Below are 230,686 nucleotides of genomic sequence, written 5' to 3' on the forward strand. Positions count from 1 at the left end.
ATTGTCGCAGATTTCTGTCCTTGTAAACGAGCCAAGCCCTTTCATCACGGCAACACGGCCGCTTCATACGCGTGAGCCGGCTATTTTTAGCTCGACGGGGTCGTGCCACCTACTCTCTCATTCGACTTTTCACGCAGGGCTATCAGAACGCGCATCTGGCCTGGTGACGATCCGGCGCGATTTACTGCGGCACGCGACCCCACCCGCACACCCACCCCACGCGGCTCGCCAAGGAAAAACCTCATGCCCACCGTACCGGAGAAACCATTATGTTCGGATCAAAACCATTGCCCGCCTACCAACCCGGCGCCACCTTGGGCAGGCTGTTCCAGCAAACCCACGCCATCCATGAAGCGGTGGTTGAAAGCCTGATAGGGCAAGGCCACCGGCACATGCTCGACAAATGCCGGCACCTTGAACACGCATTGTTTGGCCCAATCAATCGAATGCCCGACCGTGCCGCGCAGGAAAAAGGCCATCAGCTTCAGGCCTGGATGCACAGTTCAAGGATTGATGAAGCGCTTGCAGCCTTAGACCAGGAAAGCCACAAACACTTCGCCGTGCAACCGGATGACAAAACAAGCCTGCACGCCCTCCAGCAGCGCTACGAGCAACTGACCGCTCGCGTGGAGCGCCGCGATGCCCTGCTGGGTCGACGCGCAGCGTGGGCCGCCGCCATTGCGCCACCGTCCTGCGAGCTGGACCCGATAACGGTTGCCGTGCTGCCGCCTGCACGCCTGAGCAACCAGCTGAGTGGGCACACTCTGGAACAGGCGGTCAAACATATCAACGCTCTGGAGAAAGAGATTGCCGTGCTGGACAACCACATCAGGCAAGAGCCGCAGCCTCTGTCTCACGCCGAGGAAGACATCTTTCTCAGGCAACGCAACGCCATGACCGAGTCTCGCAATGCATGGGCAACGGGCCGTTTGAAAGGCAGCAGCCAATTCAAGTCCTCCCTTGGCTTGGTCCCGGAGCGTAAACGCCTGGAGCAGAGTCTGGAGCGGCACAAGCAACTGGCACCGGTGGAACTGACACTCCACCGACTGGAACGCACAGTCGAGACCGTGCAGCGCAACGGCCTGGGGGAGAAACTCTCGGCCCAGGCGGTCGATGCCGCACGGGACGTCTTGGTGAATTTGCGCGACGCCTGGCGCAACGGCAACCTTGATGGCAGCTCGATCGAGGGCATGAACCCTGCGCTGCTGCTGACCCCGCCAAACAACCGCCGAATCAAACTGGAATTGGCCGTCATCGAAAAGGCTTTTGTACAACTGAACGCAGTGCCCCGTACGGAACAAGCTGGCATTGCCGAGGAACGTGCGCAGTTCAAGGCAGTGATTGATTCCGCAAACAACATGCACGTCAAACACGCGGCGATCAGTCAACTTAAAGATCGCAATAAACAGCGAGCGCTGGTCGCTGAACTGAACACCGATTTGCGCACTATCTACACCGATCTGACAAACACGCTGGCCCTTCATCGCTTGACCGCTACGCAACCGTAACGCATAGCGATTTAAACAACCGTACACCAGCTTCAACCCAGCCCGGCCAAAAGAGCTCGACCACGCGCGTCAAAAACAGGCGCCCAGTGGCTGATTGCACATCGCAGTCGGCCACTGGGCCACGCTTAACTCTTCAACTCGCCAGCCCCTCTTCATCACGCGGGTCCTTGCGCCGATACGGAAACACGTCAATCACCTTCCCCGCGCGAATGGCCTCCTGCAGCCCTTTCCAATAGTCCGCGTTATACAGCTCACCATGCAGCTCATCGAACAGCTTGCGCTGGCCGGCGTCGGCGAACAGAAAAGGCGGGAATTCCTCAGGAAACACATCCAGCGGACCAATGGAGTACCACGGTTCGGAGGCCATTTCATCCTCTGGGGTACGCGGCGCGGGAATGTGGCGGAAGTGGGCCTCGGTGAGAAAGCAGATTTCATCGTAGTCATAAAACACCACCCGGCCGTGACGGGTGACGCCGAAGTTCTTGAGCAGCATGTCACCGGGAAAGATATTCGCCGCCGCCAATTGCTTGATCGCCAGCCCGTAGTCTTCCAGGGCTTCACGTACCTGGGCGGGGTTGGCGTTTTCCAGGTAGAGGTTGAGCGGGGTCATGCGCCGTTCGGTCCAGCAGTGGCGGATCAGCACGGTGTCACCTTCCACTTCGACAGTGTCGGCGGCCACTTCCAACAACTCGGCAAGGCAGTCGGGCTCGAACTTGCTCAAGGGGAAGCGAAAGTCGGCGAACTCCTGGGTATCGGCCATGCGCCCCACGCGGTCGACACTTTTGACCAGGCGGTACTTCTCGATCACCGTGGCGCGGTTGACGTTTTTCGACGGTGAGAAACGGTCCTTGATGATCTTGAACACGGTGTTGAAGCCCGGCAGGGTAAAAACGCTCATGACCATGCCACGCACGCCCGGCGCCATGATGAACTGGTCATCGGTGGTGGCCAGGTGATTGATCAGTGCGCGGTAGAACTCCGACTTGCCGTGTTTATAGAAGCCAATGGACGTGTACAGCTCGGCGATGTGCTTGCCGGGCAGGATGCGCTTGAGAAAGTCGATGAACTCGGCAGGCACGGGCACGTCGACCATGAAATAGGAGCGCGTAAAGGAAAAAATGATCGACACCTCAGCTTCGTCGGTGATCAACGCATCGATCTGAATACCCCGCCCTTCGCGGTGCAACAATGGGATCACCAACGGCCATTGTTCGTCGCGGGTGTAGATACGCCCCACCAGGTAGGCGCCTTTATTGCGGTAGAGCACCGAGGAAAACAGCTCGACGTTCAGGTCCGGGTCTTTGCACACCCAGTCCGGCAGGTTTTCGCGCAGTTGGGCTTCCAGGCGTTGCAGGTCGGCGGGCAAGTCGGCGTAGGGCTCACTGAAGCTGTAGTCCGCGAAAATCTGCGCAAGCATCTGCGCCATGTTGCCTGCAGGCGTGTAGATGCGGGTCTGCGCCGCCCGCGCCAGACGCTGGCTGGGGCGCGTGGTGTGGATAAACATGCAGCCGTCGCTGATCAGGTCATGGCTGAACAGGCTGCAGAAGACCGAGTTGTACCAAGTTTCGGACAGCTCATCGTCAAAGCGCAGGTCGATCAGGCCGATGTAGGCGCTTTTCACCTGGGGCCACAGCTCGATGTCCTGCAACACGCCCGCCTCGAAAGCAGCCCGCAGACGCGCCGTGACCTCACCCACTTTCTCTTCATACAGACTGATGCGCGCCGCCGAAGCGGCTTGCCCTTGCTGCCATTGGGCCTTTTCGAAACGCTCGCGAGCGCCATCGGTGATCTGGCGAAAGTGCTCACGATAGTCGTCGAAACCGTCGAGGATCATCCGGGCGATAGCAAGGGCGGACTGCGGCATGCGGAAAACCTCGAACGGGTATCGGGAAGCCCTGAGCTTAGCCAGTGAACCCCGGCAGGAGAAGGAGGATTTTTCATCGGCCGCCGTACTTAGCGATTGTGTCGACCGGAACGCTGGGCAACACTCCCCGGCCTGATCGTGTAGGAGTTTTCCGTGAAACCTGTCGACACTCTGTACTTGCTGGGGCTGGCCGCCATCTGGGGGGCGAGCTTCCTGTTTATGCGCATCATCGCGCCGGAAATCGGCAGCGTGCCGACTGCGTTTTTCCGCGTATCAATCGCTGCCGCCGGCTTGCTGGTGATTCTGGCGATGATGGGTGTGAACTGGGACTTCCAGGGCAAGTTCAAGACCATCCTGCTGTTGGGCGTGATCAACTCCGGGATTCCGGCGACCCTGTATTCGGTAGCGGCACAGGTGTTGCCGGCGGGTTACTCGGCCATTTTCAACGCCACCACGCCCCTGATGGGCGTGCTGATTGGTGGCATGTTTTTCAGTGAACGCCTGACGCCGTCGAAAATCGCCGGCGTGTGTCTGGGCCTGTTCGGCGTGGGCGTGCTGACCCGTGCGGGGCCGGTGGCGTTTGACCTGCAATTGTTGACGGGGGCACTGGCATGTTTGCTGGCCACCACGTGCTACGGCTTTGCCGGATTTCTCGCCCGGCGCTGGCTGGATCAGCGCGGCGGGCTCGACAGCCGCCTGTCGGCCCTGGGCAGCATGCTCGGCGCCACGTTGTTTCTGCTGCCGTTGTTCGCTTACAACGCCATCCGCCAGCCGCCGGCGAGCTGGGGTGGGTGGCAGGTGTGGATGTCGTTGCTGGGGTTGGGCCTGGTGTGTACGGCCTTTGCCTACATTCTGTACTTTCGCCTGCTGTCCTCCATCGGCCCGGTCAAGTCAATGACCGTGACCTTCATGATCCCGCCGTTCGGCGTACTGTGGGGCGCGCTGCTGCTGGATGAGCCATTGTCCATGGCCCATCTGTATGGCGGAGTATTGATTGCCGGGGCGTTATGGTTGGTGTTGCGGCCGCAGAAACTGTAGGAGCGAATACGCTCGATCCTACAGCGCGAGCATCAGTCTTTACGGAATACAAAGACCAGGCCGACAATGATTAGCCCCATCCCCAACAGGCTCAACAATGCCAGCTGATTACCGAAGATCAGGTAATCCATCACCGCCGTCACCGCTGGCACCAGATAAAACAGGCTGGTGACGTTCACCAGATTGCCCCGGGCGATCAGGCGATACAGCAACAGCGTTGCCAGCACTGACACCACCAGCCCCATCCACAGCACCGGTAGGTAAAAGCCCGCATTGTGCTCGAAATGGAATGGCTGGAACGGCACGAACACCGCGCACAACAACAGCCCAGACAGGTATTGCAGCGGCAACGTGCCCAAAGGATTGTCGGTGATGCGCTTTTGCATGATCGAGCCAAACGTCATGCTTGCCAGCGCCAGAAGCCCGAACAGCATCCCAGTCAGGGACATGCCGGCCAGTCCGATGCCTTGGTAAACCACCATGATCAACCCGGCCAAGCCCAATCCCAGGCCGAACAATCGCCGCCAGGAGCGCTGGCGCTCCATCAGCACCACGGTGAGGATCGGCTGTACGCCCATGATGGTGGCCATCACCCCAGGGGTGACTTTGAGATCCAGGGCCAGCAGATAAAAAATCTGGTACGCCCCCAATAACACCAGACCCGTCGTTGCGGCATACCGCATGGGTTTGCCAGGACGTGGCAGCTGCAACTTGAGGATCGGCACCAGCACCACTAGCCCGACCAGGGCGATGGCAAACCGGATCAGCAAAAAGGCAAAGGGTGAAGCATGAGCCAGGCCCAGCTTGGAGAAAATCGCCCCGCTGCTCCACAACAGGACAAACAGGCTCGTCGAGGCCGCCGCGGCCACGGATTGTTTCGAAAGAACAGACATGAGTTACCACCTGTGATCAGGCAAAAAAGCCGACTCGGTAAATACCGAATTTCAGTAGGTTTTTTCAGGTAGGCACAGGGCTACAGCGAACAGCTGATCAGCCCGAAATGCCAACACCCGGCGGTGATACGACTGCGTACACCGGCGTGCTACTGACAAGTGGGGGGTAGTGACTGATCTGCGCAGGCTGCTTGGCGCCGCACGGCACGACCACAGCGTTGACCGCTGAATCGACTACTGCTATGCGCTGGGAAGCTGGCATGTGCTGATCTTTTTGAAGGGATAAAGACGCGTCGACTATAACCAGCGGCAAACTTATTTAGCAATCCTTTCCCTCACAGCCTTTTGCGTGGAGGAGTTTTCATGCCCTTGAACCGGACCGCTCGCTATAATGCCGCCCGTTTTTTTTCGAAGGATTTCACAATGGCTGCCCTGCCCTGGCTGTACCTCGCGCTGCTTTCCATCGGCTATGTCGTGGCCTTGATCTACGGGCAATTGGGCGTGTTGGCGGCGGTCTCCGTGGCGCTTTTGCTGATCGCAGGATATGCCGTGCGCCAGCAACGCAACCCCTGGGCACGCTACCTCGGCCATGGTCTGTTCATCGTGCTGGCGTTGGGCCTGGCGATGCACTGGCTACCGGGTTTCTACAATGGCCGAGGCATCGCGCCTCAGCGGTTCACCGCCGATGCCGTGCCGTTCTCGATGTACCTGAACCAGGACAAACCGCTGATCGGCTTCTGGCTGCTGCTGGCCTGCCCATGGATCGTGACGCGGCGCTCATTGCGCCTGTCGATGTGCGTTACCGCCCTGGCCGTGACCCTGACGGCAATCGCAGCCTTGGGTGGCGCAGCGCTGCTGGGGATGATCAGTTGGGCACCGAAATGGCCGGACTCGGCGTGGCTGTGGGTGTTGAACAACCTACTGCTGGTGACGCTGGTGGAAGAAGCGCTGTTCGTGGCTATATCCAGGGCGGTCTGAGCCAGCGTTTCAAACACCTGCCCTACGGCGAGAACCTCGCGCTGTTGCTGGCCTCTTTGTTATTCGGGCTGGTACACCTGGGCGCAGGTTGGCAGTGGGTGCTGCTGGCGAGTATTGCCGGCGTCGGTTACGGCCTGGCGTATCGCTTCGGCGGGTTGGGCGCGGCCATTGCCACGCACTTTGGCTTGAATCTGCTTCACTTCGGGCTGTTCACTTATCCGATGCTGGCCAGCTGAGCTGTAACCCGCTCGTCCGGATTGTTGCAAAAAATAAGTTAAATAAATGCCCGGCATGGCCGATAACCCCTGAAAGCCTTGCGGATTGAACAATCATGCGTAATAACCAACCCGTTACCCAGCGCGAACGTACCTTCCCCGCTCAGCAACGGTTGATCTCCACCACAGACGCCAAGGGTGTGATCACCTACTGCAACGACGCCTTTGTCGAAATCAGTGGGTTCACCCGCGACGAACTGACCCGCGCCCCGCACAATCTGGTGCGTCACCCGGACGTTCCGGCGGCGGTGTTCGCGCACATGTGGTCGACGCTCAAACAAGGCTTGCCATGGATGGGCATTGTCAAGAATCGCTGCAAGACCGGTGACCACTACTGGGTTAACGCCTATGTGACACCGGTCTTCGACGGCAACCAGGTGATCGGCTACGAATCGGTGCGCATCAAGCCCACCGCCGAGCAGATCCGCCGGGCCGAAGCGCTCTATCAACGCATCAACCAGGGCAAGTCGGCCGTTCCCCAGCGGGACAAGTGGCTGCCGGTGCTGCAGGACTGGCTGCCATTTATCCTGGTCAGCCAGTTGAGCTTCATGATCGGTGCCACCCTCACGTCCCAGTGGGGTTTTGCCTTGGCGGCAGCGCTGTCGGTGCCGTTGGGCCTGCTGGGCCTGAGCTGGCAACAGCGCGGCCTCAAGCGTTTGCTGCGCCTGGCCGAGCAGACCACCTCCGACCCGTTGATCGCGCAGATGTACACCGACAGCCGCGGCGCCCAGGCGCGGCTGGAAATGTCGATCCTCAGCCAGGAAGCGCGTCTGAAGACCTGCCTCACCCGCCTGCAGGACACTGCCGAACACCTCAACGACCAGGCCGCGCAGTCCAACACCCTGGCGCACAACAGCTCCAGCGGCCTGGAGCGCCAGCGCGTAGAGACGGAACAGGTAGCCACTGCGGTCAATCAGATGGCAGCGACCACCCAGGAAGTCGCCAGCCACGTGCAGCGCACGGCAGATGCCACCCAGGAAGCCAATCGCCTGACCGGCCGCGGCCGCGATATCGCCGGGGAAACCCGTGAGGCGATTCAGCGCCTGTCGGTGGCGGTGGGCGAAACCGGTATCACCGTCACGCAACTGGCCAAGGACAGCGATGAAATCGGCGGCGTGGTGGATGTGATCAAAGGCATTGCCGACCAGACCAACCTGCTGGCCTTGAACGCCGCCATCGAAGCGGCGCGCGCCGGTGAGATGGGCCGTGGGTTTGCGGTGGTGGCGGATGAAGTGCGCCAGTTGGCGCAACGCACCGCTGAATCGACCGGACAGATCCATACCCTGATCGCCAAACTGCAGCAGACGGCCGCCGCCGCCGTGCAAACCATGGACGCCGGGCATCGCCAGGCCGAAGAGGGTGTGGCACGGGTGATGGAAGCGGATCAGGCGCTGGTCGGTATCAGTGAGGCGGTGGCGAATATCACCGACATGACCACGCAGATCGCCGCCGCGACTGAAGAGCAAAGCGCGGTTGCCGAAGAGATCAGCCGTAACATCAGCACCATTGCGTTGCTGGCGGACCAGACCTCGGAACAGGCGATGAATTCGGCGCAGTTGAGTGAAGAGTTGACGCATACGGCCAATACCCAGTACTCGCTGGTAGAGCGTTTTAACCGATAGACCGCTATCGGGGGCAAGCCCCCTCCCACATTTTGACCACATTCCAAATTTGGAACTCGGTCGAATGTGGGAGGGGGCTTGCCCCCGATAGGGCCCTAACAGGCACCAAGAAACCCAGCCACCTTCACCGCAGCAGCCTCCAGATGCTGTGCATGGCTAAACCCGGAAGCCTTCAACGGCTTCAAATCATGATCCCCCGCCACCAGCCACATCACCTCGATGCTCGGCGACAGCTCATACCCCTCCACCGCCGCCCGATTACCCAGTGCATCACGCTCGCCCTGCACAATCAGCGTCGGCGTCTTAAGCGCAGCCAAATGCTCTACCCGAGGTTTTTCCGGCTTGCCCACCGCATAGAACGGATAGCCCAGGCACACCAACCCAGCGGCGTCCAGTTCGTCGGCCAATAAACTGGCCATCCGCCCGCCCATGGATTTGCCGCCAATCGCCACCTTGCCCGCGACATGACGCCGCACCAGGGCATACACCTCCCGCCACGCCTCCAGCAGTTTCGGCGCCGGGTTCGGTGGGCGCTTGCCTCCGTCCAACCGGCGCTGGGCCATGTAGGGAAACTCGAAGCGCACGACGTTGACGCCATGCCCGGCAAGGCGCGCAGCCATGTCGTTCATGAACCCCGAGTCCATCGGCGCGCCGGCGCCATGGGCCAGGATCAACGTGACGGGCTCGCCTGAAACCGCCTGCGCCGCGACATCCCATAACCAGCCGCGTTCACGCACACACTGCGCCCATTGATCCCCGTCAATACTGGCCTTGTGCTCTTTGCCCATGCTTGCCTCGCTTTTTAGTCTGCCTATAACTCCAGCCCAAGTGCCGCTCCGGCTTGGGTTGAACCGTGGATGGGGAACCATGAACACTACTTTAAGTACCGCCTATAACTACAAGGTGGTCCGCCAATTCGCCATTATGACGGTGGTGTGGGGCATCGTCGGCATGGGCCTCGGGGTTTTTCTCGCGGCCCAATTGGTTTGGCCTGCGCTCAACTTCGATTTGCCCTGGACCAGCTTCGGTCGCCTGCGCCCGCTGCACACCAACGCCGTGATCTTTGCCTTCGGTGGCTGCGCACTGTTCGCCAGCTCCTTCTATTCGGTGCAGCGCACCTGCCAGACACAGCTGTTCGCACCGAAAATCGCCGCGTTCTGCTTCTGGGGCTGGCAGCTCGTCATCCTGTTGGCCGCGATCAGCCTGCCGCTGGGCTACACCAGTTCCAAGGAATACGCCGAGCTGGAATGGCCGATCGACATCCTGATCACCATCGTCTGGGTGGCCTATGCCATCGTGTTCTTCGGCACGATCATGAAGCGCAACACCAAGCACATCTATGTGGGTAACTGGTTTTTCGGCGCATTCATCATCACCGTGGCGATCCTGCATATCGTCAACAACCTGGAAATCCCGGTCAGCCTGACCAAGTCCTACTCGCTGTACGGCGGTGCGACGGATGCGATGGTGCAGTGGTGGTACGGGCATAACGCCGTAGGCTTTTTCCTCACCGCCGGCTTCCTTGGGATGATGTACTACTTCGTGCCCAAGCAGGCCGAACGCCCGGTGTATTCGTATCGTTTGTCCATCGTGCACTTCTGGGCGCTGATCACCCTGTATATCTGGGCCGGCCCCCACCACCTGCACTACACCGCGTTGCCGGATTGGGCACAGTCGCTGGGCATGGTGATGTCGCTGGTGCTGCTGGCACCGAGCTGGGGCGGCATGATCAACGGCATGATGACGCTCTCGGGCGCCTGGCATAAGTTGCGCAGCGACCCGATCCTGCGCTTCCTCGTGGTGTCCCTGGCGTTCTACGGCATGTCCACTTTCGAAGGCCCGATGATGGCGATCAAAACCGTCAACGCCCTCTCCCACTACACCGACTGGACCATCGGCCACGTCCACGCCGGCGCACTCGGTTGGGTGGCGATGATTTCCATCGGTGCGCTGTACCACATGATTCCCAAAGTCTTCGGGCGTGAGCAGATGTACAGCCTCGGCCTGATCAACGCGCACTTCTGGCTGGCCACTATCGGCACCGTGCTCTACATCGCTTCGATGTGGGTCAACGGCATCGCCCAGGGCCTGATGTGGCGTGCGATCAATGAGGACGGCACCCTGACCTACTCCTTCGTCGAAACCCTGGTGGCCAGCCACCCGGGCTACATCGTGCGGCTGGTGGGCGGAGCGGTGTTCCTCAGCGGCATGTTCCTGATGGCTTACAACACATGGCGCACCGTGCGCGCGGTACAGCCCGCCGACGCCGTGCCTGTCGCGCAACTGGCCTGAGGAGGTTGTGATGAAACACGAAGTCATTGAAAAAAACGTCGGCCTGCTGATGCTGCTGATGGTGCTCGCCGTGAGCATCGGCGGCCTGACCCAGATCGTCCCGTTGTTCTTCCAGGACGTGACCAACAAGCCGGTCGAAGGCATGAAACCCTACACCGCGCTGCAGCTGGAGGGCCGCGACATCTACATCCGTGAAGGCTGCGTGCAGTGCCACTCGCAGATGATCCGCCCGTTCCGCGCCGAGACCGAACGCTACGGCCATTACTCGGTGGCCGGCGAAAGCGTGTGGGACCACCCGTTCTTGTGGGGCTCCAAGCGCACCGGGCCGGACCTGGCCCGCGTGGGCGCACGCTACTCGGACGACTGGCACCGCGCGCACCTGTACAACCCGCGCAACGTGGTGCCCGAGTCGAAAATGCCGGCCTATCCGTGGCTGGTGACGGCTCAGGTCGACAGCAGCCACACCGAGACCAAGCTGAACGTCATGCGCACCCTGGGCGTGCCTTACACCGACGAAGACATTCGTGGCGCAGTCGCGAGCCTCAAGGGCAAGACCGAAATGGACGCGCTGGTTTCCTACCTGCAAGTGCTCGGCACTGCCATCAAGAGCAAGAGGTGAGCCATGGGATTTGAATTCGACGCGGGCACTATCCGCGGCCTCGGCACGCTGGTGGTCGCCATCGCTTTCATCGGCTTGTCGCTGTGGGTGTTCAACAACCGCCGCAACGCGGACTTCGAGCAGGCGCGCCTGCTGCCGTTCGCCGATGAACCTTCTCCCTCCGACGCTCAAGAAGCGCCCGCACCAAGGAGCACTCGGCCATGACTACCTTCTGGAGTACATGGATCTGCGTACTGACCCTCGGCAGCCTGATCGGCCTGACCTGGCTGTTGATCGGCACCCGCAAGGGCGAAACCCACGGCAGCGTCGACCAAACCATGGGCCACGCCTTCGACGGCATCGAGGAATACGACAACCCACTGCCCCAGTGGTGGTTCATGCTGTTCGTCGGCACGCTGGTGTTTGCCGTCGGCTACCTGGTCCTCTACCCGGGCCTGGGTAACTGGAAAGGTGTGTTGCCGGGCTATGAAGACGGCTGGACATCGACCAAGGAATGGGACAAGGAGATGGCCAAGGCCGACGCCAGGTTCGGGCCGATCTACGCCAAATTCGCAGCGATGCCGGTGGAAGAAGTGGCCAAAGACCCGCAAGCCTTGAAGATGGGCGGTCGCCTGTTCGCCTCCAACTGCGCGGTGTGCCACGGCTCGGATGCCAAGGGCGCGTACGGCTTCCCCAACCTGGCGGACAGCCACTGGCGCTGGGGCGGTTCGGCCGCAGCGATCAAGGCCACCATCCTGGGCGGTCGCCACGCGGCGATGCCGGCCTGGGGTGAAGTGCTGGGCGAGGATGGGGTAAAGAATGTTGCCGCGTATATACGCCACGACCTGGCCAAGTTGCCCTTACCGGCCGACAGCACGGCCGACCTGGCGGCGGGCCAGGCCGCATTCAACACCACCTGTGTTGCCTGCCACGGGCCGCAGGGCCACGGTGTGGAAGCCATGGGCGCGCCAAACCTGACCGAGCCTGCAGGGTTTATCTACGGCACCAGCCTGGCGCAGCTGCAACAGACCATCCGTCATGGTCGCCAGGGCCAGATGCCTGCGCAGGAAGTGCTGCAAGGCAATGACAAGGTGCACCTGCTGGCGGCTTATGTTTATAGCCTTTCCCATCAGTAACAGCAGATGAGCTGCAAGTCTTAAGCATCAAGCTGCAAGAGAAGAGCGTCCAACTCGGATCTTGCAGCTGCTTTTACTTGCAGCTTGCAGCTTGCAGCTTGAAACTTCCCATTGCCGCTGCGCGGCTCCTTTCCCCTCCTGCCATTCGGGTCTACGCTTGCTTTCAAGCGAAGCGATTGCGGTGCACCCAACGCCCCTCGTCAAGGCTTCGATATTTTCCTGTCCACTTGATCAGCTTTCAATTAGGATTTTATCCTTACGCCAAACATGGAAAGGGCGCAGAATCTGGCGTGGAACGCATTGATACAGGTCAGTCATTGCGTTGCAATGGCCCCTCGCTTTCTACATACTTGCGGCCGATTTTACCTATAAAAAAACCTAAACCGTGGAACCTTAGAATGAGCACAGCAATCAGTCCGACTGCTTATAACTATAAGGTCGTTCGCCAGTTCGCCATCATGACGGTGGTCTGGGGGATCCTTGGCATGGGGCTCGGGGTGTTCATCGCCTCGCAACTGGTTTGGCCGCAATTGAATTTCGACCTGCCCTGGACGACCTTCGGCCGCCTGCGCCCGCTGCACACCAACCTGGTGATCTTTGCCTTCGGTGGCTGTGCGCTGTTTGCCACCTCCTACTACGTCGTGCAACGCACCTGCCAGACGCGACTGATTTCCGATGGCCTTGCCGCCTTTACCTTCTGGGGCTGGCAGGCGGTCATCGTCGGCGCCATCATCAGCCTGCCCCTGGGCTACACCACCACCAAGGAATACGCCGAGCTGGAGTGGCCGATTGCCATTTTGCTCGCCATTGTGTGGGTGACCTACGCCGTGGTGTTCTTCGGCACCATCGTCAAGCGCAAGACCAAGCACATCTATGTCGGCAACTGGTTTTACGGGGCGTTCATCCTGGTCACAGCGATGTTGCACATCGTCAACCACGCGTCCCTGCCGGTCAGCCTGTTCAAGTCCTACTCGGCCTATGCCGGCGCGACGGACGCGATGATCCAGTGGTGGTACGGGCATAATGCCGTGGGCTTTTTCCTCACCACCGGCTTCCTCGGGATGATGTACTACTTCGTGCCCAAGCAGGCCGAACGTCCCATCTATTCCTACCGCCTGTCCATCGTGCACTTCTGGGCGCTGATCACCCTGTACATCTGGGCCGGTCCGCACCACCTGCACTACACCGCGCTGCCGGACTGGGCGCAGTCGTTGGGCATGGCGATGTCGATCATCCTGCTGGCGCCGAGCTGGGGCGGCATGATCAACGGCATGATGACGCTCTCGGGCGCCTGGCATAAGCTGCGCACCGACCCGATCCTGCGCTTTCTGGTGGTTTCGCTAGCGTTCTACGGCATGTCGACCTTCGAAGGCCCGATGATGGCGATCAAGACCGTCAACTCGCTCTCCCACTACACCGACTGGACCATCGGCCACGTCCACGCCGGCGCTCTGGGCTGGGTGGCGATGATCTCCATCGGCGCGCTGTACCACATGATCCCCAAGCTGTTCGGGCGTGCGCAGATGCACAGCGTCGGGCTGATCAACACGCACTTCTGGCTGGCCACTATCGGCACCGTGCTCTACATCGCCTCGATGTGGGTCAACGGCATTACCCAGGGCCTGATGTGGCGTGCGATCAACGACGACGGCACCCTCACCTACTCGTTCGTTGAAGCGCTGCAAGCCAGCCACCCGGGCTATATCGTGCGCGCCCTGGGCGGTGCGTTCTTCGCCACCGGCATGCTGTTCATGGCCTACAACGTCTGGCGCACCGTGCGTGCCTCCGACCCTGAGCAAGCTGAAGCCGCCGCCAAGATCGCTGTCGTGGGAGCCCACTGATGAAGCATGAAGTAGTCGAGAAGAATATCGGCCTGCTGGCCTTCTTCATGGTCATCGCCGTGAGCATCGGCGGCCTGACCCAGATCGTCCCGCTGTTCTTCCAGGACGTGACCAACAAGCCGGTCGAAGGCATGAAACCGCGCACCGCCCTCGAACTGGAAGGCCGCGACGTTTACATCGCCAACGGTTGCGTGGGCTGCCACTCGCAGATGATCCGCCCGTTCCGCGCCGAAACCGAACGCTATGGCCACTACTCGGTCGCCGGTGAAAGCGTGTGGGACCACCCGTTCCTGTGGGGTTCCAAGCGTACCGGCCCGGACCTGGCCCGCGTGGGCGGGCGTTACTCCGATGACTGGCACCGCGCGCACTTGTACAACCCGCGCAACGTGGTGCCGGAGTCAAAAATGCCGGCGTACCCGTTCCTGGTGGAACACAAGCTCGACGGCAAGGACACCGCGAAAAAAATGGAAGTCCTGCGCACCCTGGGCGTGCCCTACACCGACGAAGACATCGCCGGTGCGGCAGCCGCCGTCAAAGGCAAGACCGAAATGGACGCGTTGGTGGCCTACCTGCAGGGCCTTGGCACCCTCATCAAAAGCAAACGGTGACCGGCATGGATATCGGAATGATTCGTGGCCTGGGCACCGTCGTGGTGATGGTGGCCTTTATCGGCTTGGCGCTGTGGGTGTTCAGCCCACGGCGCAAATCGGAATTCGACGACGCGACCATGCTGCCTTTTGCGGATGACCCGGAAGCCATCAAGCACGTCGAGCAAGCGTCTAGGAGTAACAAAGAATGACTACGTTCTGGAGCCTGTACGTCACAGTCCTCAGTCTGGGTACCATCTTCGCCCTGACCTGGCTGCTGCTGTCGACCCGCAAGGGCCAGCGCGCCGAACAGACGGACGAGACCGTCGGCCACTCGTTCGACGGCATCGAGGAATACGACAACCCGCTGCCCAAATGGTGGTTTATGCTGTTCGTCGGCACCATCATCTTCGCCCTCGGCTACCTGGCGCTGTACCCTGGCCTGGGCAACTGGAAAGGCCTGCTGCCGGGTTACAACTACCTCGACAACGACAAGCAAACCGCGTTCGCCAACGGCCAGACCGGCTGGACCGGCGTGCACGAATGGGAAAAGGAAATGGCCAGGTCGGAGGCCAGGTTCGGGCCGATCTTCGCCAAATTCGCCTCGATGCCGATTGAAGAAGTCGCCAAGGACCCGCAGGCCCTGAAGATGGGCGGGCGTCTGTTCGCCTCCAACTGCTCGGTGTGCCACGGTTCCGACGCCAAGGGCGCCTACGGTTTTCCCAACCTGACCGACGCCGACTGGCGCTGGGGCGGCGACGCGGCGACCATCAAGCAAACCATCATGCAGGGCCGCCATGCGGTGATGCCAGGCTGGGCCGAAGTGATCGGCGAGCAAGGCGTGGCCGACGTAGCGGCGTTCGTGGTGACCAACCTCGATGGCCGTAAGCTGCCGGAAGGCGCCAAGGCCGACGTCGCCAACGGCGCAAAACTCTTCGCCGCCAACTGCGTGGCCTGCCACGGCCCAGCCGGTAAAGGCACCCCGGCCATGGGCGCACCGGACCTGACTCATCCGGGTGCGTTCATCTACGGTTCGAGCTTCGCCCAACTGCAGCAAACCATTCGCTATGGCCGCCAGGGCCAGATGCCAGCGCAGGAACAACTGCAGGGCAACGACAAGGTGCACTTGCTGGCGGCGTATGTGTACAGCTTGTCCCATGGGGATAAGAAGGCTGAGGAGCAGTAATTCGTCGAATACAACAAAGCCCCGCGCAGCAAAAACTGGCGGGGCTTTTTGTTTCTGGCGCTCAGAATCTGTCAAACAGGCATGGACTACCACTCGCGGCCTCGGACTTGCCGCACACAACCACAAGTAGTAACGTAACTACATCACATCCGACAAAGGGGGGCCGCCCCATGACCATCACCACCATTTCCAGCCGCGAATTCAACCAAGACACAAGTGGTGCCAAAAAAGCCGCACGCCAAGGGCCTGTTTTTATCACTGATCGCGGCAAGCCCGCCCATGTACTGCTAAGCATTGAGGACTACCAGAAATTGACAGGTCTGAATGCCGACATCGTTGACCTGCTGGTGATGCCGGAAGCGGCGGATATCGACTTCGAAACCGAGCGCGCCGTGATCATTCATCGACCCGTGGACCTTCCCTGATGTATCTACTCGACACCAATGTTATCTCCGAACTTCGTAAACCTCAGGCTGATGCAAACGTCGTTGCCTGGGCAAAAAGCGTGATAGCGCCACGCATGTTCATTTCCGCGATCACGCTCAAGGAACTGGAAACCGGAGTGCTGCGCGTTGAGCGGCGAGACCCGACTCAGGGGAAGGTGTTGAGGGCCTGGCTCAAGCGCCATGTGATGCCCGCCTTTGATGCCCGAATCCTGCCCGTTGATGCGGCGGTCGCGTTGCGTTGTGCGCACTTGCATGTTCCAGACCGGGCCAACGAGAGTGACTCGTTGATCGCCGCAACCGCTCTGGTTCATGGGCTTACCGTCGTCACGCGCAACGTCAGCGACTTCAAATCCAGTGGTGTTGCGCTGATTAATCCATGGGAGGAATGACCTGCCTACCCACAAAACCATCCATACTTCACAAGTCAATTGATCCAGATCACGTACACCATCAATTGATTTCCCCCAACGCGACCAAAGGTCGCACCCTTCACGTACCACCGGGGGCGTATCATTAGGCCACTGCAACATCCTTAATTTGACCCCGGTTGGCACGTACTGGCCGAGGCAAATCTCCACCGCCGTGGGATGCAATGATGAGCAACCAGATACCGGTACACGACGTTACCCCGCCTGCCAAAACCGTCGATCTCTATGCGTCACGAGAGAAAATCTACACCCGCGCTTTCACCGGGCTGTTCCGCAATCTGCGCATGCTCGGCGGTGCCGGCCTGTTCCTGCTGTACTTCGGCACGGTGTGGCTGAACTGGGGCGGCCACCAGGCGGTGTGGTGGAACCTGCCGGAGCGTAAGTTCTTTATTTTCGGCGCAACCTTCTGGCCTCAGGATTTCATCCTGCTGTCGGGCATCCTCATCGTCGCGGCGTTTGGCCTGTTCTTCATCACGGTTTACGCCGGCCGCGTCTGGTGCGGCTATACCTGCCCGCAAAGCGTGTGGACGTGGATCTTCATGTGGTGCGAAAAGGTTACCGAAGGCGATCGCAACCAGCGCATCAAGCTGGACAAGGCGCCCATGGGCGTCAGCAAATTTCTGCGCAAATTCAGCAAGCACACGCTGTGGCTGCTGATCGGTTTTGTCACCGGCCTGACCTTTGTCGGCTACTTCTCGCCGATCCGCGAACTGGTATTGGACTTTTTCACCGGCCAGGCCGACGGCTGGTCGTATTTCTGGGTGGGTTTCTTCACCCTCGCCACCTACGGCAACGCCGGCTGGCTGCGCGAACAGGTGTGCATCTACATGTGCCCCTATGCGCGGTTCCAGAGCGTGATGTTCGACAAGGACACGCTGATCGTTTCCTACGACCCACGCCGTGGCGAAGTGCGTGGCCCGCGCAAGAAGGGGGTCGACTACAAGGCCCAGGGCCTGGGCGATTGCATCGACTGCACGATGTGCGTGCAGGTGTGCCCCACCGGCATCGACATCCGCGACGGCCTGCAGATCGAGTGCATCGGTTGCGCTGCCTGCATCGATGCCTGCGACAACATCATGGACAAGATGGAATACCCACGCGGCCTGATCAGCTACACCACCGAGCACAATCTGTCCGGACAGAAAACCCATAAGTTGCGCCCGCGCCTGATCGGTTACGCCTTGGTATTGCTGGCGATGATCAGCCTGCTGGTGGCCGCGTTCTTCATGCGTTCGCTGGTGGGCTTCGACGTGAGCAAGGACCGTGTGCTGTACCGCGAAAACGCCGAAGGGCGCATCGAAAACGTCTACAGCCTGAAAATCATGAACAAGGATCAGCGCGACCACACCTACGTGCTCGACGCCGCCGGCCTGCCCGACCTCAAGCTGCAAGGCCGACGCGAAATCAAGGTGGCCGCCGGCGACATCGTCAGCATGCCGGTAGAATTGTCGAGTGCGCCTGAGCAGTTGCCGTCAAGCACCAACGAGGTAACGTTCATCCTTGAGGACGCCGACGACAACAGCGTCCGCATTGAAGCCAAGAGCCGATTCATCGGCCCACAAGTCCGTTAGACAGGGAACACGAGAATGCCCGTAACCACTGCCGCAAGCCCCTGGTACAAGCACCTCTGGCCCTGGATCATCATCGCGATCCTCGCCTGCTCAGTGACCCTGACCTTGTCCATGGTGACCATCGCGGTGAACCACCCGGACAACCTGGTCAACGACAACTATTACGAGGCCGGCAAAGGCATCAACCGCTCCCTGGACCGCGAACGCCTGGCCCAGACCCTGCAACTGCGCGGCAAGCTGCACCTGGACGCGCTGACCGGTGAAGTCGATCTGCACCTCACCGGCTACAGCAACCCGAACACCCTGGAGCTGAACCTGATCTCACCGACCCAGCCGGCGAAGGATCGCAAGATCAACCTGACCCGCAGCGCCAGCGAACCGGACCGCTACATCGGCCAGGTCACCGACAAGGTCGAAGGGCGCCGCTTCGTGGAACTGCTCGGCGTGGAAGGCGACAAGACCTGGCGCCTGTTCGAAGAAGAAGAGGTCAGCCACGACACAGACTTGTTGCTGGGCGATGAGCCGTTGCAGGGTGCCGAAGACCTGAAGAAGTAACTGATCATTCCCACGCTCCGCGTGGGAATGCAGCCCGTGGCGCTCAGCGCCATAAAAGCGGACGCAGAGCGTCCAGCGAGGCGTTACCACGCAGAGCGTGGGAACGATCTGAGATCCCGAACCATGATCACCCCCTGCTACCACTGCGCCCTGCCCGTCCCCTCCGGCAGCCGGTTCACCACACAAATCCTCGGCGAGCGCCGCGAGCTCTGCTGCCCGGGTTGCCAGGCGGTGGCGGAGGCGATTGTGGCAGGCGGGCTGGAAAGCTATTACCGGCACCGCAGCGAAGCCTCGGCCAACCCCGAAGCGCTGCCGGTGCAACTGGTCGATGAACTGGCGCTGTACGATCGCGCCGATGTGCAAAAGCCTTTCGTACGCCACACCGGCGAATTCGCCGAAGCCACCCTGCTGATGGAAGGCATCAGCTGCGCGGCCTGTGGCTGGTTGATCGAGAAACACCTGCGCAGCCTGCCCGCCGTGGCCGAGGCGCGGTTGAACCTGTCCAACCACCGCCTGCACGTGCGCTGGGCCGACGGGCAGTTACCGTTGAGCCAGGTGCTCAGTGAGCTGCGCCATATCGGCTATGCCGCCCACCCCTATCAAGCGGACCGTGCCGCCGAACAACTGGCCGGCGAGAATCGCCTGGCCCTGCGTCAACTGGGCGTTGCCGGCTTACTGTGGTTCCAGGCCATGATGGCGACCATGGCCACTTGGCCTGAATTCAATATCGACCTCAGCCCCGAGTTGCATGTCATCCTGCGCTGGGTCGCGATGTTTCTGACCACCCCCATCGTGTTCTACAGCTGTGCGCCGTTTTTCAAAGGGGCGCTGCGCGACCTGCGCACCCGCCACCTGACCATGGACGTGTCGGTGTCCCTGGCCATTGGCGGGGCTTATCTGGCGGGCATCTGGACCGCGATCACCGGTGTGGGCGAGTTGTACTTCGATGCGGTCGGCATGTTCGCGCTGTTCCTGCTGGCCGGACGCTACCTGGAGCGGCGTGCCCGCGAACGCACCGCCGCCGCCACTGCGCAGTTGGTCAACCTGCTGCCCGCCTCGTGCCTGCGCCTGACCGCAAACGGGCAAAGCGAACGCATCCTGCTCGGCGAACTGACCTTGGATGATCGGGTGCTGGTCCACCCTGGCGCGGTGCTGCCAGCGGATGGCGTGATTCTCGAAGGCCAATCCAGCGTCGACGAATCCCTGCTTACCGGCGAATACCTGCCGCAGCCCCGCCAGGTCGGCGATGCCGTCACCGCCGGCACGCTCAACGTCGAAGGCGCGCTGACCGTCCAAGTGCGCGCCTTGGGCCACGACACACGCCTGTCGGCCATCGTGCGCCTGCTGGAGCGTGCCCAGGCCGAAAAACCGCGCTTGGCGCAAATCGCCGACCGCGCCGCACAGTGGTTTCTGCTGGGTTCCCTGCTGGCGGCTGCGGTAATCGGCCTGGTGTGGTGGGAGCTCGATGCCTCCAGGGCGTTCTGGATTGTATTGGCCATGTTGGTAGCGACCTGCCCGTGCGCGTTGTCCCTGGCCACCCCCACCGCCCTCACCGCCGCCACCGGCACGCTGCACACCCTTGGCTTGCTGCTGACCCGTGGCCATGTGCTGGAAGGCCTCAACCAGATCGACACGGTGATCTTCGACAAGACCGGCACGCTCACCGAAGGGCGCCTGGCGTTGAGGGCCATCCGGCCTCTGGGCGAGCTGGACAGCGAGCAGTGCCTGGGCCTCGCCGCCGCGCTGGAAAATCGCTCCGAACACCCGATTGCCCGCGCCTTCGGCCGTGCCCCCCTGGCTGCCGATGACGTCCTGAGCAGCCCCGGCCTGGGCCTGGAAGGCCGCGTGGGCGAACGCTTGATGCGCATTGGCCAAGCCGCTTTTGTCTGTGAACTCAGTGGCGCCCCCATCCCAACCTCACCAGACGAAGCCGGACAATGGCTGCTGTTGGGGGATCAACGCGGCGCGCTCGCCTGGTTCGTGCTCGACGACCGCCTGCGCAGCGATGCGCCAGCCCTGCTTGCCGCGTGCAAGGCGGGCGGCTGGCGCACGTTGCTGCTGTCGGGGGACAGCTCGCCGATGGTCGCCAGTGTCGCGTCTGAACTGGGCATCGATGAAGCCCACGGCGGCCTGCGCCCCGACGACAAGCTGCAAGTGCTGCAACGCCTGCACCGGGAAGGCCGCAAGGTGCTGATGCTCGGCGACGGTGTCAACGATGTGCCGGTACTGGCCGCTGCGGATATCAGCGTGGCGATGGGTTCGGCCACCGACCTGGCAAAAACCAGCGCCGACGCGGTGCTGTTGTCCAACCGCCTGGAGGCGTTGGTGCAGGCTTTTACCTTGGCGCGACGCACACGCCGGGTGATCATCGAAAACCTGCTGTGGGCCGGGCTGTACAATGGCCTGATGCTGCCGTTCGCGGCCCTGGGGTGGATCACTCCCATCTGGGCGGCCATCGGCATGTCCCTCAGTTCGTTGACGGTGGTGCTCAATGCCCTGCGCCTGACGCGCCTGCCCAGCGCGCAGGCCGCCAGTGCCCCCTTGATAAACCGCCCGCTGCCGGCTTGAACCGCGCGGGCATGGAGTGCAGATGCCAGCTCTATACGTGATGATTCCGGCGGCGCTGCTGTTAGTGGGCGTGGCCATCTACATCTTCTTCTGGGCCGTGGACAGCGGCCAGTACGAAGACCTCGACGGCCCGGCACACAGCGTGCTGTTCGACGACCAGGACCCGAATCACCTGGCCGCTGTCGACGAAGCCAACCGCACCGAGCAGCCGCCCAAAGAGCCGCCCCATGCTTGAGCTGGCGCCTTTGCTGGTTTCTGCGCTGATCCTCGGCCTGCTCGGCGGAGGCCATTGCCTGGGCATGTGCGGCGGCTTGATGGGGGCGCTGACCCTGGCCATTCCCCCGGAGCAGCGCAGCCGCCGGTTCCGCCTGCTGCTGGCCTACAACCTGGGGCGCATCCTCAGTTATGCCTCGGCGGGGTTGCTGATCGGCCTCGCCGGCTGGGCCGTGGCCAACAGCCCGGGGGCGATGTTGCTGCGCGTGCTCGCAGGGTTGCTGCTGATCAGCATGGGCCTGTACCTGGCCGGCTGGTGGAGCGGCCTGACCCGCATCGAACGCCTCGGTCGCGGCCTGTGGCGGCATATCCAGCCAGTTGCCAACCGCTTGCTGCCGGTCTCAAGCCTGCCTCGCGCATTACTGCTGGGCGCGCTGTGGGGCTGGCTGCCGTGCGGGTTGGTCTACAGCACCCTGCTGTGGGCCGCGAGCCAGGGGAATGCACTGGACAGCGCGTTGCTGATGCTGGCGTTCGGCCTGGGCACCTGGCCGGTGTTGCTGGCGACCGGGCTGGCCGCCGAACGTGTCACCGCGCTATTGCGCAAGCGCAGCGTGCGCATGGCCGGTGGTGTGCTGGTGGTGTTGTTCGGCCTCTGGACCCTGCCTGGGCCGCACCAGCACTGGCTGATGGGGCACTGACACGCCTGTGGCATAGCGCCGCTCCCCGTTGATGCAAATCAACATGCCCTCCCCACCCTGCCCCTAGACTCGGCCGACTAGCCAATCCGGGGGACCGCGCGCATGCTCGACGCCATTCGTTGGGACACAGATCTGATTCACCGCTACGACCTGGCGGGGCCGCGCTACACGTCCTACCCCACCGCCGTACAATTCGACAGCCAGGTCGGCTCCTTCGACCTGCTCCATGCGCTACGCGACAGTCGCAAGGCCATACGGCCGTTATCGCTGTATGTGCACGTGCCGTTCTGCGCCAACATTTGCTACTACTGCGCCTGCAACAAGGTGATCACCAAGGACCGTGGTCGCGCCCAGGCCTATCTGCAACGCCTGATGCAAGAGATCCAGCAGGTGGCCTGCCACCTCGACCCGAAACAGCCGGTGGAGCAACTGCATCTGGGGGGCGGCACGCCGACCTTTCTCAGCCATGACGAGCTGCGCCAGGTGATGACCCACCTGCGCCAGCACTTCAATCTGCTGGAGGACGATTCGGGCGACTACGGCATCGAGATCGACCCTCGCGAAGCCGATTGGGCAACCATGGGCCTGCTCCGTGAACTGGGCTTCAACCGCGTCAGCGTCGGCCTGCAAGACCTCGACCCCGAGGTGCAACGGGCGGTCAATCGCCTGCAGAGCCTGGAAGAAACCCGCGCGGTGATCGACGCGGCGCGTACCCTGCAATTTCGCTCGATCAATATCGACCTGATCTACGGCCTGCCCAAGCAGTCGCCACTCAATTTTGCGCGCACCGTGGAGGAAGTCATCGGCCTGCAACCGGACCGTCTGTCGGTGTTCAACTACGCGCATTTGCCGGAACGCTTCATGCCGCAGCGGCGGATCCATACCGAAGACCTGCCCTCGCCGGCAGAAAAATTACTGATGCTGCAAACCACCATCGAGCAGTTGACCCAGGCGGGTTATCGTTACATCGGCATGGATCATTTTGCGCTGCCGGATGACGAACTGGCCATCGCCCAGGAAGAAGGCACGCTGCAACGCAATTTCCAGGGCTACACCACGCACGGGCATTGCGATTTGATTGGACTGGGGGTTTCAGCGATCAGCCAGATCGGCGACCTGTATTGCCAGAACAGCAGCGACCTCAACCAGTACCAGAACGCCTTGGCCGGTGCGCAATTGGCCACCAGTCGCGGCCTGATCTGTACCACCGACGACCGTCTGCGGCGGGACGTGATCCAGCAGTTGATCTGCCATTTCAGCCTGGAATACGCGGGCATCGAGCAGAGGTTCAATATCGATTTTCGCGGCTATTTCGATGAGCTGTGGCCGCAGTTACAGATAATGGCTGCGGACGGCCTGATCGAGCTGGATGCCCGGGGCATCCGCGTGCTGCCGGCCGGGCGCCTGCTGGTGCGCTCGGTGTGCATGGTGTTCGATGCATACCTCGAGCACCAGAACCGGCAGCGGTTCTCGCGGGTGATCTGATTACATCGACAGCGAGGCGGCTTTCATCGAGTCTTCGGCACTCATGCCCTTCATCGACTTGGCCAGCGACGTCTGAGCGGACATCAGGCCCGCCTGCAGCGAACTGATCTCGCTCTGCAGCGCGCTGGTACGGGCGCGAGCCTCTTCAGGGGAAAGGTTATTGGCGGCGGCTACCGCCGCCAGCTCGGCTTGTTTTTCGGCAATCTGTTGCTTCAACTGGCGGATCATTTTCAGTACCTGCTTGACGTTGTCGTCCAGGCCGCTGTCATCGATGTCCGAATTGCTGCTCTTGGCCGCGCCCGCAGCCTGGAAGGCAGCAGCGGAAATAGTCACGGTTACACCTTCAACCACTTTGGTTTGCGTGGTTTTTTCAATCGCCGGGGCTTTTTCGTCGGCCTCGTTCGAAGCCTCTGCATCAGGCACAAACGGAACGCGCACAGCAGGATTGTAGGCACTGATAACAGACATGATCCAAGCTCCGTCTAATGGATGTGCCCCTGTATCGACCTCAAGCGCAGAATCTTTAGATCGCCGGCGGTTTCTCGTCGGCGCTGGCCTCGCCGCCCTCCAGTGCGTTACCCTTACGTCTTATGTGTGTTTTCCCACAAGGATTTAAGAAATGTCCGAGCCAGTTAAACAGCGCGCTCACGGCCAGGCCCACTGCAAGGATTGCAGCCTGGCCCCCCTCTGCCTGCCACTTTCATTGAATCTGGAAGACATGGATGCGCTGGACGACATCGTTAAACGCGGCCGCCCACTGAAAAAAGGCGAGTTTCTGTTTCGCCAGGGCGACAAGTTCGACTCGGTCTACGCAGTACGCTCAGGGGCGTTGAAGACGTTCAGCCTCAGCGATGGTGGCGAAGAGCAAATCACTGGCTTTCACTTGCCCAGCGAACTGGTCGGGCTGTCGGGGATGGACACTGAGATTCATCCGGTGTCGGCCCAGGCGTTGGAGACTACGTCGGTGTGTGAAATCCCCTTCGAGCGCCTGGATGAATTGGCCTTGCAACTGCCGCAATTGCGCCGTCAGTTGATGCGCGTGATGAGCCGCGAGATCCGTGACGATCAACAGATGATGCTGCTGTTGTCGAAAAAAACCGCCGACGAGCGCATCGCGACGTTCCTGGTCAACCTATCGGCGCGTTTCCGCGCCCGCGGGTTTTCGGCCAACCAGTTCCGCCTGAGCATGTCGCGCAATGAAATCGGCAATTACCTGGGCCTCGCGGTGGAAACCGTGTCCCGCGTATTTACCCGCTTCCAGCAAAATGCGCTGATTGCCGCCGAGGGCAAGGAAGTGCATATCCTCGACCCCATCCAGCTGTGCGCGCTGGCCGGCGGTTCCCTGGAAATGTGATCCAGGGTCTGCGGCCAAGCGAACCCGCGAGGCCGCAGGTATACTTCGAGTCCGTTTTCCGCCCAGGACTCTTCGACGATGACTTTCGATTCGTTCGACATCAAATCCCTGATCCGCCCCGTCATCGACTTCCCCAAGCCTGGGGTAATCTTCCGTGACATCACGCCATTGTTCCAATCACCCCGTGCCCTGCGCCTGGTCGCCGACAGCTTTGCCCAACGCTATGTCGAAGCCGATTTCAGCCATATCGGCGCGATGGATGCGCGCGGTTTCCTGATCGGCTCGATCATCGCCTACCAGCTCAACAAGCCACTGATCCTGTTTCGCAAGCAAGGCAAGCTGCCGGCCGACGTTCTGGCTGAGGGTTACCAGACCGAATATGGCGAAGCCTTCCTTGAAGTGCACGCCGACAGCCTGTGCGAGGGTGACTCGGTGCTGATGTTCGATGACTTGATCGCCACGGGCGGTACCCTGATTGCTGCGGCGAACCTGGTGCGGCGCATGGGCGCGAAAATATTTGAAGCGGCGGCGATCATCGATTTGCCGGAGCTGGGTGGGTCGCAGCGCTTGGAAGACATGGGCATCCCGACGTTTTGCCTGACGCAGTTTGCCCTGACCGAGCGATAAGTAGTGTCCTGACTGGCCCCATCGGGAGCAAGCCCCCTCTCACACTTTTGACTGTGTCCACAAATCAAACTGTGGGAGGGGGCTTGCCCCCGATGGCTGTGTGTCAGTCAACAGATTCATTGGCTGATACACCGCTACCGGGAGCAAGCCCCCTCCCACATTGGGTATTTGCAGTGGTCGTTAGAGCGCGATCGGCTTACGGCCGGCGAAAGAGTGCGCCAAGGTGCCGCCGTCGACCAGTTCAAGTTCGCCACCCAGGGGCACACCATGGGCGATGCGCGAGGTGATCAACCCTTTGTTGCTCAGCAATTGAGCGATGTAATGCGCCGTGGCTTCGCCTTCCACCGTCGGGTTGGTCGCCAGGATGATTTCGCTGAAGGTGCCCTGCTCTTCGATCCGCGCCACCAGCTGCGGGATGCCGATGGCTTCCGGCCCCAGGCCATCGAGCGGCGACAAATGGCCTTTGAGCACGAAATAACGCCCGCGGTAACCGGTTTGCTCCACCGCGTACACATCCATCGGCCCTTCCACTACGCACAGCAGGGTGTCGTCGCGACGGGGGTCGGCGCATTGCGGGCAGAGTTCTTCTTCGGTCAGGGTGCGGCATTGGCGACAGTGGCCTACACCTTCCATGGCCTGGCTCAAGGCCTGGGCCAAACGGGTGCCGCCGCTGCGATCACGCTCCAGCAGTTGCAGCGCCATGCGCTGGGCGGTTTTCTGGCCGACGCCCGGCAAGGTACGCAGGGCGTCGATCAGTTGGCGAATCAGGGGGCTGAAGCTCATGGGCGAAGGGTCCGACAAAACAACGAGACGCGGTTTATACCCGCGCCTCGGATTAGCGTCAAATGCTCAATCCTGTGCGACGCGCACCACCAACTTGCCGAAGTTGCGTCCCTCGAGCAAACCGATAAAGGCTTCAGGTGCCTGCTCCAGGCCGTCGACCACGTCTTCGCGGAACTTGATCTTGCCATCGCGCACCCAAGGCGCCATGGCGCTCAGGAACTCGGGTTGGCGATCACCGTAGTCGTCAAACACGATAAAGCCCTGGATGCGCACACGCTTGGTCAGCAAGGTGCGTTGCAGCGCCGGCAGGCGATCCGGCCCGCTTGGCGCTTCATGGGCGTTATACCCGGCGATCAGCCCGCAGAGCGGAATCCGCGCCTTGGGGTTGAGCAGCGGCAGCACTGCATCGAACACCTTGCCACCGACGTTTTCATAGTAGATGTCCACGCCGCTGGAACAGGCCTGCGCCAGCTCGTTGGCGAAATCTGCGCCCTTGTGGTCGATACAGGCATCAAAGCCCAGCTCATCCACCACGTAGCGGCACTTGTCCGCACCGCCAGCAATCCCCACCACGCGCAGGCCCTTGAGCTTGGCGACCTGGCCCACCACCGAGCCCACAGCACCGGAGGCAGCCGCCACGACCAGGGTTTCACCGGCCTTGGGCTGGCCGATGTCCATCAGGCCCATGTAGGCGGTCATGCCTGGCATACCCAGCACACCCAGGGCCATCGACGGGCTCGCCAAGCCGTTGGGCACCGGCATCAGGTTGCGACCATCGCTGATGCTATGGCTTTGCCAGCCGGTGGAGCCCACGACGAGGTCGCCCACTTCGAATTTCGGATGGCGTGATTGCTCGATGCGACTGACAGCGCCACCGGTCATCACCTCGTCGATTTCCACCGGCGCGGCGTAGGACGGCGCGTCGCTCATGCGTCCGCGCATGTAGGGGTCCAGGGACAGGTAGAGCGTCTTGAGTAGCACCTGGCCGTCCTCCAGCTCTGGCAGGGTTACCCGTTCGAGGCGGAAATTTTCCGGGGTCGGCGCGCCTTGAGGGCGTGAAACCAGGACGATGCGTTGGTTGAGCGTCGGTTCTTGAGGCATCAGGGGCTCCTTAGCGAATGCATGCGTATAGGGTGCAGACCCTGATTGTTGCGCCAGGGTTCAGATCCAATAGGCAGATACAAAAATGCCAGGCACGAGGCCTGGCATTCGGGTGCAGCGCAAAGCCGGTCAATCAGAACGGCAGCTTCATACCCGGTGGCAGTTGCATGCCAGCGGTCACGCCGCCCATTTTTTCCTGGCTGTTGGCTTCGATCTTGCGCACGGCGTCATTGACGGCAGCGGCGAACAAGTCTTCCAGCACTTCGCGGTCGTCATCGCTGACGCCCTCGAGCAGGCTGGGGTCGATGCTGACGCGCTTGATGTCGTGACGACCGGTCATCACCACGCTGACCATATCGCCACCGGCTTTACCGGTGACTTCGGCGTTGGCCAGTTCTTCCTGCATCTTGGCCATCTTTTCCTGCATCTGCTGCGCCTGCTTCATCAGGCCGGCCATGCCACCTTTCATCATGGGAATCACCTCAAAAGTACGTGGATCAAATTAGTCGCCCGGTTCATGACGCCTGGGGCGCCGGGGCTTCGACAGGTTCAATAGTATCGTGACGGACGACCGCACCGAACTGTTGCATCATTTGTTGGATAAGCGGGTCAGCCTGGATCGACGCCTCGGCGTCGCGCTGGCGGTTCAAACGCCGACGCGTCGCAGCCTGGGCCGGGGTTTCCTGCTCGGGCTTGATCAACTCGATGGCGATGGTCAGCGTGCGCCCATGGTACTGGTTGAGCGCGTCGTTGAGCCGGCGCTGCTGGGTGGCATTGAACAAGGCACTGTGGGCCGGGTCCAGGTGCAGCAGCCAGTGGTCGCCGTCGATGGTAATCAACGTGCAGTTGGCGGCGATACTGGCAGTCATGCCGGAGATCGGCAATTTTGGAAACAATTCCAGCCATTGCAGGGCCAGGCCAGTGGCCGGGGCGGCGGCAGGCTCCACCTCCGGCTCGGGGGCCGGCTCGGCGGTGTGTTCGCTGGCAAGTTCGTCCAGGTAGCTGTAGGCCGAATCCATGTCCGGCTCAATGTAGTCTTCGTCCAGCGGCGGTTCGTCGTCGAGGTCGATGCCGGGGGTGGCCGCCTCAACCTGGGCGACAGTCGGCTCGGGCACAGGCGCGGATACCCACTCCGGCGCATCCGGCACTACGCTGTCCGGGGTCGGCGTGGGCATCGGCGTCAACTCCGGCTGCTCGCCGGTGGTGTCCAGCACCGGCTCCACGGCGGGCTGTAGCTCCGGCTCGACGGGCGCTTCAACCGGGTCATTCCAGGGCAGATCGACCACCGGGGCGACTTGCGGCTCTGGCTCCGGCTCTGGCTCGATAACCGCTTCAGGCGCGGCCACCGGGGCGGCAACCACAGGCTCGGGAACCGCTGCGGGCGCAGCCACCACTGGCGCGACCACCGCCGCGCCAGCCACTGGTTTGGCGGAATCAACTGTGGCCTGGCTGATCCCCACTGGCTTTAGCGGCTGTCTCGGCGCATCCGCCGAGTCGGCGGGCCGGAAGGCCAGCATCCGCAACAGCACCATTTCGAAGCCCCCTCGCGGGTCCGGCGCCAGGGGCAGGTCACGGCGGCCGATCAGGCCCATCTGGTAATAGAACTGCACATCTTCGGCCGGCAGCGCCTGGGCCAGCGCCAACACGCGGTCGCGGTCGCCATGGCCGTTATCGACACCCTCAGGCAATGCCTGGGCGATGGCGACGCGGTGCAGCACATTGAGGATTTCCGAGAGCACGCCGTTCCAGTCCGGGCCCTGCTCGGACAAGTGGCGCACGGCTTCGAGCAACGCCTTGGCGTCGCCCTCGATCAGCGCGTGCAGCACGTCGAATACCTGGCCGTGGTCCAGCGTGCCGAGCATGGCGCGCACATCGGCGGCCAGGACCTTGCCTTCACCAAAGGCGATGGCCTGGTCGGTGAGGCTCATGGCATCACGCATCGAGCCATCGGCAGCGCGGCCAAGCAGCCACAGCGCGTCGTCTTCGAACGGTACATTCTCGACGCCCAGCACGTGGGTCAAATGCTCGACCACCCGCTCAGGGGTCATGTTCTTCAGGGAGAACTGCAGGCACCGCGACAAAATAGTCGCAGGAAGTTTCTGCGGGTCGGTAGTGGCCAGGATGAATTTGACGTAGGGCGGCGGCTCTTCCAGGGTTTTCAACAGCGCGTTGAAGGAATGGCTGGACAGCATGTGCACTTCGTCGATCAGGTAGACCTTGAAGCGGCCACGGCTCGGCGCGTACTGCACGTTGTCGAGCAACTCGCGGGTGTCTTCGACCTTGGTGCGGCTGGCGGCGTCGATCTCGATCAGGTCGACGAAACGCCCTTCGTCGATCTCGCGGCACACCGAACAGGTGCCGCAAGGGGTCGATGTGATACCGGTTTCACAATTCAGGCATTTGGCGATGATGCGCGCAATCGTGGTCTTGCCCACCCCGCGCGTACCGGTGAACAGGTAGGCGTGGTGCAGCCGCTGGCTGTCCAAGGCATTGATCAGAGCCTTGAGCACATGGGTCTGGCCGACCATTTCGCGGAACGAGCGCGGGCGCCATTTACGTGCAAGAACCTGATAACTCATCGAAAACCGTCGCAACTGGGAAGCGGAAGCCGGTAATGCTAGCGGAGCAGGGGGGAAATTGCATCCGGCACGCTCATAAAGTCGCCTCCCACAGGCTTAAATCTTCGGCGCCACCAGGCGTGCATACTGTTCCTGGCTGATCCAGCCCATGAACGAACGGTCATCGGCATTGATGAACTCGACCTGCGCCCAGCCGTCCTTGAAGGCCAGCACTCCCACCACGTCATTCTTGACGATGTAGGGTCGCTTGGCGGCTTTGGCACCCGGGGCTTTCAACAGGTAAGCCTTGTCGGCCGACACCGTCACCAGGCCGATCCATTTTTTCCTGGCGGTCTGGCTCAACTCCAGGCCAGTCGCAATCTCTGGCATCAACACATTGATGCAACCTGGGTGCTGACGGCCTTGCGCCACGGTCAGGGTCACGCCGTCGGACGCCGCCGCCACGCTGCCGGGGTACGCCACATCGAGCCAGGTGGTCAGCGCTGCGGGCGTGCCCTGCAAAAAAAACCTGCAGCCCCGCGTCACGCCCTCGCCCAGGCTTTCCGAGTAGAAACCTTCGACCTGCTGCTGCGGCGTCACCGCCAGCATCAGCCCTTCGTACTTACCCGAATGCAACGCGGCCGAGCCTGCCAGGGCAGGTACCACGGCGCACAGCGACAACACACCTACCGCCAGAAAACGAATCATCTTATTTCTTCCCTTCCAGTAGGTCGTAGGCCTGCTTCATCAGCACGTCGTAGTTGCCATAGTCCTCACCGTTATAGTTGCGGGCCATGGCGGTAAAGTCCTTGTTTTTCATCGCACTCATCAACGCGGTATTTTTGCCGCAAAGGGCCAGGTAGGCCTTGAGCTGATTGCCGGCATTCACTTTCATTGACGCCACGAACTCAAATACCGTCTTGAACCCGCACGACGCAAAATTGAACCCCATGATCTGGAACATACCCCACGAGGCCGACATCAACGCTGCTTCCTGGTCCAGCGCGAACGCAGTGGCCATGGTTTCCCAGGCTTTGACCTGATCCTTGTTGTTGGCCTGCCACTGCGGGCCGGCTTTTTTCTTGTAGATGTACGACAGCAGCGGGTGCGCCTGGTCGTAGATGTGCTTGGTGTACTTGCGAAATTGATGGCCTTCGAAGGCGATGATCGGCAACTTGGCCGGCCCGAAGCCCACCTTCCCGCCCGACTCCACGGTGGCGAATGCCTTGATGACATTCACCGAGATCCCATTGCCCAACTGCTTGGCAGCATTCTGGAAGTCCGTTTCGCTCAGCGTCGTACCGCCATCACAGGTGGCCTGCATCATCAGCTGCCGGTTACGCCGTTCGGCCTCGATCACCGCGCGCACCTGGTTGAGGTAGACATTGACCGTGGCCTGCACCGCATCGGCATTGTTATTGCCGAACGCGTTGAGAAAGCTCGGAATACGCATGCTCGGGAAGGCCTGCACCGGCACCTTCACCGCCTCTTCGATCAAGCTGTTGAACGTACGCCCGGTGGGGTCGATGACGCCATCGGGGTGGGCATATTTGAGATGACGGAACTGGTACTGGCTGATGCACTGCACCAACTGGCCGTCGCATTTGCCGTTTTCGGGCAGGGGGAAACCCATTTTGGGGATGATCAGGTTGAATAAATACTGGATGCACTGAACATCGGCAGGCAAGTTGCGAGCTTTACCGGGCGCGCCGACCGAGGCACTGATAAGACGAGGCAACCCTTGCAGGCTTTTCATGACAGACATCCTTGTGAGTTAAAGAAGTGAGAGCACTTCAATATCGATCCGCGCCGTTGGCATACGCCGAAACAAGCAGCCGGCGCACGCTAACAAGGTGGTTTGGGGTTGTCCAGAGGGGGTTTGGAAAGTTGTGAATCAGCCAGGGTAAATCACTCAGTAGCCATGCACGTCACGGGTCTTCTGGTACTGGTGGTAGTCAATCCACTCCACCACGTCATAGGGCAGATAAAGCTGCGTTGTGGCCCGGGAAATGGCGATATACACCGCGCACAGGCGCTGATCGAACGCATAGGCGTCCTTGAATTTCACATTGGTCAACAGTTCAGGCGTGAGCAGCACCTGATCGAATTCCATGCCGCCAGCGTCGTGGGCCAGCATCAATAAACAGCGCTCGCCCGGATGGCCGTTGAGCCTGTTCAAGCGGGTCACGTCGGCGACGTTGAAGCCTTTTTCCAGCTCGGCCTCGACCCACAGGAATGCCTCATCGAACCGGCACGCGTCGCGCACTTGCTGCCAGTCGGCCAGATCGCTGAAAAACGGATGGGGCCCGCGGTCACTGTGCTCGCTGCCATAAAACTCTGGCTTGAACAGCGCGATGACGGTGTCCATGAAGTGCTTGAGGTCCTGCTGCGCTTCATTGTTGGGAAACGCACAGGCACAGCGCTCTTCGCTCAGTTGGATGAGCCATTTCATGGTGTCCCAGTGGGACGCGGTCAGCACCACGCAGCCAGGTGGCGGTACGAAGCCCTGGGGATACAGCTCGATACCGACGTCAGCGTCCCGCGCACCCTCGAAGAGCACCTTGCTTTTCTCCGAGTGCTGGCTGATCAGCGGATTGACCAGGCGCTCGACGTTGCGCCCGGAACGCACGGAGTAGCTCACATCCGTGTGACGAACCTCACGGGCACGCCTGACCATCACCCCGCTGGCCTGCTGATACTCATCGCCCAGGGTAATCAGCACCTGGCGACCGCGTTCGATGATTTGCAGCAAGGGCGCCGGAATGTCCTGGCTCTCGTCAATCAGCACATGGGTGTAGCGATCAGGCACCACACTGCCCGCCAGGCTTGCGCGCTTGATCATCAGCAATGCTTCGAACCCGGTGTGGCTGCTCCAGGCCACATTCGCCTCCAGGTAGCCCCATAACCGGCTGGAATATTCGACCAACGCCTGGGCATCGACAGAGGACAGCGGTTGCTTGAAATGCGGCAGATGCTTGGCCGACAGACTGTAATCCCAGGAGCGGCAGTAGCTTTCAAGCACCTTGAGGCAAACATCCAGCACCGCCTGCCCTTCCAGGCGACGAAAACCGAAGATGTTCAATTGCTGGGCCAGCGCCTGTTTGCTCGGGACGCGCACTTGCGTATTCACCGGCTGCGGCCTGGGGCCATGCAACAAAGCGTGCGCAAACGCCTGGAAGGTGTGCCCGGCTTTTCTCTCCCGCGTGCCCATCATGCGTGCGCGCAGGGTTTCCAGCTTGGCCGATGTACGTGCCAGCAGCAGCGTTTTTTCGGGGCGCAAGTGCTCCATCAGCGCCACCAGCAGGTGACTCTTGCCAATGCCGGCGTACCCTTGGACGTGCAGGTCTTCGTTCAGGTTGGCGCGAAAGGTCCTGACCAGCTTGTCCTGCTCGGCACTCAACCAGCGCTCGCGGTGCCTGGGCGTGACCATCTGCTGGCGGAACGGGTTGTTGGCCTTGAGGTGACGAACTTTGTATTCGACGTCCCATTTTCCATCGGGCAACAGGTAGGTTCGCGCCAGGACTTCATCGGCCAGCAGAAAACGCAACTTCAGGCTCTTGACCACATTCAGGCCAAAGTACAGCTTGCCTGGATCAAACAGCCGCTGCGCTTCCGACAGCAAGCTCACGGCAGCTGAATGCCTGGCATCCACCGCCCAGCCGATGAGCTTGGCCAGCACCCGTTCAGCGCCCACCGCGCTCAATTCGTTTTCCGGCATTTGCGCAAGATTCTGGATCACCAGCACCGCTGCCAGCTCTGGCTCGCTCAGGGCGACGAGCGCATTGGCAGCGTCGGCACCCAGCAAACCCGCACAGGTTTCATCCGTGATCGGCAGGAATACAGGGCTGGATAGATCAAAATGTTCCGAATGCATACAGCCTCATAGCCAGGGCAGAAACGCTTGGGAGTATGCCACTCGCGGTGAAATAGCCGTCATGAACTGTGCAACAAGCGTCACAGATGATTGGCTGGGGATATGGATTCAGAGAAGGGTACTACAGGAAGGAGCGTTATGGAGGCAACCCCACCAGCCACACCCCGGCACACAATGTTCCCGCTGTGGCTGCTGCCTTCCGGCTCTGACCAGGTTCACGGGTAATCGTTGCGGGGGGACCGATGGGGTCACCATAACGACGCTGGCCTCTCGGCAAGCGGGGCCATTGTACCGATCTCATCGGAAGTTACAACCGTAAAAAATGAGAAGCTTCAAGTACTTGCCATGGCCTTCAACAATGACGCTATCCAATGTGGGAGGGGGCTTGCTCCCGATGGCGGTGGGTCAGCCACTGATGAGTAGACTGACACTCCGTCATCGGGGGCAAGCCCCCTCCCACACTGGCTGATCATTGTGCCTGTAGGACCTCATCGGCCCGGCCGCCCTCTTCCTGGATCACCAGGTGGATGAAGTGCAGCTTGGCGATCACCGCCGGCGGCAGCACGAAGGGGTAAAAGTCCGGCTGGCCCATGCTGCGCGACAACTCGTTGAGCATACCGGCCAGTTCGATCCAGGCGTTGACGAAGGAGAGGAACGCCGCACCGCCAGGGTGCTCGGGGTCGTACAGCGTGGTCAGGGGGAACGGCTGGTAATCCAGGTCCATCTCGCGGGCACTCATGCCGAAGCCCAAGGCGGTGTCGACCGCGTCCATCATGTGCAGGTAATGCGCCCAGGTTTCGGCCCAATCTTCCCAAGGGTGCATGGTCGCGTAGGCGCTGACGCAGTTTTGCTGCCAGTCCGGACGTGGTCCGTTCTGGTAGTGCTGGTCGAGCGCGTCGGCGTAACTGGCGCGTTCGTCGCCGAACAGCCTGCGAAACGGCTCGAGCCAGTGGCTGCCTGCGATCAGGCGATCCCAGTAATAGTGGCCGACCTCATGACGAAAGTGGCCGAGCAACGTGCGGTAGGGCTCGCGCATCTGCACGCGGATCTTTTCCCGATGGGCGTCGTCGGCTTCCTTGATATCAAGGGTGATCAGGCCGTTGGCGTGACCGGTGGTGGGCGCATTGCCTTGCAGGTCGACGCCGACGAAGTCGAACGCCAGGCCGGTGTCTTCGTCGACGCGTTTGGGCACCACCTGCAGGCCCAGGCTGATCAGTTGCGCCACCAGTCGACGCTTGGCGGTTTCCACCTTACGCCAGCGCTCGGGGTTTTCCGGGACGGACAAGTCAGGGATGGTGCGGTTCAGGCTGCAGGCCACGCATAAGGGAAAGGTGCTGTGCGCCGGGATCAGCCAGTTGCAGGCGGCCGGGGTCTCGAGGTTGGCGCAACGGCGAAAGGCGCCGGCGTCGAGGTTGTCGTCCATCAGCCAGGTGTCGACTGCGGGGCCGGGCTGCAGTGAGGACAGGCGGCTTTGCCAGGGGTGATAGCCCAGCAGCGCCGAGCAGGCCAGGCACTGGCTGTTGCGAAAGAACAACGACTGGCCGCAGCGGCATTGCCATACCTTGCTGTTACGCGAAGATCCGGCCATGAACGGTGCAGCGATACGCGAGCTGAGCTGGTCGAAGTAGCGGAACATGGCGATCTTTCCCTGGGGGCTGACTGAGACTAGATCATTTCCCTCGCAGGATCGTTCCCACGCTCCGCGTGGGAATGCATACGGTGACGCTCCGCGTCATGCCTTGGAAGAGCAGACGCGGAGCGTCCGGGGTGGCATTCCCACGCGGAGCGTGGGAACGATCGTCATACGGGGATATTGTGCCCGGCCAGGAACGCGACGAAGGCCTCCTCGTCCAGCACTTTAAGCCCCAGTTCGCTGGCTTTGGCCAACTTGGAACCAGCGCCGGGCCCGGCCACCACGCAATGGGTCTTGGCCGAAACGGAACCGGCCACCTTGGCACCGAGGCTTTCCAGCTTGTCCTTGGCCACGTCGCGGCTCATCAACTCCAGGGAGCCGGTGAGCACCCAGGTGTGCCCGGCTTCCGGCAGGCCTTCGACGACCTTCTTCTCGCTCTGCCAGTGCATGCCGAAGTCTTTGAGCTGCTGCTCGATGGCCAGGGCATGGCGGGCATTGTCCGGATTGTCGAAGAACTCACGCACGGCCTTGGCCTGTTTCTCGGGCAGGGCCTGGCGCATGTCCAGCCAGTCGGCCTTGATCACGTCTTCAAGGCTGCCGAACTTGTCCGCCAGTTTTTGCGCCGCGCCCGGCCCTACGGAGGGCACGTGCAGTTTGTCGAGCAGACCGCCCAGGGTGGTGCTGGCGGCGAATTCGGCGCTCAGGTCGCCCTGCTCCTGCAATTGCAGGGCGCATTCATCGGGCGACAGCAGCGCGCCGATCACGTCCTGGTTATGGCTGTCTTCAAAGAAGCTATGGATCTCGTGCGCCACTTCCAGGCCCACGTCCGGCAAGTACGTCAGCACTTCCGGCAATGCCTTCTGCACGCGCTCGAGGGAGGCCAGGGAGCGCGCCAGCACCTTGGCGGTCTCCTCGCCCACATCGGGAATCCCCAGGGCGTAGATAAACCGCGCCAGGGTCGGCGTCTTGCTGTTTTCGATGGCGGCGATCAGCTTTTTGCTGGAAATATCGGCGAAGCCTTCCAGGTCGATGATCTGCTCGTACTTGAGCTTGTAGAGGTCGGCGGGCGAGCCGATGAGTTTTTCATCCACCAGTTGCTCGATGGTCTTGTCGCCCAGGCCGTCGATGTCCATGGCGCGGCGCGAGACGAAATGAATGATCGCCTGCTTGAGCTGCGCGCCACAGGCCAGGCGCCCGACGCAACGGTACACCGCGCCTTCGCTGACGGTTTCCTTGCCCTTGCTGCGCTTGACCAGTTGCGTGCGCTCCACATGGGAGCCGCATACCGGGCAGTGCTCGGGGATCTGCACGGCGCGAGCGTGCTCCGGGCGACGCTCGGCCACCACCGACACCACCTGCGGGATCACATCCCCAGCGCGGCGGATGATCACCGTGTCGCCGATCATCAGGCCCAGGCGCGCCACTTCGTCCATGTTGTGCAGGGTGGCGTTGGACACGGTCACACCCGCCACCTTGACCGGCTTCAAACGCGCCACGGGCGTGACGGCACCGGTGCGGCCGACCTGGAATTCCACATCGAGCAACTCGGTCAGCTCCTCCATGGCCGGGAATTTATGCGCAATGGCCCAGCGCGGCTCGCGGGCGCGGAAGCCCAGTTCACGCTGGGAAGCGATGCTGTTGACCTTGAACACCACGCCGTCGATTTCATACGACAGACTGTTACGCCGCGCGCCGATGTCGCGGTAGTAGTCCAGGCATTCCTGAATGCCCTTGGCCAGTTTCAGCTCATGACTGATCGGCATGCCCCACTTCTGCAACTGCTTGAGGTTACCGATATGGGTGTCACTGATATCCGACGTCACTTGGCCGATGCCATAGCAGCAGAATTCCAGCGGGCGGCTGGCGGTGATCTTCGAATCCAGTTGGCGCAGGCTGCCAGCGGCCGCATTGCGCGGGTTGGCGAAGGTTTTGCCGCCAACCTCCAGTTGCGAGGCATTCAGGCGTTCGAACCCGGCCTTGGACATGAACACTTCACCGCGCACCTCCAAGGTGGCCGGCCAGCCGCTGCCGTGCAGCTTCAACGGGATGTTACGCACGGTGCGCACATTGACGCTGATGTCTTCGCCGGTGGTACCGTCGCCTCGGGTCGCGCCGCGTACCAGTTCGCCGTCCTGATACAGCAGGCTGACCGCCAGGCCGTCCAGCTTCGGCTCGCAGCTGTATTCGACGCTGGCGAACAAGTCACCGGCCGGCAGGTCCAGGCCCTCGGTCACCCGCCGATCGAATTCGAGCATGGTCGCTTCATCGAAGGCGTTGCCCAGGCTGAGCATCGGGATCTCATGCCTGACCTGGGTGAACGCCGACAGCGCCGCACTGCCGACCCGCTGCGTCGGTGAATCACGCGTCACCAGCTCCGGATGCTCGGCCTCCAGGGCCTTGAGCTCATGGAACAAGCGGTCGTACTCGACGTCCGGAATGCTCGGCTCGTCGAGGACGTGGTAGCGGTAGTTGTGCTGATCCAGTTCAGCGCGCAGTTCGAGGATGCGGGTATGGGCGGCGGTCATGGGTGTTCTCTCATAAAGCAAAAGAGCAGCCGAAGCTGCTCAATATGTTAGTGCGCTTATTCTACTGACAACGCTGAAGCGCAATCCTCAGCGTTTCTGTGTCAGGGCGCGACGCTCGAACTCGACGATGCGCTGACGGTAATGCTCGATGGTCTGGGCGGTGAGCACGCTGCGTTGGTCGTCCTTGAGCTCGCCGTTCAGTTCCTGGGACAGCTTGCGCGCTGCAGCCACCATCACATCGAAAGCTTGTTTCGGGTGACGCGGGCCTGGCAGGCCGAGGAAGAAACTGACCGCCGGGGTGCTGAACAGGTCGATATCGTCCAGGTCGAACGTGCCCGGCTTGACCGCGTTGGCCATGGAGAACAGCACTTCGCCGTTACCCGCCATGCTTTCGTGACGGTGGAAAATATCCATCTCGCCAAAGCGCAGGCCGCTTTCAAGGATATTCTGCAACAGCGCCGGGCCTTTGAAGCCACCGGCATCGCGGCAGATCACACTGATCACCAGCACTTCTTCGGCGGCCGGCTGATCGTTGACCGATTGGCGCGGGGCGTTCTTGCCGGCGTTTTCATCCGGGAAGTCATCGTCGCGGCTGCTGAAGCTCGGGCCTTCGTCGACATCGAGGTTCAAGTCGCCCTGATGCGGCTCGGCCACGCCAGCAGCGCCGCGCTTGCCCCGCTTGGACGATGGCTCACGGGCTTCACGCACCGGCGCGCTCATCGACGGCAGGTCGTGCTCGTCCAGCTGCGGTTCCTTGTGGGTGTCCAGCACACGGGGAGGCCCCAGCAACTCGGCGCTGCCGTCGTCGTCGGGCAAGTTGGACAGGTTTCGGTCCAGGCGAAATTTAAGCTTGCCCTTGCCACCGCGCATGCGGCGCCAGCCATCAAAAAGAATACCGGCAATGACAATGATGCCGATGACGATCAGCCACTCGCGCAGACCGATTTCCATGTAATCCCGTGCCTCTATAAAAAATGCTGAAAAATAAGGGGTTTAGCACCGTGCAAACCGCTTTAAAACGTGGCGCCAACTCTATGTTCTGACTGACGTTTTGCCCACGCATACGAAAAATTGACATTAAACTAGCACGACCAAAGATAACTTTACACAGTTGCAGCGAAATGTGTCGAATTGCCAGCTTTTCGGCATGGTAGGTAATTTCCTACAGCCAGCTCCAACTGTGGCTACAAGCTCTGAGCTACAAGCTTCAAGCTTCAAGCTGCAAGCCCACTCACTTGAAGCTTGGAGCTTGGAGCTTAAAACTAACAACTCGCCGCTAGGCGTCCACCATCTTCATCGCTTCTTCCACATCCACCGCCACCAAACGCGAACAACCCGGCTCATGCATCGTCACGCCCATCAACTGATCGGCCATTTCCATGGCGATCTTGTTGTGGGTGATATAGATGAACTGCACGGTCTGGGACATCTCCTTGACCAGCCGAGCGTAGCGTCCAACGTTAGCGTCATCCAGCGGTGCGTCAACTTCGTCGAGCATGCAGAACGGTGCCGGGTTCAGCTTGAAAATGGCAAATACCAGCGCCAGCGCCGTCAAGGCCTTTTCGCCGCCGGACAACAAATGGATGGTGCTGTTCTTCTTGCCCGGAGGCCGCGCCATGATCGTTACCCCTGTATCGAGTAGATCTTCGCCCGTCAGTTCCAAGTAGGCGCTGCCACCACCGAAAACTTTTGGGAATAACGCCTGTAAACCGCCATTAATCTGATCAAAGGTATCCTTGAAGCGGTTGCGGGTCTCCTTGTCGATCTTGCGGATCACGTTTTCCAGGGTGTCGAGGGCTTCGACCAGGTCGGCGTCCTGGGCATCCAGATAACGCTTGCGCTCGGACTGCTGCTGGTACTCATCGATGGCCGCGAGGTTGATCGCACCGAGTCGCTGGATACGCGCGGCAATCCGCTCAAGTTCTTCTTCGGCGTCTTTTTCGTTGGCCTGGGCGGTCAGTGTGTTGAGCACGCCGTGCAGGTCATAACCGTCTTCGAGCAGTTGATCCTGTAAAGTCTTGCGGCGCACGGTCAGCGCTTGCCACTCCATACGCTGTTGTTCGAGCTGGCCGCGAATCAACTGGGACTGCTGCTCGGCCACGGTGCGGCGCTTTTCGGCGTCGCGCAGTTCGCGGTCGGCGTCTTCCAGGGCGATCTGCGCGGTCTTGAGTTCTTCGTCGACGCTCATGCGTTTGTCGAGCAGCTCTTCAAGCTTGAGGCGCAGCTCTTCAAGGGGCGCTTCGCCCTCCTCCAGGTTGAGGCTCAACTGCTCGCGCTTTTCGGTGAGGCGTTCCGATTGCATCTCCAGGCGTTCAAGAGCCTGGCGCGTGGAATCATGTTGGGCACGCAACGAGCCCAGGCGCACCGCCAACTGGTGGGCGTGGTCCTTGTGCTGACGGGCTTCCTGGCGCACGCGGTCGAGGCGCTCGCGCAAACTGTCACGCTGGGCCAGCAGCAGTTCGCGCTGTTCGGTGTCCAGGGCCATGCTGTCGAGGGCTTCCTGCAGGTGCAGGCGCGCTTCGCCGACCTGTTCATGCTCCAGGGCGCGCTGTTCGCCCATCTCGGCGACTTCTTCGTCAAGGCGGGTGCGGCGCAGGGTCAGTTGTTCGACCTTGGCCTTGCTCGCCGACAGCTGGGCTTTGAGTTCGCCTTGCTGGCGTGCCTCGTCCTGCAACAGGCGGCGCAGGTGTTCGCGGCCGGTCTCTTGCTGGCGTTGAGTAGCGCGCAGGGTTTGCAGTTCGGTTTCCAGGCCTTCCAAGGTGGCTTCGCGCTCTTCACGCTCGGCGCTCAGGTTGACGATTTCCTGGCCACGGGCCAATACGCCGCTTTCAGCTTCGCTGGCGCGTCGCACGCGCAGAAAGTGCCGGCCGACCCAGTAACCGTCGCGGCTGATCAGGCTTTCGCCGGCCGCTAACTGGCCGCGCTGGGCCAAAGCCTGCTCAAGGGTTTCCACAGGTTTGACCTGGCCCAGCCACGGCGACAGGTCAATCGCCGCCTCGACCTTGTCCAGCAGGCTGCCCGGCACGCGCGTGCCATCGGCGGCCGGGCTGAGCAGACGCAAGTCACCCTGGGCAAAACCGGCCAGGTCGAAGCCGCCAAAATCATCCACCAGCACCGCTTGCAGGTCGGCGCCCAACACGGTTTCCACCGCCAGTTCCCAACCGGCTTCTACTTTCAAACCCTCGGCCAGGCGCGGGCGTTCGGCCAGGTGCTGGTCGCGCAGCCATTCGGCGGTGCCGGTGCCAGGGTCCAGCGCGGCTTGCTGCAAGGCTTCGAGCGATGCCAGCCGCCCGTTGAGCCGCTGCAAATCGCCCTGGGCCTGCTGCTGCGCCTGGGTCGCCGTGTGCAGTTGCTGGCGCAATTGCTCCAGGCGTTCCACTTGCTGCGCTTCGCTGGCCTCGAGCTCTTCCAGGGTCATTTCGCTTTCGGCCAGTTGCTCGCTCAACTGCAGGATCGCCGCGTCTTCCGGGTCGGCGGCGAGCAACACGCGCTCTTCCTGCAGACGGCGCTGACGCTCGGCCAAACGCTCCATGCTGGTTTCCAGTTGCTGGATACGCGACTGCTGCACCTCGGCCTGGCGCCGCGGTTCGGCGGATTTGAGGTTGAACGTGTCCCACTGCTCCTGCCAGCCGTGCATGCTGGTTTCGGCCTCTTCCAGCGCCGCCGCGGCTTCTTCGGCGGCGGCACTGGTGATTTCCTGCTCGGGGGTGAGCATGTCCAACTCTTCGCCCAGGGTCAGCAGCAAGGTGCGGTCGTGGCCCAGGTGCGATTCGGTCTCCAGGCGTGCGCGCTCGGCTTCCTTCAGATCGTCCTGCAACTGGCGCAGACGCTGCTGGCCGTGCTGGATGCTCTGTTCGACCCGGGCAATGTCGCCGCCCACCGAATAGAAGCGCCCCTGCACCAGATTGAAGCGTTCGGACAGCTCATGGTGCCCGTCCCGCAGGCGTTCGATACTGGCGTCGGCGTTGCGCTGCTCGGCCACCAGCGCTTCGAAGCTGACTTCCTGGGTGCCGATGATCGCCTCGCGCTGGCCGACCTGATCGTTCAACGCCTGCCAGCGCAGGGCCGACAGTTGGGCCTTGAGCTGGCGCTCTTCGCCCTTGTATTCCTGATACTTCTCGGCGGCCTGGGCCTGGCGGTGCAGGCGCTCCAGCTGGCGTTCCAGTTCCTCGCGCAGGTCGGTCAGGCGGGCGAGGTTTTCATGGGTGCGGCGGATGCGGTTTTCGGTCTCGCGGCGGCGCTCCTTGTATTTGGAGATGCCGGCCGCTTCCTCGATAAAGTTGCGCAGGTCTTCAGGCTTGGCTTCGATCAGCTTGGAGATCATGCCCTGCTCGATGATCGAGTAGCTGCGTGGCCCTAAGCCTGTGCCGAGGAAGATATCGGTGATGTCGCGTCGACGGCATTTGGTGCCGTTGAGGAAGTAACTGTTCTGGCTGTCGCGCGTGACTTTACGGCGGATGGAAATTTCGGCGTAAGCCGCGTACTCGCCGACCAGGGTACCGTCGGAGTTGTCGAACACCAGTTCGATGCTGGCCTGGCTCACCGGTTTGCGGCTGGTGGAGCCGTTGAAGATGACGTCGGTCATCGACTCGCCGCGCAGGTTTTTTGCCGAGCTCTCGCCCATCACCCAACGAACGGCGTCGATGATGTTCGACTTGCCGCAACCATTGGGCCCGACCACCGCCGCCATATTACTGGGGAAGTTCACCGTGGTCGGGTCGACGAAGGATTTGAACCCCGCCAACTTGATGCACTTGAGCCGCACGCTTAGGCGTCCGCCAACGCTGCGATCACCAGCGTGCTGCTGCGCTGGCAGTAAGCCGACAACACCAGGCGGATCTGCGCCAGGGCACGGGCCAGTACGGCAGCGAGCAGCTGTTCGAACAGCGTCAGGTACTCGCTCATTTCCGCCTTGCGCTGCTCCAGGGCCAAATAATAGGCACGGTTCATCGCCGGCTGCAGGTTCTCGACGGTTTCCTGCAGATACGGGTTATTGGCGAAGGGGTACGCGGCGCGCATCACATTGAAGCTTTCTTCGACGAAGGCGCGGATGTCCTGGCGCTCATAGCTGGCCATCAGGCGCTGCTGGATTTGCAGGAAGGGCGCCATGTCGGCCTGGGTCTGCCAGCCTTCGGCAACCGCATTGCCGAGCAGGATGTACATCTCGCCCATCAACGTACACAGGCTCTGCACTTTGTGTGCGCTGAGTTCGGTGACGTGGGCGCCACGGCGCGGCAGGATCGCGATCAAGTGCCGGCGCTCGAGGATCAGCAGGGCTTCGCGCACGGAACCACGGCTGACATTCAGCGCCAGCGTGACTTTCTGTTCCTGGATCCGCTCCCCAGGCTTGAGATCGCCGCGAATGATACGTTCGGCGAGGTGGTGAGCGATTTGCTCGGCGAGACTGTCCGGCGCCTTGAACGTCATGTTTTCCCTTCAAAATCTGCTATCGGTACAAGCGCGGCAGTGTAGCGCATTGGCCCGCTGATGGCGCTACGCCCACGGTGGCGAATTTGGCATGAAACACGCAAGCCTGGAAAGCCACAAGCCCCTGAAAACACCGGTTCCAGAAGACTGAACCATAATTGAATAGGTTGTGACCGCAGTTTCTTGACCCTTAGGTCAGAAAATCATTGACCGAAAAGTCAGACATGACTAGATTCGGCGCAAAGCGGTTAACAACAATAATGAATCTGCGAGGCCTTCCGTGATCCAGTTTTTACTTAACCAGGAACTCCGTAGCGAGCACGCCCTGGACCCCAACCTGACCGTGCTCAACTATTTGCGTGAGCATGTGGGCAAATCCGGCACCAAGGAAGGCTGCGCCAGCGGCGACTGTGGTGCATGCACCGTGGTGGTCGGTGAGTTGCACCGCAACGATCAAGGCGTCGAGCAGATTCGTTATCGCAGCCTCAATTCGTGCCTGACCTTTGTCTCGTCGCTGCACGGCAAGCAACTGATCAGTGTCGAAGACCTCAAGCACCAGGGCCAACTGCACAGCGTGCAACAGGCGATGGTCGAGTGCCACGGTTCACAGTGCGGCTTCTGCACCCCGGGTTTCGTGATGTCGTTGTTTGCCCTGCAAAAGAACAGCGACGCCCCCGACAGCCAGAAAGCCCATGAAGCCCTGGCCGGCAATCTGTGCCGCTGCACCGGTTATCGCCCGATTCTGGCCGCCGCCGCACAGGCCTGCTGCAACAAGCCCCAGGACCAGTTCGACAGCCGCGAGGCCCGGACCATCGCGCAGCTCAAGGCCATTGCGCCGACACAAACCGGTGAACTCAACAGTGGCGACAAACGTTGCCTGGTGCCGCTGACCGTCGCCGACCTGGCCGACCTCTACGACGCCTATCCGCAAGCCCGCCTGCTGGCCGGCGGCACCGACCTGGCGCTGGAAGTCACCCAGTTCCATCGCACCCTGCCGGTGATGATCTACGTCGGCAATATCGAAGAAATGAAGCGCATCGAATCCTACGACGATCGCCTGGAAATCGGCGCCGCCACCGCCCTCTCCGACTGCTACGCCGCGCTGCACCACGAATACTCCGACTTCGGCGAATTGCTGCATCGCTTTGCCTCGCTGCAGATCCGCAACCAGGGCACCCTCGGCGGCAATATCGGCAACGCCTCGCCGATTGGTGATTCGCCGCCGTTGCTGATCGCCCTCGGCGCACAGATTGTGCTGTGCAAGGGCAATACCCGGCGCACCCTGGCGCTGGAGGACTACTTTATCGACTACCGCGTGACCGCCCGCCAGGACAGCGAATTCATCGAGAAAATCATCGTGCCCAAGGGCCACTCACTGTTTCGCGCGTACAAGGTTTCCAAGCGCCTGGACGATGATATTTCTGCCGTGTGCGCCGCCTTCAACCTCAAGCTCGACAACGGTGTGGTCAGCGAGGCCCGCGTCGCCTTCGGCGGCATGGCCGCCATCCCCAAGCGCGCCAGGCACTGCGAGACGCAGCTGACGGGTGCTACCTGGAACGCCGCCACCGTGGAGAAAGCCTGTGCCGCCCTGGCCGAGGACTTCACCCCGCTCTCGGACTTCCGCGCCAGCAAGGAATACCGCCTGCTCAGCGCGCAGAACCTGTTGCGCAAATACTTCATCGAACTGCAAACGCCGCACATCGAGACTCGGGTGACCGCTTATGTCTAACCATCACGCCGTGGAAAAAACCCAGGCCGAACTGGCCGAACTGTTCGCCCGCGACCTGACCTCCGGGGTCGGCCGCAGCGTCAAGCATGACAGCGCCGCCAAGCATGTCAGCGGTGAGGCGCAGTACATCGACGACCGCCTCGAGTTTCCTAACCAGTTGCACCTGTATGCGCGCATGTCCGACCGCGCCCACGCGAAAATCCTCAGCATCGACACCGCGCCCTGCTACGCCTTCGACGGTGTGCGTATCGTGATCACCCACGAAGACGTACCGGGCCTGAAAGACATCGGCCCGCTGATGCCCGGCGATCCGCTGCTGGCCATCGACACCGTGCAGTTCGTCGGCCAGGTAGTACTGGCCGTGGCCGCCCGTGATCTTGAGACCGCCCGCAAAGCGGCCATGGCGGCGGTGATCGAATACCAAGACCTGGAGCCGGTACTGGACGTGGTCGAGGCGTTTCGCAACAAACACTTCGTGCTCGACAGCCACACCCACCAACGCGGTGATTCGGCCGGCGCTTTGGCAGCGGCTCAACACCGCATCCAGGGCACGCTGCACATCGGCGGCCAGGAACATTTCTACCTGGAGACCCAGATTTCCTCGGTGATGCCCACCGAAGACGGCGGCATGATCGTCTACTGCTCCACGCAGAACCCCACCGAAGTGCAGAAGCTTGTCGCCGAAGTGCTAGGCGTGTCGATGAACAAGATCGTCGTCGACATGCGCCGCATGGGCGGTGGCTTCGGCGGCAAGGAAACCCAGGCCGCCAGCCCCGCCTGCCTGTGCGCGGTGGTGGCGCGCCTCACCGGCCAGCCGACCAAGATGCGCTTGCCGCGGGTCGAAGACATGCTGATGACCGGCAAGCGCCATCCCTTCTACATCGAATACGACGTGGGCTTCGACGACGCCGGGCGTTTGCACGGCATCAACCTGGACCTGGCCGGCAACTGCGGTTGTTCGCCAGACTTGTCCAACTCGATTGTCGACCGCGCGATGTTCCATGCCGATAACGCTTATTACCTGGGCGACGCGACGGTGAACGGCCATCGCTGCAAGACCAACACCGCCTCCAACACCGCTTATCGTGGCTTCGGCGGCCCCCAAGGCATGGTCGCCATCGAGGAAGTGATGGACGCCATCGCCCGCCACCTGGCGCTGGACCCGCTGGCGGTGCGCAAGGCCAACTACTATGGCAAGACCGAGCGCAACGTCACCCACTACTACCAGACCGTCGAGCACAACATGCTTGAAGAAATGACCGCCGAGCTTGAGGCCAGCAGCCAATATGCCGAGCGCCGCGAAGCGGTCCGCCTGTACAACGCCCACAGCCCGATCCTGAAAAAAGGCCTGGCGCTGACGCCGGTTAAATTCGGCATCTCGTTTACCGCCAGCTTCCTCAACCAGGCCGGTGCGCTGATCCACATCTACACCGACGGCAGCATTCACCTGAACCATGGCGGTACCGAAATGGGCCAGGGCCTGAATACCAAGGTCGCCCAGGTGGTGGCCGAAGTGTTCCAGGTGGATATCGACCGCGTGCAGATCACCGCCACCAACACCGACAAGGTGCCCAACACCTCGCCGACGGCGGCCTCCAGCGGCGCCGACCTGAACGGCAAGGCCGCGCAGAATGCCGCCGAAACCATCAAGCAGCGCCTGGTGGAATTTGCCGCGCGCAAGTACGACGTCAGCGAGGCGGACGTGGAATTTCGCAACGGTCATGTGCGCGTGCGTGAACAGATCCTGAGCTTCGAGGCGCTGATCCAACAGGCGTATTTCGCTCAGGTCTCGCTGTCGAGCACCGGCTTCTACAAAACCCCGAAAATCTTCTATGACCGCAGCCAGTCACGCGGGCGACCGTTCTACTACTTCGCCTTTGGCGCGGCGTGCTGCGAAGTGATCGTCGACACCCTGACCGGCGAATACAAAATGCTGCGCACCGACATCCTGCACGACGTGGGCGCCTCGCTGAACCCGGCCATCGACATCGGCCAGGTGGAAGGCGGGTTTATCCAGGGCATGGGCTGGCTGACCATGGAAGAGCTGGTATGGAACAACAAGGGCAAGCTGCTCACCAACGGCCCGGCCAGCTACAAGATCCCGGCCGTGGCGGACATGCCGCTGGACCTGCGGGTCAAGCTGGTGGAAAACCGCAAGAACCCGGAGGACACGGTGTTCCATTCCAAGGCCGTGGGGGAACCGCCGTTCATGCTCGGGATTGCCTCGTGGTGCGCGATCAAGGATGCGGTGGCGAGCCTGGGTGACTATCGTCATCAGCCCAGGATCGACGCGCCGGCCACGCCGGAGCGGGTGTTGTGGGGGTGTGAGCAGATGCGGCAGTTGCAAACAAACGCCACTCAAGCTGCAACCGAGCTGGCTTGATCGTTCCCACGCTCTGCGTGGGAATGCCGGCCTGGACGCTCTGCGTCCGCTCTGGTGACGCAGAGCGTCACGGTATGCATGCCCACGCGGAGCGTGGGAACGATCTAACTGAGGTGACCATGAACAACTGGATCAGCGCCCTCGCCGACCTGCAGAACCAAGGCGAACCCTGCGTGCTCGTCACCATCATCGAGGAGCTTGGCTCCACGCCGCGCAACGCCGGCTCGAAGATGGTGATCAGCGCCGCCCACACCTTCGACACCATCGGCGGCGGGCACCTGGAATACAAGGCGACGCACATCGCCCGCGACATGCTTGCCCGTGGCCAGCAGAACACCCACCTGGAGCGTTTCAGCCTCGGCGCGAGCCTGGGCCAGTGCTGCGGCGGCGTGACGGTGCTGCTGTTCGAACCCATGGGCCAGGTGCAGGTGCAGATCGCGGTGTTCGGCGCCGGCCACGTGGGGCGTGCGCTGGTGCCGTTGCTGGCGAGCCTGCCGTGCCGGGTGCGCTGGATCGACTCGCGCGAGCAGGAGTTTCCGTCACACATCCCCCAGGGCGTGCGTAAAATCGTCAGCGAAGAGCCAGTCGACGAAATCGCCGACTTGCCGGCGGGCAGTTACTGCATCGTCATGACCCACAACCACGCACTGGACCTGGAACTGACCGCCGCCCTGCTCAAGCGCAATGACTTTGCCTACTGCGGCCTGATCGGCTCCAAAACCAAACGGGTCAAGTTCGAACATCGCCTGCGCGATCGCGGCTTCGACACCGCGCACCTGCAACGCCTGCGCTGCCCGATGGGCCTCAGCGAGGTGAAGGGCAAATTGCCGGTAGAGATCGCCATTTCCATCGCCGGCGAAATCATCGCCACCTACAACGCCCATTTCGGCCAGCACACCGCCAGCGCCGAGCCCATCGCCAAACTGCTGCCGGTGTCACGCCGCAGCCAAGCCAAGAATTGAGATCAGCATGCCTTTGACCCGCAAAGCCTACCGCGCCGCCATCCTGCACAGCATCGCCGACCCCGCCGAGGTCGGCATCGACGCGTCCTATGAGTATTTCGAAGACGGCCTGCTGGTGATCGACAACGGCCGGATCAGCGCGCTTGGCCACGCCGGCGACCTACTGCCGACCCTGCCCGCCGACATCGACGTCACCCACTACCAGGATGCGCTGATCACCCCCGGCCTGATCGACACCCATATCCACCTGCCGCAGACCGGTATGGTCGGCGCCTATGGCGAGCAGTTGCTGGACTGGCTTAACACCTACACCTTCCCGTGTGAAAGCCAGTTCGCCGACAAGGCGCACGCCGAAGAAGTGGCGGATATTTTCATCAAGGAACTGCTGCGCAACGGCACCACCACCGCGCTAGTGTTCGGCAGCGTGCACCCGCAGTCGGTGAACGCGTTCTTCGAAGCCGCCGAAAAACTCGACCTGCGCATGATCGCCGGCAAGGTGATGATGGACCGCAATGCGCCGGATTATCTGACCGACACGCCGGAATCCGGCTACCAGGAAAGCAAGGCACTGATCGAGCGCTGGCACGGCAAGGGCCGCCTGCATTATGCGGTGACGCCACGTTTCGCCCCCAACAGCACGCCGGAGCAACTGGCATTGGCCGGGCAACTGCTGGGGGAGTATCCGGACCTGTATATGCAGACCCACATCAGTGAGAACAAGCAGGAAGTCGAATGGGTGAAGGCGTTGTTTCCAGAGCGCAACGGCTATCTGGACGTGTACGACCACTACAAACTGCTCGGCGAACGCTCGGTGTTTGCCCATGGCGTGCACCTGTGCGACGACGAATGCGCACGGCTGGCAGAAACCGGCTCGGCCGTGGCGTTCTGCCCAACGTCGAACCTGTTCCTCGGCAGTGGCCTGTTCAACCTGCCGATGGCCGAGAAGCACAAATTGAATGTGGGCCTGGGCACCGACGTGGGCGGCGGCACCAGCTTCTCGCTGCTGCAAACCTTGAATGAAGCCTACAAGGTCATGCAGTTGCAGGGTGCGCGGTTGAGCCCATTCAAGTCGCTGTACCTGGCCACCTTGGGCGGTGCGCGCGCGCTGCGCCTGGAAGACAAGATCGGCACCTTGCAACCGGGCACGGATGCGGACTTTCTGGTATTGGACTACAACGCCACGCCGTTGCTGAGCTATCGCTTGAAGCAGGCGAATACCATTGCCGAGACGTTGTTTGTGCTGATGACCCTGGGGGATGATCGGACGGTGTTGCAGACCTACGCGGCGGGTCAGCTGGTACATCAACGCTGATTTCAGATACACCACAAAACCAATGTGGGAGGGGCGGTGCGACGATTCGACTTGCTCCCGATAGCGGTCGGTCAGTAACAAATATGTTGTCTGACACACCGCAATCGGGAGCAAGCCCCCTCCCACATTTTTATCCCAGGTGAGTCAGGGAAGTTACAGTTTTACCGACGTACGCCCTGGCTTCTTGGTCTGCAGCAAATGCGAGAACACCGCATGCAGATCATCCGACGCGCTTTCCTCATCGAGGTTGAGCTTGCTGTCGATATGGTCCATGTGATGCATCATCAAATCCACCGCCAGTACCGCATCCCGGGCTTCGATCGCGTCGATCAGTTGGGTGTGTTCATCGTAGGAACAGTGCGAGCGGTTGCCGCTTTCGTACTGGGCGATGATCAAGGAAGTCTGGGACACCAGGCTGCGCTGGAAGCTGATCAGCGGCGCATTCTTCGCCGCTTCAGCCAGCTTCAAGTGGAATTCGCCGGAGAGACGGATGCCGGCGCCACGGTCGCCACGGGAGAAACTGTCGCGTTCGTCGTTGACCATCTGGCGCAACTGGGCCAGTTGCTCAGCGGTAGCGTGCTGCACCGCCAGCTCGGTGATCGCCCGCTCCACCAGGCGCCGCGCCATGAACACTTGGCGGGCCTCGTCGACGCTCGGGCTGGCGACGACCGCGCCACGGTTGGGCCGCAGCAGCACCACGCCTTCATGGGCCAGGCGCGACAAGGCGCGGCGAATGATGGTGCGGCTCACGCCGAAGATTTCGCCCAGTGCCTCTTCACTCAATTTGGTGCCGGGTGCCAGGCGTTGTTCGAGGATCGCCTCGAAGATATGCGCATACACGATATCGTCCTGGGTTCCGCTGCGACCGGCCTTGCCGGCTCGCGGTTGTTTCTTGAGAGGTTGCAACTGTTCGTTCATGGGCACTCGGGTTTGGAGAACGGCGGCGAATTAACGGTAATACGGCAACAGCGGGTCGCTGGCAAGTATCACCTGAAAACAGGGCACATTGTACACAACCCACTGCGCCAACACACTGTACGGCTGTTTGCGGCGTCGGCTGTATTGCAATGAGTCGTTGCGTTTGAGTTTAGGCTTGAATCCGCAACTTCTCTTGCACAAGGATCATCTTTCCATGACCGACGCCACCCAAGCGCCTTTGCGCCCGCTGGCCGACACTTCACCTTCGGCCGTCGTCGCCGGTTTCATCGCCATGATGACCGGCTACACCAGTTCGCTGGTGCTGATGTTCCAGGCCGGCCAGGCCGCCGGTTTGACCACGGCGCAGATTTCGTCGTGGATATGGGCGCTTTCCATCGGCATGGCGGTGTGCAGCATCGGCCTGTCCCTGCGCTATCGCACGCCGATCACCATTGCCTGGTCGACACCCGGCGCAGCGCTGTTGATCACCAGCCTGGGCGGGGTCACCTACGGCGAGGCCATCGGCGCCTACATCACTTGCGCGGTGCTGGTGACCCTCTGCGGGCTGACCGGCAGCTTTGAAAAGCTGGTCAAGCGCATCCCTGCCTCACTGGCGGCGGCGTTGCTGGCGGGGATTCTGTTCAAGATCGGCAGCGAAATTTTCGTCGCCGCGCAGCATCGCACCGGCCTGGTGCTGGGGATGTTTTTCACTTACCTGGTCATCAAGCGCCTGTCGCCGCGTTATGCCGTGCTGGCTGCACTGGTGATCGGCACCCTGCTGTCGGGCTTGATGGGGCTGCTGGACTTCAGCGGCTTTCACCTGGAAGTCGCGGCACCGGTGTGGACCACGCCGCACTTCTCATTGGCGGCGACCATCAGTATCGGCATCCCGCTGTTCGTGGTGGCGATGACCTCGCAAAACATGCCGGGTATCGCCGTGCTGCGCGCCGACGGCTACAGCGTGCCGGCCTCGCCATTGATCACCACCACCGGCCTCGCCTCACTGGTGTTGGCGCCCTTTGGCTCCCACGGCATCAACCTGGCGGCGATCAGCGCGGCGATCTGCACCGGGCCGCACGCCCATGAAGACCGCAACAAGCGCTACACCGCCGCCGTATGGTGCGGGGTGTTCTACGGGATTGCCGGGGTGTTCGGCGCCACCTTGGCGGCATTGTTCGCAGCGTTGCCCAAGGAACTGGTGCTGTCGATCGCGGCCCTGGCGTTGTTTGGCTCGATCATCAATGGCCTGAGCATCGCCATGAATGAGCCGAAGGAACGGGAAGCGGCGCTGATTACCTTCATGGTCACCGCGTCAGGCTTGACGTTGTTTTCCATCGGTTCGGCGTTCTGGGGGATTGTGGCGGGGGTGTTGACGTTGCTGATTCTGAACGGACGCAAGGCATAAAAAAACGGCGACCCTCAGGTCGCCGTTTTTTTCAGTATCACTTAGCCGCGTTGATCGGCTTTTCCGGATACCACACGTCCAGCAACGGGCTGACTTCAGCCTTGGTCAGCTCGGAACGGGTTTTCAGCCAGGCTTCGACAGCAGCACGCTGCTCTTCGGAGACCGAGCCGCGCTTCTGCAGGCAAACCAGACCGTAGTCATCGCCGCCGACATAGCCCAGACCGTTGGCTTCCATGGCTTCTTTGATGAATGCTTCGAGGAAAGCGTCGATAGCTTCTTCACTCAGGCCTTCTTTGAAGTCCAGGTTCAGTTCGAAACCCAGCTCTTGAAATTCATCAACGCACAGTTTTTTGCGCAGACGCTGGGAACGGTTAGTCGCCATTGGAACAATCCTCATAAGTAATAACGGGCGGCACTTTAGCAGTTTAAGGCGGCAATTGCCCGACTCTCTGGGACGGGCGGCGCTTAAGCGATAAAAAAACCCTAATTCCCCGCTATCGTTCAGCTACACGTAAGCTCCGCTTGGGGCATAATGCCGACACTTTCATGACCAATGAGGGATTTTCTTCCATACCCCTCGCCTTTTTCACCCTTCTCAGCAGTAGGGTTTTATTTCTTATGATCAAATCTTTACGTTCTGTTTTACTCGCCGGTGTTCTTCTGCCACTGGCCGTTTGCGCCACCGCCGCCCCCGTCAACAACACCCTGCCCCCCAGCGTTGCCCAGGCCCTCCAGAAGGCAAAATTGCAAAACACCGCATTGTCCCTGGTGATGCTGCCCTTGAACGGCCCCGGTACGCCGACCGTGTTCAATGCCGACGTGTCGGTGAACCCGGCCTCCACCATGAAACTGGTGACGACCTACGCGGCCCTGGAGATGCTCGGCCCCAACCATCAGTGGAAAACCGAGTTCTACACCGACGGCGTACTCAGCGGCGGCGTGTTGCGCGGCAACCTGTACCTCAAGGGCGGCGGCGATCCCAAGCTGAATATGGAAAAACTCTGGCTGTTGATGCGCGACCTGCGCGCCAATGGCGTACAGCAGGTCACCGGCGACCTGGTGCTGGACCGCAACTTCTTCCACCAGCCGCAATTGCCGGAGTTCAATGACGACGGCAACGACGAGAACAAGCCGTTCCTGGTCAAGCCCGATGCGCTGCTGGTCAACCTCAAAGCCCTGCGCTTCGTGACACGCAACGATGCCGGGCGGGTGATCGTGTCGGTCGAGCCGCCGATTGCGAGCATTCGCATCGACAACCAGGTGAAAGTCTCCAACGCCAAACAGTGCACTGGCGACGTGCGCTACAGCCCGATGACCGCCGCCGATGGCAGTATGACCGTGACCGTCAGTGGCCAGTTGGCGGACGGCTGCAGTTCGCAGACCTATCTGTCACTGCTCGACCATGCCACCTACACCGCCGGCGCCGTGCGTGCGATCTGGAAGGAATTAGGCGGCACCATCCAGGGCCGCGATATCCAGGCGCCAGTGCCCAAGGATGCCAAGGTCCTGGCCCGAGCATTCTCGCCGGACCTGGCGGAAATCATCCGCGACATCAATAAATACAGTAACAACACCATGGCCCAGCAACTGTTCCTGAGCCTGGGCGCGCAGTTTCGCAACGATGCCGATGGCGACGATGCCAAGGCCGCGCAACGCGTAGTACGTCAGTGGCTGGCGAAAAAAGGCATTACCGCGCCCCACCTGGTGATGGAGAACGGTTCCGGCCTGTCCCGCGCCGAACGGATCAGCGCCCGCGAAATGGCGGCCATGCTGCAAGCGGCCTGGAAAAGCCCCTACGCCGCCGAGTACATCAGCTCGCTGCCGATCGCCGGCACCGACGGCACCATGCGTAAACGCCTGAAGACCACCGCCATGCGCGGTGAAGCCCATGTGAAGACCGGAACCTTGAACACCGTGCGCGCCATCGCCGGGTTCAGCCGTGACAACAACGGCAACACCTGGGCGGTGGTGGCGATTCTCAACGACTCCAAGCCGTGGGGCGCGTCGTCGGTGCTGGACCAAGTGCTGCTGGACCTGTATCGCCAGCCGAAGGCGGTTGCAGCCGCACCGGTGCTCTAGACCTATTCAACGCCGCTGCCACAGAGCTCCACCCGGTCCCTGCCCGTCTGCTTGGCGGTATACACCGCCGAGTCCGCGCGCAGCAGCAACCCGTCAATGCCTTCATCGACACGCCAGCTGGCCACCCCAAAGCTGGCGGTGACGATGCCCGCCGGCGCCATCGGCGTGCTGCGCAACGACTGCCACAACTGCGTCGCCAAGTGGTAAGCCTGGGCGCCATCGGTGTGCGGGCATAGCACCACGAATTCTTCCCCACCCAACCGACAGAACACGTCGGTGCGGCGCAAGCGTTTGCTGATTCGCCTGCACAGCTCCTGCAACACACCGTCCCCGGCGCCGTGCCCGTACTGGTCATTGACCCGCTTGAAGTGGTCGACATCCAGCATGATCACCGACAGCGCCCCCGACGTGCGGGTGTGGCGCAGCAGTTCGGCTTTCATGCGGTCCTGGAAATAGCGGCGATTGTGGATGCCCGTCAGGGAGTCAGTGATGGACAGCGTGCGCAACTCTTCTTCCACGCGCTTGAGGTCGGAAATATCCGACACATAACCGTGCCACAACGTACCGCCGCCGGGTAATTCCTCCGGCGTGGCCTCGCCACGAATCCAGCGCAGGCCGCGCTGGGGCAGCTGCACGCGATACTCTTCGCGCCAATGGCTCAGTTGCAGCGCCGACAAGCGTATCGACGCGCGTACCCGCTCAAGGTCCAGGGGGTGAATGCGTTCCAGGACTTTGCCCGCATCCTGCTGCAACACACCAAGCTCGATCTCATAGATATCGCGCATGCCTTCGCTGGCGTAAATGAAGCGCCAGCTGTTGTGGGGCTCCAGGGTGAACTGGAAAATGCCGCCAGGCACATGGGCACTGAGCTTTTTCAGCAAGCGATCGCGCGCGGCCAACGCTTCGTAGGCGCGCTTCTGCTCGGTAACATCCAGGTAAATCGCCAAGTGCCCGACCCACAGGCCATGGTCATCCAGCAACACCGTGACCAGCATATTGACGGTCAACGGGCTGCCGTCCTCGCGCACCAACGTCCACTCGCGGGCATCCTGTTGACCGTCGGGACTTTCCACCAGCATCGCCTGGCTCGGCGCGATACGCTTGCCCAGCGACACACTCAAGCGCGTGGCGCGGGTCTCGAGCTCGGCGGCCAGGTGCAGACTTTCCAACGTCAGGCGGCCCACCACGTGCTCGCCCTTGAACCCCAGCATCCGCTCGGCCCCGGCATTGAACATGTTGATGACACCGCGCAAGTCCGTGGCAATGATTGCGACGTGCGTCGCTGCATTCAGCACGCTGCGCAATTGACCATGCGCGCCCCGTAGCTCCTGTTCACGCATGCGCAACTGAGCGGTACGCTGCTCCACCAGGGTCAACGCCCGCTGGCGTTGGCTGACCAACACATAAAGCAAGGCACTGAGCAGCACACTCAGCAGCACGCCCATAATCAGTATGGTGTTGGTCGAGGAATGGTTGGCCTTGTCGAATACCTCACTGGCACGCAGGCTCAGCGCGTAGACGTGGTCACCGAGGGTAAGACGTCGGGCGGCGACAAGGTCGCTGCCGCCCGGCGCATTGCTGGACGCATACAGCACACGCTGCTCAGTGTCGGAGGTGTCGACGATCTGCATCGCCAGGTTATCCCGGTTCGCCTTGGGCAATCCATCGGCCACCAGTTGGCGCATGCTGATCACCGCCATGACGTAACCGTACGGCTGGGCATCGAGCGTCTTGCTGACCGGCGCCACCAGCAGCACCCCTGCGGCATAGGCCGGTTCCACGCCCACCAATTGCATGGGCTGGGACACCGCCACCTTGCCGCTTTTTTGCGCACGCTCCAGCACAGCGCGCCGCAGGGGTTGGGCCAGCAGATCAAACCCCAACGGCGAGCCCAACAGACTTTGGGTCTGGCTGTATAACACCGGTACATATTCATCGCGCTCGGAAGCGGGCGCCAACTCACCTGCCGAATTCAGTTCACGGATGTTGAAAGGTACGCCGCGCTGGCGCGAGATGTCCTGTTCAAACCGGCTGCGCTGATCCCGAAGCACACGCGGCGCCCAGGCATAGGCACGCGCATGCAACAACAAAGGCTGGGCGAAGCCGTCAAACTCGCTGCGAGACACTTCGCCGGAATTGACGAAGAAGCGGCGCAGGCTATCCAGGCGCAGTTCCTGGTCTTCGAAGCGCTCCTGAATCCGGCTGTAGCGCTCATTGACCAGCAACTGGAAGCGCTGGCGCACCTGCTGCTGATTGAGGTCGGCAGCGGCCCACGCGATGACCAGGGTCAGCGCGCTACCGATTGCCAGCACCACCAATGCCACCAGCCAAGCCGATGCCTGTTCACTGATAAAACCAAGGATCTTCGGGCGTACGGCTTGCATTGGCATAGGCGATACTCACAACGCCAGCGTGCGGGGGTGTCACTTTGGCTGGACGTTAAGTTATAGCCATCGGTGGGGGGTTTGACCAGCGTAAATACCTGCGGTGGCGAGGGAGCTTGCTCCCTCGCCACACGCATCAGCGGGCGGTAATTTTCCAGGCGCGGTGGATCTTGGCGTTACGCGCGAAATCCGGGTCGATGGTCTTGTCGCTGATCTCCTCGACCGCATAGCGTTCGCTGAGGTTGTCTTCCAGCTGGAACTTGCGGAAGTTGTTCGAGAAGTACAGCACGCCGCCCGGCGCCAGGCGCGCCATGGCCAGATCGAGCAATTGCACGTGGTCACGCTGCACGTCGAAAATGCCTTCCATGCGCTTGGAGTTGGAGAAGGTCGGCGGGTCGATGAAAATCATGTCGAACTCATCGCGACTGGCTTCCAGCCACGCCATCACATCACCTTGTTCCAGGCGGTTCTTGTCGGAAAAGCCGTTGAGGGAGAAGTTGCGACGCGCCCAGTCCAGGTAGGTCTTGGACAAATCGACACTGGTGGTGCTGCGCGCGCCACCCTTGGCCGCGTGCACGCTGGCGGTGGCGGTGTAGCAATACAGGTTGAGGAAACGCTTGCCCGCCGCTTCCTTCTGAATGCGCAGGCGCATCGGGCGGTGGTCGAGGAACAGGCCGGTGTCCAGGTAGTCGGTGAGGTTGACCAGCAGCTTCACGCCACCTTCGCTGACCTCGGTGAACTTGCCCTGGGCGCTCTGACGCTCGTATTGCTTGGTGCCGCTCTGACGCTCGCGACGCTTGACCACCACGCGACTTTTGTCGACGTTCAGTGCCTGGGGAATTGCCGCGAGCGCGTCAAACATGCGCGCCGAGGCTTTTTCCGGGTCGATGGACTTCGGCGCGGCGTATTCCTGCACATGCACCCAATCGTGATACAGGTCGATAGCCATGGAGTACTCCGGCATATCGGCGTCGTACACGCGGTAGCAATCCACGCCTTCACGCTTGGCCCACTTGCCCAGCAGCTTGAGGTTCTTCTGCAGGCGGTTGGCGAACATTTGCCCGCCCTCGCTCAAGCGCGCCTGTTCGACCACCGGGGCCGGAGCTGGCTTGATCGGGTTGCCGTTCTTGTTGTACTGACGCTCGACCGGTTCGGTCGGAGCCTGGTCGTAAGCCGCTTGCTCACGTTCAGCCTGGCGCTGCTCCGGGGTACGACGCTCGCCGGTGACGAACTGATCCGGGTTGACCTTGATCAGCAACAATTTGCACGGCAACGCGCCGTTCCAGAACGAATACTGTTTGTGGCTGCGGATGCCCATGCGCTTGCCCAGGTCCGGCGCGCCGGTGAACACTGCGGCTTCCCAGCCCATGCAAGCCTGGCGCAGACGCTCGCCAAGGTTCTGGTAGAGGTACAACAGGCTGGCCTCGTCCCCCAAGCGCTCGCCGTACGGCGGGTTGCAGATCACCAGGCCTTTCTGGTTCTGGTCCGGGCGCGGCTCAAACGTGCCGACTTCGCCCTGGTACACCTTGATCCAGTGGCTCAGGCCGGCGCGCTCGATGTTGTTGCGGGCCGGCTGGATCAGACGCGGATCGGCTTCATAGCCACGCACCCACAGCGGGGTTTTGTTCATGCCGATAGCGGCGCGTTCGGTGGCCTCGGCGTGCAGCTTCTTCCACAACGCAGGGACGTGTCCGAGCCACGTGGTGAAGCCCCACAGTTCGCGATTGAGGTTGGGCGCCATGTCGGCGGCGATCATTGCGCCTTCGACCAGGAAGGTGCCGACGCCGCACATCGGGTCGGTCAATGCGCCGCCTTCGGCAGCGATGCGCGGCCAGCCGGCGCGGATCAGGATCGCGGCCGCCAGGTTTTCCTTCAACGGCGCGGCACCCTGCTGCAGGCGGTAGCCGCGCTGGTGCAGGCTGTGGCCGGACAGGTCCAGGGACAGGATGGCTTCGCCACGGTCCAGGCGCAGGTGGATGCGCAGGTCCGGGTTGATCTTGTCGATGGACGGACGTTCGCCAGCCGGGGTGCGCAGCTTGTCGACGATTGCATCCTTGACCTTCAGCGCGCCGAAGTGGGTGTTGTCGATGCCCGAGCCGTGACCGCTGAACTCCACCGCCAGCGTACCGTCGCTGACCATGTGGTCGGCCCATTCGATATCCAGCACGCCGTGGTAGAGGTCCTCGGCGTCCTTCATCGGGAAGCGCTTGAGCACCAGCAGCACCCGGTTGGCCAGACGCGACCACAGGCACAGGCGGTAGGCGGTTTCCATGTCGGCCATGCCGCGCACGGCCGAGGTGTGCTCGCGGGCGTCCTCAAGGCCAAGCCCGACGGCTTCCTCGATCAGCAGGCCTTCGAGGCCCTTGGGGCAGGTGAGGAAGAGTTCAAAACGGTCCGACATGGGGCATTCCAGGCTTTTCAGCAATCAATGAACGGGCGACGCATCGCCGGTTCGGTTTTCAATCAAGCACTTTTCTTGAAGAGTGCTCGCGTGGCACGAATGTGCCGCTCCACCTCGTCTGACGGGCCTTTGGGCCTTTAGTGACGGGGCAGAAGAAGAATTTGAAGCAACAAAAAGAAATATTCCGACCCTTCGTCGAATAATAACCGACTGCAACAGGTGGGCATTCTCACCAAAGGATTAAACACATTCTCTTCGCAGGGCACATCATAGCTGGCTTTGCCCTGGAAAAGGGGCGAAAAGCCATCCCAGCTTATGGCTATAGCATCGTTATCGTTACGTGCTTATGACAAAACGATCATTGAATCCATGTGGCCTATTGGTTAGAACTCAACACAGGTTGGCGCCGTAACGACGCCGACACATCGGCTCGCCACGCCGGCAGCGAGCCCACCAACGGCAGAAAAACTCTGCCCGGCCTCACACGAGGCCGAAGGATATCTAGACAGTCAACAAGTGAGGGAAACACCCTATGAGAAGACTTAAGCGTGATCCGTTGGAAAGAGCATTTTTACGCGGATATCAATATGGCGTTCATGGAAAATCCCGTGAGCTTTGCCCATTTACTCTACCGTCGGTGCGCCAAGCCTGGATCAATGGCTGGCGAGAAGGACGAGGCGACAACTGGGACGGTATGACTGGCACTGCGGGTATCCACAGACTCAACGAACTTCACGCCGTCGGCTAATCAGGGCACTTAATTCCGACACATCAACTTGAATATGTAGCGACTTAACCACGCACGTCCTATCCGGGCGGCGGGCTTCGGCCCAGGGGCTCCTTTAGGGAGCCCTTTTTATTGCCTGGCGCACAAGCGCCTTCAGCGCAGGGCGGCGATCGCGTCCACCGCTTCGCGAATCAGCGCGGGGCCTTTGTAGATGAAACCGGAGTACAGCTGCACCAGGCTTGCGCCCGCCGCAATCTTTTCAGCCGCGTGTTTGCCTTCGGTGATACCCCCCACGGCGATGATCGGCAAGCGCCCCGCCAGTTCGGCCGCCAGCACCTTGACGATATGGGTGCTTTTGTCCCGCACCGGCGCGCCGGACAGACCGCCCGCCTCGTCACCGTGAGCGAGGCCTTCGACGCCCACACGGCTGAGGGTGGTGTTGGTCGCGATCACCGCATCCATGCCAGCGTTCATCAGGGCCTGGGCCACCAGCACGGTTTCTTCATCGCTCATATCGGGAGCGATCTTGATCGCCAATGGCACCCGCTTGCCGTGGCGCACTGCCAGGTCTTCCTGGCGCTGGCGCAATGCTTCGAGCAATTGCTTGAGGGAGTCGCCGAACTGCAGGCTGCGCAAGCCCGGGGTGTTGGGCGAGCTGACGTTGACGGTGACGTAGCTGGCATGGGCGTAGACCTTGTCCAGGCAGATCAGGTAATCGTCCACCGCGCGCTCTACCGGCGTGTCGAAATTCTTGCCGATGTTGATACCGAGGATGCCCTTGTACTTCGCCGCCTGAACCCGTGACAACAAATGGTCCACACCCAGATTGTTGAAGCCCATGCGGTTGATGATCGCCTCGGCTTCCGGCAGGCGGAAGATCCGGGGCTTGGGGTTACCAGGTTGCGGCCGAGGCGTCACGGTGCCGATTTCGACGAAACCGAAACCCAACTGCGCAAACCCGTCGATTGCCGCACCGTTCTTGTCCAGGCCGGCCGCCAGCCCGACCGGATTGGGAAATTCAAGGCCCATCACCGACACCGGCACCTTCGCCGCAGCCTTGCATACCAGGCCATTGAGCCCCAGGCGGCCACCCGCACCGATCAGGTCCAGGGACAGATCGTGGGAGGTTTCCGGGGAGAGTTTGAACAACAGCTGGCGGGCCAGGGTATACATGGGCGGGCTAGACTCGGATGGCGGCGAAAGGTGGCGCGATTATAGCCGGGGACACACGCTGCATGCGAGGCGTGCCGCCCAATCGTCAATTACGATGGGCCATCAGTGCCGCATAACGCGCCCAGACTTTTTCGGCGTAGCGCATGCGCAACGCGTCACGCTCCGCCCCGGCGCCCGCTCCCACATTGTAGGAACCCACCGCCGTCCAGTTATAGCCAAAACGCCGAACGAACCCCGCAAGAATCGAGGCACCGACCTCCACCGACAAACACGGCTCGCTCAACAGCCGCTCTTCGGTAATGCCCAGCTTGAGCAGGCGAGGCAGGTGACTGCTGTTGATTTGCATCAAGCCGATATCATGCGTGCCATTAGCGTTGGCATAGTTGATCGCTTCTGCGCGGTACCCCGACTCTACCGCTGCGATGGCCTGCAGCAACTCCGGCTCGAAGTCGTAACGACGCGCCACTTCATCCCAGCAGTAGGCCAGGGCCTGGTTGCTGCCCATCAGCACGCCCAGCATCAGGCCTCTGCCCCACACTTTAAACACTGCTGATCTGCCCGCACGCCGAACACACGTGCATGACGTGCTTGGGCTCGGCGTTCCGGACCTGCACAGGGCAGGTAAAACGGTAGCCCTTGCCATACACGGTCTTGATAAACCCTTTGTCGGCCTTCAAGTGTCTACGCAAGGCGTAGATGCAACGTGTCAATGACTCATCAGCCACCTCGCCCCGGGGCCAGGCAAGCGCCAACAAGCGGTCCTTGGTCATCAACGAACCGCCGGAAACCAGCAACAGTCGGAGCACGCTCCCCTCTTTGGGCGGCAGTTGAATATCGGTTTCCCTACCCGTGAGCCGACCATCTTCATGCAAGGTCCAGTGAGCGAAAACCAGGGAATTTGTCGATTCTTCAATTCCGATGTCCATAAGGCGTCCTGCACATTCGACTGCTGACATTCAAATCCTTCTTGCTGTGACGGCGCACTCGCCCGATGCCATGACTATAAAAACCTGTCTCACGTATCACGCTAGGAAAAACCCTATTCAGTCAGTGTTTTTCAGCGTCTCGTTGTAAGACAGTTCACCACTCAACCCGAACGAGGTATCCATTCCTGATACACCTCATGCAATTCAACGCCTAACCGGTCCTCCAGCTGCACCAGCTCACCCACAGCCATCAACTGCCCGTTGACCCGCACCTCCACGCAGTGGATGACCTCAGGCGCCAAAGGCAACACTTTCCCCGGCGCAAACGCAGCCAGACGCTTACGGCTGATCAATTGCTCCTGCAGCAGTATTTCCAGGTACATGGACAAACGCCTTTTATTCAGGGGGAACGCTCGCGGCCCGGCCTTACGAACGCACGTTGCACACGCTCATATTGCGCAGCCGTCAACGGCGGCGGCCCGGCCGGAGGCTTCGATTCTTCACGGCCCACATCCACCCGCCATGACGAGATTTCATTCAGTTGCTTGGGTACATCCAATTCATCTACCAGCTTCTCGATCAGGCTCACCTGTGCCGGTTTGCCTTTGATCAAGAGGCTGTTGGTGTCCGCATAGGCGATCAGCGTCAGGTTCTTGTCCGCCAGCGGGCCCTTCTGCTCACTGGCCAGCAGGCCTTGAATGATGGAGGCCATCCCCGGCACGCTGACTTTGCTCGCGCCGCTGCCATACTGCCTGTCCTCGACGTGGGTATTGAACACCTGCACCACACCGAAGGCGTGCGTGCCCACGCGCAGTTCACTGCGTTGGCGGTCCATCAATTGCGCCAGCCGCAGCACCTGGTTGACATAGCTGGGTGGCCCGGACACGTAGAAGGTACGCACCCCGCTGTCGCGCAAGGGATAGCGCGATTCATCCAGCCCCGTTCGGCGCAGGATGCCGCGCAGTCGGTTGACCGAGATGTACCGCAACGCCACCGCAGAGGTTCTCGCTTCAGTCGCGTTGTAGACGTGCACCGATTGCCCGTCGCTGTGCCAGATCAGGCCTTCACGCCGGGCCAGCGCTTCGAGGACCTGTTGGGGCGCCTCGAAATCGAACGTCCCGCTGACACGCCTGGGCGCCGCCTCCCGACTGACCACCACAGGCAGACCCAGGGGCACCGACAATGCAGTGAAAAAACTCGCCAGGCTTTCATCGCTGGCCTGATACGGCTCGCCCCAGGCAACCCGGCTGAGCAGCAATAGCACCACCCACAGCAGCGTGCTACCGAGGCAGTGGCGGTTCGTCGGAATGGGAGATTCAGCATGCACCTTGGTTTTCCTGGGGCGGTAGAACGCGAAAGAGCGGCCATACTGAGAGGCAGGCAAGGTTCAATCATGATGGAAAGCTGATGGCAGCCCCGTGGCATGTGCCTTGCTATGCACTCTCTATCAGAGCGCGCGCCAACGACGGAGCGGGCCTACGGACAAAGGCGTCGTTTCCCTGTAATGGCTGGTATCGCCATCCGAGGAAGCGACGCTTTTTTTTGAGAGAAAAGGTAGGTGTGGATGAACGATTCGGTCGGCAACAGCCCGGTGACCCCGGCGCTGGCCTGGGTAAACGGCAGTGACGCCCCGGAAAAGAGCAGTCTCGACCTGGGGTTCATGGCCTTGACTGATTGCGCCTCGGTGGTGGTCGCCGCCACCCAGGGGTTTGCGCAGCCCTACGGCCTCACGCTGAACCTCAAGCGTCAAACGTCCTGGGCCAACTTGCGCGACAAACTGGTCAGCGGCGAGCTGGACGCCGCCCATAGCCTGTACGGGCTGATCTATGCCGTGCATCTGGGCATCGGCGGCGTTGCTCCGAGCCCGATGGCGGTGCTGATGGGGCTGAACCAGAACGGGCAGAGCATCAACCTGTCCCGTGGGCTGCAACAGCAAGGCGTGGTCACTCCTGAGGCATTGGAGCGTCACGTGCACCAAAGCCGCACAAAACTCACCTTCGCCCAGACTTTTCCCACCGGCACCCACGCCATGTGGCTGTATTACTGGCTGGCGAGCCAGGGCATCCACCCGCTGCGGGACGTGGACAGCGTGGTGGTCCCCCCGCCGCAAATGGTTGCGCACCTGCAAGCCGGTCGTATCGACGGCCTGTGCGTCGGTGAACCCTGGTGCGCCAGCGCCGTCAAGCAGAACCAGGGCTTCACCCTGGCGACCAGCCAGTCGATCTGGCCGAATCATCCGGAAAAGGTCTTGGGCTGTACCCAAGCCTTCGTCGACCAATACCCCAATACCGCCCGGGTGCTGGTGATGGCGATTCTCGAAGCCAGCCGTTTTATCGAAGCGAGCACGCAAAACCGCCGCTCCACCGCCCAACTGCTCAGCGCCCGCGAGTACCTCGACGCACCGCTGGACTGTATCGAACCGCGCCTGCTGGGCAGTTACGAAGATGGCCTGGGCAACCAGTGGCAGGACCCGTATGCGCTGCGTTTTTTCGCCGATGGCGCGGTCAACCTGCCCTACCTTTGCGACGGCATGTGGTTCATGACCCAGTTCCGCCGCTGGGGCCTGTTGCGCGAAGACCCGGATTACCTTGACGTTGCCCGCCAAGTGCAACAACTGGATGTGTACCGTCAAGCCGCCGCCGCCCTCGGCGTTCCGACAAGCACCCGGAACATGCGCAGCAGCCAGTTGATCGACGGCAAGGTCTGGGACGGCTCCGACCCCGCCGGCTATGTCCGCAGCTTCCGTCTGCACGCCATGGCGGACGACACCAGCCGCCAAGCGCTGCGCTGACAGGAGCACGACCATGCTGCGAATCCTGTTGATCAACGACACCCCGCGCAAAGTCGGTCGGCTCAAGGCCGCGTTGACCGAGGCCGGTTTTGAGGTGATCGATGAATCCGGCCTGACCATCGACTTGCCCGCGCGCGTCGAAACGGTGCGCCCCGACGTGATCCTGATCGATACCGAGTCACCCGGCCGCGATGTGATGGAGCAGGTGGTGCTGGTCAGCCGCGATCAACCCCGCCCTATCGTGATGTTTACCGACGAGCACGACCCGAATGTCATGCGCCAGGCGATCAAGTCCGGGGTCAGTGCCTACATCGTCGAAGGCATCCAGGCCCAGCGCCTGCAACCGATCCTCGATGTGGCCATGGCACGCTTCGAAAGCGACCAGGCCCTGCGCGCCCAGCTTCACGCCCGCGATCAACAGTTGGCGGAGCGCAAGCGCATCGAGCTGGCCAAAGGTCTGCTGATGAAAATGAAGGACTGCAATGAGGAAGAGGCCTACACCCTCATGCGCCGCCAGGCCATGAGCCGCCAGCAGAAACTGATCCAGGTCGCCGAACAGATTATTGCCATGAGCGAATTGCTCGGGTGATCTGGCGCGGCTCTTGCTAAAGAACCTCTACAGGTAGCCAACGGCGGTTGCCCAATCCACGACAAAGACGTCGCACACCCGGTTTGCCCTCGCGAACCCGGTGGCGGCGTTTTTTCGTTTTAGACCCAACCGTTGAGGTGCGTGATGAAATCAAGCTTCTGGAAATCCGGGCACACCCCGACCCTGTTTGCCGCGTTCCTGTATTTCGACCTGAGCTTCATGGTCTGGTACCTGCTGGGCCCGCTGGCGGTACAGATAGCCGCCGACCTGCATCTGACCACTCAACAGCGCGGCCTGGTGGTCGCCACGCCGATTCTGGCGGGCGCGGTGTTGCGCTTTCTCATGGGCATGCTGGCCGACAAGCTGTCGCCCAAAACCGCCGGGCTGATCGGCCAGGTGATTGTCATTGTCGCGTTGTTCTGCGCCTGGAAACTGGGCATTCACAGCTACGAGCAAGCCCTGCTGCTGGGCCTGTTCCTCGGCATGGCCGGAGCCTCGTTTGCCGTCGCCCTGCCGTTGGCCTCGCAGTGGTACCCGGCCGAGCACCAAGGCAAAGCCATGGGCATCGCCGGCGCCGGCAACTCCGGCACCGTGTTTGCCGCCTTGCTGGCCCCGGTACTGGCGGCGGTCTTTGGCTGGAGCAATGTGTTCGGCTTCGCGTTGATTCCGCTGATCCTGACCCTGATGGTGTTCGCCTGGCTCGCCCGCAATGCCCCGCAACGCCCGAAAGCCAAGTCGATGGCCGACTACTTCAAAGCCCTGGGTGATCGCGACAGTTGGTGGTTCATGTTTTTCTACAGCGTGACCTTTGGCGGCTTCATCGGCCTGGCCAGCGCCCTGCCCGGCTACTTCAACGACCAGTACGGCCTGAGCCCGGTGACCGCTGGCTACTACACCGCCGCCTGTGTCTTCGGTGGCAGCCTGATGCGCCCCTTGGGCGGTGCCCTGGCGGACCGTTTCGGCGGGATCAAGACCCTGCTCGGCATGTACAGCGTGGCGGTGATCTGCATCGCGGCGGTGGGTTTCAACCTGCCCAGTTCCTACGCCGCGCTGGCGCTTTTCGTCTGCACCATGCTCGGCCTTGGCGCCGGTAATGGCGCAGTGTTCCAACTGGTGCCACAGCGTTTTCGCAGTGAGATCGGCGTGATGACCGGTTTAATCGGCATGGCTGGCGGCATTGGCGGCTTTGTGCTGGCGGCCGGCATGGGTGCGATCAAGCAGAGTACCGGCAGTTACCAAGTGGCCCTTTGGCTGTTCGCCAGCCTCGGCGTGCTGGCCTGGTTTGGCCTGCACGGGGTCAAGCGTCGCTGGAGAACCACCTGGGGCTCGGCTGCCGTGACCGCCGCGCGCGTCTGATGAGCCTGCAACTGAGCGTCGCCCAGGCCAGTGCGATCGGCCCACGGGCGGAAAACCAGGACGCGCTGCGGGTGGTCACGCCCATGGCGGAACTGGCCGCGAGCAAAGGCTACCTGTGCGCGTTGGCCGACGGTGTCAGCCAATGCGCCGATGGCGGCCTGGCCGCACGCTCGACCTTGCAGGCGCTGGCCCTGGACTACTACGCCACGCCGCAGACCTGGGGCGTGGCCCAGGCGCTGGAACGTTTATTGGTCGCGCAGAATCGCTGGCTGCAAGCCAATGGCGGCGGCCAGCCGCTGCTGACCACCCTCAGCGCCCTGGTGTTTCGCGGCCAGCGTTTCACCCTGGCCCACGTCGGCGATTGCCGCGCCTATCGCTGGCTGGACGGCGAGCTGCAGCGCATCAGCGAAGACCATGTGTGGGAGCAACCGGGCATGCAGCACGTGCTCAAGCGTGCCCTCGGCCTGGACCAACATTTGGTGCTGGATTTTCTCGACGGAGAACTGCGCGCCGGCGAGTGCTTCCTGCTGCTCAGTGACGGGGTCTGGGCCACGTTGGGCGACCACAGCATCCGCGCGATTCTGCGCGAACAAAGCGACTTGGACCTGGCGGTCAACACCCTGGTGAATGCCGCGCACTTGGCGGGAAGCCAGGACAATGCCAGCGCCTTGCTGGTGCGCGTCGATGCACTCGGCGCCGCCACGCTGGGCGACGCACTGGTGCAGTTGCAGCAGTGGCCGCTGCCGCCGCTGCTCAAGGCCGGGCAACGTTTCGAAGGTTGGCAGGTGCACAGCCTGTTGGCGCAGAGCCGACAGTCATTGCTGTATCGGGTAGAGGATGATCAGCAGCGGCCCTGGTTGCTGAAAACTTTGCCGCTCAATCGCGAAGCAGACACTGACGCCGCCCAGGCCCTGCTCTCGGAAGAATGGTTTCTGCGCCGGGTCGCCGGCCGCGCGTTCCCTGAAGTGCATGCCGCCAGCGGGCGTCAGCATTTGTACTACGTGATGCGTGAATATCCGGGGCAAACCCTGGCGGAACTGTTCAAGCGCCAGGGCCCATTGCCCCTGGCTCAATGGCAGTCCATCGCCGAGCGTTTGCTGCGCGCGGTGGGCCTGCTGCATCGGCGGCAGATTTTGCACCGCGATATCAAGCCGGAAAACCTGTTGCTGGGGGATGACGGTGAACTGCGCGTGCTGGATTTCGGTCTTGCCTACTGCCCAGGGCTGTCTGAAGACCGCGCGCATGTGCTGCCCGGCACCCCGAGCTTTATCGCGCCGGAGTCGTTCAACGGCGAGCGGCCTACGGCGCAACAGGATTTGTACAGTGTTGGCGTCACGCTCTATTACCTGCTGACCGGCCACTATCCCTACGGCGAAATCGAAGCCTTCCAACGCCCGCGCTTCACTCAAACAGTCAGCGCCAGCCGCTACCGTCCCGATTTGCCCGACTGGTTGCCCGCGAGCCTCGAACGGGCCGTGGCCGCGCAACCGCAGCAACGTTATGAAACCGCCGAAGAATGGCTGCTGGTGCTGGAACAGGCCGACCGCCGTGAGCTGAGCGTGCGCGCCCGCCCCTTGCTGGAGCGTGAACCGCTCAAGGTCTGGCAAACCCTGGCGATGGCTTCGCTGCTGATCAATCTGGTGCTGCTCTACTGGCTATTGCACCACTAACGGGCAAAACCCTGCGGCATTCGCGCTAAATGCCCAATAAAACTGGGGGCATCGGCACTTGGCACAGCTGCTGCATTACCTATCCCAACAACCCACATATAGCCGCTCCTTCAACGTCGAAGGGCCGAGCTTCCCGAGAGAACGGGACCAGGACAAAGGCGTCCTCGCTAGGTAACTAGCGGGGACGCCTTTTTTTGTTTGCGCGTGATTGGTCGGAGAGCGACATGAAAAAACTCAAACTGGTGATGATCGGCAACGGCATGGCCGGGGTTCGCACCCTGGAAGAACTGCTCAAGCTCAGCAGCGACCTCTATGACATCACCGTGTTCGGCGCCGAGCCCCACACCAACTACAACCGCATCCTGCTGTCGCCGGTATTGGCCGGCGAGCAGACCTTCGAAGAGATCGTGCTCAACGACCTGGACTGGTACCTCGATAACAACGTCAAGCTGCTGCTCAACCGCAAGGTGGTGCAGATCGATCGAGTGAAGCGCCGGGTCATCGCCGAAGACGGTACCGAAGCCGAATACGATCGCCTGCTGATCGCCACCGGTTCCACCCCGTTTATCCTGCCCATTCCCGGTAACACCTTGCAGGGCGTGATCGGCTACCGCGATATTGCCGACACCCAGGCCATGATCGACACCGCCAAGACCCACAAGCACGCCGTGGTCATTGGTGGTGGGCTGCTGGGCCTTGAGGCCGCCAACGGCTTGATGCTGCGCGGCATGCAGGTGACCGTGGTGCATATCGGTGAATGGCTGCTGGAACGGCAACTGGACAAAACCAGCGGCCAACTGCTGCAAACCGAACTGGAAAGCCGTGGCCTGGTATTCCGCCTGTGCGAACAGACCCAGGCCTTGTACGATGCCGGCAACGGCCGGGTCGGCTCGGTGCAGTTCAAAAATGGCGACATCATTCCCGCCGACCTGGTGGTGATGGCCGCCGGTATCCGCCCCAACACCGAACTTGCAGAAAAGTCCGGCATCCCCTGCAACCGCGGGATTCTGGTCAACGACACGATGCAAACCTACGACCCGCGCATCTACGCCATCGGCGAATGCGCCAGCCACCGTGGGATTGCCTACGGCCTGGTGGCGCCGCTGTTCGAACAGGCCAAGGTCTGCGCCAACCATCTCGCCCAGCTGGGTTTTGCCACCTATAAAGGTTCGGTCACCTCCACCAAGCTGAAAGTCACCGGCATCGACCTGTTCTCTGCCGGAGACTTCATGGGCGGCGAAGGCACTGAAACCATCACCCTCTCCGACCCCATCGGCGGCGTGTACAAAAAACTGGTGATCAAGGACGACATCCTGGTCGGCGCCTGCCTGTACGGCGATACCGCCGACGGCGGTTGGTATTTCCGCCAGATCCGTGAGAACCACGCGATTGGCGAGATCCGCGACCATCTGATGTTTGGCGAAAATGCACTGGGCGACGTAGGCCATCAGGGCCAGGACAAAGCCATGAGCATGGCCGACAACGCCGAGGTCTGCGGCTGCAATGGCGTGTGCAAGGGCACCATCGTCAAGGCGATCCAGGAACAAGGGCTGTTCAGCGTCGATGAGGTGAAAAAGCACACCAAGGCCGCCAGCTCGTGCGGGTCTTGCGCGGGGCTGGTGGAGCAGATCCTGATCAACACCGTGGGCGGTGCCGCCGACGTCAAACCCAAGAGCGAAAAAGCCATCTGCGGTTGCAGCGACCTCAACCACGGGCAAATCCGCCAGGCCATTCGCGACCAGCACCTGCTGACCATCGCCGGCACCATGAGCTACCTGAACTGGCGCACGCCCAACGGTTGCGCCACCTGCCGCCCGGCGCTGAACTATTACCTGATCTCCACCTGGCCGGGCGAGGCCAAGGATGACCCGCAATCGCGCCTGATCAACGAACGCGCCCACGCGAATATCCAGAAAGACGGCACCTATTCCGTCGTCCCACGCATGTGGGGCGGCGTGACCAATCCGTCGGAGCTGCGCCGTATCGCCGACGTGGCCGACAAGTACAACGTGCCCATGGTCAAGGTGACCGGCGGCCAGCGCATCGACTTGCTCGGCATCAAGAAGCAGGACTTGCCCGGCGTCTGGAAAGACCTCGACATGCCGTCCGGGCATGCCTACGGCAAATCCATCCGTACCGTGAAGACCTGCGTGGGCAGCGAGTTCTGCCGCTTCGGTACGCAAAACTCCACGCAACTGGGCATCGAGCTGGAGCACGACCTGTTCAATATGTGGTCGCCGCACAAGGTAAAGCTGGCGGTGTCCGGCTGCCCTCGCAATTGCTCGGAAGCAGGCATCAAGGACGTGGGAATCATCGGCGTGGACTCAGGCTGGGAGATGTACATCGGCGGCAACGGCGGGATCAAAACCGAAGTCGCGGAGTTCTTCGTCAAGCTCAAGACCGCCGAGCAAGTGCGCGAATACAACGGCGCATTCCTGCAGTTGTACCGCGAAGAAGCCTTCTACCTGGAGCGCACCGTGCATTACCTGCAGCGGGTGGGCATGGACCATATCAAGAAAGCCGTGCTCGAAGACCCGGCCCGGCGCCAGGCCCTCAACGAGCGCCTGCAGTTTTCGCTGTCGTTCGAGCAAGACCCCTGGAAAGAACGCCTGGAACAGCCGCTGCTGAAAAAGGAATTCGACGTCATCCCGGTCAAGCAATTGGAGGTGCCAGCATGAACTGGCTGGATATCTGCGCCCTGGAAGAAATCAACGCATTGGGCTCGCGCATCATCAACGGGCCCAAGGGCGACATTGCGATTTTTCGCACTAGCGACGATGAGGTCTTCGCCCTCGATGACCGTTGTCCGCACAAAGGCGGGCCACTGTCCCAAGGTTTGATCTATGGCAAGCGCGTGGCCTGCCCGCTGCACAATTGGCAGATCGATTTGGCGTCCGGCGAAGCCCAGGCGCCGGATATCGGCTGCGCCCATCATCACCTCGCCCGCGTGGAAAACGGCCGAGTGATGCTGGCCCTGCGGGACGCAGGGTGATGGACCGCCAGGTCACCGCGTCCACCTGCTGTTATTGCGGGGTGGGCTGCGGCGTGCTGATTGAGCATGACGGCACCCGGATCCTCGGCGTGCAAGGCGATCCGGACCACCCGGCCAACTTCGGCAAGCTGTGCAGCAAGGGCGCCAGCCTGCATCTGACCGGTGACCTCGACGCCCGCGCCTTGTACCCGGAATTGCGCTTGGGCAAAGACCTGGCCCGCGCCCGTACCGACTGGGATACCGCCCTGGAACATGCGGCCACGGTATTTGCCGAGACCATCGCCGCGCACGGGCCGGACAGCGTGGCCTTCTACATCTCCGGGCAATTGCTGACCGAGGACTACTACAGCTTCAACAAACTGGCGCGTGCCCTGGTCGGCACCAACAATATCGATAGCAACTCGCGGCTGTGCATGTCCTCGGCCGTCGTTGGATACAAGCGCAGCCTGGGCGCCGATGCCCCGCCCTGCAGCTATGAAGACCTGGACACCAGCGACTGCGTGATGATCGTCGGCAGTAACATGGCCTACGCTCATCCAGTGTTGTTCCGACGTCTGGAAGAAGCCAAGGCGCGCCGCCCACAGATGAAAGTGGTGGTGATCGACCCACGGCGTACCGACACCTGCGACCTGGCTGACCTGCACCTGGCGATCCTGCCGGGGACCGACGTCGCGTTGTTCCATGGGATTTTGCATCTGCTGCTGTGGGAAGACTGGATCGACCGCGAGTTTATCCAGGCACATACCGACGGCCTGGTCGAGCTGAAACGCCTGGTGCATGACTACACGCCGCAGATGGTCACGCAATTGTGCGGGATCAGTGTCGAGCAGTTACGCCTGTGCGCGCAGTGGGTGGGCACCTCCAGTAGCTTCTTGTCGTTGTGGTGCATGGGGCTGAACCAATCTACTGCGGGCAGCGCGAAAAACAGCGCGCTGATCAACCTGCACCTGGCCACCGGTACGATTGGCCGGCCAGGCTGCGGGCCGTTTTCCCTGACCGGCCAACCCAATGCCATGGGCGGGCGCGAAACCGGCAGCTTGTCGAATTTGCTGCCTGGGCATCGCGACGCCGCCAACCCCGAACACCGCGCGGAAGTCGCCGCTTATTGGGGCGTCGATCAACTGCCCGCTAGCACCGGCCTCACGGCCATCGAACTGTTCGAGCAGGTCCACGCGGGCAAGATCAAAGCGTTGTGGATCGCCTGCACCAACCCCGCCCAATCATTGCCGGACCAGAATGCCGTGCGTGCAGCCTTGGCGACCTGTCCGTTTGTGGTGTTGCAGGAGGCGTTTCGAACCACCGAGACCGCCGCCTACGCCGACCTGCTGTTGCCCGCCGCCAGCTGGGGTGAAAAAGAAGGCACGGTGACCAACTCCGAACGGCGTATTTCCCACGTGCGACGCGCCGTCGCAGCACCGGGAGAAGCGCGGCCGGATTGGGCGATTACGGTGGATTTCGCCCGACGCCTGGAGCGTCGTCTGCGGCCAGGCCTGAGCAGCCTGTTTGCCTTCGAGCAACCTGCGCAGATTTTTGACGAGTTCAAGCTGTTGACCCGGGACCGCGATCTGGATTTGTCGGGCATCAGCCATGCCCTGCTTGACCGGCTCGGCCCGCAACAGTGGCCGTTTCCCAGGGGGGCACAGGCCGGAACGCCGCGCCTCTACGTGGATGGCATTTTCCCCACCGCTAATGGTCGTGCGCAGTTTGTCGCCGACCCTTACCGCGCCGCCAAAGAGCAGCGTGACGCACGCTTCCCCCTGACCCTGATCACCGGCCGCCTGCGCGACCAATGGCACGGCATGAGCCGTACCGGCACGGCGGCGCAGCTGTTCGGGCATGTCAGCGAAGCGCTGTCGAGCCTGCACCCGGACGAGTTGCGCCGTCACCGCTTCAAAGAAGGCGACCTGGTCAGCCTGAAAAGCCGTCGAGGCAATGTCATCGTCGCGGTCACCAGCGATGACAGCGTGCGCCCCGGCCAGGCGTTCCTGCCCATGCATTGGGGCGACCGTTTTCTCAAAGGCGGCGTCAACGTGCTGACCCAGCCGGCGTTCGACCCGTTATCGAAACAGCCGGAGCTCAAACACAGCGGTGTGCGCCTGGAAGCCGTGCAACTGCCGTGGCAGCTGTTTGCGCTGATCGAGGGCGACGTGCAGCGACATTTCGAAGCCCTGCGCCCGCTCTGTGAGGGTTTTGCCTACGTCAGCCTAAGCCTGTCCGGACGTGAGCGTCCCGCGTTGCTGGTACGTGCAGCCCATACCGAGGCGCCAGACCTGCAGTTGCTGAACCGCATCGACCAGTTGCTGGGGCTCAATGATGGCCCGGTGATGGCGTATGACGACCCGCGCCGTTCCATCGGTAAACGGGTGAAAATCGAAAAAGGCCGCATTACCGCGTTGCGCCTGGCCGGCGAAACCCTCGCCCGCCATTGGCTGCAGAGCCTCTGGCTGGAAGGCCGCGCCGACGATCAATTACGCCGCTGGCTATTGGCGCCGTTAAGCGCGCCACCGGGGGGTGCCGCAGCCAGCAGCAAGGTCCTGTGCAACTGCAGAAATGTCAGCGAAAACGCGGTGTGCGCCGGGATCGCCCGTGGCCTGGACCTGAATGGGCTCAAACAAGCACTGGGATGCGGCACGCAATGCGGCTCCTGCGTGCCGGAAATCAAACGTCTGTTGGCCGCCAGCCCGCAGCCAATCGCAATCAGTCTGTGAGGTAACACCATGAGCGCAAAAGTTTGGCTGGTAGGCGCCGGGCCCGGTGATCCGGAATTGCTCACCCTCAAAGCGGTAAGGGCCCTGCATGAAGCCGACGTGGTGTTGATCGACGATCTGGTCAACGCGGCCGTGCTGGAGCACTGCGCCGATGCGCGCGTGATCACCGTCGGCAAGCGTGGCGGCTGTCGTTCCACACCGCAGGATTTTATTCACCGCCTGATGCTGCGCTATGCGCGCCAGGGCAAATGCGTGGTGCGGCTTAAAGGCGGCGACCCGTGCATTTTCGGCCGGGGTGGCGAAGAGGCAACCTGGCTGCGCGAGCGTGGCATCGAGGTGGAGCTGGTCAATGGCATTACCTCCGGGCTGGCCGGAGCGACCAATTGCGATATCCCGTTGACGTTGCGCGGCGTAAGCCGTGGCGTGACGTTGGTCACGGCGCATACCCAGGACGACAGCAGCCTGAATTGGCGCGCACTGGCCGAGGGAGGCACGACGCTGGTGGTGTATATGGGCGTCGCCAAGCTGGAAGAGATTCGGCAACAGTTGCTGGAAGGTGGCATGGCTGCGGATATGCCAGTGGCGATGATCGAAAATGCGTCGTTGCCCGAGCAGCGCGAATGCCGTAGCGACCTCGCCGCCATGCATGAAGACGCGCAGGCGTTTGCGCTGAAGAGCCCGGCGATTCTGGTGATTGGCCGTGTTGCCAGCGCAGCCCAGATGGCTTGCGTCGCGGCAGCCGCCAGCGCCTGAGGCAAATCACAGGCGAAAAAAAGCCCGGCCTAAGCCGGGCTTTTTGTGAAGCTCGGCTAATTACTTAGCTTGAGCTTCAACCGCTGCTTCTACGCGACGGTTAACAGCGCGACCAGCTTCAGTTGCGTTGTCAGCAACTGGGCGGGATTCGCCGTAACCTACGGAAGTGATGCGGCTAGGAGCTACGCCATCTTTAACCAGGACTTGCTTAACAGCGTCAGCACGACGCTGGGACAGCTTCTGGTTGTAAGCGTCTGGACCTACGGAGTCAGTGTGACCAGCAACTTCTACGTTGGTGTCTGGGTACTGAGCCATGAAGTCGGCCAGGTTTTTGACGTCGCCGTAGCTGTTAGGCTTAACAACCGACTTGTCGAAGTCGAACTTAACGTCCAGCTCAACACGAACAACCTGAGCAACCGGAGCTTCTGGCTCTGGAACTGGCTCTGGAGCTGGTGCTGGGGTAGGAGCTGGAGCAGCTGCGCCAGCGTTACCGCCGAAGTTCACACCCAGGCCAACCAGTGCGGAGTAGTCCCACTTGCCGTTGTCCAGACCGTAGTCAGCTTCAACACCAGCACGAGCGTACAGGTTGTTGGTGAAGTAGTACTTCACGCCGGTACCGATGGTAGCGAAAGTAGTCTGATCGCGACCGCTGTGACCGTCAGCTTTTACGTTGCCACGGCTCTGGTGGCCGAAACCGCCTTCAACGTATGGACGCAGGCTGTCAACGCCAGCTTGACCGAAGTGATATTGGGCAACCAGGCTGCCGGTATCGCCTTTGATCTTCTGGCTACCAGTACCGTCGTTCGAACGGGTGTGGTTAGTCTTGTCGTAGGACAGGTTCAAGGACAGGTCGTCGGTCAAGAAGTAACCGATGCGAGCGCCAGGATTGAAGCCGTCTTCGATGTGCTTGACGCTATCGTTGTACTGCTTCTTGTAGAACAGCTCGCCTTCAACTGCGCCTTGGCCTTGTGCCAGAACGCCGAAAGAAGTAGCGGCAATAAGAGAACCAATGGCCAAGCCCAAGGTGTTTTTCAGTTTCATCCGTTAAATCCCCATCTGGTGATTGTAAAGCAGTCCCACAAACCGGGGGACAACTCGGCGACAAGTCTAACAGAACTTGCCTACACGTAAGAGATATTTGCTACGCACTAAGTTTCAGTCTCGCCCGCAAATTTCTCACGTAATTTATCAAGAGCACGTTTGTAACGCATTTTTGTAGCACTCAAGCCCATATGCATGATGTCAGCGATTTCCTGAAATTCCAATTCTGCGACGAAACGTAGCACCAGAATTTCACGGTCAATCGGGTTCACATGCACCAGCCAGCGATCAAGTCCGCCCTTTTCCTCGGGTGCCGGCGCCTTTTCTTCAGACGCCTCCTCAAGGGGGTCCAGACTCAAAGCGTCCATCAAGCGACGCTTTCGCCGTTCCTTCCGATACTGCGTGATGCACTCGTTGTAGGTGATGCTGTAGAGCCAGGTCTTGAACTTCGATTTGCCCTCGAAGTTCTTCAGGCCGTACAGCACCTTGAGCATCACTTCCTGACAGACATCATCGGCATCTCTATCGTTCCCCAAATACCTTGAACAAACGTTGAACAGAGTGCGTTGATACCTGCGCATCAATTCTTCGTACGCGCGTGTTACGTGAAACAGCTCCGTGTGCGACCGCGCGACCAACTCCTCATCAGAGAGCTCACGGGGGTCATAGCGCGTGGACAGCGTTTGGGCTTTATTCAAAACAAGTCGTGCCGGCAGTCAGGTCAATGTCCGCTGCAACCCGGTCAGCCGGGTTCGCGGCGGCGTACATTAGCAGGGTTTGCCGGTTTAGCGGCTACTGACCTGCTGCTCCAGGAGAATCCGGTTGGACAGCGACACCAGTTCTCCGTCATCGGTCAGCACGGTCGTCTTGACTGTGCCGATCTCCTCGATTTGCCCTTCAACCTCGCCCACACGCACCTGTTGCCCAACTTGATATAGCTCACGCACATAGATTCCCGCAAGAATCTGACCGGCAATTTCCCGACTTCCCAACCCCATGGCCAGCGCAACGGCCAGACCAACGGTAATCAAAACGATCACAATAACGTGGTTCAGCAGGTCAGTCTTGACCTCCAATTGGCTGATCGCGACGGAAATGCTGATGATGATCACCAGCCCCTGGGCAATTCGCCCCAGGCCTGCCGCGTAGTCCAGCCCGACGCCTTCAGCGGCTCCGCGCACCAGGCCATTGGCCAGTTGCGCGAGCAAAACGCCTACCAGCAACACCAGCGCGCCGCCGAAAACTTTCGGCAAATACAGTGCCAGCATGTCGAGCGTAGCTGAAACTCGCTCAAGTCCAAGGGACTGAGCCGCAGAAACCAGAAAAATCAGTAGAACGAACCAATAAACGATCTTGCCGATCAGCGTAGAAATCGGCACTTGCAGCCCGGCGCGGCCCAGCAGCTTGGTCAGGCCGGTGCCGGCCATCAGGCGATCCAGCCCGAGTTTGGCGAGCAATTTGGACAGCAGGGTGTCGAGCAACTTGGCCACGACAAAGCCCAGCAATACCAGGACCAGGGCACCAAACAGGTTGGGAATGAAATTCGCCACCTTGGTCCACAATGCGGTCATCGCGGTGACCAGGCTCTGGGTCCAGAGATCAAGTTCCATATTCAGTCAGCCTTATCAGCAGTGCGAGCAAGAGGTTTACTACGGGAAACCGGTGACACATGGGCCGAACCGTTGTTCAGGGCCATCATCAATGCCGGCAGCCAGCGCCCGAGCAGACCGAACAGGTCACCCGCCCCAACCTGACGGTTGGCGGTTTTCAGTACGCGACCCAGGCAAGCGTCATCATCACGGTTGGATGGCGAAGCATTGAGCATGTCACGCAAAGACTGTTCGAACGGATCGTGCATAGAGACCTCTCGCAAGTGATTTAAAAGACGAGGGTAAAATTCATCGGGTCACATCGGCCCTTTCCTACGTTCAGCTCATATTCAGCTCAAACCCAGCGCAACCGTCGAAACAACCACCATTGCCCCAGGGCCACGCAGACCATCAGCAGGCAGGCAATCATGAATCCGTAGGGGCTGCTGGAAAACGGTATCCCCCCCACATTGATGCCCAGCAGGCCGGTCAAAAAACTCATCGGCAAGAAGATGCCGGTGATGATTCCGAAACGGTACATCGTGCGGTTCATGCGCAGGCTCAAGCGCCGGTCTTCGGCCTCAAGCACAAGCCCCACGCGCTCTCTGGCCAATTCGAGCTCTTCCAGGTAACGGGTCAGGCTGTTGTGCAATTCGTTCCAGTAGTCGGCGTCGTCGTCACAAAACCACGCCAGTTTGATCCGCGTCAGCTGCGCGAAAATATCCCGTTGCGGCGCCAGAAAACGCTTGAGCCCGGCCGCTCGCCGACGGATCTGCAATACGCTGCCGTGCTCCGGGGTATACCGTTCGTCGGCATCGAGTTTTTCTTCCTCGGAATCGACGATTTCGGACAGCCCGGTGACCAGATCCTGCACTTTGTTGGTCAGGTACTGCGCCATATAAAGGATGAGTTCAGACGCAGTTCTTGGCCCCTTACCCTCGGCCAGTTGCACCAGCAGCTCATCGGTGGCGCGTAGCGGGCGCAAACGCAGGGAAATCACACGACTGGCAGCTGCGAAGATACGTACCGAAACCATGTCCTCCGGTTCCGCGCCGGGGTTGAGATTGATCCCACGCAAAAACAGCAGCAGTTCGGCATCCGGCAACGGCAGCAGCCGTGGGCGGGTGTTTTCTTCCAGCAGGAGGTCACACGCAAATTCGCTCAAACCGCTGGATTTGCGCAGCCAGGTCTGGGTTTGAGGGTGGCTGCGGTCCCAATGCAGCCACAGGCTTTCCTGAGGCTGCAGTTGCAACGCGTCAAGCTCAGTCCGGGCAATCGAACGCGCACCGCCTTTACCGTCCAGCACTAGGGCATGCACCAGCCCCCATTGCGCGTTTTCTTCCTCGAACATCCTCACCCCTTTCGGCTACTGCGTTTATTCAGGCATTTTCAGTGGGCTGGGCGAGACGATCACACCGTTGTTATCGGCATACACGTATTCGCCTGGGCGGAACGTCACGCCCGCAAAGGTCACCACCACGTTCAGGTCGCCAAGGCCGCGCTTGTCGGTTTTCATCGGATGAGAGGCCAGGGCCTGCACGCCCAGATCGGTCTGGGCAATCACATCGACGTCGCGGATGCACCCGTAGATCACCATGCCTTCCCAGCCATTTTTCGCGGCTTTTTCGGCGATCAGGTCACCCAGCAACGCACGCCGCAGCGAACCACCGCCATCGACTACCAACACCTTGCCGGTACCCGGCTGCTCGGCCTGTTCCTTGACCAGAGAGTTATCTTCGAAGCACTTGATGGTCACAATTTCGCCGCCGAAGGAATCTCGGCCACCGAAGTTGCTGAACATCGGCTCGACCACCTGTACCAGTTCCGGGTACGCGTCACACAGGTCGGGGGTCACGTAATGGTTCATCGAGAAACTCCTGTCGTCAAAAATGAGGTCGGACATCCCAGGGTGTACATCAGAAAAACGTCTTGCAACAGGCATTCTTTAAGGACGTGGCCGCGAGTGCCAGCCATGATCAGACTCACCTGCGCGTAACGCAACGGCCGTTACGCGACTGAATATGACCAGAAGCGCCTGAGGCGTCATATCTTAGCCGCAACCACACAAGAGTGAAACGCCCTCGGTAGAGCGCTTCGTCAAACGACCGCAGCCACCTCGGGCCGGGTGCCGAACACAGGTGTCAACGGGTCTTTCAACCAACGTTCCACCAACGGCCACACTTGAGCCTGTGCCGCTTTGCTGACTAGCATTTGTACATGCCCGAAATCATCGGTAAAACCCTGCCGACGCCCCAGACACAGGTATTGGCGATGTTCGCTGCCGACTTGCTCAAACAGCTTGCGACACGCCCAGTCCGGGTCTTGCCGGTCGCCCGCCGCGCTGACCGCCAACAGCGGCACGTCAACCTCTGCCAGGCCTTTCCACCAATCGCGCTCGGCGTCGCCAAAGCGGCCGAACAGGCCATTCCAACGCATCGCTTCGATTAGCACGCCGGCCGGTTCATCCTCGGGCCCGCGTTTGAATCGTGGGCTGGACACTTGGGCAAGACGCTTCAAGATAAATCGACCGCCCCATTCCACCGGTGGAATTTTCAACGGCCAATACGTGCGGCTGACCTGGCAACCAAAGATCGCCACCGAAGCCACCCACTGTGCGCCCAGGTATTGCCCGCCCAGCGCGGCAACCAACGTGGTGGCGCCGAGGGAATGCCCGATCCAGTGCGCAGCCTGCCCGCTTTGCTCGTGCACAAACGCACCAATGGCCGGCAAATCGTAACGCGCGTAATCGGCGACACGGTTGCGGGCGTAGTCGTGGTTGCGCTTGGACAGGCCATGGCCGCGCATTTCCGGGATCCATACATCAAACCCCTGGCGTGCCAAGTGAGCCCCCAGACCGATGCCCTTGGGCGAATACCAGAAGCGCCGATTGGAAAAACTGCCGTGCAAGAAAATAACCGGCGTGCCCCGGTTTTCCGGGACATCGGCCAGGCCCAGACGGGTAACCGCCAGTTCGACGGTACCGTCGGGGCTGTTACCGGGCTTGAGGCGGTACACATCTTCACTCAGGTCGCCACGACGTTCAGCGCTGATCAAGGCGACGGGAAACAGGTTGCTGCTGCTTTGCATAATCTTCTTGCACAAAAAAGGGCGGCGTCCGGTAGGAGTTCCGCCCTGTACAGATAAGAATGCCGGTCACCCTCAACGGGTGACCGGCACTTTTGACGTAGCGACGTTAAGCGGGCGCTTGGCCTTCGGCGAGGAAGAACCAGGTTTCCAGCACGGAGTCGGGGTTCAGCGAGACGCTTTCGATGCCCTGTTCCATCAGCCACTTGGCCAAGTCAGGGTGATCGGAAGGGCCCTGACCGCAGATACCGATGTACTTGCCGGCCTTGTTACACGCCTGGATGGCGTTGGCCAGCAGCTTCTTGACCGCAGGATTTCGCTCGTCGAACAGGTGAGCGATGATCCCGGAGTCGCGGTCCAGGCCCAGGGTCAGCTGGGTCAGGTCGTTGGAGCCGATGGAGAAACCGTCGAAGAACTCCAGGAACTCCTCGGCCAGAATGGCGTTGGACGGCAGCTCGCACATCATGATGACCCGCAGGCCGTTCTCGCCGCGCGTCAAACCGTTTTCAGCCAGCAGGTCGACCACCTGGCTCGCCTCGCCCAGGGTGCGCACGAACGGCACCATGATTTCGACGTTGGTCAGCCCCATTTCGTTGCGCACACGCTTGAGGGCGCGGCATTCGAGTTCGAAGCAGTCACGGAACGCTTCGCTGATATAACGCGAGGCGCCACGGAAGCCCAGCATCGGGTTTTCTTCTTCCGGCTCGTAGAGCTTGCCGCCGATCAGGTTCGCGTATTCGTTGGACTTGAAGTCCGACAGGCGCACGATGACTTTTTTCGGGTAGAACGCCGCCGCCAGGGTGCTGATGCCTTCCACCAGCTTCTCGACATAGAAGCCCACCGGGTCGTTGTAGCCGGCGATGCGCTTGTCGACGCTCTCCTTGATGTCCAGCGGCAGGCCGTCGTAGTTCAACAGGGCCTTGGGGTGCACGCCGATCATACGGTTGATGATGAACTCCAGGCGGGCCAGGCCCACACCGGCGTTCGGCAACTGCGCGAAGTCAAAGGCGCGGTCCGGGTTGCCGACGTTCATCATGATCTTGAACGGCAGGTCCGGCATGGCGTCGATGGAGTTCTGCTTGATGTCGAAGCCCAGCTCGCCTTCGAAGATGAAACCGGTGTCGCCTTCGGCGCAGGACACGGTCACACCCTGGCCATCTTTCAACAGCTGGGTGGCGTTGCCGCAACCGACGACCGCAGGAATGCCCAGCTCACGGGCGATAATCGCCGCGTGGCACGTACGCCCGCCACGGTTGGTGACGATGGCGCTGGCGCGTTTCATCACCGGTTCCCAGTCCGGGTCGGTCATATCGGAGACCAGCACGTCGCCCGGCTGGACTTTGTCCATCTCGGACACGTCCTTGATGATGCGTACCTTGCCGGCGCCGATGCGCTGGCCAATGGCGCGGCCTTCCACCAGCACGGTGCCGGTTTCTTTCAGCAGGTAGCGTTCCATGACGTTGGCCGACGTGCGGCTCTTAACGGTCTCGGGACGGGCCTGCACGATGTACAGCTTGCCGTCGTCACCGTCTTTGGCCCATTCGATGTCCATCGGGCACTTGTAGTGCTTCTCGATGATCATCGCTTGCTTGGCCAATTCGCTGACTTCAGCGTCGGAGAGGCAGAAACGCGCGCGCTCGGCCTTGTCGACGTCCACTGTTTTAACGGAACGACCGGCCTTGGCCTCGTCGCCGTAGATCATCTTGATCGCCTTGCTGCCCAGGTTGCGGCGTAGGATGGCCGGGCGGCCGGCCTCAAGGGTGTGCTTGTGCACGTAGAATTCATCCGGATTCACCGCGCCTTGTACGACGGTTTCGCCCAGGCCGTAGGCGCCGGTGATGAATACCACGTCACGGAAGCCCGATTCGGTATCGAGGGTGAACATCACGCCGGCGGTGCCGGTTTCCGAACGCACCATGCGCTGCACACCGGCAGACAAGGCCACCAGCTTGTGGTCGAAACCCTGGTGCACGCGGTAGGAAATGGCGCGGTCGTTGAACAGCGAGGCAAACACTTCCTTGGCCGCGCGGATCACGTTCTCCACGCCGCGGATGTTGAGGAAGGTCTCTTGCTGACCGGCGAACGAGGCGTCCGGCAAGTCTTCGGCGGTGGCCGAGGAGCGCACGGCGACGGCCATATCCGGGTTACCGGCGGACAAGGTGGCGAAGGCGGTGCGGATCTCTTCGTTGAGCTTCTCGGGGAACTCGGCATCCATGATCCATTGTCGGATCTGGCTGCCGGTTTTGGCCAGGGCGTTGACGTCATCGACGTCCAGGGCGTCCAGCGCGGCGTGGATCTGGGCATTGAGGCCGCTCAGCTCGAGGAAATCACGGTAAGCCTGGGCCGTGGTGGCAAAACCACCCGGCACCGAGACACCGGCGCCTGCAAGATTACTGATCATCTCGCCGAGGGATGCGTTCTTGCCCCCCACATGCTCTACATCATGGACGCCGAGCTTATCGAGGGAAACTACGTACTCTACCAAGGTGATCTCTCCACTTTCTGTGTTGGAAAAGCTCAGGACGCGGCTTGCTCAGTAGGAGCGAACGCCAGCGCTTGTGGCCTGGACCTGGAAAATAAGTGAGAATGCGGCCCACTGCGGGACGGCAAAATCGCGCCTATCATATCCAAGATTCGCCATCAGCTTAAGGCCCAGGGCTCAAATGAAACGATCTGCTTTCTTTATTTCCGATGGCACCGGCATCACGGCCGAAACACTGGGCCAGAGCCTGCTCGCGCAGTTCGAAAACATTACCTTCGCCAAATTCACACGGCCTTATATAGACAGCGTGGACAAAGCGCGGGCCATGGTACAACAAATCAATCTGGCGGCTGAAAAAGACGGCTTTCGCCCGATCATTTTCGACACCATCGTCAATCAAGACATTCGTGAGATTCTCGCAACGTCGAATGGTTTCATGATCGACATCTTCTCCACGTTCCTGGCGCCATTGGAACAGGAGCTGAGCGAACATTCCTCTTACTCCGTCGGAAAGTCCCATTCCATTGGGCATAACTCCAACTATATGGAGCGGATCGAGGCGGTGAACTTCGCCCTCGACAACGATGACGGCGCCCGCACGCACTACTACGACAAGGCCGACCTGATCCTGGTCGGCGTGTCGCGCTGCGGCAAGACACCCACCTGCCTGTACATGGCCATGCAATTCGGTATCCGCGCGGCCAACTACCCGCTGACCGAAGACGACATGGAACACCTGACGCTGCCAGCCGCGCTGCGTGCGCATTCGCACAAGCTGTTCGGGCTGACCATCGACCCGGACCGGCTGACCGCCATCCGCAACGAACGCAAACCCAACAGCCGCTATTCCAGCTACGCCCAATGCGAATTTGAAGTGCGTGAAGTGGAAAATCTGTTCCGTCGCGAGAATATTGCGCACATCAATTCCACGCATTTTTCGGTGGAAGAGATTTCAGCGAAGATTCTGGTGGAGAAAGGTGTGGAGCGGCGGTTCAAGTAGCCTTGGGGAGGTTTGCTCCTGACGGAGGTGTGTCAGTTGGCGAATTAACCGGCTGATCCAGCGCCATCGGGGGCAAGCCCCCTCCCACATTTGGCCGGTGTACATCAGGTCTACAGGTGAAACCTGCCGCCACCCTGGCCCAGCGCGGTCGCCAGCGCATCGAAGCCCTCGCGCAACAGCTGATCATCCCCCGACGTATTACAGATACTCGCCCGGATGAACTGCGGCACCGCCGTCTGCCCCACCGCAAACGCCTCGGCGGTTGCGATCAGGTAATTGTTCTGCTTGAGCTCCGCCTCGATTTCCGACGCGCGCCAAGGTTCAGGCACTTCGATCCAAAAGTGTGGGCTGTTAAGGTGAGTGCGGTAGGCCAGCCCATTCAGTAAGCCTTCGACCAACGCCTTGCGCCGGCTGATCTCGTTGATCTGCTGGCGCAGCAGGTATTCGGCCGTGCCGTTTTCGATCCACTGGGTCGCCAACTCCAGGGTCACCGGGGTGGCCATCCAGCAGGTCGAACGCAACGCCGCCGAAACCCGACTGACCAGCGCCGGTGGCGCATGCACATACCCGACTCGCAGCCCAGCCGACACCGCTTTGCTCAGGCTGCTGATCAAAATCGTCCGCTCGGGCGCAAAGGCGCTCAACGGTGGCGGGCGGTCTTCCACCAAAACGCCATGGGCCTCGTCCTCGAGAATCAGCAGATTGTGTTCGCGACAGACTTTGACCAACGCCTCCCGGCGCGCCACCGATAACACCGCCGTCGTAGGATTCTGGATGGTCGGTGTGCAGTAGAGCGCCGAAACTCGGTGATTACGACAGACTTCATCCAATGCGCCCGGCAACACACCTTCTTCATCCATTTCCAGCCCGATCAGCCGCACACCCAGCATGCGCGCGGCGGTGATCAGCCCTGGGTAAGTCAGTTGCTCGGTGACCACCGTGTCGCCGGCGCGCAGCAACGCCATCATCGCGCAGAGAAGACCGTGCTGGCCGCCATTGACGCAGATGACCTGCTCGGGAATCGGATGGAAGTCGCGCTGCACCAGCCATTGCGCACCGGCCTCACGGTAGCGCGGCAGGCCTGCATCCGGGGTGTAGGCGCTGATGTCCTGGAGGAATTTGCCGTTGGTCGACAGGGTCTGAAAGCTCTGGGCCAGGAACACCGTTTCCTGCCCGGGAATATGCATGTTGCGGCTCATATCGAAGTACTGGCGTGGCTCCTCGCTGAAATTGCGAAAGCCTTCATCACGCTGGCGCTCCATCCCACGCTTGCGCACGAATGTGCCGTCACCCACACGCGCCACTACCAACCCTAGCCGCTCCAGCTCACCGTAGGCCCGGCTGATGGTGCCGATGGTGACACCCAGATTGTCGGAAAGCACCCGATGGGGCGGCAGTTTTCTTCCCGGTTCAATCGTGCCTTCGAGGATGCCCCTTTCCATGACATCGGACAGGCGCTTGTACTTCACGCCCTGACCGTTGGACAACCCCTCACGCATAATTGACACCATGTCAATATTTGTTTTGACAGTCATCATTCGCCCTAATAGTGTGCTTTTGCGGGTTCAATCACCGGATTGAATCACTTATAACAAGTTCAATATAGAGTTCAATTCCGGCTCAGGGAAGCAATAAACGATGCCAATGTCCGCCGTTCTTGAAAACACTGCAAAAACCAAAACCCGGAAACAGTGGCTGGCCGGCCTGATCACGAGCGTCATGTTCCTGATCGTGTGCCTGAGCTGGGGCACCACCTGGCTGGGCATCAAGATCGCAGTGGAAAGCGTGCCGCCACTGACCTCAGCGGGCCTGCGCTTCCTGATCGCCTTCCCGTTGTTCCTGTGTTTTGCCATGGTGCGCCGCGAGCCAATCCTGTTTCCGCGCGAAAGCCGCTGGTTCTTCGTGTTCGTGACCCTGTCCTACTTCAGCATTCCCTATTACCTGCTCAACTACGGCGAGATGCATGTCTCGTCCGGCCTGACCGCCCTGCTGTTCAGCTGCATGCCGGTGTTCATCCTGATCTTCTCCGCGCTGTTCCTGCGTGAGCGCATCTACCTCTCCCAGGTGGTCGGCATCGGCATCGGGTTCGCCAGCCTCTACATGATCATCAAGAGCCAGGGCCTGCACCTGGACCACGCCGAGTTTTTCGGCGTATTGGCGATTCTGACCGCCGCGATCATGCACGCGTTGTGCTACGTGATTACCAAGCAAAAAGGCAGCGCCATCAGTGTCATCACCTACAACACCCTGCCCATCGGCATTGCCGGGCTGATGCTGTTCGTGGCAGGCCTGTGGTTCGAGACCCCAACCTTCGACGACATCACCCTGCGCTCCTGGAGCGCGCTGTTCTACCTCGGGCTGGTGGCGTCGGTGGGCGGCTTCATTGTGTACTTCATGCTGCTCAAGCGCCTGAGCCCGATCATCTTGTCCTTCGTGTTCATCATTTTTCCGGTATTCGCGGTGATCATCGGCGCCTGGTACGAAGGCGTGGAAATTTCCCGTGACCTGATGCTGTACTCGGCGATCCTGCTGGGCGGTTTTGCGATCACCAAGTTGCCCATTGAAAAACTGCTGGCGAAGAAAAATTGACCCTCAACCCAAGCGAGAGAAACATGGACGTCCTCCGCCCAAAAGCCCTGGAACAGATCTACGCCCACGCAAGCGCCAGCTATCCCGAGGAATGCTGTGGCTTCATCTTCGCCGATGGCAGCGTGTACCTGGGCAGCAATATCCAGAACGAGTTGCACCGCAAGAATCCGCAGATGTACCCACGCAGCGCGGCCAGCGGCTACACCTTTTCAGTCGCCGATACCTTGTTGATGAACAAGGCGTTTCGCAGCGACAACCCGGTGGTGGTGATCTACCACTCGCACCCGGATGTCGGTGCCTATTTCAGCGAGGAAGACCAGGACAAGGCGCTGTTTCTCGGCGAGCCGATCTATCCCGTCAGTTACCTGGTGGTGGATGTTCGCCAAGGCCAGGCCCTGGGGTCAAAGCTGTTTGCCTGGGATGGCAAGCATTTCGCCCTTCAACCTTTCAACGACCTGCACACGGAGTTGTCCATGAACGCTGTCTCTTTCCCCGACATTCTGGTTCGCGTGGCCAAGCTGCCGGAATCGACCCTCGAGGGCGCCGGATCGACATTGCGCGAAGTCATTGAAAACCTCTGCGACAGTCACCCACAGTTGCGCCAGCATCTGTTTCACGAGAAGAACAACCAGCTCAAGGAACACTTCCTGTTCACTGCCGAGGAAGAGCTGATCGACGCTGACGACAGCTTGCCGGCAAAGGCCCGGATCGAAGTGCTGCTCGCCACCTCAGGCGGCATCGACGTCGACACCCTGAGCAATGAAGAAGTGCAACGCTACGTCCGCCATATCACCCTGCCCGGCGTCGGCCGTGAAGGTCAGTTGAACCTGAAAAAAGCCAAGGTGCTGATCATCGGCACCGGTGGCCTGGGCTCGCCCATCAGTCTTTACCTGGCGGCGGCCGGCATCGGCACCCTGGGGCTGGTGGACTTCGACGTGGTGGAAAGCAGCAACCTGCAACGCCAGATCGTGCATGGCAACAGCACCCTGGGCATGCCCAAGGTGGAATCCGCCAAGCAACGCCTGCAAGACCTCAACCGCCACATCCAGATCAACGCGCACAACACCGCGCTCACTGCCGACAACGCCCTGGAGCTGGTGGGCGCCTATGACCTGGTGATCGACGGCACGGACAATTTCGAGACCCGCTACCTGGTCAATGACGCCTGCGTACAGTTGGGCAAACCCTTGGTGTACGGCGCCATCTACCGTTTCGACGGGCAAATCAGCGTACTCAACTATAAAGGTGGGCCTTGCTACCGCTGCCTGTTTCCCAGCGCACCGCCTGCGGAACTGGCGCCCAATTGCAACGCCGGTGGGGTGATCGGCGTGCTGCCGGGAGTGGTCGGGATGATCCAGGCGACCGAGGCGATCAAATTGCTCATCGGTATTGGTGAACCCTTGTCCGGCCGCTTGATGCGCTTCGATGCGCTGGCGATGAAATTCAGCGAGATCCGCTTCAAGCGCCGTGCCGACTGCCCGTGCTGCTCGGAACGGCGCCACAGCGAAGCCGTCGCACCGACGCTGTGCGCGGATGCGGTGCCGAGCCAACCGTCCCTCGCCGAGGAACGCTACATCAAGCCCCGCGTGCTCAAGCAAGTGATCGACAACCACCGCAGCGCCGACGTCTTGCTCGACGTGCGCGACGCCAGCGAACTGGAAGTGTGCAAATTGCCGGGGGTGGTGCACATCCCCCTGGCAGAGCTGGATGAACAGCTCGACAGCCTGAGCCGCGACAACACCCACTACCTGATCTGCTATGCCGGGACGCGTGCCGAGCAGGCCGCCAGCACCTTGTTGGCCGCAGGCTTCGCCAATACCAAGGTGCTGCAGGGCGGCATGAAACACTGGGTGCGCGACGTCGAACCCGACATGCCGCTGTACTGATCGGGGGCCGACTGATGCTGCATAACTCCATTCTCGACGTGATCGGCCATACCCCGATCGTACGTCTGGCGCAGTTTTCCGAAGACCTCGGCATCGAGGTCTACGCCAAGCTGGAATCCCTCAACCCGGGCGGCAGCCACAAAGCGCGCATCGCCCTGGGCATGATCCTCGACGCCGAACGCCGTGGCGTGCTGATGCGCGATTCCGGACAGACCATCATCGAACCCAGCGGTGGCAATACCGGCATCGGCCTGGCGATGGCGGGCAATGTGCTCGGCTATAAAGTGGTGCTGGTGATCCCGGACAACTACAGCCCCGAAAAACAGAAGCTGCTGCGCCTGTACGGCGCCCGGGTGGTGCTGTCGGACAGCCGCCTCGGTAACAATTCCCACGGCGAAAAATGCATGGAGCTGCAGTTGGAAAACCCCAACTACGTGATGCTCAACCAGCAACGCAACGGCGCCAACCCGCAAACCCACCGCGACACCACCGCGCCGGAAATCATCCGCGCCTTCGGTGAGCGGCGCGTGGACTATTTCGTCAGCGGCATCGGCACCGGTGGGCATATCACCGGTATCGGCGAAACCCTCAAGGCGGCCTGGCCGGCGATCCGCGTGATGGGCGTGGAGCCGGAGGAATGCGACCTGCTCAAGGACCAACACGCCTCGCACGCCATCCAGGGCCTGTCGATTGGGCTGATCCCGAGCATTCTCAACCTGGACGTACTGGACGGCATGCTCAAGGTGTCCCACTCGGCGTGCCTGGAAATGATCAAACGCATTATGCGCACCGACGCCATCAGCCTGGGGCTGTCATCGGCCGCCAACATGGTCGCCATCGCCCAACTCGCCCCGGAACTGCCGCCCGAAACGGTGGTGCTGACCATGGTCTACGACAATGCCGATAGCTACCTGCCCAGTTTCGAATAACCGGTTACCCAACCAACCAGAATGCGGGGGTGCCTCCATGGGAGGCTTTATCGACATGCAACAGCTGCATGATGAGTTGCTGACCCACCTCATCCAAACCCTGACGCCTGCGCAGATGAAGCAACTGGAGCCGCACCTGGCGCCGCTGATCCAGACTGCCGCCCAGGCGGTGGCCGAGGACCTGATCGCCTACGCCTATCGCGACCCGGCCTCGCGCGGGCGCGGCGAATTGATCCTGGAATCCTACGCCTCGTTCAAGGCGGTGTTGTTCTACCGGCTTGCGCACCTGGTGTGGAATTTCCCGGAGCCCGCCCCCGGCGTCTTTACCCGCATCGCCCTCAAGCTCAGCAACCAGGGCAAGATCCTCTCCGGGGCCGAGATTCACCCGGCTGCGCGCATCGGCCGGCGCTTTGTGCTGGACCATGGCTACGGCACGGTCATCGGCGAAACCTGCGAGATCGGTAACGACTGCTACATCCTGTGTGGCGTGACCCTGGGCGCGCGCGGTATCGCCAACAACCCGGACGGCAAGCGCCATCCACGCCTGGGCAACAATGTCGAGGTTGGCGCCGGGGCACGGGTGCTGGGCTATGTGCAGATCGGCGACAACGTATTTATCAGCCCCTCCTGTGTCATTACCCAGGACGTGCCGGCGGGCACCAAGGTCAAGGTGGTCAACCAGATCCAGTTGCAGAAAAACGATGAGTCGGATCACAGCAGCTACCTTGGCGCATTCGCCCTGGATGAGCGCCTGCATGTCGTCGGCGAGGTGGATGCCGGCCATAAGGTCACGGTGCTGGACGCCGACTTCCATCCGCTGCCAGGGCTGATGCTCGAACCCACGGTGAAAGAGCGTCATCACCTGCAGTTTCGCCTGCGCCGCCTCGACACCGGCGAACAACTGCCGCGCCTGCCGCTGAACCTGAAAGTCTGCGGGCCGGCGTTCGAAATCACCCTGCTCTCTCCCCCTGGCTTGAGTGCGATGGTGCGTCACCTGTTGCAAGCCAACCCACTGATCGTCGGAGGTTGAACATGTCCGTGCATACCATGGAAACCCTGGCGCTGTTCGACAGCGCGCCCTATCAAAACGCCTTCAGCGCCCGGGTGATTGCGGTCAGCGAGCACGGCGTCGCCCTGGAGCACACGCTGTTCTACCCAACCGGCGGCGGGCAACCGGGGGACACCGGCCACCTCACCCTGGCCGACGGCACCCGCGTGGCGGTCACCGGCACGGTGCGCGACCCGGTGCTGCGCTCGATCATCTGGCACCAGGTGGAACAGTGCCCCGCGCACCTGACCGCTGGCGTCCAAGTAGACGCCGGCCTGGATTGGGAGCGGCGCTACCAGCATATGAAGATGCATACCTGCCTGCACCTGCTGTGCTCGATCATCGACGCGCCGGTGACGGGATGCAGCATCAGTGCAGACAAAGGTCGCCTGGATTTCGACCTGCCGGAAATGACCCTGGATAAAGACAGCATTACCCGCGACCTTAACGCCTTGATCGAACAGGCCCACGCGGTGAAAACCTTGTCGATGCCTGCCTCTGAGTACTCGACTCTGCTGCAGATCACCCGCACCCAGGCGGTAGCACCGCCGGTGATCCAAGGCTCGGTACGCGTGATTGAAATTCCCGGCATCGACATCCAGCCGTGCGGTGGTACCCATGTGCTCAATACCGAAGAGATCGGCCGGGTGTTCTGCGAGAAAATCGAGAAGAAGAGCAAGCACAACCGTCGGGTGATTTTGCGGTTTGAGTCATAACTGAGCCTGACTCGACAGTCATAACACTGCAAAACCAATGTGGGAGGGGGCTTGCTCCCGATAGCGGTGGATCAGCCAATGAACCTGTTGACTGACACACTGCTATCGGGAGCAAGTCGAATCGTCGCACCGCCCCTCCCACATTGGGTTGTGTGGTGTTTTTCAGATCATGAACAGGTCCATGAAGCGGTTGACGGGGGTCGCTTCCAGCCGTGCCTGGTCTTTGCACAACGCAAAGATTTCGGCACTGCGCTGCGCGGTAAACCGCGTCGCCAGGTTGTTCTTGAACTTGTCTTCCAGCAGCGGGATTCCATCCTCCCGCCGACGACGATGACCAATCGGATATTCCACCGCCACCTGCTCGGTGCAGGTGCCGTCGGTGAAGAACACCTGCACCGCATTGGCGATGGAGCGCTTGTCGGCCTGCAGATATTCGCGGCTGTAACGGGGGTCTTCGACGATCACCATTTTCGCGCGCAGCTCATCGATGATCGGATGGGCGGCATGGAATTGATCCTCATAGTGCTCGGCCACCAGGTTGCCGAAGGCCAACGGCACGGCGGTCATGTATTGCAGGCAATGGTCGCGGTCCGCAGCGTTGGCCAAGGGGCCGACTTTGGAAATGATGCGAATCGCCGACTCGTGGGTGGTGATCACGATGCGCTCGATCGCATGCAGGCGGTTCTTCACCAACGGGTGCAAGGTCACCGCCGCTTCGCAGGCTGTCTGCGCATGGAATTCAGCGGGAAAGCTGATCTTGAACAGCACGTTTTCCATCACGTAGGTGCCGTAGGGCTGGGACAGGCTGAACCGGCATTGCTCTTGAGGTTTGAGGGCCAGATCCTTGTTGGTATGGCTGAACAATACGTCGTAGAACCCCCACTGTGGCGCGCTCAGCACGCCGGGGATACCCATCTCGCCGCGCAATGCGATATCCGCCAGGCGCACCCCGCGACTCGACGCATCGCCCGCCGCCCAGGATTTACGCGAACCGGCGTTCGGCGCATGGCGGTAAGTGCGCAATGCCTGCCCATCGACGAACGCATGGGATAACGCCGCGAGCAGTTGCTCACGGTCTGCGCCCATCAGCTTGGCGGTGACCGCAGTGGAGGCGACTTTCACCAGCAGCACATGGTCGAGGCCGACGCGATTGAAGGCGTTTTCCAGGGCAATCACGCCCTGGATTTCGTGGGCCATGATCATGGCTTCCAACACCGCGCGTACGGTCAGCGGTGCGTCGCCATGGGCCACACGTTTTTGCGACAGGTGATCGGCCACCGCGAGGATGCCGCCCAGGTTGTCCGAAGGATGACCCCATTCAGCCGCGAGCCAGGTGTCGTTGTAGTCGAGCCAGCGCACGATGCAGCCGATGTCCCAGGCGGCCTTGACCGGGTCCAACCGCAACGAAGTGCCCGGCACCCGTGCCCCGAACGGTACCACCGTGCCCTCGACGAGCGGCCCCAGGTGCTTGGTGCACTCAGGGAAGCGCAAGGCCAGCAGGCCGCAACCGAGGGTGTCCATCAGGCAGTTGCGGGCTGTGTCCAGTGCGGCCTCGGACTCGATCCGGTAGGTGAGGACATAGTCGGCAATATCCTGCAAGACCTGATCGTAGTCGGGGCGATTGTTCTGGTCGACGTTGGCGCTCATGGCAGTTCTCCAAAAAGGGGTTGGGGTCAGTCCTCGGCTTACGGTTATTGAAGACAGATCTTGGATGCCTGCCTTGGAATAGAGATCCCTTGTGGGAGGGGGCTTGCTCCCGATGGGGGTGGGTCAGTTGATGAATGTGTCGACTGGCACACCGCTATCGGGAGCAAGCCCCCTCCCACATAAAGCTCAGTGCCAGGTTTTAGAATGAGTCACCGGGAACGCGCACAAACCCCTCCATCAACACCCGCGCACTGCGGCTCATGATGGCTTTCTTCACCACCCATTCACCGTTCACTTGAGTCGCCTCGGCACCGACGCGCAAGGTGCCCGACGGATGCCCGAAGCGCACGGCATTACGCTCGATGCCACCTGCCGCCTGGTTGACCAGGGTGCCGGAAATCGCCGCCGCCGTGCCGATCGCCACCGCCGCCGTGCCCATCATTGCGTGGTGCAATTTGCCCATGGACAACGCCCGCACCAGCAAATCCACATCACCGGCCTTGATCGCCTTGCCACTGGACGCCACGTAATCCGCAGGCTTGGCCACAAACGCCAGCTTCGGCGTGTGCTGGCGCAGGGCTGCTTCGTCCAGGTGCTTGATCAGGCCCATGCGCAACGCGCCATAGGCACGCACGGTCTCGAACATCGCCAGGGCTTTCGGGTCGCCATTGATCGCGCCTTGCAACTCAGTGCCGGTGTAGCCTAAATCTTGAGCATTGATAAAAATCGTCGGGATGCCGGCGTTGATCAGGGTGGCCTTGAAGGTGCCGACGCCGGGCACTTCCAGCTCATCGATCAGGTTGCCGGTGGGGAACATCGAGCCACCACCGCCCTCTTCTTCCGCCGCCGGGTCGATGAATTCCAGCTGCACTTCGGCAGCCGGAAAGGTCACGCCATCCAGTTCAAAATCACCGGTTTCCTGCACAGCGCCGTCGGTGATCGGCACATGGGCGATGATGGTCTTGCCGATATTGGCTTGCCATATGCGCACCACGGCCACGCCGTTGTGGGGCACACGGCCTGGGTCGACCAGGCCGGCGCTGATCGCGAACGAACCGACCGCCGCCGAGAGGTTGCCGCAGTTGCCACTCCAATCGACAAACGGCTTGTCGATGGACACCTGGCCGAACAGGTAATCCACGTCGTGCCCGGCACGCGTGCTCTTGGCCAGGATCACGGTTTTGCTGGTGCTGGACGTGGCGCCGCCCATGCCATCGATTTGCTTGTCATAGGGGTCGGGGCTGCCGATCACCCGCAACAGCAAGGCGTCGCGGGCAGCGCCCGGTACCTGCGCCGAGGGCGGCAGGTCATTGAGGCTGAAGAAAACTCCCTTGCTGGTGCCGCCACGCATATAGGTGGCGGGGATCTTGATTTGCGCTACGTGTGCCATGGTTAACCCCTCAGGCCGTCGCCGCCGATTCCAAAAAGTCCTGGGCAAAACGTTGCAACACGCCGCCCGCCTCGTAGATCGACACTTCTTCAGCGGTGTCCAGGCGGCAGGTCACCGGCACTTCGACACGCTCGCCATTCCTGCGATTGATCACCAGGGTCAATTGCGCGCGCGGGGTGCGTTCGCCGACCACGTCATAGGTTTCGCTGCCGTCGATCTTGAGGGTGTGGCGGTCGGTGCCCGGCAAGAATTCCAGGGGCAACACGCCCATGCCGACCAGGTTGGTGCGGTGGATGCGCTCGAACCCTTCGGCAGCGATCGCCTCCACACCGGCCAGGCGCACACCCTTGGCCGCCCAATCGCGGGACGAACCCTGGCCGTAGTCGGCGCCCGCGATAATGATCAGCGGCTGCTTGCGTTCCATGTAGGTTTCGATGGCTTCCCACATGCGCGTGACCGTGCCTTCCGGTTCGATACGCGCCAGGGAGCCCTGCTTGACCTTGCCGTTTTCCTGCACCATTTCGTTGAACAGTTTCGGGTTGGCGAAAGTGGCGCGCTGCGCGGTCAGGTGGTCGCCCCTGTGGGTCGCGTAGGAGTTGAAGTCAACTTCCGGCAAGCCCATTTTCGCCAGGTACTCGCCGGCGGCGCTGTCCGGCATGATCGCATTGGAGGGCGACAGGTGGTCGGTGGTGATGTTGTCCGGCAGCACCGCGAGCGGGCGCATGCCCTTGAGCGGACGTGCGCCGGCCAGTGCCCCTTCCCAATACGGCGGGCGGCGAATATAGGTGCTTTGCGGGCGCCAGTCGTACAGCGGGGTGACTTTGGGGCCGGTGTCTTCGTGAATCGCGAACATCGGGATGTACACCGCGCGAAACTGTTCCGGCTTGACCGAGGCCTTGACCACTGCGTCGATCTCTTCGTCGCTCGGCCAGATATCCTGCAGGCGGATTTCCTTGCCGTCGGCGTCGAGCCCGAGCACGTCTTTCTCGATATCGAAACGAATGGTGCCAGCAATCGCATAGGCCACCACCAGCGGCGGCGAAGCGAGGAAGGCCTGCTTGGCGTACGGGTGAATACGCCCATCGAAGTTGCGGTTGCCCGAGAGCACGGCGGTGGCGTAGAGGTCGCGGTCGATGATTTCCTGCTGGATCACCGGGTCGAGCGCGCCGGACATGCCATTGCAGGTCGTGCAGGCAAAGGCCACTATCCCGAAACCGAGTTTTTCCAGCTCATGCCCCAGGCCGGCTTCCTCCAGGTACATGGCCACGGTTTTCGAGCCCGGCGCCAGGGACGACTTGACCCACGGCTTGCGCGTCAGCCCGAGCCGGTTGGCGTTGCGCGCCAGCAGGCCGGCGGCGATCACGTTGCGCGGGTTGCTGGTGTTGGTGCAACTGGTGATGGCGGCAATGATCACTGCGCCGTCGGGCATTTGCCCCGGTACGTCGTCCCACTGGCCGCTGATGCCTTTGGCCGCCAGGTCGCGGGTGGCGACACGGGCGTGAGGGTTGCTCGGGCCCGCCATGTTGCGCACCACGCTGGACAGGTCGAACGTTAGGCCGCGCTCGTATTGCGCGCCTTTCAGCTCGTCGGCCCACAGCCCGGTGTGGCGTGCGTACTGTTCCACCAGAGCGACCTGTTCCTCTTCGCGACCGGTGAGCTTCAGGTAGGCGATCGTCTGCTGGTCGATGTAGAACATCGCTGCGGTGGCGCCGTATTCCGGGGCCATGTTGGAGATGGTCGCGCGGTCGCCCAAGGTCAGGGCCGAAGCGCCTTCACCGAAGAACTCCAGCCATGCGCCGACGACTTTCTGTTGGCGCAGGAACTCGGTCAGCGCCAGCACCATATCGGTGGCGGTGATGCCCGGCTGCAGCTTGCCGGTCAGCTGCACCCCGACAATTTCCGGCAGGCGCATCCATGAGGCACGCCCGAGCATCACGCTTTCGGCTTCAAGGCCGCCAACACCGATGGCGATCACGCCCAGGGCATCCACATGCGGGGTGTGGCTGTCGGTGCCGACGCAGGTGTCCGGGAAGGCCACACCGTCGCGCACCTGAATCACCGGTGACATTTTCTCCAGGTTGATCTGGTGCATGATGCCGTTGCCGGGCGGGATCACGTCGACGTTCTTGAAGGCCTTCTTGGTCCACTCGATAAAGTGGAAGCGATCTTCGTTGCGGCGGTCTTCGATGGCGCGGTTCTTTTCGAACGCCTGCGGGTCGGCGCCACCGGCTTCGACGGCCAGGGAGTGGTCGACGATCAACTGGGTCGGCACCACCGGGTTGACCTGCGCCGGATCGCCGCCTTGCAGGGCGATGGCGTCGCGCAGGCCGGCGAGGTCTACCAGGGCGGTCTGGCCGAGGATGTCATGGCACACCACGCGGGCCGGAAACCATGGGAAATCGAGGTCACGCTTGCGCTCGATCAACTGGCTCAGGGAGGCATTGAGGCTGGCCGGGTCGCAACGACGCACCAGGTTTTCCGCGAGTACGCGGGAGGTATACGGCAAGGTGGCGTAGGCGCCGGGAGTGATTGCCTCGACAGCCGCGCGGGCGTCGAAGTAATCCAGGCGACTGCCGGGGAGCGGTTTGCGAAATTCAGTGTTCATCGTCAGGACTCGGTCACGGTATTACAAAAGGAGCCGACTGATCCAGGTGTGAAATGCAATCAGAATGTGGGAGGGGGCTTGCCCCCGATAGCGGTGGTTCAGTGCCGGCTGTATCAACTGACAGATTGCTATCGGGGGCAAGCCCCCTCCCACATTTGATTCGGTTACCACTTCAGGATCGTCGATCTTCAGCGACGTTCGATTGGCACGAACTTGCGCTGCTCAACGCCGGTGTACTCGGCGCTTGGACGGATGATGCGGTTATTGGCGCGTTGCTCGAACACGTGCGCCGCCCAGCCGGTGAGCCGCGAACAAACGAAGATCGGCGTGAACAGCTTGGTCGGGATGCCCATGAAGTGGTACGCCGAGGCATGGTAGAAGTCGGCGTTGGGGAACAGCTTCTTCTGCTCCCACATGGTCTTGTCGATGGCTTCGGAAACCGCAAACAGCACCGTGTCGCCCACTTCGTCAGCGAGTTTTTTCGACCAGCCCTTGATCACTTCATTACGCGGGTCGTTGTCTTTGTAGATGGCGTGGCCAAAGCCCATGATCTTGTCCTTGCGCGCCAGCATGCCGAGGGTGCCTTCGACGGCCTCTTCGGCCGAACCGAAACGCTCGATCATCTCCATCGCCGCTTCGTTGGCGCCGCCGTGCAGCGGGCCGCGCAGGGAACCAATGGCGGCGGTGACGCAGGAATACAGGTCGGACAAGGTCGACGCGCACACCCGGGCGGTGAAGGTCGAGGCGTTGAATTCGTGCTCGGCATAGAGGATCAGCGAAACGTTCATCACTTTGACGTGCAGGTCGCTCGGCTTCTTGCCATGCAGCAGGTGCAGGAAGTGCCCGCCGATGCTGGGCTCGTCGGTGACGCAGTCGATGCGCTTGCCGTCGTGGCTGAAGCGGTACCAGTAGCACATGATCGCCGGGAACGCGGCGAGCAGGCGATCGGTGACGTCACGCTGCACGCTGAAGTCTTTTTCCGGCTCGATATTGCCCAGGAACGAGCAACCGGTGCGCATCACGTCCATCGGGTGGGCGTCGGCGGGGATGCGTTCCAGCACTTCTTTCAACGCTTGCGGCAAGTCGCGCAGCTGGCTCAGCCTGGCGCTGTAGGCCGCCAGTTCGGCGCTGGTCGGCAGTTCGCCGTACAGCAACAGGTAGGCGACTTCTTCAAATTGCGCATCGGCGGCCAGTTCACGCACGTCATAGCCGCGATAGGTCAAGCCGGCGCCGGCCTGGCCGACGGTCGACAGTGCGGTCTGCCCGGCCACCTGGCCACGCAGGCCGGCACCACTCAATACTTTTGCTTCAGCCATGGTTGTTCTCCAATTTTGTCGTTATTCAAGGAGGCGCGCTTGCTACTTCTTCGCGGCAAACAGCGCGTCGAGCTTCTGCTCGAAGGTGTGGTAGTCGATACGATCGTAAAGCTCCATGCGGGTTTGCATGGTGTCGATCACGTTCTGTTGCGTACCGTCGCGGCGGATCGCGGTGTAGACGTTCTCGGCGGCCTTGTTCATGGCGCGGAAGGCCGAGAGCGGGTACAGCACGATGGAAACATCGGCAGATTTCAACTGTTCGGTGGTAAACAGCGGGGTCGCGCCGAATTCGGTGATGTTGGCCAGGATCGGCGCTTTCACCCGCGATGCGAACAGCTTGTACATATCAAGTTCAGTGATGGCTTCCGGGAACACCATGTCGGCACCGGCCTCGATGCACGCGGCGGCGCGCTCCAAGGCGGATTCCAAACCTTCCACGGCCAGGGCGTCGGTGCGGGCCATGATCACGAAGCTGTCATCGGTGCGCGCGTCCACGGCGGCCTTGATGCGGTCGACCATTTCCTGCAGAGACACGATCTCTTTGTTGGGCCGATGGCCACAGCGCTTGGCGCCGACCTGGTCTTCGATGTGGATGGCCGCCGCGCCGAACTTGATCATCGACTTGACGGTGCGCGCCACGTTGAACGCCGAGGAACCGAAACCGGTGTCCACGTCCACCAGCAGCGGCAGGTCGCATACGTCAGTAATGCGGCGTACGTCGGTCAGCACGTCATCCAGGCCGGTGATGCCCAGGTCCGGTACGCCCAGGGAGCCGGCAGCCACGCCGCCGCCTGACAGATAGATCGCCTTGAAGCCGGCGCGCTTGGCCAGCAAGGCGTGGTTGGCATTGATTGCGCCAACCACCTGCAGCGGCTGTTCACTGGCGACCGCGTCACGGAAACGCTGGCCTGGGGTGCTCTTGTTCGTGGAACTCATGACTCACCTCTATTTATTGGGGAGCGCCGTCCGGAAAGTGACGGGCGATGTTGCGTTTGGAAGCGCCGATATGCCGGCGCATCAACAGTTCGGCCAGTTCACCGTCGCGATCGGCAATCGCGTCAAGAATGCGGTGATGCTCGGCAAAGGCCTGGCGTGGACGATTGGGGGTGGCGGAAAACTGGATGCGGTACATGCGCACCAATTGGTACAGCTCGCCGCAGAGCATCTGGGTCAGGGTGCGGTTGCCGGCGCCCTGGATGATCCGGTAATGAAAATCGAAGTCGCCTTCCTGCTGGTAATAGCCGACACCGGCCTGAAACGCGGCATCCCGTTCATGGGTGTGCAATACCTGGCGCAGCTCTTCGATTTCCGCGTCGGTCATGCGCTCGGCCGCCAGCCGGCACGCCATGCCTTCCAATGACTCGCGGATTTCATAGAGCTCGACCAGCTCGGCGTGGCTCAACGACACCACGCGGGCGCCGACGTGGGGCACCCGCACCAGCAGGCGCTGGCCTTCCAGGCGGTGAATCGCCTCGCGCAGCGGGCCACGGCTGATGCCATAGGTGCGCGCCAGCTCCGGTTCGGAAATCTTGGAGCCTGGGGCGATCTCGCCCTTGACGATGGCGGCCTGGATTCGCCGGAAAACGTTTTCCGACATAGTTTGGGATTCGTCCGACAGCGCCGGCGGAGATTCCGTTTGATCCAGCATATTGTCGACACCTTTAAAAGCAATGCTGCAAAAACTAGTCAATTACCCCTGACTAGTCAAAGAATAAATCAACATTGTCGACAATCGTCTAATAACCTCCGGCGTGGATCCAAGAGCATGGCCGCCTGCCAGCGCTGGCGCCAAAAAAGCATCATGTTAGAATGCCCGCCGCATTTGCCTGACATCGCTAGATGAAATGGCGCACGAGGGAGCTTGCGCAGTAATGCCAGTCGCCTTGAATTTCGCACTGCATCGCCTCAGGAATTATGAGACTCAAGCCCTTCCCCCTACTGTTATGCCTACTGTCCCTACCGAGCCTTGGCGTTGCCGCCGAGAAAACCGTGTATGGCCTGAATGAATACGCCAAGCTGGCGGGCCTCGACCTGGAAGTTGCGGCCAAGCTCGACACAGGCGCCAAGACCGCCTCGCTGAGTGCACGCGATATCAAACGCTTCAAGCGCAACGGGGAATCCTGGGTACGCTTCTACCTGGCCATCGACGCCGCCCATTCCCACCCCATCGAACGTCCACTGGCCCGCGTCAGCAAGATCAAGCGCCGTGCCGATGATTACGACCCCGATGAGGATAAGCAGTACACCGCTCGTCCGGTGATTGCCCTGGATATCTGCATGGGCAGCGCTTTACGCAGCATCGAAGTGAACTTGACTGACCGCAGCACCTTCCAATACCCGCTGCTGATCGGCTCCGAAGCGCTCAAGCGCTTTGATGCGCTGATCGACCCCAGCCTTAAATATGCAGCAGGCAAACCTGCCTGCGCCGCCGACGCTCATACCGCCGAGTAAACCGAATGCGCTCTCTGACCCTGCACCTGAAAATCCTGATCACCATTTTGGTGGTGCTGGGTATTTCGGTCACCGCCTACCAGATCTTCGTGCTGGGCATCCCTGTCACCGAGGACGCCACCGATGACTTGTGGAACATCGACGCGAAGGTCGAGTTCGTCGCCAACCCCAAGGACCCGGTGAAGGTTTCGATGTTCGTGCCGCCGTTGAGCCGCGACTTCGTCAGCCTCAATGAGAGCTTTATTTCGAACAACTACGGGGTGAGCGTCAATCGCGCCGACGGTAACCGCAAGGTCACCTGGTCGGCGCGCCGCGCCAAGGGCAACCAGACCCTGTATTACCGCCTGGTGCTGACCAAGCGCTACAGCGGTGAGAAGGTCAAGATCAAAGGCCCGACGTTCCGCGACAGCATTGCCGTGGAAGGCCCGGAAAAAATCGCCGCCGAAGCCTTGCTCGCGCCGATTCGCCAGCACTCGGCAGACGTCGAGACCTTTATTACCGAAGCCATCAAGCGCACCAACAATCTCAACGACGACAATGTGAAACTGCTGCTGGCGGGCGACCCGTCGACGTCGCACAAGGCCAAGATCGTTGAATTGCTGCTGTCCATCGCCCATGTGCCGGTGGAAAAAGTCCACACCATCCGCCTCGTCGCCGACCAGCCGCAATCTCCGGAGCTGTGGTTGCGCAGCTTCAACGGGAACGACTGGCTGTATTTCAACCCGGAAACCGGCGAACAAGGCCTGCCCGCCGACCGCCTGCTGTGGTGGACCGGCGATGAAAACCTGATCACGGTCGATGGCGGCAAGAAAGCCATGGTGACCTTCAGCCTGAACAACAGCGAAATGAACGCGATTCGCCTGGCCAAGCTGACCGACGAAAACACCGACGCCAACTTCCTCGAATACTCGCTGTACGGCCTGCCGCTGCAAACCCAGCAGACGTTCATGATCATGGTGATGATCCCGATTGGCGTGCTGGTGATCCTGATCCTGCGCAACCTGATCGGCCTGCAGACCCTCGGCACCTTTACCCCGGTGCTGATTGCCCTGGCCTTCCGCGAGACGCAACTGGGTTTCGGGATTGTGCTGTTTACAATCATCACCGCGCTGGGGCTGTCGCTCAGGTCCTACCTTGAGCACTTGAAACTGCAGATGCTGCCGAGGCTGTCGGTGGTGCTGACCTTCGTGGTGGTGCTGATTGCCGCCATCAGCCTGTTCAGCCACAAGCTGGGCCTGGAGCGGGGCCTGTCGGTAGCGCTGTTCCCGATGGTGATCCTGACCATGACCATCGAACGCCTGTCGATCACCTGGGAAGAGCGCGGCGCCAACCATGCGCTGAAAGTGGCGATCGGCACGCTGTTCGCGGCATCCCTGGCGCACATCATCATGAGCGTGCCGGAGCTGATCTACTTCGTGTTCACCTTCCCGGCGATCCTGCTGATCCTGGTGGGCTTCATGCTGGCCATGGGCCGTTATCGCGGCTACCGCCTGACCGAACTGGTACGTTTCAAGGCATTCCTGAAGGCTGACTCCTAATGTTCGGCTTCTGGAAGACCTGGAAGGCCCTGGAAGCGCGGGGGATCATGGGCATCAACCGGCGTAACGCCGACTACGTGCTCAAGTACAACAAGCGCAGCCTGTACCCGATCGTGGATGACAAGATCATCACCAAGGAACGGGCCATGGCGGCCGGTATCCATGTGCCGCAAATGTATGGGGTGATTTCCACCGAGAAGGAAATCGACAAGCTCGACGAAATCATCGGTGGGCGCAGCGACTTCGTGATCAAGCCCGCCCAGGGCGCCGGCGGCGACGGCATCCTGGTGGTGGCGGACCGCTTTGAGGGGCGCTATCGCACGGTGTCCGGCAAGATCATCAGCCATGAAGAAATCGAGCACCAGATTTCCAGCATTCTCACCGGCCTGTACTCCCTCGGCGGCCACCGCGATCGCGCCTTGATCGAATACCGCGTGGTACCCGACCAGATCTTCAAGAGCATCAGCTACGAAGGCGTGCCAGATATCCGCATCATCGTGCTGATGGGCTACCCAGTGATGGCGATGCTGCGCTTGCCGACGCGCCAGTCCGGTGGCAAGGCCAACCTGCACCAAGGCGCGATAGGTGTGGGCGTCGACCTCGCCACCGGCCTGACCTTGCGTGGCACCTGGCTGAACAACATCATCACCAAACACCCCGATACCACCAACGCGGTGGACGGCGTACAACTGCCCAACTGGGACGGTTTCATGAAGCTCGCGGCCGGCTGCTATGAACTGTGCGGCCTGGGCTATATCGGTGTGGACATGGTGCTGGACCAGGAAAAAGGCCCGCTGATCCTGGAGCTGAATGCGCGGCCGGGGCTGAATATCCAGATTGCCAACGACTGCGGCCTGACTCTGCGCACCCATGCGGTGGAGGCGCGACTGGAAGAACTGAAAGCCGCTGGCGTGAGCGAAACGCCGGAAGAACGGGTGAAGTTCGTGCAAGAGATGTTTGGCCATATACCGCCCGTGGAAGGCTGATCCGGCCTTCGAACTGTCTATCCCCGACATCCCCTCTAGGAGCAAATCCTGCGGGGGACTACAATCCCCTCCCCTCGCGCCACTGGCTGATTCACCCCCGCATGTCGACCTGTTCCGTTTACCTGTTGCCCTATCGGGCCAACCCCGCCGAGTATTTTGCGGCGATTCGCCATGCGCCCGGTGCGGTGCTGCTCGACAGCGGCCGACCGACGGCGGAGCGTGGCCGTTATGACCTGCTCAGCGCCTGGCCTGAAGCGACCTTGGCGGTTGAGCCTGACGAAAGCGGCGGCGATTTCCTGCAACGTTTGCGCAAAAGCCTGACGCACTTGGGCGAAGCGGCATTGCCCGCTGGCTTGGAGCTGCCGTTTGCCGGAGGCTTGATCGGCTATCTGAGTTACGATTTCGGCCGACACCTGGAACAGATGCCGCACCTGGCGGTAGACGACTTGCACCTGCCGGACGCGCGCTTGGGACTGTATGCCTGGGCGCTGATCAGCGATCACGCTGCGCAGTCCAGCCAACTGGTGTTCCACCCCAGCCTTGCAGACAGCGAACGGCAACGCCTGATCAGCCTGTTCAGCGCCGCCGTCGTCGACACGTCTGCGGCGTTCAAGTTGCAAGGTCCCATGGCACCGGACCTGACGGCCGAGGCCTATCGGCAGGCCATCGTGCGTATTCAGGACTATATCCAGGCCGGCGATTGCTACCAGGTCAACTTCGCCCAGCGCTTTCGCGCGCCCTGCATCGGTGATCCATGGTCCGCCTATTGCGCGCTGCGCGAGGCCTGCCCGACGCCGTTTTCCGGGTTCCAGAGCCTGCCGGAAGGTGGCGCGGTGCTGAGCCTGTCGCCGGAACGCTTCGTCAAGGTCAGCCAGCGCCAGGTCGAAACCCGCCCGATCAAAGGCACCCGCCCTCGTGGCCCGACGCCGCATGAAGACGCTGCGCACGCCGCCGAACTCTTGGCCAGTCCCAAGGATCGCGCAGAAAACCTGATGATCGTCGACCTGCTGCGCAACGACCTCGGCCGCAGTTGCCGTATCGGCTCGGTAAAAGTACCCGAGTTGTTCAGCCTGGAAAGCTACCCCAACGTGCACCACCTGGTGAGCAGCGTCACCGGCACATTGGCAGACGATAAAGATGCCCTCGACCTCATCGCCGGCAGCTTCCCCGGCGGCTCCATCACCGGTGCGCCGAAGATCCGCGCCATGCAGATCATCGACGAACTGGAACCGACCCGCCGCGGTCTGTACTGCGGTTCGCTGATGTATCTGGACGTGCGCGGCGAAATGGACAGCTCTATCGCCATCCGCAGTTTGCTGGTCAAGGACGCACAGGTGTGCTGCTGGGGCGGCGGCGGGATCGTGGCGGACTCGCAGTGGGAGGCGGAGTATCAAGAGTCGCTGACCAAGGTACAGGTGTTGTTACACACGTTGGAAGGCCTCTAACACCCAAGCCACTCCTGCCGCTGAGGGCAGCGACTTCGGCACGAAAAAACCTGAATCAGAACGGTAATGGACCAACAGTGAGCGGCGCGATAGCGTCCGACTTCCGCCGCCCAACGGCCGTCTGTGAAGGATCACATATGCCCCTCAATCGTCAGAACTTGTTTCAGGGATTGCACGCTCATCTACTCGGCACTAATATCTCCCAATATGGGAGGAATGAGCGATGCGAATAATCGCCCTCTCAACCTTACGAAGGTTCTGGGAAAGCCACCCGGCTACTGCCGATGCAAAAACGCCCTTGGTCGAGTGGTATCGCCATATGGAAAAGACCCTTTACCTAACACCACAGGCACTCAAGGCCGAGCTCAGGACTGCAAGCATCCTCAAAAGCGGCAGGGTTGTATTCAACGTGGGCGGCAACAAGTACCGGGTGATCATGTTGATCGATTATGAGCGACAGCTTGGCTTCATCCGCTTTGTCGGCACCCACGCGCAGTACGACACAATCAATGCGGAGACCGTGTAATGAACATCAAACCTATTCACTCTCAAGAAGACCTGTCCGCTGCGCTCGCGCGCGTCGAGCAGATTTGGGGAGCGGCCATCGGCAGTGCCGAAGGTGACGAGCTGGAAATTCTCGCTGTTCTGATCGAGAAGTACGAGGCGGAACACTTTCCGATGCCGCCTTCGGACCCAGTGGAAGCGATCAAATTCCGCATGGAACAAATGGGCTTGACTGCCCGCGATCTGGAGCCCTTCATTGGGCCCAGCGGGCGAGTTTCAGAAGTGTTGAACGGCAAGCGCAAGCTGAGCCTGGCGATGATCAAACGCCTGCATGAGGGATTGTGTATCCCATATGAACGGTTACTGGCGGGCATTTAGGCGCAGCTGGGAGGGCCATGTGGGAGAGGGCTTGCTCCCGATGAAGCCATCAACCGCACCAGATAATTTACAGGCTCAACTGTCGGCTGGACGCCTTGATAAACTCCCGCTTCAAATCCTCAAATGTATGCACCGCCGGAAACTGCGGAAACTCGCGAATCACATTCTCCGGCGCATGGAACAGAATCCCTCGGTCTGCCTCACCCAGCATGGTGGTGTCGTTATAGGAATCCCCCGCCGCAATCACTCGGTAGTACAGCGTCTTGAACGCCAATACCGACTGGCGCTTGGGATCTTTCTGGCGCAGTTGGTAGCTGACCACCCGGTCGTTTTCATCGGTAATCAGGCGATGACAGAGCAGGGTCGGAAAGCCCAGCTGGCGCATCAGCGGTTGGGAGAATTCGTAGAAGGTGTCGGAGAGGATCACCACCTGGAAGCGCTCGCGCAGCCAGTTGACGAACTCGATGGCGCCGTCCAGGGGCTTGAGGGTGGCAATCACTTCCTGGATATCGGCAAGCTTGAGCCCGTGCTCATCGAGGATACGCAGGCGCTGCTGCATCAACACGTCGTAGTCGGGAATGTCACGGGTGGTGGCGCGCAGGGATTGGATACCGGTTTTTTCGGCGAAGGCGATCCAGATTTCCGGAACCAGTACCCCTTCCAGGTCGAGACAGGCAATTTCCACAGGACACTCCGTTCGTATTATTCAAGTTGAGCGAGCAAAAGGACTGCCGAACTCTAGCGACTCAAGCACGCCGCCGCAACGCAGGGTAGATTTTGATACCATCGCCCCCTATAGAGCGCTCAGCGCCACTGACCTGTAGGAACCGTCCTGATGAACCAAGCCTTCGACGTCGTTGAACTCGCCACGACCTATGCCAACAAGTCCGCTCAGGACATCCTCAAGCTGGCGTTCAGCCAGTTCGGTGACGACCTGTGGATTTCCTTCAGCGGCGCCGAGGATGTGGTGCTGGTGGACATGGCCTGGAAGCTGAACAAGAACGTCAAGGTGTTCAGCCTCGACACCGGTCGCCTGCACCCGGAAACCTACCGGTTCATCGAACAGGTGCGTGAGTTCTACAAGATCGACATCGAACTGATCTCGCCGGACCAGAGCAAGCTGGAACCCTTCGTCAAGGAGAAGGGCCTGTTCAGCTTCTATAAGGACGGTCATGGCGAGTGCTGTGGCATACGCAAGATCGAACCGCTGCGCCGCAAACTGGCAGGCGTGCGTGCCTGGGCCACCGGCCAGCGCCGCGACCAGAGCCCGGGCACCCGCAGCCAGGTGGCCGCGCTGGAAATCGATACGGCGTTTTCTACCCCTGAACGTACCCTGTACAAGTTCAACCCGCTGGCGCAAATGACCAGCGAGGAGATCTGGGGTTATATCCGCATGCTGGAGCTGCCCTATAACAGCCTGCATGAACGCGGTTTTATCAGCATCGGCTGCGAGCCTTGCACCCGTCCTGTGCTGCCGAACCAGCATGAGCGCGAAGGTCGCTGGTGGTGGGAGGAAGCCACGCAGAAGGAATGCGGGCTGCATGCGGGGAATATCATCAGCAAGACGAAGGCCTGACACAGTTAACCTGTGGGAGAGGGCTTGCTCCCGATGGCATAGTGTCAGGCACTGTATGGGGTGACTGATCCGGCACTATCGAGGGCAAGCCCCCCTCCCACATTTGTTCTGTGTTGGCGATGAAAATGTACACATAGCTGTAACCATCGGTGCCATTTATGTGTGCAATCCAGTATGAATCGCACCAAAACGTAACACTTCTTTCCTCTCTATTTTTGCCCTCCTGAGTCTGACCTCTTCCTCATAAAAATAAATAGCTGTTCAAACGGTCAATTTATATCGCTTTCAATTCAGCCAGTTATTTCAATCAGCGATAAAAACAAAATTAACCGTAGGTTTGATAGTCCCAAAACTGGCACGCATGTGGCTTAAGGTGAAATACGCTTTGTATACAATAAATACAAAACCTACATACACTTTGCCATCTGCCGTTCTGCTGCGGATGCGCTGGAGCCTGCCGGAATGCGTACAAGCCTCTCCAATGACATCGCGCTGGATCTGCCCTCCTCCGTCCTGAATACCGACGCGGCAAGCCCCGGCCCGTTGGTACTCAGCTCACGCCTGCACAACAAGGACCTCGCCCCGACCAAGATCGAAGGCCGTCGCTGGGGGCGCTACAGCATCTTTGCGCTGTGGACCAATGACGTACACAACATCGCCAATTATTCATTTGCCATCGGCTTGTATGCATTGGGCCTGGGCGGCTGGCAGATCCTGTTGTCCCTGGGGATCGGTGCGGCACTGGTGTACTTTTTCATGAACTTGTCGGGGTACATGGGCCAGAAGACCGGCGTGCCGTTTCCCGTGATCAGCCGTATCAGCTTCGGTATTCATGGAGCACAGATTCCGGCGTTGATCCGCGCCGTGATTGCGATTGCCTGGTTCGGTATTCAGACCTACCTGGCTTCGGTGGTTTTCCGTGTGTTGTTGACGGCCGTTCATCCAGGGTTTGCCGACTATGATCACAACGCGATCCTCGGCCTGTCATCGCTCGGCTGGGCTTGCTTCGTGGCGATCTGGCTGGTGCAACTGGTGATCCTGGCCTACGGCATGGAAATGGTACGTCGCTATGAGGGGTTTGCCGGGCCAGTGATTCTGCTCACCGTGGCCTCGCTGGCCGGCTGGATGTACTTCCAGGCAGGCGGCAACATTGCCTGGTCGATCCGCGAACCGCTCAGCGGCGGCGAGATGTGGCGCAATATCTTTGCCGGGGGTGCGCTGTGGTTGGCGATCTACGGCACGCTGATCCTTAACTTCTGCGACTTCGCCCGCTCCTCGCCCTGCCGCAGGACGATCCTGGTGGGTAATTTCTGGGGCCTGCCGGTGAATATCCTGGTGTTCGCCGCCATCACCGTGCTGCTGTGCGGCGGACAGTTCCAGCTCAATGGCCGGGTAATTGAAAGCCCGACTGAAATCATCGCCGCCATTCCCAATACCTTCTTTCTCGTGCTCGGCTGCCTGGCCTTCCTGATCGTTACCGTGGCGGTGAATATCATGGCCAACTTCGTCGCACCAGCGTTTGTGCTGAGCAACCTGGCGCCCAAGTACCTGAACTTCCGCCGCGCGGGCCTGATCAGCGCCACCGTGGCGGTGCTGATCCTGCCGTGGAACCTCTACAACAGCCCGCTGGTGATCGTGTATTTCCTTTCCGGGCTGGGCGCGCTGCTGGGGCCGTTGTATGGGGTGATCATGGTTGACTACTGGCTGATCCGCAAAAGCCAGGTGGATGTGCCGCAGCTGTATAGCGAAGACGCGCAGGGCGTTTATTACTACAGCCGGGGCGTGAATCTGCGCGCGGTGGCGGCGTTCGTTCCGGCAGCGGTGATCGCCATCCTGTTGGCATTGTTGCCTGGGTTTGCCAGCGTCTCGCCGTTCTCCTGGCTGTTTGGCGCCGGTATTGCAGGGTTGCTGTACCTGCTGATCGCCAAGCGCCAGCCGTTCTACGCCGATGTCAGCGGCGAAAGCATTGCAGTCGATAACGCCAGTCATTAAACAAGGAGCTTCCATGCGCATCCTCGTGGTCAACGTCAACACCACCGAATCCATCACACAAACCATTGCTCAACAGGCACGCAACGTGGCTTCGCCGGGCACCGAGATTGTCGGGCTCACGCCCTACTTCGGCGCCGAGTCGGTGGAGGGCAACTTTGAAAGCTACCTGGCCGCCATCGCGGTAATGGATCGCGTAATGGCCTACGACCAGCCATTCGATGCGGTGATCCAGGCCGGCTACGGCGAGCATGGCCGCGAAGGCCTGCAGGAATTGCTCAACGTGCCGGTGGTGGATATCACCGAGGCCGCAGCCAGCATGGCGATGTTCCTGGGCCACGCCTACTCGGTGGTGACCACCCTGGACCGCACAGTGCCGTTGATCGAAGACCGGCTGAAACTCGCCGGCCTGTACCAGCGCTGCGCCTCAGTGCGCGCCAGCGGCATGGCGGTGCTGGAGCTGGAAGCAGACCCACTGGCCGCCATGCAAGCCATCGTGCGCCAGGCGGAACTGGCCATCCTTGAGGACAAGGCAGAAGTAATCTGCCTGGGATGCGGCGGCATGGCCGGGCTGGACGAGCAGATTCGCCAGCGCACCGGGGTGCCGGTGGTGGATGGGGTGACGGCGGCGGTGACTATCGCTGAGTCGCTGGTGCGGTTGGGGTTGTCGACGTCGAAGATCAGGACCTATGCCACGCCGAGGCCGAAGAAAGTCATAGGTTGGCCCGGCAAGTTCGGCCACTGAAGATCAACTGTGGGAGGGGGCTTGCTCCCGATGCGGCGGATCAGCCAATGAATATGTTGGCTGACACACCGCAATCGGGGGCAAGCCCCCTCCCACAGTTGGAATTCTGTTTACTTTGCGACCGCACTGAATCTGCGGCTCAATTGCTGCTCGACAAACTGCTCGATCACAAAATCCACAAACGCCCGGGTCTTGCCCGGCAGTAGTTTGTGCTCGGCGTAGTAGATGGAGATATTGCCGTCGTCCACATACCAGTCCGGCAACACCCGCACCACCGCGCCGCTGTCGAGGAACGGCACAGCCATCGGCATGCTGACCAACGCAATGCCCAGCCCTTGGGCGCTGGCGCAGCAGGCGGCTTCCGAATCGCTCATGGTCATTGCGGGTTTGAGCACCAGGGGGCTGTGCTCGCGCTCGCGGTGGGTCAGTTGCCATGAGCGCACCCTGCCGGTTTGCGGTGAGCGGATCAAGATGCCATGGCAGCGCGATAAATCCTCGGGCGTACGCACCGCAGGGCGTTGCGCCAGGTAAGCCGGTGAAGCCACCAGCACCCGGTGCGCCGGCGTCAACTTGCGCGCCACCACGCCTTGAGGCAGTTCGAAGCCACCGCCAATCGCGGCGTCAAAGCCCTGGCCGATCAAGTCGACCTGGCGGTTATCGAAATGCCAATCCGGGCTGATAGCCGGGAAACGTCGCATGAACTCACCCAGCAACGGCACCACATACCGATTGCCAAATACGGTGCCCATGCTGACCTTCAGCGTACCCACCGGCCGCCCTTCGGCGCTGGCCAGGTTGGCCACGGCGTTTTGAATCGTGGTGAGGCTGCCGCTGACCTCGTCGAGGAACAGCTTGCCGGCTTCGGTCAAGGTCAGGCGGCGGGTGCTGCGCTGAAACAGCCTGACGCCCAGGCGCGCTTCCAGCTTGGCCACGCTTTTGCCGACCGCTGCCGGCGTCAGGCTCAGGTGCCGCGCAGCCTCCGCGAAGCTGCCGCCTTCGGCGCTGCGCACAAAGCATTCGATACTGCCAAAGCTTTCCATATCGCCCCACTCTAAACTTTTGGTTTACACAGACTATAGCAATCACGCTCTACCGGTACCGGCGAGGGAGGTCGATACTCGGCTCATCAACTACTTGGAGATCGACATGACCCCATCTACCCTCACTGACAAAGTCGCCTTGGTTCAAGGCGGTTCCCGCGGCATCGGCGCAGCCATCGTCAAGCGCCTCGCCGCGCAAGGCGCCGCCGTTGCCTTTACCTACATCAACTCGGCCGCCAAGGCTGAAGCCTTGCAGAACAGCGTGATCAGCGCAGGCGGCAAAGCCCTGGCGATCCAGGCCGACAGCGCCGATGCCACGGCGATTCGCAACGCAGTCAACGTCACAGTCGACACCTTCGGGCGCCTGGATATTTTGGTGAACAATGCAGGAGTGCTGACCATCGCGCCGCTGGAAGCGTTCAAGCTGGAAGACTTCGATCAGACCCTGGCAATCAACGTGCGCAGCGTCTTTATCGCCACTCAGGAGGCCGCCAAGCACATGGGCGAAGGCGGCCGGGTGATCAATATCGGCAGCACCAATGCCGAGCGCATGCCGTTTGGCGGTGGTGGTCCGTACGCGATGAGCAAGGCGGCGTTGGTCGGTTTGACCAAAGGCCTGGCGCGCGACCTGGGGCCACGAGGTATCACCATCAATAACGTGCAGCCAGGGCCGGTGGATACCGACATGAATCCGGCGAACAGTGATTTTGCCGAGAGCTTGATTGGGCTGATGGCGGTGGGTCGGTATGGGCATGTGGAGGAAATTGCCAGCTTCGTCGCGTACCTTGCCGGGCCGGAAGCCGGGTACATCACAGGCGCCAGCTTGACCATCGACGGTGGTTTCAGCGCCTGAGATTTAGCAACACGGCACAACCCATGTGGGAGGGGGCTTGCCCCCGATTGAGGTGGATCAGCTATTGATAAGTTGGCTGATACACCGCTATCGGGAGCAAGCCCCCTCCCACATTTTTCCGGGTTGAATCAAGTCATAGGCGGCAGGCCGTAGGCGGCCAGGTCGAAATCGGCAAGTTTGCGGATGATCTGGTCGGCATGCTCATATTTGCTGTCGGCCATGGCCTCATCGGGCACGGCGATGGCGGTCATGTGCGCCGCTTTCGCCGCCGTCACGCCGAACGGCGAGTCCTCGAAGACCAGGCAATCCTCGGGCGCCACACCCAGGCGGCGCGCGGCAGTGAGAAAGATGTCCGGCGCAGGCTTGGCGGCACCGACTTCCGGGTCGTCGGCGGTCACGATGGTGTCGAACAGGCCAAACCACTCGCGGTGCAAGGTGGTCTTGTGGCCGAACGAGTTGCGCGACGAACTGGTGCCCACCGCAATCGGGATGTTATGCGCCTTCAAATGCCGCACCAACGCCTCGGCACCGGGCATGCCCAGGGCTTTGGGGAAACGCTCGCTCATCAGCGGTTCACGAATCTGCAGAAACTCAGCCGGCGTGATCGGCAAGTCCAGCGCCTTGACCACATAGTCCGCCAAATCCTGGGCACCGCGGCCAATGATGTGCTGCTTGATGCTCCAGTCATAGGTGCGGCCATAGCGTTCGGCGATGATCTGCGTGACTTCGGTGTAGATGCCTTCGGTGTCCAGCAACAACCCGTCCATATCGAAAATCACAGCCTTGATCGGGACAGCGGTATGCGGTGCGTTCATCACAACAGAACCCTGGAGGAAGGACTAAAAGGATTCAGCACAATAACGGCCCTGGTTGCTTGCAGGCAACCTTCCTGAAGCCTGGATCGGGTATTCATACCAGGCAACAGTTTTATCGACCGGCGCGCGCGGCGCACGTCTAGGGTTTGTGTGTGGCAGCGATCAGCCTTTCACCAAGGCCCGAAAATACACCTTGCAAACCTTATAAAAGACTTATTAACCTCCAATGAATTCGATTCACTGGACCCGTAAATCCGTCAAACAGCTGCTTCGGTTGCATACCTATCATCAGCAACAGGTACGCGATGCGGTGTCGGCGCTTGAGCGCATGCCCGACGCAGTCAATGTCAAGAAGCTGGTTAATTACCCCCACGGCTATCGGCTTCGGGTAGGTCATTACCGCGTAGTGTTCGACTGGGACGGGGACATCCATGTGGTCAGCATTCAAGAGGTCAAGAAACGTGACGAGCGAACCTACTGCCGTACAGATCATCCACAATACCGAGGGCAAGCCAGCCTTCGTGGTGATTCCCTATGAACACTATGTGGCCCAGCAAAACGACCCGAATCTTATTCCTCATGCTGTCGTCAGTCGCTTGGTGGATGGAGCTACGCCTATACGTGCCTGGCGCGAGCACCTGAACCTCACCCAGGAAGAAGTCGCCAAGCGACTGGGCATTTCACAATCTGCATTTGCCCAGCAAGAAGCGGTAAACAAACCGCGTCGGACCACGCGGGAAAAGATTGCCAAGGCATTTGGTATAAACGCCTGTCAACTTGAGCTATGACCTCGTGCTGTACATGCACCTGATCCGACGTTATCGACAGCGTTGAGACAGCTGCACTGGTGAAGAATCAGGCTCCCTCTGCCCCCTCGTAGACGCCGCCATGTCCGAAGCTTTCGAAGTCCCCAGCCCCCACGAAAAGCACCTCGAACACACCACCGAACATGCCCACGGCCGTGGCGACACCTTCGCCAGCCGTATCGCGGTGATGACCGCGATCATGGCCACCGTTGGCGCCATGCTCAGCTACCAGGCCGGCTCCAGCGAAAGCGAGGCGGCGATGGACAAAAACAACGCCGCGATCATCAAGACCGAAGCCGCCAACCAATGGAATTACTATCAGGCCAAATCCAGCCGCCAGAACCTGGCGGAACTGGCCACACATATTCCCGGCGTGGATGCCGCCCACTACAACGACGAAATCCAGCGCTATAAAAGCCAGAAGGAAGAGGTGCGCAAACAGGCCGAGAAGCTTGAAGCCACCTCCCTGGAATGGGACCGCAAATCCGAAGAAGCGCTGCACCAGCACCATCGTTGGGCCCAGGCGATGACGGCGATTCAGATCGCGATCTCACTGGCGGCGATCACCTTGCTCACGCGCAAGGAATGGCTCAAGCGCATGGCGTATTCGGCCGGCGGTGTGGCCGTGGTGCTGGGTAGCCTGGCATGGCTGCATCTCTGACCGAGCGCGAGCAAATGTGGGAGGGGGCCTGACTGCCGCCACATAAAATGAAACCTTGGCGCGCTGATTTCAATCCGCCCTCTGAGCGATTAAAGTATCGCGCCTCGAGAATTGAATCTCGAGATTCAGCCCATGGAGTTACGCGTGAAGTACATCAGTAAAGTAGTTGCAGCAGCCGTTCTTGGTTTCACCCTGGCAGGTTGCACCGGCACCGCCATGAAAACCCAGCAATACGACGCCAGCCAATACACCGTGCTCGGCCACAGCGAAGCCAGCGCCACCGGCATCATGCTGCTGGGTATTATCCCGATCGGCCAGAACAGCCGCTTCGTCCGCGCCCAGGATGCAGCCATCAAGGCCAAAGGCGGCGACGCGATGATCAACACCCAAGTGCAGGAAAAATGGTTCTGGGCCTGGGTACTGAACGGCTACACCACCAAAATTTCCGGTGATGTGGTCAAGTTGAAAACCGCGCAATAAGTAAGTTGCCGGGCGCCGAGCCTGGCAAGCGACGTTTCATGGGCCTGACTTCAGGGGATGGCCCATGAACCTCAGTAGTATTTACGTAATCGTGGCTGTCCTATTACTTAACAGTACTGGCCTGCTAAGTTGCGTGCTTGATCAAGTTGAAAACGCGGATACACCGATAGTCTAAGGTTCACATTCTTCCGTTATCACACGCCCCCTTATGTGCCCTTCAATTGTCAGCTTCCACTCACGATGACTGGCGGGCATGCATCGAAAGCAGGGGCGATAGCCTGCCAATCGTGCGGTCTGTTCATCGATAAAAAACACACGATCCTTCACATACCCGCCTTTACTCAATGCCCGCAGTGCAGCCGGGCAGTCCAGGTGCCCGTAGATCTTGCTTCCTTTATGCCCGCCAAACTGGCCCGGCTTGGAACTGAGGGCAGGCTTGCCGTGGGAATCCATGACTTTCCAACGCCTCATTACGCACCCTCCCCCCGTCCAGTCCCTATCCGGTGCAGTTCATCCGACAACGTGTGCAGCGTGCATGCTTTTCTCGCGCTCGATCAACTTGCGCTTACGCTCCACCCCCCAACGGTAGCCAGACAAGGATCCATCACTGCGCACCACGCGATGGCATGGAATCGCCACTGCGAGTTTATTGGCCCCGCATGCGTTAGCCACTGCGCGGGTGGCACTGGGCATACCTATCCGCGCGGCGACCTGGGCGTATGTCTCGGTCGTTCCTGCAGGAATATCCCTCAGCGCCTGCCAAACCCGTTCCTGAAATACGGTGCCACGGATGTCCAACGGCAGCGCAAAACCGGTGCCCGGCGATTCGACAAAGCCGACGACAGTGGCCACCAGCGCCTCGAACTCGGCGTCGCCGCCAATCAGGTTGGCGTTGGGGAACTGGTCCTGAAAGCTCTCCACCAGCACATTAGGGTCATCGCCCAATAAAATCGCGCAAATGCCGCGCGCGCTTCTGGCCACCAGGATCGAGCCCAGCGCGCTTTCGCCCAGTGCGAATTTGATATCCACATTGGCCCCCCCTGCGCGGTACTCGGTGGGTTTCATGCCGAGGATATTTTGTGATGCCTCATAGAATCGGCTATTGGAGTTATAGCCCGCCTCATAAAGAGCGTCGGTGATGGTGCCACTGAGCGAAAGCTGGTCTCTGACGCGCGAACGCAATGAAGCGACGCTGTAGGCTTTAGGCGTGAGGCCTGTAAGTTTCTTGAAGACTCGATGGAAGTGGAAGCTGCTCATGCCCACCTGTTCGGCCAGATCACCCAGGTTGGGAACCACGTCCGATGCATCGATAAGCCGGCAGGCTTCGGCAACAGCCGCCGCATGCTTCTGGGCGACGGCCGCCGGGTTGCTGCTGTCGCGCTTGGAGGGGCGAAACCCGGCCCTTTCGGCTTCAGCTGCGGTGTCGAAAAACACGATATTTTCTGGCCGAGGAAGCTTGGTCGGACTGAAGGGTTTGCAGTAAACCCCGGTGGTCAGCACGCCGTAGACGAAATCGAGGTCTGCATCAGCCTGGCGGTTGACGAGAATATTCCAGCGCGGATCGTCCTCGGCCCTCAGCACGGGCTGGGTGGTTTGGTCTTTAACGCATTCCATGGCAATGCCCCCATCTTCGCAATTTGCACAAGCCTATCGCTATTGAACCGCGTTAAAACTCCGAGTCTTGCTTTCATATTCGAACGTCTGGCCGTTCCATCACTGCGCATCATGGAATATTACGCCAAGGGTAAACCGCTCCCCCGCTCTGACCTCGCTCACGCCGTGGCGCGTAAATACGGAGTAGAAGCCTCTCGCCCCCTTCACGGGCCTGCGGTTGACGGCAAAAATCACTGCATCGCCCTTGCGCAGCGGCACTACGTTGACCCTGGACTGCATTCGTGGCCGCTGTTCGGTAAGCACGAATTCGCCGCCGCTAAAGTCGTCATTGGGCTCAGACAGGAGGATAGCCATCTGCACGGGAAACAGAATGTCTCCATACAGGTCGCGGTGCAGGCAATTGTAGTCTCCTGCACCGTAGCGCAGCAGCAGTGGGGTGGGGCGCTCTTGCCGGGCGTCATGACACTGGCTTAGAAAGTCTTCGTGGCGTTCGGGATAGGGAGGTTCGAGGCCAAGTTTAGTGTTCCAATAGTTGGCCAGTGGGACCATCTGCGGGTAAACACAGGATCTCAATGTGGCGATAATCGACGGCAGCGGGTAGGCAAAATATTTATATTGGCCTGAACCGAAGCCGTGCCTGCTCATATTGATACACGACCTGAAAATGTCCGGCTCGCAGTAGCTATCGATAAGACGCTGGCAGACGTCTGGGTCGAGCAGGTTCTCGATGACGGTAAAGCCGCTGGCGTTTACGCGATGCAGATGCTCACTCCAGTTTTCGCAAGCGAGCCTTGTTTCCAATGCCGTGTCGACCATTGCCATTCCCTTGTGGATTGCATGATTGTCAACATACCGCAGGCAATCCATGGGAGCCTCCGGTTTGTTGCTATCAAATTAATCCAGTGAACCGGCATGGGTTTCTTGGAGGCTGCAACTATCGCGAACGACCTGACGACAAGGACACCGCTCCAAAATCCGATTGAGGGAACAAAAACCATAGAATGCAAAAAGGCCCCATTTATGGGGCCTTTAGATATCAATATGGCGGTGAAGGAGTCCGCCAAATCATAATCCACCAAAAACTCAATAAATCCTACAAGCCTTTATAATACGGCACTTATAAGCCTATCATCGTCTCAAGACGTCCACCAACATTCGTCACCTTCCTAGCCTTTGTGGGGGAACAAATGGGGGAACAAAACAGATATAGGATATTCCCATGGGAAAGCTGACCGCTAAGCAAATTGAAAATCTGACTACCCCAGGCACCTACGAGGACGGAGATGGTCTACGCCTCCTGATCAAGCCCAATGGGAAGAAGTATTGGGTACTGCGCTTTCAGCTCTCCGGAAAGCGGAGGGAGATGGGGCTAGGCACCTATCCCGCAATCGGTCTTAAGGAAGCTCGGCAAAACAGTAGTGATAAGCGCCGCTTACTGCGCGATGGTATTGACCCCTTACAGGCTCGTGACGATGAACGAGCGGCACAGGTGACCGCTGAGCTGCAACGTAAAAACAAAGCCATCACGTTCCGGGACGTGTCAGCCGATTACGTAGAGGCTCATCGTGCTGGCTGGAAAAACGTCAAACACGCTCAGCAATGGACGAACACACTGGCTACTTACGCCGCGCCCGTCATCGGCGAACTCGCCACCAACCAGATCACCACCGAGCACATCCTCGATATTCTAAAGCCCATCTGGGGCAGCAAAGCCGAAACAGCAAGCCGGGTTCGTAACAGGATCGAACTAGTCCTCGATGCCGCCAAAGCACGTGGACTGCGAGACGGTGAAAACCCAGCACGCTGGCGTGGACACCTAGACAAGCTGTTACCACCGAGCTCCAAGGCTAAACGTACCCAAAACCACCCGGCATTGCCTTACTCGGAGTTGGCTCGTTTCATACCGGCACTTGATAGTGTCGAAGGACAATCCGCCTACGCACTCAAAATGACGATCCTCACTGCCTGCCGAACCAGCGAGGTTCTTGAAGCCGACTGGAGTGAGGTTGATTTGAAAGCCAAGCTATGGACGATTCCAGCGGTGCGAATGAAAGCGGGGAAAATTCATACCGTGCCGTTATCTGATGCGCTTATCGCACTGCTCGAAGATCTCCCACGAATCAAAGGTAGCTCGTTGCTGTTTCCAGGGGCTCGTAAAGGTCGCCCCATTAGCAATATGGCCATGTTAATGACTTTGCGTCGCATGGACCAAAAGGACCTGGATGATGGTGGCAAGGGCTGGCGCAATAGCAATGACAAAGTCATTACTGCTCATGGGTTTCGCAGCACATTCAGGGACTGGGCTGCTGAATGTACACCCCATGCACGCGAAGTCTGCGAGATGGCTTTGGCTCACGTTGTCGCCAGCGGTGCTGAGGCGGCCTATTGGCGAAGTGACTTATTGGAAAAACGCCGTGTATTGATGGCTGATTGGGCCGACTTTGTGACACGCAATGTAAATGGGTCTGCCATTCTTTAGTAACCATGGCGCTGAAGCGGATGGTTCACGAAAGCCGTCAATACCCTCAATGGCCAGCACCATTCTCAACGAGCATGGTTGGGAGTGGGAGCCTGAGTTGATCGAGGTGGCGCTCGCCCACGTCGATAAAGACGAGGAACGCAGCGCCTGTAACCGAGCAGACCACATCGAGCGCAGACGTCCGATGAAGGCCTGGTGGAGCGACCACATTCAGGAAGCTGCTACCGGCAACCTTTCTGTATCAGCTATCAGGGAAAATCGAGACAAAAAAGTCGTTTCGATACGATGATTCCAGGCGACTTCCGACATAGAGCTGCGGCTGGCCAGAGGCAGCAGTCGGCCAGAAGCGGCCATTCTCCTCGAAATCGGCGGCATCTCGATCTACGCTAAACAAGGCAGTAATGCCGTCGTATCTATTAAGTCGCGATCGGCAACAATTCATTTTTTTGCGCCAGCGAACTTGATAAACGCTCTAACCATCGATGTTATTTAGTGCCTGGACTAACTAAAAATCATGCTTTTCATCAAATAGCTTGCTCATAAAGCTTTCAGGGCTAGCAAAGTAACTTTTCATAATTAGGTAGTTTTCAGTTTCTGAATATTCCTTCTCTTCCAATCCACTATTGGTAAACTCCCAAATTCTGGCGCCCGGGTAAGCAATTAAAATTGGTGAGTGAGTTGCAATTATGAACTGCGAATTTTGTTTTGCGAGTTCCGCTATACGTACCAGCAGAGATAATTGGCGTTGGGGAGATAGCGCAGATTCAGGCTCGTCTAGTAAATACAATCCGTTTCCTCCGAACCGATGTAAAATCAGATCCATAAAAGCCTCCCCATGAGACCTCGTATGAAGATCGTTCCCCCCGTATGAGTCCTTAATAGCTGGCCCGCCAGGTCCGCAATCCAACTTATTCATCTCTGTAATTACATTATAAAAACTTTCTGCGCGATAAAAATAGCCATCTCGAGGTCGCTTTGCGGTGCGTGACAAGCGCAATGCCTTGGACAGTAGGGATTTTTCATCGCTGGAAGAAAACTTGAAATTCTTACTGCCTCCCTCATGATTAAAGCCACATGAAACTGCAATAGCCTCTAAGAGGGTTGACTTACCGCTACCGTTTTCTCCAACGAAAAAATTTATCACGGGGTGAAGCTCGATTTTGCTAATTGATTGAATTGAAGGCAAATAGAAGGGGAAATTATTCTCTTCTCTATAGTTCTCTAAGATTTCAATTCTCTTAATGTAAGGCATTAACTTCCTAGCTGTAGTTATCTTATTTAATGGTTATAGTTATATGTATGATAGTTAAGGTAATTATAAATGGTCTTTCTGTGGTTTGACTCTTTTTTATAAGCACTAGATATGTCTGACATAAAAGTAAACCATTCTTGGCTCGCGCCGCAGTTGCGCCGCTGTTTCGGTCAAACTCCTAATCTCCAATTTATCGTCTATTGACTGCGTTTGCTCAACGGTCTCCGTATATTTTATTCAATTTCAGATTGTGGTTCTTATTGCAGAGTTCGGCTTTAGCGATCCAATGATTGATGCTCCAGTTTTACGCTGCGTTCGGGGAAATTATCGAGTCAGGTGGGCACCAATCCGTTCGGCTAGCATGATAGTAGTAAGATTTGTCGCCACCGATGGGATATCCGGGATGATAGAGGCATCCACAACACGCAGTGCCGCTATACCTCGCACCGCGCCCCAATTGTTGACTACGGCGGCCTTGTCACCGTCCGCGCCCATCGGCACGCTCGACGTGGGGTGCTGATAGCCGGCGACATTGTTTACGATGTTTTGTCGCAAAGCCTTGCCTTCAAGTACGCTGCTACCCGGTGTCATTTCATGGTCAACCAAGTCAGCAAACGGTGCACTGCGGCCAATCTTGCGAGACAGTTCTACAGCTTCGACCATGCGATCCAAGTCATTTTCCTGTTCAAAAAAGTTGTACCGGATGTTCGGCGCAACTCGGGGGTCACGGCTGGTCAAGCGTACGCTACCGTTGGATTTAGGTAATGTGACGGCGCATGCCAGCACTATCGCACCGCCGGTAGGGCTTGCCTTTGGGTCGATCAGGTGTGTACCGGAGATATGTAAGTCCAGATCGTCCGGTGCGGCGTGTTGCGAACGAGTCCAGGCGATGGCGCCGCCGGCTGGGGTCATAGCAATTGCGGAGGTCTTCAGCGCGTAGACGTTGAAGAAAAACGGATGTTCTTGCAACCGTTCACCTACCGGTAGATCAGCGACGGTGGCGATTCCCATCTCGCGAAGATGGCCTTGTGGGCCGATACCGGAGCGTAGCAGGATAGCGGGGCTGCCTATGGCACCGGCCGACAAGATCACTTCGCCGGCTGGAACTATCTCGCCGGCTACTAGCAATACACCTATGGCGCGTTCTCGTTCTATCAGGACGCGGTCGGCTTCAGCGTGGCCGCGGATAGTGAGGTTGGCGCGAGCCCGCACGTCTGCACTTAGGTAAGCCATGCCGGTATTGATTCGGGTGCCGTTGATGACATTCAACGGGTAGGGACCTACGCCGTGCTGGCGCGCGCCGTTGAAGTCATCCACGAGCGGCAGTCCAACTGACTCGGCAGCCGCCACGAAAGCACGCATTGAGATAGTATTCTGCGCAGCAGTGCGCTGACGCACTGGAAATGGGCCGGTACGTCCATGCCATGCATCTTCGCCAGTGGGCGTGTTTTCCATCGCTCGGTAGGCGGACAGCACTTCCGGCCAAGCCCAACCTTCGATTCCGCGTCCGGCCCAGCGCGCAAAGTCGGCAGGACGCGCACGCATCGCCACAGCAGCATTGACCGCGGAGCTACCACCGATCACTCGGCCGCGTGGGATGGCTATGTCGTGACCTATCCGAGCTGAGTCGTCACTATGGTAATGCCAGTCGTATTCGGGAGAGGCGGCAACTAGGTCGGCGTTCGTCAGCACTGCTGGATACCGATCGGGCGCAAAGTCGGGACCTGCGTCGAGCAGCAGCACACTGCGCAGCGGGTCGGCACTGAGACGTGCTGCAAGGACGGCACCGGCAGATCCACCACCGACGATCACCACGTCAAACTGCTTGCCAGTCCGAGTGGTCTCTTTAGTTTTACTGGAGCTGCGCGTTGCACCAGAGGCAAACGTAGCAGCGCCTGCCGTCATTGCAACCAGCACTGCCTGTGCTCCCAAAGCTATCGCGCCGCGTCGTGTGATTGTCAAAGTCATAGATTCCAGATCAGGTATCGTTTGTGCCGTCGAGGATGAGAGGCAAGAAACCATGGTAGGAATGCGTACCTGACCCAGCAAGACGGGGTTTCTGGAATCTGTGTCCGGTGGTATGGACGTCGAGAACTCCCCTATCTTCGGCGCCTACCCGCTCGGTAGTGCCGCCGTAGTTGCTGTATTCGGTAAAAAAATGTGCTGTATTCATGGAGAAGCCGCTGCAACGATTTGCCCAGCGTATTAAGGATGGCTTTACAGCTAGAGGATCTTGGGAAACTCCGAAGCCAAGTGATCCAAGAAAACACGTACTGACGGCAGCAATCCTTTGCGGGAAGGTACCAGTGCAGTGATCCTGGCATCGCCAGCTATCCATTCGGGCAGAACTCGATGAAGCTCACCACGCGCAACGGCCGCCCGCGCGATGTAACTCGGCAGGGCCACAATCCCAAGCCCGCTGATAGCTGCATGTTGCAGGCTGAGCATGTCTTCGCTTTGCAGCCGCGGCATGATGGGCACAGCAATTTCTTCGATCGATAGAGTGACATGGCGCAACCGCCAGTTCATGGGGGCATTAGCTCGCGCAAAGAAAATCGAGGCGTGGCTGCTTAGCTCCGCTGGCGTGGCCGGTGCGCCATGTTCGGCCAGATAGCTTGATCCGGCGAACAGAAACCAGGGAGCGACCCCGAGCATGCGCTGGACAAGATCGGAGTCCGGCAATGGAGCCTCATGCGCCCGGATGGCGACGTCGTAATTTTCGCCAACAATATCGATGGTTCGATCGGCCGCATGAGCGACCATATTGATCTTGGGATAGACACGAAGGAAGTCAGCGATCATGCCCGCCATGGCGAAATTCATGGTCGCGACTCCAGCGGTACACCGGATGGTCCCGACGGGTTCCAACAACCGCTGACGCACTGACATTTCTGCCATCTCCGCTTCTCGCAGCGCGGCCAGCGCGTGCTGGTAGAACTCTTCTCCTGCCTCGGTCATACCGAAGCGACGCGACGTTCGGCTGAGCAAACGCACACCTAATTCGCCCTCCAATTGTTGCATGCGGTGGCTAAGCGTTGACTTGGGCATACCGGTACTTGCAACTGCGGCAGTAAACCCACCGCGATCGACCACATTGACAAAAATAAACAGATCGTTCAGGTCCAGCCGATTCACGTATGGCCCAATCATAGGAAGGCAATTTTTAATCTTGAAGATTTCCAAGGGTACCGTCTAGAACTATGTGGTTATTTGGCAATGTTTCGCTGGGAATGAGCGTCCAATGAGCGGGAAGTTGAATCTGGACAAACCGGCTTGTTGGGGGGAGGCCCAATACCTAACATCCGGTGAATAGCCAAACCCCGGAGCAGAGAATGAAATCAATAAATGGCAAAGTCGTCCTCGTTACTGGTGCCTCATCGGGATTGGGGCGCGAGTTAGTGCATCAACTGCTGGAAAAAGGTGCGCTAGTCGCAGCCACCTTTCGCAAGCAAGAAGAAGTGGATTTCTATAACGGTAAACATGCTGCGCAGGGCATGGGCGTTTTGGTAGACGTGACAGACGATGTGGCGGTCAAAACGGGTGTGGCCCAGGTGCTGGATCACTTTGGCCGTATCGACATTGTCGCCAACTGTGCGGGTGCTGGCACAGTGGGTGCAGTTGAAGAAATGACGGATCGAGAAGCGCGGCGTGTATTCGATCTGAATTTCTTTGGCGGCCTGAACATCATTCGCGCTGTAACCCCTGCGATGCGCAAGCAGCGCAGCGGGCACATCATTCAATTCTCTGCAATCGGTGGCTTCATTGGCTACCCGGGCATGGGCGTGTACTCGGCCGCGAAGGGCGCTACTGACATCCTGGGGGAAGCACTGGCAGGTGAACTTGCACCCTTTAACATCGCCACGACTGTGTTGACCATCGGTGTATTCGAGACCCAATTTGCGGGTCGCTCACTGGCTTACGTCGAGCAAAAAATCGATGACTATGAAGGCACACCCGTCGGTAAGTTCCGTGTAGCTATAGGTGGTCTGCAAGGTAAGCAGCCGAATGTTCCAGGAAAAGGGGCGTTGGCGATTATCAACCTGATGGAGTCGGATCATCCACCCGTACACGCGGCCTTGGGTGCCGATGCGATGGGCGGAATGCGTGCAAAAATGGCCAAAGTCGAGCAGGAACTTGTCCAGTGGCAGGGCAACGCAACCTCTACAGAACGCAGCATCAACGGAATCTGATCATGCGAATGACCAACAAAGTTGTACTGATTACCGGCGCATCGCGCGGGCTCGGATTATCACTGGCACGTCGTTTTGCCAGAGAGGGGGCTTCCGTTGCGTTGACGTACAACACTGACGCTGCCGCAGCCGACCGAAATGTCGAGGCGCTCGTTGCTGAGGGCGCTCAAGCAATGGCCATCGGGGGAGACATCAGCGACCCGGACGCTGTCAAAGCCATATTCGCAGCAGTGCTGGCTCGATTTGGGCGCATCGATATTGTCGTGGCCAATGCTGGGCGGGAGCTTATCGACACACCGATCACGGAAATCGATAACGCGATGTTCGAGGCTGTCACCAAAACCAATGTGTTTGGCACCTTCTATACGCTTCGCGAAAGTGCGCGCCATGTTACCGATGGTGGACGCATCATCGTGATTTCGTCCACTACGACGATCGTACCGAACGCAGGCTTCACCGCGTATGCCGGAAGCAAAGCCGCCGGCCGGCTTTACGTTGAATGTCTCGCGCAGGAAATGGGCAAGCGTAACGTCACGGTGAACGGTGTGGTACCGGGGCCGCTACGTGACGCCGGTGTCATCGCTAACCTTCAGGAAAATGACTATCAGGCATTGGCACAGTTGTCGCCATTTGCGCGCTTGGGCTCTGTCTCCGATGTCGAAGGCGCCGTGCTTTTCCTGGCAAGTGACGATGCAGCTTGGATTTCCGGTCATCACCTGGTTGTCAACGGCGCCGCCAAAGTATAGGGCAGACCCGCATGACCAGGCGGTGGGGCAGTCCTCATCGTTCGGCCACCGTTCGACGTCCGTTTTTTTGTTCTTTTCAAATTGATTACCCCCTTTAAAGCCACTTAAATCAAGGTCCCATCATGTCGCCTAAAAAGATTGCCGTCATTGTCGGCAGCCTGCGCAAAGAGTCGTTGAACCGCCTATTTGCTCAAGAAGTAATCGCGCTTGCGCCACCGAGCCTTTTATTAGAAATAGTCGAGATCAATGAACTGAATCTGTTTAACCAAGACTTGGAAGAAAACGGTAAGAGTGCCCCTGAAGCCTGGACTCGTTTTCGCCAAAATATGGCGTCGAAAGATGGAGTACTGTTTTTCACTCCCGAATACAACAGGTCAGTTCCTGGTGTATTGAAGAACGCCATTGATATTGGTTCTCGCCCTTACGGCGAGTCTGTGTGGGCAGGCAAACCTGCAGCTATCGTAAGCGTATCGCCCGGTGCCAGCGGCGGCTTCGGTGCTAACCATCATTTACGTCAGTCTATGGTATTTCTGGACATGCCACTTTTGCAGCAGCCGGAAGCGTATATCGGTGGGGCGACAAGGCTACTGGGGCCAGGCGGAAATTTGAATGACGACGGAACTACTCAGTTCTTGAAAAAATTCATTGACGCCTTTGCTGCATGGGTCGAAATCAATACCGCCAAGTCAACGGGTTTAATCTAGGGCGCTAGAAACTCTCTGCTTTGGCTGATCTAAGGCGTTGTATGAGTCGTCTCAGGTTTCACGTACGGCCTTAGTGTCCGCTAATGGCCGTTTTCTGCCTGTCGCAATCGGCTGCAATCGGCCAGAAGCGGTCGCTCAGACTTGGACTGTCAAGTGAACGAAGTGAGTTGCAATTAAGCACACTATTAGGCTGCCGCAAACTCATCTAACGCATCCACCCAGCCTGCTTTTCCAGCCTTACCGGCTCGATTTGCTTTACGCGCTGGAGTGGCAGGTGTTGCGGGAGTTGCCCTGGATGCTTTTGTTGCTGGCGTAGCCGTAGAGGTGCGCCGGAGTATGTAGTTCTCGCTCACAACCTCCCCCAAAAAACGCCCATTAGCACCCCAAACACGCCCATCGTCTGTAACCCACCCTAAATACCTCGATGCTGCATTGAATAGGCGACCAGAACTATTAAAGAATCCAAAATACTCACCGTTCCACCTGTAAACCGGAGTCATATAACACCCTCATTTATCTAGCGATTAGCTATCGAGCGGGCTCAAGTTAGTCGTTGAATCGAGGCAGAGCACGATTGAAAAAATCGTTCAAACATCGTCCACCATGATTATGTGGCGTACTAGGACCCGATACTGTTAGACCTCAATTGGTTTAACGCGAAACTTATTGACGTTATCAGCCAACCTTTGAATAGACTCAATATCATTTTTTATTTCGTCCAAGTTAGCCACAGGCATCTCCTTGTTAGGGGCTTGGAAATGCGCCTCAGTGATTCGATGACCTTTCTTCCAGAGCGCAACGATGTCATCAGCGTCCTGCTTTCGTAGACCAGTGATTTTATGAAGATTCCCTACACCAACCATATCACTAAACCGCGTCACAATACCATTTAACACTACATCTTCGACAACTCGCTCAACAGTGGAGCGAATATCGCTGTATAACAGTCGAACATCTCTAACTAAATCCTCACCAGGATAAATAGGCCAAGGCTCCATTTTTTTCGCTCGATCCCCCAGCTGCTTTACCCGTTCTTTATAACCAGTTTTATCCCAAGGTAGTCCTTGTTTGACTACTCCAGCTGCTTCGCCGACCCATTCTAAGTAATGGACAAGATGGGGAATTTGCTTTTCCTCATTAAGAGTATCGATAAGTTCGCTTAGGAAAGAGATGTCATGGGTCAAGACTATAACTTGGCGGTTAGCCGCTTCCTCCACGAGACGTTTTGCCACGAGGCGTCGCCTTACATGATCTAACGAGGAAACAGGGTCATCAAATATGATCCCCCCTCGATGCTCTGATAGTTTAAGCTCAGCCAAGAATGCACCTAGTGATACAGCACGCTGCTCACCCTCACTCAGTACGTGCTCAATTTTCTTTGCCGCTGGAAGATCTAACAGCAGAGTAAACTTTACAGTCCCACGATCGACTCGTTCTTTTAGCTTCGTCTTAATGTGCCCAATGCCGAGCTTTGTAAACTCTTCATCAAGTGCTTTTCGTAACGAGTCGGTGATAATTTTCCCTGCAATTTCCTTAGACTTCGCAGACAAAACCCTAGGATTCAAATCGGCCTTACAGGTTTCGAGTTTAGCTCGATAAATTACCCTATCGTGCAGCGCTAAGATTGCTTCTGTTAGAGGCACAAGCAGCCGCCTAGCTTTAAGCTCAACCAGTTCTTCAGATAGCTTCTTTAACTTTTCTGGATCTGAAGCTCTTTTATATACTCGCCCTTTCCAAATTTTACTGGCAGCAAATTGCCTCAATTCAGCCACTGGACTTTTAGCCAGCTTTGGAACCACTTCCCATTCTAAGGATTTTGCGGCCTCAAGCATCCATACTTTGTATGCATCTAGCTGTTTCTGATACAACTCTAAATTTCCTACTAGATTCGCTGACGCACCCTCCAACTCTACAGCCAATGCTTGATTAAGCCCAAAGTCAAAACTTGAACGATCTATCTGATCTAAAATTTTTTCTAATGCAGCTTTTTTTTCAGATGCTACCTTGGTGGCATTTTCGCTAATGAAATTATTGAAGCGCTGCATTCTACCGATTACAGACTTAGCCGGTTGTTGGCAGAGTACACATGCAGCTCCCTCACCTTCGCTTGGAAAGTCATGCCCAACATAAGCAACTTCAATTGAATATTTTTTCGCAGCTAGGAACAACTCTTTCCAAATGGTCTCCCCCGTACCGGGCAACAGCTCATCCTCAGCCCTAAGCAGTAGTGCAGCCGCGTCAACTCCCGCCTTGGCATCGGCTGACTCCTTGGCGAAACGCTGCAATTTTTCCAATGCTTTTTGAGTAGTGAATTTCTCTTTTTCCTTGATTGTTTTCGCCAAACTTTTGATATGGGATGCAGAAGTTTTCAGGCTTTGAAACTTGAGTATCGGGTCTGGCTCAGCAATTGCTAGTTCCAGCTCACCAAGCCGCTCAACCTCCTCCGACGACAGTGTTCCCAATCGAGATATTTCATCTCGGTTGGTGTCCTCGCCAAATCCCTGAAAAAGCTTGCCCACAGCACTTTTTTTATCGAAGCCTGAAAGAATATCAAGTGACACTTCGACACTATTGAGTTCTTCGTTCAAGAGCGCTAGCACTTCTGGTACAACTTTACCCGCGAGAGCTTCCACAACATCTAAGCCGCGAGGTAGATAAGCCGCATCGCCTTCGAGGAGGTAGGCGTTGGCGCAAAATGAGTCAAAGACGCTGACGTAGGACAGCTCGGGAGGTGCTACTGAGCCACTGGTCCAATGGAAACTCTTTACGTCCCCATTCAGGCACGCCGTAAACGTCGCCCTAGGCTTTCCACCTGGTACTCCAGCCTTGGTCACATCGCCAAGAATATCCCCTCCCCTATCACGCGCTCGACAAGCATGCTTCAGAACTCGCGCATACCCTGACTTTCCTGCGCCATTGCCTCCATAAATCACCGTGACTCCCTTCTCCGAGAATGGGAGCGTTTGTCCCGGCATGATTCTGTTGACGTTTTGCAAATTGCTCATCGAATGAAGCGTAACGCTGAATGCGGCTTCGCCGCCTGCGGGAATATGGTCAGCGCTCAAAGGCACCGCTTTTAGCCCTCCAGGGATTTCAATGCCTTTATCATGCTTCAGTAATGCATACAGGTCCCTGAAGTCCTGCAAATCCAATTGCTGGTTTAGCAAGAGTCGACGCGCGGCGTCTCTCAGCCACAGTGATAGATCCTTCTCAGACCAGAGCAATACATCATTGAGTATCGACATTTTCACTTCCATGGACGGATAAGCAAGGAGGCAGCTAGGTAGCAAATAGATACTAGCGGAATTTAGCCTCTGCACCGTCATTTTGAAAAATTGCTATGACACCCTGAATGTAGCCTCTCATGCGTAGATATTTGAGATTCTCCGTGTCCGCTTTTGGCCGTTTTTTGCCTGTCGCCAGCGACCGCTTATGACCAAGGCAGGCATACAAATTTGCAAACGGATGCAGCGCTCGAAACAGAGCAATATCTTCCCTTCAGCACAAAGCCCACGTCTATTCGCTAAGCGAAAGGGCACTGATTTGACGTAGAAGTACGACTTCAAAAGGGCATCTGCGTTTTTACATAGCCTGGGCCGACTTCTGCTGATAACTCATCGCTACGCTGAGTCGTTTACTACCGTACCGGACGCATATTCGATTCTAAAAATTCTCAAACACACATAACAGCTTTGACATCCCACCATGGAGCTTCGAACCATGTCATTGCAATGCCCTCGCTGTAACTCACCCAAAATCGCGTCCTTCCACCAAGCCATGAAAATTGCAGCTGCCCTCGGTACGGTCGGCGGCGCAGCACGCGGCGTCAGTGCAGCACTGGCTGGCGGTCAGGCGGGTGCCACCGTCGGCGCAGTCGCCGGCCCGTTCGGCGTCACTCTCGGAGCCGTTTCTGGTGCCATCCTCGGCGGGCTTGTTGGCGGCGCTGGCGGCTGTGCATTAGGCGCTCAACTTGGCGACAAAATTGACCGCCATGTACTCGCTCACAACCTCTGCCTGATCTGCGGGCATCGGTTCAATCTGCCTGCTTAAACCGTTTCCCACTTCTCTCTTTTAGTACGTCCGGACTGTGCCGCGCGATGCGTGGCATTTATGCCGGCTTGCACCCTAAGGAATCGTAATCATGGCTCATCAAGTCGAACAAATGGCTTACGTTGGCGCAACCCCGTGGCATGGCCTCGGCCGTCAACTGACACAGAAACAGCCGATAGAAGTCTGGCAGCGTGAAGCCGGTATGGACTGGCAGATCCAGGAAAGCCCGGTTCACTTCAAGGCCGACGCTATCGGCCATATGGGCAGTATTCATTCATTCCCAGAGCAAAAGGTGCTGTACCGTTCCGACACCAAGGCACCGCTGTCGGTGGTTTCCAACCGCTATCAAATTGTCCAACCGCGTGAGGTGATGGAGTTTTACCGTGACCTGACTGAAGTGTCCGGCTATGAGCTGGAAACCGCTGGAGTGCTCAAAGGCGGTCGTAAGTTCTGGGCATTAGCAAGAACCGGGCAAAACGCCACCTTGAAGGGCAACGATCAGGTTAATGGCTACTTGTTGCTGGCGACCTCGTGTGACGGCACCCTCGCGACCACAGCCACGCCGACCACCGTTCGCGTGGTTTGCAACAACACGTTGAGCATTGCCTTGGATGGTATTCCCCATGCAATCAAGGTCCCACATAACACGCGATTCAATCCTCAGTCGGTGAAAAAGCAACTCGGTATTGCCGTCTCGCAATGGGACGAATTCATGTACCGGATGCGCGTGCTCTCCGAACGCAAAGTTCAGTGGCCTGAGGCGATGAGCTTCTTTATGGAGGTGCTATGTGAGACCCACGCCCATGATCCCATTCCCGACGTACTACCCAACAAACGAGCGCTGGAGAAGGTGCAAAACCTATACGAAGGCAAAGGTCGCGGATCGGTCATGGAGTCTGCTCGCGGCACCGCATGGGGCCTGCTAAACGCAGTAACTGAGTATGTCGATCACGAGCGTCGTGCCAGGAGTTCAGAATACCGGATGGACTCAGCTTGGTTCGGGCAGGGAGCGCAAATCAAGCAACGCGCACTCGACTCGGCTCTTCGACTAGTTGCCTAAAATTGTTTTCGACCAACATGCCTGAGCGATCACCGCTCAGGCATTTTTCCGCCTGAAGGAAAACACGATGAATTTCATACGCTTTGTCGGTCTGCTTTTCATGTTTTTCGGCATTCTGGCCAGCTGCCTGTTGGCAGTAGCGCTAGCTGTTCTAATGGCTCGCTCTTGGCCAATCTTGATTGCAGTGCTGCTGGCGGGTTTGTTATTCGAGTTGATCACGACAGAAGCCGGGGTCGAAGTATCTTTGACCCCATGCTGAAGGTAGGCCCATGGCGCATTGCTGAGCCGCTATTGAGATTCCAGCAGCTCGTCCAGGTATCGCATTAGCTGCACGCGCTCATCTGCATCCAGCTTACTAAACTTGATAAGCAGCTCAGCTTCGTCATCTTCGACCGCGTAAAAATACGCCGCAGGAACACTGAGCACCTCGCTCAGCCGCTCGACCAAATCCGGGGCAGGAACCCGCTTCCCCAACTCGTATCGGTTCATACGGGTGCTTGCAGACATCTCGTCTAAGCCGGCATCAAGTCCTAGTCGTTCTTGCGACAACCCCGCCCTAATACGCGCCTGCTTTATCCGCTTTGCCAGTACTGACATGCACACACCCAATTTCCAAAGGGGCATCGTGCATGCGCAGCTTTTTCCAAATACTACCGTTTTGGTAGTATTCGAATATCATACGAACTCAATCCAACCACCGACAAAACCGAGCGCTCAGATGAAAGTCAAAATCTCGCTGATCAATACAATGCTTTTTGCCGCTTTACAGGCAGGTGTGTCCCTGACAGCTGCCGCCGACCCGAACGTACGTGTATGCGATACGACCCCCACCCCCATGCCCATCCTTGCGATCAAGCACATCGACTGCTCTATCCCCAACTCTCCGTCTTCAGTAAATAGGGCCTACGTCGATCAAAACGGCAACAAAACTTTGCAACGTGTTGATGGAAGGCGAATCGTCAACTGCGACAGCGCAGGGACCTGCGCGCACCGTGGTGAATTCATGGGCAATGCTCCTGAAGGGATCTACGGGATCACAACCGGATGGTATCTGGGCACAGATACGGCGGGAGCGGTCGTGGCTTACAAGGAAGGTACCGGTCCTGGCTACGGTGGAAATCGTTACGAACCACAAGCAACGAAAAAACCATCGTCAAGCCCGGTAGACGTAAGCAAACTTGACGTTGTATGCATGGCAACAGCGGTTTTTAACTGTTCGATCAATGGGCAAGATATAGAAGATCAGGATTTACCTAAATATCTTCCGTTGGTGGATAAAAAGGATGTAAAGAAACAAGGTGGAAACTGCGACTCAGTACCACTTTGCTATGACAACAACATGATGCTCTTGGGCCTGAACAAAGATTTATTTTAAATCCCGTTAATATCACTAGCAACTGGAACCAATATGGACATCAGTGTTTATTCAGCCAGCGAAATATCCAATGAGGACATTTCCTCAATGATCTCAGAAAAAAAGTCTTTCAAAATAAAAGAAATCGAATCTGATTTTTTTGGTGACACGGTAGAAACCTTAGAAAAGCTAATTGAATCTCAAGGATTCACATGCCGAGTATATACCGCAGGACGCATAGCAGCCCTTGGAGTCGGTGCACTTACTATCGTTGGAGGAGTAGCAGCCGGAATTACAATTGCAGCTCACAACATTGCAACCTACAATCCAGACTACGAAATAGCTAAATTTTATCCGACAACGCTCGCCGTCACCTACAAAAAATAGAAACTCTACGAACATAAATCAAACTTACGCCTTCCTTAGCAAAACTGAGGAAGGCATAAGGCTCCAGAGTTTTATTTTTGAGTAACAGCTAATCATGACTACACTCGTGCATCTTCTAATTCACTTCAAATAACTGACAAAATACTTATCAGCCACCATTATTTCGACAATCTCGCATAACTCTTCCCTCCATAGTTATCAAAGCAAAGAGGTATCAGCCGCTTACCGTGTGATTTATGGCATCTGGGACGATTCGGCCACGATGACCTTCAACCGTAACTTCAACGCCTAAAACTGTCGCGCTTCCAGTAAGCCCGATAGCGGCACCTTCAATCTGTTATCCAGCGCCGATACGCTAAGACAGGCCGCTACATCAGCAACAGATAACTTTTTTTCGTTCACTTAATGACAACTTGTATCTCGAACTATTCGGGGCAACGCGGTTGCTCATGGCACATCCTAACGGGACTCATTTTAAGGCTTAAAGGTGTCTACGAAACTAGAAGCGATTTATTCGACGATCGCAGTCAGTTTGCGGGATAAATCCAACGCATGGCGTAAAGTTGAACTTCAAGACTTTCTACACGGAAAAATCATCTGACAACACGCCAGACATTTGCTCTTCAATTTTCAGTCCGTACCAACCGTTCTCCACTAGAGCTTGTAGTGACAATACAACTAAATTGAAGCCGAATTGCGATACTTCAAGAAGCTTCTTGAAATCCTCATTTAAGCTTTGATCCATGATTTCATTTTTCATAGGATGGTGCACTCTGTACCCGCCGTGTACAAAAGAACTTCGGCAGTCGTACATTTCACGCAAGTGCTTCTTTAACATCCTTTTGCCCTGAGCATCTAGCTTTAAGAGTGTTGAGATCCGCTCAACTAGATTAGTGAATCCTTCTCCTACCTTTGTACCATAAATGGCCTCTAATGCATGAAATGCCCAAATAACCCAAACGACATCTGCGTCTGCGCCACAGCAAATATGCAAAACTGAAAAAATTGCTTTTTCTACGCCAGACTCGGCTCTTTGCCTGACCCCCATATTGAGTTTCTTATACCAACAAACAACCGATGACAAAGGTAATATTCTAGGCGCGAAGAGCGAGTCCCCTGCCAACAAGTTTCTAAACCCTGACTCAAAACAATCTGCTGAAAGTCGTAACTCAGTAATTAGCCCTCTTCCCGAATCGATACGTATACCAAGAAAATCGCATACACCTGGGCGAGCAATGTTTAGGATAAAAAAAATATCGTACAGGAACTGCTCAACAAAATGGCTTACATACCACTGTTGCCGACCGAGCTCCTCATCACTCTCCAAAGTTACCTTCACCACAAATTCCAACTCTGGAAACAAGGCAAACTCTATTTGCTCTATGGATAACGTGTGACTTAGCTCCGCAACGTTGAGCGATTCAATATTGATTTTGTACGCCTCTACAAAAGGAAAAAAATCGCACTCAACAATAACTTTTACGTCGCCATGCATATAGTGCCAAGGCCCAATTACGCTGATGGCTTGCATCAATAATTCCATATCTCCAGACTTAATCTCCTCCCGACGCTCACCACCATCTAAACGCCCCCATCCCCTCCTGCGAACCGTCACCAATGAAACCGTCATATTACCCCCCCCTCACGCCAGTTATTATTTAGAGGATATAGCATCAGCTCCTGGGGTATCAATCGTGCGAGTGAGTGCGTAACTGCGAGGGAGCGGTTCAAGAAACGGATCAAATCCGATTTAGACGCATCGATACGCATGATGAAGTTCGGTGCCGAAGCTGGAGATATATCCTCATAGCGGTCCTACTCTGGCACGCTACAGAATCTCGACCGAGTAATCCTGGGTTTGGGAAAGGCCTTTTCCTTCTTCAGCAATGGCCAGTGGATAAAGAGTTTGGATGACTACATCACAACGAAATCTGGTGAGATTACCTCTTCACTATGTGCTCATAAACTAGTTCATAGAGCTTCTGCGCTAAGGATTCGTCGTAGGCGATTCTAAAGCCGGTGACTGCCATCCCCTGGCTGCTCCAAACACCACCGTCTGATGTATCGGTGTAGATCCACCAGATGGAATGACCTCTCACGACAGCAAACCAATTCGAATAGCCAGAAGGAAGACTTTCTTGCAATAAGGGTGTTGCCTGACTCTCCTTTGCCTCTGCCCAGGTGCGCCACCTACTGACCTTCTCACCAACCTGAGCTATGTGCTTTTGAATACTGCTGCGCGTGTGCATCAGACCATTTCCTCACGTTGTTCAAACATTCAGATTGAGGTTCTAGATACAAGATCGAGTGACCTCCAATTGACTCCACTACCGGCACCGGGCTTTCGATAAGGCTGCCATTACATTTTCGATCGCACGCTTGCTATGGTGATCGTCTGATGATGGGGTCAAAAAAAGGCCGTGGGGAAAAATCGCGCTGATCCATTCTTCAGGAATGCGTTGGAGCTTATTGAACCATTCGAATTCATCACGGAAAACCTCATAGATAACTTCATCCGTTTCAGAGACTGAATCGTCACGCAAGTGGGCACGGGGCAATTCGACTTTGGAGATGGTTCCCTCCGCCCAGGTCATTTGGCTGAAGCTACTCATTATCGAACCGCCACCACGTGGGTAATCGTAATGCGTTGATAGTGGCTTCAGTCCCCACAATAAATCGCCTGACGGCACTGGTACTGTTTCGGCAATCACTAGGTACGATCCCATGCTTGTATCGCAGATTCCGACGATGTTGCCGTTCTGTTTTTGGCGCTCCAGTTCTTGGGCTATCTTCGGATGAACTACCTTCAGGCTGGCTCGGAGGCCTTCCAGCTGCGAGTGTCGGAACGCAATGAGTTCCGACACTCGCTCGTTACGACGTGCCTCCTTTTCCTTTTTAAATTTCTCGCGAGCAATACCAGCTTGTGAACGCTGAATCGGCCTCTCGAGCAACGCGACTAGCTCCCCTCCACTGATCGTTACGTGTGGATGCAGGTCCTGGTTGTCTTTCAAATATTGCAGCAAACGCGGTAAGCAACTGGTACTGAACCATTCGCTTGCGCCATCTGCGCTTCCTCCACTTGCGACCACCTCGATTGGGTCAACGCTAGCGAGGCGGAAGGTACGGTGTAAGATTTTTTCTAAGGTATAGGCATCGGTTTCAGATGCTAGGCGAAGGCCAAGTGACTGATGAAAATCAATCAACTCCCACCGAAAACTCCGCGCTCTAGCGAGGATTTTGTTCGCTTTGCCAATCTTGAACCTAGGGTGTTTTAGGTCTCGCAGAATGTAAACGTGGGACGTCAAATGCTGATCCTCAAGACTATATTTTTCACCGTCCGCTTTTGGCCGAATAGCTGTTATTTTACAACGATTGCTCAATCCGCAGAGTGTCGAGGCCAATTGAAACAACAGGCCGACGAGCCGCAAGGATGAGGTGTCTCGGCTCGTCTAGGTTCAAGCAGCATCAAATAGCGTTACGGCATGCAACACTTTTTGTATTTTTTACCGCTTCGGCAGGAGCAAGGGTCGTTGCGTCCCACTTTCTGGCCATGGCTTTGGCGAATGAGGGACGACAACGATGATATTGGTGCTGGGGCCTGGGCATCCCTAGTCAGCTCGTTCATCTGCTCAGATTCGGTCCATGTGGAATTAAGACTCACGCCGAACTGAATGTCGCAATCTCCACCGACGGCCAAGCCGAACCACGTATCTGATCGCAGGATGTACTTACGCTTGTGGCAATGGAACTGCAGCCGGCGCAAGGCTGCCGCCGAGGGGACTACATTAGAGTGGAAGCAAATGCCGGCCCTTCCTTGCTCGGCTCCGATTGTAAAATCGTGCCCCTGCCCATCCTTTCGCGTCATGCGAGTTATGGCCTCAAGGCCCCGATGGATATTAAAAGCGGCGTCCTCATTCATGGCCAGAAGCTGAAATCCGAGTTCGAGCGTTGCTGGATTGGCCTCAGCTTCAATCTGGGAAATCACCTGCTCATACCTCGTACCAGCTAATCTGGTCAGTATGCCTTCGGGAGTGCGCTGGCCCGGATGCCCCTCCCGCCGGACAGTCATGGCGGTGTCGAGATCGATCGAATATGAGTCATCAATCATCACGTGATTGATTTCGTCATCGAGCCACATATTTCGTTTCAAGTGAAACCCCAAAGCCGTCAGCTCGTGACTGAGATTCAGCTTACCCACCGCGGCGATTCGAAGGCGGATGTAGCTAAGGAACCTAAGCGGTGACGTGAGCATCTCAGCGAGGGCGTCCAAGAGGAAGACATCCATCACGAAAGGCGCTTTAACAACCTCGGTCGTCTGATACGACAGGTATTGGCTGGATTGGAATGCCAATGCCGGGTAGTGCTCGGAAACGATGTTGAAGAGGTAAATTTCTTTCACGGGATGAGGTAGCTTTACTTCCCTGCCTTGGTCGTCCTCCAGCCGATACCCACCCTCAACAATAATGCTCGCACACTCCCATCCTTGCTCGTACGACTGCTGAATTGCCGCGGCGAAGTCTGACTTGAGTTGACCATCATTGCCTTTCCGGGCCTCAAGGGTCAGTTTTTTTGACTTCGCCTGAACAATGATCAACCGATCGCCGAAAACGACCAGCACGTCGGCCTCACCAGCAATGTCCTTGCCTTTAAACAAATTTACGTTGGTATGGACATTGCCTTCACCAAAGACTGCGGCAAGCCGCCGAGCTGCGAACTGCTCCGCAAATGCGCCGCGATTTGCCATGGCTTTCGGTCGGTACGGCTTGTCGGCCCACATCCAGAAAAATGGCGATTCGTAGAGAGCCTCGTAGATGGCGTAATGCTGGAAGAGCAACACCGTACCGCGACCGGTCAGCAGTAGCGGCGTGGCCGCGACGGCATTGAAATCGCCAATGGTCTGAAATTGCAGATTGTCACCAGTCAGCGTCAAAGCGCGGAATACGGCCTCGACAATGGCTACATCCAGTCCGCTTAAATCCGAGACAAGCTTCGCCGAATACTCAAATGCTGCGAGCAACATGTGAGGCTCAACCTCTGGCGTATTGGAGCCGGTGAAGGCGGCGCATGACCTCTCGTCCATAAGGGCGCACATGGCGTGTGCAACCACCTGTGCCTGGCCGATGGAAAAGCCCATTTTCTCAACGAGCCAGTGGTCATCTTCACCGTACTTCGCGGGAAGAAAATCACGGTACTGGAAACTGTAGGCGGACTCGGTCCCATAAAAAATCGGCTCTCGCATGGACATGCCGTCCCAGGCTGCTCCCGTGTTGCTCCCGCTCATGGCCTGATCTTTCAGGGCTGACATCATCGGTCGGGAAAGAGCTTGGTGTAGCTCCAACATGAGTGTATCGGTGCGGGCTACCAATTCGCCCAAGACCTCTACAGTGGGCACGCTCATGTCCAGATCCTGACGAACCATCAACCCGAGCAGAGTTGTGATTTCAGTCCTTAATAAGCGGTCATTGCTAAAAAGCGGAGCAATGTCATCCGGATTCAACTCGTCGTTGTACATGACTAGGTTGTCCCGATGACATATGAAAGCAATACCATGGACATAGCCTGGAGAGGCTGTCAGCTCAACAAGATCAGCAAGAACCTCAGTTTCGGATCGACCTATTAGTGTCGGCATGCGGCGTTCCTCCCAGAGATACATCAGTCAAAGATGCGCAAGTATCTTGGACTACTGTGAATCTAGCGTAGGTGCCAAGAATGAAGAGGACGGATTTATTTTCTCCACTCCAAATGTCCGCTTTTGGCCGGTGCTGTCCGTCGTAAGGGGGGCAATCGACCAAAAGAGGCTATTCGATCGTGTTACGAATCTTGGGACGATTCAACACGAATGCTCTAGGCATTACAGGCGCCCTAATGCGACTAAGACAGTTATAAGCCTAAACTTATGTCCCGCATATCCTTATTCATCAGCCGAGCCCCTGCCCTATGCCGCCGATCGCATAAGGCAGAAAACGACCCGAGCTTGCCTAAATAGCGGAAAGGCAAAGTGATGTAACAGAACTGTCGGGGAGACTTGAGGTGTAGTTGAGTCAGTCGGTACGTCATTTACCATCGGCATTACGGCGTTGGCAGAGTGGGCTGCTGATCCTTTGTGGGATGGGACAATGGTGGGGGCGGCAATGAATTGCAGCTACAGTTGCGCGGGAGTCTGCCGGAAGCCTATGTGCGCATCACGCGCGACAAGCTTTCCAGTCGTGACCAATAATTTTCGCATCGTCGTGTTCAACCGCATCGCGGATTTCGCGGCGCGTGCCGACGCTGTTTTCGCGTCGAAAAGGACGGCAAACGATGACTGAGAACATCAAGAGCACGGCAATCACCTCTGCCGGCTACATCTATCAGAACCGGCAGGGGCTGCGGGTGTTGTGCGACTGGCTGGATGCGCCGAGTCGCTACGCGAAGGTCAAGTTCGAGTGTGACGTTGAGGCGGAAGCACCAAAGGGTTTGGACGACATCGTGGTCGAGCGCTCGGACGGACTGCAAGACCTTAAGCAGGTCAAGTTCACGCCAAACCCTGATGCACATCCGCTGTCCTGGGATTGGCTGCTTGAGAAATCCGGCAAGACGGAGCGGTCCCGGTCAATGCTGAAGAAGTGGTTTGACGCGTACAGGTCGCTGGACCTAGCACGTATCGGTGATCTCTCCCTGTTGACCAACCGGCGGCCTGATGCTGAGATCGAAGCCTGCCTGGCCGGTAGCAAGATTGATTTCGCCAAGGTCCCTGACCCGAGGCGCGCGGCGCTCATCGCCGAACTCGGCGGCGAGGCGGATTGTGAGGACTTTCTCGGTCGACTACAGATCACGCACAGCGACAAGGGCTACGAGACGCTCGAGCACGAGGTTGACGCGCGGCTGCGTGCGCATGGCACGCCGGAGGGCATCGCCGTCCTCAAAAACGTCGCTCTGAACTGGGCGACGCAGAAGTACTCTCCACCGCCGTCCGGCTGGATCACGTTGCCAGACCTTCGCGCGATCCTGCAGGCGACACCGCCGGCACCTCTCCCGGAAGACTTTGCGGTCCCCAAGGGCTATGAGGTGCCCGATGCAGAATTCCACGGCGCTTTCGTCAAGGATGCTCTGCGGTCAGGCGGCAAGGCGATCGTTCTGACCGGTCCGCCTGGTCGCGGCAAGAGCACCTACCTCAGCGCGCTGTGCGACATATTCGCCGACAAAGACATTCCGACGGTCCGCCACCACTACTTCCTGTCCACGACGGAGCGCGGTCGGGATCGCTTACACAGCTACGTCGTCGAAGAGTCGATCCAATCGCAGATCGAGCGATTCCATCCCGACGTCCTCCGCCCGCCCGGTGGCCTGCGCGCGCAGTTGGACGCCACTGCGGCGCACTACAAAGCGCTCGACAAGCCCTTCGTACTGATTTTGGATGGTCTCGACCACGTCTGGCGCACCAACGGGGAGGACAAACAGCCGCTAGAGGACTTGTTTGCCCAGTTGGTGCCGTGTGCTGAGAACTTGGTACTGCTCGTGGGTACACAGCCGGTGGACGACGCACAACTTCCGGCAGACTTGTTGATCGCTGCGCCGAAGGCAAGTTGGAAGACGCTGCCCGCCATGTCCGGCGACGCCGTCCTTTCGTACTTGCGTCAGGCGGTGCACGCCGGTCGGTTGAGCACGGGGTTTGGGCCTGCGGAGCCTAATGAGAAGGACGTTCACGCAGAGCCTGAGGCGGCTGAAACGACCGAGGTTGCCGCAGCGCACGAGGCTGTTGCTGAGGAAGAGTTGCAGAGCGCCGCGGCCGCGCTCCGCGCCAGGACCAACGGTCACCCACTGCACGTCATCTACGCGACCTCTGCACTTGTGCTTGCCGGTGGCAAGGTCACGCGATGGGACGTCGAGCAACTCACCGGAGATCTGAGTCAGGGCGTGAAGTTCTACTACGGGTCGCTGTGGGAGCGGGTTTCACCCAGCCTAAAGGATGCGCTGCGACTGGTTTGCGCCTTCCCGTTCTTCTGGCCACGGACTGCATTCGGCGAGATCGCGACCGCGATGAGGCTGGCGGCACCCGAGATCGAAAAGGTGGAACATCTGCTTCATTCGTCGGCCGCCGGTTTGAAGGTCTTCCACGAGAGCCTGGCGGTGTACGTGCGGTCGACCGATGGCTACGCCGATCGCATCGCTGCACTGAGGCCGGAGGTTGCGCGCTGGCTGGAGACGTTGGCTCCCAACGCTTTGCGGGTGAACTGGCTCTGGACGGTCCAGGCGCAGCTTGGCGATCCAAGCCATCTGATCGCGGGCTTGACCCGAGACTGGGTGCTGCTGCGACTGGAAGAGGGCTATCCGCAGTCGCTGTTTGACACATTGATCACCGACGCCGTGGCTGCCGCGCTGGACCGGGCTGAGTTCGCACAAGCCTATCGCCTCCAGCACTTGAAGGCCCGCATGGTTGAGGGCAGCCAGTACCAAATGCAGGACGAGGACATGGCCCAGCTGGTTTCTTACACATGGACGCTGGCGTCGGACGATTGGGTTATCCGAGAGGCCGTTGCCTCCAGGCACGAGACGGATATCAAACTTGTGGCGGCGCTGGGGCTAGCGCTGCGAGCGCGCGGAGACCATATCGTGGCCGAGACCTGTGGCGAGGAGACGCTGCGACGCTTCCGGGGCGCGAGTCGCTTCTCGAGAGAGTACTCCACGGGCAACGGCTTGGATGCTTTCAGGTTCCTGGCGGGTGCTTTTGCGCGCCTAGGCGCGGTAGGGGTCACGCCGGAGGGGCTCAAGCAGTTCGTGACACGTGCTAACCCAGAGGGCTGGTTACCGCGCGTACGGCTGATGGCCGCGGAGGGGCAACTGGACGAGTTGATGTCGCTTGCAGCGTCGCTCGGCGATAGCCGGCGTAAGTGCGTTGTCAGCGATGCCTGCCTCCGGGCCGCGGCTCAGGTCAATGTAAGCATCGTCGAACGCGGTGACTTCAAAGCACTCGCCAGAACGCCCTTTGTAGCAGCCATCGAGGCGGCCCACGTGCATGCCGTGACGACCTTAAACGCTTCAATCCCGATCGACTGGCAGGGACTCAACTACCGTGAGCGCAAGCAGGACCTTGCGAAGCTGGTGCACCACTGGTTCTTCAGCGCTGTGCACTTGAGCATGTGCATGTCCGCGGAAGGGCAGACCGAGTTCAGCTTTGCACGCGCACCGGTATATGCCGACCGAGAGAATGTCACTGACTTCCTGAACGTGCTCTCGGGCGTCGCCGGCCAAGTGGCTCATCACTGGTGGCGGGGGGATTTCGTAGACTTTCACGCGGTCTTTGAGCTATTAGACCCGGTGGAGTTTAGGCATTTCCGACAGAGCTACGACTGGCAATCTGCAGCAGAGGATTTTCGGGCTGCCCTGCACCAGGTTGCCTGCGACGTCCGTCTGGGCAGCATTCTGTTGGGCCATGCCGTCGAGGCTAATCTCACCGAGGCGACGCTCGCTGCCGCAGAGTCGTTCAAGTGGTTCGACGCGGCGTCTTTCCGCGAGCAGTACGCCGGAGGGCTGCTGACGAAGATGTCTGATGAGGCCGCTGCGAAATTCGTGCTCTCCCAGCGCGAGCAGTTCGATGCTGAGGTGCGGCAGGAGACCAGCGTGCATCTGCAAACGCCGCTGCAGTTGTGCGGAATTTCGGTGGCCCATGGTTTGGAAACAACGGCGCGCGAACTTTGCCGACAGACCTGGGAGCTTGCGACAGGCTTCTCGCATCGTAAAGATCCGACGCTGAACAAGACCCTCGACGCGATCGGTTTCTTGGTCGAAGCTGCGCCGAAAAATGCACGTCGACTGTTAGCGCAGGTCGCCTCTCAAGTCCACTCCGTGCTGGACTACACGGACGGCAGTGGCACCCGACACGCGCTGACTGCGGCGGACGCGCTGCTGGCCAAGCTGGCTCCCGCCGCATTGGTGGCCAAGTACGAGGAGCATGTCGACGCCGGGCAGTGGTCTCAGGCTGAGAACAGCCTGAGTGTGTACGTCGAGCAGGGAGTGAAGGCCGGCTGGCCGCTTGATGCGCTAATGCGCACGGGCCTGCCCCCGGAAGTTAGGGATGTGCTGCAGCGTCTAGTCAAGGAAGGAGTCGAGGGTGCCGCCGAGCGACTGGGGTTACTCAACGCTCACGGAGGGTGGGACATCGGCGTGCTGAGTCGCGAGGAGCACGCGAACTCAAACACGGATCGAAAGCCCTTCGATGGTGACGTCTCAACCTTCGAGCCCGAGCAGCTAATGGCCTTGCTCGATCGCTTATCGGGTGGCGGCTACGACGACGAGGCGGCGCTTCTGGCTTGGTATCAGTACTGGGAAGGCCAGGGACAGGGGAAGCGGATTCTCCATGCACTGGATGACTCGCTTTTGTCCGACCGAGGTCGAGGCCGTGATCTGCTCCACCTGTCTGGCCATGCCTTTCACACCCGACGTAGGCAGAGCGGTCTGAAGGCTGCTTGGAAGTACCTCGTCAGCGCGCAGATCTACAGCGGCGCCTGGATCGGCTATATGGAGCGCGAAGAGAAGACGCTCGCGCGGCTCGACCTCGTGGCCCAGTACTACCTGAAATATTGCGATGACTTCGTAACCAAGACAGCCTATGCCATGTTCGGCGAACCGGAGCGGCCGCGATTGGCGCCGGGTGAGGCAATGGTCTATTTCTACGTGAAGCAGGGACGCATAGATGCGGCGGTTGAGTTCGCTCAGGTTATGGTCGACTGTGTGCTTGAAGACACCCGAACCCTCCCGCTAGCTAACCCGCGTTGGGGAACAGAACTGGTTGCTGCGGACGCGCGGGAGGAGTGATGGACGAGCTTCGAATTCTCATCTCTCGCCTAGGATGGCCGACGCCATCCTGCCGATGGTGGACATTGCAGGAGTTGGCAAAACTGTTGAGCGACCCTGCGACGACGACAGAGACCGAGTCAGCGCTGCTGAAGCTGCTGCATTCGCGCAAGCTCGAGGCGGAAGTCGTCGAGGCACTCTGCATCTTCTGGATGGCTGCAAGTGAGTACGGCTACGTTCCCAATCCCGATTTGCCGAACCGCACGCCGAAACCGTCACTCCTATCCAACCTGCTCCTCGAGGCTCTCGGCTTCGAGGAGCAGGCGCTAGATACCGACCTCAAAGCGGCGCCAAAGCACTTCGAGATTCCCAGTGACTTCGAAGGTGTGCAGGGGGTGGACCTGGCCAGGATGTTCCGGACCACGCTGAGCAGGCTGGAGCTTCGAACAAAACTCCCGCTTATTCGCCAGATGGCGTTCGAGTGGACTGAAAACCAGGCGGCCTATCCCGAGGCTTCCCTGCAGGGCGACTTCGGGCACTTTGCGCGGCCGCTGGGGAAAGGCTTCGTAGGCACATACTCCGCCCGGGCCGCCCTTCGTGCGATCTCCGCCTACTTGCGCACCTTGGCGGTAGCGGAACGGTTGTGGGGGCTGCCCTCTGGGGTTGTGCGCCATTACGCACTAAAGGCGCTGCCAATTCATCCTACGCTGGCTGCGCTGAGGCCTTCACGCCCGGCATGGGTGCCGGTCCGGGAGGACTTCAACGGGAGCGCGAACGCGATCGAGGGAATCATGCGAGAAGTCGTCCTTCGCGTCGCGGCCGAGCGCCCCGGCGATGAGCTGATCGCGCTCAGCACTCCCGTCGAGATGACGATGGGACGCTGCGTGGAAGTATCGCTTGTGCGATGGCTGCAGTTCGGCAACAGTGAAGTGGCTGACCAGGATCTTGCTTCACATATTGACTCCTTCTGGCGCGACATGCCAATGCTGCCAAGCGTGCCCACAGCGCCGCTCGACGAGATGACTTGGTTGGGGGCAATACCTATCGATCAGTTACTGGACGTCCCGTCTGCATCGTTGCCTTTGGCCGGACGGATGGACTATGGCCGCATGGGATACCTGCAGCTGAACCTCTATCCATCTCGACTGTTCGTGCCGACGCTCCTAAGGACTGCTCAAGCAGAGGTACGTCGAGTGGGCACCACGCTTGAGGTCCTTGTCGATGAACAGGTAGTGGCGGACTACGCTCATTGGAATACGGGCTGGGGGCCAGTGCGTCCGGGGTCGCTGAATGGAGCCTGCGGTGCGGCCTTAGTTTCTCGCGGAACGAGCTACCGCGAGTTACCGGCCGCCGAAGGGCAGGTGGTTCGATCGTTCTATCTCTGGCAAGTGCGCCTGCTTCACCGGAGCAACTCGTACAACGCGTTCGACGAGACCCTAAAGAGTGGCGTCTTCTTCCTTTAGCCAGCTGTCGTTTCTGGGTTCAGGGGAGCAACGAGTGTTATAACGAAAAGCGAAATACCGACTCGAACTGCTTCGCGGACGGCTGATTCGGCCGATTGTTGACTGTCACAAAGGGCTGATAACGACCCAAAACGATCGGTGGCTAGAAGCGGCAATTGGCTTTGGTCATGGACATATGCGAACTCGGGATCTATTAAAGCTAACGGGTACTAGCTTATACGATTTCGATGGCCGCCAATGTCTACCGCGTCTCCAATGGCAGTCAGGAGCACCGATTTACGCTAGACCTCATTACCAACTAACACCCGGGTTCAACGGAGGCACATTGGCTCGCATCGCTTCTCTTGGTTGGGGCTCCCTGATTTGGGAGCCAAAGAAATTTCCGATTCAGGGGCAGTGGATTGAGGATGGACCACTGATACCAGCTGAATTCGCCAGGCAATCGCAAGATGGTCGAATTACGCTTGTGCTAGTCGAAACCGGACGGCTGGTTCCCTCCCTGTGGGCAGTAATGGACTCAGTGGATCTCGCTTCTGCCGTTGAGGCTTTACGCAGCCGCGAAAACATTCCGGGGAAAAATGTAGAAAAGCACGTTTGCAGATGGTCTGCCGGCCAGCCATCTCCGAGGCTGATTCCAGATTTATCCGAATGGGCTAACACTCACGACGTGGCCCACGTGGTCTGGACCGGCCTACCCCCCAAATTCAACGGTGCAGAAATCACACCGTCTGCTGAGCAGGTCGTGGAGTACTTGGTAAAGCTCACCGGCGAACAGCGCGAGAAAGCCGAGCGGTATGTTCGCCTTGCTCCGCGGCAGATTGATACCCACTACCGGCGCTGCATTGAATCGTCGCTTCACTGGCATGCCTTGGGCGGCGATTCAGGCCGATCCAATCCATCATCGGAGTGAGATATTGGTGTGAGATCTCGTGATAGGCAGCTTTCGACCGAGGCTGTGTAAAAACGTTTTCGAGCGCGACGGGGATTAAAAACCGGATTGGTAATCGCGCATTTGCGTGATATCTACATCTGCTGACGTGCCGATAAATGTCAGATTTAACGTAGACGCGCGAACTTCAATTTTGGCGAAGCGTTTTTACAAACTCTGGACCCGTTGCAGCCGTTCGAGGCGTCTACGAAAGCAGGGGCGATTCAATTCACTTGTCCAGCGATACCGTTACCACAATGTTTTCGAACTCAATTAGCAATTCAGGCTGATTTTTGGTGAGGAAACGGATGACCGCCTCATTGTCCAGCAACTTAGCAAGATAGCCCTTGGCTAGCACGAGATTTAGCACGTCTTGACCGTACGATTGCTCAACCAGCTTGAACTGTCCTTGCAGATTTCCCATTTCACGCTCCATTTTAGCCATCTGCTCGGGAGTGGCACCACCAAGCTTGCGGGGTTTAGCATCGCCCATTAGTAGGTTGCTTGGTGTGGCGGCCATCAAAGCCTGAGCGTAGGGAACGGTAATATTGTTGATGGCCACCATCAGCTCCACGCATTCTACCTGTCGGGTCGGTTTGAGTTTGCGCAACACCGCACCAATTTCAGCGGAGAAGTGCTGATCTTTAAGCAACTCGGCCGCTTCAACGCATACGCCATCAAGAAGATTCATCTTTTTGATGATGTGACTGATGTCGACGCTCAACGCTTTGGCCAGCCTGGCCGGTGCCACGCCGCGCTCGACCGCACGCCGGATCATGAAGTGCTCTTGAATGGTGGAAAGGCGATTGATCCGGTTGTTATAGGTGTAGGTTTCATCGTCCGTAGCGACCAGACATGGCGCATCAGTGAAACCCAATTGCTTGAGCGCCAATAAACGGATGTGCCCATCCAGCAACGTATACCGCCCAGATTGATTGTCGACCTTGCTGACCGTCAGCGGCTCGATTAGCCCGACAGCATCAATTGACGACTGAATCTGTTTGAATTTTTTACTACCGAGGAGCCCTTCAGGAACTTTCCGCGAGGGCAGGATCAGATCCAACGAAACTGATAGTGGTTCCGGAATAAAGCCAAGGGGCAACTGGCTCATGTCGTATGGGCTCCAGCCCAGACCCGCTCGGCGACGTATTTCGGCAGCGTATCCAATCCTTCAGCACGCAGCAGGTTGGTGAAGTTTTCATCGGACAGCAACTGGCGCAAGGCCTCGATCACAAAGAGCAACCGCTGTTGCGCGAACTCAGCCTTTTTGACCATCAGTTTTTGTCGCTCGACCTCTTTCTGATAGCTGCGGATAAGGCTGGATGAGGTGAGCACACCCGCCTTACGCGGTGTGCCACGAGCAATGGATCGCCCCAGTGACCGGCGGCGCTCTATGACCCGACGTGCGTGGATTAGTTGCTTGCCACGCAACTTCCCCGATTCGTAAGCATCTTGCAGAGCAGTCTGTACTTCCGTATCACTGCCTGCTCCCGCGATAGCGAGAGCGGCATTCAGCGGAATACGCCCGCTTTCAACGGCAACCAACAGGCGCTCCTCACCACTTTTGAGTAACTGAAGAATGCCGTAGACATAGTCGACGCTAAGGCCGGTTTTCTGGGCAATGGTCTTTTTGTCATAGCCTTGCTCACGTAACTGCTCGATACCTGCCAGCAACTCAAGAGGACGGCATTGGCGGCGTGCAATATTCTCCGCCAGACTCATAAGAAAGGCGTCCTCGTCGCTGACACTCACCACCATAGCCGGAATACTGCTTTCACCCAACGTCTTGTAGGCTTTGAGCCGTCCCTCACCGCAAATCAGCAGGTAGCGCTCTGATCCGTCTGCATCGGGTCGAGGTGTCACCGTGATCGGCTTCTTAAGACCTATGTTTTTGATGTTGCCGACGATTTCGTCGAACACCCGTCCGTTTCGCTCTCGCGTATTCAGTATCTCGATGCATTCGAGCGGGATCATTTTCAGTTCGCTGGAAAGATGCTCCTTACTCATGCCGCCCTCCTGATACGTGCGCGCGCTGCCATGCCGTAGAGATAATCCAGACTGTCGAAGCGATAACTCTCAAATTCAATGCTGTTGTGATCGGCGAGGTTGAAACCCTGCTGGCCGAAGTCCAACCGTGGCAGCAGGTAATAGTCGAGCGGCGCCTGATTGGCTTCGTCCAGACGGACGGCGACCGTGATGTCTGGGGCCAGGCTAGTGTCGAAGCGAACCTTCCACCGCCTGCGTCCGCTGTCCAGCGACTGGCATCGTGACAGGACCAGCGAGATGCTGAACTCCCGATTGACCGTCATTAGGTCAGTGGCGGGATCGCGCTCGATCAACCCACCGATATCAGAAATCACATGTTCGGTCTGACTGACAATTTCCGGATGCAACCGTCGCAAAAAACGATTGATCTCGAGGAAGCGATAGTCTCGATCCGGCGTGAATCCTACGACCTGGTAGGCACTGATCAAACTACCAAAACGGTGGATATAGGCCGAGGCCGACGGCATCCCCTCCGTCTCGTCGATGATAAGGCCCGAAAGGAAGCCGCGATGCTGGTATAGGTTGCGCAGTTTCTCGATCAGTTCTTCATTGCTGAACCGATGCGCCCGGGCGCGCAGGATACCTTGGGCGGTATAGAACGCCTCCGGTGATACGATGGCCTCGAATGCACCTTCCTTCTTGATCCACATGTCCGGCTGGTTACTGACCCGGTGTTTTTTGAGCTTGAAGGAAATCCGGTTGTAGACATTATTACCGATGTATTTTTCATTGCTCAGCACCTCACGCACAGTGGCCCGTGTCCAGTGCCGATCCAGATCGGTGTGAATCCCACGGCTGTTGAGGCGGGAGGCGATTTCAGATTCGGGTAAACCTTCATCGATGAACCAGTGATAGATTTGGTTCACCACCTGTACTTCGGCTTGAGGCCCGGGCATCAAAATCACACGGTCGGTTTGCAGACTCTTGTGCTCGCCCCGCGCCAGCTCGCTTTTGATTGAACCCGCCTGATCGATCAGGACACGCCGCAGGCCGTATCCCGCACTTCCCCCCTGGCGATAGCCCAGCTCAATCAATCGGCACTGGCCCGCGAACACCTTGGCCGACAGTTCCCGGCTGTACTCACCCGCCATCGCACGCTTGACGCCTTTGACAATGGTCGAGCCTGGAGAACCGTCGTTTTCAAACTGCTCGGCACAGTAGGCAAGCTGAATGCCCGCACGGCGGCAGATGTACTCGTAATAGGCGCTTTCATCAGCATCCTGAAATCGCCCCCAGCGACTGACGTCATAGACCAGAATGATCTGGAAGTCCGCCGTCCCAGACTCTACGTCCTTGATCAACTGCTGCAAGGACTGTCGGCCATCTATGCGCAGCCCGCTTTTACCTTGGTCGGCATAGGTACGGACGATCTGCATGCCGTGCCGCTCGGCGTACTCGCGAATCTTGTCTGACTGATTTTCGGTCGAGTACTGCTGGTGCTCAGTCGACATCCTGACGTATTCGGCGGCACGTAATGCTACCGGCTGATCCGACATATCTGGTGAAGACTCATCTGATTGCATAGGACCCAACCGCTCGCCGTTATTGGTGTGCTTGCTCTCGGGTCTTCCTTTCACATCTTCGCACGGGCCTCGTCCAGAGAAAAACCAACCAAAGCGCACGTCGTTGAGATTGCTGCCACGCAGGATGATCGAGAACTCATTTGGGTTCGTAATTAACGCCTAACCAGCGGAATGACCATCACGTCCTATCTTTGCACCCGTCCTTTTTGCACGGGCAACCGATGCACAATGGCGTGATCTCGACGATCAACGCCTCGCAGCAGACCGCCTCACCGCTGGGAACTAGCTCAATCCGATAGAGCCCAGGTCGCAGCACCATCACCTGTGACACGTCCATCTTTGCAAGATCGGCTTCCTGCTGCAGATCGTGCTTGGATCGCTGGCGTGATTTGTTTCGCTTGACGTATTCGGGGTGAGCGTCCCGATAATTACGCCAATATTCCGGATGGCGATCCAGCCACGCACGCTGATTGCGGCTCTGGTTATCCCGATAATCAGGATCGCTTTGCATCTTGTCACGTTGCCAGCGCTGGCGTCGTACTCGCTGACAGGCTGGTAGCGAACAGTAGGTTTGGTTGGGTACTTGGGGACGTTTTTCAAACGACAAGCCACAGCAAGCGCAGATATTGTTGGACATCAACGTTCTCCATATGAAAACTCATATGAAGACTACAACCCAAAAATAATAGGTTCCGTTTCGACGTATGGCATTGCCTAGCGAGCACTGGGACAGCAGTAAGGTGTTTGCTGCAATTCACATAGAAACTTCCGACATCAAGTTCACAGTCGAGGGGTAGCTATCTGCCCTATCCGCAAGCATCGAGCGCCGACAGGCTTCAGCCGCAACTGCTGATCGTCCTTGACCAGGTAGCGCATCGCATAGTGGACATGACTGCGGACCTTCAGGGCACTACGAAGGATCATGCCTATACCCAGTCTGTCGTCGTCTTTGTACTTTTCCTTTTCGTGGTTACAGCTGTTGAAGTAGCCCTGCCCCCGAGTAATATCTTTCCACAGCTCACCAATTTGCTCAGCCTTGTAAACATCTCCGCGCACTTCATTGCCGTTGAAGAAGAAGGCCGCATGGAGGTGATAGCCACGATCAACGCCCTGCTCTACCACACAGATATAGCCAATGAGGTGGTCGAAAATCGGGTTACGCTCACGCTCAGCAATAAACCGGTCTAGATCGCCGAATACTTGTTCGACACGCTGCCTAGCCTGAACCTTCTGGTAGTAATACAGATTGACCCTAATGATCAGAGTCCGCGAGTAGCGATCAATCATAGCGTCGGAGTATTCACAGACCCGGTCCGCTTGCTGCCCGGCCAGATAACGACGGTCCCCTTTCTCACGGCGATACCATTGTTCACGAGTCAACTGACGGATCCGGATGACAAGAACGTTCATACTGCGATGATGGTCGAGGTAGATCGTACCCTCCTCATTCAAGCAGACAGGACCTGTAGGGCTCCGCTCCAGACCAATATCTTGACAGGCGTCCTGGAACGCTTGCAGGTGTTCGCTGTAACGGTATTTGCAGCGATCATCGAACAAGTCAATCATTTGCTGGACGCACTTGAAGTACTTGGAGAGCCTGGTCGGCTCAATCTGCTTATGACCTGAGCGTGTACCTGACAGCCGGAATGCTGGCGTGTCGTGTTGTTCGATGGCCTTAACGAGCCGCTCAATCTGGATGGCAATATCGGATTGCGAGAGAGGGGGGTGGGCATTGCTATTGGTCATGGTTGTGTACCTGGTGGTTGTTCCCATACCAGATACCGTCCATGCACTTTTTAACCGGTGAGCTATTCCTAGGAAGCCGTGATCACTGGGCCAAAGGTTGATTGCTTTCTGTTCGGTTGCTTACTGATGTCTGTTTATTGATTATCTGGAAGCTATCTATTATCTATATCTATATAACTAGATACAGCTCTGTACTTGGTGCTCATGCCCGCTCCAGATGAACCAATCGGCAAACTATTGCCAAGCCAAGCAGGAGATAGACCAAAAGGCCATATGTGGGAGTTAGCTGAGAACCGCCTGCTCACCATCCGGCATAAACGCCATGACTGGCTCGCTGCCAGTCATGGCGTTTATGCCGGTATGGCAACTCTTTCACGCAACTCATTCGGCCAGGTCGCGCGCCTCAATCCTGGCCAAAATCCAATCGTGTATCTCACCTTCAACCCAACCAACGCTGCGCTCTCCCAGCGAAACAGGCTTAGGGAAGGCTCCGTCTGCGATGTACTTATAGATGGTAGACCGACCCAGACCAGTTGAGTCGATGACGTCTTTCAGGCGAATGATCCTCATGAACGGGACTCCTCTGTTCGTTCAGAGGATTGGCAGGACGGGTAAAAAACTACGGTTAGCCTCCGTACAGTTTTTGCCAGCCCCCGGCCCCAGCACCTCAAACAGACAATTCACCTTCTGGCGGAGTCAGTAAGCCATACAAATATTGCTCTGCATTAGAAACCGTCTCCAAGCTACTAAAAACCTGCACTTTCACCTGATTACCAAGCCCAAACTCCACAACATGCAATTTTCCCGCGCACACTACGTCATCCGGAGGTAACGCCAGAACGGCTCGCGAAGGATAGAACCGATCATTGCGCGACTTATACGCAACCTCTCGCATAGGGAGAAGCACGTAATCCAATTCCTCGAAATCCATGCCATCGATCAATGCCGATTTGCCCTGAAACCAGCCACCTCTAACACCTCTCGCCACGTTTCCAGCTTGGTCACACAAATAGGTGGCAAGCCGTTGGGAGTCCTCCGCATCAGGAGCGCCAAGCAAATCGAGCTTGATCAACTGAGCCAGCTCTGCCTCACCCTCACCCTCACCCTCACCAAGCACACTCCAATGATGAGAAAGCAGGTATCCCGCATACAAATCAAGCCTTCCCCTCATGAAAGGGGCCAGCCCTTGCTCGTGGCTATCTTTAAAAAACTTACGAACTTCGCCAGTCAATTGGCTACGCAACTCCCGGCCTGACTTGAAGATGCCATCTACTACGTCAACATCGTTGTCCTCAGTCGGCACGCGATCAACCGACACCAATAAAATCGGCAAGCGCTGCCCACAATTTAACTCTAGATGGTGCAGATTGAGGTAGTAAACGCTTTTGGTCTTTTTGAAGATGACTGATCCTGTTGCACCCGGTGTGTATGCCCGGATCAAACCACTATCGAGCAAGGTCCGAATTCGGTTCTTCAAACGCTCCTGACTTAGCCCAGTTAACCGCGAGAGCTCTGCACGACCTAAATCCCGCACAACACCAAATCGATCAGCGCGGCATAACAGCACTGCAAGCAGCAAACGATTTACGACACTCAGTCGGCCCTGCTTCCGGCTTGCTCGGACATGAGCAAGGGGGGCGCCTTCGAGCGGCCCCTTTTGCTGCATGGCAACATCTGACAACTGAAGCGCCTTGCTCTCATGCTTTAAAAGGTGATGGATTACTCTGGCATGGACCACCTTAGACACGTCATTCAGACCAACCTGCTCAACGTCGCCTGGCGCCAACTCATATTGTCTTTTGGGGCGCCCTTGCCCGCTCACCAAGTCCCGACGAATCAGGACCTTAGCAGCGGTCAACGAATTCATTGCTGCGCCCATCTGGCTATCTGAAATTCCAAATCGCCCTGCTAGCTCTTTAACACCCGAGCAAATGGGCCCTGCAACCAAACCGCACTCAACCAAGCGTACCAATACATACTTTGCTTCAGGACTGATCCCTTTCGCCTTACTGAGCAGCACTGAAAGCAGCATCTCGCTCACATTAATTTCCTAATTTTGTTAAGCCACATCCATATTTTGGCACAGAAAATACACCCTGTTTTAATAAACACTGATTACTAAGTAATTATTGAGTATTACACTTAGTATCTCAGCCAAGGTACAGTGAGATAAATCTAGGTAAAAATACTATGGAGAGCACGATGGCAGGCAGTGACTGGCTCAATATGAAGGAGATAGATCAGTTGAAATGGGCTACGAAGCACCTTCGTACCAAGGGAGAGACACACGAAGGCGCGCCCATCTCAGCCACCAATTTCGATGCCTGGCTAAGTCAAGAAAGGACAAAAGACTCTGCGCTCTTACTGAGAATGAAGCTGGCCTGGACCCAGGCTCAGCGAAGAAAAGCGGACAAGAACGCAAAGAAAAAAGCCTGCAGTTTCGTGCTCTCAGAACAGGCGAAGCAAAAACTGAACAAGCTGGCGAAGCAGAACAAAAGCAGCATTACCAATTTTCTTGAGAGCCTACTCTCTGATGAGTACGAGCAGGCCACCCAACAGAAAAAGGTTGCCAAGAATGCCGCCAAGAGGGCCGCAGACAAGGAGCAGCAACTAAAAAAGAAGCTAGGTTCCCTGTACTCAGCACTCCAGGAATGCATCAAAGAACTCACTCAACGCACCGTCATGATGGGGGAAGCAAACCTATCAATCGACAGCCTCTCGGAGGAGCAAAGAAGCGTAAGCGCCGAGCTTTACACGGAAACATTAAAAAAGCTGACGGATAAAAGCCTGATGAGCCTCATCGATGAACAACTCTCTCGCAGCATGGAAAGAGCTCCGACCTAGCCGAGACCCATTCAGTGATAGCTACGCCAATGCGCACCAGCACAACAAGTGCAGCGCTTTCAGTCATTGCGACGAGACACCATGGGAAAATCTAACGGGCAACGCAATCTAGATTCACTCGACAGTGAACACTTTTCGCATGTTCATAGGGCTGAAATCATTAGAGATTAGCTCAACGAGCTGCACACAGACACCAGCGTTGATTGCTAATACGAGAAAGCGCCCCATCGAGAGTCACCTGGCGGCGAGGCTAACTTTCCAAAATCCGAATGGGGGAACAGATGGGGGAACAAAAACAGTTATGCACAAAAAAGCCCCGCTAAACGGGGCCTTCAGGTATAAATATGGCGGTGAAGGAGAGATTCGAACTCTCGATACAATTTCTTGTATACACACTTTCCAGGCGTGCTCCTTAAGCCACTCGGACACTTCACCGTATCTCGTCAAACCAGTTCAGTCTGTCGAGGCGCGCTAATGTAGTCGAAAGCCTTTCTGATGGCAAAGGTTTTTTTCAGAATTTTCATGCGGTTAGACGGGTATGCCGAACAGCATCTATGTATGGGGGTGATTGTGCCAATCTCGGGCATGGCTCGGGATGGTCTACGCTGGCTATGGTGCCCTGCCCCAGGCGCTCTGCTGTCGGGTGTGGAGCGAAAGCCTGACTGGGCAGTCAGTCACGGCGCTTTACCCGCGCGGGCGTGGTGGGTAACGTCTGCTGCATCTTCTATAACAAGTCCTACAAGGAACCGCGTCATGAGTGAGTTGATTGCCTACCACCTCGAAGACGGTATCGCGACCCTGACCCTGAGCAACGGCAAGGTGAATGCCATTTCTCCCGCCGTGGTCAGTGCGTTCAATGCGGCGCTGGACCAGGCGGAGAAGGATCGGGCGGTGGTGGTGATTACAGGCACGCCGGGGATTCTGTCGGGAGGTTATGATTTGAAGGTGATGACGGCCGGCCCTAAAGAGGCCATCGGCCTGGTCACGTCGGGCTCGACGCTGGCGCGTCGGCTGTTGGCGCATCCGTTCCCGGTGATTGTGGCGTGCCCTGGGCATGCGGTGGCCAAGGGTGCGTTCCTGCTGCTGTCGGCGGATTACCGGATCGGTGTGGAAGGCCCGTTCAGCATTGGCCTGAATGAAGTGGCGATTGGCATGACCATGCACCACGCCGGTATCGAGCTGGCGCGGGATCGTCTGCGCAAGTCGGCGTTTCATCGGTCGGTGATCAATGCCGAGATGTTTGACCCGCAAGGCGCTCTGCAAGCGGGCTTCCTCGACAAGGTGGTAGCGCCGGAAGAATTGCACGCGGCGGCACTGGAAGCGGCGCGGCAGTTGAAGAAGATCAATATGAACGCGCACAAACACACTAAGTTGAAAGTGCGCAAGGCACTGCTGGATGCGTTGGATGATGCAATCATCCAGGACCAAGGCCATAACCTGATTTAACGTCCCACACTTGCTGTACCGAAGCCCGACCTTGAGTCGGGCTTTTTCTTACAATCCATACCGAAATAACCCGGGCCGCTCTAGACAAGTGTTATCGGCGCACGTTGAAACATGCGCTTAAACATCGCCTATCTCCTACCTCTGCTGGGGCAATTGCCGAATACAGTGCACATCCGTACACTGCGCCACCTTTTGTCCCGGTGAGCCGCGTCGATGCTTTTTCTGTTACGTATGTTGTTGATGGGCCTGCACTTTATAGTCGCCGGTGTACTGGGCGTGCTATTGGGGATCTGCCGGCCGTTCAATCCGGACAATAGCCGTCTGTGCGCACGCCTTTACGCGCTGCCAGCGATGTGGATCCTGCGCCTGAACGTGATAGCCGATGTCGACTCCCTGCGTAACAAGCCCGGCACTTGCGTGGTGATCGCCAACCACCAGTCCAACTATGATCTGTTTGTGCTCGGCACCGTGGTGCCCCACCGCACGGTATGCATCGCCAAAAAGAGCCTGAAATGGGTGCCGTTGTTCGGCCAGTTGTTCTGGCTGGCCGGCAATGTGTTGATCGACCGCGGCAATGCGCACAAGGCGCGCCGGGCCATGCTCACCGTTACTCGCACCTTGCAACACGAAGACACGTCTATCTGGGTGTTTCCAGAAGGCACGCGCAACCTGGGCAAAGGTTTGTTGCCGTTCAAAAAAGGCGCGTTCCACATGGCGATCGCGGCCGGTGTGCCGATCGTGCAGGTGTGTGTCAGTAACTACGTTACGCATATGCGCCTTAACCGCTGGAACGGTGGGGATGTGCTCATACGCTCGTTGGCGCCGATTCCTACTACCGGAATGACCGCGGATGACGTTCCGGCGTTGATGCAAGCGTGTCAGGCGCAGATGGATGCGTGCATTGCGCAGATGGATCGTGAGCTGCAAAGCGCTTGAACGCCTGCGGCGTGGTCTGAGGAGCGCGCAGGGCGACGCGGGGCGTCACGGGGGCATTCCCACGCAGAGCGTGGGAACGATCACTCTACGGAACGCCATTCAGGCTAAGCTGCCCAACATTTGTCCTCTTGATAAGAAGTGATCAGCACTATGGGTAGAGTCGTTGCGGCCGCCGTCTACAGCGCCGGAAAGAAAGTCACTGATATTACCCTCGACGAAGGCGCGGCCTGGGCCGCCAAACCCGGCCACTTTGTGTGGATCGGCCTGGAAGAGCCCAGTGCTCAGGAGCTGAACAACCTGCAACGCCAGTTCAACCTGCACGAACTGGCCATCGAAGACGCCATGGAAAAGCACAGTCGCCCGAAGCTGGAAACCTTCGGCGACGCGCTGTTTATCGTCACCTATTCACCGGTGCGCGAGAACGGCAAGCTGGAGTTTATCGAAACCCATATCTTCGCCGGCAATGGCTACATCATCACCGCCCGTAATGGACACTCAGCGTCCTACGGTTTTGTACGCCAGCGCTGTGAGGCGCGTCCGTTGTTGCTGGAGCATGGCGAAGATTTCGTACTCTATGCCTTGCTGGATTTCGTCACCGAAAACTACCAGCCAGTCAGCGAGGCGATCCACGCCGAGATCGATGAACTGGAGCGCAACGTGCTGTGCAGCTCCCTGAGCGAGCGCGACATCCAGAACCTTCACGGCCTGCGCCGCGACGTGCTGCGGCTCAAGCGCTATGTGGCGCCGATGGTGGAGATCAGCCAGGAACTGCAGAAGCTGAGCTTCCCGTTTATCGACAAGAACATGCGCCCATACTTCCGTGATGTGCAGATCCACGTCACGCGGCAGATGGAAGACCTGACGACCCTGCGCGATATCGCTAGCCAGACCATTGAGATCGGCGTGTTACTGGAGGCCTCGCGCCAGAGCGTGGTGCAGCGCAAGTTCGCCGCTTGGGCGGCGATCCTCGCGTTCCCCACAGCGGTCGCGGGGATTTATGGGATGAATTTCCAGAACATGCCCGAGCTGCAATGGCACTACGGTTATTTTGCAGTGCTCGGGTTGATTGCGGTGGGATGCGTCAGCCTGTGGGCAAGCTTCAAGCGTTCGGGCTGGCTTTAGGTGTGTGCGCCACAAAGCGCATCATCCATTCCGCCACGGTCGCGCCGTGGTGGTCACGCTCCAGGCTGGCCACGCCGTTGGTATAGACCTTTTCGCCCAGGGTTGTCTGAAGAATCTCAAGCAGTTCGCGGGAATAGTCGTGAACAAATTCCGGGTGGCCCTGGAAGCACAACACCTGGTCACCAATGTGATATGCCGCGATGGGGCAAAACTCGCTCGAGGCAATGACCGTGGCATTTTCCGGCAGAGTCGTGACCTGGTCCTGGTGGCTGATCAATAGCGTCAGTTCCGGCACTTGCGGGCTCATCCAGGGTGCCTTGGCATCGAGGGTGTAGTCGTGAATGCCCATGCCCCAGCCTTGGCTGGCGCGTTCGGTCTTGCCGCCGAGCAGCAACGCAAGCAGTTGGTGGCCGAAGCAGATACCCAATAACTTGTCGCCGCGCTCGTAGCGCTGGAGCACGTAGGTCTTGAGGGTCTGGATCCACGGGTCGGTGCCGAACGAGTCGGCCTTACTGCCGGTGATCAGGTACGCGTCAAAGGCTTCGTCATCCGGCGGGTATTCACCCTGCACCACGTTGTAAACCACAAACTCGGCGGCGATCGGCTGCTTGGCAAACAGGCGCTTGAACATCTGCCCGTAACCTTGGTACTGATCGATCAGGCCTGGACGCAGGATATCGGTTTCCAGGATGCAGACGCGTAGCGACATAAAAAATACCTGACACGGCGATGGGAATATTGAACACCCCAGAGCGTGCCTTGAAACACCTGTTCAAAGCAAGCCCTCCACCGCCTGATCAGCGGAACGTTTCACCCTGTGCGGCCTTCTCCAGAAGCAGCGCTGGCGGCGCAAACCGTTCGCCATACGTGTCGGCCAGATAGCGCGCCCGGGCAATGAAGTCGTTCAGGCCGTACTGGTTGATGAACTGCAACGCGCCGCCACTCCAGGCGGCAAAGCCAATGCCGAAGATCGAACCGATATTGGCGTCGGCCGTGGACATCAACACGCCCTCCTCCACGCAACGCACGGTTTCGATGGCTTGGATAAACAGCAAGCGGTCGCGCACGTCCTGGGGCGAAATCTGTTTACCGGGCTGTTCGAACCGCGCCTTGAGTTCTGGCCACAGGTGCTTCCGGGCGCCTGCTGGATAGTCATAAAAACCGCCACCGGCGGCCTTGCCCGTGCGCTTGTATTCGTTGACCAGCAGGTCGATCACCGCCGTCGCCGGGTGGGCCTTCGGCACCTCGCCTTGGGCTTGCAGGTCCTTGGCGGTTTGTTGGCGGATATGGCTCATGAGGCTCAGGGATACTTCATCCGATACCGCCAGTGGCCCGACCGGCATACCGGCCTTGCGCGCTTCGGTCTCGATCATCGGCGCGGCCACACCTTCGCCGAGCATGGCGATGCCTTCGTTGGTGAATGTGGCGAACACCCGCGAGGTGAAGAAGCCACGGCTGTCGTTGACCACAATCGGGGTTTTCTTGATTTGCAGTACGAAATCAAAACCCCGCGCCAGGGTTTCGTCGCTGGTGTGAGCGCCCTTGATGATCTCCACCAGGGGCATCTTGTCCACAGGGCTGAAGAAATGCAGGCCGATGAATTTGCCTGGGTCCGGCACCGCAGTCGCCAAACCGCTGATGGGCAAGGTCGAGGTATTGGAAGCGATCACCGCGTCGGCCCCGACCACGCGTTGCGCGGCGGACGCTACCCTGGCCTTGAGTTCGCGGTCTTCGAACACCGCTTCGATCACCAGGTCACAGCCGGCCAAGTCGGCGTCATCCTGTGTAGGGCAAATCCGCGCCAAGGTGGCTTCGCGCTGCTCGGCGGTCAATTGCTCACGGCTGACGTTCTTGTCGAGCAACGCGGCCGAATGGGCCTTGCCCTTTTCGGCCGCCGCGAGGGTGACGTCCTTGAGCACCACGTCGATCCCTGCACAGGCGCTGGCATACGCAATGCCCGCCCCCATCATGCCGGCGCCGAGTACACCGAGCTTGCGCGTCACAAAAGGCGCAAAGCCCTGTGGTCGCGAACGGCCGGCGTTGATTTCATTGAGCTGAAACCAGAACGTGCCGATCATGTTTTTCGCCACCTGCCCGGTCACCAGCTCGGTGAAATAGCGGGTTTCGATCAAGTGCGCAGTGTCGAAATCCACTTGGGCGCCTTCCACGGCAGCGCAGAGGATTTTCTCCGGCGCCGGGAAACAGCCCTGGGTCTTGCTGCGCAGAATCGACGGTGCGATGGCGAGCATCTGCGCAACTTTCGGGTTCGACGGCGTGCCCCCAGGAATCTGATAGCCCTTGTTGTCCCACGGCTGCCGGGCCTCGGGATGGGCGAGAATCCAGGCGCGGGATTTGGCCAGCAGCTCATCGCGGTCTGCCGCCATTTCATCGATCAGACCCGCCTGCAATGCCTGCGCCGGCCGCACTTTCTTGCCTTCCAGCAGATACGGCAGGGCTTTTTCCAGGCCCAGCAGGCGCACCATGCGCACCACCCCGCCGCCGCCCGGCAACAGGCCCAGGGTGACTTCAGGCAAGCCGAGCTGCACAGAGTTGTCGTCCAGCGCGATCCGGTGATGGCAGGCCAGGCAAATCTCCCAGCCACCGCCAAGGGCCGCACCGTTGATCGCGGCCACCACCGGTTTGCCAAGAGTTTCCAGGCTGCGCAGTTGCGCCTTGAGCACGCCGACGTCGTCATAGAAGTGCTTGGCGTGGGCGGTGTCGACCTGGATCAGCTCATTGAGGTCACCACCGGCAAAAAACGTCTTCTTGGCCGAGGTAATGATCACCCCGGCCAGGTCGGCCTTTTCCGCCTCCAGGCGTGCAACGGTGGCCGCCATGGCCGCACGGTACGCGGCGTTCATGGTGTTGGCGCTTTGGCCGGGCATGTCGAGGGTCAACACCACGATCTGGTCCTGGCCTTTTTCGTAACGAATGGCGTCGGTCATGACAGTTTCCCTAAGGCTCAGAGGCGTTCGATGATAGTGGCGATGCCCATGCCACCGCCGACACATAGGGTGGCCAGGCCGTAGCGCTGCTGACGCACTTCCAGCTCATCGAGCAAGGTGCCGAGGATCGCGCAGCCGGTGGCGCCCAGCGGGTGGCCCAGAGCGATGGAGCCGCCATTGACATTGACTCGGGCGGCGTCGATGCCCATGTCCTTGATGAATTTGAGCACGACCGAAGCGAACGCCTCATTGACCTCGAACAGGTCGATGTCCTCGACGCGCAGGCCGGCCTTGGCCAACGCCTTGCGCGTGGCCGGAGCAGGACCGGTGAGCATGATGGTGGGATCGGTGCTGGTCACCGCCGTGGCAACAACCCGCGCGCGCGGCTGCAAGCCGAGCTCGCGCCCTTTGGCCTCGGAGCCAATCAACATCAAGGCAGCGCCGTCGACAATCCCGGAGCTGTTGCCGGGCGTGTGCACATGCTGGATGCGTTCCACTTGGCTGTAGACCCGCAACGCGGTGGCGTCGAAGCCCATCTGGCCGATCATTTCGAAACTCGGCTTGAGCTTGCCGAGGCCTTCGAGGGTGGAGTCGCCACGAATAAATTCGTCATGGTCCAGCAACACAATGCCGTTCTGGTCCTGCACCGCGATCAGCGACTTGTTGAAGGATCCGTCTGCTCGTGCCCTGGCGGCTTTCTGCTGGGACTGTAGGGCAAAGGTGTCCACGTCCTGGCGGGTGAAGCCTTCCAGGGTAGCGATCAGGTCGGCCCCAATGCCCTGAGGCGTGAAGTGGCTGTGCAGGTTGGTTTGCGGGTCGAGAACCCAGGCGCCCCCGTCGCTGCCCATTGGCACGCGGGACATGGACTCGACGCCGCCGACCACCACCAGGTCTTCAAAGCCGGAACGCACTTTCATCGCCCCGAGGTTGACGGCCTCCAGGCCCGAGGCGCAGAAGCGGTTGACCTGCACGCCGGCAACGCTGATATCCCAGTCCGCTACCAGCGCGGCGGTCTTGGCGATATCGGCGCCCTGGTCGCCCACCGGAGTGACGCACCCAAGCACGATGTCATCCACCTGGCGGGTGTCGAGGTCGCTGCGTTGCGCCAGCGCCCTGAGCAAACCGGCGACCAGGTTGACCGGCTTGACGCTGTACAGGGCACCGTCAACCTTGCCTTTGCCTCGGGGCGTGCGTATCGCATCAAAGATCAAAGCTTGGGTCATGATGGCCTCGAACCACAGTGGGTGTAGGCCCCTACCTTAAGCCCGATTGACACGGTTTCAATGACGGATGCGCTCATTGCTTTTGACCCCCTCGCTCGGACGAACGGTAGGCAGCTACGGGAAACTCCGGGTTAATCGTTTTAGCTGTCTAGCCTCGGGGTTGGCGCCAAGATGGCACTACGCCTCATGCCGTTTTAAGCGGATAAAGTGCTTAGCTGATATGAAATGGATCTATGCGCCGAAGAACGACGGCTCTAAGGTTGAATCTGTAAGAAGCTGCTGCCGGGTTTTGCTGGAGCGGTTGTAAGAAAAGTTTCACGCCAGGTCGCGATACTGGATTAACCGGTACGCATTTGACGTTCAGGAATAACAACAAAAGGCAGTCAGCCATGTTCAAACATTCGAAAGTACGTCAGGCGGGACTTATTCTGTTCGCCACCACACTGATTCTGATCTTGCCCAATTTAACCAAGGTTATCGGGTGACGACTCGACCTAATTATTCCGTGCGCACACAGTATCGGGATTACAGCGTTTGGCAGCACCTGCCGGGGCATTGCGTATAGCCGTCCTGTTGCAGGGGCTGTCTTTTTGCGCGCAGATTTGCGCTATCGTAATTCTCCCGTCACCTCGAAACGGCCTGCCCCTTGAAATCGATTCTCGCCTTGTTCGCGCTGTTGCTGACCCTGCCCGCTTCGGCGGCGCAACTGACCATTGAACTGGACCACGCCAGCAAGACTTGGCAGACGGCGGAGCTACTCAAGCACCCGGATGCGCGGACGGTGCAGATCGTCGATGACGTTTCCTACAAGCGCACCATGACCTACCGGGCCGTGCCCTTGGCGAGTCTCCTACCGGGCCTGAAACCTGCGAGCCATGTGCAAGCAGTGGCCCTCGACGGTTTTGCCGCCGAACTCGCCGTCGCGCCACTGTTGGAAAACACCGGCGCTCGCGCCTGGCTGGCGGTGGAAGACCCGGCCCATCCATGGCCTGCGCTGGGAGATGGCAAACCGAGCGCGGGGCCGTTCTACCTGGTGTGGACCAACCCGCAGGCCGGGCATATCAGCCCGGAACAGTGGCCGTTCCAGCTCTCCGGTATCAAGCAACTGGAGACGGTCGCTGAGCGTTTTCCGACGCTGCTGCCCGACCCGCAACTGGCGGCCAACGATCCGATCAACCAAGGCTTCGCGGTGTTCCAGAAGAACTGTCTGGCTTGCCATCGCCTCAACGGCGGCGGCGATGCCCAAGTGGGCCCTGACTTGAACATTCCCTACAGCCCCACCGAGTATTTCAGCGGTGATTTTCTCAAGCGCTACATCCGTGACCCGCAAAGCATGAGGCACTGGCCGCAGGCGAAAATGCCGGCGTTTGCTGCCGGTGTGCTACCGGACCATGAGTTGGATTTGCTGGTGGGATATTTGCAGCATATGACGGGGCGCAAACAGCAGCCTTGAGGCTCGCGCAGATCAAAAGTGGGAGGGGGCTTGCTCCCGATAGCAGTGTGTCAGTCAGCTTATCGGTAACTGACACACCGCTATCGGGAGCAAGCCCCCTCCCACATTTTGCATTGAGTACAGTCAGTCGGCCCGGCGCACGGCCATGCCGCATTGCAAAACCTCCTGAAACAACACAGCCTGCCTTCCACACTGGGTGTGGGTTGTAGTTAATATTATTGCTGCTGCACGGAAACCACCGGGGTCGGCGCGACAAACACCTTGGCATGCATCTGCTCGTGCCCACCCCCACGGCGCATGCCCCGCACCGGGCAGGCGTCCAGGTAGTCCAGGCCCACGGCGAGTTTCAGGTGCCGCTCCGGCCGGGCCAATTGGTTGGTCACGTCAAAACTGTACCAGGCGTTATCCAGCCAGGCTTCGGCCCAGGCATGGCTCGCCAGGTGCGTGCTGTCTTCGGTGTACAGATACCCTGATACGTATCGCGCCGGAATCCCCAGGCTGCGCGCACAGGCCAGGAACGCATGGGTATGGTCCTGGCACACGCCCGCGCGGCCGGCGAAGGCCTCGGCAGCGCAGGTGTCGACGTCCGTGGCGCCCGGCGTGTAGGCCATCGATTGGTTCAGCGCATGCATCAGGTCGATCAGCGCGGTGCGGTCGCGCCGCTGGTGGCAGTGCTGCTGGGCAAACCCGCGCAGGGCTTCGTCGGGCTCGGTCAGGCGCGTGCCGCGCAGGAACGGAAAGGCCGACTGGCTCTCGTGTTCAGCCTCACTCAATTCATCGATATCCACCTGGCCACGGGCGCCGATGATGATGGCGTCGTGAGGTTCGTCCAGGGTCAGCACATGCAGGATGTTGCCGAATGGGTCCACTTGCGCGCGTACGGGGCGCGGCAGATCGAGCTGCCAGCTCAATACACGCTGACGCTCGCTGTCGTGGGGCGTCAGGCGCAGATATTGGATGCTGGCCCGCACCTGGTCTTCGTAGTGGTAGGTGGTTTCGTGGCTGATGGAGAGTCTCATGCCGCCTCCAGGTAGGAGCTGTAGATGGCGTCGCCCAACTGGCGGACCAAGGGGATAAAGTCGGTCAGCCAGGCGTGCAGGCCTTCCTCGAGGATTTCATCGATGGCGGTAAAGCGCAGGCGCGCGTCCATCTCGGCAGCCAGGCGCTGGGCCGGGCGACCGTTGAGGCCCGGCAGGCTGGCGAGGATCTGGTCGATCTCTTCGCTGCAGGCCCGTAGCGAGCGCGGAACATCAGCGCGCAGCAGCAACAGTTCGGCGACTTGCCGGGCGCCCGGCGCATCCCGATAGATCTCGGTGTAGGCCTCGAACGACGACAATGCCCGCAGCAACGCACTCCATTGATAGTAGGCGTGGGCCGTGCCATCGCTGACCGTTGCAGCCTGGTCGCCGGCCATTTCGTAACGCGCGTCCAGCAGGCGCAGGGTGTTGTCGGCGCGCTCGATGAAGGTGCCCAGGCGGATAAAGCGAAACGCATCGTTACGCATAATGGTGCCGTAGGTGGCGCCGCGGAACAGGTGCGAGCGCTCCTTGACCCATTCGCAAAACCGGCTCATGCCGTAGCGGCTCAAGCCTTGTTGGGCGATATCGCGAATATCCAGCCAGGTAGCGTTGATGTTTTCCCACATGTCGGCGGTAATTCGCCCACGTACTGCATGGGCGCTGGCCCGTGCGGCGCCAAGACAGCTGTAGATGCTGGCCGGGTTGGCAGCGTCCAGGGCGAAAAAGTGCAGCAGGCGTTCGGCATGCAGTTCACCGTGGCGCTCGTGGTAGTCCTCCAGGGTGCCGGTGATCAACAGCGGCATGGCCAATTCGTGCAGGCCGTCGCCGCGCCCGTCCTGAGGCATCAGCGACAGCGAATAACTGACATCGAGCATGCGCGCGAGGTTTTCCGCGCGCTCCAGGTAGCGCGACATCCAATACAAATCCGAGGCAGTTCTACTCAACATGTGTCAATCCTCGACCACCCAGGTGTCTTTGGTGCCGCCGCCCTGGGACGAGTTGACCACCAGCGAACCTTCGCGCAGCGCCACCCGGGTCAGGCCACCGGGCACCACGCGGGTTTCCTTGCCCGACAGCACGAACGGGCGCAGGTCGATATGCCGTGGGGCGATGCCGTTTTCGACGAACGTCGGGCAGGTGGACAAACACAGGGTTGGCTGGGCGATGTAGGCGTGGGGCTTGGCCTTGATGCGTGCGCGGAAGGCTTCGATTTCCGCCGCCGTGGACGCCGGGCCCACCAGCATGCCGTAGCCGCCGGAGCCTTGGGTTTCCTTGACCACCAACTCGGGCAGGTTGGCCAATACGTGGGACAATTCATCGGGCTTACGGCATTGAAACGTCGGAACGTTCTGCAGGATCGGTTCTTCATCCAGGTAAAACCGGATCATCTCGGTAACGAATGGGTACACAGACTTGTCATCCGCCACCCCGGTGCCGATGGCATTGGCCAGCACCACGTTGCCCGAGCGGTAGGCGGCAAGCAGGCCCGGTACGCCGAGCATCGACGCCGGATTGAAAGCCAGCGGGTCGAGAAACGCGTCGTCGAGACGGCGATAAATCACGTCCACCGCTTTGGGCCCGTCGGTGGTGCGCATGAACACGCGGTCATCACGCACGAACAAGTCGGCGCCTTCCACCAACTCCACGCCCATTTCCCGGGCGAGGAAGGCATGTTCAAAGAACGCACTGTTGAAACGCCCAGGGGTCAGCACTACCACGCTGGGGTTATCCAGGGGGCTGGAACTCTTCAGGGTGTCGAGCAACAGGTTGGGGTAATGGTCAATCGGCGCGATACGCTGGGCCGCGAACAGCTCGGGGAACAAGCGCATCATCATCTTGCGGTCTTCAAGCATGTAGCTGACGCCGCTCGGCGTACGCAAGTTGTCCTCCAGCACGTAGTAAGTGCCGTCGCCATCGCGTACGAGGTCTACCCCGGAAACGTGGGAATACAGGTCACGGTGCAGGTCCAGGCCCTGCATTGCCAACTGGTATTGCTCGTTGGCCAGTACCTGTTCGGCGGGGATGATCCCGGCCTTGATGATGCGTTGTTCGTGGTAAAGGTCGGCGAGGAACATGTTCAACGCCTTGACCCGCTGGATACAGCCGCGCTCGACCATTTGCCATTCGCTCGCCGGGATGCTGCGGGGGATGGTGTCGAAGGGGATCAAGCGCTCCGTCCCTTGCTCGTCGCCATACAGCGTGAAGGTGATCCCGGCACGGTGGAACAGCAAGTCGGCCTCGCGTCGACGCTGGGCCAGCAGTTCGGCAGGGGTGTCGGCCAGCCAACGGGCGAACTCGCGATAATGGGGACGAACCTGCCCTGCCCCATCGTACATTTCATCGTAATAAGTGCGGATCATGCCGTACTCCTTGTCACCCGGACGACAGACCCTTCGCAAGGCCCGTGCCAGCGGCATAAACACTTTAAAATCAAAGGATTGGATAAACTCCGAATTCCCCTCGCACCGTCCTGGTGCGTGGAATGACCGCAGCCCCGCTACACGCCTCATCGTAATGCGGCGTTGGCCTATCAACAGCATAGTCAGCGTTGATTTCATTGCCCGCGCGCTTGTGCGGATAATCGCGTCCATCAGCTGAACAGGACATGTCCTACAGCTAAACCCTTTGCACAACCAGTAACGTGCCGGCTCGTGTGATCGGCTCCTCGATCTTCCCCTTCAGCCACCCTTTCGGGTGGCTTTTTTTTGCGTGCAGGAAAGTGCAAATTCCGAACATTTTTACCGAGCCCAAACAAAATCGGCCGACCCAAAAGGTCAGCCGATACGCTGTGTTGCTCATAAACGCTACATCGGTAACCCACGTACCTCCTGCTTGACGCCCCAGCCTTCGATAATTCCGCCCAACGGCTCCACCACTGCCTCAAAGTCCTGCTCGAAGTCTCCTATGCCGTCGTACGTTGCAGACATGATTTTGCTCAGTTCCAGGTACCAGGCACCGTCGTCGCGGGCGCTGACCTGGGCGTTCAGGGATTCTCCGCGAAATCGACCCGCAGCCCTGCGCGCCCGTTCTTCATCCGGGAAAATCGCGTAGAACTCGATGGGGTGAAAACGTGAAAAGTCAAAGCCGCCTTCTTTCATGCGGCGCAGAACGTTGGTGCTGATGTCTTCTTGATAGGCTGTGCTCATGAAACGTCCTCCTCAGACTGATGGATAGACTTTCCGTGCTTCCTGAAACCCGCGCGCTGCTGGCGCGGGCACCACGGCAATAACGACACCGCAGGAAAACAAGCATGTAGCTGACAAGACCAGACCTTAGCGATTCATTCGCTGATCTCGATTGCAGAGTAACGCGAAGCTATCACCTCTACCAGAGGTGCATGAATCGCTTACAGGGAATATTCAGGCGCAGGGTTCGACCTTGAGGTCTTTGATACCGTTTTGATCGTGCAAGCTCTTGACCGTGGGATCAGGGACACGATCGGCAAGATCGTTGAGGTCCAACTTTTCCAATACCGGCGACACACGCACGCGCACCAGCTGTGCAGCTTCTTCCAGCGTCGGCTCATGATCGCAGTCAAACTGCTCGACTACCGGCTCGCCACGGTCATTGATGAAAGAAATGTTCCACTTCGGCATCGGTGCCTCCTCGATAAAACCCATGTGTGGGTTCACATCTATCTGGACCTTGAGGCTTCACCAAACGTTCCACTCAAGGCAGGAGGCACCGGATCAGGCGCGTTTACTTCTCGGCGTGTTCCTTCAGCGCTTTGAGCGTGTTGAACGGTGCGTCCACCACGAACTTGTTGGCCAACCACGACGGCACGCTGCCGCCTGGCTCGGTGTGCACCTGGTAGGTCACTTCGGTCTCGTTGGCGCCTTTGGGCACCAGCTTCCAGAAACCTTCCACCTGGGCGACCCGGACATAGCCTTTTTCTTCAGGCTTGTACGTCGGCACCCCTTGCAACGTGCGTGTAACGCTACCGTCAGCGGCCTTGGTGGTGGTGACATGGATATACGAGTCGCGATCCGTCACAGGGAACGGTGCCTTGAACTGGGTGTAGGTCCAGGCCTCATCGTCTTTCTTGTCGACCAGTTTCTGGGATTTGCACTCATGGATCCACGCGCAAGCGCCAGCGACATCTTCCTGCAGGGCCTGGATCTTCGCCACGGGCGCCTTGATCAGAGCCACACCGCGATACGCCTTGTACTTGGAGCCGGCGACTTCGCTCAGGGACACCTTGATGCCGTCCTCATTCTTGGCGTCTTGCCAATCCTCAGCCTGGGCAGCGCCCGCAAACATCATCGTAAAACCGCACACCACAGCCATTCGTTTCAGCGAACCCATCGTTGTATTCCTTGTTGTTGAAGTTCCGATAGTAAAGCCCATCAAGCCGCCGTCATCTGCTCCCACCAACCGATCAGACGGATCGCGTCGGCCTGGTCGTTGCCGCAGACCTCGATATCTGCCTTGAAATCACTGCACACCGCTGGCCGCTCCGGTTGGCCGAACAGTTGGCATAGCTGTTCGACCGACAAGTGCAGGCAGCGTTCGCCCGCAGGTTTGCCATGGGGCATTCCCGGTAGGGGCGAACTGATGGAGGGGGCGATGCAGCAAGCGCCACAGCCTTCACGGCATTTCATGACCAACAGGTCCTCGACGACTCAATGAGATGGCCGGGCTAGAGTACGCCCTTAAACAGCCGTTTTAAAATGGTCCAACAGGGGTTTTTCGTACAAAACAGAAGTGACCGACCAGTCTACGACCGGTGGTCAGTGGCGCGGGTCACTGATGCTCGGGGGGTTATTGCTTGAATTCAAAATCCAACGCGGCACCTTCCACGTCACGTCGTTCTTCGTTGCGCAACTGCAGCTTCATCTCGTTGCTGAGCAAGCGGCCGTTGATCTGGAACGCGCTGTTGTCGGACGGTTTCTCGCTAAATAAAGGCGGCAATAACGGCACGCTCTTGGGTTTGGGCATGGTGCCGACGGGCTGCAGCAGCCTGACCATGTCCGAAGGCAGGGACAGGTCCAACTGTGCCGGTGGCAGCTTGGTCTGGGCGACTTCGTGGGCGGACTTGGACTTGCTCGCAATCGGTGCGCGCTTCTTTACCTTGGCGGTTTTTTTCTTCGCCTGCGCTGCCGGCTTTTTCGCAGCGGTCTTCTGTTCGGCGCTTGCAGCAGGCTTGGTGTCCGTCACAGGCGCGGCCGCCAGCGCAGTGCCGACGTTGCATAGACTTATCAAGCCAACCATCCAGACAGCGCGAAAAATAGAGGTCATATCGCCAACAGCATTAACGGCAGAAGGCCATATGCTCGCTTGTTGTGCGTGGCATGACAAGCACGGAGATCAATGTTGTCCCCCTTTATGCCCCTCAAAGGCCCGCCGCCGTCTCCTGGCATAACTGGCTGGCAAGCATCCCCAGGGTCATCAGCGCACGCTCTGCCTCGCGGTTCCACGGGGTGCCGCAATTGAGACGGATACAGTGGTTGAACTGTTCCGTATTACTGAAGATCAGCCCCGGCGCGATACTGATGCCCTGTTGCAGGGCACGCACATGCAGTTCCTGGGTATTGACCCGTCCGGGCAAACTGACCCACAAAATGAAGCCGCCGGTCGGACGGGTCATCTGGGTGCCTTCGGGGAAATATTGCTGCACCGCCAGCTGGAAAGCGCTGAGGTTCTTGCGGTATTCCTGGCGGATGTAACGCAGGTGCCGGTCGTAACCGCCGTTCTCCAGGTACGCCGCAACGCCCATCTGTGTGACGCTGCACGCGGAGTGGGTGCTGAACATCTGCAAACGCTGGATTTCCTGCTGGTACTTACCGGCAATCATCCAGCCGATGCGCACGCCGGGGGATAAAGTCTTGGAAAAACTCGAGCAATAGATGACCCGGTCAAGACGGTCATAGGCTTTCAAAGCCTTGGTACGGCCCAGTTCGAACATCAGCTCGCCGTAGATATCATCCTCGACAATTTGAATATCGAAATCCGAGGCCAGGCGCAGCAACTGTTTCTGCCGCTCTTCGGGCATCGTGCCGCCCAAGGGGTTGCTCAGGCGCGTGGTCAATACCAGCGCCTTGATCGACCACTGGTTGGCGGCCAATTGCAGGGCCTCCAGGCTCATGCCGGTGGCCGGGTCGCTGGGAATCTCGATGACCTTGAGGCCGAGCAGGTCGGCCAGTTGCAGCAAGCCGTAGTAGGTCGGTGACTCAGCGGCGATCAGGTCGCCGGGGCGCGTCAGCACGCGCAGCGACATTTGCAACGCGTCGACGCAGCCGTGGGTAATCACCACTTCGGACGGGTCCACCACCACGCCGGCATCGCGCATGCGAATCGCCACCTGGCGGCGCAGCGGTTCGAAACCGGGGCTGAACATGTAACTGAATGCACGCGGGCTCTGGAAGCGCGTGACCTTGGCCAACTGCTGGTGCAACGCCCGTACCGGCAGGTAATCCACGCTCGGCACCGCCGCGCCCAAGGGGAATACGCCTTCACGGCGCGACTCGACCAGCACTTGCTGGATGATGCTGCTGCGGGTGACCAACCCTGGGCGTTCAACCCGCGCGATGTCCGGCGTTGGCGCCGTGAGTGCCGGCGTCTGGTGCACGTAATAGCCCGACTGCGGCCGCGCCCGGATCAGCCCCTGGTCTTCCAGGTTGGCGTAGGCCTGCAGCACCGTGGCATGGCTCACGTTGAGCTGGGAGCTCATCTTGCGCACCGAAGGCACGCGCTCCCCCGGCTGATAAACACCACGCCGAATATCCTCAGCCAGTTGCTGGGCGATACGTTGGTAGAGCAACAGATTGGTCATGACGCAGCACTCGATTTCACGGGTATTTTATTTTTGTGTGAAACATACCGGCACAGTTTAGAAGTGTACGGGGACAGTTGCCACAATAGTCGAGCGCGGGCGGGAGTGACAGAAAAAACTGTAGGGGTCGTGAATAGAATTTTCAGGTGTATACAGAAAAAAATGTGGGAGGGGGCTTGCTCCCGATAGCGGTGGTTCAGTCAACACTCAGTGACTGACACTCTGCCATCGGGAGCAAGCCCCCTCCCACATTTTGAGTTGCGCCAGACTTCAGCGAGCGGCGCCGAGTTGGCCTTTTTCGTCGGAGAACACAATTTCCACGCGGCGGTTCTGCGCGCGGCCACGTTCGGACGCATTGGCCTCCACGGGGTATTTGTCGCCATACCCTTCAACCTGAATGCGTTTTTCGTCGATGCCCAGGTCAATCAGCACGTCTGCCACCGATTGCGCGCGGTCATGGGACAGGGTCAGGTTGTCGTGCTCGCCCCCGGTGTTGTCGGTGTAGCCCTCGATGCGCACCTTGCGCCTGGGGTTCAGTTGCAGGAACTGCACGATCTTCAACACCGTGCGGTTGGCCGAGTTCTGCAGCTCGGCTTCGCCGGTATCGAACAGTACGTCGCCCAGGGTCATCACCAGGCCACGGTCGGTCTGGGTGGTCAGGCTGGCGATTTGCTGTTCCACCCACTTGCCCTGCTGTTGCACGCTGGCCAGCTTGCTCTCACGCAAGGCCAGTTGCAGGCGTTGACGCTCCAACTCGAGTTTGGCCAGGCGCTCGGCGTTAAGCCCTTGCTCGGTATGTTCTCGGGCAATGGCACTGTAGCGTTGGCTCAGGTAGGCGTAATGCACCACGTCGGCGCCGCTGCCCCAGTAGCTGGACAGGCGATCGGCACGCGCCAGGGACTCACCGGCGCGGATCACATCCTTGGGCGCGAAACGCAATACATTGGCGTCTTCCTTGACCCGCTGAAAGTCACTGCTGGCCTGTTGCAGTGCCTGCTCGCCAGTGGGCTGGCTGGCGCAACCGCCCAACGCTACGCTGCTCAGCAGCAATACAGCGCTCAAACCACGCATCGTCGGGCTCATTGGGCTTCTCCCAGCTGCAACTGCTTGCGCAGGCGGGCGATGCGGGTGTTGACCACGTTTAATTGCTCCTGGCTCTTGCCGGTCAGCACCTTGGCCTCGGCCAGGCGCGCATCCAGCTCAGCCTGTTCGGCCCGCATACGCGCGTGTTTGTAGGACTGGTCGGCCATGTCGGCCTTGGCTCTGGCAAATTTGTCTTCGGCTTGTTTCAGCTCGGTCGATTCATCGGCATTGGCACCGACCGCTGTGGCTTGTTCCAGGGCTTGCCGGGTCAGGCGCATTTGTTCGGTCGGCGCAGGATCGGTGGCGCATCCCGCCAGAGCGACAACGGCAAGGGCCGCGAAAAGAGGTCGAAGAGTCACTGAAAATCCCTACTTTGTTGGGGTGCCGACGGGTTGTTGCAATTGCGCCTTCCAGCGCTCGAGATTGCGCTGCAACGCGGTTTCCGCCACACCGGACGCGGGCAATTCTGTCATCTTTTTGGCCAGCTGTCCGCGCAGCCACGGATCATTGCAGGCGGAATTGTGGGAAATCGCCAGGTACAGGCCAGGCTGGTCGATCGGAATGTCGCGCGCCACCAGGTCATCGCTCATGCCCAGGGTCTGGGCCATGGCCATGCCGGAATAGCGGCTGGCGAGCACATAGTCCACCTCTCCCAGCAACAGTTTCTGGAATGCCGGCGTCAGGCCAGGCAGACGCTGCAGGGTCAATTGCTGGCTGGCAACGGTTTCGAACCCCGCACTCAAGCGCGCGCGCTCCGATACGGCCCCCTTGTGGCCCTGCAAGTCGGCAGCGATGCTATAGACCAAAGACGAGTCCTTGCGCGTCCAGACCAGGTAATCGATCTGCATCAAGGCCGGGTGTATGTAGTCGAGGGTTTGCAACTCGCCGAGGTTCAACGGCGCATCGGCGAGCATATCCATGCGTCCACTGCGCACTTCATCCAGAGCCAGGGAGCGTTTGCCGCCGTAAAGCAGGTCGATTTTCAGGCCGAGGTCTGTGGCCACCTGTTGCAGCACATCGGCGGTGGCGCCGATCAGGTGGGTCGGGTCCTGCGGGTCGCGCCACAGCAACGGCGGTGCATCCGGGCTGCCGGTGATCACCAGGCGCTCGCATTTGCCCGCCGCCAGCGACAACGTCGGCAGCAGCACAAGACCCAGCAAGATCAAAGGACGCAATTGCATGGCGAGGTGCTCCCACACGTCAAAAAAAAACCCGGTCACAAGACCGGGCTCTTTATAAGTGAAGCGACTGGATTAGACCAGCTTCTCCAACTCGGGGATGGCTTCGAACAAGTCCGCCACCAGGCCGTAATCAGCTACCTGGAAGATCGGTGCTTCTTCGTCCTTGTTGATCGCAACGATCACCTTGGAGTCTTTCATACCGGCCAAATGCTGGATCGCGCCGGAGATACCGACGGCGATGTACAGCTGTGGCGCCACGATCTTGCCGGTCTGGCCGACCTGCATGTCGTTGGGTACGAAACCTGCGTCGACGGCCGCGCGCGAGGCGCCGACCGCTGCGCCCAGCTTGTCGGCCAGGGCGTACAGGTGCTTGAAGTTGTCACCGTTCTGCATGCCACGCCCGCCGGAAACGACGATCTTGGCAGCCGTCAGCTCAGGGCGATCCGACTTGGCCAGCTCTTCGCCGACAAAGCTGGAAGTGCCAGCGTCGTGGGCTGCGGCAACCGCTTCAACCGATGCCGAACCACCTTCAGCGGCAACCGGATCGAAACCGGTAGCACGTACGGTGATGACTTTGACCGCAGCGTTGGACTGTACGGTAGCGATGGCGTTACCGGCGTAGATCGGGCGCTTGAAGGTGTCGGCGCTTTCAACCGAGATGATCTCGGAGATCTGGTCAACGTCCAGTTGCGCAGCAACGCGAGGCAGGATGTTTTTGCCGTTGGACGTGGCGGCGGCCAGGATGTGGCTGTAGCCAGCGCCCAGCTCTGCAACCAGAGGGGCAACGTTTTCCGGTAGCTGATGCGCGTAGGCGGCGTTGTCTGCATTGAGCACTTTGCTCACGCCAGCGATTTTCGCGGCGGCTTCAGCCACGGGGCCAGCGCCCTGGCCTGCTACCAATACGTGGATGTCGCCACCGATTTTAACGGCTGCGGCCACGGTGTTCAGGGTGGCCGGGGCCAGCACCTTGTTATCGTGTTCGGCGATTACGAGGATAGTCATTATCAGATCACCTTCGCTTCGTTTTTAAGTTTCTCGACCAGTTCAGCCACCGACTTGACCTTGATGCCCGCGCTGCGTGCAGCCGGTGCTTCAACCTTGATGGTCTTGTTGGTAGAGGCGGTGGAAACGCCCAAAGCGTCTGGAGTCAGCACTTCAAGAGGCTTCTTCTTGGCTTTCATGATGTTTGGCAGGGACGCATAGCGCGGCTCGTTCAAACGCAGGTCGGTGGTGACGATGGCCGGCAGGTTCAGGGAAACCGTCTGCGCGCCGCCATCGATTTCACGGGTCACGGCAACCTTGTCGCCGCTCACTTCCACTTTGGAAGCGAAGGTGCCCTGGCCGTAACCGGTCAGTGCAGCCAGCATCTGGCCGGTCTGGTTGTTGTCGCTGTCGATGGCTTGCTTGCCAAGGATCACCAACTGAGGCTGTTCCTTGTCGACAACGGCCTTGAGCAACTTGGCCACGGCCAGGGAGGTCAGCTCTTCAGCGGACTCGACCAGGATGGCGCGGTCGGCGCCCAGTGCCAGGGCGGTACGCAACTGTTCCTGGGCAGTGGTCGGGCCGATGGAAACCACGACGATCTCGGTCGCCACGCCTTTCTCTTTCAGGCGTACGGCTTCTTCCACGGCGATTTCACAGAATGGGTTCATCGACATCTTGACGTTAGCCAGGTCGACGCCGGAATTGTCCGCCTTGACGCGAACTTTCACGTTGTAATCGACAACGCGTTTGACAGCTACAAGAACCTTCATGGATTCCTCGTTACTCTCCGGTGAAAAGAAAGTCGCCTAGGCAAGCCTGGCGGTTGATGCTCATCGGCACACAAGGGCACCTCCAAAAACGTCAGCGGATGACTCGGCGATGGGAAAATGATGACCGTTCGTCAGGGGTGACTGAGAAGTCATTCTTTATCGCAGTGTGTAAACTGCGCGCCAGCATACGGCGCGCGTCATCTGTGGTGCTTTTGGACGTGCTCTTGAAACCTGCACTCTGCCTACGGTAAGCGCAAAACCGACCGTATATTGACCGGAACGCCTATTCTGGTCAATACGGCAAAATGGTCAGTCATAAGCCGCGTTGCTTTGATTTACCTAGGCTGCGGGCAATTCAAACAAACGTTTGTATTGGACGCTGCCAGTGGTGTAGATATAATGCGCCACCTAGAGAGAAAGGTGGGTCTTGCCGTTGCTGCAGGGCCGTACCGAACCTCCACCCATCAGAAAAAAAGCCTGTTGAGCCTTGAGTAGGAGATAGCCTGTGGAACGCGAATACATGGAATTCGACGTGGTCATCGTCGGCGCTGGCCCGGCTGGCCTGTCCGCCGCCTGCCGACTGAAGCAGAAGGCCGCCGAAGCCGGTAAGGAAATCAGCGTCTGCGTGGTCGAGAAAGGCTCCGAAGTGGGTGCACACATCCTCTCTGGCGCGGTCTTCGAACCGCGCGCGCTGAACGAACTGTTCCCGGACTGGAAAGCTCTCGGCGCGCCGCTCAACACCCCCGTGGTGCGTGACGACATCTATGTACTGCGCAGCAGCGAGACCTCCACCAAGGTTCCGGACTTCTTTGTGCCCAAGACCATGCACAACGAAGGCAACTACATCATCTCCCTGGGCAACCTGTGCCGCTGGCTCGCCCAGCAGGCCGAGAACCTGGGCGTGGAAATCTACCCGGGCTTTGCCGCCCAGGAAGCGCTGTTCGATGAAAACGGCGTGGTGCGTGGCATCATCACCGGCGACCTCGGCGTCGACCGCGAAGGCAAGCCCAAGGAAGGCCTGTACACGCCGGGCATGGAATTGCGCGGCAAGTACACGCTGTTCGCCGAAGGCTGCCGTGGGCATATCGGCAAGCAACTGATCCAGCGTTTCAACCTGGACAGCGACGCCGACGCCCAGCATTACGGCATCGGTCTCAAGGAAATCTGGGACATCGACCCGGCCAAACATCAGCCAGGCCTGGTGGTGCACACCGCCGGTTGGCCGCTGGATATCATGGGCAACGAGAACACCGGTGGCTCGTTCCTTTATCACCTGGAAAACAACCAGGTGGTGGTCGGCCTGATCGTCGACCTGTCCTACAGCAACACCTTCCTGTCGCCGTTCGATGAATTCCAGCGCCTCAAGCATCATCCGGTGCTGGCCCAATACCTGGAAGGCGGCAAGCGTGTCAGCTACGGCGCCCGCGCTATCGCCAAAGGCGGCCTGAATTCGCTGCCGAAAATGATCTTCAAGGGCGGCGCGCTGATCGGCTGCGACCTCGGCACCCTGAACTTCGCCAAGATCAAAGGCAGCCACACCGCGATGAAATCCGGCATGCTCGCCGCCGATGCGGTAGCCGACCGCCTGTTTGCCGAATCCGAGGGCGGCGATGAGCTGACCGCGTATGTCGACAGCTTCAAAGCCAGCTGGCTGTACGAAGAACTGTTCGCCAGCCGCAATTTCGGCGCGGCGGTGCACAAATACGGCGCCATCCTCGGCGGCGGGTTCAACTGGCTCGACCAGAACATTTTCGGCGGCAAGCTCCCTTTCACGCTGCACGATACCAAGCCGGACTACGCCTGCCTCAAGCTGGCCAAAGACAGCCAGAAGATCGACTACCCCAAACCCGACGGCAAGTTGAGCTTCGACAAGCTGAGCTCGGTGTTCATCTCCGGTACCAACCACGAAGAAGAACAGCCGTGCCACCTGAAGCTCAAGGACCCGAGCATTCCGATCGGCACCAACCTGCCGCTCTACGATGAACCGGCGCAGCGCTACTGCCCGGCCGGCGTGTATGAGGTGGTGACTAAAGAAGACGGCGAGAAACGCTTCCAGATCAACGCCCAGAACTGCGTGCACTGCAAGACCTGTGACATCAAGGACCCTTCGCAGAACATCACCTGGGTGACACCGGAAGGTGCGGGTGGGCCGACTTACCCGAATATGTAAGCCAAAACGAGGCTCCCCAAGTGGGAGCCTTTTTTATGGCCAGCATCAATTGAAAATGTGGGAGGGGGCTTGCTCCCGATGGCGGTGGGTCAGTCACAATTTGGCTGACTGATGCACCGCTATCGGGAGCAAGCCCCCTCCCACATTTTGGTCACATGGAGCCAGCGAGATCTAGGCAGCGCGCTCTTCGCCGGGGTTGCGCAGGAAGTAGCGCTTGTACTCGCGACTGAACTGCGACGTGCTCTGATAACCCACGCTGTGCGCCGCCTGCGCCACACCCATGCCCTCGACCAGCAACAACTGCTGCGCCTTCAGCAGCCGCAGGCGCTTGAGATACTGCACCGGCGACAACAGCGTGCAGCGCTTGAAGTGTTCGTGAAAGGTCGATGCACTCATGTGCGCATAACCGGCCAACGTCTCGATGTTCAGCGGCTCGGCGTAATGGGCATGCAGGTGATTCAATGACGTGGCGATGCGCGAAAACTGCCCCTGCTGTTCCACCAACGCACGCAACACATCGGCCTGGGGCCCACGCAACGCCGTGAACAATAATTCGCGCACCCGCGCCGGGCCCATGATCCGGCTCTCCAGCGGATCGTGCAGGCACTGCAACAGCCGTTCGACGCACCCGCGCATGGCGTCATCGAGCACCACCGAACTCATCGATTCCAGGGTCTGCGCCGCCGGCGGCGGTCCGGCTTGCATGCCCATCGCCATGACCAGTTCGCCAAGCACCACGCGGTCAATGCCAACGGTGACGCCATACAGCGGCGCATTCGGCAGGGCAAACGTCTCGCATTCAAACGGCACCGGCATCGCCTGGATCAGGTAATGCCCGGCACCGTATTCCAGGGTGCGCGGGCCCAGATAGGCGACTTTGCTACCTTGGGCCACGATCATCAGGCTCGGCTCGTAAATCTGCGGCCCGCGCGCCACATCGCAACTGGCGCGTAAGACTTTCACGCCAGGCAGATTTGTCGGGGAGAAACCGTCGCGAGGCGTGAGCCCCTTTATCAAGGCAACCAACGCGGCATTCGCATCGAGATGGCGGGTCAACAACATGGCAAAAAACTTCGCGAAAAAGGGATGAGAGCATCATCGCAGATCTGGCGGCCAGTAGATCCAAACCAGGGGCACGCCCGGACGAATAGGCATGAGACTCGGAGCAATCACCATGGCCTCATCCGAGGGTGGCGCGGAAAATGGCCCGCCTCACTTTTCAATGCATTTGCGAGGTTTCCTCATGTACACAGCGATCGGTTACGCCGCCCAGTCGGCCACTACTCCCCTCGCCCCCATGTCGTTCGAGCGCCGCAGCCCGCGTGCCGATGACGTGGCTATCGAGATTCTCTACTGCGGCGTGTGCCACTCCGATATCCACCAGGCGCGCAACGAATGGGGCATTGCCGTTTACCCATTGATGCCCGGCCACGAGATCGTCGGCAAGGTCACCGCCGTCGGCGCCAGTGTTACCGCGCACAAGGTCGGTGATCTGGTCGGCGTGGGTTGCATGGTCGACTCATGCCGCCACTGCGAAGCCTGCCAATCGGACCTCGAGCAATACTGCCTCGAAGGCCCGACCATGACCTACGCCACCCCGGACCGCGTGGACGGCAGCAACACCATGGGCGGTTACTCCGACAGCATCGTGGTCAGCGAGCACTTCGTGGTGAAGATCCCGGCCAAGCTCGACCTGGCCAGCGCTGCGCCGATTCTCTGCGCGGGCATCACCACGTACTCGCCGCTTAAGCACTACGGCGTCAAAGCTGGCGATAAGGTCGGGATCCTAGGCATGGGCGGCCTGGGCCATATGGGCATCAAGTTCGCCAAGGCCATGGGCGCCGAAGTGACGCTGTTCACGCGTTCGGCGAGCAAAGCCGAAGAAGGCCGTCGCCAAGGCGCCGACCATGTGATCGTGTCCACCGATGCCGAGCAGATGAAAGCCGCCGCCGGGCATTTCGACTTCCTGCTCGACACCATCCCGGTGCAGCACGACCTGAACCCCTACCTGGATGTACTGCGCTTTGACGGCGTGCATATCCTGGTCGGCTTGATCGAGCCGGTGGACCCGCCCGTCAATGCCGCCAAACTGGTATTGGGCCGCAAAGTGCTGGCCGGCTCGCTGATCGGCGGCATTGCCGAAACCCAGGAAGTCCTGGATTTCTGCGCCGAGCATGGGATCACCTGCGACATCGAGATGCTCGACATCCGCCAGATCAACGAGGCTTACACGCGGATGATCGCCGGTGATGTGAAGTATCGCTTCGTCATCGACATGGCGACCCTGAAGGCCTGATCAGGCCTTCGCGCCCAGTTCCGCCGAGAGCCGAGCCGCGACCTGTTTGATCACAGGGATCAGCTCGGCCATTTTCTCCAGCGGCATGTAGGGCACGGTACTGGCGATGCTGATGCCGGCGACGATTCGCCGGCTGGCATCGCGCACCGGTGCCGCGACGCAACGGATCGACGGTTCGTTGTCTTCCAGATCGAACGCATAACCGCCCACCACGTATTCATGCATGCGCTGCTCGAACTGCGCCCAGGATTGCTCGGGGTGCTGCGGCCACTGCAGGTTCTTGCCCCCCGCCGGCAGGCTGACCTGGTACAGGCGCTGCCACTCTTCCACGCCGTCATCCAACATCAACGCTTTGCCGATGCCGGTGCGTGCCAGTGGCATGCGATGGCCCACCCGCGAGCGCATTTCCGGTCCGTTACGGCCGGGGTTCTTGTGCAGGTAGAGCACCTCGTCGTATTCGCGAATCGCCAGGTGGATGGTGTCGCCGGTGAGGGCTGACAACTCGTCGAGGTAAGGCACCGCCAGGTTGACCAAGGGCAGTTCTTCGCGGGCCTGGAAGCCCAACTCGATCAGCTTCGGCCCCAGCAGGTAACCGACTTGCGGCACCACGCGCAGGTAACGCTCCTCCACCAGGCAACTGGCCAGGCGGTGCGTGGTACTGCGGGTGGTGCCGATGCGCCGGGCGATCTCCTTGAGATCCCGCGCGCCCGCCGCCACCGCTTGCACCACGCCCAGTCCGCGCAGCAGGGTCTGGGTGCCGGTGGGGGCGGTGTCTTTGACGGGGGTGTGGGGGTTTTCCAGCATATCGGGCCTATAGGTATGAAAGCGGGGACATTATGGCAAATACCGATCTTCAATACAGTGGAGATCAAAATGTGGGAGGGGGCTTGCTCCCGATGGCGGTGCTTCAGAAGCAAATGTGCTGAATGGCACACCGCTATCGGGAGCAAGCCCCCTCCCACATTTAGTCCTCATCCGACTTTTGATCAGCGTTGCTTCATGCGGTCGATGATCACCGCCAGCAGCAGAATCGAACCCCGAATCACGTACTGGTAAAACGTGTCGATGTTTTTCAGGTTCATCGCGTTCTCGATGATCGCCAGAATCAACACCCCGGCAATCACATGGCGGATCATGCCAATACCGCCGCTCAGCGACACCCCGCCCAGCACGCACGCCGATATCACCGTCAGCTCGAAACCCTGGCCGATCATCGGCTGGCCCGAGGTCATGCGCGAGGCCAGGATCACCCCGGCCAGTGCGCCGATCAGACCGTGCACGGCAAAAATGATGATCTTGGTACGGTCAACGTTGACCCCAGCCAGCAGCGCCGCTTCCTGGTTGCCGCCAATCGCCATGGTGTTGCGCCCATAGGTGGTGTAGTTGAGCAGCCAGCCAAAGAACACAAAGCACAACACGGTAATGATGATCGGCACCGGCACGCCCATCAGTTGGCCGTTGCCGAACACAAAAAAGCGCTCGTCCATCACCCCCACCGCCTTGCCGTTGGAGAAGATGTAGGCCAGGCCGCGCACAATCTGCATGGTCGCCAGGGTGGTGATCAGCGCGTTGATCCGCAGCTTGGCGATGACGATGCCGTTGATCAGCCCTACCAGTAAACCCATGGCCAGGGCCGCCGACACGCCGAGCACTACGCTGTCGGTATCTCGAATCACGATCCCCGCCACCACCCCGGCGCAGGCAATCACCGAGCCCACCGACAAGTCGAAGTGCCCCGAGGCCAGGCAGAACAGCATGGTGCACGCGGCGATGCCCACGGTCGAAATCGCCAGGCCCAGCCCGCGCATGTTCAGCGGCGACAGGAAGTTGTCGATAAACAGCGCGCTGAGCACGAAAATGCCCAGCGCCGCCAATAGCATCACCCAGTCATCCAGGAATTTGCGCTGGTTGAAACCCGGCCAGAAGCCCTTTGCAGTTTTTACCTCAGACATACCCGTACCCTCGAATTCTTCAAGCCCGCGTACGCGGGAGTGCCAGTTGCAACAGCCGTGCTTCATCCGCCTGTTCGCGGGGTAGCTCGCCGGTGAGGGTGCCTTCGCTCATCACCAGGATGCGGTCGGAGATGCCCATGACTTCCATCAGGTCGCTGGACACCACGATCACCGCAATGCCCTGCGCCGCGAGGTTGTGAATGATCTGATAGATCTCCGACTTGGCGCCGATGTCGATACCGCGAGTGGGCTCGTCCAGCAGCAGCACTTTCATCGGCATCGACAACCAGCGGCCGAGAATGGCCTTTTGTTGGTTGCCGCCGGACAGGTACATGATCTTCTGCTCGGCGTTCGGCGTTTTCACCCTGAGCGCCTTGATCTGCGTGTCGGCGTTGCCCTTTTCCCAGTGATCGCGCAACAGCCAGCCAAATGCCGCGTGGGCGCCACGGGCACTGATGTTGATGTTCTCGGCGACACTGGCCAGCGGAATGATGCCCTCCTTTTTGCGGTCCTCAGGGCACAGCAGTACACCACCGGCGATGGCATCGCGCGGGGAGCGCAGGCGCAGGTTTTCTCCGCAGAGTTCCAGCTGCCCCGCCGTCTTGCGTTCAAGGCCGCTGAGCAGGCGCAGCAGTTCGGTACGCCCTGCGCCGACCAAGCCAAACAGGCCGAGAATCTCGCCCTTGTGCACCTGGAAACTCACCGGTTCACGCAAGCCCGGCCCGAGCAGGCCGTCGACCTTGAGCGCAACGTCGCCCTGCTGCCGTGGCCGGTAGTCGTAGATGTCCTGGATATCGCGGCCGACCATGCAGGTCACCAACTGGTCGTGGGTCAATGTGCCCATGTCGTCGAAGGTGCGCACAAAGCGGCCATCCTTGAATACCGTCACCGCGTCGCAGATGCGGAACACTTCTTCCATGCGATGCGACACGTACAGCACCACTTTACCTTCATCGCGCAGGCGCGTGATGATCGCCATCAACCGATCGATTTCGCGGGCAGACAAACTGCTGGTCGGCTCGTCGAAGGCGATCACATGGGCGCCACGGGACAGCGCCTTGGCGATTTCCACCAGTTGGCGCTGGCCCAGGGACAGGCGACCCAGCTTCTCCTGGGGGTCGATTTCATCGGCCAGGCCCTTGAGACACGCCAGCGCCTGCTGACGCAGCAAACCACCGTTGACCACACCAAAGCGCGACGGCATATGCCCGAGGAAGAGGTTTTCGGCCACGGTCATTTCCGGCACCAGGTGCAGCTCCTGGTGGATCACCGCGACGCCGCTGGCAATGCTGTCGGCGGCGCTCTTGAACGCCATGGTCTGCTCGCCAATCTGCAGCGTGCCACTGCTGGGGATATAGGCGCCGCCGAGGATCTTCAGCAGCGTCGACTTGCCCGCGCCGTTCTCGCCCATCAGCGCATGCACCGAGTGCGGCCGCGCTTCAAAGCTGATCTGCGCCAGGGCTTTCACACCGGGAAACTCCTTGCCGATGCCGTTGAAACGCAAGGCCGCGCCGGTCATTTCCAGAGGCCGATTTTGGTCAGTTCTTCCTGGAAGTTGGCGCGGGTGATCAAGGTCACTTCGTCCATGGCGGTGTATTTAGCCGGCTCCTTGCCGGTGGTGACCCACTCGTACATCGCCAACGCGGTGTTGTAGCCCTCGATATGCGGGCTGGGCAGCATCGAACCGAAGAAACCGCTGTCGGCTTTCTTCAATTCGCCGATGGCGTCGGTGCCATTGATGCCGATACCGATCACGTTGGCGGCCTTGAAGCCGGCGCTTTCGGTAGCGCGTACGCCGCCCAGCACGGTGTTGTCGTTCATGCCGCCGATGATCAGGTTTTTCGCGCCGCTGGGCAGCTTGACCAGCGCCGAGTTGGTGGCGTCCATGCTGCCTGGCACGTCGAGGGTTTTCAGCGCGGCGGTCAGGATATGGTCCTTGGGAATGCCGGCTTCTTCCAGGGATTTGATCGAGCCGTCGGTGCGTTTCTTGCCGGTGTCGAGTTCGTTGAAGGTGTTGATCACCGCATAGGTGTCCTTCCAGTCCCAACCGCGTTTTTTCGCTTCGGCGGCCATGGCGGCGCCCTGCTTCTGGCCCACTTCGAAGGCGGCCATGCCCAGGTACGGCACGTCCTCCATGAAGTTGCCCTTGGCATCGACGAAGCGGTCGTCCACGGCCATTACTTTCAAGCCGTTGATCTTGGCCTTGGCGACAATCGCCGGGCCCAGGGACACGTCCGGCGGGCAGATCACAAAGCCTTTAGCGCCGTTGGCGGCCAGGCTGTCGATGGCCGAAAGGGTTTTCTCACCGTCGGGCACGGCGATCTTGATCACAGTGAAACCGTGCTCCTTGCCGGCTTTTTCGGCGAAGGCCCATTCGGTCTGGAACCAAGGCTCTTCGGCCTGTTTGACCAGAAAACCGATCTTCACTTCCTCAGCGGATACGAACCCACTGAACGCCATCGCAAGCGCCACAGCGCCGAGTGTTTTCTTGAACATGGACCACCTCATTGTTGTTATTGGAAAACGCTTTAGTCGTGGTACATCACCGACCGCCCGCCATCGATCATCAGGCAGGTGGCATTGATAAAGGGCGCCTCGTCGGTCGCCAGAAACAGCGCGGTCATCGCCACCTCGATGGGCTGGCCGATACGCTTGGGCGGGTGCAGGTCGAACGCACGCTGACGCTCCGCAGAGGGGTCAGGGAACCCGTTCCAGTAGTCGACGTTGAGCTGGGTTTCGATATAGCCCGGTGCAATGGCATTCACGCGAATACCCTTGGGCGCGTATTCGATGCCCAGGGCGCGGGTAAGGCCGAGCAGGCCGTGCTTGGCGACAGGGTAAGGAAAGCAGCCGGGAATGATGTGGCTGGAATGGGTAGAAGCAATGTTGATGATGTTGCCGATGCCCTGCTCGATCATGTGCGGCAGCACCGAGCGGCAACCGTACCAGGCGCCGTCAAGGTCAATGGCAAAGCAGCGGCGCCAGTCTTCGTCGGTCATTTCCAGCGGGTCGCGAAACACATTGACCCCGGCGCAGTTGACCAGCACGTCCACACGGCCGAAGCGCTCGATGGCCACATTGACCAGCGCCTGCCATTGCTCCGTGGAGGTGATATCGACGGCCTGCGCGACAATCTCGGCGCCACGCTCGCGCCAATGGGCCGCGACTTTTTCGACTTTGTCCGCCTGGATATCCGCGATCACCAACCGCGCCTGCTGCGCCTGGAAGCAGGCGACGATTGCCTCGCCAATGCCTTGTGCGGCGCCGGTGATGATCACCACCTTGTGCTTGAGGCGCTCGCCGTAAGTCGGCTCGGGCACGGCGGGTAAGGACAACGGTTGTGCCTGCATCGCTTCACCTGTTTTATTTTTGGCAGTGAGTGCTGATGCAGGCGACTATAAACCCAGACCTTGAAATATCTCAATATATAAATTTACGTCCCACAATGTGAGTAAACACATTAAAAAGCCGGCCATGAATGGCCGGCTCCGGGGCGCCTGTCAGCCTTGGGCGAAATCCCTTAGCGCATCGCCTTCCATGCGATAGCGCACCCATTCTTCCTGGGGCTGCGCGCCAATGGATTTGTAAAAGGCAATCGCCGGCTCGTTCCAGTCCAGCACGCTCCATTCGAAGCGGCCACAGCCGTTGTCGCAGGCGATCTTGGCGAGGTGGCGCAGCAACTTCTTGCCCGCCCCGCCGCCGCGTTGTTCGGGGTTGATATAAAGGTCTTCCAGGTACAGACAGTTGCTGCCCAGCCAAGTGGAATAACTGAAAAAGAACACCGCAAAGCCAATCGGCAAGCCGTCGCGCAAGCAGATCAGGCCGTGGGCGGTGGCGCCCTCACTGAACAGGCTGCGCTCTATATCCACCACGCTGGCGATCACTTCGTGCCGGGCTTTTTCATACTCGGCCAGTTCCGTGATGAAGGTCAGAATCTGCGCAGCATCGCTGGGTACGGCGGGGCGAATCTCGATGGTCATGGGTGCGCCTTGGGCAAGTTCAAAGCCCACATACTAAGACGCTTTGATGACCGATTGCAGCGCATTTTCCATGTAGTGGTTACACAAAATCTTACAGGTCACGCAAGACCGTTCGTCGCCATCAAGGCACAAACCGCAATTGGGGGCTGACCAATACAGGGTAAGGACATCAATCATATGGAGACACCCTCATGAAAAATTCCAAATTGGCCGCCCTCGCTCTCACTGGCCTGTTGTCTGCAGCGTCGCTGAGCGCTATTGCCGCGACTTCGTCCACCGGCACGACGGACCCGGTCGGTTCCCCACCAAGCCCTGCCACCCAGGAATCCCAGGATTCCATGGGCACAGGCCTGGACACCAATGGCGGCGCGATCATCGACAACACCAACGGCGCCGACCCTCGCACCCAGGGTCACGATACCCAGCGCCAGGCACCTGCCGCCGTCGGTAACGGCAAAATGGGCCCTTCGGTCAACGAGCCGAAGATCAATAAAGGCGACGACTCGAATCTGCCGGGCGCACCGAAGCAACCAGCGCCTTGATGCATCCCTGGCACGATCAACACCCGATCATTTCCCAGTGAAGAGGTACACATGAACGTCGATACAAACCTTGAAAAAGAAGTCCTCACCCGGCTGCTGCATGCCCATCCGCAAGGCTTGGGCAAGGAGGTGCTGGACAACTACCGCGGCGAAAAAGAAGTCGCCAGTGTCTTGGCGCACTTGCAGGACCGCGGGCTGATCAGGGATGGGCATGTGACCACCGACGACAGCGGTGAATATTCGTTGAACCTGCCGATCAAGTTGACCGCGTCGGGTGTAGAAGAAGCGCGCAAGCTCGAAGAACCATCCGTTCAGTAGTTCATTTCTGGTCTGGCCCCGCAGCTGGGGCCAGAAGGAGTTTTAGCGATGCCTCGTGGAAGCAAAGCCAAATACACCACCGAACAGAAACGCAAGGCCGCTCATATCGAAGACAGTTATGAGCACAAGGGACTGTCCAAGGAAGAAGCCGAAGCCCGTGCCTGGGCCACCGTCAACAAGCAGTCTGGCGGCGGCGAAAAGGCTGGATCCGGCAAACGCAAAGCACCGGCGAAGAAGGCCCAGGATCGCCAGGATTCGGCGAAGCGCGCAGCAGCTAGTCGCGAGGGACAGCCTCGCAGCAGTCGCGCCTCGCTGGGGACGCAAACCAAGGAAAGCCTGATGAAAGAAGCGCGGGCCAAGGATATTCCCGGGCGTTCGACCATGCGTAAGGATGAGTTGATCGAAGCGCTGAAAAAAGCCGGTTGAATGCAGATTCAAATGTGGGAGGGGGCTTGCCCCCGATAGCGGTGTGTCAGCCAGTTCATCTATAACTGACCCACTGCTATCGGGAGCAAGCCCCCTCCCACATTTTGATGTGTGTTTATTCAGAAACTAATGCATCAACCTCGGCGATGCCAGGGGAAGTTGCCGGCCCCCAGCGCGTCACCGCCAACGCCGCTGCCGCATTCGCTCGACGGGCCGCCTCAACCGGTTTCAAGCCCTTTGCCAACCCGGCAATGAACACCCCCGCATGCGCATCCCCCGCGCCATTGCTGTCCACCGCCTGCACCTTGAAACCCGGCACATGATTGATGTTACCCACCTGCCCGACCCAGCACCCATTCGGCCCATCGCGCACCACCAACAGCGTCTCAGCCGGCAGGTGTCGTCTCAACTCGGGCAACGCGGCGTCGATATCCATGGCCCCGGTGAATGCCAGGGCTTCAGGGCCGTTGCTGGTCCAGATATCGATACGCGGCAACAACGCGCGCATCAAGGCCGAGTCCGGCGCCTTGACCAGCGGGCCCGGATCGAACACCACTATCACCTTGCGCGACAGCGCCAGCAACCAGTCGATCAGTGGCTGCGCCTTGCCTTTAAGCAGCAGGCTGTAACCACTGACATACACGTAATCGTCGGCACGCGGGACGATGCCGGCGAGGTCTTCGGCACTGAGTTCACCCTCAGCACCCAGATGGGAAATGAACGTGCGCTCCGTGGTGGCTTCGGTCAGGGCCACACACAGACCCGTGTCCTTGCCGCCGCTCGCCGGCAGTGCCATTTCGATCCCTTCGGCCTGCATCGCAGCGCGGGCCAGGTCACCAAACCGGCCGGTGCCATGCCGCCCCAGGTACACCACCGGCAGGCCATTGCGCCGCGCCGCAGCCATGACATTAAAGCCGCCACCGGCTTCGAAACGGGCAGAGCTGGCCAGCACGTCGCCACCGCTCGCCGGTAACCTATCCAGGGCCATGACCAGGTCGACGATGACCTGCCCGGTGTGCAGCAATCTAGACATTAGGGCTCTCGACTAACGCCGCACGCCGATCGGCCGCGCCGCCCAATACTGCGTACACCCCGCCGGCTACCAGGAAGGTGACGACCCAGCCGAGGCCGTTATGGCCGAGCCAGGAGTCGGACAGCGGCCCGGCAAACCAGATGTTGTCCGCAGTGGTGCCGATGGTGGTGAAGCTGAACCCCAGCACGATGGCCAACGCCCACGCGCCAAACGCGCGCCACTCCACACCGCCGCGATACCAGTAGGCGCTGCTCGGGCTCACATCCAGCAAATCCGTGGGGCTGTAGTAGTGACGGTGGATCAGGTCGACCACGAAAATCCCCACCCAGGCGGTGATCGGTACCGCCAGCAACGAGATGAAGGTAATGAACGGGCCGTAGAAGCTGTCGGCGATCAGCATGAAATAAATAGAGCCGGCAAAAATCGCCACGATATCAACGATCACCGCATGCACACGCTTGACCTTCAAGCCCAGGGTCAGGGTGGTAAGGCCGGCGGAATACACCGACAAGTTATTCGACAACAGCAGCCCGCCGAACGCGGTGATCAGGTAAGGCACCGCCATCCAGGTCGGCAGCATGTCGCGGATCGCAATGATCGGGTCCGTGGCCGACGCCAAGTCGTTGTTACCCACCGACAGCAGGCCACCAAGGGTGATTAGCAACACCAGCGGAATGCCCGCGCCGAACGCGGCGGAGGCCACCAGGCGCACCGCCTTGACGCTGCGATGCTGGTAACGCGACATGTCGGCACCGGCGTTGGCCCACCCAATACCGGTGCCGGCCGCCATGGTGCCGACGCCGATGATCATGGCGCTCAGCGGCGCCGGGGTGGCGTTGAACACCGCGCTCCAATCGATGGTGGCGCAGAGGAAGCCGCCCACCAGGATATTCAGGGCGCCGAACACGTAGGTCGCCCATTTCTGGATCACCAGCAAGGTGGCATGGCCCAGGCCGGAAACGGCCAGGGTCAGCAGCACGAAGAGGCCGATGAAGATCAGGGTCAGCAACGGCGCGCTTTTCGCTTCCACCGGGGAACCGAACAGGATCGAGCACAGCGACAGCAACACAAAGGCGGCCGTGGTGGTGTTGACCGTTTCCCAGCCCAGGCGCGACATCAGCGACACCAGGGTCGGCCCGATATTGCCGCGTACGCCGAAGATGGCGCGGGACAAGGTCAGGCTGGGCGCGCGGCCACGACGACCGGCGATGGAAATGATGCCCACCACTGCAAAAGAACCGGCAGCGCCGAGAACCGCGACGATGATCGCCTGCCAGATGGCCAGGCCACGAAACGCCACCAGTGTGGCGCCGAGCGGCAAACCGAGAATGCTGATATTGGCCGCGAACCATACCCAGAACAGCTGCAGCGGATGCCCGTTGCACTCGCTTTCCGGGACCGGTTCGATGCCGCGCCTTTCCAATTGCCCGGCGCCGTGGCCGGAAGAGGGGCTGCTCATGTGGGGGCTCCTGATGCTTTATTGTTGTGGTTGTGGCAACGCGTCAATGACTCAACGCAACGCGAGCAGGCTTTGCACCAGCGGTTGCAGGTCCAGGCCATTCACGCGTTTGACCTGCTCGACCATCGCGTGCGGCCAGCACTGCATGCCCAGACAAGCACCGAGCATGGCGCCGAGGATTGCGGCGATGGTATCGGTGTCGCCCCCCAGGCTCGCGGCCAGGCACAGCGCCTCGAAGGCGTTCATGTCTCCCGACGCCACTTGCTGCGCGAGGGCGAACGACACCACCACCGATTCCTGGGACGCGACGGAGGTGCCGATCAAGTCATAGAGCAAGTCGGCGAACAGCGCGTTGTCGCCGCTGCCGACGCTCAGGGTGCGGGCCCAACTGATGCGGGTGGCGATGCGTCCGCCGGCTATCCAGTGGCCGTGGTGTTCGGCCTGTTGTGCAACCTGTGTGCCGATGTTGAGCGCTTCCCCCAGGTCGACGCCGTTGATGCCGGCCGAAACCACCGCCGCGACCGCTGCCGCGCTGGCAATGCCCAGGCTGGTGTTATGGGTGACCTGGCAGGCCTGGATCACCGCCTGGATAAACCGCGCCGGGTCACTGACATCGGCGGCGATGCCGACCGGCGTGATGCGCATGGCCGCGCCATTGGTGGTGCCGTAGCGTCCGGATTCTTCCGGAGTGTGCCCGGCGAGAATCATGTCGATCGCACGCTTGGTGGACGGCCCGAGCAAATCCTGGGAGCCCTTGGCGCGCATGACCGCTTCCCAGTCGATCAGGCGTTGGGCGAGCACACTGGGTTCGATAATGCCGCGGCCTTCCACTAACAACTCACCCACCAGGATCGCCTGTTCGGTGTCATCGGTGATGGAACCGGCGGGCATGTTCGGCGCGATGGGCTGATCGGAGCCAGCGTCTTGCAGGGCGGTGATCGCACCGAAACGCTGCCGGACCTGTTCACGGCTCAAGGATTGAGTGGGCATGCCCAGCGCATCGCCCAGGGCCAGGCCATAGAAAGCGCCAAGCGCGCGAATGTCAGCAGTCATTTGGACGCCCCGAATTGCAGGTGCAAACGAAAGTGCAGCGGATCGAGCAAGCTTTCAACATGCTCCATGAAACGCTCACGACGGTCATAGGTTGTGCGCGAGGCCTTGAGAAATACCGTGCCGGCCGGACGTCCGAGCAACAGTGCGTCGTCATCGCTCAGGGCCTCGGCGCCGAGCCATTGGTCGCCTGCGGCGCCTACATAGCCATAGGCCGCCAGGGTGATGGTCAGGGAATTGTCGATCAGGCCGATGCGGGGCAGGCTTTCCAGGTCGCCGGTGGCAGGCATCAGCGAGCGTTCCAGCGACACCGCCGTACCGTCGGCCGTGCGTCGCAGGCGGTCGAGGGCAACGAAGTGTTCGCTGCCGAAACGGCTGGCCAACTCCGGGCGCGTCACCGCTTCGAAGCGCAACACCTCGGTGCTCACCTGCGCGCCGGTGTCCGCCAGGGCCTGGGCCCAACCGTGGCGTTGGTCGAGCCCCATGCCATCAAACGTGACGATAGAGCCAACACCGCTTTGGGTGGCGATGTAGTTGCGGCGCTTGAGCTCAGCCAGCGCTTCGCGCAGCGTGCCACGACTGACCGCAAACTCTTCGGCCAGTTGATGCTCACCGGGCAACAGGAAACCGTCGGCGATCACCCCACCCTCGATACGGCGGATGAGTTCGTCAACGACGCGTTTTTTCTTATCGAATCGAACATGTCTAATCATGTACAAATTGATACCCGAAAGCCGACCTTCCCAGCAAGCAAATTATTGCAGGACAGTCAGAAAACCGGCCTCAGGGCTCCAGGCCAATCGGGTAAAACTCCCCGCTGCTCCATACGCCAAGCCAGTTTTGACCATTGATCGGACGGCTCACGGCCAGCTCGACCAATTGGTAAAACGCGTTGCGGTGCACCAGGGCCTCGAGGTTGCTGCGCACCCGCAGGTAAGGCGCCGGCTCCTCGGTGAGCGGATCGATCACCACACGCAGCGGGTGTTCAGGGCCGGCGTCGATCTGTTCGTCGACATTGGTGGTAAACGTAAGCACCTGGCTTTCGCCCTGCCCTTGCACCTCGAGCGTGACGGCTACGAAGGGCGCGTCATCGACGCGGATGCCGACCTTCTCCACCGGCGTCACCAGGAAATAATCATCGCCATCGCGGCGGATGATGTTGGAGAACAACTTGACCATGGGTTTGCGCCCGATAGGCGTGCCCTGATAGAACCAGGTACCGTCACGGGCGATGCGCATGTCGATATGGCCGCAGAAATCCGGGTTCCACAGATGCACCGGCGCCGGCCCTTTACCTTTGGGCAGTTGCGCCAACAGGTCGTTGGCCTTGGCGGTATCGGTCATAGGGGTCTCCTCAGGCTTACTGATCACTCATGCCCAGCAAGTTCCGGGCGTACTGGGCCAGGGGCCGGGCGATCAGATCTTGTGGCGAGTTGTCGTGGAACGTCAGTAAACCGCCACGACTGCGAATACGTGCAGTATCAATCAAATACTGGGTACTGGTCTCGATCAACATGATCTGGATCACGCCGCTGTCCAGGCCAAGGCGGTCCAGCGCTTGCTGGTCGGTCCACTCATCGGCGTTGCCGATACGGTCGTCGGCTGCCGCAAAACGGCAATACAGCAAGTAGTGAGCCCCCGCCGCGCGCGCTTCGGCCATGGCCTGTTCAAGGCCTTCGGGCTGACGGGCGCGACGCACCATGGGGAAATATTCGACGAAGCCGTTGAACGCTTCTTCGGCGACCACGTTCGGTCGTGGATACGCGCTACCGGGCGGCACGAAAGCGCCCTGGGCGATAAAGATAAAGGAGTCCGGCTGCACACGGACCGAGGCGGTGCGGCGCGTATCGCTGTGATCGAGCAAGCCGGCGTCGCTCATCTGATAGCGGGTGCCTTCGGCCATATCGCTGACGGTCATGCAACCACTCAGCGCCAACGACGCCAGCAACAAAACCAGACTACGCATCCTATTCCTCCAGAAGCCGGTGACGGAAAACCGGCGAATGGGCGTGAGATGCAGGTTCTGGGCCAGGGGAGCAACTGCAAGCTTCAAGCTGCAAGCTGCAGGCTTGTAGCTTGTAGCTTGCAGCTTGCAGCTTGCAGCTTGCAGCTTGCAGCTTGCAGCTTGCAGCTTGCAGCTTGCAGCTTGCAGCTTGCAGCTTGTAGCTTATAACTTGCGCTCGACGTCAGCCGCCAATGATCTTCATCACCGTCGCGCCGCCCGAGAACGCTACTTCCTGCTTGTCGCCCAGGGCCTTCATCAACAGCCCTTGCAACGCCGGCAGTGCCTGGTGGCGCGGCTGGTCCAGCAGGTCGCCGACGTAGTGACGGTTGCTCGACGACAGGCAGCCGTGCAACCAGCCCGTGGAGGACAGACGCAAGCGCGAGCAGGTACGGCAGAACGGCACGCTTTCATTGGCGATCACGCCAAAGAAGCCCTTGCCCGGCACTTCATAGCGCACGGCCGTGGCGTCGACGGGCGCATTGGCTTGCAGGTATTCGTGGTGTTCGCCGATCAGGCTGAGCAATTGTTGCAGGCTGACGAATTGCTGCAGGAACGCGTTGGAGTCCTTCGCCAAGTGCCCCATGCGCATCAACTCGATAAAGCGCAGCTCGTAGCCCCGCTCCAGGCAGTAATCGAGCAAGGGCATCACCTGGTCCAGGTTCTGGCCACGCAGGGGCACCATATTGACCTTGATCTTGATCCCGGCCGCGCGGGCCTGGTCCATACCGTCGAGCACAGTGGCCAGGTCGCCACCACGGGCGATACTGCGGAAAGCGTCGGCGTCCAGGGTGTCGAGGGAAACGTTGATGCGCCGGATGCCCGCGTCCACCAACAGTGGCAGCTTGCGCGCCAGCAACTGGCCATTGGTAGTCAGGCTGATATCGCTGAGCCCCATCTGGCCCACGGCGCCCATGAAGGCTTCCAGCTTGGGACTTACCAGCGGCTCACCACCGGTAATGCGCAGGCGATCGATGCCGGCCGCTTCGATCAGGTAAGCCACGCCTCGCGCCATCGCCTGGGCCGAGAGTTCGTCCTGGGCAGCCACCAGCCGCTTGCCGTTGGGCACGCAGTAGGTACACGCGTAATTGCAGGCGGAGGTCAGGCTGATCCGCAAATTGCGAAACCGCCTGCCTTGACGATCAACGATCATGAACCACTCCGGCAGAGGATATTTCGGGCGTGCTAGAAGCTGACTTATAAATCAGCTTTTAGCAAGATCCTTGCCTGAGTATATTCCTAGGGTACTGCGCCTGGCAGTAAATCATTGAGCCATCAGCGTGATGAATGACTCAGGCAGCAGGCGCTTCGCCAGCTTTTTCAGGGCCCGGCAACTCAGCGCTATGTTTGCGCTTGTTGCCCATGCGCACGCCGATGTCCATCAGGAACTGAAAGAAGCCTTCCTGGTCTTCCAGCACATTGCTCCAGAACGGCGAGTGGTACAGCGCGACGGCGCCATGTACCAGGGCCCAGGCGGCGCAGTAGTGGAAGTACGGCGGCACGTCTTCGAGCTTGCCTTCACTGATACGGCCCTTGATCAGCAAGGTCAGGCGTTCAAAATTCGAGGCGCGGATCTTGTGCAGTTCCTCGACCATTTCCGGCACTTGATGGCCCTTGACGACCTTTTCTTCCAGGCGGTCAAACAGGCGGTAGCGCTGCGGGTCGCGCATGCGGAACTCGAAATAGGCTCGGGACAAGGCTTCTTTGTCCTTGTCGACATCGGCCGAATGCAGCAGCTCGTTCAAGTCGCGCTCGTAGTCGAGCATCAGGCGCAGGTAAATCTCGGCCTTGGACTTGAAGTGCTTGTAGATCGTGCCTTTGCCGATACCCACGGCATCCGCGATCATCTCGACGGTGACGCTGTCTTCGCCTTGTTCGAGGAACAATTTGAGTGCGGTGTCGAGAATTTCCTGCTCACGGCGGCGAAACTCACGGACCTTACGGGGTTCTTTATGCATGAGGAAGAGGTCTGCAAAGGTCGGAATAGGGAGGGTTTCGCGCGCCATGGATACGTGGCGATACGATTTACCCGATGCGAGGGATTATCCCGACTGAACGGTCGTTGGGCAACGCCTATGTGAACCCGTTATGCACTTTACTTTCAATACGCCAACGATTTTGGCGATATCAGTCAGAAACAATACGCACCACTCGACCCGAGCATCCTGTGCAATGAGAACTCAAGCGAAGAGCGCGTATTCCAAATCTGTTTAAAAAACGACCAATCGACACTGGACTGAATCCGATAGTGATCAATACTTCAAGTGTCGGCGTGACATCTCCCCCAAGTGACGCGTCGACCTGGGTACCGACGGACTGTGTGCCCTTGTTTTACTCCTAATGGTCTTAGCCCGGATTCACCCCCCAGAACCCGGGTTTTTTTTGCCTGGGATTTGAGCGCGATCAGCAGGCCACATGGGCCAGTGGAAACAAACGCCTGAAGTTCTCAGTGGTCTGCTCGGCGAAGCGATCGTAGGACTCACCGCGCAGCATTGCCAGATAATCCGCCACGTCACGCACGTACTCGGGCAGGTTCGGCTTGCCGCGATGGGGGATCGGCGCCAGGTACGGCGAGTCGGTTTCCACCAGCAGCCGGTCAGCAGGCACCTGGCGGGCGACATCACGCAGCGCGTCGGCATTGCGAAAGGTAACGATACCCGACAGGGAAATATAGAAGCCCAGATCCAGAGCGGCCTTGGCCATCTCCCAATCCTCGGTAAAGCAATGCAATACACCCGCCTGGGGCAGCGCGGCTTCACGCAACAGCGCCAGGGTATCGGCGCGAGCCCCACGGGTGTGGACGATCACCGGTTTGCCGGTCTGTTGCGCGGCCTGCAGGTGCAGGCGGAACGAGGCCTGCTGCAGGTCGGCGGCTTCGGGTTCGTAGTGGTAATCCAGACCGGTTTCGCCAATGGCGACGACGCGCGGGTGATTGAGCTCGCCCAACAGCCAGTCCAGGGCCGGTGCTTCGCCGGGTTTGAGATCCAGCGGGTGGATACCCACCGAACAATCCACGTCGGCGTAGCGATCGGCGAGGGCTTTGACGTCGGCGGCGTTTTCGGCACTGACGCCGATGCACAGGAAGTGCCCTACCCCGCGCTGGCGCGCAGCTTCAAGGGCGGCGTCAAGGGAGCCGCCGTGCTGAGCGAGGTCGAGTCGATCAAGGTGACAGTGGGAATCTACGAGCATGGGTCTCTACAACTTGAGTTACGGAACGTGTCTGGCCAACGATACACCCGCTGGCCACGGAAATTAACGCCGGCCGAGCAGACCGACCCACTGCACCAGCAGCGCTTCGAGCAAGAGCACGCGGTTGAGGTTGGCCTTGCCGAGCACCTTCTGGCGCTGGGCGAGGATCCAGTCCTGAATGCTCAGCACCTTGTCCTGGGCACTTTTCTGCGCCAGGTATTGCACCACCTTGCGCATGTCCGGCAGGCCCAGGCCGTTCTCGTCCTGGGTCAGCTGGTAGCGCAGGATCAGGCTGGACCAGTCGCAGAACCAGTCGAACAGCAGCAACAGGGGAATGTCCTTCCACGCAGTTTCGGCCAATTGCGTGGCGGACAGTTCCTGTTTGATCAGCTTCTTCACCCCGTCCACGACCAGTGCACGTTGCTCGCGCACGCCCTGGGCTTGCAGCTTCACCGCAGCCAAAGGGGAACCGGCGGCCAGGGTCAGCAATTCAACCCGTTCTTGCGCCGAGCAGTCCGGCAGCGCCTGCGCCAGCCATTGCAGGCTCATGGCCTCGCTCGGCAACGGGCACGCCTGCTGCACGCAACGGCTGCGGATAGTCGGCAGCAAGCGGCTGGACTGGTGGCTCACCAGCAATAGCACGGTATCGCCGGACGGTTCTTCAAGGCTTTTGAGCAAGGCGTTGGCGGCGTTGATGTTCATCGCCTCCACCGGCTCGATCAGCACCACCTTGCGCCCGCCCATCTGCGCGGTTTGCACCACGAAACTGACAAGGTCGCGTACCTGGTCGACCTTGATCGCTTTGTCCGCTTCCTCAGGTTCCAGCACATAGTTGTCGGGGTGGCTACCCGCCTTCAGCAGCAGGCAGGATTTGCATGCGCCGCAGGCCTCCAGGCTGACCGGGCGTTGGCACAACAAGCTGGCCATCAAGCGTTCGGCAAGGGCGCGCTTGCCGATGCCTGTCGGGCCGTGCAGCAAATAGGCGTGGGCGTGCTGGGCACGGCCGGCCAATTGTTGCCACAGGCCGTCCTGCCATGGATAGGCATCAGCCACGGGCGCGCTCCAGCAGGGTGGGCAACAGCGCATCGATGGCGTGCTGCACCTGCGCCAGCGGCTGAGCCGCATCGAGCAGGTGATAACGCGCAGGCTCCGCCTTGGCACGCGCGAGGAATGCAGTGCGCACAGCGTCGAAAAACCCCTGGCCTTCCAGCTCGAAACGATCCAGGCGGCCGCGTGCACTGGCGCGAGCCATCCCCACTTCCACCGGCAGGTCGAACAGCAGGGTCAGGTCTGGACGCAGATCGCCCTGCACGAAGGCTTCCAGGGCAGCGATACGTTCCGGGCACAACCCACGACCACCGCCCTGGTAGGCGTAGGTGGAGTCAGTGAAACGGTCGCAGATCACCACGGCGCCGCGTGCCAGCGCCGGTCGGATGACCTCGGCCAAATGCTGGGCACGGGCGGCGAACACCAGCAGCAGCTCGGTGTCCGGGTTCATTGGCTCATCACCCGGCGCCAGCAATACTTCACGGATGCGCTCGGCCAGCGGCGTACCGCCGGGCTCACGGGTCAACACCACTTCGATGCCCGCAGCACGCAGGCGCTCGGCCAGGTAGTCGCGGTTGGTGCTTTTGCCGGCGCCTTCCGGGCCTTCGAGGGTTATAAACAAGCCAGTCACAGGCAGTCCTTAGTCAGAGTCATTGCGGGCTTTGCGGGGCGCTGGTGTCCGGCGCAGGCTCTGCCGGTACGTCAACCGGTGGCACCGCGTCGTCCAGCGGCTTGACCGCCGGTGCCGGGCTGGAACGGTAATCGGCACGGCGCTTGAGTTGAAACTCACGCACGGCGGCATTATGCGCATCCAGGTCATCCGAGAAAATATGGCTGCCATCGCCACGGGCGACGAAATACAGGCTGCTGCCCGGCACCGGGTTCAGTGCGGCATGAATCGCCTCGCGGCCGACCATGGCGATGGGTGTCGGCGGCAGGCCGGCGATCATGTAGGTGTTGTAGGGGTTGGCTTCCTTGAGATGGGCGCGGGTCAACTTGCCGTTGTAGCGCTCACCCAGGCCGTAGATCACCGTGGGATCGGTCTGCAACATCATGCCCATCTTCAGGCGACGCACGAACACACCGGCAATTTGCCCGCGCTCTTCGGGCACACCGGTCTCCTTTTCTACAAGAGAGGCCATGATCAGCGCTTGATAAGGCTCAGTGTAAGGCGCATCAGGCGCGCGCTTGCTCCACTCCTGGGCCAGTACATCATCGAGGCGGTTGTAGGCCTTCTTCAGGAATTCGACATCGGTCATGCCGCGCACGAAACGGTAGGTGTCGGGAAAGAAGCGGCCTTCAGGGAACACGCCAGGATGGCCGAGCTTGTCCATCACTTCGCTGTCACTCAGGCCCGAGAGGCTCTGCACGATCTTGTCATGCTTAGCCAGGGCCGAGCGTACCTGGCGAAAGTTCCACCCCTCCACCAGGGTCAGGCTGTATTGCACCACTTCCCCACGCTGCCACAGGCCGATCAGGCCTTCGGCGGTCATGCCTGGGGTCATCCGGTATTCGCCGCTGTGCAGCGGCTGGCCCTCGAGGTTGAAACGCCAATAAAGACGCAGCCAGAAGGCACCGTCGAGCACGCCATCGGCTTCCAGACGATTGAAGGTGCCAGTGGGCGTCGCCCCTGTCGGCACATCGAGCAATTGCTCCTGGGTCAAATGCAACGGCTGTTTCAAGGCAGCGTTGTATTTCCAGGCGCAAAAGCCCGCCAGCAAAGCCGCCGAGCACACACCGATCAGCAGCAGTACAACCAGTTTTCGTATCACTCAAATATCCAATAGCGCGCGAACAATGCCCTGCAGTTTACGGGTGAGCGGGCCAACCGACCAGCTCATCCCAGCGCACTCGCATACCGGCCAGATGCCATAAACGCTGTTGCACACAAAGACTTCGTCGGCCTGCTGCAACTGTTCGAGGCTGATGTCGGCCACAGCCACCGGGACGCCCAGCACTTGCGCCTGGGCCAGGAGTTCGGCGCGCATCACGCCGGCAACGCCGCAACGCTTCAGATCAGCGGTTAGTAACAAGCCGTTGCGCACCAGGAACAGGTTGCTGAACACACCTTCGATGACACGACCGGACGTATCCAGCATCAAGCCTTCGGCATGCTCGGCATCCCGCCATTCGGCGCGGGCGATCACCTGCTCAAGGCGGTTGAGGTGTTTGAGCCCGGCCAGCATCGGTTGTTCGGCCAAGCGGGTGACACACGCAAACAGGCGGATGCCGTCGGTTCCATGAGTTTCGGGATAAGCGGCAGGCGGACTGCCCTGCAAGATACGGCGCGCAGCGGCCTCGGGGTCGATGCCATAACCGCGCTGGCTGTCGCCACGGGTCAGGATCAACTTGAGCACGCCATCGCCAAGGGCTGTGGCATAGGCCAGCACCTCGCTACGGACCAGCCCGTGATCTACGGCTAACCCGAGGCGCCTGCAGCCCTCATGGAGGCGCTGCAGATGGCGGTCAAGCAGCACCGGCTGCCCGGCCTTGACCGCGATGGTTTCAAACACCCCATCGCCATACGCCAGGCCGCGATCTTTCAGGGGCACGCTGTCCGCTGGCTGACCGTCGACCCAGCTGTGCATCACTCGGCGAACCGGCGGAACACCAGCGAGCCGTTGGTGCCACCAAAACCGAACGAGTTGGAGATCACCACGTCGATCGGCATCGGTTGCGCTTCGTGAGGCACGAAGTTCAGGTCGCAACCTTCGTCCGGCTCATCAAGGTTGATGGTCGGCGGAGCGACCTGGTCCTTGATGGCCATGACACTGAAGATCGCCTCGACCGCGCCCGCCGCGCCCAGCAGATGGCCGGTCATGGACTTGGTGGAGCTGACGGCCAGCTTATAGGCATGCTCGCCGAACACCGACTTGATGGCCTCGGCTTCCGCCAGGTCGCCGGTCGGCGTCGAAGTGCCATGGGCGTTGATGTACTGCACCTGGTCCGCGTTGACCTTCGCATCGCGCAAGGCGTTGGTGATGCAACGCGCGGCACCGGCACCGTCGGCCGGTGGCGAGGTCATGTGGTAGGCGTCGCCGCTCATGCCAAAGCCGATCAGCTCGGCATAGATGGTGGCACCGCGCGCCTTGGCATGCTCCAACTCTTCCAGCACCAGGGCGCCGGCACCGTCGGACAGTACGAAACCGTCGCGGCCTTTGTCCCACGGACGGCTGGCACGGGTCGGTTCGTCGTTGCGGGTCGACAGCGCACGGGACGCGCCGAAGCCGCCCATGCCCAGGCCGCAGGCGGCCATCTCGGCGCCGCCGGCGATCATCACGTCGGCTTCATCGTAGGCGATATTGCGCGCCGCCATGCCGATGCAGTGGGTGCCCGTGGTGCACGCCGTTGCGATGGCGTAATTAGGCCCCTGTGCGCCCAGGTGGATCGACAGGAAACCGGAAATCATATTGATGATCGAGCCCGGCACGAAGAACGGTGAAATTCGACGGGGGCCGGAATCGTGCAGCGTGCGGCTGGTTTCTTCGATATTGGTCAGGCCACCAATACCCGAACCCATGGCCACGCCGATGCGCTCACGGTTGGCGTCGGTGACCTCCAGGCCGGCATTACGCACCGCCTGAAAACCGGCTGCCAGGCCGTACTGAATGAACAGGTCGAGCTTGCGGGATTCCTTGATCGAGAGGTATTCCTCGACATTGAAACCCTTTACCGAGCCGCCAAAACGGGTGGAATAGGCAGAAAGGTCCGTGTGTTCGATCAGACCGATACCACTGTGGCCAGCCAGAATGCCCTGCCAACTGCTTGGCACATCCGTGCCCAGTGGCGACAACATACCCATACCGGTGACTACGACGCGTCTACGCGACACAGCACTCTCCTTTTTCTAATGACGACACTCTGCTTCGCAGCGTACTTTTCGTCACCGCTTAAAGAAAAAACCGCACGCCGTTACAGCAGTGCGGTTTTTCCCTGACAGCAAGCGACGACTACAAACTATTACGCCTGGTGGGCAGTAACGTAGTCGATAGCAGCTTGAACAGTAGTGATTTTTTCAGCTTCTTCGTCCGGGATTTCGGTCTCGAATTCCTCTTCCAGAGCCATCACCAGCTCAACGGTGTCAAGGGAATCGGCACCCAGGTCTTCTACGAAGGAAGCAGTGTTGGTCACTTCTTCTTCTTTGACGCCCAGTTGCTCGGCAACGATTTTCTTGACGCGCTCTTCGATGGTGCTCATACCTTGTTTAACTCCTAATGGACAAATTCAGGCAGCTGGCCAGTGGGTAAGTGTATAGAAAGCCATTTCAGCTTTTCAACTGAAAGCTTCACCCTGTACCCGCCCTGCCACCTGCCTATAAATTAAGTTGCAGCTTTATAACGGATTTTAGACAGCTCGTATGACATATTTTTGAAGCGATCCGTCACAATTTAACTCATGTACATCCCGCCGTTCACTGGAATTGTAGCCCCAGTCACGTATGCCGCACCGTCGGATGCCAGGAAAGTGACCACATTCGCGATCTCTTGAGCCTGGCCCAGACGGCCCAGCGGAATCTGCGTCAGCAAGGCTTCACGCTGTGCTTCCGGCAGTTCGCGGGTCATATCGGTGTCGATGAACCCTGGAGCCACCGAGTTTACCGTAATCGACCGCGAACCGACTTCACGCGCCAGTGCACGGCTGAAACCTTCCAGACCGGCCTTGGCGGAGGCGTAGTTTACTTGGCCGGCGTTGCCCATGGCACCCACTACGGAGCCAATATTGATAATTCGGCCCCAACGCGCCTTGGTCATGCCGCGCAAAACGCCCTTGGACAGGCGGAACAGACTGTTCAGGTTGGTATCGACTACGTCGTACCATTCGTCGTCTTTCATGCGCATCATCAGGTTATCGCGGGTGATACCGGCATTGTTCACCAGAATCGACGGCGCACCGAACTGAGCGGTGATCTCGGCCAGCACAGCCGCCACGGACGCATCACTGGTCACATTCAGCTCAAGGCCGGTGCCCTGCACGCCGTTTTCCTTGAGGGTCGCGGCAATACGCTCGGCGCCCGAAGCGGAAGTGGCGGTGCCGATCACAACGGCGCCCTGACGGCCCAGCTCCAGGGCGATGGCCTGGCCGATGCCACGGCTTGCGCCGGTAACCAGTGCAACTTTACCTTGCAGACTCATGCAGGCTTCTCCTAAGTACAAAATCGGGATTAAGCGTTCAGGCCAGTGCCGCGAGCGGCAGCGAAGGCTTCAGGGGTATTGAGGTTGGCAGTCGACACACCGTCGGCGCAGCGCTTGTTCAGGCCGGCCAGGACTTTGCCCGGACCGCACTCGACCAGCTCGGTGGCGCCGTTGGCGGCCAGGGTCTGCACCGATTCCACCCAGCGTACCGGCTTGTAGAGCTGCTCCAGCAGGTCGCGCTTGAGGGTGTCCAGGTCAGGGGCAACCGCCGCGCTGACGTTCTGCACCAGCGGGATCTGCGGCGCCTGCCAGTTGATGGCAGCGATAGACTCGGCAAAACGCTCGGCGGCCGGGCGCATCAGTTCGCAGTGGGACGGCACGCTGACCGGCAACGGCAGCGCACGCTTGGCGCCACGCGCCTTGCAGCCTTCGATGGCGCGTTCGACCGCCGCCTTGGCACCGGCAATGACCACTTGGCCAGGGGAGTTGAAGTTGACCGCGCTGACCACTTCGCCCTGGGCCGCTTCGGCACAGGCTTCGATCACCACGGCGTCGTCCAGGCCCAGGATAGCGGCCATGCCGCCCTGCCCGGCCGGAACGGCTTCCTGCATCAATTGGCCACGACGCTCGACCAGCTTGACCGCTTCAGCGAGGGTCAGGCTGCCCGCCGCGACCAGCGCGCTGTATTCGCCCAGGCTGTGGCCGGCAACGAACGCCGGGCGCGCGCCGCCTTCGGCCAGCCACAAGCGCCACAGGGCGATCGAAGCGGTCAGGATGGCCGGCTGGGTCTTATCGGTTTGATTGAGTTGCTCTTCCGGCCCCTGCTGGGTCAACGCCCACAGGTCGTAACCCAGTGCGTCGGAAGCTTCCTTGAAGGTGTCCAGGATCAGCGGGTATTGCGCGCCCAGCTCGGCCAACATGCCGAGGGACTGCGAACCCTGCCCTGGAAAGACGAATGCGAGGGATGTAGACATGTAACAAGCCCCTAATGATCTTGTCGTCGGAAAGAGGCGCCCCTACGGTGGGAGCGCACGAAACTGACAGATTGGATGGTCAATTGAACTGGCCGGTCACATTTAAGCACTCCCGGGCCAATTCGCCTAAGGCAACAGATCCTCGAGACGGCCGTGCAAACGTTGCGGCAGGTTTTCCTGAATCTCGATCACGGCCCGCGCAATGGCACTTTGAAAACCTTCCACACCAGCCGAACCGTGGCTTTTCACCACAATGCCCTGCAAACCCAGAAAACTCGCGCCATTGTGCCTGGCCGGGGCCAGGTCGGCCTGCAGACGGCGCATCAATGGCAGCGCCAGGGCGCCAACAGCCCGCGACACCAGATTCTGTTTGAACAGCGCTTCGATGCGCGTGGCGATCATGGTCGCCAGGCCTTCGCTGGATTTGAGCAGGATATTGCCGACGAACCCGTCGCACACCACCACATCCGCTTCGCCCCGGTACAAACCGTCACCTTCGACAAAACCGATGTAGTTCAAGCCTCGCGCGCCCTGCAGCAACGCAGCGGCGAGCTTGACCTGCTGGTTGCCCTTGATGTCTTCGGTGCCGATGTTCAGCAAGGCCACGCGTGGCCGTACCACGCCCAGCGCTTCGGCCGCCACCGAGCCCATCACGGCGAACTGGAACAGGTGCTCGGCACTGCAGTCGACGTTCGCCCCCAGGTCCAGCAACTGGCAATAACCTTTCTGCGTCGGAATCGCCGCCACCATCGCCGGCCGGTCGATGCCCGGCAGCGTCTTGAGCACATGCCGCGACAAGGCCATCAGCGCGCCCGTATTGCCGGCGCTGACACAGGCCTGCACCTTGCCGTCGCGCAACATTTCCAACGCCACGCGCATGGATGAGTCGGGCTTGCCGCGCAGGGCCGCTGCCGGCTTTTCGTCCATGGTGATGGCTTCGCTGGCCGCTGTAACCGTCAGGCGCGCGCGATCCACCGCCGGATGGCTGGCAATCAGTTCTTCAAGTAGGGAGGGTTGACCGACGAGGGTCAGGTGCAGCGAGGGCGTTGCAGACAGGCTGGCAATGCAGGCCTGAACAATGCTGCGGGGACCGAAGTCCCCGCCCATTGCGTCAATCGCGATGACTTGAGCAGACAAGTGATTACTCGTCAGCGCCCTTGTCGATCACTTTACGGCCACGGTATACGCCTTCTGGCGATACGTGGTGACGCAGGTGAATTTCACCGGTGGTTTTTTCTACAGACAGAGTGCTTGCCGTCAGGGCATCGTGCGAACGACGCATGTCACGGGCAGAGCGGGATTTTTTGTTCTGCTGAACAGCCATAATTGATTAACTCCTAAACGTTTGGGTCACGCTTTAACTGCGCCAATACACTGAACGGGTTGGACCGCGTTACCTCGTCCTCGCTCGGTTCGGGCTCGTCATCGAGACCCGCCGGCTGCTGGCATTCTTCCGGATGATGAGCAGGCACAATGGGCAAGGCGAGCAAAAGCTCCTCCTCGATCAGTGCATGCAGATCCAAAGGATCTTCGCCCAGTTCCAGCACGTCATAACCTTTCGGCAACGACTGGGTATTCGCACCCTCCTTCACCACGGCATAACTGCATTCGCTGTGGATCGGCAGGGTGACCAGCTCAAGACAACGCTGGCAAACCATCTTGACTTCGGTGTCGATAAAACTGTGGATCACCACAGACTTACGTTCATCTCGTTCAAAAACGAATTTGGCCTGGACCGCACCGACAGTGTCGGAAAGCGAGTCGCAGAGTCTCTCCAAATCGGCCAGCGGCAATTCACCTTGAAGGGAAGTGCCACGATCAGCCAATTTGCGCGGGTCAACGTGAGGTGGAATCGGGTCATTCAACATAGGCGCAGCATTATAGGGATGCACCCAGCCATGTCAAAGGAAATTCAGCCCTGTGCGTCAGCCGGTCACGCCGCTAGAATCTGCGGCTGCCTTGAGGAGACGTCCATGCTGCCTTTATTACTTGCGTCCAGCTCGGTTTATCGCCGGGAATTACTGAGCCGCCTGCACTTGCCGTTCACCTGCGGCGCACCGGATATCGATGAAAGCCATCGCCCGGATGAATCCGCTATTGAGCTGGTCAAGCGCCTGGCCGAAGAGAAAGCGCGCGCCCTCGCCGCCAGCCATCCCAGGCACCTGATCATCGGCTCGGATCAGGTGGCTGCGCTTGAAGGACGGATTATCGGCAAGCCGCACACCTTCGAAAATGCCCGCGAACAATTGCTGGCAGCCAGCGGCAAGCGTGTGAGCTTCCTCACCGGACTGGCGCTGCTCAATAGCGATACCGGGCACTGCCAGGTCGACTGCATCCCTTTCACGGTGCACATGCGCGAACTGAGCGTTGAACGCATCGAACGCTACCTGCGGATCGAGCAGCCGTATGACTGTGCGGGCAGCTTCAAGGCCGAAGGCCTGGGCGTGAGCCTGTTCCAGAGCACCGAAGGGCCGGATGCGACCAGCCTTGTGGGCCTGCCGTTGATTCGCCTGGTAGACATGCTGCTGGCCCAAGGTGTGCACATTCCCTGAGAGCAATGCAGATCCAAATGTGGGAGGGGGCTTGCCCCCGATGACGGTGTCTCAGCTATAGATAAGCTGACTGGTCCACCGCTATCGGGGGCAAGCCCCCTCCCACATTTTGATCTACAGCTGCCTTGAGCTATCAGCGCAGGGTCGGGCTCTGGAAGCCCATGTACAGGGCCAGCTTCTCAGCCACGCTGGCGCCGAGCTTCTTGGAGAAGCGGTCAAACGGCGATTCCTCAACCGTAAAATCCACCAACTCCTTCTCGCCAATCACATCTCGCGCCACTGAACTGGCACTGCCCAGGCCGTCGATCAAGCCCAGCGGCAGCGCTTGCTCACCCGACCACACGAGGCCGGAGAACAGCTCTGGATGGTCCTTGTCCTTGAGCCGATCGCCGCGCCCTTGCTTGACGCTGGCAATGAACTGACGATGGGTGGTATCGAGCACGCCCTGCCAGAACTGGGTTTCATCGGCCTTTTGCGGCTGGAACGGGTCGAGGAACGCCTTATGCTCCCCCGACGTGTAGGTGCGACGCTCCACGCCCAGCTTCTCCATGGTGCCGACAAAACCGTAGCCGGCCGCTGTCACGCCAATGGAGCCGACCAGGCTGGCCTTGTCCGCATAGATCTGGTCGGCGGCGCTGGCGATGTAATAGGCACCCGAGGCCCCCAGGTCCGAGATCACCGCATAAAGCCTGGTATCTGGATGCAGGGCGCGCAGACGGCGGATCTCGTCATACACATAACCCGACTGCACCGGGCTGCCACCGGGGCTATTGATGCGCAGGACCACGCCTTTGACCTTGGGGTCTTCGAACGCGGCGCGCAGGCTGCTGACGATATTGTCGGCGCTGGCGGGCTCCTTGTCGGCGATCACCCCGCGCACTTCGATCAAGGCGGTGTAGTGGCTGCCACGGGTGGCGCTTTTTTCCATGTCCATCAGCGGGCTGAACAACGCCAGCATGCCCAGCAAGTACACGAAGGTCAGCAGCTTGAAGAAAATCCCCCAACGCCGCGAACGACGCTGCTCCTGCACGCTGGCCAACAAGGTCTTTTCCAGCAACTTCCAGCTTTTGTCGTCGCTGCTATCGGCCTTTTCAGGCGCTTTCCACTCGTCACTCATGCCATTAACCCCAGCAAAGACTTATTGAGCCCGACCGAGCCAGGCCTGCAGTTCAGAAAAATGATCGATCGTCAGCCTGGGCTCATATTGCTGCAAGGCTTCGGCCGCCTGGGCGCCGTAGCTGACCGCCACGCTGTCCATGCCCGCATTGCGCGCCATCATCAGGTCGAAGGACGCGTCCCCCACCATCAGTGCCTTGCGCGGCGCTACCCCGCAGTGAGCCAGGATCTGCTCCAGCATCAGAGGATGGGGTTTGCTGGCGGTTTCATCCGCGGCACGGGTGATGTCGAAATAATCGTCCCAGCCATGTGCCTTGAGCACGCGGTCGAGCCCGCGCCGGGCCTTGCCGGTGGCCACGGCGAGGTAATAGCCCTGGGCACGGAACGCTTCCAGGGACTGCCTCACACCGTCGAACAGCGGGGAAGGCTCGGCCTCCAGGGCGATGTAGTGATCCGCGTAGTGCTGTCGAAACGCGATCAGTTGCGAGTCGTCGATCTGCGGGTACAGGGTGCGGATGGCCTCAGGCAAGCCCAGGCCGATGATGCCCTTGACCTCAAGGTCGCTGCACGGCTCGAAGCCGGAACGGGTCGAGGCCGTGTGCATCGACTCGACAATCCGCCCTATGGAGTTGGCCAGCGTTCCATCCCAATCGAAGATCAGCAGCTTGTAATCAAGGCGCGACACTCAAACGCTCCACGGTCTTGGCCCACATCTCATCGACTGGCGCCTGCAACTTCAACTCACCGCCATCGGGCAGCGGCACGGTCAGCATATAGGCGTGCAGGAACAGGCGCTTGCCGCCCAGGTCGCGAATTTCCCTGGAGAAATCCTCGTCACCGTATTTGGTATCACCGGCAATGCAATGGCCAGCGTGCAGGGTGTGCACGCGAATCTGGTGGGTACGCCCGGTCACCGGCTTGGCCTCGACCAGGGTGGCGAAGTCGCCGAAGCGGCGCAGCACCTTGAACAGGGTCAGGGCCTCTTTGCCCTCCTCGTCCACTTCCACCATACGTTCACCGGAGCGCAGGTTGCTTTTCTGCAACGGCGCTCGCACGCTCTTGATCGAACTGGCCCAGTTACCACGCACCAACGCCATGTAGCGTTTGTCTACTCCATCGCCACGCAGGGCGGTGTGCAGGTGGCGCAACATGCTGCGCTTCTTGGCGATCATCAACAGGCCAGAGGTGTCGCGGTCCAGTCGGTGGACCAGTTCCAGCTCCTTGGCATCCGGGCGCAGCTGACGAAAGGCTTCGATCACGCCGAACGTCAGGCCGCTGCCGCCGTGAACGGCAATGCCGCAGGGTTTGTTGATCACGATGAGTTTGTTATCTTCGAACACGATCGAGGCTTCCAGGCGCTGCAGCAGGCCCTGGGCCAGCGGCACCGGCTCGTCGCGCTCGGGCACACGCACTGGCGGCACCCGGACGATATCGCCCGCCTGCAACTTGTATTCGGGCTTGATCCGACCTTTGTTCACGCGCACCTCGCCTTTGCGCAAGATGCGGTAAATCAAGGTCTTGGGCACGCCTTTGAGCCTGGCCAGGAGAAAATTATCGATGCGTTGGCCGGCATATTCCGGCGAGACCTCGAGCAGCTGGACGCTGGGGGTCTGGGGGGCGGTAGTCGTCATGGCGGCGATGATAACAATTTTTTATGGAATTGAAGCACTTAATCATTGCTGCTATAGTCGCGAACGCCGCCAAAAGCGGCCTGGACAGAGGACTTGCGGCAAACTGCCGGCCCTGACCATCGCAATTCATCAGGACGCGAGGCCGTCCTACGGGGCGTTCGCCACCTTGGAAGGCTTGAGATTGTAACAAGCGCAGGTGACATGAGGCCTGAAGCGAGTGCGCAAAGCAGAGTGAATACTCGCCTTGCGCGCCGATATTTACGGCCAGTTCACAAAGTGCAGTCAGTCTCGGGCCAGACCATGGCGAATGCTTCGGAAACAACGCCTGTTAAGAGCTGAGTGCGAGCGCAGTCGCCCACACCTAGTCTTGTTTAGCCATGAGCGTGGACTCCCCATTGGAGAACACGGTAAATGCCAACCCGCTGCGGATTCTGCGCGCGGCAGCACCCGAATTATCAGGGATACGTGTAGGGTGGAGATGCACAACCGTCGGACCGTGTAGCACTAGGCTTATATTTAGACGCTTCATCTCGTCCACAGTCGCCGGTTGATTCCTCCTCCTGACCTTAGCTTTTGTTGAAGTGGTGCCTTTGTCACCACCGCTAACAAGCAGGACGCGTCCGTCGCGATACCCGCCCAATTGGCAGGTTTTGCTGGACACTGGAGTGGCCAACCACTCTTGACGCACCTGACACCGACCGTGAGAAGTCGTGTGTGCCGAACGCCGTTTCCGGCAGCCCGGAAACCGACGGTACAACATGAAAAGAATGCTGATTAACGCAACCCAACCCGAAGAGTTGCGTGTTGCACTGGTAGATGGCCAACGCCTCTACGACCTGGATATCGAATCCGGTGCCCGCGAGCAAAAGAAGGCCAACATCTATAAAGGCCGTATTACTCGCATCGAACCTAGCCTTGAGGCTGCCTTTGTCGATTTCGGCTCCGAGCGCCACGGCTTCCTGCCCCTCAAAGAAATCTCCCGCGAATACTTCAAGAAGGCCCCCGAAGGCCGGGTGAACATCAAGGACGTCCTGAGCGAAGGCCAGGAAGTCATCGTTCAGGTCGAGAAAGAAGAACGTGGCAACAAGGGCGCCGCCCTGACCACCTTCATCAGCCTGGCTGGCCGTTACCTGGTGCTGATGCCGAACAACCCGCGTGCCGGCGGTATTTCCCGTCGTATCGAAGGCGAAGAGCGCAACGAACTGCGTGAAGCGCTCAACGGCTTGATCGCACCGGCCGACATGGGCCTGATCGTGCGCACTGCAGGCCTGGGCCGCAGCAGCGAAGAAATGCAGTGGGACCTCGACTACCTGCTGCAGCTGTGGACCGCCATCAAAGAAGCGTCCCTGGATCGCTCCGCGCCCTTCCTGATCTACCAGGAAAGCAACGTGATCATCCGCGCCATCCGCGATTACCTGCGCCAGGACATCGGCGAAGTGCTGATCGACAGCGTTGAAGCCCAGGACGAAGCCCTGACCTTCATCCGCCAGGTGATGCCGCAGTACGCCAGCAAGATCAAGCTGTACGAAGACAGCGTTCCGCTGTTCAACCGTTTCCAGATCGAAAGCCAGATCGAGACCGCTTTCCAGCGCGTAGTCGAACTGCCTTCCGGCGGCTCCATCGTGATCGACCCGACCGAAGCCCTGGTGTCCATCGACATCAACTCGGCGCGCGCCACGAAGGGTAGCGACATCGAAGAAACCGCCCTGCAGACCAACCTGGAAGCGGCTGAAGAAATCGCCCGCCAGCTGCGCCTGCGTGACATCGGCGGCCTGATCGTGATCGACTTCATCGACATGACCCCGGCCAAGAACCAGCGCGCCGTGGAAGAGAAAGTCCGCGAATGCCTGGAAGCTGACCGTGCCCGCGTGCAGGTCGGCCGCATCTCGCGCTTCGGCCTGCTGGAAATGTCCCGTCAGCGCCTGCGCCCATCCCTGGGTGAAAGCAGCGGCATCGTTTGCCCGCGTTGCAATGGCACCGGCATCATCCGTGACGTTGAATCGCTGTCGCTCGCGATCCTGCGCCTGATCGAAGAAGAAGCCCTGAAAGACCGCACCGCCGAAGTTCGCGCACAAGTGCCGATTCCGGTTGCCGCCTTCCTGCTCAACGAAAAACGCAACTCGATCACCAAGATCGAACTGCGCACCCGCGCCCGTATCGTCATCCTGCCGAACGATCACCTCGAGACGCCGCACTTCGAAGTGCAGCGCCTGCGCGATGACAGCCCGGAAGCCCACAGCGGCCAGTCCAGCTACGAAATCGCTGCTGCCGCTGCCGAAGTGGAAGAAGTCCAGCCAGCCGCCGCGACCCGCACCCTGGTCCGCCAGGAAGCCGCCGTGAAGACCGCACCGGCCCGCGCCAACGCACCGGTTCCGGTTGAAGCCGCCGCTCCGGTTGCCGCGCCGGCCGCCCTGCCTGAGCCAAGCCTGTTCAAAGGCCTGGTGAAATCCCTGGTCAGCCTGTTCGCCACCAAGGAAGAGCCCGCCGCGCCGGTTGTGGTTGAAAAAACCGCCGCCGAACGCCCTGCGCGCAACGAAGAGCGTCGCAACGGTCGTCAGCAGAGCCGTAACCGCAACGGTCGCCGCGACGAAGAGCGCAAGCCGCGCGAAGAACGTGCTCCGCGTGAAGAACGCGCGCCACGTGAAGAGCGTGTACCTCGCGAAGCCCGTGAAGAAACCACGACCGTAGCCCGTGAAGAACGCGCACCTCGCGAAGAGCGTGCACCGCGCACTCCACGTGCCCCGCGTGAAGATCGCAAGCCGCGCGGCGAGCGTGAAGAACGTGTGCGTGAACTGCGCGAGCCTCTGGACGCGGCACCTGCCGTTGCCGCAGCCGCAGCCACCGAAGAACGCCCGGCTCGCCAGCCGCGTGAAGAACGCGCGCCACGTGAGGAACGTCAACCACGTGCTCCGCGTGAAGAGCGTCAACCGCGCGCCGAACAAGCCGCTGCCGCCAGCGAAGAAGAAGTGCTGACCGGCGAAGAGCAACTGCAGGAAGAGGGCCAGGACAACGCCGAAGGCGATCGTCCACGCCGCCGTTCCCGTGGTCAGCGTCGTCGCAGCAACCGTCGTGAGCGTCAGCGTGATGCCAACGGCAACGTGATCGAAGGTTCGGAAGAAGCCGGCGAGCACGCAGAAGCTGGCAACCACGAACCGACCGGTGACGAACTGGCTGCCGGCCTGGCCGTGACTGCCGCCGTGGCCAGCTCGGTCATCAGCGCACCAGCTGAAGCCCAGGCTCATGAGCAGGCTGAACGCGCTACCGCCGCTGTCGAAGAGACTGCTGCTTTCGAAGAGACCGCTACGGTAGAAGCGCCTGTTGCCGAGACTCCAGTGGTTGAAGCACCGGTGGTGGAAGCCGCTACCCCAATCGAAACCCCAGTGGTTCCGGAAGTGGAAGTAGCACCGGTTCGCGACGCTCAACCCGTGACCGAAGTGGTTGCCGTTGAAGTCGCCCCGGTCGTCGAGCCTGCGCCAGTGGTTGAAGCTGCAGCTGAAGAAACTGTGGTTGAAACACCGGCTGCCGAAGAAGCCGCCCCGGCCGTGCGTGAAGTTCGCGAAGAACAGACCGCCTTCCAATGGTCCGCCGAACCTGCCGCCCCGGTTGAAGCGCCTGCGCCTGCGCCGGTGGTAGAGGAAGCGCCAACTCCGGTTGCCGAAGTCGTGGTTGCCGAGCCTGCCCCAGTGGTTGAGCCGCCCCCTGTGATCGAGCCAACGGCGGTCGTAGAGCCTGCGCCAGTCGTGGAAGCCCCGGTGGTAGCCGAAGTCGCCGCTCCGGTGGTTGAAGCTGCACCGGCAAGCGCCCTGACTGAAAACGGCCGTGCACCGAACGACCCACGTGAAGTGCGTCGTCGCCGCAAGGAAGCCGAGGCTGCCGCCGCTGCTGCCGCGTCGGTAGAGCACAAGGCCCAGGAAGAAGAGCACGAGCCTAAACCCTTCGTCTGATTCCACCAGCCAATAAAAAGCCCCGCCTGAGCAATCAGGCGGGGCTTTTTTTGCAAAAAAATCGAACACACGGCTGTTCAACGGTGGGAGGGGGCTTGCTCCCGATAGCGGTGGATCAGCCAACACCTCCATGAGCTGACATACCGCTATCGGGAGCAAGCCCCCTCCCACATTCAGTCGGCGCTGAAACTCAACTGTTGCGGCACATCCACATCCCATAGCACGCCAGGATCATCCACCGGCACGCCTCGCACCTGTGCCAGTGCAAACAAAGCCTTCGCGCCACGGTCGCCGGCCAATGCCATCAATGCAGGCCCAAATACACGGCCGAAAGCGACTGGATGCCCATACTGTCCGGCATGCACCGGCACAGTGATGCTTCCCGGATCGGCCAGCACACGCTCGATCGTCGCGGAACGAATAAACGGCATATCCCCCAGTACCACTAGCCAGCCCTCTGCCGAAGCACTGGCCGTGACAGCGGCGGCAATGCTATCGCCCATACCGGCCGATTCCAGCAGCAGGACGTTACAACCATGTGCCTCTGCCAACCGAATCACCTCAAGGCGTTCCGGTGAAGTCACCACCCAACGCTCAACAAGCGTCACCGGCAGGTTCACCAATACCTGCTCGATCACAGGCCGCGTCACGCCGTCCAGGCCGACGCAATCGGCCAGCAATTTATCGCAGTCGGCGCCGGCCTCAGCGCGGAAGCGACTGCCCTGCCCCGCCGCCAGCACTATTGCCGTCATTGTCACTGGGCAGCCACCGGCAGCGGCTTTTTCTGCAGGGGCGCCACGCCGTTCTTGATCGCGACGATTTCCGCCATGAGCGACAATGCGATTTCCGCCGGCGTATGGCTGCCGATGTGCAATCCGATGGGCCCATGCAAGCGCGCAATCGCCTCCGCCGACAAGCCCAGCGCCGCCAGGTTTTCCCGACGTTTCAGCGTATTGACCCGCGAGCCCAGGGCGCCAATGTAGAACGCGCTGGAATTCAACGCCGTAAGCAACGCCATATCGTCCAGGCGCGGGTCGTGGGTGAGGCAGACAATCGCCGTGCGCTCGTCGGTCTGGATATTCAGCACCGCTTCATCGGGCATGCCCGGCACAAAGCGGCCGTGTTGTTCCTCCCAACCGTAGACAAACTCTTCGCGCGGGTCGCAGATCAGTACTTCGAAGTCGAGCAGGCGCGCCATTTCCGCAACGTAGCGCGACAGCTGCCCAGCGCCAATCAATAACAGGCGCCAGCGCGGCCCATAGATGGCGCGCAAGCACTGCTCGTCAAAGGTCACCACGTCGGTCTTGCTCGCAGGGGTGAGGGTCACTTCGCCGGTGGCCAGGTTCAGCTCCCGCGCGACAATCTGATGATCCTCGCAGCGCGCCAGCAATTGCTCAACCCAGGCCCACTCGTCCACCCGTTCTTCGGTCAGGCGCAACGTGCCGCCGCAAGGCAGGCCGAAACGCGCCGCCTCATCGCGAGTAACGCCGTAGGTCACCAACTGCACGGGCGGGCCGTCGGCGGGTAAACGGCCATCCTGCAGGCGTGCGATCAAGTCGTCCTCGATGCAGCCGCCGGACACCGAGCCGATCACCACCCCGTCGCCGCGCAAGGCCAACATCGCCCCCGGTGGGCGCGGCGCGCTGCCCCACGTCTGCACCACGCTGTACAACACCACGCGTTGCCCGGCGCGGCGCCATTGCAGCACGCTGCGCAAGACATTCAGATCCACACTGTCCATCAGGCTTTCGCCTCCTGCCAACCCTGCAATTGATAGCGTACCGGCAGGTTACGGATGCGCTGGCCGGTCGCTGCGAAGATCGCGTTGCACAACGCCGGCGCAATCGGTGGTACGCCGGGCTCGCCGACACCGCCCAACGGCACCTCGCCGGTCGGAGTCACCAGGTGCACGGCGATCTGCTTGGGCGCCAGGGACATACGCGCCACTTCGTACATATGAAAATTGTCCTGCTGGACCTTACCGTCCTTGAAGCTGATCTCGCCCAGCACCGCGTTGCCCAGGCCCATCACACACGCGCCCTCGAACTGCGAGCGGATGCGTTCCGGGTTGATCTGCGGGCCGCAGTCCACGGCGATATCGGCCTTGTGCACAATCAGCGTACCGTCGTCTTTGACTTCCACTTCGATCACCGCTGCCACATAGGTGACGAAACTGTAGTGCACCGCCAGCCCCAGCCCACGCCCCTGGGGTAGCTTGCGCCCCCAGCCGGCGGCTTTGGCGGCAGTTTCCAGTACGCCACGCAGGCGCGCGGTGTCGATCGGGTAACGCTCGGGGGATTCGCCGTAGTTCCACTCGTCGCTCAAGGTTTTCGGATCGATCTGACGGTCCGGGCCGAGCAACTTGAGCTGGTACTGCAACGGGTCCTGGCCGGCCTTGTGCGCCAGCTCATCGACAAAACTCTGGATGGCAAAACCGTGGGGAATGTTTGATACCGAACGGTACCAACCCACACGGGTATGCGCCGCCGCTTCAGGGTTTTCCAGGCGCACGTTGGGAATGGCGTAGGCCATATTGGTAAAGCCCATGCCCAGTTCGAATGCCGCTTCGTGGTTCATGCCCGGCGCGAACAGCGCGGTAATGCTCGGCGCTACCGTACGGTGCAGCCAGGCGGCAGGCAGGCCGTCCTTGTTCAGGCCGGCTTTGAGGTATTCGGCGGACACGGTATGAAAGTAGGAATTGTGGATATCGTCTTCACGGGTCCACTGTACCCGCACGGCTTTGCCCGGAAACTGTTTGGCAAGCACGGCGGCTTCGATGATGAAGTCCGGCTTGGATTTGCGCCCGAAACCACCGCCCAGCAAGGTCACGTGCACCGTGACGTTATCGAAGGGCACGCCCAGGCGCTCAGCGATACGCTCGCGAGTGACTTGCGGTGCCTGGCTCGGCGCCCAGGCTTCGCACTGGCCCTTGTCGAAACGGGCAACGGCGACCATCGGCTCCATCGGCGACTGCGCCAGGTGCGGCAGGTAGTAGGCCGCCTCCAAGGTGCTGTCGGCATCGCCCATGGCCTGGTCGAGGGTGCCGGTGTTGCGCACCACTTTGCCGGGCTGGCGGGCGGCGGCCTCCAGCTCCTTGCGGTAATCGACGGAGTTGTAGCCGGCGTTGACGCCGTCGTCCCACACGATGTTCAGCGCGTCACGGCCCTTGATCGCCGCCCAGGTATTGCTGGCCACCACGGCCACGCCACCGAGAGGCTGGAATTCGGAGGGGATCGGCCGGCTTTCGATTTCCAGCACCCTGATCACCCCCGGGACTTTCATCGCGGCACTGGCATCGAAGGATTTGACCTTGCCGCCATATACCTTCGGCCGTGCGATGGTGGCATAGAGCATGCCGTCGATATGCACGTCGGCACCGTAGACGGCGCTGCCGTTGACGATGTCGACGCCATCGATGGCCTTGACGCCTTCTTTGCCGATATAGCGAAATTCCGTCGGCTGCTTGAGCCGCAGGCTGTCGCGTGCGGGAACGGCCAGCGCACCGGCCGCGGTGGCCAACTCGCCATAGCCCAGCTCACGACCGCTAGGTTGGTGGATCACCTTGTGCAATTGCGCACGGCACTCGCTGACCGGCACCTTCCACTGCTCGGCAGCGGCCTGCTCCAGCATCGCCCGCACACTGGCGCCGCAACGCCGCATCGGCTCGTACCAATGGCGCATGCTGCGCGAGCCATCGGTGTCCTGGTTGCCATAACGCACCTCATCACCCGGCGCTTGCTGGACCTTCACCTTGGCCCAATCGGCCTCCAGCTCATCGGCCACCACCAGGCTGAGGCTGGTGCGCACGCCCTGCCCCATTTCGGAACGGTTGCAGACCACGGTCACCGTGCCGTCGGTGGCGATGCTGACGTAGACCTTGGGGTCATCGATCAGCCCATGGGGCATTGCATCGCCGCCATATGGCTTGACCGCATCAGCCGCGAAGGCGTCAGGCAGACCCCAGCTGGCAGCGATCACCAGCACACCGGTGGCCCCCGCGCCTTTGAGAAAGCCGCGACGACTGAGGTTATTCAGTACGAAATCAGCGGGTAACCGGCTCATGCCTTGGCCCCCAGGTGCGTGGCCGCCTGACGGATCGCGGTTTTGATCCGGTTGTAGGTGCCGCAGCGGCAAATGTTGCCGACCATGGCCTCTTCGATCTGTTCATCACTGGGGTTGGGGTGGGTTTTCAGCAACGCGGTGGCTGACATGATCTGCCCGCCCTGGCAATAGCCGCACTGGGCCACGGCGGTGTCGAGCCAGGCTTGCTGCACCACCTGGCCGACAGGATCGGTGTGCAGGTTGTCGATGGTGCTGATGGCCTGGCCTTTGACCGCACCAATCGGGGTGATGCAACTGCGTGCGGGCGCACCGTCGATGTGGATGGTGCAGGCGCCGCACAGGCCCATGCCGCAACCGAACTTGGTGCCGTTGTAGCCCGCCACATCGCGAATCGCCCACAACAGCGGCATATCTTCGGTGACGTCCAGTTGATGGTCTTGGCCGTTGAGTTTCAGGGTAATCATGGGCACGCCCGCCTGTTCATTGCATGGTTAGGGGCGAGCAATCTGTTGCAAGAGGTCACGCGGTTCGGTGCGCACAGATTGGCTCAGGCTGAGGAGGCTCTCTTGTGAAGACAGGTCTTCACCGGGCCTTTGGTGGAGCATCCACGTAATGTAAACCAAAACGCTCGAAAGTCAGCGGCGCAAACGCAAACGCCCCGAACGGATCGGGGCGTTTGCGGATAACCGAGCGGCGCGGGTTCACGCCATCAGTGGCTTACTTGACCACAGGTGCAGGGCCTTCGGCCACGCCCAGGTCGTCTTCCTGGCGGGTGTCGGAAATACCGGTACCGCCGGATGCCAGCTCGCTTTGCAGCTTGTCGGTGTCCAGTTCCTTGACCCACTTGGCCACAACGAGGGTGGCCACTGCGTTACCCACCAGGTTGGTCAGCGCACGGGCTTCGGACATGAAGCGGTCGATACCCAGGATCAACGCCAGGCCGGCAACTGGCAAGTGGCCGACGGCCGACAGGGTAGCAGCCAGTACGATGAAACCACTGCCCGTCACGCCCGCAGCGCCCTTGGAGGACAGCAGCAGCACCAGCAGCAGGGTGATCTGGTGAGTGATGTCCATGTGGGTGTCGGTCGCCTGGGCGATGAACACGGCGGCCATGGTCAGGTAGATCGAGGTACCGTCAAGGTTGAACGAGTAGCCGGTTGGGATCACCAGGCCGACCACGGATTTCTTCGCGCCCAGACGCTCCATCTTGATCAGCATGCGTGGCAGCGCGGATTCGGAAGACGACGTGCCCAGGACGATCAGCAGCTCTTCACGGATGTAGCGGATCAGCTTGATCACGCTGAAACCGTGGGCGCGGCAGATAGCACCGAGCACCACCAGCACGAACAGCAGGCAGGTGATGTAGAAGCAGATCATCAACTGGCCCAACTGCACCAGGGAACCCACACCGTAAGCGCCGATGGTGAATGCCATGGCGCCCAGGGCACCGATTGGCGCGAGCTTCATGATCATGTTGATGATGTTGAACATCACGTGGGCGAAGCGATCGATGAAGTCCAGCACCGGCTTGCCGTAGGCACCCAGGCGGTGCAGGGCGAAACCGAAGATCACCGAGAACATCAGCACTTGCAGAATGTCGCCGTTGGCGAAGGCGCCGACGATGGTGTTAGGGATCACATTGAGGATAAAGCCGACGATGCTCTGGTCTTTACCGGCCGTCACGTAGGCGGCGACTTTGGAAGCGTCCAGGGTTGCCACGTCGATGTGCATGCCGGCGCCCGGTTGCACGACGTTGACCACGATCAGGCCGATCAGCAACGCGATGGTGGAAACCACTTCGAAGTACAGCAACGCATAGCCGCCGGTCTTGCCGACAGATTTCATGCTTTGCATGCCAGCGATGCCGCTGACCACGGTGCAGAAAATGATCGGGGCGATGACCATTTTGATCAGCTTGATAAAGCCGTCACCCAGTGGCTTGAGGGCCACGCCGGTCTGCGGGTAGAAGTGACCAAGCAAAATACCGATAACGATTGCAACGATCACCTGGAAATACAGGGATTTGTAGATTGGCTGACGAGTCGTCATTGCAAAGTTCCTCAATCGTCCCGTGTGGCAAATATCCGCCATTGCCCACGGCACTTGAATTGCGAACCCTCCTGCACTGGAGGGATTTGTTGTTTGCGAGGTTTGTAGAAACAAGCCTGCGCTGTCATCCTTATTGCAAACGGCGCGCCACTTTGCGCTAAATACCCTGAAGGCCTTTAGGCATCAGGCCCGAAGGTTTACCGGGGCCTGCTCGGGTCACGAACCAGGTGGCGGATTTCCGCCTAGCTGCCCAATTGCGTCCTGCAATTTGGCGGATATCCGCCTTGTCGCCTCGTCGGGTGATGACTACCATCGCCACTCCCATGGACGAGGCCCTGTCATGCGTGAACGCACCATCGCCAGTCACTTCGCCCGCGCCGCCCTGGAGGGCGCGCGTCGGGGCGGTTACGACTACTCGGGCCTGTTGCAGCAGGCGGGCATCACCCCCGAACTGCTGAACGAACCCCGTGCGCGTATCGCTCCGGAGCAATTTACCCGGTTGCTGCAACTGCTCTGGCTGGCGCTGGATGACGAATACCTGGGTTTCGCCGACGGGCCAAGCAAGCGCGGCACCTTTGCCATGATGTGCCATGCGCTGATTCATTGCCGCACGCTGGAGAAGGCGCTGGAACGCGGCTTATTGTTTTATAGCCTATTCCCACACGGCCCGCGTTGGCAGTTGACACGGGAAGGCGACATGGCCCGCTTGAGCCTGGACGACTCGCAACTCTGGGACCCCGACCACTTTCTCAGCGAATGCCTGCTGGTGATCTGGCATCGCCTGGGCAGTTGGCTGATCGGACAGCGCATCCGGTTGCACCAGACCACGTTCAGCTACCCGATGCCGCCACACGCCAATGAATATGACCTGTTGTTCCCCTGCCCCCTGGTATTCGGTGCACCGAACAGCAGCCTGGTGTTCCCCGCCCGCTACTTGAGCCTGCCGCTGTTGCAGGACGAGCGCACCCTCAAGCACTTTCTCGAGCGCTCCCCCGCCGACCTGCTGTCACGCCCGGATGAAGGCGACAGCTTGAGCAGCCAGTTGCGCCGCCTGTTGAGCCGCGACCGCACGCCCTGGCCAGACCTGGAAGCCGTTGCCCAGCACTTGCATATCAGCCCACAGACCCTGCGTCGGCATTTGCGCGAAGAAGGCAGCAGTTTTCAGGCACTCAAGGATGAGCTGCGGCGGGACATCGCCATCTACCATTTGGGGCGAGCGGATTTGTCATTACAGGAGATCGCCGAACAACTGGGCTTCTCCGAGCCGTCGGCGTTTCATCGGGCGTTCAAGAAGTGGACGGGGCTGACGCCGGGGGCCTATCGGGCGCAGGAGAATTAGATGGGTGTCGTGGGAGAGGGCCTCATCGGGGGCAAGCCCCCTCCCACATTTGACTGGGTTCACACAGTTTGATTTGTGAATACATTCACACTGTGGGAGGGGGCTTGCCCCCGATAGCGCCAGCCCAATCACTACCGATCACACGGTGGGAAAATGAATCCTGAACGCCGCGCCACCCAGCGCCGAATCACCCAGGGTCAGTCGTGCGTGATAGCTTTCAATGATGTCCTTGACCACCGCCAGCCCGATCCCCTGTCCTGGATGCTGGCGATCGAGCCGCTCGCCCCGCTGCAGAATCCGCGCGCGCTGATCCGGTGGTACGCCGGGGCCGTCGTCTTCGATGCACAACTCAATGCCCTCGAGGTTTTCCACCAGGCTGATGCGCACTTCGCTCAGGCATAGGCGATAGGCGTTTTCCAGCAGGTTGCCGAGCATTTCGAGCAGGGCGCCTTTCTCGATGGGCACGTCGCACTCGTCGGGCAGCTCGAGGGAGACGGTGACGCGTTTGTCCCGGTAGACCTTGTCCAACGTGTCGCACAGGCTTTGCAGCACCGGTTCCAGACGGACCTGGTGGCGTACCAGGCCGCTCTTGCGCAGGCTGGCGCGCTGCAATTGATAGCCGATCTGCTGGCTCATGCGCTCGATTTGCGATTGTAGCACCCAGGCCTGGCTGCGTTCTTCGGGGCGCTGGGCCATGTCTTCGCTGACCCCCTGCAGTACCGCCAGCGGGGTTTTCAGGCTATGGGCCAGGTCATCCAGAGAGTCGCGATAGCGCGCACGCTGCTCGCGTTCGCTGTGCAGCAAACGGTTGAGGGAACCGGTGAGGCGCAGCAGTTCCCGGGGATGTTCTTCGCTGAGGCTTTCGCGGGTGCCGCCTTCGATCTGGTCCAGTTCCTGGCTCAGCCGCCGCAAGGCCTGCAGGCCCCAGGTCAGGCCAAGCCACAGCAACGTCAGCAGCACCAGCAACGCCGCGCCGAACCCCAGGTAGAGATTCTCGCGCAGGCCTTCGAGGGTCAATTGGTACTCGCGCACCGGTTGCAGGGCGACGATGCTGAAGGCCGCACTTTTGCCGCCCAGCAACCGGACCTCGACGTCGTAGACGAAAAATTCCTGGCCGTTGGCCTCGCGAATGCGCGCAAATTCGTTGCCGCGCCCATCGTAGCGCGGCTTGTAGTTGATGTTTTCTTCCTGGGTCGCCCGCGAACGCCACACCAGGTGGCCTTCACGGTCGTAGATATAGCCGAGCAGGCGGCTGTCGGTCAGGTTGAAGCGCTCATCGGGCAACTGCGCCGGCATCAGCAGCCGGTTATTTTCCACGCGTGCCGCAGAGATCAAGGTGGTCACATCCGACGCCAGGCGCTGCTCGATGGAATCCTGCAATGCCAGGCTGAACGCGCCTTGCATGGCGGGCAGCAAGCCCAGCATGAACAGCACCGCCAGGGTGGCGGCGGCCAGCATCAGGCGTACGCGTAGCGAGCGAATCAACGGCAGCGCTCATTGAACAGGTAGCCCAGGCCCCGCACGGTGTCGATCGGCTTGAACCCGGCCGGCCCTTCCAGCTTGCGGCGCAGGCGACCGACCAGCACTTCGATGACGTTCGGGTCGCGCTCGTCGTCATCGGGATACAGCTGCTCCATCAAGCGGTCCTTGGCCACCACTTGTTGATGATGGCGCATCAGGTACTCGAGGATCCGGTACTCATAGGCAGTCAGCGCCAGCGGCTGCTCATCCAGCGAGGCTTGCTTGCGATTGAGGTCCAGCAGCAGCGGGCCGGCAACGATAGTGGACTGGGTAAAGCCGCTGGAGCGGCGCAGCAAGGCGTTCATCCGCGCCTCCAGCTCTTCGAACTGGAACGGTTTGACCACGTAGTCGTCGGCACCGGCAGCCAGGCCTTCGACTTTGTCCTGCCAGTTGCCACGGGCGGTAAGAATGAGGATCGGAAAGGTCTTGGCCTGGGTGCGCAGTTGCCGGATCAGGTCCAGTCCGCCCATGCCGGGCAGGCCCAGGTCGATGATCGCCAGGTCGTGGTTGAATTGGCCGGTCTGGTACAGGGCTTCCTCGGCATTGGCCACAGCCTCGACGACGTGGCCGCTGTCGGTCAGGCGGGTAAACAGGTGATGACGCAACAGCGCCTCATCTTCCACCACCAGCAATTTCATAAGGCTCTCCAAGGCAATTCAACAGTCCGACCGAGGGATATCATAGCGGCCCTGCACGTCTTGCGGGCGCAGTTTAATGCCATTGTAGTGGCCCGACTCAAGCGCGTAGCCGGTGCGGTAGCCCGGTTTTGGGGCGCCGGCGCTCAGCGACTGGCCCCACGGGGCGGCCTGAATGCTCACTTCTTCGAAGCTGACACGCTGGATCAGGTTGCTGGATTTCCTGTTCTTCTCGCGGCCAAAGCCGGCAAAGCTGCTATCGCTGGCTTGCACGCCGGCGGTGGCACTGAGCATGGTCAACGCCAACATCAGCTTCTTGATCGCAGTCATGGTCGTTACCTCGTACGCGTTTAGGCTGTAACGTCAAGACTACGCAAGCGCCCCTGAACTCCCCCTGAACAGGCTCTGAACCCGGCCATAACCGCAACGGGCTATGCACTGGCGCGCCAACTCGGCAAAATGTCGCGCATGATGCCCCTACCCGCCTGTTGTACCCCACTCGATGCCGATTGGCCGCTGCCTGCTCCCTTGCCGGGCACCGTATTCTTGAGCACGCGTTTCGACCCGGCCTTATTGAACCCTGAGGATTTTCAGCGCAGCGCCGTGCCGCCACCGGCGAGCATCCAGCGCTCGGTGGTCAAGCGTCAGGCGGAATTCCTCGCCGGCCGCCTGTGCGCCCGCGAAGCGCTGCAACGACTGGATAATCTCAATTGCATCCCGGCCATCGGTGAAGACCGCGCGCCGATCTGGCCAGGTCATATCAGCGGCTCCATTACCCACAGCACCGGGCACGCCGCAGCAATTGTCGGGCATAAGGCGCAATGGCGCGGGCTGGGGATGGACCTGGAGAACCTGCTCGCGCTGGAACGGGCGGAACGCCTGGCGGGCGAAATTCTCACCGTGGATGAACTGCAGCGCATGGCGGCCCTGCCCCGTGAGCAAATTGCCTTGCTGGTGACACTCACGTTTTCGGCCAAGGAGAGTTTGTTCAAGGCACTCTACCCGATCGTGCAGAAGCGCTTCTATTTTGAGCATGCCGAGGTGGTGGAGTGGTCACTGGCGGGACAGGTGCGGCTGCGGTTGCTGACGGACCTGTCCAGTGAGTGGTGTCATGGCAAGGAGCTGGTTGGGCAGTTTGTGGTGGAGGGGGAGCAGTTGTTGAGCCTGGTGGCTGTCGGCGCTTGATAGACAGTCATCGGGGGCAAGCCCCCTCCCACAGGGGAATGCATTCCAAATGTGGGAGGGGGCTTGCCCCCGATGGCGATATCAGCGTTTCTCCTGATCCCTGGGCCAGCTCAGACTGAAACACGCGCCGCCCAGGTTGTTGCTCTTGCTGATCAACGCCCGCCCGCCATGCCAATGGATAATCCGCCGCACAATCGACAAGCCCAGGCCATGCCCGCCCGAGGCGCGGGTGCGGCTGTCGTCCAGGCGCAGGAAGGGTGTGAAGATGCGTTCCCAGGCGCTTTCCGGTACGCCGGGACCATCGTCTTCCACATCGATACGGCAACGCACCTGCCCTACCTGATAACTGATCAGCACCTGGCCCTTGGCGTGGCGCATGGCGTTACTCACCAGATTCTGCAACGCGCGATGCAGGTAGCGGGGTTCGGCATCGACCCAGGCATCCTGCCAATGCGCCGATGACAGGCAGGTACCCCGGCTGACGCTGACCTGCGGGCGCAGTGGCGACAATTCGCCGACCACCTGATCAATTAACGCGTCGAGATCGACGCGCTGGAAGTTCAACGCCGGCGCGCCCTGCTCCAGGCGCGCATAAGTGAGCATTTCATCCACCAGGCCGTCCAGGTCCTGGATATCCCCGTCCATGCCCTCCAAGTATTTGCGCCGCGCCTCGGCCGTGGTGGCATCGCCAAGCATCTCCAGGCCGAAGCGCAGGCGCGCTACCGGCGTGCGCAGCTCGTGGGACACCGCACGCACCAGTTCACGCTGAATCGCCAGCAATTGTTGCAGGTGCTCGGCCATGCCATTGAACGCGGCCGCGAGCCGCCCTACCGAATCGGCGCCACGGGCCGGTACGCGAACTTCCAGATTGCCCTTGGCGATCCGCGTGGCCGCCGCCTCCAGCCCCTTGAGCCGGCGCTCGAGCTGACGCACCAACAGGTAGACGATCAAACCGATCAGGGTCAGACCGATCAGGGCGATCAGGACCAGCCATTGCGCGGGGTACGGATTCATTTGATACAGCGGGCCGATCTCCAGCACCCACGGCGTGCCGACCATGCCGGCGAACACGCGGATCGAATCACCGCCCTTGCCCAGGGCCATCACCGTATCGCCTTCCGCCACGCGACGGCGCTGGTCGTCGTCCATATCGGCCTGGTCGAGGGCCATCAGATGCATCTCGAAACCAAAGCCCTTGGCCTGCTTGAGGTCAGCCAAACGTTGCGGCTGCTCGGCCACCGGAAACCGCACCAGTTCGTCGGCCAGCAGGTAGATCGTGGCGCGGGCCAATTGCTCGCTGATTTGCTGCACTTCGCCGGTGAGCACCAATTGCTCCGGTTCGCTGACCAGGCGCACTACGCGCGCGGCATGGGGCCCGGTCTGTTCCACCAGGACCTGACCACGTTGCAGACGCTTGCGCTGGCTCAGGTCCAGCTGTGCATCAGCGAAGGTGCGCAACTGCAGCGGGATGCCCAGCAATCGTTCCCACACCGCCAATGCACGCTGGCGCTCGAGGGCGCTCATGGGCTGCAGGTTGTCGCCCATCAGCGCAAAGGTGCCGTGGGCCAGGCGCTCGCGGTATTGGTCGCTGCGCACATCGTTGAGCAAGTGCAGCGCCAGTACGCCCAGCAGCGCGACCAGGATCAGCGCGGCGCACATGCCGCCGTAGATGCGCAGGAAGATCGAGTTCACAGGGGCATATCGGCGGCGGCTTCAGGCACGAACAGGTAGCCTTTGCTGCGGATGGTCTTGATCAGGCGCGGGTGGATCGGGTCATCGCCGATCTTCGGGCGAATACGTGAGATGCGCACATCAATCGAGCGATCCTGGCCGTCGTAGCCAACGCCACGCAGGGCAATGAAGATTTCTTCGCGCGAGAGAATGCGCCCGGCATTCGCCACCAACAACCACAGCAGGTCGAACTCGGCACTGGTCAGTTCGATACCCTTTTGGTGCAACCAGGCCTCGCGCAAGGCGTTGTCCACCACCAGCGGGCCGAATTGCAGGCGGCGCTGGTTTTCCACCACAACCGGTAACGCCGGCTCGCTGCGCCGCAGCAGGGCCTGGATGCGTGCCAGCAACAAGCGCGGGCGCACGGGTTTGCACACGTAGTCGTCGGCGCCCAGGTCCAGGCCGAGCACCTGGTCCACCTCATCGGTACGCGCCGTCAGCATCAGAATCACGCCCTCATAGCGCTCGCGCACCTTGCGGCAGATGCTCAGGCCGTCTTCGCCCGGCAGCATCAGGTCGAGGATCACCAGGTCCGGCTGTTCGGCGACGATGCGCGCTGCGGCCTGGGCGCCGTCGTTCTCCACTGACACCCGCAGGCCGTTGCTCTCCAGGTATTCGCGGGTCAGCTCGGCCAGCCGCTCGTCGTCCTCGACAATCAATATCTGCCAGGGTTCTTGCTCCACGCGGTGTCCTCATTGTTATAAGAAATGCTGATGGTCGACACGGTCGAGGCATACCCTGGTTGTCATGTATTGAGGGCATAACGAGGGTCGATTGTAGCCACGGGCTAACCCCTGAACACAAGCCTGGAAATCCATTCGGTCATGGCGTTTTTTTGTGATAGGGTTCGCGCCCTCAAAAATCCAACCGACAGTTTTTGCCTGGAAATATTCGGTGACAGGCGGCGTAATCCAGCAGTACTGCGGCCTACACGGGCGTTCCATGATTCATACACATTTTACCCACAGCGTTATCCACAGGTAGTGCGTTGCTAAGCCCCCCAAAACGCATTATCTTGTACCTCGGCACTTCCAGAGACCCTACATGTAGGGTTTTGGAAATAAGCGCCCAACCACATAAGCAGCTCGAAATTCAAGCGTTTTATTGCTAGCACAGCGTGGAACCAACCGATTATCAGTAGACCAAACCGCTCACGCGGATGGCAGCTGTTTTTCATCCAAGTCATGGAAAACGGTACGGGTGTTGCAGGAAAGCCTGGCACTCGCAATCAAATATAGAACGTGGAGACAACCCCCCATGCAAACCGACACAACTCGCGAGAACCCGCAGGGCTCCGTGCCGCAGGCCGCTGATTCGAATATGGATCTGGCCGCCACTGCACCTGGCCAATTGCGCGTGATCAAGCGTAACGGCACTGTCGTTCCTTACACCGATGACAAAATCACCGTCGCCATCACCAAAGCGTTTCTTGCAGTTGAAGGCGGCACCGCTGCCGCCTCGTCGCGCATCCATGACACGGTTGCACGCCTGACCGAACAAGTGACTGCGACCTTCAAGCGTCGCATGCCATCGGGCGGCACTATCCACATCGAAGAAATCCAGGACCAGGTCGAACTGGCCCTGATGCGTGCCGGCGAGCAGAAAGTTGCCCGTGACTACGTGATCTACCGTGATTCCCGGGCCAAGGAACGTGCCGTGCACGCGCCGGCCGCCGAATCCGTCCAGGCGCATCCTTCGATCCGCATCACCCTGGCCGATGGCAGCTTTGCGCCGCTGGACCTGGGCCGCCTCAACACCATCATTACCGAGGCCTGCGAAGGCCTGGAAGAAGTCGACGGCGACCTGATCCAGCGCGAAACCCTGAAGAACCTGTACGACGGCGTGGCCCTGACCGACGTCAACACCGCCCTGGTGATGACTGCCCGTACCCTGGTCGAGCGTGAGCCGAACTACTCGTTCGTCACCGCGCGCCTGCTGATGGACACCCTGCGCGCCGAAGGCCTGGGTTTCCTGGGCGTGGCCGACAGCGCCACCCACCACGAGATGGCTGACCTGTACGCCAAGGCGCTGCCCGCCTACATCGCCAAGGGTATCGAATTCGAATTGCTGAACCCGATCCTGGCCACCTTCGACCTGGAAAAACTCGGCAAGGCGATCAACCACGAGCGCGACCAGCAGTTCACCTACCTGGGCCTGCAAACCCTGTACGACCGTTACTTCATCCACAAGGACGGGATCCGCTTCGAACTGCCGCAAGTGTTCTTCATGCGCGTGGCCATGGGCCTGGCGATCGAAGAGAAGCACAAGGAAGACCGTGCGATCGAGTTCTACAACCTGTTGTCGTCCTTCGACTACATGTCGTCCACGCCGACCCTGTTCAACGCCGGCACCCTGCGTCCACAGCTGTCGAGCTGCTACCTGACCACCGTGCCGGATGACCTGTCGGGCATCTACCACGCGATCCACGACAACGCCATGCTGTCCAAATTCGCCGGTGGCCTGGGTAACGACTGGACGCCGGTGCGTGCACTGGGTTCGTACATCAAGGGCACCAATGGTAAATCCCAGGGCGTCGTGCCGTTCCTCAAAGTAGTGAACGATACCGCCGTAGCCGTAAACCAGGGCGGCAAGCGCAAAGGCGCTGTGTGTGCCTACCTGGAAACCTGGCACATGGACATTGAAGAGTTCATCGAGCTGCGCAAGAACACCGGTGATGATCGTCGTCGTACCCACGACATGAACACCGCCAACTGGATCCCTGACCTGTTCATGAAGCGTGTCTTCGATGACGGCAAGTGGACCCTGTTCTCGCCATCCGAAGTGCCGGACCTGCACGACCTGACCGGCAAGGCCTTCGAAGAGCGCTATGAGTACTACGAAGCCCTCACCGAGTACCCAGGCAAGGTCAAGCTGTTCAAGACCATCCAGGCCAAAGACCTGTGGCGCAAAATGCTGTCCATGCTGTTCGAAACCGGCCACCCATGGCTGACCTTCAAAGACCCGTGCAACCTGCGCAGCCCGCAGCAGCACGTCGGCGTGGTCCACAGCTCGAACCTGTGCACCGAGATCACCTTGAACACCAACAAGGACGAGATCGCCGTTTGCAACCTGGGCTCGATCAACCTGCCGAACCACATCGTCAACGGCAAGCTGGACACCGCCAAGCTGGAACGCACTGTCAACACCGCCGTACGCATGCTCGATAACGTGATCGACATCAACTACTACTCGGTGCCACAGGCGCAGAACTCCAACTTCAAGCACCGTCCGGTCGGCCTGGGCATCATGGGCTTCCAGGACGCTTTGTACCTGCAGCACATTCCTTACGGTTCCGATGCTGCCGTCGAGTTCGCCGACAAGTCCATGGAAGCGGTCAGTTACTACGCAATCCAGGCGTCCTGCGACCTGGCCGACGAGCGCGGCGCCTACGAGACGTTCCAGGGTTCGCTGTGGTCCAAGGGCATCCTGCCGCTGGATTCGCAACAGATCCTGATCGAGCAACGTGGCCAGAAGTACATCGATGTTGACCTGGAAGAATCCCTGGACTGGGCGCCAGTACGTGCCCGTGTGCAGAAAGGTATTCGTAACTCCAACATCATGGCCATCGCACCGACCGCGACCATCGCCAACATCACTGGCGTTTCGCAGTCGATCGAACCGACCTATCAGAACCTGTATGTGAAATCGAACCTGTCGGGCGAATTCACCGTGATCAACCCGTACCTGGTCCGCGACCTGAAAGCCCGCGGCCTGTGGGACTCGGTGATGATCAACGACCTGAAGTACTACGATGGTTCGGTGCAGCAGATCGAGCGCATCCCGCAGGAACTCAAAGAGCTCTACGCCACTGCGTTCGAAGTGGACACCAAGTGGATCGTTGACGCCGCCAGCCGTCGTCAGAAGTGGATCGACCAGGCGCAGTCCCTGAACCTGTACATCGCCGGCGCTTCGGGCAAGAAGCTCGACGTGACCTACCGCATGGCCTGGTACCGTGGCCTGAAAACCACGTACTACCTCCGTGCCCTGGCCGCGACCAGCACCGAGAAGTCGACCATCAACACCGGTAAGCTCAACGCTGTTTCCAGCGGCAACCATGGTGATGATTCGGTACTCGCTGCGCCTGCCGGCCCGGCACCGGTGCCGAAGGCTTGTGCGATTGACGAGCCGGATTGCGAAGCTTGCCAATAAGCTGAGCCGACCCTGGGTTTAACAGCTCAAGGTTGTAAGGCCCCCGATGCGCTTTCAGTGTATCGGGGGCTTTTTTCATTCAACAAAATATTCCCTAGAACAATATGGTCGCAATACCCGACTGGGGCACACCGCCGCGGCGCCCCCACAGTTCAATCCTGCCGTTGATCACGGCCATTGAGTGACCGCCGTACTCTACGGTTCCTACCTTGCTATTTCTCAAGTCGGCATCAGTCGCAGGCCGGTAATGACCTTTCAGACCCAAGCGGTCAAGACCCTCGCGTGAATACTCACCATCGTTAAGGCTGTTCATCGCAGCCTGAAAGCTGCGCCCGGCGGTGCCATCATTGTTTTCCATCTGCGCCCGCTTGGCACTCGCGGCGTACATAAAATTGGCATTTGTCATCATCGCCGGGTCATCGCCCTTGAAACGAGCGTGTGTCGCCGCCTGCCTCACCTCATCCTTGGTCAGTGAAAGCTTGAAGCCATCTCGCATCGTGACGTCATACCCCTTGCTCGTCTCTTTAACGTCCTTGAAGACGTCTGTAGGTTTTTGACCGAACTGCATCATGGCGGCTTTTATGGCAGAAACGGTGACACAGTTACCATCAGGTCCTTGGCTGAAACCGCTCCAGATATTGTCGGGTTTCTTCCCGGGATTACTGTTGTCGGGCTTGTAATTGAAATGCCTCGAGCCTTCGGTGATTGGCTTGTTACTCGTAGACTCGCTGGGCCCGAACCCACCCGGGTTGACTCTACGTCCACCCCCACCGCCTCCACGGCCGCCTGGCGGCGTGGGCGATGGCGCGGGTGGCGTTACATCTTCATCGGGAAACAACTCCTTCAACAGCCGCCGTAGAAATTCGAGAAACTTGTCATCGTTGTTGTCGATGAGCTTGTTAAGCATCTCCTCGAGTTTTTTATCACCCAGCTGTTCACGCAGCTTGTTCAATTTATCCCGGGCGTCTTGCACCGCTTGCGTCTTACCTGTTTGCTGCGCATCAAACATGTCGTTGAGCAGCTTCCTGACTGCGGCTACCTCGTCAGCCGGCGTGGCGGATGCCTGCCTGCGCGCGCCCCTGGGCCCAAGAACTGCGCGCCCTGCCCCTGGACCGAAACCCCCTGAACACCACATACCGCGCCCCCATGATTGGTGAACCTCTCAGGCTCTGGTCCGATCAGTGGCAAGACGGGTACGGTGCGTTCCTCGCCAAACAATTCAGCGCATAACCTTATGGGTCGGCGGATGTTTTCTTACACGCACAAAAAAGCCCCTCTTACGAGGGGCTTCTTGTGGAGCGCTAACGCATCACGTCATCTGAATGATGGTCTGCATGATGGTGCTCTGGGTGGAAATGGTCTTGGCGTTCGCCTGATAGTTGCTCTGGGCCTTGATCAGGTCCACCAGTTCGTTGGTCAGGTTGACGTTGGAGTTCTCCAGGGAGTTGGCCACGATCGAACCCAGTGTGCCGGCTTGCGGAGTGTCGTACCCAGGCTGGCCCGAAGCGAAGGTCTCTTTCCAGGTGGTGCTGCCGCCGGGTTGCAGGCCTTGTTCGTTGTTGAAGCTGGCCAGCGAAATCTGGCCGATGGCCTTGCTCTGCTGATTGCTGAAGGTGGCGAACATTACGCCGTTGCCGTCGATCTTCAGGCCGGTGATCTGGCCGGTGGCATAGCCATCGGTGACCGGAGGGTTACGGTAGGTGGCCGAATTGTATTGGGTAATGTTGGCCATGTTGACGGCAATCCCGCCCGGGTTGGCGTTCGCGCCGTTAGCCTTCCACACACCATTAGTCACTGTGCCCGGCACCCAGCCTGCAACGGTGAGCGTCTTATCGGACACACCACCGGTCACCACGCTGGTGAGTTTGCCCGCGCCATCGAAGGTCAATGTCGACGCCACAGGGGGGGTCGATGGGGTGCCCGTCGGTGCCGAACCATCAGGATTGCGACCGTCGATCAGGGTGTAGGCATTCCATTTGTTGCCGTCGGTTTTCACCAGGTACTGCACCATTGGGTGCGCGTTGCCCTGGGAGTCGTACAAAGTGGTGCTGTATTGAGTGGTGAAGGTATCGGTCTTGGTGGGGTCGAACGGCTTGGCCGTTTGGTCGATCACCGGCTCCGAGGAATTCAGGTTACTGGTGGAGTCCACCTTGGTGGACGCCTTGGGCGGCAGGTTAGTCAGGTTCAGTTGCAGGTCGGTGAGCCCGCCCTTGATGATCTTGCCGTCATCATCCGCCGCGTAACCCTGCAGGCGCGAGGTACCCGTGTTGTTGGTGATGAAGCCGTCTTTGTCGGCACGGAAGGCACCGCTGCGGGTGTACTCCAGCGAGCCGTCGCTGCCCTTCTGTACGAAGAAGCCACCGCCCTGGATCGCCATGTCCAGGATACCGCCGCTGCCGTTAACGTCACCCTGGGTGAATTGCTGGGATACCGCCGCCAGGTTGACACCATTGCCGATGCTGTTCTGGCCGGTGCCCAATTTGGACGCTGCGTAGATATCCGCGAACTCTGCACGAGACGACTTGAAACCCGTGGTCGCGACGTTGGCGATGTTGTTGCCGGTCACGTCCAGTTGTTTGTTGGCCGCATAGAGGCCGC

At 59.7% G+C, this 230,686-nt stretch carries 204 protein-coding genes, 1 tRNA gene, 1 other RNA gene and 4 pseudogenes (1 of these 210 running past the window's edge); 85 read left to right on the forward strand and 125 right to left on the reverse strand.

Translation table 11 applies throughout. The annotated features are described in order from the left end of the window. Positions 1-278: 278 nt before the first annotated feature. Complete coding sequence (locus tag C4J89_RS18960; protein WP_124415288.1) at positions 279-479, reverse strand: hypothetical protein; 201 nt, start codon at positions 477-479, stop codon at positions 279-281. On the opposite strand from C4J89_RS18960, the gene C4J89_RS18965 reads away from it, so the two are divergent. After that, positions 447-1,508 (forward strand): hypothetical protein, encoded by a 1,062-nt coding sequence (locus tag C4J89_RS18965; protein WP_124415289.1) that lies wholly within the window; start codon positions 447-449, stop codon positions 1,506-1,508. The genes C4J89_RS18960 and C4J89_RS18965 overlap by 33 nt on opposite strands. 133 nt (positions 1,509-1,641) lie before the next feature. On the opposite strand, the gene aceK is transcribed toward C4J89_RS18965, so the two are convergent. Then, a complete protein-coding gene (gene aceK / locus C4J89_RS18970) occupies positions 1,642-3,372 on the reverse strand; it encodes a bifunctional isocitrate dehydrogenase kinase/phosphatase (protein ID WP_124415290.1) in 1,731 nt (576 codons plus the stop codon). Positions 3,373-3,525: 153 nt separating this feature from the next. Between aceK and C4J89_RS18975 the strand changes: the two genes are divergently transcribed. After that, positions 3,526-4,410, forward strand: a complete 885-nt coding sequence (locus C4J89_RS18975; RefSeq protein ID WP_124415291.1) for a DMT family transporter — start codon at positions 3,526-3,528, stop codon at positions 4,408-4,410. Positions 4,411-4,442: 32 nt separating this feature from the next. On the opposite strand, the gene C4J89_RS18980 is transcribed toward C4J89_RS18975, so the two are convergent. Then, positions 4,443-5,303, reverse strand: coding sequence for a DMT family transporter (locus C4J89_RS18980; protein WP_124363876.1), 861 nt, complete (start codon positions 5,301-5,303; stop codon positions 4,443-4,445). A gap of 423 nt (positions 5,304-5,726) precedes the next feature. Here C4J89_RS18980 and C4J89_RS18985 point away from each other — a divergent pair. Together C4J89_RS18985 and C4J89_RS18990 are read left to right on the forward strand one after the other, a co-directional pair. Then, positions 5,727-6,517, forward strand: a pseudogene (locus tag C4J89_RS18985) (type II CAAX prenyl endopeptidase Rce1 family protein). Between the two features lie 95 nt (positions 6,518-6,612). Beyond that, positions 6,613-8,178, forward strand: a complete 1,566-nt coding sequence (locus C4J89_RS18990) for a PAS domain-containing methyl-accepting chemotaxis protein (protein ID WP_124363878.1) — start codon at positions 6,613-6,615, stop codon at positions 8,176-8,178. 95 nt (positions 8,179-8,273) lie between these two features. Here C4J89_RS18990 and C4J89_RS18995 read toward each other — a convergent pair whose 3' ends face one another. Beyond that, entirely contained in the window at positions 8,274-8,966 is a 693-nt protein-coding gene (locus tag C4J89_RS18995) for an alpha/beta family hydrolase (protein WP_124415292.1), read from the reverse strand. Positions 8,967-9,045: 79 nt separating this feature from the next. On the opposite strand from C4J89_RS18995, the gene ccoN (C4J89_RS19000) reads away from it, so the two are divergent. From ccoN (C4J89_RS19000) to hemN, 16 genes are all read left to right on the forward strand, one after another. Next, positions 9,046-10,470, forward strand: coding sequence for a cytochrome-c oxidase, cbb3-type subunit I (gene ccoN / locus C4J89_RS19000; RefSeq protein WP_124363880.1), 1,425 nt, complete (start codon positions 9,046-9,048; stop codon positions 10,468-10,470). Between the two features lie 10 nt (positions 10,471-10,480). Next, positions 10,481-11,089: a cytochrome-c oxidase, cbb3-type subunit II gene (gene ccoO / locus C4J89_RS19005; protein ID WP_124415293.1), complete on the forward strand. Its 609-nt coding sequence runs from the start codon at positions 10,481-10,483 to the stop codon at positions 11,087-11,089. A gap of 3 nt (positions 11,090-11,092) precedes the next feature. Further along, complete coding sequence (locus C4J89_RS19010; RefSeq protein WP_124363882.1) at positions 11,093-11,293, forward strand: cbb3-type cytochrome c oxidase subunit 3; 201 nt, start codon at positions 11,093-11,095, stop codon at positions 11,291-11,293. Beyond that, positions 11,290-12,204 (forward strand): cytochrome-c oxidase, cbb3-type subunit III, encoded by a 915-nt coding sequence (gene ccoP / locus C4J89_RS19015; protein ID WP_124415294.1) that lies wholly within the window; start codon positions 11,290-11,292, stop codon positions 12,202-12,204. The genes C4J89_RS19010 and ccoP (C4J89_RS19015) overlap by 4 nt, the downstream gene beginning before the upstream one ends. Positions 12,205-12,602: 398 nt before the next feature. Then, the gene (ccoN, locus tag C4J89_RS19020; RefSeq protein WP_124363884.1) at positions 12,603-14,045 is read left to right on the forward strand and encodes a cytochrome-c oxidase, cbb3-type subunit I; all 1,443 of its coding nucleotides are present in this window, start codon (positions 12,603-12,605) and stop codon (positions 14,043-14,045) included. Then, positions 14,045-14,653, forward strand: coding sequence for a cytochrome-c oxidase, cbb3-type subunit II (gene ccoO / locus C4J89_RS19025; protein ID WP_124363885.1), 609 nt, complete (start codon positions 14,045-14,047; stop codon positions 14,651-14,653). The genes ccoN (C4J89_RS19020) and ccoO (C4J89_RS19025) overlap by 1 nt, the downstream gene beginning before the upstream one ends. A gap of 5 nt (positions 14,654-14,658) precedes the next feature. Further along, complete coding sequence (locus tag C4J89_RS19030; protein WP_003193169.1) at positions 14,659-14,844, forward strand: CcoQ/FixQ family Cbb3-type cytochrome c oxidase assembly chaperone; 186 nt, start codon at positions 14,659-14,661, stop codon at positions 14,842-14,844. After that, a complete protein-coding gene (ccoP, locus tag C4J89_RS19035; RefSeq protein WP_124363886.1) occupies positions 14,841-15,818 on the forward strand; it encodes a cytochrome-c oxidase, cbb3-type subunit III in 978 nt (325 codons plus the stop codon). Before C4J89_RS19030 ends, ccoP (C4J89_RS19035) begins: the two co-directional genes overlap by 4 nt. A 170-nt stretch (positions 15,819-15,988) precedes the next feature. Next, positions 15,989-16,243 (forward strand): type II toxin-antitoxin system Phd/YefM family antitoxin, encoded by a 255-nt coding sequence (locus C4J89_RS19040; RefSeq protein ID WP_124363887.1) that lies wholly within the window; start codon positions 15,989-15,991, stop codon positions 16,241-16,243. Then, entirely contained in the window at positions 16,243-16,653 is a 411-nt protein-coding gene (locus C4J89_RS19045; protein WP_124371488.1) for a type II toxin-antitoxin system VapC family toxin, read from the forward strand. Before C4J89_RS19040 ends, C4J89_RS19045 begins: the two co-directional genes overlap by 1 nt. Before the next feature lie 206 nt (positions 16,654-16,859). Then, positions 16,860-18,263, forward strand: a complete 1,404-nt coding sequence (gene ccoG / locus C4J89_RS19050; RefSeq protein ID WP_124363889.1) for a cytochrome c oxidase accessory protein CcoG — start codon at positions 16,860-16,862, stop codon at positions 18,261-18,263. A 15-nt stretch (positions 18,264-18,278) separates the two neighbouring features. After that, complete coding sequence (locus C4J89_RS19055; protein ID WP_124415295.1) at positions 18,279-18,818, forward strand: FixH family protein; 540 nt, start codon at positions 18,279-18,281, stop codon at positions 18,816-18,818. Positions 18,819-18,941: 123 nt separating this feature from the next. Next, positions 18,942-21,386 (forward strand): heavy metal translocating P-type ATPase, encoded by a 2,445-nt coding sequence (locus tag C4J89_RS19060; RefSeq protein WP_124415296.1) that lies wholly within the window; start codon positions 18,942-18,944, stop codon positions 21,384-21,386. Positions 21,387-21,408: 22 nt separating this feature from the next. Next, a complete protein-coding gene (gene ccoS, locus C4J89_RS19065; RefSeq protein WP_124367928.1) occupies positions 21,409-21,621 on the forward strand; it encodes a cbb3-type cytochrome oxidase assembly protein CcoS in 213 nt (70 codons plus the stop codon). Then, positions 21,614-22,297 (forward strand): sulfite exporter TauE/SafE family protein, encoded by a 684-nt coding sequence (locus tag C4J89_RS19070; RefSeq protein WP_124415297.1) that lies wholly within the window; start codon positions 21,614-21,616, stop codon positions 22,295-22,297. Before ccoS ends, C4J89_RS19070 begins: the two co-directional genes overlap by 8 nt. Before the next feature lie 102 nt (positions 22,298-22,399). After that, on the forward strand, positions 22,400-23,782 hold the full coding sequence (hemN, locus tag C4J89_RS19075; RefSeq protein ID WP_124415298.1) for an oxygen-independent coproporphyrinogen III oxidase: 1,383 nt from the start codon (positions 22,400-22,402) through the stop codon (positions 23,780-23,782). On the opposite strand, the gene C4J89_RS19080 is transcribed toward hemN, so the two are convergent. After that, positions 23,783-24,250 (reverse strand): hypothetical protein, encoded by a 468-nt coding sequence (locus C4J89_RS19080; protein ID WP_124415299.1) that lies wholly within the window; start codon positions 24,248-24,250, stop codon positions 23,783-23,785. Positions 24,251-24,401: 151 nt separating this feature from the next. On the opposite strand from C4J89_RS19080, the gene fnr reads away from it, so the two are divergent. Beyond that, positions 24,402-25,136 (forward strand): fumarate/nitrate reduction transcriptional regulator Fnr, encoded by a 735-nt coding sequence (gene fnr / locus C4J89_RS19085; protein WP_124363895.1) that lies wholly within the window; start codon positions 24,402-24,404, stop codon positions 25,134-25,136. 78 nt (positions 25,137-25,214) lie between these two features. Continuing rightward, positions 25,215-25,763 (forward strand): adenine phosphoribosyltransferase, encoded by a 549-nt coding sequence (locus C4J89_RS19090; RefSeq protein WP_124363896.1) that lies wholly within the window; start codon positions 25,215-25,217, stop codon positions 25,761-25,763. A 180-nt stretch (positions 25,764-25,943) separates the two neighbouring features. Here C4J89_RS19090 and recR read toward each other — a convergent pair whose 3' ends face one another. The 13 genes from recR to C4J89_RS19155 form a co-directional block, all read right to left on the reverse strand. After that, complete coding sequence (recR, locus tag C4J89_RS19095) at positions 25,944-26,546, reverse strand: recombination mediator RecR (RefSeq protein ID WP_124363897.1); 603 nt, start codon at positions 26,544-26,546, stop codon at positions 25,944-25,946. 66 nt (positions 26,547-26,612) lie between these two features. Then, a complete protein-coding gene (locus tag C4J89_RS19100) occupies positions 26,613-27,647 on the reverse strand; it encodes an NADP-dependent oxidoreductase (RefSeq protein WP_124415300.1) in 1,035 nt (344 codons plus the stop codon). A 133-nt stretch (positions 27,648-27,780) separates the two neighbouring features. Continuing rightward, the gene (locus tag C4J89_RS19105) at positions 27,781-28,119 is read right to left on the reverse strand and encodes a YbaB/EbfC family nucleoid-associated protein (RefSeq protein ID WP_124363899.1); all 339 of its coding nucleotides are present in this window, start codon (positions 28,117-28,119) and stop codon (positions 27,781-27,783) included. Between the two features lie 43 nt (positions 28,120-28,162). Further along, on the reverse strand, positions 28,163-30,226 hold the full coding sequence (dnaX, locus tag C4J89_RS19110; RefSeq protein WP_124415301.1) for a DNA polymerase III subunit gamma/tau: 2,064 nt from the start codon (positions 30,224-30,226) through the stop codon (positions 28,163-28,165). Positions 30,227-30,322: 96 nt separating this feature from the next. Beyond that, complete coding sequence (locus C4J89_RS19115; RefSeq protein ID WP_124415302.1) at positions 30,323-30,913, reverse strand: hypothetical protein; 591 nt, start codon at positions 30,911-30,913, stop codon at positions 30,323-30,325. Position 30,914: 1 nt separating this feature from the next. Further along, positions 30,915-31,961 carry an N-acetylmuramidase family protein gene (locus C4J89_RS19120; protein ID WP_124415303.1) on the reverse strand — a complete coding sequence of 349 codons (1,047 nt, stop codon included), beginning with the start codon at positions 31,959-31,961 and terminating at the stop codon, positions 30,915-30,917. Between the two features lie 156 nt (positions 31,962-32,117). After that, positions 32,118-34,079 (reverse strand): AAA family ATPase, encoded by a 1,962-nt coding sequence (locus tag C4J89_RS19125; RefSeq protein WP_124415304.1) that lies wholly within the window; start codon positions 34,077-34,079, stop codon positions 32,118-32,120. 148 nt (positions 34,080-34,227) lie between these two features. Further along, an RNA gene (gene ffs, locus C4J89_RS19130) (signal recognition particle sRNA small type) lies at positions 34,228-34,324 on the reverse strand. Positions 34,325-34,548: 224 nt separating this feature from the next. Next, on the reverse strand, positions 34,549-35,715 hold the full coding sequence (locus C4J89_RS19135; RefSeq protein ID WP_124363907.1) for a putative zinc-binding metallopeptidase: 1,167 nt from the start codon (positions 35,713-35,715) through the stop codon (positions 34,549-34,551). A gap of 164 nt (positions 35,716-35,879) precedes the next feature. Further along, on the reverse strand, positions 35,880-38,237 hold the full coding sequence (gene ligA / locus C4J89_RS19140; protein ID WP_124415305.1) for an NAD-dependent DNA ligase LigA: 2,358 nt from the start codon (positions 38,235-38,237) through the stop codon (positions 35,880-35,882). An 87-nt stretch (positions 38,238-38,324) separates the two neighbouring features. Continuing rightward, a complete protein-coding gene (gene zipA / locus C4J89_RS19145; protein WP_124415306.1) occupies positions 38,325-39,188 on the reverse strand; it encodes a cell division protein ZipA in 864 nt (287 codons plus the stop codon). Between the two features lie 325 nt (positions 39,189-39,513). Further along, positions 39,514-43,002 carry a chromosome segregation protein SMC gene (gene smc / locus C4J89_RS19150; protein WP_124415307.1) on the reverse strand — a complete coding sequence of 1,163 codons (3,489 nt, stop codon included), beginning with the start codon at positions 43,000-43,002 and terminating at the stop codon, positions 39,514-39,516. Between the two features lie 2 nt (positions 43,003-43,004). Beyond that, on the reverse strand, positions 43,005-43,664 hold the full coding sequence (locus tag C4J89_RS19155; protein ID WP_124415308.1) for a GntR family transcriptional regulator: 660 nt from the start codon (positions 43,662-43,664) through the stop codon (positions 43,005-43,007). 280 nt (positions 43,665-43,944) lie between these two features. On the opposite strand from C4J89_RS19155, the gene xdhA reads away from it, so the two are divergent. The 4 genes from xdhA (at position 43,945) to guaD (ending at position 50,050) form a co-directional block, all read left to right on the forward strand. Continuing rightward, positions 43,945-45,393: a xanthine dehydrogenase small subunit gene (xdhA, locus tag C4J89_RS19160; protein WP_124415309.1), complete on the forward strand. Its 1,449-nt coding sequence runs from the start codon at positions 43,945-43,947 to the stop codon at positions 45,391-45,393. Further along, a complete protein-coding gene (gene xdhB, locus C4J89_RS19165; RefSeq protein WP_124415310.1) occupies positions 45,386-47,776 on the forward strand; it encodes a xanthine dehydrogenase molybdopterin binding subunit in 2,391 nt (796 codons plus the stop codon). Before xdhA ends, xdhB begins: the two co-directional genes overlap by 8 nt. Before the next feature lie 119 nt (positions 47,777-47,895). After that, positions 47,896-48,738: a xanthine dehydrogenase accessory protein XdhC gene (gene xdhC, locus C4J89_RS19170; RefSeq protein ID WP_124415311.1), complete on the forward strand. Its 843-nt coding sequence runs from the start codon at positions 47,896-47,898 to the stop codon at positions 48,736-48,738. 7 nt (positions 48,739-48,745) lie between these two features. Next, positions 48,746-50,050 carry a guanine deaminase gene (gene guaD / locus C4J89_RS19175; protein WP_124415312.1) on the forward strand — a complete coding sequence of 435 codons (1,305 nt, stop codon included), beginning with the start codon at positions 48,746-48,748 and terminating at the stop codon, positions 50,048-50,050. Positions 50,051-50,203: 153 nt separating this feature from the next. Here guaD and C4J89_RS19180 read toward each other — a convergent pair whose 3' ends face one another. After that, positions 50,204-50,968, reverse strand: coding sequence for a GntR family transcriptional regulator (locus tag C4J89_RS19180; protein WP_124415313.1), 765 nt, complete (start codon positions 50,966-50,968; stop codon positions 50,204-50,206). Between the two features lie 214 nt (positions 50,969-51,182). Here C4J89_RS19180 and C4J89_RS19185 point away from each other — a divergent pair, with 214 nt between their 5' ends. Beyond that, a complete protein-coding gene (locus C4J89_RS19185) occupies positions 51,183-52,373 on the forward strand; it encodes a benzoate/H(+) symporter BenE family transporter (RefSeq protein WP_124415314.1) in 1,191 nt (396 codons plus the stop codon). Positions 52,374-52,410: 37 nt separating this feature from the next. On the opposite strand, the gene C4J89_RS19190 is transcribed toward C4J89_RS19185, so the two are convergent. Further along, a complete protein-coding gene (locus tag C4J89_RS19190) occupies positions 52,411-52,755 on the reverse strand; it encodes a YggL family protein (RefSeq protein ID WP_010208515.1) in 345 nt (114 codons plus the stop codon). A gap of 236 nt (positions 52,756-52,991) precedes the next feature. On the opposite strand from C4J89_RS19190, the gene dacB reads away from it, so the two are divergent. Continuing rightward, entirely contained in the window at positions 52,992-54,452 is a 1,461-nt protein-coding gene (dacB, locus tag C4J89_RS19195) for a D-alanyl-D-alanine carboxypeptidase/D-alanyl-D-alanine-endopeptidase (protein WP_124363919.1), read from the forward strand. Between the two features lie 2 nt (positions 54,453-54,454). Here the strand turns inward: dacB and C4J89_RS19200 are convergent, their stop codons facing one another. After that, on the reverse strand, positions 54,455-56,842 hold the full coding sequence (locus C4J89_RS19200) for a GGDEF domain-containing protein (RefSeq protein ID WP_124415315.1): 2,388 nt from the start codon (positions 56,840-56,842) through the stop codon (positions 54,455-54,457). 130 nt (positions 56,843-56,972) lie between these two features. Next, a complete protein-coding gene (gene rlmKL / locus C4J89_RS19205) occupies positions 56,973-59,237 on the reverse strand; it encodes a bifunctional 23S rRNA (guanine(2069)-N(7))-methyltransferase RlmK/23S rRNA (guanine(2445)-N(2))-methyltransferase RlmL (protein ID WP_124415316.1) in 2,265 nt (754 codons plus the stop codon). 532 nt (positions 59,238-59,769) lie between these two features. Between rlmKL and rmf the strand changes: the two genes are divergently transcribed. Then, complete coding sequence (gene rmf / locus C4J89_RS19210; RefSeq protein WP_002553055.1) at positions 59,770-59,985, forward strand: ribosome modulation factor; 216 nt, start codon at positions 59,770-59,772, stop codon at positions 59,983-59,985. A 132-nt stretch (positions 59,986-60,117) separates the two neighbouring features. On the opposite strand, the gene C4J89_RS19215 is transcribed toward rmf, so the two are convergent. From C4J89_RS19215 to C4J89_RS19235, 5 genes and pseudogenes are all read right to left on the reverse strand, one after another. Then, positions 60,118-61,137, reverse strand: coding sequence for a quinone-dependent dihydroorotate dehydrogenase (locus tag C4J89_RS19215; protein WP_124363922.1), 1,020 nt, complete (start codon positions 61,135-61,137; stop codon positions 60,118-60,120). 85 nt (positions 61,138-61,222) lie between these two features. Further along, positions 61,223-61,657 carry a transglycosylase SLT domain-containing protein gene (locus C4J89_RS19220; RefSeq protein ID WP_124415317.1) on the reverse strand — a complete coding sequence of 145 codons (435 nt, stop codon included), beginning with the start codon at positions 61,655-61,657 and terminating at the stop codon, positions 61,223-61,225. 19 nt (positions 61,658-61,676) lie between these two features. Next, the gene (locus C4J89_RS19225) at positions 61,677-62,063 is read right to left on the reverse strand and encodes a winged helix-turn-helix domain-containing protein (RefSeq protein WP_124363924.1); all 387 of its coding nucleotides are present in this window, start codon (positions 62,061-62,063) and stop codon (positions 61,677-61,679) included. Positions 62,064-62,224: 161 nt separating this feature from the next. Continuing rightward, complete coding sequence (locus C4J89_RS19230; protein WP_124363925.1) at positions 62,225-62,446, reverse strand: FliM/FliN family flagellar motor switch protein; 222 nt, start codon at positions 62,444-62,446, stop codon at positions 62,225-62,227. A 107-nt stretch (positions 62,447-62,553) separates the two neighbouring features. After that, positions 62,554-63,390: pseudogene (locus tag C4J89_RS19235) on the reverse strand (secretin N-terminal domain-containing protein); the annotation flags it as partial. Positions 63,391-63,627: 237 nt separating this feature from the next. On the opposite strand from C4J89_RS19235, the gene C4J89_RS19240 reads away from it, so the two are divergent. From C4J89_RS19240 to cobA, 8 genes are all read left to right on the forward strand, one after another. After that, a complete protein-coding gene (locus tag C4J89_RS19240; protein WP_124415318.1) occupies positions 63,628-64,854 on the forward strand; it encodes a CmpA/NrtA family ABC transporter substrate-binding protein in 1,227 nt (408 codons plus the stop codon). 13 nt (positions 64,855-64,867) lie between these two features. Continuing rightward, entirely contained in the window at positions 64,868-65,443 is a 576-nt protein-coding gene (locus C4J89_RS19245; protein ID WP_057721200.1) for an ANTAR domain-containing response regulator, read from the forward strand. Positions 65,444-65,587: 144 nt separating this feature from the next. Beyond that, entirely contained in the window at positions 65,588-66,799 is a 1,212-nt protein-coding gene (locus C4J89_RS19250; protein WP_124415319.1) for a NarK/NasA family nitrate transporter, read from the forward strand. Next, positions 66,799-68,469: a bifunctional protein-serine/threonine kinase/phosphatase gene (locus C4J89_RS19255; RefSeq protein WP_124415320.1), complete on the forward strand. Its 1,671-nt coding sequence runs from the start codon at positions 66,799-66,801 to the stop codon at positions 68,467-68,469. Before C4J89_RS19250 ends, C4J89_RS19255 begins: the two co-directional genes overlap by 1 nt. A 224-nt stretch (positions 68,470-68,693) precedes the next feature. Next, positions 68,694-71,147: a nitrite reductase large subunit NirB gene (gene nirB, locus C4J89_RS19260; RefSeq protein ID WP_124415321.1), complete on the forward strand. Its 2,454-nt coding sequence runs from the start codon at positions 68,694-68,696 to the stop codon at positions 71,145-71,147. Further along, positions 71,144-71,461 (forward strand): nitrite reductase small subunit NirD, encoded by a 318-nt coding sequence (nirD, locus tag C4J89_RS19265; RefSeq protein WP_057721197.1) that lies wholly within the window; start codon positions 71,144-71,146, stop codon positions 71,459-71,461. Before nirB ends, nirD begins: the two co-directional genes overlap by 4 nt. Next, positions 71,461-74,169 carry a nitrate reductase gene (locus tag C4J89_RS19270; RefSeq protein ID WP_124415322.1) on the forward strand — a complete coding sequence of 903 codons (2,709 nt, stop codon included), beginning with the start codon at positions 71,461-71,463 and terminating at the stop codon, positions 74,167-74,169. Before nirD ends, C4J89_RS19270 begins: the two co-directional genes overlap by 1 nt. Positions 74,170-74,178: 9 nt before the next feature. Beyond that, positions 74,179-74,922: a uroporphyrinogen-III C-methyltransferase gene (cobA, locus tag C4J89_RS19275; RefSeq protein WP_124415323.1), complete on the forward strand. Its 744-nt coding sequence runs from the start codon at positions 74,179-74,181 to the stop codon at positions 74,920-74,922. A gap of 60 nt (positions 74,923-74,982) precedes the next feature. Here cobA and C4J89_RS19280 read toward each other — a convergent pair whose 3' ends face one another. The 8 genes from C4J89_RS19280 to ppsA all read right to left on the reverse strand — a co-directional run bounded on the left by C4J89_RS19280 (position 74,983) and on the right by ppsA (position 83,121). Then, complete coding sequence (locus C4J89_RS19280) at positions 74,983-75,963, reverse strand: OmpA family protein (RefSeq protein WP_124371519.1); 981 nt, start codon at positions 75,961-75,963, stop codon at positions 74,983-74,985. A gap of 107 nt (positions 75,964-76,070) precedes the next feature. Beyond that, positions 76,071-76,661, reverse strand: coding sequence for an RNA polymerase sigma factor SigX (sigX, locus tag C4J89_RS19285; RefSeq protein WP_003193286.1), 591 nt, complete (start codon positions 76,659-76,661; stop codon positions 76,071-76,073). Positions 76,662-76,748: 87 nt separating this feature from the next. Next, positions 76,749-77,573, reverse strand: a complete 825-nt coding sequence (locus C4J89_RS19290; RefSeq protein ID WP_003193288.1) for a mechanosensitive ion channel domain-containing protein — start codon at positions 77,571-77,573, stop codon at positions 76,749-76,751. Positions 77,574-77,575: 2 nt separating this feature from the next. Next, complete coding sequence (locus C4J89_RS19295) at positions 77,576-77,821, reverse strand: CrfX protein (protein ID WP_124410548.1); 246 nt, start codon at positions 77,819-77,821, stop codon at positions 77,576-77,578. 86 nt (positions 77,822-77,907) lie between these two features. After that, entirely contained in the window at positions 77,908-78,903 is a 996-nt protein-coding gene (locus C4J89_RS19300; protein WP_124415324.1) for a zinc transporter ZntB, read from the reverse strand. Between the two features lie 24 nt (positions 78,904-78,927). Continuing rightward, positions 78,928-79,419 carry a ribonuclease E activity regulator RraA gene (rraA, locus tag C4J89_RS19305; protein ID WP_124363934.1) on the reverse strand — a complete coding sequence of 164 codons (492 nt, stop codon included), beginning with the start codon at positions 79,417-79,419 and terminating at the stop codon, positions 78,928-78,930. Positions 79,420-79,649: 230 nt separating this feature from the next. Beyond that, positions 79,650-80,639, reverse strand: a complete 990-nt coding sequence (locus C4J89_RS19310; protein WP_124415325.1) for an alpha/beta fold hydrolase — start codon at positions 80,637-80,639, stop codon at positions 79,650-79,652. A gap of 106 nt (positions 80,640-80,745) precedes the next feature. Next, a complete protein-coding gene (gene ppsA, locus C4J89_RS19315; protein WP_124363936.1) occupies positions 80,746-83,121 on the reverse strand; it encodes a phosphoenolpyruvate synthase in 2,376 nt (791 codons plus the stop codon). A 178-nt stretch (positions 83,122-83,299) separates the two neighbouring features. Between ppsA and C4J89_RS19320 the strand changes: the two genes are divergently transcribed. Continuing rightward, positions 83,300-84,118 (forward strand): pyruvate, water dikinase regulatory protein, encoded by an 819-nt coding sequence (locus tag C4J89_RS19320; protein WP_003193298.1) that lies wholly within the window; start codon positions 83,300-83,302, stop codon positions 84,116-84,118. 110 nt (positions 84,119-84,228) lie between these two features. Here C4J89_RS19320 and C4J89_RS19325 read toward each other — a convergent pair whose 3' ends face one another. After that, on the reverse strand, positions 84,229-85,653 hold the full coding sequence (locus tag C4J89_RS19325) for a PLP-dependent aminotransferase family protein (protein WP_124363937.1): 1,425 nt from the start codon (positions 85,651-85,653) through the stop codon (positions 84,229-84,231). 160 nt (positions 85,654-85,813) lie between these two features. Between C4J89_RS19325 and C4J89_RS19330 the strand changes: the two genes are divergently transcribed. From C4J89_RS19330 to C4J89_RS19350, 5 genes are read left to right on the forward strand one after another with little or no spacing between them, the layout of a single operon-like run. Beyond that, entirely contained in the window at positions 85,814-86,707 is an 894-nt protein-coding gene (locus C4J89_RS19330; RefSeq protein ID WP_164485293.1) for a DMT family transporter, read from the forward strand. Positions 86,708-86,730: 23 nt separating this feature from the next. After that, a complete protein-coding gene (gene moeB / locus C4J89_RS19335) occupies positions 86,731-88,593 on the forward strand; it encodes a molybdopterin-synthase adenylyltransferase MoeB (RefSeq protein WP_124415327.1) in 1,863 nt (620 codons plus the stop codon). A 14-nt stretch (positions 88,594-88,607) separates the two neighbouring features. After that, on the forward strand, positions 88,608-89,522 hold the full coding sequence (locus C4J89_RS19340; protein ID WP_124363940.1) for a PLP-dependent cysteine synthase family protein: 915 nt from the start codon (positions 88,608-88,610) through the stop codon (positions 89,520-89,522). A 37-nt stretch (positions 89,523-89,559) separates the two neighbouring features. Then, positions 89,560-90,552 (forward strand): serine O-acetyltransferase, encoded by a 993-nt coding sequence (locus tag C4J89_RS19345; RefSeq protein ID WP_124415328.1) that lies wholly within the window; start codon positions 89,560-89,562, stop codon positions 90,550-90,552. 2 nt (positions 90,553-90,554) lie between these two features. Then, complete coding sequence (locus C4J89_RS19350) at positions 90,555-91,286, forward strand: alanyl-tRNA editing protein (RefSeq protein ID WP_124415329.1); 732 nt, start codon at positions 90,555-90,557, stop codon at positions 91,284-91,286. Between the two features lie 162 nt (positions 91,287-91,448). On the opposite strand, the gene prpD is transcribed toward C4J89_RS19350, so the two are convergent. The 6 genes from prpD to C4J89_RS19380 form a co-directional block, all read right to left on the reverse strand. After that, positions 91,449-92,933: a 2-methylcitrate dehydratase gene (prpD, locus tag C4J89_RS19355; RefSeq protein WP_124415330.1), complete on the reverse strand. Its 1,485-nt coding sequence runs from the start codon at positions 92,931-92,933 to the stop codon at positions 91,449-91,451. Between the two features lie 199 nt (positions 92,934-93,132). Next, positions 93,133-94,323: a 2-methylaconitate cis-trans isomerase PrpF gene (gene prpF, locus C4J89_RS19360; protein ID WP_124415331.1), complete on the reverse strand. Its 1,191-nt coding sequence runs from the start codon at positions 94,321-94,323 to the stop codon at positions 93,133-93,135. Between the two features lie 10 nt (positions 94,324-94,333). Continuing rightward, positions 94,334-96,928: a Fe/S-dependent 2-methylisocitrate dehydratase AcnD gene (gene acnD / locus C4J89_RS19365; RefSeq protein ID WP_124415332.1), complete on the reverse strand. Its 2,595-nt coding sequence runs from the start codon at positions 96,926-96,928 to the stop codon at positions 94,334-94,336. Between the two features lie 188 nt (positions 96,929-97,116). Further along, positions 97,117-98,244 carry a 2-methylcitrate synthase gene (gene prpC / locus C4J89_RS19370; protein ID WP_124363945.1) on the reverse strand — a complete coding sequence of 376 codons (1,128 nt, stop codon included), beginning with the start codon at positions 98,242-98,244 and terminating at the stop codon, positions 97,117-97,119. Positions 98,245-98,286: 42 nt separating this feature from the next. Further along, complete coding sequence (prpB, locus tag C4J89_RS19375; protein ID WP_124415333.1) at positions 98,287-99,180, reverse strand: methylisocitrate lyase; 894 nt, start codon at positions 99,178-99,180, stop codon at positions 98,287-98,289. A gap of 13 nt (positions 99,181-99,193) precedes the next feature. Further along, positions 99,194-99,892: a GntR family transcriptional regulator gene (locus C4J89_RS19380; RefSeq protein ID WP_124363947.1), complete on the reverse strand. Its 699-nt coding sequence runs from the start codon at positions 99,890-99,892 to the stop codon at positions 99,194-99,196. Between the two features lie 266 nt (positions 99,893-100,158). On the opposite strand from C4J89_RS19380, the gene C4J89_RS19385 reads away from it, so the two are divergent. From C4J89_RS19385 to C4J89_RS19410, 6 genes are all read left to right on the forward strand, one after another. Next, entirely contained in the window at positions 100,159-100,695 is a 537-nt protein-coding gene (locus C4J89_RS19385) for an ATP-dependent zinc protease (RefSeq protein ID WP_124363948.1), read from the forward strand. Between the two features lie 5 nt (positions 100,696-100,700). Beyond that, positions 100,701-102,233, forward strand: a complete 1,533-nt coding sequence (locus C4J89_RS19390) for an inactive transglutaminase family protein (RefSeq protein ID WP_124363949.1) — start codon at positions 100,701-100,703, stop codon at positions 102,231-102,233. Beyond that, positions 102,233-103,219 carry an alpha-L-glutamate ligase-like protein gene (locus tag C4J89_RS19395; protein ID WP_124387750.1) on the forward strand — a complete coding sequence of 329 codons (987 nt, stop codon included), beginning with the start codon at positions 102,233-102,235 and terminating at the stop codon, positions 103,217-103,219. The genes C4J89_RS19390 and C4J89_RS19395 overlap by 1 nt, the downstream gene beginning before the upstream one ends. A gap of 101 nt (positions 103,220-103,320) precedes the next feature. After that, a complete protein-coding gene (gene pabB, locus C4J89_RS19400) occupies positions 103,321-104,664 on the forward strand; it encodes an aminodeoxychorismate synthase component I (protein WP_124415334.1) in 1,344 nt (447 codons plus the stop codon). Positions 104,665-104,887: 223 nt separating this feature from the next. Further along, positions 104,888-105,190: a type II toxin-antitoxin system HigB family toxin gene (locus C4J89_RS19405; protein WP_124415335.1), complete on the forward strand. Its 303-nt coding sequence runs from the start codon at positions 104,888-104,890 to the stop codon at positions 105,188-105,190. After that, entirely contained in the window at positions 105,190-105,546 is a 357-nt protein-coding gene (locus C4J89_RS19410; protein ID WP_124415336.1) for a type II toxin-antitoxin system HigA family antitoxin, read from the forward strand. Before C4J89_RS19405 ends, C4J89_RS19410 begins: the two co-directional genes overlap by 1 nt. Before the next feature lie 67 nt (positions 105,547-105,613). On the opposite strand, the gene thrH is transcribed toward C4J89_RS19410, so the two are convergent. Then, the gene (thrH, locus tag C4J89_RS19415) at positions 105,614-106,231 is read right to left on the reverse strand and encodes a bifunctional phosphoserine phosphatase/homoserine phosphotransferase ThrH (RefSeq protein WP_124363954.1); all 618 of its coding nucleotides are present in this window, start codon (positions 106,229-106,231) and stop codon (positions 105,614-105,616) included. Positions 106,232-106,381: 150 nt separating this feature from the next. Between thrH and C4J89_RS19420 the strand changes: the two genes are divergently transcribed. The 3 genes from C4J89_RS19420 to C4J89_RS19430 all read left to right on the forward strand — a co-directional run bounded on the left by C4J89_RS19420 (position 106,382) and on the right by C4J89_RS19430 (position 109,856). After that, positions 106,382-107,122 (forward strand): phosphoadenylyl-sulfate reductase, encoded by a 741-nt coding sequence (locus tag C4J89_RS19420; RefSeq protein WP_124363955.1) that lies wholly within the window; start codon positions 106,382-106,384, stop codon positions 107,120-107,122. 462 nt (positions 107,123-107,584) lie between these two features. After that, positions 107,585-109,114, forward strand: a complete 1,530-nt coding sequence (locus tag C4J89_RS19425; RefSeq protein ID WP_124415337.1) for an NCS1 family nucleobase:cation symporter-1 — start codon at positions 107,585-107,587, stop codon at positions 109,112-109,114. Between the two features lie 13 nt (positions 109,115-109,127). Continuing rightward, on the forward strand, positions 109,128-109,856 hold the full coding sequence (locus C4J89_RS19430) for an aspartate/glutamate racemase family protein (RefSeq protein ID WP_124415338.1): 729 nt from the start codon (positions 109,128-109,130) through the stop codon (positions 109,854-109,856). A gap of 110 nt (positions 109,857-109,966) precedes the next feature. Here the strand turns inward: C4J89_RS19430 and C4J89_RS19435 are convergent, their stop codons facing one another. Beyond that, positions 109,967-110,896, reverse strand: a complete 930-nt coding sequence (locus tag C4J89_RS19435) for a LysR family transcriptional regulator (RefSeq protein WP_124415339.1) — start codon at positions 110,894-110,896, stop codon at positions 109,967-109,969. Positions 110,897-111,002: 106 nt separating this feature from the next. Between C4J89_RS19435 and C4J89_RS19440 the strand changes: the two genes are divergently transcribed. Beyond that, positions 111,003-111,749 (forward strand): 3-oxoacyl-ACP reductase family protein, encoded by a 747-nt coding sequence (locus tag C4J89_RS19440; RefSeq protein WP_124415340.1) that lies wholly within the window; start codon positions 111,003-111,005, stop codon positions 111,747-111,749. Positions 111,750-111,877: 128 nt separating this feature from the next. Here the strand turns inward: C4J89_RS19440 and C4J89_RS19445 are convergent, their stop codons facing one another. Further along, complete coding sequence (locus C4J89_RS19445) at positions 111,878-112,564, reverse strand: HAD-IA family hydrolase (RefSeq protein ID WP_124415341.1); 687 nt, start codon at positions 112,562-112,564, stop codon at positions 111,878-111,880. Between the two features lie 226 nt (positions 112,565-112,790). On the opposite strand from C4J89_RS19445, the pseudogene C4J89_RS19450 reads away from it, so the two are divergent. From C4J89_RS19450 to C4J89_RS19465, 4 genes and pseudogenes are all read left to right on the forward strand, one after another. Next, a pseudogene (locus C4J89_RS19450) lies at positions 112,791-113,042 on the forward strand (type II toxin-antitoxin system RelE/ParE family toxin); the annotation flags it as partial. Beyond that, a complete protein-coding gene (locus C4J89_RS19455; protein WP_164485268.1) occupies positions 112,996-113,352 on the forward strand; it encodes a helix-turn-helix domain-containing protein in 357 nt (118 codons plus the stop codon). The pseudogene C4J89_RS19450 and the gene C4J89_RS19455, both read left to right, overlap by 47 nt. Positions 113,353-113,452: 100 nt before the next feature. Then, entirely contained in the window at positions 113,453-114,031 is a 579-nt protein-coding gene (locus C4J89_RS19460) for a DUF4337 domain-containing protein (protein ID WP_124363963.1), read from the forward strand. Positions 114,032-114,175: 144 nt separating this feature from the next. Continuing rightward, positions 114,176-114,511, forward strand: a complete 336-nt coding sequence (locus tag C4J89_RS19465) for a hypothetical protein (RefSeq protein ID WP_124367983.1) — start codon at positions 114,176-114,178, stop codon at positions 114,509-114,511. A 171-nt stretch (positions 114,512-114,682) separates the two neighbouring features. On the opposite strand, the gene C4J89_RS19470 is transcribed toward C4J89_RS19465, so the two are convergent. The 3 genes from C4J89_RS19470 to C4J89_RS19480 form a co-directional block, all read right to left on the reverse strand. Then, positions 114,683-114,982: an Ada metal-binding domain-containing protein gene (locus C4J89_RS19470; RefSeq protein WP_124415342.1), complete on the reverse strand. Its 300-nt coding sequence runs from the start codon at positions 114,980-114,982 to the stop codon at positions 114,683-114,685. Between the two features lie 39 nt (positions 114,983-115,021). Beyond that, positions 115,022-116,125: a bifunctional DNA-binding transcriptional regulator/O6-methylguanine-DNA methyltransferase Ada gene (gene ada / locus C4J89_RS19475; protein WP_124415343.1), complete on the reverse strand. Its 1,104-nt coding sequence runs from the start codon at positions 116,123-116,125 to the stop codon at positions 115,022-115,024. Positions 116,126-116,224: 99 nt separating this feature from the next. Then, positions 116,225-116,941, reverse strand: a complete 717-nt coding sequence (locus tag C4J89_RS19480) for a 2OG-Fe(II) oxygenase (protein ID WP_124365197.1) — start codon at positions 116,939-116,941, stop codon at positions 116,225-116,227. Between the two features lie 403 nt (positions 116,942-117,344). Between C4J89_RS19480 and C4J89_RS19485 the strand changes: the two genes are divergently transcribed. After that, positions 117,345-118,604: an integrase arm-type DNA-binding domain-containing protein gene (locus tag C4J89_RS19485; RefSeq protein WP_124415344.1), complete on the forward strand. Its 1,260-nt coding sequence runs from the start codon at positions 117,345-117,347 to the stop codon at positions 118,602-118,604. Positions 118,605-118,650: 46 nt separating this feature from the next. After that, positions 118,651-118,893: pseudogene (locus C4J89_RS19490) on the forward strand (integrase); the annotation flags it as partial. Between the two features lie 216 nt (positions 118,894-119,109). Here C4J89_RS19490 and C4J89_RS19495 read toward each other — a convergent pair. The 3 genes from C4J89_RS19495 to C4J89_RS19505 all read right to left on the reverse strand — a co-directional run bounded on the left by C4J89_RS19495 (position 119,110) and on the right by C4J89_RS19505 (position 123,039). Then, positions 119,110-119,856, reverse strand: coding sequence for an AAA family ATPase (locus C4J89_RS19495; RefSeq protein ID WP_124367214.1), 747 nt, complete (start codon positions 119,854-119,856; stop codon positions 119,110-119,112). A gap of 324 nt (positions 119,857-120,180) precedes the next feature. After that, the gene (locus tag C4J89_RS19500) at positions 120,181-121,824 is read right to left on the reverse strand and encodes a GMC family oxidoreductase (protein ID WP_124415345.1); all 1,644 of its coding nucleotides are present in this window, start codon (positions 121,822-121,824) and stop codon (positions 120,181-120,183) included. Between the two features lie 255 nt (positions 121,825-122,079). Then, a complete protein-coding gene (locus tag C4J89_RS19505) occupies positions 122,080-123,039 on the reverse strand; it encodes a LysR substrate-binding domain-containing protein (protein ID WP_256657781.1) in 960 nt (319 codons plus the stop codon). Between the two features lie 149 nt (positions 123,040-123,188). Here C4J89_RS19505 and C4J89_RS19510 point away from each other — a divergent pair, with 149 nt between their 5' ends. The 3 genes from C4J89_RS19510 to C4J89_RS19520 all read left to right on the forward strand — a co-directional run bounded on the left by C4J89_RS19510 (position 123,189) and on the right by C4J89_RS19520 (position 125,496). After that, positions 123,189-124,046: an SDR family NAD(P)-dependent oxidoreductase gene (locus C4J89_RS19510; protein ID WP_124367216.1), complete on the forward strand. Its 858-nt coding sequence runs from the start codon at positions 123,189-123,191 to the stop codon at positions 124,044-124,046. A 2-nt stretch (positions 124,047-124,048) separates the two neighbouring features. Then, positions 124,049-124,792, forward strand: coding sequence for an SDR family NAD(P)-dependent oxidoreductase (locus tag C4J89_RS19515; protein WP_124367217.1), 744 nt, complete (start codon positions 124,049-124,051; stop codon positions 124,790-124,792). A gap of 122 nt (positions 124,793-124,914) precedes the next feature. Further along, positions 124,915-125,496: an NADPH-dependent FMN reductase gene (locus tag C4J89_RS19520; protein WP_065883890.1), complete on the forward strand. Its 582-nt coding sequence runs from the start codon at positions 124,915-124,917 to the stop codon at positions 125,494-125,496. Positions 125,497-125,681: 185 nt separating this feature from the next. Here C4J89_RS19520 and C4J89_RS27515 read toward each other — a convergent pair whose 3' ends face one another. Further along, a complete protein-coding gene (locus C4J89_RS27515) occupies positions 125,682-125,996 on the reverse strand; it encodes a 4-fold beta flower protein (RefSeq protein ID WP_372238416.1) in 315 nt (104 codons plus the stop codon). 135 nt (positions 125,997-126,131) lie between these two features. Then, entirely contained in the window at positions 126,132-128,741 is a 2,610-nt protein-coding gene (locus tag C4J89_RS19525; RefSeq protein WP_164487601.1) for an AAA family ATPase, read from the reverse strand. 475 nt (positions 128,742-129,216) lie between these two features. Here C4J89_RS19525 and C4J89_RS19530 point away from each other — a divergent pair, with 475 nt between their 5' ends. From C4J89_RS19530 to C4J89_RS19540, 3 genes are all read left to right on the forward strand, one after another. After that, complete coding sequence (locus C4J89_RS19530; RefSeq protein WP_124415347.1) at positions 129,217-129,546, forward strand: hypothetical protein; 330 nt, start codon at positions 129,217-129,219, stop codon at positions 129,544-129,546. A gap of 91 nt (positions 129,547-129,637) precedes the next feature. Continuing rightward, positions 129,638-130,606, forward strand: a complete 969-nt coding sequence (locus C4J89_RS19535) for a DUF932 domain-containing protein (protein ID WP_124415348.1) — start codon at positions 129,638-129,640, stop codon at positions 130,604-130,606. 67 nt (positions 130,607-130,673) lie between these two features. Continuing rightward, positions 130,674-130,865 carry a hypothetical protein gene (locus tag C4J89_RS19540; RefSeq protein WP_065878238.1) on the forward strand — a complete coding sequence of 64 codons (192 nt, stop codon included), beginning with the start codon at positions 130,674-130,676 and terminating at the stop codon, positions 130,863-130,865. A 29-nt stretch (positions 130,866-130,894) separates the two neighbouring features. Here the strand turns inward: C4J89_RS19540 and C4J89_RS19545 are convergent, their stop codons facing one another. Then, positions 130,895-131,203: a helix-turn-helix domain-containing protein gene (locus C4J89_RS19545; protein ID WP_124415349.1), complete on the reverse strand. Its 309-nt coding sequence runs from the start codon at positions 131,201-131,203 to the stop codon at positions 130,895-130,897. 121 nt (positions 131,204-131,324) lie between these two features. Here C4J89_RS19545 and C4J89_RS19550 point away from each other — a divergent pair, with 121 nt between their 5' ends. Beyond that, entirely contained in the window at positions 131,325-131,981 is a 657-nt protein-coding gene (locus tag C4J89_RS19550) for a hypothetical protein (protein ID WP_124415350.1), read from the forward strand. Positions 131,982-132,014: 33 nt separating this feature from the next. Further along, positions 132,015-132,347, forward strand: a complete 333-nt coding sequence (locus C4J89_RS19555) for a hypothetical protein (RefSeq protein WP_124415351.1) — start codon at positions 132,015-132,017, stop codon at positions 132,345-132,347. Positions 132,348-132,927: 580 nt separating this feature from the next. Here the strand turns inward: C4J89_RS19555 and C4J89_RS19560 are convergent. The 4 genes from C4J89_RS19560 to C4J89_RS19580 form a co-directional block, all read right to left on the reverse strand. Then, the gene (locus tag C4J89_RS19560; RefSeq protein ID WP_124415352.1) at positions 132,928-133,977 is read right to left on the reverse strand and encodes a hypothetical protein; all 1,050 of its coding nucleotides are present in this window, start codon (positions 133,975-133,977) and stop codon (positions 132,928-132,930) included. Positions 133,978-134,287: 310 nt separating this feature from the next. Continuing rightward, positions 134,288-134,596, reverse strand: a complete 309-nt coding sequence (locus C4J89_RS19570) for a hypothetical protein (RefSeq protein ID WP_124415353.1) — start codon at positions 134,594-134,596, stop codon at positions 134,288-134,290. 78 nt (positions 134,597-134,674) lie between these two features. Then, positions 134,675-135,550 carry a hypothetical protein gene (locus tag C4J89_RS19575; protein ID WP_124415354.1) on the reverse strand — a complete coding sequence of 292 codons (876 nt, stop codon included), beginning with the start codon at positions 135,548-135,550 and terminating at the stop codon, positions 134,675-134,677. Positions 135,551-135,822: 272 nt separating this feature from the next. Beyond that, positions 135,823-137,859 (reverse strand): SEC-C metal-binding domain-containing protein, encoded by a 2,037-nt coding sequence (locus C4J89_RS19580; RefSeq protein WP_256681755.1) that lies wholly within the window; start codon positions 137,857-137,859, stop codon positions 135,823-135,825. 788 nt (positions 137,860-138,647) lie between these two features. Here C4J89_RS19580 and C4J89_RS19585 point away from each other — a divergent pair. The 3 genes from C4J89_RS19585 to C4J89_RS19595 all read left to right on the forward strand — a co-directional run bounded on the left by C4J89_RS19585 (position 138,648) and on the right by C4J89_RS19595 (position 145,493). Continuing rightward, positions 138,648-143,141 (forward strand): ATP-binding protein, encoded by a 4,494-nt coding sequence (locus C4J89_RS19585; protein ID WP_124415356.1) that lies wholly within the window; start codon positions 138,648-138,650, stop codon positions 143,139-143,141. Further along, entirely contained in the window at positions 143,141-144,583 is a 1,443-nt protein-coding gene (locus C4J89_RS19590) for a multidrug DMT transporter permease (RefSeq protein ID WP_124415357.1), read from the forward strand. Before C4J89_RS19585 ends, C4J89_RS19590 begins: the two co-directional genes overlap by 1 nt. 325 nt (positions 144,584-144,908) lie before the next feature. Then, positions 144,909-145,493 carry a hypothetical protein gene (locus C4J89_RS19595; protein ID WP_124415358.1) on the forward strand — a complete coding sequence of 195 codons (585 nt, stop codon included), beginning with the start codon at positions 144,909-144,911 and terminating at the stop codon, positions 145,491-145,493. Positions 145,494-145,740: 247 nt separating this feature from the next. Here the strand turns inward: C4J89_RS19595 and C4J89_RS19600 are convergent, their stop codons facing one another. The 7 genes from C4J89_RS19600 to C4J89_RS19630 form a co-directional block, all read right to left on the reverse strand. Then, the gene (locus C4J89_RS19600) at positions 145,741-146,622 is read right to left on the reverse strand and encodes a plasmid partitioning protein RepB C-terminal domain-containing protein (protein ID WP_124415359.1); all 882 of its coding nucleotides are present in this window, start codon (positions 146,620-146,622) and stop codon (positions 145,741-145,743) included. Further along, positions 146,619-147,518, reverse strand: a complete 900-nt coding sequence (locus C4J89_RS19605) for a plasmid partitioning protein RepB C-terminal domain-containing protein (RefSeq protein ID WP_124415360.1) — start codon at positions 147,516-147,518, stop codon at positions 146,619-146,621. Before C4J89_RS19605 ends, C4J89_RS19600 begins: the two co-directional genes overlap by 4 nt. Continuing rightward, entirely contained in the window at positions 147,515-149,008 is a 1,494-nt protein-coding gene (locus tag C4J89_RS19610; RefSeq protein ID WP_256681818.1) for a recombinase family protein, read from the reverse strand. The genes C4J89_RS19605 and C4J89_RS19610 overlap by 4 nt, the downstream gene beginning before the upstream one ends. 250 nt (positions 149,009-149,258) lie before the next feature. Beyond that, positions 149,259-149,717: a hypothetical protein gene (locus C4J89_RS19615; RefSeq protein WP_124415361.1), complete on the reverse strand. Its 459-nt coding sequence runs from the start codon at positions 149,715-149,717 to the stop codon at positions 149,259-149,261. Positions 149,718-149,860: 143 nt separating this feature from the next. Then, positions 149,861-150,826 carry an inovirus-type Gp2 protein gene (locus tag C4J89_RS19620; protein WP_124415362.1) on the reverse strand — a complete coding sequence of 322 codons (966 nt, stop codon included), beginning with the start codon at positions 150,824-150,826 and terminating at the stop codon, positions 149,861-149,863. A 381-nt stretch (positions 150,827-151,207) separates the two neighbouring features. Beyond that, positions 151,208-151,396, reverse strand: coding sequence for an AlpA family transcriptional regulator (locus C4J89_RS19625; protein WP_034120744.1), 189 nt, complete (start codon positions 151,394-151,396; stop codon positions 151,208-151,210). Between the two features lie 97 nt (positions 151,397-151,493). Further along, the gene (locus tag C4J89_RS19630) at positions 151,494-152,867 is read right to left on the reverse strand and encodes an Lrp/AsnC family transcriptional regulator (RefSeq protein WP_124415363.1); all 1,374 of its coding nucleotides are present in this window, start codon (positions 152,865-152,867) and stop codon (positions 151,494-151,496) included. A gap of 161 nt (positions 152,868-153,028) precedes the next feature. On the opposite strand from C4J89_RS19630, the gene C4J89_RS19635 reads away from it, so the two are divergent. Continuing rightward, entirely contained in the window at positions 153,029-153,670 is a 642-nt protein-coding gene (locus C4J89_RS19635; RefSeq protein WP_124415364.1) for a hypothetical protein, read from the forward strand. A 345-nt stretch (positions 153,671-154,015) separates the two neighbouring features. On the opposite strand, the gene C4J89_RS19640 is transcribed toward C4J89_RS19635, so the two are convergent. Next, positions 154,016-154,105 (reverse strand) — tRNA-Ser (locus tag C4J89_RS19640). 318 nt (positions 154,106-154,423) lie between these two features. On the opposite strand from C4J89_RS19640, the gene C4J89_RS19645 reads away from it, so the two are divergent. The 3 genes from C4J89_RS19645 to C4J89_RS19655 all read left to right on the forward strand — a co-directional run bounded on the left by C4J89_RS19645 (position 154,424) and on the right by C4J89_RS19655 (position 157,174). Continuing rightward, entirely contained in the window at positions 154,424-155,116 is a 693-nt protein-coding gene (locus C4J89_RS19645; protein WP_124367986.1) for a crotonase/enoyl-CoA hydratase family protein, read from the forward strand. Positions 155,117-155,329: 213 nt separating this feature from the next. After that, positions 155,330-156,052 carry a 1-acyl-sn-glycerol-3-phosphate acyltransferase gene (locus C4J89_RS19650; RefSeq protein ID WP_124415365.1) on the forward strand — a complete coding sequence of 241 codons (723 nt, stop codon included), beginning with the start codon at positions 155,330-155,332 and terminating at the stop codon, positions 156,050-156,052. Between the two features lie 150 nt (positions 156,053-156,202). Beyond that, a complete protein-coding gene (locus C4J89_RS19655) occupies positions 156,203-157,174 on the forward strand; it encodes a magnesium and cobalt transport protein CorA (protein ID WP_124404985.1) in 972 nt (323 codons plus the stop codon). On the opposite strand, the gene C4J89_RS19660 is transcribed toward C4J89_RS19655, so the two are convergent. From C4J89_RS19660 to C4J89_RS19670, 3 genes are all read right to left on the reverse strand, one after another. Further along, positions 157,152-157,883 carry an amidotransferase gene (locus tag C4J89_RS19660; RefSeq protein ID WP_124363970.1) on the reverse strand — a complete coding sequence of 244 codons (732 nt, stop codon included), beginning with the start codon at positions 157,881-157,883 and terminating at the stop codon, positions 157,152-157,154. The two genes, C4J89_RS19655 and C4J89_RS19660, sit on opposite strands and share 23 nt — an antisense overlap. 88 nt (positions 157,884-157,971) lie before the next feature. Beyond that, entirely contained in the window at positions 157,972-160,119 is a 2,148-nt protein-coding gene (locus tag C4J89_RS19665; protein WP_124415366.1) for a 3-hydroxyacyl-CoA dehydrogenase NAD-binding domain-containing protein, read from the reverse strand. A 17-nt stretch (positions 160,120-160,136) separates the two neighbouring features. After that, positions 160,137-161,342: an acetyl-CoA C-acetyltransferase gene (locus tag C4J89_RS19670; RefSeq protein WP_124415367.1), complete on the reverse strand. Its 1,206-nt coding sequence runs from the start codon at positions 161,340-161,342 to the stop codon at positions 160,137-160,139. A gap of 646 nt (positions 161,343-161,988) precedes the next feature. Here C4J89_RS19670 and C4J89_RS19675 point away from each other — a divergent pair. After that, a complete protein-coding gene (locus C4J89_RS19675; protein ID WP_124415368.1) occupies positions 161,989-162,795 on the forward strand; it encodes a cytochrome c in 807 nt (268 codons plus the stop codon). A 215-nt stretch (positions 162,796-163,010) separates the two neighbouring features. Here C4J89_RS19675 and C4J89_RS19680 read toward each other — a convergent pair whose 3' ends face one another. The 14 genes from C4J89_RS19680 to C4J89_RS19745 form a co-directional block, all read right to left on the reverse strand. After that, on the reverse strand, positions 163,011-163,814 hold the full coding sequence (locus C4J89_RS19680) for a transglutaminase family protein (protein WP_124415369.1): 804 nt from the start codon (positions 163,812-163,814) through the stop codon (positions 163,011-163,013). Beyond that, the gene (locus C4J89_RS19685; protein ID WP_124363975.1) at positions 163,811-164,761 is read right to left on the reverse strand and encodes an alpha-E domain-containing protein; all 951 of its coding nucleotides are present in this window, start codon (positions 164,759-164,761) and stop codon (positions 163,811-163,813) included. The genes C4J89_RS19680 and C4J89_RS19685 overlap by 4 nt, the downstream gene beginning before the upstream one ends. A 3-nt stretch (positions 164,762-164,764) precedes the next feature. Beyond that, the gene (locus tag C4J89_RS19690) at positions 164,765-166,174 is read right to left on the reverse strand and encodes a circularly permuted type 2 ATP-grasp protein (protein ID WP_124404991.1); all 1,410 of its coding nucleotides are present in this window, start codon (positions 166,172-166,174) and stop codon (positions 164,765-164,767) included. Positions 166,175-166,618: 444 nt separating this feature from the next. Further along, a complete protein-coding gene (locus C4J89_RS19695) occupies positions 166,619-166,960 on the reverse strand; it encodes a ribonuclease E inhibitor RraB (protein WP_057721151.1) in 342 nt (113 codons plus the stop codon). A gap of 213 nt (positions 166,961-167,173) precedes the next feature. After that, entirely contained in the window at positions 167,174-167,434 is a 261-nt protein-coding gene (locus C4J89_RS19700; RefSeq protein ID WP_124363977.1) for a hypothetical protein, read from the reverse strand. A 79-nt stretch (positions 167,435-167,513) separates the two neighbouring features. After that, positions 167,514-168,119: an START domain-containing protein gene (locus C4J89_RS19705; protein ID WP_124415370.1), complete on the reverse strand. Its 606-nt coding sequence runs from the start codon at positions 168,117-168,119 to the stop codon at positions 167,514-167,516. 41 nt (positions 168,120-168,160) lie between these two features. Then, on the reverse strand, positions 168,161-168,415 hold the full coding sequence (locus C4J89_RS19710) for a YkgJ family cysteine cluster protein (protein WP_124410570.1): 255 nt from the start codon (positions 168,413-168,415) through the stop codon (positions 168,161-168,163). Between the two features lie 160 nt (positions 168,416-168,575). Continuing rightward, positions 168,576-169,052 carry a translation initiation factor 2 gene (locus C4J89_RS19715; RefSeq protein ID WP_124415371.1) on the reverse strand — a complete coding sequence of 159 codons (477 nt, stop codon included), beginning with the start codon at positions 169,050-169,052 and terminating at the stop codon, positions 168,576-168,578. Positions 169,053-169,146: 94 nt separating this feature from the next. Further along, positions 169,147-170,586: a PLP-dependent aminotransferase family protein gene (locus tag C4J89_RS19720; RefSeq protein WP_124363981.1), complete on the reverse strand. Its 1,440-nt coding sequence runs from the start codon at positions 170,584-170,586 to the stop codon at positions 169,147-169,149. 270 nt (positions 170,587-170,856) lie between these two features. Further along, positions 170,857-171,669 (reverse strand): OmpA family protein, encoded by an 813-nt coding sequence (locus tag C4J89_RS19725; RefSeq protein ID WP_124415372.1) that lies wholly within the window; start codon positions 171,667-171,669, stop codon positions 170,857-170,859. Further along, positions 171,666-172,028 (reverse strand): DUF4398 domain-containing protein, encoded by a 363-nt coding sequence (locus tag C4J89_RS19730; protein WP_124415373.1) that lies wholly within the window; start codon positions 172,026-172,028, stop codon positions 171,666-171,668. The genes C4J89_RS19725 and C4J89_RS19730 overlap by 4 nt, the downstream gene beginning before the upstream one ends. A 9-nt stretch (positions 172,029-172,037) precedes the next feature. Further along, positions 172,038-172,850: an ABC transporter substrate-binding protein gene (locus tag C4J89_RS19735; protein ID WP_124415374.1), complete on the reverse strand. Its 813-nt coding sequence runs from the start codon at positions 172,848-172,850 to the stop codon at positions 172,038-172,040. Positions 172,851-172,922: 72 nt separating this feature from the next. Beyond that, positions 172,923-173,852: an electron transfer flavoprotein subunit alpha/FixB family protein gene (locus C4J89_RS19740; protein ID WP_124415375.1), complete on the reverse strand. Its 930-nt coding sequence runs from the start codon at positions 173,850-173,852 to the stop codon at positions 172,923-172,925. A 2-nt stretch (positions 173,853-173,854) separates the two neighbouring features. After that, a complete protein-coding gene (locus C4J89_RS19745; RefSeq protein ID WP_124368003.1) occupies positions 173,855-174,604 on the reverse strand; it encodes an electron transfer flavoprotein subunit beta/FixA family protein in 750 nt (249 codons plus the stop codon). A gap of 505 nt (positions 174,605-175,109) precedes the next feature. On the opposite strand from C4J89_RS19745, the gene C4J89_RS19750 reads away from it, so the two are divergent. Further along, positions 175,110-176,774: an electron transfer flavoprotein-ubiquinone oxidoreductase gene (locus C4J89_RS19750; RefSeq protein ID WP_124415376.1), complete on the forward strand. Its 1,665-nt coding sequence runs from the start codon at positions 175,110-175,112 to the stop codon at positions 176,772-176,774. 171 nt (positions 176,775-176,945) lie between these two features. On the opposite strand, the gene C4J89_RS19755 is transcribed toward C4J89_RS19750, so the two are convergent. Further along, entirely contained in the window at positions 176,946-177,836 is an 891-nt protein-coding gene (locus C4J89_RS19755) for an AraC family transcriptional regulator (RefSeq protein WP_124415377.1), read from the reverse strand. A gap of 181 nt (positions 177,837-178,017) precedes the next feature. Here C4J89_RS19755 and C4J89_RS19760 point away from each other — a divergent pair, with 181 nt between their 5' ends. Further along, the gene (locus C4J89_RS19760; RefSeq protein WP_124371559.1) at positions 178,018-179,070 is read left to right on the forward strand and encodes an NAD(P)-dependent alcohol dehydrogenase; all 1,053 of its coding nucleotides are present in this window, start codon (positions 178,018-178,020) and stop codon (positions 179,068-179,070) included. On the opposite strand, the gene C4J89_RS19765 is transcribed toward C4J89_RS19760, so the two are convergent. The 6 genes from C4J89_RS19765 to C4J89_RS19790 form a co-directional block, all read right to left on the reverse strand. Further along, a complete protein-coding gene (locus C4J89_RS19765; protein WP_124415378.1) occupies positions 179,071-179,874 on the reverse strand; it encodes an IclR family transcriptional regulator in 804 nt (267 codons plus the stop codon). A gap of 182 nt (positions 179,875-180,056) precedes the next feature. Next, the gene (araH, locus tag C4J89_RS19770) at positions 180,057-181,022 is read right to left on the reverse strand and encodes an L-arabinose ABC transporter permease AraH (RefSeq protein WP_124363990.1); all 966 of its coding nucleotides are present in this window, start codon (positions 181,020-181,022) and stop codon (positions 180,057-180,059) included. Between the two features lie 19 nt (positions 181,023-181,041). Further along, positions 181,042-182,541 carry an L-arabinose ABC transporter ATP-binding protein AraG gene (araG, locus tag C4J89_RS19775; RefSeq protein WP_124415379.1) on the reverse strand — a complete coding sequence of 500 codons (1,500 nt, stop codon included), beginning with the start codon at positions 182,539-182,541 and terminating at the stop codon, positions 181,042-181,044. After that, positions 182,538-183,518, reverse strand: a complete 981-nt coding sequence (locus C4J89_RS19780) for a substrate-binding domain-containing protein (protein WP_124415380.1) — start codon at positions 183,516-183,518, stop codon at positions 182,538-182,540. The genes araG and C4J89_RS19780 overlap by 4 nt, the downstream gene beginning before the upstream one ends. Positions 183,519-183,550: 32 nt before the next feature. After that, positions 183,551-184,372, reverse strand: coding sequence for an SDR family oxidoreductase (locus tag C4J89_RS19785; protein ID WP_124415381.1), 822 nt, complete (start codon positions 184,370-184,372; stop codon positions 183,551-183,553). A 150-nt stretch (positions 184,373-184,522) separates the two neighbouring features. Then, the gene (locus tag C4J89_RS19790; RefSeq protein ID WP_034128422.1) at positions 184,523-185,002 is read right to left on the reverse strand and encodes a GNAT family N-acetyltransferase; all 480 of its coding nucleotides are present in this window, start codon (positions 185,000-185,002) and stop codon (positions 184,523-184,525) included. 191 nt (positions 185,003-185,193) lie between these two features. Here C4J89_RS19790 and C4J89_RS19795 point away from each other — a divergent pair, with 191 nt between their 5' ends. From C4J89_RS19795 to C4J89_RS19805, 3 genes are read left to right on the forward strand one after another with little or no spacing between them, the layout of a single operon-like run. After that, on the forward strand, positions 185,194-185,544 hold the full coding sequence (locus C4J89_RS19795) for a hypothetical protein (protein ID WP_124363994.1): 351 nt from the start codon (positions 185,194-185,196) through the stop codon (positions 185,542-185,544). A 51-nt stretch (positions 185,545-185,595) separates the two neighbouring features. After that, positions 185,596-185,862 carry a hypothetical protein gene (locus tag C4J89_RS19800; RefSeq protein ID WP_124415382.1) on the forward strand — a complete coding sequence of 89 codons (267 nt, stop codon included), beginning with the start codon at positions 185,596-185,598 and terminating at the stop codon, positions 185,860-185,862. Positions 185,863-185,910: 48 nt separating this feature from the next. Continuing rightward, a complete protein-coding gene (locus C4J89_RS19805) occupies positions 185,911-186,288 on the forward strand; it encodes a Rho termination factor N-terminal domain-containing protein (RefSeq protein WP_124371564.1) in 378 nt (125 codons plus the stop codon). Positions 186,289-186,403: 115 nt separating this feature from the next. Here the strand turns inward: C4J89_RS19805 and C4J89_RS19810 are convergent, their stop codons facing one another. From C4J89_RS19810 to C4J89_RS19905, 20 genes are all read right to left on the reverse strand, one after another. Continuing rightward, entirely contained in the window at positions 186,404-187,321 is a 918-nt protein-coding gene (locus C4J89_RS19810; RefSeq protein WP_124415383.1) for a PfkB family carbohydrate kinase, read from the reverse strand. Continuing rightward, positions 187,314-188,780 (reverse strand): cytosine permease, encoded by a 1,467-nt coding sequence (locus C4J89_RS19815; protein ID WP_124415384.1) that lies wholly within the window; start codon positions 188,778-188,780, stop codon positions 187,314-187,316. Before C4J89_RS19815 ends, C4J89_RS19810 begins: the two co-directional genes overlap by 8 nt. A 51-nt stretch (positions 188,781-188,831) precedes the next feature. Further along, positions 188,832-189,833: an ADP-ribosylglycohydrolase family protein gene (locus C4J89_RS19820; protein WP_124415385.1), complete on the reverse strand. Its 1,002-nt coding sequence runs from the start codon at positions 189,831-189,833 to the stop codon at positions 188,832-188,834. After that, the gene (locus C4J89_RS19825; protein ID WP_124415386.1) at positions 189,830-190,543 is read right to left on the reverse strand and encodes a GntR family transcriptional regulator; all 714 of its coding nucleotides are present in this window, start codon (positions 190,541-190,543) and stop codon (positions 189,830-189,832) included. The genes C4J89_RS19820 and C4J89_RS19825 overlap by 4 nt, the downstream gene beginning before the upstream one ends. A 70-nt stretch (positions 190,544-190,613) precedes the next feature. Next, the gene (locus C4J89_RS19830; protein WP_124364001.1) at positions 190,614-191,174 is read right to left on the reverse strand and encodes a DUF1285 domain-containing protein; all 561 of its coding nucleotides are present in this window, start codon (positions 191,172-191,174) and stop codon (positions 190,614-190,616) included. A 16-nt stretch (positions 191,175-191,190) separates the two neighbouring features. Further along, the gene (locus C4J89_RS19835; RefSeq protein WP_124368019.1) at positions 191,191-191,796 is read right to left on the reverse strand and encodes a DUF4823 domain-containing protein; all 606 of its coding nucleotides are present in this window, start codon (positions 191,794-191,796) and stop codon (positions 191,191-191,193) included. A 220-nt stretch (positions 191,797-192,016) separates the two neighbouring features. Next, positions 192,017-192,985 (reverse strand): GTP 3',8-cyclase MoaA, encoded by a 969-nt coding sequence (locus tag C4J89_RS19840; protein WP_124415387.1) that lies wholly within the window; start codon positions 192,983-192,985, stop codon positions 192,017-192,019. Positions 192,986-193,124: 139 nt separating this feature from the next. Continuing rightward, on the reverse strand, positions 193,125-193,790 hold the full coding sequence (locus C4J89_RS19845) for a TetR/AcrR family transcriptional regulator (protein ID WP_124364004.1): 666 nt from the start codon (positions 193,788-193,790) through the stop codon (positions 193,125-193,127). 445 nt (positions 193,791-194,235) lie between these two features. Beyond that, on the reverse strand, positions 194,236-195,021 hold the full coding sequence (locus tag C4J89_RS19850; protein WP_124415388.1) for a TatD family hydrolase: 786 nt from the start codon (positions 195,019-195,021) through the stop codon (positions 194,236-194,238). Between the two features lie 63 nt (positions 195,022-195,084). After that, entirely contained in the window at positions 195,085-196,074 is a 990-nt protein-coding gene (locus tag C4J89_RS19855; RefSeq protein WP_124415389.1) for a DNA polymerase III subunit delta', read from the reverse strand. Next, positions 196,067-196,699: a dTMP kinase gene (tmk, locus tag C4J89_RS19860; protein ID WP_124415390.1), complete on the reverse strand. Its 633-nt coding sequence runs from the start codon at positions 196,697-196,699 to the stop codon at positions 196,067-196,069. The genes C4J89_RS19855 and tmk overlap by 8 nt, the downstream gene beginning before the upstream one ends. Before the next feature lie 19 nt (positions 196,700-196,718). Next, positions 196,719-197,840: an endolytic transglycosylase MltG gene (gene mltG / locus C4J89_RS19865; protein WP_124415391.1), complete on the reverse strand. Its 1,122-nt coding sequence runs from the start codon at positions 197,838-197,840 to the stop codon at positions 196,719-196,721. Beyond that, on the reverse strand, positions 197,841-198,656 hold the full coding sequence (gene pabC, locus C4J89_RS19870; protein WP_124415392.1) for an aminodeoxychorismate lyase: 816 nt from the start codon (positions 198,654-198,656) through the stop codon (positions 197,841-197,843). Beyond that, positions 198,656-199,900 carry a beta-ketoacyl-ACP synthase II gene (gene fabF / locus C4J89_RS19875; protein WP_124364010.1) on the reverse strand — a complete coding sequence of 415 codons (1,245 nt, stop codon included), beginning with the start codon at positions 199,898-199,900 and terminating at the stop codon, positions 198,656-198,658. Before fabF ends, pabC begins: the two co-directional genes overlap by 1 nt. A gap of 128 nt (positions 199,901-200,028) precedes the next feature. After that, the gene (acpP, locus tag C4J89_RS19880) at positions 200,029-200,265 is read right to left on the reverse strand and encodes an acyl carrier protein (protein WP_010566559.1); all 237 of its coding nucleotides are present in this window, start codon (positions 200,263-200,265) and stop codon (positions 200,029-200,031) included. A gap of 191 nt (positions 200,266-200,456) precedes the next feature. Continuing rightward, entirely contained in the window at positions 200,457-201,200 is a 744-nt protein-coding gene (gene fabG, locus C4J89_RS19885; RefSeq protein WP_124364011.1) for a 3-oxoacyl-ACP reductase FabG, read from the reverse strand. Positions 201,201-201,229: 29 nt separating this feature from the next. After that, positions 201,230-202,174, reverse strand: a complete 945-nt coding sequence (gene fabD / locus C4J89_RS19890) for an ACP S-malonyltransferase (RefSeq protein WP_124368027.1) — start codon at positions 202,172-202,174, stop codon at positions 201,230-201,232. Positions 202,175-202,300: 126 nt separating this feature from the next. Next, a complete protein-coding gene (plsX, locus tag C4J89_RS19895; RefSeq protein WP_124415393.1) occupies positions 202,301-203,311 on the reverse strand; it encodes a phosphate acyltransferase PlsX in 1,011 nt (336 codons plus the stop codon). Positions 203,312-203,315: 4 nt separating this feature from the next. Continuing rightward, entirely contained in the window at positions 203,316-203,498 is a 183-nt protein-coding gene (gene rpmF / locus C4J89_RS19900) for a 50S ribosomal protein L32 (RefSeq protein ID WP_008152339.1), read from the reverse strand. Positions 203,499-203,511: 13 nt separating this feature from the next. Then, positions 203,512-204,042 (reverse strand): YceD family protein, encoded by a 531-nt coding sequence (locus C4J89_RS19905; protein WP_124364014.1) that lies wholly within the window; start codon positions 204,040-204,042, stop codon positions 203,512-203,514. 105 nt (positions 204,043-204,147) lie between these two features. Between C4J89_RS19905 and C4J89_RS19910 the strand changes: the two genes are divergently transcribed. Continuing rightward, positions 204,148-204,726, forward strand: coding sequence for a nucleoside triphosphate pyrophosphatase (locus C4J89_RS19910; RefSeq protein ID WP_124415394.1), 579 nt, complete (start codon positions 204,148-204,150; stop codon positions 204,724-204,726). Positions 204,727-204,859: 133 nt separating this feature from the next. Here C4J89_RS19910 and C4J89_RS19915 read toward each other — a convergent pair whose 3' ends face one another. From C4J89_RS19915 to rluC, 3 genes are read right to left on the reverse strand one after another with little or no spacing between them, the layout of a single operon-like run. After that, the gene (locus C4J89_RS19915; protein ID WP_124415395.1) at positions 204,860-205,843 is read right to left on the reverse strand and encodes a S49 family peptidase; all 984 of its coding nucleotides are present in this window, start codon (positions 205,841-205,843) and stop codon (positions 204,860-204,862) included. A 21-nt stretch (positions 205,844-205,864) separates the two neighbouring features. Then, positions 205,865-206,527 carry an HAD-IA family hydrolase gene (locus tag C4J89_RS19920; RefSeq protein WP_124415396.1) on the reverse strand — a complete coding sequence of 221 codons (663 nt, stop codon included), beginning with the start codon at positions 206,525-206,527 and terminating at the stop codon, positions 205,865-205,867. After that, positions 206,514-207,473, reverse strand: a complete 960-nt coding sequence (gene rluC, locus C4J89_RS19925) for a 23S rRNA pseudouridine(955/2504/2580) synthase RluC (RefSeq protein ID WP_065951059.1) — start codon at positions 207,471-207,473, stop codon at positions 206,514-206,516. Before rluC ends, C4J89_RS19920 begins: the two co-directional genes overlap by 14 nt. Before the next feature lie 758 nt (positions 207,474-208,231). On the opposite strand from rluC, the gene rne reads away from it, so the two are divergent. Further along, positions 208,232-211,417, forward strand: a complete 3,186-nt coding sequence (gene rne, locus C4J89_RS19930; RefSeq protein WP_218565838.1) for a ribonuclease E — start codon at positions 208,232-208,234, stop codon at positions 211,415-211,417. 173 nt (positions 211,418-211,590) lie between these two features. Here the strand turns inward: rne and C4J89_RS19935 are convergent, their stop codons facing one another. From C4J89_RS19935 to C4J89_RS19955, 5 genes are all read right to left on the reverse strand, one after another. After that, positions 211,591-212,175 (reverse strand): NTP transferase domain-containing protein, encoded by a 585-nt coding sequence (locus C4J89_RS19935; RefSeq protein ID WP_124415398.1) that lies wholly within the window; start codon positions 212,173-212,175, stop codon positions 211,591-211,593. Next, a complete protein-coding gene (locus C4J89_RS19940; RefSeq protein ID WP_124415399.1) occupies positions 212,172-213,158 on the reverse strand; it encodes an XdhC family protein in 987 nt (328 codons plus the stop codon). The genes C4J89_RS19935 and C4J89_RS19940 overlap by 4 nt, the downstream gene beginning before the upstream one ends. Continuing rightward, positions 213,158-215,479 carry a xanthine dehydrogenase family protein molybdopterin-binding subunit gene (locus C4J89_RS19945; RefSeq protein WP_124415400.1) on the reverse strand — a complete coding sequence of 774 codons (2,322 nt, stop codon included), beginning with the start codon at positions 215,477-215,479 and terminating at the stop codon, positions 213,158-213,160. Before C4J89_RS19945 ends, C4J89_RS19940 begins: the two co-directional genes overlap by 1 nt. After that, entirely contained in the window at positions 215,476-215,943 is a 468-nt protein-coding gene (locus C4J89_RS19950) for a (2Fe-2S)-binding protein (RefSeq protein WP_124405028.1), read from the reverse strand. The genes C4J89_RS19945 and C4J89_RS19950 overlap by 4 nt, the downstream gene beginning before the upstream one ends. Before the next feature lie 253 nt (positions 215,944-216,196). Next, positions 216,197-217,528, reverse strand: a complete 1,332-nt coding sequence (locus tag C4J89_RS19955) for a dicarboxylate/amino acid:cation symporter (protein WP_124415401.1) — start codon at positions 217,526-217,528, stop codon at positions 216,197-216,199. 340 nt (positions 217,529-217,868) lie between these two features. On the opposite strand from C4J89_RS19955, the gene C4J89_RS19960 reads away from it, so the two are divergent. Continuing rightward, the gene (locus C4J89_RS19960) at positions 217,869-218,867 is read left to right on the forward strand and encodes an AraC family transcriptional regulator (RefSeq protein WP_124364024.1); all 999 of its coding nucleotides are present in this window, start codon (positions 217,869-217,871) and stop codon (positions 218,865-218,867) included. 138 nt (positions 218,868-219,005) lie between these two features. Here C4J89_RS19960 and C4J89_RS19965 read toward each other — a convergent pair whose 3' ends face one another. The 3 genes from C4J89_RS19965 to C4J89_RS19975 are packed head-to-tail and all read right to left on the reverse strand — an operon-like array spanning position 219,006 to position 221,353. Further along, entirely contained in the window at positions 219,006-220,352 is a 1,347-nt protein-coding gene (locus C4J89_RS19965; protein ID WP_124415402.1) for an ATP-binding protein, read from the reverse strand. Then, complete coding sequence (locus C4J89_RS19970) at positions 220,349-221,026, reverse strand: response regulator (protein WP_010208358.1); 678 nt, start codon at positions 221,024-221,026, stop codon at positions 220,349-220,351. The genes C4J89_RS19965 and C4J89_RS19970 overlap by 4 nt, the downstream gene beginning before the upstream one ends. An 18-nt stretch (positions 221,027-221,044) precedes the next feature. After that, complete coding sequence (locus tag C4J89_RS19975) at positions 221,045-221,353, reverse strand: hypothetical protein (RefSeq protein ID WP_124364026.1); 309 nt, start codon at positions 221,351-221,353, stop codon at positions 221,045-221,047. A gap of 138 nt (positions 221,354-221,491) precedes the next feature. Here C4J89_RS19975 and C4J89_RS19980 point away from each other — a divergent pair, with 138 nt between their 5' ends. Beyond that, complete coding sequence (locus C4J89_RS19980; RefSeq protein ID WP_124415403.1) at positions 221,492-222,208, forward strand: 4'-phosphopantetheinyl transferase; 717 nt, start codon at positions 221,492-221,494, stop codon at positions 222,206-222,208. Between the two features lie 81 nt (positions 222,209-222,289). On the opposite strand, the gene C4J89_RS19985 is transcribed toward C4J89_RS19980, so the two are convergent. Next, positions 222,290-223,900: an ATP-binding protein gene (locus C4J89_RS19985; RefSeq protein WP_124415404.1), complete on the reverse strand. Its 1,611-nt coding sequence runs from the start codon at positions 223,898-223,900 to the stop codon at positions 222,290-222,292. Continuing rightward, positions 223,897-224,622 (reverse strand): response regulator, encoded by a 726-nt coding sequence (locus tag C4J89_RS19990; protein WP_124410596.1) that lies wholly within the window; start codon positions 224,620-224,622, stop codon positions 223,897-223,899. The genes C4J89_RS19985 and C4J89_RS19990 overlap by 4 nt, the downstream gene beginning before the upstream one ends. A gap of 574 nt (positions 224,623-225,196) precedes the next feature. Between C4J89_RS19990 and C4J89_RS19995 the strand changes: the two genes are divergently transcribed. After that, the gene (locus C4J89_RS19995) at positions 225,197-228,088 is read left to right on the forward strand and encodes a ribonucleoside-diphosphate reductase subunit alpha (RefSeq protein ID WP_124364030.1); all 2,892 of its coding nucleotides are present in this window, start codon (positions 225,197-225,199) and stop codon (positions 228,086-228,088) included. Positions 228,089-228,182: 94 nt separating this feature from the next. Here C4J89_RS19995 and C4J89_RS20000 read toward each other — a convergent pair whose 3' ends face one another. Both C4J89_RS20000 and flgE read right to left on the reverse strand, forming a co-directional pair. Beyond that, positions 228,183-229,223, reverse strand: a complete 1,041-nt coding sequence (locus C4J89_RS20000; RefSeq protein ID WP_372238954.1) for a hypothetical protein — start codon at positions 229,221-229,223, stop codon at positions 228,183-228,185. A gap of 174 nt (positions 229,224-229,397) precedes the next feature. Next, a protein-coding gene (gene flgE, locus C4J89_RS20005; protein WP_124364032.1) for a flagellar hook protein FlgE crosses the window boundary here: on the reverse strand, positions 229,398-230,686 show its 3' portion. It continues 22 nt past the right edge of the window; the window shows 1,289 of its 1,311 coding nt (coding positions 23-1,311); its start codon lies off the right edge, out of view; its stop codon occupies positions 229,398-229,400.

The organism is Pseudomonas sp. R4-35-07 (assembly GCF_003852235.1).
Classification (GTDB): domain Bacteria; phylum Pseudomonadota; class Gammaproteobacteria; order Pseudomonadales; family Pseudomonadaceae; genus Aquipseudomonas.

Excerpts from the sequence above, each read along its gene's own strand:
- C4J89_RS19435 (WP_124415339.1), bottom strand. The coding sequence starts at position 110,896 with ATGGAAAGCTTTGGCAGTATCGAATGCTTTGTGCGCAGCGCCGAAGGC.
- C4J89_RS19180 (WP_124415313.1), bottom strand. The coding sequence starts at position 50,968 with ATGAACGAACAGTTGCAACCTCTCAAGAAACAACCGCGAGCCGGCAAG.
- C4J89_RS19230 (WP_124363925.1), bottom strand. The coding sequence starts at position 62,446 with ATGTACCTGGAAATACTGCTGCAGGAGCAATTGATCAGCCGTAAGCGT.
- C4J89_RS19410 (WP_124415336.1), top strand. The coding sequence starts at position 105,190 with ATGAACATCAAACCTATTCACTCTCAAGAAGACCTGTCCGCTGCGCTC.
- C4J89_RS19755 (WP_124415377.1), bottom strand. The coding sequence starts at position 177,836 with ATGTTGTTGACCCGCCATCTCGATGCGAATGCCGCGTTGGTTGCCTTG.
- C4J89_RS19510 (WP_124367216.1), top strand. The coding sequence starts at position 123,189 with ATGAAATCAATAAATGGCAAAGTCGTCCTCGTTACTGGTGCCTCATCG.
- C4J89_RS19080 (WP_124415299.1), bottom strand. The coding sequence starts at position 24,250 with ATGTCTGTTATCAGTGCCTACAATCCTGCTGTGCGCGTTCCGTTTGTG.
- C4J89_RS19395 (WP_124387750.1), top strand. The coding sequence starts at position 102,233 with ATGTTCGGCTTCTGGAAGACCTGGAAGGCCCTGGAAGCGCGGGGGATC.
- C4J89_RS19720 (WP_124363981.1), bottom strand. The coding sequence starts at position 170,586 with ATGACCAATCTGTTGCTCTACCAACGTATCGCCCAGCAACTGGCTGAG.
- pabC (WP_124415392.1), bottom strand. The coding sequence starts at position 198,656 with ATGCACAGCTGGGTCGACGGTCAGCCAGCGGACAGCGTGCCCCTGAAA.
- moeB (WP_124415327.1), top strand. The coding sequence starts at position 86,731 with ATGGACGTCCTCCGCCCAAAAGCCCTGGAACAGATCTACGCCCACGCA.
- recR (WP_124363897.1), bottom strand. The coding sequence starts at position 26,546 with ATGAGCTTCAGCCCCCTGATTCGCCAACTGATCGACGCCCTGCGTACC.
- C4J89_RS19560 (WP_124415352.1), bottom strand. The coding sequence starts at position 133,977 with ATGACGGTTTCATTGGTGACGGTTCGCAGGAGGGGATGGGGGCGTTTA.
- C4J89_RS19495 (WP_124367214.1), bottom strand. The coding sequence starts at position 119,856 with ATGCCTTACATTAAGAGAATTGAAATCTTAGAGAACTATAGAGAAGAG.
- C4J89_RS19655 (WP_124404985.1), top strand. The coding sequence starts at position 156,203 with ATGGGTAGAGTCGTTGCGGCCGCCGTCTACAGCGCCGGAAAGAAAGTC.
- C4J89_RS19830 (WP_124364001.1), bottom strand. The coding sequence starts at position 191,174 with ATGACCGATACCGCCAAGGCCAACGACCTGTTGGCGCAACTGCCCAAA.
- rluC (WP_065951059.1), bottom strand. The coding sequence starts at position 207,473 with ATGACGACTACCGCCCCCCAGACCCCCAGCGTCCAGCTGCTCGAGGTC.
- C4J89_RS19390 (WP_124363949.1), top strand. The coding sequence starts at position 100,701 with ATGCGCTCTCTGACCCTGCACCTGAAAATCCTGATCACCATTTTGGTG.
- C4J89_RS19340 (WP_124363940.1), top strand. The coding sequence starts at position 88,608 with ATGCTGCATAACTCCATTCTCGACGTGATCGGCCATACCCCGATCGTA.
- C4J89_RS19665 (WP_124415366.1), bottom strand. The coding sequence starts at position 160,119 with ATGACCGACGCCATTCGTTACGAAAAAGGCCAGGACCAGATCGTGGTG.
- C4J89_RS19615 (WP_124415361.1), bottom strand. The coding sequence starts at position 149,717 with ATGTCCAACAATATCTGCGCTTGCTGTGGCTTGTCGTTTGAAAAACGT.
- C4J89_RS19915 (WP_124415395.1), bottom strand. The coding sequence starts at position 205,843 with ATGAGTGACGAGTGGAAAGCGCCTGAAAAGGCCGATAGCAGCGACGAC.
- C4J89_RS19785 (WP_124415381.1), bottom strand. The coding sequence starts at position 184,372 with ATGCAGGCACAACCGTTGTCCTTACCCGCCGTGCCCGAGCCGACTTAC.
- C4J89_RS19620 (WP_124415362.1), bottom strand. The coding sequence starts at position 150,826 with ATGACCAATAGCAATGCCCACCCCCCTCTCTCGCAATCCGATATTGCC.
- cobA (WP_124415323.1), top strand. The coding sequence starts at position 74,179 with ATGAGCGCAAAAGTTTGGCTGGTAGGCGCCGGGCCCGGTGATCCGGAA.
- C4J89_RS19765 (WP_124415378.1), bottom strand. The coding sequence starts at position 179,874 with ATGCTGGAAAACCCCCACACCCCCGTCAAAGACACCGCCCCCACCGGC.
- C4J89_RS19440 (WP_124415340.1), top strand. The coding sequence starts at position 111,003 with ATGACCCCATCTACCCTCACTGACAAAGTCGCCTTGGTTCAAGGCGGT.
- C4J89_RS19840 (WP_124415387.1), bottom strand. The coding sequence starts at position 192,985 with ATGATCGTTGATCGTCAAGGCAGGCGGTTTCGCAATTTGCGGATCAGC.
- C4J89_RS19610 (WP_256681818.1), bottom strand. The coding sequence starts at position 149,008 with ATGTCGACTGAGCACCAGCAGTACTCGACCGAAAATCAGTCAGACAAG.
- C4J89_RS19635 (WP_124415364.1), top strand. The coding sequence starts at position 153,029 with ATGGCAGGCAGTGACTGGCTCAATATGAAGGAGATAGATCAGTTGAAA.
- C4J89_RS19185 (WP_124415314.1), top strand. The coding sequence starts at position 51,183 with ATGACCGACGCCACCCAAGCGCCTTTGCGCCCGCTGGCCGACACTTCA.
- ccoG (WP_124363889.1), top strand. The coding sequence starts at position 16,860 with ATGAGCAACCAGATACCGGTACACGACGTTACCCCGCCTGCCAAAACC.
- C4J89_RS19740 (WP_124415375.1), bottom strand. The coding sequence starts at position 173,852 with ATGACTATCCTCGTAATCGCCGAACACGATAACAAGGTGCTGGCCCCG.
- C4J89_RS19120 (WP_124415303.1), bottom strand. The coding sequence starts at position 31,961 with ATGAAAAGCCTGCAAGGGTTGCCTCGTCTTATCAGTGCCTCGGTCGGC.
- C4J89_RS19800 (WP_124415382.1), top strand. The coding sequence starts at position 185,596 with ATGAACGTCGATACAAACCTTGAAAAAGAAGTCCTCACCCGGCTGCTG.
- C4J89_RS19155 (WP_124415308.1), bottom strand. The coding sequence starts at position 43,664 with ATGACGTTCAAGGCGCCGGACAGTCTCGCCGAGCAAATCGCTCACCAC.
- C4J89_RS19105 (WP_124363899.1), bottom strand. The coding sequence starts at position 28,119 with ATGATGAAAGGTGGCATGGCCGGCCTGATGAAGCAGGCGCAGCAGATG.
- C4J89_RS19705 (WP_124415370.1), bottom strand. The coding sequence starts at position 168,119 with ATGGGTTCGCTGAAACGAATGGCTGTGGTGTGCGGTTTTACGATGATG.
- C4J89_RS19055 (WP_124415295.1), top strand. The coding sequence starts at position 18,279 with ATGCCCGTAACCACTGCCGCAAGCCCCTGGTACAAGCACCTCTGGCCC.
- C4J89_RS19845 (WP_124364004.1), bottom strand. The coding sequence starts at position 193,790 with ATGCATAAAGAACCCCGTAAGGTCCGTGAGTTTCGCCGCCGTGAGCAG.
- C4J89_RS19225 (WP_124363924.1), bottom strand. The coding sequence starts at position 62,063 with ATGGACATCGGAATTGAAGAATCGACAAATTCCCTGGTTTTCGCTCAC.
- C4J89_RS19950 (WP_124405028.1), bottom strand. The coding sequence starts at position 215,943 with ATGATTACCCTGAAACTCAACGGCCAAGACCATCAACTGGACGTCACC.
- C4J89_RS19980 (WP_124415403.1), top strand. The coding sequence starts at position 221,492 with ATGATGCCCCTACCCGCCTGTTGTACCCCACTCGATGCCGATTGGCCG.
- C4J89_RS19135 (WP_124363907.1), bottom strand. The coding sequence starts at position 35,715 with ATGTTCCGCTACTTCGACCAGCTCAGCTCGCGTATCGCTGCACCGTTC.
- C4J89_RS19520 (WP_065883890.1), top strand. The coding sequence starts at position 124,915 with ATGTCGCCTAAAAAGATTGCCGTCATTGTCGGCAGCCTGCGCAAAGAG.
- prpD (WP_124415330.1), bottom strand. The coding sequence starts at position 92,933 with ATGAGCGCCAACGTCGACCAGAACAATCGCCCCGACTACGATCAGGTC.
- araH (WP_124363990.1), bottom strand. The coding sequence starts at position 181,022 with ATGTCTGAGGTAAAAACTGCAAAGGGCTTCTGGCCGGGTTTCAACCAG.
- C4J89_RS19680 (WP_124415369.1), bottom strand. The coding sequence starts at position 163,814 with ATGAGACTCTCCATCAGCCACGAAACCACCTACCACTACGAAGACCAG.
- C4J89_RS19955 (WP_124415401.1), bottom strand. The coding sequence starts at position 217,528 with ATGACGACTCGTCAGCCAATCTACAAATCCCTGTATTTCCAGGTGATC.
- C4J89_RS18960 (WP_124415288.1), bottom strand. The coding sequence starts at position 479 with ATGGCCTTTTTCCTGCGCGGCACGGTCGGGCATTCGATTGATTGGGCC.
- C4J89_RS19455 (WP_164485268.1), top strand. The coding sequence starts at position 112,996 with ATGTGGTCAGCATTCAAGAGGTCAAGAAACGTGACGAGCGAACCTACT.
- C4J89_RS19215 (WP_124363922.1), bottom strand. The coding sequence starts at position 61,137 with ATGTATACCCTGGCCCGCCAGCTGTTGTTCAAACTCTCCCCGGAAACC.
- C4J89_RS19555 (WP_124415351.1), top strand. The coding sequence starts at position 132,015 with ATGGACATCAGTGTTTATTCAGCCAGCGAAATATCCAATGAGGACATT.
- C4J89_RS19970 (WP_010208358.1), bottom strand. The coding sequence starts at position 221,026 with ATGAAATTGCTGGTGGTGGAAGATGAGGCGCTGTTGCGTCATCACCTG.
- rraA (WP_124363934.1), bottom strand. The coding sequence starts at position 79,419 with ATGAACCATTACGTGACCCCCGACCTGTGTGACGCGTACCCGGAACTG.
- ccoP (WP_124415294.1), top strand. The coding sequence starts at position 11,290 with ATGACTACCTTCTGGAGTACATGGATCTGCGTACTGACCCTCGGCAGC.
- C4J89_RS19270 (WP_124415322.1), top strand. The coding sequence starts at position 71,461 with ATGGACCGCCAGGTCACCGCGTCCACCTGCTGTTATTGCGGGGTGGGC.
- nirD (WP_057721197.1), top strand. The coding sequence starts at position 71,144 with ATGAACTGGCTGGATATCTGCGCCCTGGAAGAAATCAACGCATTGGGC.
- C4J89_RS19850 (WP_124415388.1), bottom strand. The coding sequence starts at position 195,021 with ATGCTCGTAGATTCCCACTGTCACCTTGATCGACTCGACCTCGCTCAG.
- C4J89_RS19795 (WP_124363994.1), top strand. The coding sequence starts at position 185,194 with ATGAAAAATTCCAAATTGGCCGCCCTCGCTCTCACTGGCCTGTTGTCT.
- C4J89_RS19480 (WP_124365197.1), bottom strand. The coding sequence starts at position 116,941 with ATGGTCGACACGGCATTGGAAACAAGGCTCGCTTGCGAAAACTGGAGT.
- C4J89_RS19530 (WP_124415347.1), top strand. The coding sequence starts at position 129,217 with ATGTCATTGCAATGCCCTCGCTGTAACTCACCCAAAATCGCGTCCTTC.
- C4J89_RS19125 (WP_124415304.1), bottom strand. The coding sequence starts at position 34,079 with ATGCATTCGGAACATTTTGATCTATCCAGCCCTGTATTCCTGCCGATC.
- C4J89_RS27515 (WP_372238416.1), bottom strand. The coding sequence starts at position 125,996 with ATGACTCCGGTTTACAGGTGGAACGGTGAGTATTTTGGATTCTTTAAT.
- nirB (WP_124415321.1), top strand. The coding sequence starts at position 68,694 with ATGAAAAAACTCAAACTGGTGATGATCGGCAACGGCATGGCCGGGGTT.
- C4J89_RS19545 (WP_124415349.1), bottom strand. The coding sequence starts at position 131,203 with ATGTCAGTACTGGCAAAGCGGATAAAGCAGGCGCGTATTAGGGCGGGG.
- C4J89_RS19190 (WP_010208515.1), bottom strand. The coding sequence starts at position 52,755 with ATGGCGACTAACCGTTCCCAGCGTCTGCGCAAAAAACTGTGCGTTGAT.
- C4J89_RS19810 (WP_124415383.1), bottom strand. The coding sequence starts at position 187,321 with ATGTCTAGATTGCTGCACACCGGGCAGGTCATCGTCGACCTGGTCATG.
- ccoN (WP_124363880.1), top strand. The coding sequence starts at position 9,046 with ATGAACACTACTTTAAGTACCGCCTATAACTACAAGGTGGTCCGCCAA.
- C4J89_RS19975 (WP_124364026.1), bottom strand. The coding sequence starts at position 221,353 with ATGACTGCGATCAAGAAGCTGATGTTGGCGTTGACCATGCTCAGTGCC.
- prpB (WP_124415333.1), bottom strand. The coding sequence starts at position 99,180 with ATGAGTTCCACGAACAAGAGCACCCCAGGCCAGCGTTTCCGTGACGCG.
- C4J89_RS19045 (WP_124371488.1), top strand. The coding sequence starts at position 16,243 with ATGTATCTACTCGACACCAATGTTATCTCCGAACTTCGTAAACCTCAG.
- C4J89_RS19725 (WP_124415372.1), bottom strand. The coding sequence starts at position 171,669 with ATGAGCCCGACGATGCGTGGTTTGAGCGCTGTATTGCTGCTGAGCAGC.
- C4J89_RS19580 (WP_256681755.1), bottom strand. The coding sequence starts at position 137,859 with ATGTACAACGACGAGTTGAATCCGGATGACATTGCTCCGCTTTTTAGC.
- C4J89_RS19650 (WP_124415365.1), top strand. The coding sequence starts at position 155,330 with ATGCTTTTTCTGTTACGTATGTTGTTGATGGGCCTGCACTTTATAGTC.
- C4J89_RS19385 (WP_124363948.1), top strand. The coding sequence starts at position 100,159 with ATGAGACTCAAGCCCTTCCCCCTACTGTTATGCCTACTGTCCCTACCG.
- prpC (WP_124363945.1), bottom strand. The coding sequence starts at position 98,244 with ATGGCTGAAGCAAAAGTATTGAGTGGTGCCGGCCTGCGTGGCCAGGTG.
- dnaX (WP_124415301.1), bottom strand. The coding sequence starts at position 30,226 with ATGAGTTATCAGGTTCTTGCACGTAAATGGCGCCCGCGCTCGTTCCGC.
- C4J89_RS19310 (WP_124415325.1), bottom strand. The coding sequence starts at position 80,639 with ATGCAAAGCAGCAGCAACCTGTTTCCCGTCGCCTTGATCAGCGCTGAA.
- C4J89_RS19070 (WP_124415297.1), top strand. The coding sequence starts at position 21,614 with ATGCTTGAGCTGGCGCCTTTGCTGGTTTCTGCGCTGATCCTCGGCCTG.
- C4J89_RS19255 (WP_124415320.1), top strand. The coding sequence starts at position 66,799 with ATGAGCCTGCAACTGAGCGTCGCCCAGGCCAGTGCGATCGGCCCACGG.
- C4J89_RS19825 (WP_124415386.1), bottom strand. The coding sequence starts at position 190,543 with ATGATTAGACATGTTCGATTCGATAAGAAAAAACGCGTCGTTGACGAA.
- C4J89_RS19290 (WP_003193288.1), bottom strand. The coding sequence starts at position 77,573 with ATGGAACTTGATCTCTGGACCCAGAGCCTGGTCACCGCGATGACCGCA.
- dacB (WP_124363919.1), top strand. The coding sequence starts at position 52,992 with ATGATCAAATCTTTACGTTCTGTTTTACTCGCCGGTGTTCTTCTGCCA.
- fabG (WP_124364011.1), bottom strand. The coding sequence starts at position 201,200 with ATGAGTCTGCAAGGTAAAGTTGCACTGGTTACCGGCGCAAGCCGTGGC.
- C4J89_RS19660 (WP_124363970.1), bottom strand. The coding sequence starts at position 157,883 with ATGTCGCTACGCGTCTGCATCCTGGAAACCGATATCCTGCGTCCAGGC.
- C4J89_RS19695 (WP_057721151.1), bottom strand. The coding sequence starts at position 166,960 with ATGAGCACAGCCTATCAAGAAGACATCAGCACCAACGTTCTGCGCCGC.
- C4J89_RS19910 (WP_124415394.1), top strand. The coding sequence starts at position 204,148 with ATGCTGCCTTTATTACTTGCGTCCAGCTCGGTTTATCGCCGGGAATTA.
- C4J89_RS19200 (WP_124415315.1), bottom strand. The coding sequence starts at position 56,842 with ATGCCAATGCAAGCCGTACGCCCGAAGATCCTTGGTTTTATCAGTGAA.
- C4J89_RS19295 (WP_124410548.1), bottom strand. The coding sequence starts at position 77,821 with ATGCACGATCCGTTCGAACAGTCTTTGCGTGACATGCTCAATGCTTCG.
- ccoP (WP_124363886.1), top strand. The coding sequence starts at position 14,841 with ATGACTACGTTCTGGAGCCTGTACGTCACAGTCCTCAGTCTGGGTACC.
- C4J89_RS19570 (WP_124415353.1), bottom strand. The coding sequence starts at position 134,596 with ATGCACACGCGCAGCAGTATTCAAAAGCACATAGCTCAGGTTGGTGAG.
- ccoO (WP_124363885.1), top strand. The coding sequence starts at position 14,045 with ATGAAGCATGAAGTAGTCGAGAAGAATATCGGCCTGCTGGCCTTCTTC.
- C4J89_RS19790 (WP_034128422.1), bottom strand. The coding sequence starts at position 185,002 with ATGACCATCGAGATTCGCCCCGCCGTACCCAGCGATGCTGCGCAGATT.
- C4J89_RS19585 (WP_124415356.1), top strand. The coding sequence starts at position 138,648 with ATGACTGAGAACATCAAGAGCACGGCAATCACCTCTGCCGGCTACATC.
- C4J89_RS19685 (WP_124363975.1), bottom strand. The coding sequence starts at position 164,761 with ATGTTGAGTAGAACTGCCTCGGATTTGTATTGGATGTCGCGCTACCTG.
- C4J89_RS18990 (WP_124363878.1), top strand. The coding sequence starts at position 6,613 with ATGCGTAATAACCAACCCGTTACCCAGCGCGAACGTACCTTCCCCGCT.
- C4J89_RS19590 (WP_124415357.1), top strand. The coding sequence starts at position 143,141 with ATGGACGAGCTTCGAATTCTCATCTCTCGCCTAGGATGGCCGACGCCA.
- C4J89_RS19690 (WP_124404991.1), bottom strand. The coding sequence starts at position 166,174 with ATGATCCGCACTTATTACGATGAAATGTACGATGGGGCAGGGCAGGTT.
- rlmKL (WP_124415316.1), bottom strand. The coding sequence starts at position 59,237 with ATGTCGGACCGTTTTGAACTCTTCCTCACCTGCCCCAAGGGCCTCGAA.
- C4J89_RS19745 (WP_124368003.1), bottom strand. The coding sequence starts at position 174,604 with ATGAAGGTTCTTGTAGCTGTCAAACGCGTTGTCGATTACAACGTGAAA.
- fabD (WP_124368027.1), bottom strand. The coding sequence starts at position 202,174 with ATGTCTACATCCCTCGCATTCGTCTTTCCAGGGCAGGGTTCGCAGTCC.
- zipA (WP_124415306.1), bottom strand. The coding sequence starts at position 39,188 with ATGGAAATCGGTCTGCGCGAGTGGCTGATCGTCATCGGCATCATTGTC.
- C4J89_RS19325 (WP_124363937.1), bottom strand. The coding sequence starts at position 85,653 with ATGACTGTCAAAACAAATATTGACATGGTGTCAATTATGCGTGAGGGG.
- C4J89_RS19350 (WP_124415329.1), top strand. The coding sequence starts at position 90,555 with ATGTCCGTGCATACCATGGAAACCCTGGCGCTGTTCGACAGCGCGCCC.
- C4J89_RS19805 (WP_124371564.1), top strand. The coding sequence starts at position 185,911 with ATGCCTCGTGGAAGCAAAGCCAAATACACCACCGAACAGAAACGCAAG.
- C4J89_RS19735 (WP_124415374.1), bottom strand. The coding sequence starts at position 172,850 with ATGCAATTGCGTCCTTTGATCTTGCTGGGTCTTGTGCTGCTGCCGACG.
- C4J89_RS19820 (WP_124415385.1), bottom strand. The coding sequence starts at position 189,833 with ATGACTGCTGACATTCGCGCGCTTGGCGCTTTCTATGGCCTGGCCCTG.
- C4J89_RS19540 (WP_065878238.1), top strand. The coding sequence starts at position 130,674 with ATGAATTTCATACGCTTTGTCGGTCTGCTTTTCATGTTTTTCGGCATT.
- C4J89_RS19405 (WP_124415335.1), top strand. The coding sequence starts at position 104,888 with ATGCGAATAATCGCCCTCTCAACCTTACGAAGGTTCTGGGAAAGCCAC.
- guaD (WP_124415312.1), top strand. The coding sequence starts at position 48,746 with ATGCCTTTGACCCGCAAAGCCTACCGCGCCGCCATCCTGCACAGCATC.
- C4J89_RS19420 (WP_124363955.1), top strand. The coding sequence starts at position 106,382 with ATGAACCAAGCCTTCGACGTCGTTGAACTCGCCACGACCTATGCCAAC.
- rpmF (WP_008152339.1), bottom strand. The coding sequence starts at position 203,498 with ATGGCTGTTCAGCAGAACAAAAAATCCCGCTCTGCCCGTGACATGCGT.
- prpF (WP_124415331.1), bottom strand. The coding sequence starts at position 94,323 with ATGGCACACGTAGCGCAAATCAAGATCCCCGCCACCTATATGCGTGGC.
- C4J89_RS19605 (WP_124415360.1), bottom strand. The coding sequence starts at position 147,518 with ATGAGTAAGGAGCATCTTTCCAGCGAACTGAAAATGATCCCGCTCGAA.
- C4J89_RS19115 (WP_124415302.1), bottom strand. The coding sequence starts at position 30,913 with ATGATTCGTTTTCTGGCGGTAGGTGTGTTGTCGCTGTGCGCCGTGGTA.
- C4J89_RS19710 (WP_124410570.1), bottom strand. The coding sequence starts at position 168,415 with ATGAAATGCCGTGAAGGCTGTGGCGCTTGCTGCATCGCCCCCTCCATC.
- C4J89_RS19670 (WP_124415367.1), bottom strand. The coding sequence starts at position 161,342 with ATGACCCAAGCTTTGATCTTTGATGCGATACGCACGCCCCGAGGCAAA.
- C4J89_RS19280 (WP_124371519.1), bottom strand. The coding sequence starts at position 75,963 with ATGAAACTGAAAAACACCTTGGGCTTGGCCATTGGTTCTCTTATTGCC.
- C4J89_RS19100 (WP_124415300.1), bottom strand. The coding sequence starts at position 27,647 with ATGCCTCAAGAACCGACGCTCAACCAACGCATCGTCCTGGTTTCACGC.
- acpP (WP_010566559.1), bottom strand. The coding sequence starts at position 200,265 with ATGAGCACCATCGAAGAGCGCGTCAAGAAAATCGTTGCCGAGCAACTG.
- aceK (WP_124415290.1), bottom strand. The coding sequence starts at position 3,372 with ATGCCGCAGTCCGCCCTTGCTATCGCCCGGATGATCCTCGACGGTTTC.
- C4J89_RS19245 (WP_057721200.1), top strand. The coding sequence starts at position 64,868 with ATGCTGCGAATCCTGTTGATCAACGACACCCCGCGCAAAGTCGGTCGG.
- C4J89_RS19060 (WP_124415296.1), top strand. The coding sequence starts at position 18,942 with ATGATCACCCCCTGCTACCACTGCGCCCTGCCCGTCCCCTCCGGCAGC.
- C4J89_RS19715 (WP_124415371.1), bottom strand. The coding sequence starts at position 169,052 with ATGACCTCTATTTTTCGCGCTGTCTGGATGGTTGGCTTGATAAGTCTA.
- C4J89_RS19430 (WP_124415338.1), top strand. The coding sequence starts at position 109,128 with ATGCGCATCCTCGTGGTCAACGTCAACACCACCGAATCCATCACACAA.
- C4J89_RS18995 (WP_124415292.1), bottom strand. The coding sequence starts at position 8,966 with ATGGGCAAAGAGCACAAGGCCAGTATTGACGGGGATCAATGGGCGCAG.
- C4J89_RS19535 (WP_124415348.1), top strand. The coding sequence starts at position 129,638 with ATGGCTCATCAAGTCGAACAAATGGCTTACGTTGGCGCAACCCCGTGG.
- C4J89_RS18965 (WP_124415289.1), top strand. The coding sequence starts at position 447 with ATGCCCGACCGTGCCGCGCAGGAAAAAGGCCATCAGCTTCAGGCCTGG.
- C4J89_RS19625 (WP_034120744.1), bottom strand. The coding sequence starts at position 151,396 with ATGAGGATCATTCGCCTGAAAGACGTCATCGACTCAACTGGTCTGGGT.
- rne (WP_218565838.1), top strand. The coding sequence starts at position 208,232 with ATGAAAAGAATGCTGATTAACGCAACCCAACCCGAAGAGTTGCGTGTT.
- C4J89_RS19940 (WP_124415399.1), bottom strand. The coding sequence starts at position 213,158 with ATGGACAGTGTGGATCTGAATGTCTTGCGCAGCGTGCTGCAATGGCGC.
- C4J89_RS19040 (WP_124363887.1), top strand. The coding sequence starts at position 15,989 with ATGACCATCACCACCATTTCCAGCCGCGAATTCAACCAAGACACAAGT.
- C4J89_RS19960 (WP_124364024.1), top strand. The coding sequence starts at position 217,869 with ATGCGTGAACGCACCATCGCCAGTCACTTCGCCCGCGCCGCCCTGGAG.
- C4J89_RS19030 (WP_003193169.1), top strand. The coding sequence starts at position 14,659 with ATGGATATCGGAATGATTCGTGGCCTGGGCACCGTCGTGGTGATGGTG.
- hemN (WP_124415298.1), top strand. The coding sequence starts at position 22,400 with ATGCTCGACGCCATTCGTTGGGACACAGATCTGATTCACCGCTACGAC.
- C4J89_RS19460 (WP_124363963.1), top strand. The coding sequence starts at position 113,453 with ATGTCCGAAGCTTTCGAAGTCCCCAGCCCCCACGAAAAGCACCTCGAA.
- C4J89_RS19515 (WP_124367217.1), top strand. The coding sequence starts at position 124,049 with ATGCGAATGACCAACAAAGTTGTACTGATTACCGGCGCATCGCGCGGG.
- ligA (WP_124415305.1), bottom strand. The coding sequence starts at position 38,237 with ATGACCGCCGCCCATACCCGCATCCTCGAACTGCGCGCTGAACTGGAT.
- C4J89_RS19945 (WP_124415400.1), bottom strand. The coding sequence starts at position 215,479 with ATGAGCCGGTTACCCGCTGATTTCGTACTGAATAACCTCAGTCGTCGC.
- C4J89_RS19525 (WP_164487601.1), bottom strand. The coding sequence starts at position 128,741 with ATGTCGATACTCAATGATGTATTGCTCTGGTCTGAGAAGGATCTATCA.
- C4J89_RS19815 (WP_124415384.1), bottom strand. The coding sequence starts at position 188,780 with ATGAGCAGCCCCTCTTCCGGCCACGGCGCCGGGCAATTGGAAAGGCGC.
- pabB (WP_124415334.1), top strand. The coding sequence starts at position 103,321 with ATGTCGACCTGTTCCGTTTACCTGTTGCCCTATCGGGCCAACCCCGCC.
- C4J89_RS19445 (WP_124415341.1), bottom strand. The coding sequence starts at position 112,564 with ATGAACGCACCGCATACCGCTGTCCCGATCAAGGCTGTGATTTTCGAT.
- acnD (WP_124415332.1), bottom strand. The coding sequence starts at position 96,928 with ATGAACACTGAATTTCGCAAACCGCTCCCCGGCAGTCGCCTGGATTAC.
- C4J89_RS19500 (WP_124415345.1), bottom strand. The coding sequence starts at position 121,824 with ATGACTTTGACAATCACACGACGCGGCGCGATAGCTTTGGGAGCACAG.
- xdhC (WP_124415311.1), top strand. The coding sequence starts at position 47,896 with ATGAACAACTGGATCAGCGCCCTCGCCGACCTGCAGAACCAAGGCGAA.
- ccoO (WP_124415293.1), top strand. The coding sequence starts at position 10,481 with ATGAAACACGAAGTCATTGAAAAAAACGTCGGCCTGCTGATGCTGCTG.
- C4J89_RS19780 (WP_124415380.1), bottom strand. The coding sequence starts at position 183,518 with ATGTTCAAGAAAACACTCGGCGCTGTGGCGCTTGCGATGGCGTTCAGT.
- C4J89_RS19835 (WP_124368019.1), bottom strand. The coding sequence starts at position 191,796 with ATGCGTAGTCTGGTTTTGTTGCTGGCGTCGTTGGCGCTGAGTGGTTGC.
- C4J89_RS19700 (WP_124363977.1), bottom strand. The coding sequence starts at position 167,434 with ATGGGTTTTATCGAGGAGGCACCGATGCCGAAGTGGAACATTTCTTTC.
- C4J89_RS19010 (WP_124363882.1), top strand. The coding sequence starts at position 11,093 with ATGGGATTTGAATTCGACGCGGGCACTATCCGCGGCCTCGGCACGCTG.
- ada (WP_124415343.1), bottom strand. The coding sequence starts at position 116,125 with ATGGAATGCGTTAAAGACCAAACCACCCAGCCCGTGCTGAGGGCCGAG.
- rmf (WP_002553055.1), top strand. The coding sequence starts at position 59,770 with ATGAGAAGACTTAAGCGTGATCCGTTGGAAAGAGCATTTTTACGCGGA.
- C4J89_RS19425 (WP_124415337.1), top strand. The coding sequence starts at position 107,585 with ATGCGTACAAGCCTCTCCAATGACATCGCGCTGGATCTGCCCTCCTCC.
- C4J89_RS19600 (WP_124415359.1), bottom strand. The coding sequence starts at position 146,622 with ATGAGCCAGTTGCCCCTTGGCTTTATTCCGGAACCACTATCAGTTTCG.
- C4J89_RS19320 (WP_003193298.1), top strand. The coding sequence starts at position 83,300 with ATGAAACGATCTGCTTTCTTTATTTCCGATGGCACCGGCATCACGGCC.
- C4J89_RS19380 (WP_124363947.1), bottom strand. The coding sequence starts at position 99,892 with ATGCTGGATCAAACGGAATCTCCGCCGGCGCTGTCGGACGAATCCCAA.
- C4J89_RS19645 (WP_124367986.1), top strand. The coding sequence starts at position 154,424 with ATGAGTGAGTTGATTGCCTACCACCTCGAAGACGGTATCGCGACCCTG.
- C4J89_RS19300 (WP_124415324.1), bottom strand. The coding sequence starts at position 78,903 with ATGTTCGAGGAAGAAAACGCGCAATGGGGGCTGGTGCATGCCCTAGTG.
- C4J89_RS19220 (WP_124415317.1), bottom strand. The coding sequence starts at position 61,657 with ATGCTGGGCGTGCTGATGGGCAGCAACCAGGCCCTGGCCTACTGCTGG.
- C4J89_RS19550 (WP_124415350.1), top strand. The coding sequence starts at position 131,325 with ATGAAAGTCAAAATCTCGCTGATCAATACAATGCTTTTTGCCGCTTTA.
- C4J89_RS20000 (WP_372238954.1), bottom strand. The coding sequence starts at position 229,223 with ATGTGGTGTTCAGGGGGTTTCGGTCCAGGGGCAGGGCGCGCAGTTCTT.
- C4J89_RS19240 (WP_124415318.1), top strand. The coding sequence starts at position 63,628 with ATGAACGATTCGGTCGGCAACAGCCCGGTGACCCCGGCGCTGGCCTGG.
- ccoN (WP_124363884.1), top strand. The coding sequence starts at position 12,603 with ATGAGCACAGCAATCAGTCCGACTGCTTATAACTATAAGGTCGTTCGC.
- C4J89_RS19485 (WP_124415344.1), top strand. The coding sequence starts at position 117,345 with ATGGGAAAGCTGACCGCTAAGCAAATTGAAAATCTGACTACCCCAGGC.
- C4J89_RS18980 (WP_124363876.1), bottom strand. The coding sequence starts at position 5,303 with ATGTCTGTTCTTTCGAAACAATCCGTGGCCGCGGCGGCCTCGACGAGC.
- C4J89_RS19250 (WP_124415319.1), top strand. The coding sequence starts at position 65,588 with ATGAAATCAAGCTTCTGGAAATCCGGGCACACCCCGACCCTGTTTGCC.
- xdhB (WP_124415310.1), top strand. The coding sequence starts at position 45,386 with ATGTCTAACCATCACGCCGTGGAAAAAACCCAGGCCGAACTGGCCGAA.
- C4J89_RS19090 (WP_124363896.1), top strand. The coding sequence starts at position 25,215 with ATGACTTTCGATTCGTTCGACATCAAATCCCTGATCCGCCCCGTCATC.
- fnr (WP_124363895.1), top strand. The coding sequence starts at position 24,402 with ATGTCCGAGCCAGTTAAACAGCGCGCTCACGGCCAGGCCCACTGCAAG.
- ccoS (WP_124367928.1), top strand. The coding sequence starts at position 21,409 with ATGCCAGCTCTATACGTGATGATTCCGGCGGCGCTGCTGTTAGTGGGC.
- C4J89_RS19905 (WP_124364014.1), bottom strand. The coding sequence starts at position 204,042 with ATGTTGAATGACCCGATTCCACCTCACGTTGACCCGCGCAAATTGGCT.
- C4J89_RS19345 (WP_124415328.1), top strand. The coding sequence starts at position 89,560 with ATGGGAGGCTTTATCGACATGCAACAGCTGCATGATGAGTTGCTGACC.
- C4J89_RS19995 (WP_124364030.1), top strand. The coding sequence starts at position 225,197 with ATGCAAACCGACACAACTCGCGAGAACCCGCAGGGCTCCGTGCCGCAG.
- C4J89_RS19470 (WP_124415342.1), bottom strand. The coding sequence starts at position 114,982 with ATGAGGCGTTGGAAAGTCATGGATTCCCACGGCAAGCCTGCCCTCAGT.
- araG (WP_124415379.1), bottom strand. The coding sequence starts at position 182,541 with ATGACCGGCGCGGCCTTGCGTTTCAACGGCATCGGCAAGGAGTTTCCC.
- C4J89_RS19760 (WP_124371559.1), top strand. The coding sequence starts at position 178,018 with ATGTACACAGCGATCGGTTACGCCGCCCAGTCGGCCACTACTCCCCTC.